The sequence below is a fragment of the Pseudomonas sp. RL_105y_Pfl2_101 genome (genome assembly GCF_963970585.1).
Taxonomy (GTDB): Bacteria; Pseudomonadota; Gammaproteobacteria; order Pseudomonadales; family Pseudomonadaceae; genus Aquipseudomonas.
Window position 1 is genome coordinate 229669 of record NZ_CAXAPG010000001.1, and the last position, 230686, is coordinate 460354.

The following is a 230686-nucleotide window of genomic DNA, read 5'->3' on the forward strand; positions in this document are numbered from 1 at the left end:
GGATCACCACCTTGATGGCGTCGGTGGCCGCACCGGTGACCATGGTCACATTGAAAGTGATGCGGGAAATCAAGTGGCCGGAGTTATGGGTGTCGAAGTAGCGGTTGGGCAGCACCAACAACTTATTGAACAACTCGATCCGCAGGTCATGCACCAGCCCCAGGGACACCCTGGCCAAGTAATAATTACCCAGGAAAGACCCCAGGCCCTGCCAGGCCGCGATCAGGATGATCAGCAGCGGCACCGCCATGAGCAGTTTCAAGTCCTTGAGGTACGGCACGGTGGGAAAGAGCACCGCATCGGGGTTGCTCAAGCCGTCGACAAAATATTTGAGAATCCCGGCCAGCATGGGCTGGGTCGAAGCAAAGATCACGAACCCCACGATACTCAGCAGGAAAATGCCCGCGTAGGGTTTGACGTATCCCAGCAGCCGAAAATAGATCTTCAGGCTGGAATCCTGTTCCGCTTTGGGCGGTGCGTCACTCATCGTCGGGCTCACTGGTTAAGAAGAACGCGGAATTTTATCACAGCCACCGGAATTGGCCCGCGCCCAGGTCAAAACGCCGGCAAGGCCTATCGGCAACCAGGTAATGAACCATTCGGCGCGAGGGGTTCCGGTCAGGCTCGCGGCGTCGAACTGCATCGCCAGGAACGAAAACACCCAAATGCCGAGCACGCCACGGCCCAGCAGGCTTTCCCGGGCGCGCCAGGCTTCGCACAACACAGCGAACCAGACGATGCACCACAGCAGCAGTCCCGGCAGTCCGAGTTGGATGGTGACATGGCTGAACAGGTTGTGGGCATGATCAAATTTTAGGCCGTGGACGGCGATCCGGTAGTCAGCCGACACGCCAAGACCGCCCCATGGGCGTTCGGCAATCATGTGCAGGCTCGACATGAGAATCTCGGGCCGATAGGAAGCACCGCGCGCCATGACCAGCGGTTCGAGCAACCAGAAGGTCAGCATCGCCAGCACTAGTGCCGTGGCGGCGATAATCCAGGACCGCTGGTCCCGACAGTAGATCGGCATGGCCAGTACGCTGAGCAGCAAGGCCAGTGCGGCGCCGCGACTCTGGCTCGCCACGACGAAAGCCGCCAACAGCCCCAGCGCCACCGCCCAAAGCACTTGCAACCCGATACGGCGCGGCATCCAGTGCAGCATCCAGATCGCCGCCAATCCGATCACATAACCGCCGAGAATCGGGTGGGACAACTCACCCAGCCCTTCCAGGCGTGCAGCCCAGCGTTGGTTCTCATATCCGTAGAAATGAATGATGGCCATCAAGGCCGTCAGCGCAATCCCCAGGCCACCCCATTGCATGATACGAATCACGCGTTCGGGCTTGCCATCGGCAAAGATCGGGAAAAACAACAGGAACGCCAGGATGTAGAGCAATCGCTTGGCTTCGCGGGCAGGCTCTGCCACCTCGGCCCAGGCCAGCGTTACCAAGGCCCAGGCCATCAACGCCAGCAACGCCGTGTAAATCACGCGCTGGGCACGCCACAATTCAATCAGGCGATGACGAGCCGGCCAGGCGAAAACGATCACCGGCAGCCAGACAAGTGCAACCAACCCCTGTTGATAAATCTTGTTGCTCGGCGCCAGGGCTATCGCCAGCAAGAACCATAACAAGCCAAAGGCCATCCAGCCCTGCGCCCAACGTGTTGCCTGCATATAACGCTCCTAAACGGCCTACCAGCCAAACCGGCATGGTGAAAACAAAAACTTTTGGGCATCATGGCCCGCCACGGCACCGGTTCTTTCAACAAGGTTTCCCTACGATGCAATCCTCACGGCTTCCCCAAGCCGCTTTGAATCAATTGATTGAAGGCGCCAGCATTCTGGAGGCCGACAGCTACGGCCCAAAAGTCTATCTGCTGCAGGATGGGAATATCCTCAAGCTGTTTCGCCGCAAGCGGCTTTTTTCTTCGGCCCTGCTAAGGCCTTATTCAGTACGCTTCATCAACAATGCGGCCCGCCTGCAGAAGCTCGGCGTACCAACCCTCGACGTACTGGCCTTCTATACGCTGGAAAAACCCGGCATGACCGCCGTACTGTATCGACCGCTCCCCGGTAAAACCCTGCGTCAATTATCGAATCAGGAAAACTTCAGCTGGCAGCATACCCTTCCTGCGCTGGTCGAGCTGATCCGCAGCCTGCATGCCAGCGGTATCTATTTTCGCTCGCTGCACTTGGGCAACATCGTCGTCACGCCCGAAAACCAACTGGGCCTGATCGATGTGGCCGACATGCGCTTCCTGCGCTCACCGCTGCCACGCTATCTGGCACGTCGCAACTTACAGCATTTCGCTCGTTATATTGCCCGAGAGAACCTGAACGGGAGCTTTCCGATGCAAGCATTGGAAAACGCCCTACTGGCTGCCTGAGATCAACTGCCGGGCGACCTGGCTGAAGCTCGACCAGGCCTCGTCCGGAGCCAGTGCCAGGTACTGGGCTGCGGCGACCGTCTCGGCCGGAACCTGCGCCGCTCGTTCGATGGTCTCGCTCCAACCGCTTTCATCGTTGGGCGCCACGTACCAACCGGCGTCACCCAACTGTTCACGAAAGACCGCCAGTTCGCTGGCCAACACCGGGACACGAGCCAGGACAGCCTCCTGAAGAGTCAGGCCAAGGCCCTCGTCCAGGGACGGGATCAGCACCCAGTCAAATGCCCGGTAGAGCGTCGCGATCTCTTCCAGATGCCCTATCAGCAACACCTTGTCGACCAGATCCGGCCGGGCGATCCGCGCTTGCAGCGCCTCGCGCCTCGGCCCCTCACCGACAATCACCAGGCGCCAATCGGAATGGTTCGCCGCCGCCCGGCCAAAGGCCTCCAACAGACAGGCGAACCCCTTGCTGTCCACCAACCGTCCTACGGCACCAAAGACCCGCGTTTCTGTGCCAGACAGTCCCAAGCGGGCCCGTGCCTCTTCGCGAGACAACAGGGCAGACTGGAAGGCCGTCGGATCGAACGCGCTACGCAGCGCAGTGACTTGGATGCCCAACTCGTCCTGGAGTGACATTGCCAAGGTCTGGGAGACCGCCGCCAGGCTCAGGCGTGATGCAGGGAAGCCGCGCAATAGCTCGCGGCCGGCGGGATTTAGCCGGGTCACACCATGGAAAATCACCACCACGCGGATCTGCGGCATATCCTTGAGAACCGGTAACAAGGTACGGGCCACGCCGATGCCATCGAGCAATACCACGCGCGCATCGCTATCGAGCAACGCCTGGCGAAAGCGACTGTGCATCAGGGGTTTGAGTAAGCGCCAGACATGTCGCCCCTTGAGCCGGGCCGAGGTCATATTCCACTCAAGCGCCGAGCCGACGTCCACCTGACAAGCAGCCGCCGCCCCCTGCAAGAGCCATGTCTTGACAGGCATCGCTGGTTCCATCCGCGAGAGAATCTGATTGTGGACCTTGTGTATCGAGGCGAACGGCGCACCGCCCGCCCACATGACATTGATAATGCTCATCGAGCAGCAAACCTTTTATCGCGGACCAGGATTCATGCTTCGCGGCATTCAGTAGTTCATAAGCCAGCCAATGCAGACCCCGAGCAAGAGGACCAAGGACAACTTGACCTGCTCGCGGCGCTTGCGGCGGGCCTTGCGCTGGCGCTCCACAGGCACTTCCACATGCACTCCGAATCCGGTATGCAAAACAGCATCCCCTTCGAGCGTGACCGCCGTCAAGTTCAACTGGGCGTAACGCAGCGACAAGGCCTTTTCACCACCGAAACCGGCGTAGGGGGCGCAAAGCCGATACTCTTTCAAGCGTCGCAGGCCAGGATTGAGAGAGAAGCTTTGCCATTCGGGCTTGTCCGAAATCAGCGGATAACAAGGTACGCCGCCGATGACTTCACGCTCGCCCAGGCGAATGTAAGGGCTGTGTACGCACAAATCGTAGACATAGTTGCGCAACCACACCTGAAGAACATCCGGTCGCTGCTCAAGGATCGTGCGCGAGTCTTCCACGAAGCCCGGGCGATAGAACGCCCAGTCATCTTCGCAGTGAAAGATATAAGGCGTCTTGACGTGCTCGTACGCCAAGTCGATCGAAGCCAACTGCCCCAGCTTCGGTCGATTGACGAAGGCGGTCGTGCGGTCCTTCCAATGAGCGGGAATGACCGAATGCACGCCTTCATCGCCAGCATCTTCGGTAATGCAGACCTCACGGATCGGCGCCGTATTGAAACGGTCGAAGCTCTCCAGGGTCTGCTTGAGCAGATCGAGCCGGCCGCAACTGGTGACCACCAGGGTAATGTCACTATCGTCGGAAAACTGCACTGAAATACCATCTAGTCAAACGCCATCTGACACCGGATGGCTCAACGGTTCTTGTTACACGCCCAACTTCAGGCGCAATGTTTCCAGCAGATTCAGCGGGGCTCGAGGCCGCAGCGGCGGCTCCAGCGCTTCAACGATTTTCTGTCCGATGCGCGCGAAACTGAACTGTTCCAGGGCCAGCTTCTGGCCGTTGTGCGCCACACTGCGTGCCAGCTCGGGGTCGGCGCGCAACCGGGAAAGCTTTTCCTGGAGTTGCGGGATGTCACGGTACAGCACCACGTTGTGCATGTCCTGCAGCCCCAACGCACGCGCCTCCTCGATGCCCTGATCGAACGCCAGCAGCACACAGCCGCAGGCCATGGTTTCGAAGTTCTTGATCATGAATTCGCCCATGCCCACGTCGGCACTGACGAAAAAACGGATACGGTTTAGGGTCTCGCAATACTCTTCACCGGACTTGGTCCGGGTCACTACCAGCGGCTCAACCCGGCCCAACTCATCAAGCAGCGCCTTGCGACCGCTGTAGGCAACGCTGTTGGTGCTGCCCACAAACGCCAACTCGATGTCCCGCTCACGGCCCTGATCCTGCAATAACGACTGATCGTAGCCCTTGGGCACGAAAACCGCATCGAAACCTTCGCCACGCAGACGTTCGGTCACCATGAAGCCGGAACTGATCACCCGTACCCAGGGCAGGCGACGGTAATGTGCGCTGAATTTACCCGTGTATTTGCACGGAATGTAATTCTGGTAGGCATCGTGTTCGAGAATCACCAGATTAGGGATCGTGCGAATGAAACCGGCCTGGCGAATCTCCTGCTTGAAACGCAGGAAAAACACGATCCGGTCATAACGCGATACGTCCACATGGCGACGGAAATATGCCCGCAGGTTGCGTTGTTCCTTGCTGTCGAGCCAGCGCAAATCGCACTCGCAATGAGCCGCCACACCGTCATAGAGCCGGTCCAGGATGGCCCGCTGTTCTTTCTGCACCAGAAACAGAACTTTCATCGTTTTCCTTGCGGCACCGAACGACTTGATAAATATCCGGGGGCCTGCCAGCGCCGTAGCGCAAACACGCCCCACCTTGGGCCCCTACAACCGCCAGAACAGTTCATGGCGACGCACAGCCTTGCGAAAAAAATCGTTCTCGCCATACACCGAGCCGGTACGCCCGGCCAGCAGACGCTGGATACCACGGCGCAGGCGACGCTTGAACAGCGCGCGCGGTTGCAGATCGTGCATCATGCCCAGCGCCATGGCCTTGTCGAGCTGTGCGGGCAACGCCAGCGGCAAGCTGACAGGCTGCATCGGCAGGGTCGGTTCGAACGATGGCGGCAACGCAATGCCCGCGCCTGCATCACCCATGGGCCAACGGTCATTGTCATGCAGGTGATTGGCGTAGCCCAACAGCGTGGTTGGCTGCCACTCCAGGCCTTCGAGGGCTTGGAGGACGGCATGATGGGCGCAGAGATGGTCGGGGTGCGGATCAAGGGTCGGATGCGGCAACACAATGACCTCGGGACGCGCCTTGAGCAGCAGTTCGCGCAGGTCCGCCAACAGGTTGTTCCAGGTCGGCGCGCCGTCGGCATCGCCGGGCAGGTGGAACGGGTTCAACTGACGGAACAGCCGGGTATCGCTCAGGTCAGCCTCGCGAGAACCTTGTGGTTGGTTCGGCGCAGCTTGCATGGCGGCCAGTTGCAGGCAGAAGTACCCCAACTGCACACAGTGCGCTTCAGGCACCCCGGCCCAACGCGGTACGGCAATGCTGTCCCAGGCGCGCAAACGGCCCTTGAGCCGCGCAGCTTCGACGCGGTCCAAGCCCATCTGTCGATAATGTTCGGCTTCGATTTCACCGGCGGTCAGCGTGACGATCCAAGCTTCGTCAGCCTGGCTGTACAAACCGTAGGCGGCCAGTTCCGCATCGTCGGCGTGGGGAGCGATGACCATCACCCGCTGGCGCTGCACTTGCGGCGGCGTGAAGGACCATAGCGTCGGCTCGCCCAGCAAACGGCAATGGCGCCCGCGCAGGCGCAGCTCACCCCGGGACAACGCCGGTCCCTGCTCGCTGAGATTGAGATAGCGCAGGCCGTTGACCCCGCGCTCGAAAGTCTGCTGGTCCCTTTCGCCGCCCAACAATTCGACAACCGGGTCGATGAAGCGCCCCAGCCAGGTACTCTTGACCCGCAACGCGAGAATTAACGTCGCGCCATCGTCCAGAATCACGCCTTCGTCCAGCCGCAGCCGTCCGGCATTGAGGTGCACCTTGGGTTGCTGGGTGAACGGCGGGAAGCTGTACTGGTAATCATCCCTGGGTGAATAGAACAGATGATCGGCGAACCACGCCTCATGGGCGATCCAGCCCAATACCGCCAACACCAGTGGCAGCCACCAGGCCACTGCCACACCCAGCAAGACCAGCACGATGAGGGCGAGCAGCAACCCCACGCGCTTGTTGCGACGGTGGCGCCTTAGCAACTGTTGCTTGCGACTGATCGGTGGGTTCATACGGTAAACACCGGCACGGGGTTGCACCAACGGTCCTTGTACTCCCGGTCCGCCCGGCCGAACGAAAAACGCAACGGCTTGCCAGCGGCACGGGCATGTTCCCAGGCGCTTTGAGTGTTGAGAAAGCTCAACACACTGCCGGGGCTGAATTCGCGAGTCTGCGGGTCGACGCCACCGTTGATGTACTCGACGCTGATCCACTCGGGCGCTTCGACGCGATACACCAATTGGATGGCAATCGGCGCATCGTTGAGGAAGATCACCGAACCGATCAGCCATTCACGCAGCAACTCGATCACCTCGCCCATGCGCTCGGCACCGGTAGCCGCAAAGCCCCAGCGACGCAGGAACAGGTCGCAGTAGATTGAGGCCAGCTCGACGCTGGAAAACTCGCCGACCGGCCGTACCACCCCGCCCGCCTCTTCCAGCAAGCGCAGTTCACGACGCTGGTTGTAGCGGAACTTCTTGGACAGTTCTTCCGGCGTGCGGGCCATGGCCAGTTGTTCCTGCTGCAACTTCAAGCCACTGAAGCGCCCCTCGTTGAGGGCCGACAGGTAACGCCCACGATGACGCAACGGCGCTTGTGCATCCGACGCTGCCGGCAGGATCAGTTCGGCATTGCCCAGGTCGAACAACCCCTTCTTGCCGCTGCGCTTGAGCACGTCTTTGGACAACGCCAGGTCACGGCCCCAGGTGGGTATGGCCGCCTTGAGCTCGCCACCTTGCTCGAATGCCAGGTAACGCACGGGAATCCCTGCCAGGGCCGCCAGACGCTCGACCACCAGGGGATGGGTCGCCACACTGCCGCCAAAACGCTGCCAGGCCTGGGCATAAATCGACGCGTCAACGGCGGTCCAGCCGCGCTCACGCCAGCCTTGGAATCGATTGAACATCAGGCCCTCTGCGCCAGTTCGGTGACTTGGGGCAAACGCCAGAATGCCTCGCGTACGGCACGATCCGAGAAGCTTTCGCGCAAGCGGTCGAGCATCAGCTCGGCGCATTGGCGACGCTGCAGATCGTCCATGGCCGCCAGGTGTTGCAAGCCCTGGGCCATGTGCTCGGCGTCACCCTGCGGAAACAGGATGCCGACGCCTTCGACCACCTCCCTGGCACCACCGCAAGCAGTGGCCAGCAACGGAACGCCGGCAGCCATGGCTTCGAGCAGCACCATGCCGAACGGCTCATGGTCGGAGCTCAGGGCAAAGACATCGAACGCGCGGAAATAACGGCGCGCCTCGGGCACCTGGCCGAGCAACAGCACGCGGTCGGCGATGCCCAATTCCAGTGCCAATGCCCGGAGGTCCTGCTCCAGACGGCCCTTGCCGAGAATCGCCAACTGGCTGTTGGCTGGCAGATACGCCAGCGCCGCAGCAAAACCGCGCAACAAGGTGGCCTGGTCCTTGTCCGGATGCAGGCGGCCGACATTGCCGACAATCCAGGCATGCGCGTCCAGCCCCAGGGTGTGCCGCGCCTCCTCCCGAGAAACCAGGCTGGCCTGCGTGGCATCGAGGTCGATGCGGTTGTAGAGGGTCTGGATCCGGGCAGCCGGCCATTTCGGCAAGCAGCGGCGCATGTCGTCACGCACCGCATCGGAAACCCCGAGCAGGCTCAGGCGTTTACGAAACACCTGAGCGAACAGCCGGCGGGTACGCCGTTGGTAGTCATCGAAGGCATGATGCACGCCGATCACCGGCAAGCGGGTGCCGATCAGGGCGATGTAGATCGGCTTGAAGCGATGAGCAATGCAGAAACTGAAATTGCGTGAGGCGGCAATCTTGCGCAGGTCGCCGATGGCGCCCAGCTTCAGGCCACGAATGGCACTGGAGCTGTACTCCATGAACAGCACCTCGTCCGAGGCGCAAGCGGCAGCGACTTGCGCATCCGCCACCCCGGTGAGGAACACCGTGGTCACGCGATAGCCAGTGCCCGCGAACAGACTCGCATACTGACGGGCGCAGTCCAGGAACGGCCCGTCATAACCGTGGCAGAACTGCAGCACATGTCGCTCAGCCGAGCGTGTCATAAGCGTCCACGCCGTCTTTGACCACCAGGATGTCTTCCATGATCAGGTACTGCAGGTCGGAACCGAAGAACATGTTCAGCGCATCGGTCGGCGAGCAGATCATCGGTTCACCACGACGGTTGAGCGAGGTGTTCAGCGACACGCCGTTGCCGGTCAGGACTTCCAGGGCCTTCATCATGTCGTAGTAGCGCGGGTTGTATTCGCGCTTGAGCACCTGGGCCCGGGAGGTGCCGTCTTCATGGACGACTTCCGGCACGCGGGTTTTCCATTCCTCGGCCACTTCGAAGGTGAAGGTCATGAACGGCGCAGGGTGGTCGACCTTGATCATCTGCGGCGCAACGGTGTCGAGCATCGACGGGCAGAAAGGCCTCCAGCGCTCGCGGAACTTGATTTGTTCGTTGATCCGATCGGCCACGCCGCTGGCGCTTGGGCACCCGATGATCGAACGGCCGCCCAAGGCACGCGGGCCAAACTCCATGCGCCCCTGGAACCAGGCCACGGGGTTGCCATCGACCATGATCTTGGCAATGCGCTCGGGGGTGTTGTCGATCTTGCGCCACGCAGGCTTGCTCGGATGACGGGCGCACGCAGCGATCACGTCTTCGTTGCTGTAGGCCGGGCCGAGGTAGACGTGTTCCATCTTCTCGACCGGCACGCCACGGGCGTGGGACACATAAGCCGCCGCACCCACCGCCGTACCGGCGTCGCCGGAAGCCGGTTGCACGAACAGCTCCTTGACGTCGTCACGGGCGATGATTTTCTGGTTCAGCTTGACGTTCAACGCGCAGCCGCCGGCGAAGGCCAGCTTGCCGGTTTCCTTGAGCACGTCGCCCAGGTAGTGGTCGATCATTTGCAGCGCGAGCTTCTCGAACAGCGCTTGCATGCTCGCCGCGTAGTGAATGTACGGCTCGTCGGCGATGTCGCCTTCACGTTTCGGGCCGAGCCATTCGATCAACTTCGGCGAGAAGTAGAAACCCTTGCCCTTCTCTTTATAGCGACGCAGGCCGATCACGTTGGCGTAGTCGGTGTTGATCACCAGTTCGCCATTTTCAAAAGAGGCCAGGCGCGAGAAGTCGTACTTGGTGGCATCGCCGTAAGGCGCCATGCCCATGACCTTGAACTCACCGTCGAGCATTTCAAAACCGAGGAACTCGGTGATCGCGCCGTACAGGCCGCCCAGGGAGTCCGGGTCGAAGAATTCCTTGATCTTGTGGATCTTGCCGTTTTCGCCGTAGCCAAAGAAGGTCGTGGCGTATTCGCCCTTGCCGTCGATACCCAGGATTGCGGTTTTCTCCTGAAAGCCCGAGCAGTGGTAGGCGCTGGAGGCGTGGGCCAGGTGATGCTCAACCGGTTCGATCTTGATTTTTTTCGGATCGAAGCCCAGTTGCTCCAGGCACCAGACGATCTTGCGGCGATAGCGCTTGTAGCGACGGTTGCCCATCAGGATCGCGTCGAGGGCGCGGTCAGGGGCGTACCAGTAACGCTTGGCGTAGTGCCAGCGCGCTTCGCCAAACAGGCTGATCGGGGCGAACGGGATCGCCACCACATCGACGTCGGAAGGCTTGATACCGGCCTGTTCCAGGCAGAACTTCGCCGATTCGTAGGGCATGCGGTTCTTTGCATGTTTATCGCGTACGAAACGCTCTTCCTCGGCCGCCGCGATCAGCTTGCCGTCAATGTACAGCGCAGCGGAAGGATCATGGCTAAGGGCGCCGGACAGGCCAAGAATCGTCAATGCCACAGGGTCTAGCCTCTTATGTCTGCATACGGGCGCCAAGCGCCGCAAAAAATGGATGTGCCGCGCACCAAGGGTGTGGGGCAGCTAAAGGGCGGGATTATAGCGTAAAAGCGGCAGCAAGCCTCTAGCTGCAAGCGGCAAGCTCGTGGCGAGTTACCCATTGCATGTCCATTGGCAGCTAATGGTTACCAACATAGGCTTCGCCCAAATGGACTGGGGGATCCCGGTCGGCGTCTACGCCTCGGTGAGTTTCATCGGGGCTTTTCGCTTTCTGGAGCGCAACTCCCCCCAAAGCTTCCTCCCCGTAGCGCGGTCAGCATCCCTGTAGCGGTGGTGCATTTCACACCTGAATCCGCCCCTTTCTCGGCCTGAAGGTGTACGCGGTCCGTGGCGAGGGAGCTTGCTCCCGCTCGGCTCTGTAGGAGCTGGCGAAGGCTCGGGCCGCGTTCGGACGATCTTTTGATCTTTCGCTTGGGACTCAATTGTCTGGGGAAAGATCGCAGCCTCGTTGCACTCGACAGTTCCTACACAGCTCCTCCGGGCGCAAGCTCCCTCGCCACGGTGACCGTTTACAAGACAGATGGCGTGCTATCGACATCCTTGGGCAACCGCCCATCGATCACCCGATACAGCGCACTGTCCTGCGACCAATTGCGCATGAACCGCGCGCGATCCCGGGCGTAGGCCGGGGCAAAGCTGGCCAGAGTGCGGTGTTGGCACATGGAGTCGAGATCGATCAGCGCCCAGCGGTCGTGCTGCCAGAACAGGTTGTGGCCCTTGAAGTCGCCATGGCTGATGCGTTCGCGGATCAGGTCGGCGAACAACCGATCCAGTGCCAGCAACTCGGCCTCGGGCGCGTCACCGTTTTGCACGTAAGGGCCGAAACGCTCGATGATGTCCGGCCCCGCCAGGTGTTCGGTGACCAGGTAAGCACCACGGCGCAGCCACAGGAAACGCTTTTCCAACAACGCCAGCGGCTTGGGCGTGGCGATGCCGAGGAAGGTCAGTCGATGACCTTCGCGCCAGGAGTGCCAGGCGCGGCTCGGGCGCCAGAAGCGCTTGAGCCAATGGGCGAAGTTTTTGATGTTGTAGCGTTTGATCACCAAGGTGCGACCGTTCGCCTCGACTTTACCGACACTAGCGGCGCCACCGGTCTTGTACAGATGGCCCTGGTCGAGCAACGCATCAGCCTGTTCCAGCACCGGCGTCATGGCCGCTTCTTCATCACGACGGATCGCCCGCAGGCCAAACGCCCCGCGTTGCACGCTGAACAGGCTGCACTCGCGCCCGACTTTTTCGAGGAAATCCTTCAGGCGCCAGGCATACACTTTGTCGGTCTGTTTTTGCAGCGCTTCCATGGGCAGTGCGTGTTCGGCGTTGCCCAGCAGGTAATACACCAACAGTTCTTCATTGAACGGCTGGAGGGCTTTGGGGAGCTGGGCGAAAAACACCCCCAGGTTCTCCAATACTTTTTGCCGCGACAGCGGCTGCCCTGGGGTTTCAGCGCGGATACCGGCACCGTCGATCAAATAGAGCTTGCCGTCATGACGCAGCAGATTGTCCAGGTGCAGGTCTTCCTGCCACAGGCCTTTGCTGTGCAATTGCGCGATAGCGCCTAGGGCTTCGGCCAGCACCGCCACCTGCTCGTCGGCCAGCAATGGCAACTGCTCGACCTGTTTCCAGGCATCCCCCAGGCTCTCGGCGTCTTCAAGCAATTCGAACAACAACCAGCCACCTTCACCCTCTTTCAGGCCATCGGCCAGCAACAACGGCGTGGTCAGCCCCTGCTCTGCCAGCAGGCGCACGCCTTGCAGCTCTCGCTGGAAATGCCGGGCGGCCTTGTTGCCCACCAATAATTTGGCCAACACCGGCCGGCCACGCCAGACGCCAGCACCGACATAACGCTGGCCCGGCAACACCCGCAACAACGAAAGCAGTTGCAACTTCGCCGGGCCGGCGGCATCGACCAGTTCCAGGCTCAGGGGCAGGCTGGGGCTGCGGCCGGCATGTTTGAGTTCGGACAAATGCATCAACGGGCTTCCTTGTGGCTGCGCCGAGCGTTCAGACGGGTCACCCAGTTGTCGACCAGCCCACTGTCGAGCGGCTGGTCCAGATAACTGGACAGCAACTGACGCACATCGGCATCACTCCAGACAGAGGCGCGACGCAGCAAAGGCTCCAGGTCCTTGACCCGATCACGCAGCCCGAACAAGAGCGGCCGGGTCTTTTCCAGGTCGATCAATTGCGCCTGATAGCCGTCAGCGGTGGCTTGCAGGAAGATGTGTTTTGGATAGAAGCAACCGTGCACCTGATGCATGCCATGCAGGCGCCGCACCAGCAAACCGCAGGCCTTGAGGATGGTGGTGCGCTGCACCGCCGCCAGGCTCGACCAGCGCTGCACCAGCGAATCCAGGTCATCCCAGCCATCCAGGGCACGGGTCAGCAGGATCGCCCGCACCTCTCCGCTCACCTTGCGCTGACCATAGAACGCCGCTTGCAGAGCGGGAATGCCCAGCTGGCGATAACGGCTGATGTTGCGAAACTCCCGGGAGAAACTTGGCTCGCCAAACGGATGGGACAAGGTCCGTGTCAGGTAATTGCTCTGGCGCTTGAGGTAATAACCCTGCCCCTCCAGGTCCAGCCGGAACACACTGCTCCAGCCGTCACCCGAGGTATTGGGTTCGTCTACCGCGTCCAATTGCCGCGCCCACAAGGCCTCGAAGCTGTCCAGGCCATGACGTTGCAACAACGCCCGGTCTTCAGCGGCCAGAAAATCAGTCATTCACGCCCCTCGAAAAATCTCACCACATGACGGATGCGTTTCTTGTCACACGCATCGAGCCGGTCGCACTGGCGGTATTGCAGGTAGAACCGCAGGCGCTGCGTGGCCGACAAATGGTATTTGGCCACTTTATCCAGGCACGCCAGATCCTTGGTAATACGGTACTTGAGCCAGAAGCCACGCCAGAAGGCCCCATTTGGACAGTCGATCAGAAACAGCCGCGAGCGGTCATCGATCAACAGGTTGCGCCACTTCAGGTCGTTATGGGTGAAACGGTGGTCGTGCATGGTCCGCGTGTAGCCAGCCAACTGCTGGCTCACGCCATCGACCCAGGCACGGTCGGCCAGCCTCGGGTCGCGACGCTCGGCCAAGGCCGAGAGGTCTTCGGTGTGCGGCAGTTCGCGGGTGATCATCGCGCCGCGGGCATAGGTCGCGCCATTTCGCTCCAAGCCCCAGCCCACGACTTCGGCGGTGGGGATGCCCCATTTGGCGAAGCGCTTGAGGTTCTGCCATTCGGACTTGACCCGCGGTTTGCCCAGGTAGCGTCGCAAGCCTTTGCCGGCCCCGACGTAGCGTTTGACGTAGTAATTCACGCCGTTTCGCTGCACCCGGATCACCTCTGACAACGGATCACGGGTCAAACGCTCCCCTTGCAGCGCGAAGACCGCCTCGAGGCTGCCAAAATCTTGCACCAAATCGGCGTAGGCCGGCTCCAGATTCCAACCCGACATCAGAGCGCGTCCCCGTATCGCTGCTTACGGGCATACAACTTGTTGGCCTTGCCTTCGAGCCAGGCCAGCAGCGAAGCCTCTTCGGCAAGGATCCGCCGTAGCGGTTGCTGGAAATAACCCTTGAGGAAACGCAGCTTGTCGCGCCGGGTCAGGCCGATGTCCAGCGCCGAGAAATACAGCGCCGCCAGGTCCTTGTTGCGCCAGCGAATAGTAATGGCCGGACGGGTCTGGGCACGGTGCAGGTCGATCACCGAAAGTTTGAAATCGGCAGGTGTTACCGGCTTGTCGGTATGCAGCAAGAAGTGGCAAATGTAGCAGTCACGATGGTTGACCCCGGCGCGGTGCATCATGCCGGTCATGCGCGCCACTTCGGCGATCAGGGCACGTTTGAGTGCCGGTTGCGGCGGTTGCTTGACCCAGTCGATGCTGAAGTCTTCGAGGCTGACGGTCGGCGCCAGCTCTTCGGTGACGATGAACGAGTGCTGGTCTGCCGGGTTACTACCCTTCTCGCCGTATGCGACAGCCGTCATGGTCGGCACGCCGACTTCCTGCAAACGCTGGATCGCTTTCCATTCCTGCCCTGCGCCGAGTACCGGCAGCTTGGCGGTGAACAGGTTCTTGAAGATCTCGCCCCAACCGATGCCACGGTGGATCTTCACGAAAAAACCACGACCGTCCACCTCCGTGCGCAAGGTGCGCCGGGCTTCCAGTTCGCGATAGACCTCGCCCTTGAGCGCCTCGACTTCGGCGAACGCATCGCGCCCGGCCCAAAGGCTCTTGAACGGTTCGGCCAGCATCAACTTCATTGTGCGTGCTCCGCCAATATCACATCGGCCGCGTGCTGCGGCATGCTGTAGAGGTCGGCCGTCTCGGCGAAGGCCAGACCGTTGCGACTCCAGGCCGCCCGGGCATCGGCATCGTTCAACATGCGCCCCAGGTACGCGGTGAGCTGTGCTTGCTCGAACGGCTCGGCCAGCACCAGGCCACTGTCGGCTTCGGCGATGTAGTGGGCGTACCCACACACCGCGCTGACCAGCACCGGCAACCCGGCCACCAGTGCTTCGAGCAATACCGTGCCGGTGTTCTCGTTATACGCCGGATGGATCAACAGGTCGGCGCCCAGCAGGAAACGCGGGATGTCGCTGCGCCCCTTGAGAAACCGCACATTATCACCGAGCCCCAGTGCGGCGCTCTGCAGTTGGAATACCTTGGGGTCATCCTGGCCGATTACAAACAACCGGGTGCGTTTTCGCAATTCGGTTGGCAGCGCGGCCAGGGCCTTGAGGCTGCGATCCACGCCCTTGGTCTTGAACCCGGAGCCGATCTGCACCAGCAGCAGATCGTCATCGGCCAGCTCGAATTCGGCCCGGAACGCCGCACGGATCTCGTCGGCGTCGGCGGGCCGCCGCCGGTCCTGGGCGATGCCCGGCGGCAGCAAGTGAAAGCGCTCAAGCGGCGTACCGTAGTGCTTAATGAACAGTGGCTGCTGGACTTCAGAGATCATCAGCACATCGGTCTTGGCGTCCTTGGCGAACACAGCCCGCTCATACTCGGCGAAATGCCGGTAGCGGCCCCAGCGCCGGTACAACGAGTTGCGCAGGTTCTGCGCCTTGTCTTCGAAGCAGCCATCGGCGGCGTAGTACACGTCCAGGCCGGGCATTTTGTTGAAGCCGATCAAACGGTCCACCGGGCGCTTGGCCAGGTCGGCCTCCATCCACGCACTGAGCTTCTCGTTGCGGCGATGATTGAACAGCGCCTTGACCGGCGCCACCAGTACTTCGAAGCCGGGCGGCACATCACCTTCCCAGATCAGCGTGTAGACACGGATCTGGTGACCGCGTCGCTGGCATTCCAGGGCGATGCGCATGAAGTCACGCTGCAGGCCACCGAAGGGGAAGTACTTATAAAGGACAAAAGCCAATTGCATCAGCGCGGCTCCTCAGCCAATAACGTGCTCAGGTGGCTGGCAACACGCTCGGGGTTCAGACGCGTGAAGCACAAGGGCTGCTCGCGTTTCAGGTCAAACCGCCGGGCATCTTCGGCGGTCGGTGAGTAAGTGCATTGTTTCTGCATGCACGGCGCGCAAGGGAAATCACTGGCGAGGTGAATCTGGCCCTTGCCGTAGGCGCCGGTCAGCACCGGATTGGTCGGGCCGAGCAGCGAAATGGTCGGTACGTCCAAGGCCGCGGCCAAATGGCCGAGGCCGGTGTCCACAGCCACGCAGGCCTGGGCACCGGCAAGCACCTTGCCCATCCCACCAAGGTTCAGCTTCGGCAGCACCAAGGCGTTGCGCAACCCGTTGGCGATGCGTTCGGCCCGGGCCTTCTCGGCGGGGTTGCCCCACGGCAGTTTCACCACCACGCCGAACTGCCCCATGCGCTCGGTGAGCTGGCGCCAGTAAAGTTCAGGCCAATGCTTGGACTCCCACGTCGTGCCGTGCAGGAACACCACGTAGGGGTAAGGGCGTGGCAATTCCACCAATCGGTCGATGTCGAGGCCATAGCTGCCCTGGGTCTGCGGCAAGTCATAACCCAGCGCCAGGGCGAATAACTGACGCACGCGCTCGACCGCATGCTGACCGCGAGCCACCGCCAGGCGCCGGGAATAAAAGCGCGCGGCCAGGGGCTCACGCGCCGAATTTTTATCCAGGCCGGCCACCGGCGCCTTGATGTAGCGGGTCAGCCAAGCGCTTTTCAGCAGACCTTGGGCGTCAATCACCAGGTCGTACTTCTCGGCGCGCACGCTCTGCTTGAAGCGTCGCCACTCGCCACTCCTGATGGTTTGCCAGAGGTTCTTGCGCCAGCGACGAATCGCCACCGCAATGACCTTGCCCACGGCCGGGTGCCAGGTGGGGATTTCGGCAAAGCCTTCTTCCACCACCCAATCGAACTTGATGCCAGGAATCGCCCGCGCCGCGTCGGTCAGCGCCGGCAGCGTGTGGACCACATCCCCCAGCGAAGAAGTCTTGATCAGCAATACCCGCAAGTTACCGGACCTCCACGGGAGTGCCCTGTAAACGCTCCAGGGCCTCGTTCACCGACGACGGCATGAGCTGACGCAGGCAATTGTAATGACCGAAGCGACAGGTGCGGTCGAAGCACGGACTGCACTCGATGCCCAGGCGCACGACTTCGACCTTGTCGGCCAGCGGTGGCGTGAAGCCCGGCGAGGTGGAACCGTAGACCGCCACCAATGGTCGGTTCAGCGCCGCGGCCACGTGCATCAGGCCGGAGTCGTTGGAGACCACCGAATCGGCGCAGGACAGCAGGTCGATGGCCTCGGCCAGGGAGGTGTCGCCGCTGAGGTTTACCGACTCTTCCCGAAGGCCCGGGATCAATCGCGAGCGGATGTCTTCGCCCACCGGGTGATCTTTTTTCGAGCCAAACAGCCAGACCTGCCAACCTTCGCGAATCTTCGCCTCGGCAACCTGGGCGTAATGCTCCGCCGGCCAGCGCTTGGACTCACCGAACTCGGCCCCCGGACACAGCGCCAGCACCGGACGATCCAGGCTCAGGCCGAACTTGGCCAGCGCCGCTTCACGGCTCACCGGGTCGATCGCAAGGCTCGGTCGTGGATAGGGCTTGGGCAACTCGGCTCCAGGCTCGTAGGCCAGGGCCATGAAGCGCTCGATCATCAGCGGATAACGTTCTTTGTCCAACGTGCGCACATCGTTGAGCAGGCCGTAGCGAAACTCGCCACGCCAGCCGGTGCGTTTGGGGATGCCGGCGAAGAACGGCACCAGTGCCGATTTCAACGAATTGGGCAACAGGATCGCCTGGTCGTACTGACCAGCCAGGGATTTGCCAATGCGTCGACGGGTCGCCAACTCCAGCACGCCGTGGCCGAGCGGGAAGCTCAAGGCTTTGCGTACCTCGGGCATGCGCTCAAGAATCGGCCGGCTCCACTCGGGGGCCAGGACGTCGATTTCGCACTGCGGATGACGCTGCTTCAGGCACTGGAACAGTGTCTGCGCCATCACCATGTCACCGACCCAGCTGGGCCCAACGATCAGAATATTCATGTGCTTTCCAAAAACGATACGGGGAGGCCTACGCCTCCCCGCCTCGAGAATCACTGTGGCTTAGGTCGTTGCCTGTTGCCCTAATCTACAACACACCACCCACAAGGGGTCTGCCTATGTCTTCAGCCCGGTGCAACACCGCAAATCCACTGCGGGAGCGAGCTTGCTCGCGATGAGGTCGGCACATTCAACATCAATGTCGCCTGACACTCCGTCATCGCGAGCAAGCTCGCTCGCACATTTAAATCTTCAGCTCAGGCCCAGCTCCCGCCAGATCCGCAGCACCTGCTGGCGTTCCTCCACGAACTGGTCGCCAGCAATCACCCCGGCATCTTTCTGCAAGGCCTGGCGGTGAGCGGCGGAGCGGTAGGCTTTGTAGGCTTCGCGCAACAGCGTGGCATCTTCGGCCGGCATCAGCCCGACCTCCTGCAACCCGTCCAAAATGCGGATGTTATCGGTGTAGCGCACCAGCGACGGGTGCTCCTCGGACCACGCCAAGGCCGCGTATTGCACCATAAATTCAATATCGACGATACCTCCGGCATCCTGCTTGAGGTCGAAGGGCGCCGAGGCCTCGAAGGCATTCGGCGCGGTCCCGGCGGCGGTGGCCTTGCTGCCAAGGTTATCGCGCATCTTGGCGCGCATGTCGCTGACCTCCTGGCGCAGCGTCGGCAAGTCACGCTTGCGTCCCAACACCTGGACGCGGACCTTCTCGAACGCCTGGCCCACATCCTGGCTGCCCACCAGCACCCGCGCCCGTACCAAGGCCTGATGCTCCCAGGTCCAGGCTTCATTCTCCTGGTAACGAGAGAACGCCCCAAGGGAACTGACCAGCAACCCCGACGCCCCGGACGGCCGCAGGCGCATATCCACTTCATACAACTGTCCAGAGTTGGTCTGGGCGGTCAGCAGGTGAATGATCCGCTGGCCGAGCCGAGTGAAGAACTGTGCACCGTCGATGGGTTTGGGGCCGTCGGTTTCCGCGTGCGGATCGCCATCGTGGATGAACACCAGGTCCAGATCGGAACCATGCCCCAATTCCAGGCCGCCGACTTTCCCATAACCGACAATAATGAAGCCCGGATCGCACAGGCTGCCGTCGGTGCGCAATGGCACGCCGTGCTTGGCGGTCGTCTGGCGCCAGGCCAGGGCCAGCACTTGTTCGAGCATCGCCTCGGCCAGCCAGGTCAGGTAATCGCTGACTTTCATCAGCGGCAGGCTGCCGGCGATTTCCGAGGCGGCCACCCGCAAGCGGTGCGCCAGTTTGAAATGCCGCAGCGCCTCCATTTGTTGCTCAAGGTCATCCTCGGGGATGCGCGTCAAGCGCTCACGCAACTCCGCCGCCAACTCCGGCGCCAAGGGCGGCTTGAACAGCCGGCCCTCGTTGAGCAATTCATCGAGCAGCAGGGGGAAACGGGCGATTTGCTCGGCAATCCACGGGCTCGCCGCGCACAACGTCAGCAAGCGACGCAGGGCGCCGGGGTTTTCCGTCAACAACACCAGGTAGGCCGAACGGCGGGCCACGGCCTCCACCAAGGGCAGCACCCGTTCCAACACCAGGTCTGGATCGGCATGTTCGACGGCCTGGGCCAGCAGGCGCGGAATGAAGGCATCCAGACGCTCGCGCCCCAGGCGCTGCATGGCGCGCAGCTGCGGGCTGCCGCGCAGGGCGGCCAAGGCCTTGAGGGCTTTGGGTGCATCGACGAAACCGCCCTCCTCCAACTGACGACACGCCGCCTCTTCATCCTGGCTGTCTTCCCACAACGGCAACCATTCGCCGCCCACCACCACTTCGCTTACGCCGCCCGCCTCTTCGTCCGGATCGGCGATGACCTGACCGAAATGCCAGGCCACACGCCCGCGCCAGTACATTAATTGCTCGTGAAAGGCCGGCCAGTCGGCAAAACCCAGCATGAACGCAATGCGCGCCTGGTCCTGCGGGTTGTCCGGCAACATCTGGGTCTGGCGGTCGGCAATGGCCTGGATCGCATGTTCGGTATAACGCAGGAATTCATAACCCTGGCGCAGCTCGTCGATCACCTTGGCCGGCAGATAGCCCTGACCTTCGAGGGTCCCCAGCACCTTGAGCAGTGGACGCTGCTGCAGGCTCAGGTCGCGACCGCCATGAATCAGTTGGAATGCCTGGGCAATGAACTCCACCTCACGAATGCCGCCCGAGCCCAGCTTGATGTTGTCGGCCATGCCCTTGCGCCGCACCTCCTGCTGGATCAGTTGTTTCATGGTGCGCAGCGCTTCGATGGCGGAAAAATCCAGGTAACGGCGATAGACGAACGGGCGCAGCATGTCGAGCAATTGCGCACCCGCTGCCTGGTCACCCGCCACCACGCGCGCCTTGATCATGGCGTAGCGTTCCCAGTCGCGGCCCTGGTCCTGATAGTACTGCTCCAAGGCATTGAAGCTCAGCACCAGCGCCCCGGCCGAGCCGTAGGGGCGCAGGCGCATGTCGACGCGAAACACAAACCCGTCGACGGTCATCGGGTCCAGGGCCTTGATCAGGCGCTGGCCGACACGGATGAAAAACTCCTGGTTATCGAGCGGTCGCTTGACGCCAACGGTTTCACCGCCCTCGGGGTAGGCGAAGATCAGGTCGATGTCCGACGACAGGTTCAGCTCCACGGCCCCCAGCTTGCCCATGCCCAGGATGACCATCTGCTGCGGCTCGCCACTGCGCCGCCCGGTGGGCGTGCCGAATTGCTGGCTGAGGCGCTGGTACAACCATTGATAGGCCTGGTCGATGCAGGTGTCGGCCATGTCCGAGAGGTCGCGACAGGTCTGGACCAGGTCGGCCTCGCGGTTCAGGTCGCGCCAAATGATCCGTACCTGCTGGCGGGTGCGCTGGCGGCGCAGGACGCGGCCCAGCTCTTCTTCGGTCTCGGCGGCCTGCACAGCGGCACCGATCTGCGCGCGCATTTCACCCGGCGCCAGGCTGCGGTCCAGTTCGCCACTGCGCACCAGCTCCAGCAGCATCACCGGGTCACGGACACTCTGCTCGATGACAAAGTCGCTGGCGGCGGCGATACGGTTGAATGCCTCCCAGCGCTGCGGGGTCCAGGCCGACAGCCCGTGATCGTCGTCGAACAAGGCGACCACCGCACGGAACGACTGCTCGGCACGGCTGACCAATGGCTGGAGAATGACCGGTACTTCGGCAAGCGAGGGCAGGCTCATGGTCTATCCTTGATCGGCGCGGGGGAGGCTGGATGTAGTGTTTTGTCAAATGACACTACCCGATCGACTGTCGAACAAAGATGATAAATAGCTGAAATTCTGATTTTATTGGCAGCCGGCATCAAGTTTTTACCTGTTCGAGTTGGCCAAAGACCAACAGTAACGATTATTCTCACAACGAAACGAGGGGCCATAAGCCGCTCACGTGTAGTTTTACTACTCGTCTATACATTCGAAAGGCTGAAACGGCCGACGATTTGTAGTAAAACTACACGCCGCCGAAACAACCTTCGGCAATCCAAGAATTTATATCGTCTGCCCACAAGGCCAGTCGCAAACTCAGGCAACCGATTCTGGTAGCCTTTCCGCCCTGGAGCAAGCCATGCAAGACCTCGATCCCGTCGAAACCCAGGAATGGCTGGACGCCCTGGAATCGGTTCTCGACAAAGAAGGCGAAGACCGTGCTCATTATCTGATGACCCGTATGGGCGAACTCGCAACCCGCAGCGGTTCGCAACTGCCCTACGCCATCACCACGCCGTACCGCAACACGATCCCCGTTACCCACGAAGCACGCATGCCTGGCGACCTGTTCATGGAACGCCGCATTCGCTCGCTGGTACGCTGGAACGCGTTGGCCATGGTCATGCGTACCAACCTGAAAGATTCTGACCTGGGCGGTCACATCTCCAGCTTCGCCTCCAGCGCGACGCTGTATGACATCGGCTTCAACTACTTTTTCCAGGCCCCGACCGACGAACACGGCGGCGACCTGATCTACTTCCAGGGCCACGCATCGCCAGGCGTCTACGCCCGTGCGTTCATGGAAGGCCGCATCTCCGAAGACCAGATGAACAACTTCCGCCAGGAAGTGGACGGCAACGGCCTGTCGTCGTACCCGCACCCTTGGCTGATGCCGAACTTCTGGCAGTTCCCGACCGTTTCCATGGGCCTGGGCCCGATCCAGGCGATCTACCAGGCGCGCTTCATGAAGTACCTGGAAGCCCGTGGTTTCATTCAGCCAGGCAAGCAGAAAGTCTGGTGCTTCATGGGTGACGGCGAGTGCGACGAGCCGGAATCCCTGGGCGCGATCTCCCTGGCCGGCCGCGAGAAGCTGGACAACCTGATCTTCGTCATCAACTGCAACCTGCAGCGCCTCGACGGCCCGGTTCGCGGCAACGGCAAGATCATCCAGGAACTCGAAGGCGTGTTCCGTGGCGCCCAATGGAACGTCAACAAAGTCATCTGGGGCCGTTTCTGGGACCCACTGCTGGCCAAGGATGTCGACGGTATCCTGCAACGTCGCATGGACGAAGTCATCGACGGCGAGTACCAGAACTACAAGGCCAAGGACGGCGCGTTCGTCCGTGAGCACTTCTTCAACACGCCTGAACTCAAGGCGATGGTTGCCGACTTGTCCGACGACGAGATCTGGAAACTCAACCGCGGCGGCCACGACCCGTACAAGGTCTACGCGGCGTACCACGAAGCGGTCAACCACAAAGAGCAGCCAACCGTCATCCTGGCCAAGACCATCAAGGGTTATGGCACCGGCGCCGGCGAAGCGAAGAACACCGCGCACAACACCAAGAAAGTCGATGTCGACAGCCTGAAGCTGTTCCGCGACCGCTTCGACATTCCGGTCAAAGACAGCGAGCTGGAAAACCTGCCGTTCTTCAAACCCGAAGAAGGCAGCGCCGAAGCCCGTTACCTGGCCGAGCGCCGTACCGCACTGGGCGGTTTCGTGCCACAGCGTCGCGCCAAGAGCTTCAGCGTTCCGACCCCGCCACTGGAGACCCTCAAGGCGATCCTGGACGGCTCGGGCGACCGTGAAATCTCCACCACCATGGCTTTCGTGCGGATCCTTGCGCAACTGGTCAAGGACAAGGAAATCGGCCAGCGCATCGTCCCGATCATCCCGGACGAAGCCCGCACCTTCGGTATGGAAGGCATGTTCCGCCAGTTGGGCATCTACTCGTCCGTCGGCCAGCTCTACGAGCCAGTCGATAAAGATCAGGTGATGTTCTACCGCGAAGACAAGAAGGGCCAGATCCTCGAAGAAGGCATCAACGAAGCGGGCGCCATGAGCTCCTTCATTGCCGCCGGTACTTCGTACTCCAGCCACAACCAGCCGATGCTGCCGTTCTACATCTTCTACTCGATGTTCGGCTTCCAGCGTATCGGCGACCTGGCCTGGGCGGCCGGCGACAGCCGTACCCGCGGCTTCCTGATCGGCGGTACCGCAGGCCGGACCACCCTCAACGGTGAAGGCCTGCAGCACGAAGACGGCCACAGCCACATGCTGGCCGGGACCATTCCGAACTGCCGCACCTATGATCCGACCTACGGCTACGAGCTGGCGGTGATCATCCAGGACGGCATGAAGAAGATGACCGAAGAGCAGCAGGACGTCTTCTACTACATCACCGTAATGAACGAGTCCTACCAGCAGCCAGCCATGCCGGCCGGTGTCGAAGCAGGCATCGTCAAGGGCATGTACCTGCTCGAAGAAGACACCCGCGAAGCGGCGCACCACGTCCAACTGATGGGCTCGGGCACCATTCTGCGCGAAGTGCGTGAGGCAGCGAAGATCCTGCGTGAAGAGTTCAACGTCGGCGCCGACGTCTGGAGCGTCACCAGCTTCAACGAACTGCGTCGCGACGGCCTGGCCGTAGAACGCAGCAACCGCCTGCACCCTGGCCAGAAGCCGAAGCTGAGCTACGTCGAAGAATGCCTGAACGGCCGCAAAGGTCCGGTCATCGCATCTACCGACTACATGAAGCTGTTCGCCGAGCAGATCCGCCAGTGGGTTCCTTCCAAGGAATTCAAAGTGCTGGGCACCGACGGTTTCGGCCGTAGCGACAGCCGCAAAAAGCTGCGTCACTTCTTCGAAGTCGACCGTAAGTTCGTTGTGTTGGCAGCCCTGGAAGCCCTGGCTGACCGTGGCGATATCGAACCCAAGGTGGTGGCCGAGGCCATCGTCAAGTTCGGCATCGATCCAGAAAAACGCAACCCACTGGACTGCTGAGGAGAATTTTCGTGAGCGAACTCATTCGCGTACCTGACATCGGCAGCGGTGAAGGTGAAGTAATTGAACTGTTTGTGAAGGTCGGCGACCGTATCGAAGCCGACCAGAGCATCCTGACGCTTGAATCGGACAAGGCCAGCATGGAAGTGCCTGCGCCGAAGGCCGGGGTCATCAAGAGCCTGAAAGTGAAGCTGGGCGACCGCCTGAAAGAAGGCGACGAACTGCTGGAGCTGGAAGTCGAGGGTGCCACTGCGGCGCCTGAAGCGGCCGCCCCGGCTGCTGCCCCGGCCACGGCTGAAAAGCCTGCCGCCGCACCGGCTGCCGAAGCGGCTCCCACGCCAGCTGCTGCGCCTGCCGCTGCCACGGTCCAGGACATTCATGTCCCGGACATCGGCTCGTCGGGCAAGGCCAAGATCATCGAAGTGCTGGTCAAGGTGGGCGACACCGTCGAAGCCGACCAGTCGCTGATCACCCTGGAATCCGACAAGGCCAGCATGGAAATCCCATCGCCGGCCGCCGGAGTGGTGGAAAGCATCGAGATCAAGCTCGAAGACGAAGTCGGCACCGGTGACCTGATCCTGAAGCTCAAGGTCGCTGGCGCTGCGGCACCTGCCGCACCCGCCCAGGCCGCTGCGCCTGCTGCCAAGACCGAAGCGAGCCCGGCCCCAGCCGCCGCGCCTGCCGCCAAGGCCGAGGCGGCCCCAGCCCCTGTCGCCGCGCCTGCGCCAAGCGGTGCCAAGGTGCACGCCGGCCCTGCGGTGCGTCAGCTGGCCCGTGAGTTCGGTGTCGAGCTGTCCGCCGTCGGCCCAAGCGGTCCTCACGGTCGTGTGCTGAAAGAAGACGTGCAAGTCTACGTCAAGGCCATGATGCAGAAGGCCAAGAACGCACCGGCCGAAGGCGCCACTGGCGGCGCGGGCATTCCGCCGATCCCGGCGGTGGACTTCAGCCGCTTCGGCGAAACCGAAGAAGTGGCCATGACTCGCCTGATGCAGATCGGCGCGTCGAGCCTGCATCGCAGCTGGCTGAACATTCCGCACGTGACTCAGTTCGACCAGGCTGATATCACTGAGCTGGAAGCCTTCCGCGTCGCGCAGAAAGCCGTGGCGGAAAAAGCCGGCGTGAAGCTGACCGTGCTGCCCCTGCTGCTCAAGGCCTGTGCGCACCTGCTCAAGGAACTGCCGGACTTCAACAGCTCCCTGGCACCAAGCGGCAAGGCTGTTATCCGCAAGAAATACGTGCACATCGGCTTTGCCGTCGACACCCCGGAAGGCCTGCTGGTACCGGTCATCCGCAACGTCGACCAGAAGAGCCTGCTGCAACTGGCTGCCGAAGCCGCTGCCCTGGCCGAAAAAGCCCGGAACAAGAAGCTCACCGCTGACGACATGCAAGGCGCCTGCTTCACCATCTCCAGTCTCGGCCACATTGGCGGCACCGGCTTCACGCCGATCGTCAACGCGCCGGAAGTGGCGATCCTGGGTGTTTCCAAGGCCACCATCCAGCCTGTCTGGGACGGTAAAGCCTTCCAGCCGAAGCTGATGCTGCCACTGTCGCTGTCCTACGATCACCGTGTGATCAACGGCGCCGCCGCTGCACGCTTCACCAAGCGTCTAAGCGACCTGCTGGGCGACATCCGCACCATCCTGCTGTAACTCCGGGCGGCCCTCCTTGCGGAGGGCCATTCGAAGCACTGTTTTCCGAGCGCCACGCTCGTACCTCAACCCCGCTCGTTTGGCGGGGCTTTTTTTGCCTGAAATTCAGGCCAGGTGCATGGACGTTGGCTGTGCAGGCCCCATCGCGTGCAGGCTCGCACACAATGGATTTTTGGCGCTGCATAGCACTTGAAACTGATATCTCCCCCTGGGGCGAGCCTGCTCGCGATGGCGGTCTGTCAGGCAACCCGGCATTTTCCTACCCCGCAAGTTTTAAATGACTACGCCCCCAGTTAGTCATTACCCACAACTTGCGCCCCCTTCCCTATCGATATTTATGACGCGCCGGGCTTTAGCATCAAACCACCAGGCAACTGGATGCTTGCACTCCACCATTAACACTTCGAATGGACTCGAATATGTTCAAACCTACCGCTGGCCCCATTGTTGGCCACACGACAACGGATCACGCCCGGATATTCCTGCGGGGCGATCGCGGCAACAGCCGGGTATTCGCCGGTATTCGCCACCGACGCCAAGGCGATACACGTTGGTCGAAAGGGCATTTTGTCCAATTGAAGGCCTACCGCGATATGTCCGATGTCATCGTGTTGAATGGCCTTCAACCCGATACCGCCTACGAATACCAGGCCGGCTGGTTCAGCCCCCTGAGCCCGACCCATACCCTGGAAAGCGTCCAGGAGCTGCCGCTGCAATGGCCCAGCGACACCTACTGCTTACGCACGCCGGCCAGCAAAACCGATGCGCCACGCGCTTATATCGTGGGCTCTTGTCGCTACTTGCGAATCGCCGCCGGCACCCCGCTGCTACCGGGGCTTGGGGACCGCACCTTTGCCGGCATCAACCGCATCGTGGCGCAGGCCGACCCACCGATCAGCGCGGTATTGATGACCGGCGATCAGGTTTATCTGGATGACCTGAATGTCATCGGACCGGACCGGACCTATCAGAACATTCTTTTCAGATACCGCTCGGTATTTACTCAGCCGCATATCCGCAAACTGATGTCTGGCATCCCTACCTACATGATCCTTGACGACCATGAGATCGAAGACAACTGGCCCGCCAGGCACACCGGTAACGACGATGTTCTATACGCCAATGCCATGGCCGCGTATGAGCTTTATCAGGCCAGCCATGGCCCCGCCCATGAACTGTCGAGCGACGGAACATTAAACAAGTCGTTAACCCGCTACTGGTACACCTTCACCCACGGCGATACCCAATGGTTCGTCACCGACAGCCGGACGCAACGCAACCTGTCGGCGCACGATCGGCGCATCCTCGACGAGAAACAGGAGCAGTCCCTGCTCCAATGGCTCATCAACAGCCCCGCCCGGGTCAAACTCGTCGTGACCAGCGTCATGTTCTTCCCTGACAGCAGGCACGATGACGGCGATGCCTGGCAGGCCTTCCCGGAACAACGCCTGCGCCTGCTGGAAACCATACGCCGCCATCGGATCAAAAACGTGGTTTTCGTCTCGGGCGATGTCCACGGCTCCATGACCAGTCGCCTGCGTCACAGCGAAGATTCTGATTTCGAGGTCAACACCGTCGTTTCCTCGCCGTTCTACAACAGTAAATTGCTGCCTTTTGCAAAAGCTTCGGATTTTATTTTCCACAGGCCCATGGCCCGCACCAACAGCGGTGAATACCGCTATGAACTGACCAGCAAAGTGGTGAGCCAGGACAACTTCGCCCGCCTGCATATCACGGCGCAGAGCCTTCAAGTCACCTTCCACGACCGGGATGGCAACCCCTTGCAGACCGTCGACATCCCCCTGCAATGATCTTCCATGCCTTCTGATCGGTCGGCGACTGGAGAAATCCTCTCGTCGGCCGATAAAGGGTTTATAGCACTTGGCCTTCATCTCTCTTGTCAGCCAGTGCTGCAATGATGCAACCTTGCGCCAATCCGTAATAACGAGGGCGTCAGCCCGGCGCGATCAGCATTTTCGAAGCGAGTTTCCCCATGAAAAGCCAACCCGATGCCGCCAGCCGTATGGCGGCCGAGGTAGTGACGCAGTTACCGGTGCCCTCGCGGCTCGGAATGCTGCGTTTCGAACGGCTGAACGAAGCAAGCTGGGCACTGTTGTTCCTCGATCCCAACTGCGAGCGACACTTCGGCCTGCCGGCGGTAGAGCTGTGTTCGCTGGTCAGTGCGCCCTACGCCAGCTTGATGGAACCCGAAGCGCGCTATCAGTTGCACGACGCCATCCAGCAACAATTGGCCCAGGCCTCGCATTACCAGATTCGCTACACACTCCACACCGCCAAGGGCCCGATGAACGTGTTGGAGACGGGCGAAGCCTATAAGCAACACAATCGTCATCTGCTACGCGGTTACCTGCTGGCGGTGGACAATTTGCTGCAAGGCGAACCCTCCGTGCCGGCACTGGACCTGGAAACCCAGAATTCACGCCTGCAGATCGCCCTGGAACTGAACCAGCGCGCCCAGCAAGAACAGCTCCAGCACCTGGACCGGGTACGCGCCCAGCAGGACCTGATCCTGCTGCTGACCCGTCAACGCTACAGCGCCAACAACTCCCTGCTCGAAGCGGCTGAGCTCATCACCCGCAGCGCCTGCGACATTTACCAGATCGATTGCGCCAGTCTCTGGAATCTGGACGATGGCAAACTGGTACCGATTTCCGCCTACAACCGCGCGTCGCAGGAATATTTCCTGCCAGCGGTGATCGACGCCAACGACTTTCCCGACTACATGGAGGCGTTGCAAACCTGCCGCGCCATCGACGCCCACAATGCGATACGCGACCCGCGCACCCGGGAAATGGCCGAGAACCTGCGCGCTCGTGACGTCAATGCCATTCTCGACGCCAGCGTGCGTATCGACGGCCAAGTGGTGGGCGTGCTGTGCCTTGAGCAAGTGGGCGTTACCCGCGCCTGGCAGTCGGATGAAATCGCCTTCGCCGGCGAGCTGGCGGACCAGTTCGCCCAGGTCATCAACAACCACAACCGACGCACCGCCACCAGTGCCCTGCACTTGTTCCAGCGCGCCGTGGAGCAGAGCGCCAATGCGTTTTTGCTGGTCAATTGCGACGGCGTGGTCGAGTACGTCAACCCGAGCTTCACCGAGATCACCCAGTACACCACCGAGGAAGTCCACGGCCAACGCCTCTCGGAACTGCCGGCCCTGGAGAACCTCAGCGAACTGCTGTTCGACGCACCCTCGGCACTGGCCCAGAGCAATAGCTGGCAAGGTGAATTCAAGAGTCGACGCAAGAACCTGGAGCCCTACTGGGGCCAGTTGTCGATCTCCAAGGTCTACGGCGATAACCGCGAGCTGACCCACTACATCGGCATTTACGAAGACATCACCCAGACCAAACTGGCCCAACAGCGCATCGAGCGCCTGGCCTACACCGATAACCTGACCAACCTGGGCAACCGGCCGGCGTTCATTCGCAACCTCGATGAGCGCTTCGCCCGCGACAGTGATTCGCCCATCAGCCTGCTGCTGGTGGACATCGACAACTTCAAGCGCATTAATGACAGCCTCGGCCACCAGACCGGTGACAAACTGCTGATCAGCCTGGCCCGGCGCCTGCGCAACAGCTTGAGCCCCAGTGGCAGCCTGGCGCGATTTGCCAGTAACGAATTCGCGGTCCTGCTGGATGACACGGACCTGGAGGCGGGGCAGCAGATTGCCAGCCAGTTGCTGATGACCCTCGACAAACCCATGTTCGTCGATAACCAACTGATCAGCGTGACCGGTTCCGTGGGCCTGGCCTGTGCGCCGCTGCACGGCCGCGATCCACAGACCCTGATGCGCAACGCCGGCCTCGCCCTGCACAAGGCCAAGGCCAACGGCAAGCACCAGGTCCAGGTGTTCACCGAGGCGCTGAATGCCGAGGCCAGCTACAAGCTGTTCGTGGAAAACAACCTGCGTCGCGCCCTGACCCAGAACGAACTGGACGTGTTCTACCAGCCCAAGTTGTGTCTGCGCAGCGGCCGTCTGCTGGGCATGGAAGCGCTGCTGCGCTGGAACCATCCGGAAAAGGGCATGATCCGCCCGGACCAGTTCATCAGCGTGGCCGAAGAAACCGGCCTGATCATCCCCATCGGCAAATGGATCGCCCGTCAGGCTTGTCGCATGAGCAAACAACTGACTGCGGCCGGCCTGGGCAACCTGCAAGTGGCAATCAACCTGTCACCCAAGCAGTTTTCCGACCCGGATCTGGTCGCCTCCATCGCCAGCATTCTCAAGGAGGAACAACTGCCGGCCCGGCTGCTGGAACTGGAGCTGACCGAAGGCCTGTTGCTGGAAGCCACCGAAGACACCCACTTGCAGCTCGACCAGCTCAAGCGCCTGGGGCTGACCCTGGCCATGGACGACTTCGGTACCGGTTATTCCTCCTTGAGTTACCTGAAGAAATTCCCGATCGACATCATCAAGATCGATCGCAGCTTCATCCACGAAATCCCGGACAACCAGGACGACATGGAAATCACCTCAGCGGTGATCGCCATGGCCCACAACCTGAAACTCAAGGTCGTGGCCGAAGGCATCGAAACCGCCCAGCAACTGGCGTTTCTGCGGCGCCACCGCTGTGATGTCGGCCAGGGCTACCTGTTCGACCGGCCGATCCCCGGCGCCGAGCTGATTGAAAAGCTCACGCGTTACCCCCGCGGGCCGCTCGTCTGACGGCCGCAGCCCCCCATACGTCTATCCCTTCGCCAACGCTGCGTCTTTCTTAACTAATCGGCATTGGGCACACTGACGGTCTATTTCGCTCAACTCAATCTGACTGAGAGGACTGATAATGGTCTTGCGCTCGGAAATCCTGGTGAACAAAAACGTGCTCCCTACTCAAGAACAAGCCCTGCCTGGCCGCGAAACTCCGATGGCCGTGCCGGAAAAACACTTCGTCCACGACGCGCCGCTGCTGGGTCCGTTTGCCATGGACGTGGATTTCGCGATCTTCGGCCTCGGCTGCTTCTGGGGCGCAGAGCGCAAGTTCTGGCAGCGCGAAGGCGTGGTCAGTACAGCGGTGGGTTACGCCGGCGGGTTTACGCCGAACCCGACGTATGAAGAGGTCTGCTCCGGCCTTACCGGCCACAGTGAAGTGGTATTGGTCGTCTACGAACCAGCAAAGATCAGCTATGAGCAGCTTCTGAAGATGTTCTGGGAACTGCACAACCCGACCCAGGGTATGCGCCAGGGCAATGACATCGGCACTCAATACCGCTCGGTCATCTATGCCACCAACCGGGCACAACTGGCAGCGGCCGAGTACAGCGAGCAAGTGTTCCAGGCAGAGTTGACCAAGGCTGGCAAAGGCACCATCACCACTGCAATCGAAGAGGCACCGACGTTCTACTTTGCCGAGGCCTACCACCAGCAGTACCTGGCGAAGAACCCTGAAGGCTATTGTGGGATTGGCGGTACAGGCGTGACCTGCCCGATCTGACTTATAAGCCCCAGACCCAGTGCGGGCGCTGAGCTTTTGGGAGCAAGGCCTGCCCGCGATGCAAACACCTCGGTGCAACTGATAGACCAAGGTGATGCCTTCGCGAGCAAGCTCGGCTCCCACAGGGATTTGAGTCAATTGCAGTTCTGTGAACACCCCACAACCCATGTGGGGGCTTGCTCGCGAAGGTGTCCTTCCAGACGACCTGAATGCATCGGCTCAACGATCAGCTCTCAGCGATCAACCAATCCATCTGCCACCCACCCTGGGTCTGCCCTAGCTTTTTCGACAGCCATGGCAGCAGTTCACGCAACTCCTCCTCCAGTCCCCACGGCGGATTGGCAATCGCCAGGCCGGAGCCATTGAGGCTGTTGGGCGTTGCCAGTGGGTGCACCAGCAGTTCCACCCGCAACAGCTTCGGCGCGCCCGTGCCGGCTAGGTCCTGGTAGAAGCGGCGCAACATTCGCTGGTCCTTCACCGGGTACCAGATCGCTGCCACTGTCTGGCGCATCCGGCCAATGGCCTCCTTGAGGGAGGCGGCGCAGCGCTGCATCTCGTCAAGCTGCTCGAAGGGTGGATCGATCAGCATCAAGGCACGCTTCTCTGCCACCGGCAGCAGCGCCCGCGGCACATGCCAGCCCTCACCCAGGTGCACCGCCACGCGACGGTCGCCTTTCATGTTGTCCTTGAGCAACACGCCGTCTTCAGGGTGCTTCTCATTGAGCAGCACACGGTCCTGCGGGCGGGTCAGGCGCCGCGCCAGTTCCGGTGAGCCCGGGTAGTAGCGCAACTGCCCGTCCGGGTTCATCTCGTGCAGCACCTTCATGTAATCGGCGGTCAGCGGCGGTAGATCGCTCTCGCCCCACAACCGCGCAATGCCTTCCAGGTACTCACCGGTACGGTTGGCCTGGTCACCCTGCAGGTCGTACAGCCCGATGCCCGCGTGGGTATCGAGGTAGGCGAAGGGCTGCTCCTTGCGCGACATCAAGGCGATGAGGCGGGTCAAGGTCAGGTGTTTGAAGACATCGGCGTGATTGCCGGCGTGGAAGGCGTGGCGATAATTCATGGCGGCTCCTGCGAAGGGCGACGAGTTTACCTTGAAGCGCGGCAGACGTCAGGGGTTCGCAGCCCGGCGGACAGGTCGTCATCAGCCCAACTCACGCATCAAATACGTCTGCAATGGCGTCTTTTTCGCCGCAACCGGCTCCGATCGCTCAAGAAAGTGGGCAATCTTGCGCCGCAGGATGCTGCCGTCGACCCGCTCGAACAAATACGGATGCTCTTCACCCAGCCAGGTGAGCAAGTTGTCCAGCAGACAGTCCGTCGGCCCCTCCGTCATTGCGTCCAACAGGGCGGCGGGCACTTGCCACCAGGGAAAAGCCTGAGCCGGCCGCTGGCCATTTCCCTCGACGTCAAGGGATTGTCCGTTGATCAGGCAACGCCTGATGACCGGCAGAGTTGCCCGGCCTCCACCTCAGGCGATTGCAGGATCGACCGCATGAAGCGCCCATCCCAGAAACGCAGGAAGACTGGCTTGCCATCGGGCAACAACACCTGTGTGAGCCCTCGCAAGTGTTCGGCAAAGGTTTCCTGGCTCACACACGAAACCGCCAGCCAACCCCAATCGAGGGAGTCGGTGGCGGCAATCCAATCAAGAAACCCACTGTCTGCGCTGACCAGCCCGACATAGGGCATGACCGTTTCCCACTCGGCGTACGGCGTATCGGCCCAGATCGGGCTGGCGGTCGAGTTCATCGAGCGCCTCCAGGCTGACAACGCCCCGGCGCTACTGGCATTGCTGAAAATGGCGAAAAGTTGCTCGGAGGCCTGCAAGGGGCGGCCCTCAAGCCAGGCGCAGGGAGATTGATCGCTGTTCATGGACGCCCCAGGGCATCGACAGGGTTGTGAAAGACCAACGGCGCTGCACAGGCGCCGCTTCTGCAACGCTCACATTCCTCGCAGAACGGTGCCGGGCCTTGGAAACTGAGGACCTGTGCAAGGGAAAGCGCAGGCGCCACCGCGGCGACCAGCTTCTCGGCGCGGCCTGGAGAGCCGGATGTCGCGCTCATGACCGCCATCGGCGCCCCACCGACCTCAATGGGTACGCTGCTGGAAATCCCGCCGGCGCCGACCATGGGTAAGACGCTGCTCATCGGCCTTGAGCTCGTGCCGTACCGGCGACAACGATGCTGCGTTCGTGATCGACCTGCACCCGCTGGTCATGCAGCACATGCTGGGTCCAGTTTCGCTGGGCCCGCAGGTAGATCTCCTCGGCCCCCTTGCGGTCTTCGATGCGCAATTCGTTGTAGCCGCCCCTACCGGGACTGCTCTGGCTGCGCCATAGGCTGCGGGTCTTGTCTGCCGGCAGGTCCAACGGCACCGGGTTGGCGCCGTTGGGCAGGCACCCGACGACCAACGGCTTGTCCACGTCGCCATCGATGAACCCCACCAGAACCTCCATCCCGACTCGAGGGATCATCACCGCGCCATAGTGATCGTGGGCCCAACCTGCGGCCACACGCAGCCAGCAGCTGGAATGCTCATCGCATTGACCGTCGCGATCCCAGACCAGTTGCACCTTGACCCGTCCGAATTCATCGCAATGGATCTCGCTGTCGACCGGCCCGGTCACCACCGCCGACTGATAACCGTGGGCGCGGGGCTTTTCGTGATGCACGGGCGGCCGAAAGAACACGTCCCTGGGCGTGGCGAGAAAGGTATTTTTGTAGCCCTGGAATTCATCCGGACCGGCGGCTGTTTCTTCCAGCACCTGTGGTTGACGGCCATGATGGTCGATCTGCGTCAGAAGCCAGAGATCATTCCACAGCTCCCGGGGATGATCCTTGATGCGCATGAAATATCCGCTGACGAAGGCGCTTTCATCGCTGCCGCCTTCTGCCACGCAGTGGCCGGCGCCATGGCGCTCAAGGACACGCCGGGGCAGATGCTTGCCATCGTCACGGGCAGAGAAACCGCCGGGATAGTGATAGTCCTCGAGCACAGGGCGCTGCCGATTGTCGTGGTGGGTTTGCAGTAACAAGCCGGGCTTACGGAAGTCGTAGTCGCGCAACGTCACAGCAGTGGTATGGGTCTGGAGCCGCACCGCCAAGCGCTTGATGGCCGGCCCGGCGGCAGCCATGCCGCTGTCCGGCAGGTACAGCGTTGTCTCGGGCAGGCGGGGAAACACCGTTTGGTCGTCACCGAACACCAGCAGATGGCCATCAGGGCGGTGCCTGAAGTGATAATGAATGCCGACTTCGGCGCAGATCCGCTCGATGAAGGCCAGGTCGCTTTCGCCATACTGCACACAATACTCGCGCTCGGGGTATTGCCCACCAAGCGTGAACTGGCAGGCATCCGCCAGGATTCCGTGCTCCTTCAGCACCCGGGCGACGATATCGGGCACGCTCAGGTGCTGGAAAATTCGCTGGTTGATGCGATGACGCAAGTAGGCCAGGCGGGGCACCAAGCTGATCTGATAACGGGTCAGGCGTTTGCCCGAATCCCCCTGGGCCACGCTGTAGACCTGACCGTGTATGCCACCGCCCACAGCATCGAACCCCAGAAATGCCTGGCGATGCAGGAGCTCTTCCAGCGCCAGGTCAGGCCGCTCGCTGACCAGTTCCAGGTCGAAGCGATAGGGCTGGCTGATGGCTTCCTTGCCCTTGAACTCGAGCACCTTGAGTTCATTCGGCCCACTGTCGAGTGTCAGCGTGAAACGCGGTGGGATGGCAGGCGGGAACGTCCAATGTGCCTCTGCGAAGTGGAGGCGGGTGATTCTGCACGAGCGATAGGGGAATGGATTGGAGGTCAGGAAAAACAGATTTCCCCTACAGCCAAGAAGCTAAAAGCCGTAAAACCTGATGCATTTTCCGATAGACATTCAAAGCATCGCGGACAACCGCAGCTACCCTGCAAACGAATCAACAGATTCTTGCAATGTGGCCGATTTCTGGGCAGTGGTGACCGTGATAACGTGCCACGGTCGCAAAAAAGCAAAGGACGCACGGCATGACGACACGCTACGCAAAAATCGCAATGACCCTGGCGCTCGCCGCATTCGCCTTCCTGACCGTGCTCAATAACGTCACGGACTACAGCTCCAACTTCAATTTCGTCCACCACGTACTGAGTATGGATACCACCTTTCCCGACAATGCCGCCCGGTATCGCGCCATCGATCACCCCTGGATGTGGCACAGCGCCTATTGGCTGATCATTTTCGGTGAAGCACTGACGGCGGGGCTTTTGAGCTACGGCACACTGGAGCTGTGGCAGGCACGCCAGGCCGAGGCCGCGGTTTTCGCCCGCGCCAAGCGATGGGCCGTTGCCGGCCTGACGATGGGCTTCTTCGTCTGGTTCTTTGGTTTCATGGTCGTCGGCGGCGAGTGGTTCCTGATGTGGCAATCAGAAATCTGGAATGGCCAGGACGCTGCGTTCAGGTTCTACATGGCGATCCTGGGCGCGCTGATCTTCGTCAATCAGGCGGATGCCAACGTGAGTTGAGGTAGGAGTTAATAGTGAGATTCGCACATGTGTCATACGACGTGCTTGACTTGCCACGCCTGTTATTTGGCAATAGGTTTTTAAATATAAAAACTGTCAGGACTGACAGTATCTGAAAAGCCAAAACATTGAAATACTTCCTACACGACACTTTGGCGCCAGAGGCAGCCAGTGTTCAGCAACTTTTTGTATCACCACAACTTTCAGGGCATTCGCCATGCGCCCTTCTTTGATTACCACTGCACTGCTAGTGGTTCTTTTTGATATTTCCTCGTCCGCCGAGGCTCAGTTGATTTGGGATGGAGATGCCGCCAATCCTATTGGCAAAGAAAAAATATTTGCCAATGCCGTGACTGAATGCCCGGCGCCCTCCAGCATCACCGTGATAGACGACACGGCCCGAGGCAAATCCTGGTTATTCCATAAAGGCGCCGGCGAACCCCGCTGCGAAGCGCGCAATGTCAGGACCGGTTCCAATCACACGATCTATCGATTCGAAAAAGACAAAACCTACTTCATAGGCTGGTCATTCAAGCTGAATGACACCCAGAGCAATCATCACCCATTCCAATGGAAGTCCTATGAAACGGGACATCAACAAAACTATCCATTCCTGATGAATGCCAGGGACGGCAACTTGAATCTCTTCTATTACGGCACGCCAACCGAGACATCCGGCATTATCTGGAGCAAACCCATTGAGCCATTCAAATGGTATTGCCTTGTCCTGGCCATCCATACTTCCAACCAATCAAGCAACGGCTGGGCAGAGCTATGGTTCGACGCTCAAGCACAGACCTTCAACAACGGTCAGGAGCGCTTTTTCGGGAGAACCTGGGACGGCGCGAGCATAGGTGCGAACGAGCCTAAATGGGGTGTCTACAACAAACATCAGCCGGGTGTCATGGAGGATGTAGAAAACTATATTTCAGGTCTGAAGATAGGCACCACCTACAACGATGTGCAACAGGTATGTAACTGACACGCGCTACGAGGATCAGAGTTCGTATTGAGCCCATGCCACCCATGAAAAAACGGCCCGCCTCCATTGGAGACGGGCCGTTTTTCATGCAAACCCTCCTGCGAGCCATCGGGGGCTCGCTGAAGGCCTTACTGGTTCAGACGAAAATCTTTTTCCGCCGCGTCGAAGCGCTGCAGCATACCCGCGGTAGGCGAGCCCATCTTGCTGACGATGTAGATGGCCAGACTGGCGAAGATAAAGCCCGGGATGATTTCGTACAGACCCAGCAACGCGAAGTGCTTCCAGACGATCACGGTGATCGCACCCACCAGAATGCCGGCAAGCGCGCCATTGCGGGTCATGTTCTTCCAGATCACGGAGATCAGAACAACCGGACCGAAGGCGGCACCAAAACCGGCCCAGGCGTAGCTCACCAGACCCAGCACACGGTTTTCCGGGTTAGCGGCCAGGGCGATAGCGACCAAGGCCACCAGCAGCACCATGGCGCGACCGACCCAGACCAGTTCCAGCTGGGAAGCGCTCTTACGCAGGAAGGTCTTGTAGAAGTCTTCGGTCAGGGAGCTGGAGCACACCAGCAACTGGCAGCTCAGGGTACTCATGACCGCCGCCAGGATGGCCGACAGCAACACACCGGCAACCCATGGGTTGAACAGGATCTTCGCCAGCTCGATGAACACCCGCTCAGGGTTCTCGGTCACCGGACCGGCCACGTCAGGGTGTGCCGAGAAGTAAGCGATACCGAAGAAGCCCACGGCCACGGTGCCGCCCAGGCAGAGGATCATCCACGCCATGGAGATGCGACGTGCCTTGGCGATCGACTTGACCGAATCAGCCGCCATGAAGCGCGCCAGGATGTGCGGTTGGCCGAAGTAGCCCAGGCCCCAACCCATCAGCGAGATCACGCCGATGAAGGTGGTGTTTTTCAGCATATCGAACGAAGTAGGATCTTTTGCTTCGATGGCCAGGAACGTAGTGTCCACACCACCGGTAGCCAGCAGCACGATGATCGGCGTGAGGATCAGCGCGAAGATCATCAGGGTGGCTTGTACGGTGTCGGTCCAGCTCACGGCCAGGAAACCACCGATGAAGGTGTAGGCGATGGTCGCCGCAGCGCCGGCCCACAGCGCCGTCTCGTAGGACAGGCCGAAGGTGCTTTCGAACAAACGGGCGCCGGCCACGATGCCGGAAGCGCAGTAGATGGTGAAGAACACTAGGATTACCACCGCCGAGATGATCCGCAGCATACCGCTCTTGTCTTCGAAACGACTGGAGAAGTAGTCCGGCAGAGTCAGTGCGTCACCGTTGTGCTCGGTCTGCACCCGCAGGCGACCGGCCACGAACAGCCAGTTCAGGTAGGCACCAACGATCAGGCCGACGGCGATCCAGCTTTCCGACAGGCCGGACATGTAGATGGCCCCCGGCAAACCCATCAACAACCAGCCGCTCATGTCGGAAGCACCGGCGGACAATGCCGTTACCACGCTGCCCAGGCTGCGACCGCCCAGGATGTAATCGGAAAGGTTGTTGGTGGAACGGTAAGCCATCAGACCGATCAGGACCATGGCTGCGATGTAGATCACGAAAGTGATCAAAGTGGGATTACTAACACTCATGAGTTACGCCCTGGCTTTGTTTTTATGTAGCGGTGGCCGTTGAAAGCGTCGTCAACGCAGACATTGTAGCGACGACTTACAGCCCCGCGAATTTATGACTGATGTTTCCCCAGGAAAGCCATCAGCCGATGCCCCTCGGTTTGAACCGGTTGCACCTTGGCCACGAATGCTATTCAACAAATCAAATAAGGTGCAACCAGTTTCGCTCGAATAAGTTGCACCTGATCGGTTTTATCGCAAAATCCGTGTTTTCGCTCCTTTTTAGTGCACTTTATAGCACTCAGATAGAAGCCGGCGCACCAAGCCGGTGCAGGATTAATAGTGCGGTATTTGCTTCCGGATGAACTGCCTGTCATTTCGAGAAAAAAAGGGTTGCACCCGGTTGCACCTCCATCATCGCGCAGCTAATCTTGCCGCCAGCTGATGCCACGCAATACGTGGTAAACATGAGGATAAAAATATGGCTACCACCACCCTTGGGGTCAAACTCGACGACCCGACCCGCGAACGCCTCAAGGCCGCCGCAACCTCGATTGATCGTACGCCGCACTGGCTGATCAAGCAGGCAATTTTCAATTACCTGGAAAAACTCGAGGGTGGTGCAACCCTGACCGAGCTGAACGGTTCACCTCGCACCGACGGCGACGATGCCGACGATGTGCAGGTCGACCATGCTCACCAATGCTTCCTCGAATTTGCCGAGAGCATCCTGCCGCAATCAGTCCTGCGCGCCTCCATCACCGCTGCTTACCGTCGCCCGGAATCTGAAGTGGTGCCGATGCTGATCGAGCAGGCCCGCCTGCCGGCGCAAATGGCCGAAGCCACCAACAAGCTGGCCGCCTCGATTGCGGAAAAACTGCGTAACCAGAAAAGTGCTGGCGGCCGTGCCGGTATCGTTCAGGGTTTGCTGCAGGAATTTTCCCTGTCGTCCCAGGAAGGCGTAGCGCTGATGTGCCTGGCCGAGGCGCTGCTGCGCATCCCGGACAAAGGCACCCGTGACGCCCTGATCCGCGACAAGATCAGCACCGGCAACTGGCAGCCGCACCTGGGCAACAGTCCGTCGCTGTTCGTCAACGCCGCTACCTGGGGCCTGCTGCTGACCGGCAAACTGGTCTCCACCCATAACGAAGCGGGCCTGACTTCTTCCCTGAGCCGCATCATTGGCAAAAGCGGCGAGCCGATGATCCGCAAGGGCGTCGACATGGCCATGCGCCTGATGGGCGAGCAGTTCGTCACTGGCGAAACCATCGCCGAGGCCCTGGCCAACGCCAGCAAGTTCGAATCCAAGGGCTTCCGCTATTCCTACGACATGTTGGGTGAAGCCGCGCTCACCGAACATGACGCCCAGAAGTACCTGGCCTCGTACGAACAAGCCATCCAGTCGATCGGTAAAGCGTCCCATGGCCGTGGGATTTATGAAGGCCCAGGCATTTCCATCAAATTGTCCGCCCTGCACCCGCGTTACAGCCGCGCCCAGTACGAGCGCGTCATGGAAGAGCTGTACCCGCGCTTGCTATCGTTGACCCTGCTGGCCAAGCAATACGACATCGGCCTGAACATCGACGCCGAAGAGGCCGACCGCCTCGAACTGTCGCTGGATCTGCTGGAGCGCCTGTGCTTCGAGCCGCAACTGACCGGCTGGAACGGTATCGGTTTCGTGATCCAGGCCTACCAGAAGCGTTGCCCGTACGTGATCGACTACGTCATCGACCTGGCCCGCCGCAGCCGCCACCGGTTGATGATTCGCCTGGTAAAAGGCGCGTACTGGGACAGCGAAATCAAGCGCGCCCAGGTCGAAGGCCTGGAAGGCTATCCGGTCTATACCCGCAAGGTGTACACCGACGTGTCCTACATCGCTTGCGCCCGCAAGTTGCTGTCGGTGCCGGAAGTCATCTACCCGCAATTCGCCACGCATAACGCCCATACCCTGGCCGCCATCTACCACATCGCCGGTCAGAACTATTACCCCGGTCAGTACGAATTCCAGTGCCTGCACGGCATGGGTGAACCACTGTACGAACAGGTCGTAGGCCAGGTTTCCGAAGGCAAGCTGAACCGTCCGTGCCGCGTGTACGCTCCGGTCGGCACCCACGAAACACTGCTGGCGTACCTGGTACGTCGCCTGCTGGAAAACGGCGCGAACACTTCGTTCGTCAACCGTATCGCCGACCACTCCATCTCGATCCAGGAGCTGGTGGCCGATCCAGTGGCCAGCATTGAACAAATGGCGACGCTGGAAGGTGGTTTCGGCCTGCCACACCCGCGCATCCCATTGCCGCGCGATTTGTATGGCAGCGACCGCGCCAACTCCAGCGGCATCGATCTGGCCAACGAACATCGGTTGGCTTCGTTGTCCTGCGCCCTGCTTGCCACTGCCCATAACGATTGGAAAGCCGTGCCGATGCTCGGCTGTGCCGCCAGCGAAGAAACCCCGGCCCCCGTACTGAACCCGTCCGATCACCGCGACGTGGTTGGCTATGTGCAGGAAGCCACAGTCGCCGACGTCGACAACGCCATCCAGTGCGCCCTCAACGCCGCACCGATCTGGCAAGCCACGCCACCGGCCGAACGCGCCGCGATCCTCGAGCGTGCCGCCGACCTGATGGAAGGCGAGATCCAGCCGCTGATGGGCCTGCTGGCTCGCGAAGCCGGCAAGACCTTCGCCAACGCCATTGCTGAAGTGCGTGAAGCCGTGGATTTCCTGCGCTACTACGCGGTGCAGGCCCGTAACGATTTCACCAACGATGCCCATCGCCCACTGGGTCCGGTGGTCTGCATTAGCCCGTGGAACTTCCCGCTGGCGATCTTCAGCGGCCAGGTTGCTGCTGCCCTGGCGGCCGGCAACCCGGTATTGGCCAAGCCCGCCGAGCAGACGCCATTGGTGGCGGCCCAGGCCGTGCGCCTGATGCTCGAAGCCGGCATTCCGGAAGGCGTGCTGCAATTGCTGCCGGGGCGCGGCGAAACCGTCGGTGCCCGCTTGGTGGGTGACGAGCGAGTCAAAGGCGTGATGTTCACTGGCTCCACCGAAGTCGCTCGCCTGCTGCAACGCAACATCGCCGGTCGCCTGGACAACCAGGGCCGTCCGATCCCCCTGATCGCCGAAACCGGCGGCCAGAACGCCATGATCGTCGACTCTTCGGCGCTGACCGAACAAGTGGTCATCGACGTGGTGTCCTCGGCCTTCGACAGTGCCGGGCAGCGTTGCTCGGCCCTGCGGGTCCTGTGCCTGCAGGAAGATTCCGCCGACCGCGTCATCGAAATGCTCAAGGGCGCCATGGCCGAATCGCGCCTCGGCAACCCTGAGCGTCTGTCCGTGGACATCGGCCCGGTGATCGACGCCGAAGCCAAGGCCGGTATCGAGAAACACATCCAGGCCATGCGCGACAAAGGTCGCACCGTGTACCAGATGGCGATCGCCGACAGCGACGAATGCAAGCGCGGCACCTTTGTCATGCCAACCCTGATCGAGCTGGAAAGCTTCGACGAACTGCAGCGCGAGATCTTCGGCCCGGTGCTGCACGTGGTGCGCTACAAGCGCAAGGAACTGGATCAGTTGATCAACCAAATCAACGCCTCCGGCTACGGCCTGACCCTGGGCGTGCACACGCGCATCGACGAGACCATCGCCAAGGTCATCGACAATGTGCATGCTGGCAACGTCTACGTGAACCGCAACATCGTCGGTGCCGTGGTCGGCGTGCAGCCGTTTGGCGGCGAAGGCCTGTCGGGCACAGGCCCCAAGGCCGGTGGTCCGTTGTACCTGTTCCGCCTGTTGTCGACACGTCCTACCGATGCGATCCAACAGTCCTTCGTCCGTGGCGATGCCCTGACGGCACCTGACGTGCGTTTGCGCGAGGCCATGGGTAAACCGCTGGCCACCCTGCAAGCCTGGGCCGACAGCCAGAAGCTCGCTGAACTGAGCGCCCTGTGCGTGCAGTTCGCAGCCCAGTCGCAAAGCGGTATTACCCGCCAGCTGACCGGCCCGACCGGCGAACGCAACAGCTACGCCATCCTGCCGCGCGAACACGTGTTGTGCCTGGCCGACGTGGAAGGCGACCTGCTGACGCAACTGGCGGCCGTACTGGCCGTGGGCGGCTCGGCCGTGTGGCCGGAAACCGACACCAGTAAGGCGTTGTTCACACGCCTGCCGAAAGACCTGCAGGCACGCATCCAGCGGGTGGCCGACTGGACCAAGGACGAGGTGTTGTTCGACGCGGTCCTGCACCACGGCGATTCGGATCAACTGCGCGGAGTCTGCCAGCAGGTGGCCAAGCGCACCGGCGCCATCGTCGGGGTCCATGGCCTGTCCCAGGGCGAAACCAGCGTGGCGCTGGAGCGCCTGGTGATCGAGCGGGCCTTGAGCGTCAACACCGCCGCGGCGGGCGGTAACGCCAGCTTGATGACTATCGGCTAAACCGCTGCAAACCAGGCACCTGCAATGGGTGCCTGGTAATCGAAATCCCTGTGGGAGCAAGGCTTGCTCCCACAAGGCTTGTCCCCACAGAGCCTGTCCCCACATTGGGATTAGCGTCACCCTCGCTCCTCCATCACCCAAATCAATCATCCTGTTCAGCCTCCATTCCCACGCTTAGACTCGGTCCATCCCAAAAAAAGGTAAGCCGCCATGTCCGAGACGCTGCTCAGTTCCCGCAATCTGGCTTTCGAGCTGTATGAAGTCCTTGATGCCGAGGGCCTGACCCAGCGTGCGCGGTTTGCCGAACACAATCGCGAGACCTTCGACGCCGCCATCGGTACGGCCCGCAGCATCGCCGAGAAATTTTTCGCGCCCCACAACCGCAAGAATGATGAAAACGAACCGCGCTACGAGAACGGCGAGGCGATTCTGATTCCCGAGGTAAAACCGGCGGTGGATGCCTTCCTCGAGGCAGGCTTTCTCAACGCTGCACGCAGCTTCGAGGCCGGCGGCATGCAACTGCCGACGTTGCTGTCCCAAGCCTGCTTCGCGCACTTCCAGTCGGCCAACGCCGCTTCGACCTCTTATCCGTTCCTGACCATGGGCGCGGCGAACCTGATCGAGAGCTTCGGCAGCGAGGAGCAAAAGCAACGCTTCCTGCAACCGATGATCGATGGCCGGTTCTACGGCACCATGGCCCTGACCGAGCCCCATGCAGGCTCTTCGCTGTCGGATATTCGTACGCGCGCGGAGCCTGCATCCGACGGCACCTATCGACTCAAAGGCAACAAGATCTTCATTTCTGGCGGCGATCATCCATTGTCGGAAAACATCGTGCACATGGTCCTGGCGAAACTGCCGGACGCGCCACCGGGCGTGAAGGGCATTTCGCTGTTTATCGTGCCCAAGTTCCTGGTCAACGACGACGGCAGCCTCGGCCCGCGTAACGACGTGCTGTTGGCCGGGCTGTTCCACAAGATGGGCTGGCGTGGCACCACCTCCACCGCACTGAACTTCGGCGACAACGGCGATTGTGTCGGTTACCTCGTAGGCAAACCGCACCACGGCCTGAGCTACATGTTCCAAATGATGAACGAGGCGCGAATCGGCGTCGGCATGGGCGCGGTGATGCTGGGTTACGCCGGCTACCTGTATTCCCTGGAATACGCCCGCGAACGCCCACAGGGCCGGGTTCCCGACAGCAAAGACCCGAGCACCGCCCCCGTGGCGATCATCCAGCACGCCGATGTGCGCCGCATGCTGCTGACCCAGAAGGCCTACGTTGAAGGTTCGTTTGACCTGGGGCTCTACGCTGCGCGGCTATTCGACGACACCACCACCCTGGAAAGCGAAGTCGAGCGCAGGCGCGCCCACGAACTGCTGGACCTGCTGACGCCCATCGTCAAATCCTGGCCCTCGGAGTTCTGCCTGAAAGCCAACGAGCTGGCGATCCAGATTCTGGGGGGGCACGGCTACACCCGTGAATACCCGGTGGAGCAGTATTACCGCGACAACCGTCTGAACCCGATCCATGAAGGCACCCACGGCATCCAGTCTCTGGACCTGCTGGGGCGAAAACTGGCGCAGAACAGCGGTGCCGGGCTCAAGCAATTGATCCGCCTGGTGGCCGACACCACTGAACGCGCCCAGGCGCACGCATCACTGACGCCGTTGCGCCAACCGCTGGAAGCGCTGGTGGCACGCCTGCAAACCGTCACCCTCGGCCTACTGACCGACCTGGCCCAGGGCAAAGTCAACAGCAGCCTCGCCAACTCGGCGCTGTACCTGAAGGTGTTTGGGCACATGGTGATCGGCTGGCGCTGGCTGGAACAGGCGATTCGTGCCGAGGAAGGCCTGGCCAAGGGGAATGCGGCGGATAGCGACTTCTATAATGGCAAGCTGCAAGCAGCGCGCTACTTCCTGACTTGGGAAGTACCGGGTTGCCATCATGAGCTGGCGATTCTCGAGGCGCGGGATGATACGTGCCAGGGGATGCTGGATGAGTGGTTCTGAGCCAGCGCTTGTGGTGGGCCTCAAATCCCATCGCGAGCAGGCTCGCTCCCACAGGGTTCCAAGTGAACACGACATCTGCGTTCACCACCATCCACTGTAGGAGCGGGCTTGCTCGCGAAAGCGGTATGTCAGTTGCAATTGATTTGCCTGATCCACCGCCTTCGCGAGCAAGTCGGATCGCCGCACCGCCGCTCCCACAATGAGATCACCATCAACCTTTGGTCCTTAGGTTTCAGGCCTGCTGAATGGTCTTGGCAATCACATCGACCGTGGCGCTGACTTGCTCTTGGTAACGGTCGAGTTCCGCTTGATGGTCTTTCTGCATTTCCATCTGCTGCGAACACAGGTTCATGGCCGCCAGCACCAACAGGCGATCACCGATCAGCGTCGGGTATTTCCTTTTCGTGTCGGCCAGTGCGGCCTTGAGCATGACAGCGGCGTCCAACAGGGCCTGTTCCTGGCCGGCCGGCGCTTTGATTGAATAGTCCTCTCCCAGGATCGAGATGACTGTCACCCCATCGGCGCCGTGCTTCATGCGCTGACAGGACCGGCGCTGGCGCGCTCGATCAAGGCCTGGATGCGGGCGGCGGTGGTGCCGTGCAGTTCTTCCTGCTCCATCAAGCTCAGCTGCAGGCTCTCGTTTTCATCCTTGACCCTGGCAAGTTCTGCGCCCAGGGTTTCGTTCAGGCCGGTGAGGTGACGGTTCTGTTGCACCAGGTCATTGACCAGTTGCTCCAGTTGACTGAGGGATGTTTCCAACATATTGATTTCCAGCCGTTTTCAAGGGGCGCGTACGATAAAGAAAAGTCACTGCCAATACCACGTTTTACGGGGTAGCAGGGCTTTCCGGCGAGTTTTAGAGACTGCGAATGGGGAATCTGGTTCCGCCCCTTCGTCGCACCGCAGCCTTTGCTCTGCGACAAAACCACGCCTGTCACTCAAGACTTTAGTCGTATGACCGATAAGTCAGGGAACAGCTGTCATAGCCCCGCACGGATGCGCCTCCTTCCGGAATTTTCCATGTCCCTACGTAATATGAACATCGCGCCGCGGGCGTTCCTGGGGTTTGCCCTGATCGGTGCCCTGATGCTGGCCCTGGGGGTGTTTGCCCTGACCCAGATGAGCACCATTCGTGCATCCGGCAAGAGCATCGCCGAGAACACCGTGCCCAGCATCAAGGCCCTGGATGAGTTCACCCAGCTCACCCTGCGCCTGCGGGTGCTCTCCTATCGCTTGCTGACCAACCGCGAACCGGACGTCCAGCAGAAAACCTACGATCTGTTCGAGCAACGCAACCAGCAAATCCGCGCGGCCCAGGCGGCCTATGAAAAACTGATCAGCACCCCGGAAGAACGGGCCACCTACGATCAATACGTGCAACTGCTGGGGCAATACCGTCAGCTCGAAGAGCGGATGAAAAACCTGTCGCGCAACAATCAGATTGAAGATCTGCGGGCTCTGCTCAACACCGAACTGTTGAGCAACTCCGAAGCCATCAACGGGGTACTCGGGCGCCTGCTGGAGATCAATAACCAGCAAGCCGACGCTTTCAATCAGGGTGCAGAGCAACACTATTCAAGAGCCTTCAATTTGGTTGTCACACTCCTGGTTGTCGCCACCGGCCTGACCTTGCTGTTCGCCTGGCTGCTGACCAACAGCATCACCAAGCCGATTGCCAACGCCCTGGACGCCGCCGAAGAAATCGCCAAGGGTAACCTGACCCGCCCGATTGCGGCCGATGGCGACGACGAAGCCGGTCGTCTGCTGCGGGCGATGTCGACCATGCAGGAAAAACTGCGCGACACCTTGCAACGGATCTCAGGCTCAGCCACGCAACTGGCCTCTGCCGCCGAAGAACTCAACAGTGTCACCGACGAAAGCGCCCGTGGCCTGACCCAGCAGAACAACGAAATCGAGCAGGCCGCCACCGCGGTCAACGAGATGACCAGCGCCGTGGAAGAAGTCGCGCGCAATGCAGTCAGCACCTCCGAAGCGTCGAAAGACGCCACCGCGTCCGCTGGCGATGGCCGCGAACTGGTGCAGGAAACCGTCAGTGCCATCGAACGCATGAGCGCCGATGTGCAGGGCACCGCCACATTGATCGGCAACCTGGCCAATGAGTCCCGTGACATCGGCAAGGTGCTGGACGTGATCCGCGGCTTGGCCGACCAGACCAACCTGCTGGCGCTCAACGCCGCCATCGAAGCCGCCCGTGCCGGTGAGGCCGGTCGCGGCTTTGCCGTGGTCGCCGACGAAGTGCGCGCCCTGGCCCACCGTACCCAGCAGTCGACCAGCGAGATCGAGCGCATGATCGGCAGCATCCAGAGCGGCACCGAACACGCCGTGGATTCGATGCGCAACAGCACCGAGCGTGCGGAGTCGACGCTGAACATCGCCCGCGGTGCCGGCATGTCCCTGGACACGATCAACACCGCCATCGTCGAGATCAACGAACGCAACCTGGTGATCGCCAGCGCCGCCGAAGAGCAGGCCCAGGTGGCCCGTGAAGTGGACCGCAACCTGGTGAACATCCGCGACCTGTCGGTGCAATCGGCCACCGGCGCCAACCAGACCACCGCCGCCAGTGCCGAACTGTCGCGCCTGGCCGTGGACCTGAGTAGCATGGTTGGGCGGTTCAGCCTTTAACCCTCCAGCGTTTATGGCCAGAGATTGCTCCCGCGGGGCTCTGTAGGAGCTGGCGAAGCCTGCGATCTTTTGATCTTGATCTTTCGCTCTGGACTCAATTGGCTGTGGAACGATCGCAGCCTCGTTGCACTCGACAGCGCCTACAAGGGCGAGCGGGAGCAACGGTATTGCTGCCGCGCTTGTCCCCCAATCCAAAACCTTTTTTGACAGCATCACATTTCAACAGGTTAGAATCGCTGGCACGCAGACTGCATGGTCAATCTGTGCCCGCCCTTCAGTTTTACCGGAGTAACGCCTTTGACTGCGACGACCATCAACAGCCTGTTCTTGATCGGCGCGTTGCTGGTAGGTGCGAGCATCCTGGTGAGTTCTCTTTCGTCGCGCCTGGGCATCCCGATCCTGGTGATCATCCTGGCCGTGGGCATGGCGGCCGGTGTCGACGGCGCCGGTATTCTTTTCGATAACTACGCCACGGCCTACCTGGTCGGCAACCTCGCATTGGCGGTCATCCTGCTCGACGGCGGCTTACGCACCCGGGTGTCGAGTTTTCGCGTTGCGCTGTGGCCAGCGTTGTCGCTGGCCACAGTCGGTGTATTGATCACCACCGGGCTGACCGGCCTGGCGGCGGCGTGGCTGTTCAACCTGAACCTGATGCAGGGTCTGCTGATCGGCGCCATCGTCGGCTCCACCGATGCCGCGGCAGTGTTTTCGCTGCTGGGTGGCAAGGGCCTGAATGAGCGGGTCAGCGCCACCCTCGAGATCGAGTCCGGCAGCAACGACCCCATGGCGGTATTCCTGACCGTCACCCTGATCGGCATGCTCGCCAGTGGCGAAACCGGCCTGCATTGGAGCCTGGTGGGGCATCTGGTGCGCGAGTTTGGCATCGGCGCGGTGGTCGGCCTGGGCGGCGGCTGGCTGATGCTGCAACTGGTCAATCGCATCAACCTGGCCAACGGCCTGTACCCGATCCTGGTCATCAGCGGCGGCTTGGCGGTATTTGCCTTGACCAACGCCCTGCACGGCAGTGGCTTCCTCGCGGTGTACCTGTGCGGCCTGGTGATCGGCAACCGTCCAGTGCGCAGCCGCCACGGTATCCTGCATATGCTCGATGGCATGGCCTGGCTGGCACAGATCGGCATGTTCCTGGTACTGGGGTTGCTGGTCACGCCCCACGACCTGCTGCCCATCGCCCTGCCCGCCCTGGGCCTGGCATTGTGGATGATCCTGTTTGCGCGCCCGTTGTCGGTCGTGGTCGGCCTGCTGCCGTTCAAGGCGTTCCACGGTCGCGAAAAAGTGTTTATCTCCTGGGTCGGCCTGCGCGGCGCGGTGCCGATCATCCTCGCAGTGTTCCCGTTGATGGCCGGGCTGCCCCACGCCCAGCTCTATTTCAACCTGGCGTTCTTTATCGTGCTGGTCTCGCTGCTGGTGCAGGGCACCAGCCTGCCGTGGGTTGCCAAGTTGCTGCACGTGACCGTCCCGCCCGAGCCGTTGCCCATTTCCCGGGCGGCCCTGGAAGTCCACGTCACCAGCGAGTGGGAGTTGTTCATCTATCGCCTGGGCGCGGAAAAATGGTGCATCGGCTCGCCCCTGCGGGACCTGAAAATGCCCGAAGGCACACGCATCGCCGCCCTGTTTCGGGGCCAGCAACTGCTCCATCCGTCGGGTAGTACCGTGCTGGAAGTCGATGATTTGCTGTGTGTTATCGGCCACGAACACAATTTGCCGGCCCTTGGAAAACTGTTCAGCCAGGCGCCACAACGGGGCCTGGATTTGCGCTTCTTCGGCGACTTCGTACTCGAAGGAGACGCCCAGCTGGCCGCGGTTGCGGCGCTGTACGGACTGAAACTGGACGGCATTGATCCGGACATGTCCCTGGGCCGCTTCATTGCCCAAAAAGTCGGCGGTGCGCCAGTGGTCGGCGACCAAGTGGATTGGAACAACACCCTGTGGACCGTCGCGGTCATGGACGGGAACAAGATCGCCAAAGTGGGCGTCAGATTCCCCGAAGGAAGTCGCCCGGGTCCCGGCTTGTTCCTCTAAACTGCTCCCACTCTCACTTGCTCGACCGGTCTTTATGCCTACCCTGCGCTCCTTTTTCGCCATCGCCCTGCTGGGCCTGAGTCTCTCTGTCTGCACACTGCACGCCGCTGACCTTCCCGCCAGCGCTTCAGTGCAGGCCAGCCTGGACAAAATCGCCGACCGCAAACTGCCGGAAGCCGAGCAGAAAGCCCTGCAGGCTGTCTTGCAGAACACGCTGACTCAGCTCAGTAACAAGGCCGACTACGAGCAGAAGCTGCAGGCGCTCAAACAGCAGCTGGCCACGGCCCCCAAGCAAAACATCGAGAACCAGCGCGAACTGGCGCGACTCAAGGGCACCGCGGTGGTACCAGTGGCACAACGCTACGCCAACCTGCCGATTCCCCAGCTCGAGCAAATGCTCACGGACCGCTCCACCCAGCAGGGCGACCTGCAAAAAGCCCTGGCCGACGCCAACAGCCTGATCATCACTGCCCAAACCCGCCCCGAGCGGGCCCAGGCAGAGATCTCCAACAGCCAGAGCCGCATCCAGCAGATCAACGCCACCCTGAAGACCGGTAAGGACGCCGGCAAGACCCTGAGCGGCGAACAACGCGACCTGCTCAACGCCGAGCTGGCAGCGCTCAATGCGTTGATTCCGCTGCGCCGCCAGGAGCTGGCCGGCAACAGCCAACTGCAGGACCTGGGCAACGGTCAGCACGATTTTCTGGTGGAAAAAATTGCGCGCACGGAGCAGGAAATCCAAGACCTGCAAAACCTGATCAACCAGAAACGCCTGGCCCAGTCCCAGGAGACGGTGACCCAGCAGTCCATCGAAGCCCAGAAGGCCGGTGGCAGCAGCCTGCTGGCAACCGAAAGCACGGCCAACCTGAAGCTCTCCGACTACCTGCTCAAGAGCACCGACCGCCTTAACGAAGTCACCCAGCAGAACCTGCAAACCAAGCAATTGTTGGACAGCGTCACCCAGACCGACGCTGCCCTGGACGAGCAGATCAACGTACTCAAGGGCAGCCTGCTGCTCTCCAAGATCCTCTACAAGCAACGCCAGACCCTGCCGCGCCTGAAGCTGGACCAGAACCTCGCCGACCAGATCGCCGACATTCGCCTGTACCAGTTCGAAGTCAGCCAACAGCGCGAGCTGCTGAACAATCCAAGCGCCTATGTCGACAGCCTGCTGGCCTCCCAACCGTCGGAGCAGGTCACACCGCAACTGCGCAAGACCCTGCTGGACCTCGCCCTGACCCGCGTCGACCTGCTGGAACGCCTGAACCGCGAATTGAGCGCGGTGCTCAACGAATCCATCACCTTGCAGCTCAACCAGAAACAACTGCTCAGCACCGCCCAGAACCTGCGAGCGACCCTCGAAGAGCAGATGTTCTGGATTCCCAGCAACAAGCCGCTGGATTTCGACTGGATGCGCGGCGCACCGATTCGCCTGGAGAAACAGATCGACTCACTGCCCTGGGCATCGAGTCTCAGTGAGCTGGCCGATGGCCTGACTCAACGGCCACTGCTGTTCTTGCCCCTGGCGTTGCTGATCGGTGCGCTACTGTGGCGGCGCAAGAGCCTTTATGCCCGCTTGAACAAGGTTCACCAGGACGTCGGTCACTTCAAGCGCGACAGCCAGTGGCACACGCCCCAGGCGATCCTGATCAATATCCTGTTGGCGATGCCAGTGGCACTGGCGCTGACCCTATGCGGCTATGCCCTGCAGATCGACGCCCGCGGCCAGAACGCCAACCTCGGTGCGGCGCTGCTACAGATCGGCCAGGCCTGGCTGGTGTTCTACACCGCCTATCGGGTGCTGGCGCCGGGCGGCGTGGCCGAGTTGCATTTCCGTTGGGAGAAACCCCAGGTCGAGTTCCTCCAAGGCTGGATCCGCCGACTGGGGCTGGTGGTGTTGGCGTTGGTGGCCGTGGTAGCCGTGGCCGAGTTGCAACCTTCGAGCCTGGCCGATGACGTGCTCGGCATGCCGGTGGTACTGACCTGCTACGCGCTGATGGCGTGGTTGCTCAGCCGCCTGTTGCTCAGCAGCCCGACACACAAGAACACCTCGCTGTTTCGCAAGGCGGTCGGGGTGATGTTCACCGCCCTGCCGATCGCGTTGTTCGTGGCGGTCTGCTTTGGCTACTACTACACCGCGCTGAAACTCAGCGATCGGCTGATCAACACCCTGTACCTGCTGATGTTCTGGCTGGTGATCGAGGCCACCTTCGTGCGCGGCCTGTCCGTCGCGGCGCGGCGCCTGGCCTACCAGCGCGCCCTGGCCAAGCGTCAGGCGGCCAAAGAGGCCGGCGACGGCGAAGCGGTGATCGAAGAGCCAACGCTGGACATCGAAAAGGTCAACGAACAATCCCTGCGCCTGATTCGCCTGGCGTTGCTCGGCGGTTTCATCGCGGCGCTGTACTGGGTCTGGTCGGACCTGATCAGCGTGTTCTCCTACCTGGACAACATCACCCTCTATGAGTACACCAGCGGCACCGGCGCCGCCATGAGCATGGTACCGATCAGCATCGGCGACATGCTCGGGGCGCTGATCATCATCGGCATCACCTTCGCCCTGGCACGCAACCTGCCGGGCCTGTTGGAAGTGCTCGTGCTGGCGAAACTGAACCTGGCCCAGGGCAGTGCCTATGCCACCACCACGCTGCTGTCCTACGTCATCGCCGGCGTCGGCTTCGTCACCACCCTGTCCACCCTGGGCGTGAGCTGGGACAAGCTGCAATGGCTGGTGGCCGCCCTGTCGGTGGGCCTGGGCTTCGGCATGCAGGAAATCTTCGCCAACTTCATCTCCGGGATCATGATCCTGTTCGAGCGACCGGTGCGGATCGGCGACACCATCACCATCGGCAACCTGTCGGGCACGGTCAGCAAGATCCGTATCCGCGCCACCACCATCACCGACTTCGACCGCAAGGACATCATCGTCCCGAACAAGACCTTCATCACCGGGCAATTGATCAACTGGTCGCTGACCGATACCGTGACACGGGTAACCCTTAAGGTAGGTGTCGACTATGGGTCGGACCTTGACCTGGTCAAGGAGTTGCTGCTCAAGGGCGCCCGGGGAAATCCACGGGTGTTGAAGGAGCCGGAACCACTGGTGTACTTCCTGAATTTCGGGGAAAGCACCTTGGACCACGAGCTGCGCATGCATGTGCGTGACCTGGGCGACCGCAACCCTGTACTGGACGAGGTCAACCGGTTCATCAGCCGCGAATTCAAAAAGCACAACATCAGCATCGCATTCCGGCAGTTGGAGGTCTCCTTGAAAAACGCTCAGGGCCTGGAATACAAACTGGTGCCAGTCTTGCCGCAAGACACGACGACGCCCGAGCCTCCCCTCACGCCAGGGCCCAAGTCCTTGCCAGAGCCGCCGGCAGCCACCCTCGACTGATCGCGCCATGCCTGAACGCATCGCGCCGGAGACGGCCATGAAAACGCTGGAAACCTTGACCTTCGATAACCGCTTCGCCCGCCTGGGCGACGGCTTATCGACCCACGTGCTGCCCGAGCCCATCGACAATCCGCGGCTGGTGGTCGCCAGCCCAGCCGCCATGGCGCTGCTGGACCTGGACCCGGCCGAAGCCGAAACACCGCTGTTTGCCGAGATCTTTGGCGGCCACAAGCTGTGGGCTGAAACCGAGCCCCGGGCGATGGTGTATTCAGGGCATCAGTTCGGTCACTACAACCCGCAATTGGGCGACGGCCGCGGGTTGCTGCTGGGCGAGGTGTACAACGAGGCCGGCGAGCACTGGGACCTGCATCTCAAGGGCGCCGGCCAGACGCCGTTCTCACGGATGGGTGACGGGCGCGCGGTGCTGCGTTCATCGATCCGCGAGTTCCTCGCTTCCGAAGCCCTGCATGCCCTGGGCATCCCCACCACCCGCGCCTTGTGCGTGATCGGCTCGGACACCCCAGTGTGGCGCGAAAAGCAGGAGCGCGCCGCCATGGTGCTGCGCCTGGCGCCTAGCCACGTGCGCTTCGGGCATTTCGAATATTTCTACTACACCAAGAAACCCGAACTGCATGCAGCCCTTGCCGAGCACGTGTTGAACCTGCATTTCGCCGAGTGCCGTGAGCAACCGGAACCATACCTGGCGATGTTCCGCGAAATCGTCGAGCGCAACACCGAGCTGATTGCCAAATGGCAGGCCTACGGTTTCTGTCACGGCGTGATGAACACCGACAACATGTCGATTCTGGGCATCACCTTCGACTTCGGGCCGTTCGCCTTCCTCGACGACTTCGACGCCAACTTCATCTGCAACCACTCCGATGACCAGGGCCGCTACTCCTTCAGCAACCAGGTGCCCATCGGCCAGTGGAACCTCAGCGCCCTGGCCCAGGCCCTGACGCCGTTCATCAGCGTCGAAGCCCTGCGCGAAACCCTCGGCTTGTACTTGCCGCTGTACCAGGCCCACTACCTGGACCTGATGCGCCGCCGCCTCGGCCTGACCAGCGCCGAGGAGGATGACCAGAAACTGCTGGAGCGCCTGCTGCAACTGATGCAGAACAGCGGCGTCGACTACAGCCTGTTCTTCCGCCGACTGGGCGATCAAGCCCCCGCGCAAGCCGTCGCCACCCTGCGCGATGACTTCGTCGATCTCAAGGGTTTCGATGCCTGGGGCGAGCTGTATGTCGCCCGCGTCAACCGCGAAGGCGCCGTCGATCAAGACCAGCGTCGCGCCCGCATGCACGCCGTCAACCCGCTGTACGTGCTGCGCAACTACCTGGCGCAGAAAGCCATCGACGCTGCCGAATCCGGTGACTACGAAGAAGTCCGCCGCCTGCACACCGTGTTGAGCAAGCCGTTCGAAGAACAACCAAGCATGGACAGCTACGCACAACGCCCGCCGGAGTGGGGCAAGCATCTGGAGATCAGTTGCTCGTCGTAACCCTTCCTCGCCGCAGGTTCGGGGTTGCCTGGGAGAAAGTCATCGCGAGCAAGCTCGCTCCCACAGGGGTTGGGTGTTGCCGCAAATATCGCGATCACACAGCCACCCTTGTGGGAGCGAGCTTGCTCGCGATGGCGATCTTCAATTCACCACATGAAGCCAATCCACTCCCCTTGACGATCACCGCGTTTATTTCGATGTAGGACCATTCAGGAGCAGGCTACGCCGCCTTGCGCCATTGCCTACAACTACGCCAGAATCCGCCGGCTTGTGCGCCTTGGGGTCGGGCTTTATCGTTTTCCCCGTCGCTGAAAATCAGCGATCGGGTTTAGCGATCCGACTCAACACAGACGCAACAATGCCCAGTCTCGATTGCAGTCTTTTACGTCTGCAACTCGCTTAATGGTGGCTGTGCGTGGGAGACCTTCTGGTCTACCCGGGGTTTCTGTGACCCGGATCGCTAACCTGCGTACAGCCGCCACCTTTACTTGTTTAGCGATAGGTCGTGGTGGCTCAACCAATCACGGAGATTCACCATGTTCAAAGCAACCCCCAATCCGCCCGATACCGATCCAGCCACTAAAAACTCAAAAGAATTCGACGAAACTGCTGACCGCGTCCTCGACTACTACCTCAACCCAAAACCCAACAAACCCGAGGCCGATCCAGGCCAACTGTTCACCGTCGTCAATGGCGTCGACACCGAAACCCTGCTCGCCAACCTCAGCGAAAACCTGGCCTCGGCCAACGCCATGGTCAGTGACCTGGCGTTCGATTTGGAAGGCCCCAAGCGGCACATTGCCCTGGGCATTCAGCAGTTGATCGAACTGAGCAGCTTATTGGCGAACCGGGCACTGGACAACGTCGACCCACGCCAGTCGACATAGCGCATCCCCCTGTGGCGAGGGAGCTTGCTCCCTCGCCACAGTTAGTGCGCCGCGCCAAACCATCAAATAAAGGTCTCAACCGATACGCCGAAGCGCTCCGCCAGCCAGCGGATCTGCCTTAAATTGAGCTGGCGCTTGCCGCTCAATATCTCCGACACCACCGACTGGGTGCCGACACCCGGCAAGTCGCTCTGGCTCATCCCATGCTCGCGCATCAGATAGCGAAGTGTCTCGACGCCACTGGCCTTGGGCATTGGCCGATGTTGGTGATCCCAGGCCTCAATCCATTCACCGATGATGTCCACCAGGCTCATCAGAGGATGGGCTTCTTCTTCGCCAATCAATTCCAACAATTCATCGAGCGCTGCGACCAACCGGTCGTAATCCTCTTCGCTCCTGGGTTTGCGCAGCAGGGGCGACACAAACTCCCAATGGGCGGCGACTTGTTCGATCAGTGCACTCATCCCTTTTCCTCCTTCCACCTGCCTCTGTCGTATTCCCGATGGTCAAGCACGCATTTGATATACAGACGCTGCGCTCGGTATCGAATCACCGCAATCAGCCGCAACTTGTTTCCACCGATGTCAAACACATGCAGCGGACCGACCTTGTCGGTTGCCGGAAATATGGATTTCATCGCTGCGAAATCAGCCGGGCTATTGCGCTTGATCAGCCGATACCATTGATCCAACGCATTCGCTGAATGTGGCCATTTCTCCTTGGCCTCCCAAATGCGTTTCTCAGTGATCACATGCATGCAACGTCCTTATCGCATTTTGCTATGGGGAAGTTAAACACAAATCTGGCGCATCGCAAATTGCGATAGCGCCAGTTAGACAAATGGTTAGTTCTTGCTGGTTTCCAGCCTAGTCGCCAAAAGCTTTAGGTCTCGGTAAGAAATGTGAGCAGATATGAGTCCTGCTCACCCAACCTTATCGTTCCCCTGCTCAGGCGTCTCGATGCCCGGTTCCGTCTCGGCACCCTCTTCGCCAACCGGTTTGGCCGGCGTTTTTTTCTCCGGGTAACCGGGCATGCCGCGGGCGTCTTCAGGGGTCAGTTCATCCCGGTCGTGGCGGCGGTCGGTGGCGTAGGACGGGGCGGCGTTGGGGTCTTCGTCGCGGCCGGCGGTGCCGAGTACGAAGCCGTCATCGTTGGGGTTGTCCACTGTTTGGGGAGTGGCTGGGTCTTGAGGATGGCTCATGGGACCTCCTGAGTCTGCAAACAGATACGTAGTGTCTTTTTGAGGCCGTGACACCTTTTCAGTGCGGCGCACCTGATGAATGGCAGCCTTGAGTGCAAGCCCCACAATGGGATTGGAGTACGAGAGGGAGAGCCAGCCGGCTATCAGGCCGCCTCGCGAGCAAGCTTTGCTCCCACAGGACCTGCCCAAACAAGTCTGATGGGTGTACGACCGTGAGAGCCAGGTCGGCTACTAGGCCGCCTCGCGGTGGACGTTGATTTCGGGCGCCCCGTTAACCACGATGGCCGAAGGCAGGCATTGTGGAGTGGGCATCCCGGCATGGATGCCGGGATAGCCGCGCTGGGCCATGGATGGCCCTTCGCGGCGGGCCCACGGAGCAATGCCGGAGTGAGGGCACACCGAGCCTAGGCGAGGTGCCGAGTGGTGGGGCAAAGCGCTTTTGGTTACTTTTGGCGCTCTTCCAAAAGTGACCCGCTGTAAAAGCGGAACCCCAAGTGGCCGTTACCGCAGAAATGGATATGTACCCAGTCAAAAACCCCCGACCAACTATCAGGCCAGCATCGCAAGCAAGCCCACACACAAGGGAAATACGCTGGCATAGTGGCCTCCACGCTACGCCATATCACTCTGGCTGAATTCCTCGGCCAGAAAATCAAGCAGCGTACGCACCGACGGCAGCAACCCGCGTCGCGAGGCAAAGATCGCATGGACGATCCCGCACTTGGGCGTCCAGCCCGGCACCAGCTCCACCAACCGGCCGGCCGCTATGTCTTCGCGCACCACCACGGCAGGCAGGTGGGCGATGCCGATGCCGGCCAACACGGCGTGACGCAGGGCCAGCAAGTCGTCGGTCACCATGCGCGGCTCATGGCGGATCAGTGCACGGGTGCCGTCCGGACCGAACAATTCCCACTGGTATTCACGCTGCGGCGCCCCCCAGTGCACGCTAGACAAGCCGTTGAGGTCCGCCGGGGAGGCCGGTGAAGACAAGCGCTCCAGGAACGCCGGGCTACCCACCAGGCACTGGGTGCTGTTGCTCAACACTTTCATGACCATGTCGGTATTTTCCAGCGGCGGAAAGCGCACCCGCAAGGCGATATCGAACCCTTCATGGATCAAGTCCACCCGGCGGTTGGTGCTCTCGATGAACAGTTCCACCCGCGGGTACTTGAGCATATAGCGGGTCAGCATCGGCCCGACCCAACTGTTGAGTAGCGCCGTCGGGCAACTGATGCGCACCCGTCCCTGGGGTTCGGAGCGGTTGCGCTCGATCACTTGCGCCGCGCTCTCGGCTTCGACCCGCATCGCCAGGCAGCGCTGGTAATAGGCCTGGCCGATCTCCGTCAAGGTGCAGTGGCGGCTGGTGCGATGGAGCAACCGCACCCCGAGCCGCTCCTCCAGCTGGGCAATACGCCGGCTGAGTTTGGACTTTGGCATGTCCAGCGCCCGACCAGCGGCGGCGAAGCCACGGTGTTCGACCACCTGGGTGAAATAGTAAAGCGTGTTGAGGTCTTCGATGATCGTTCTCCAAATAGAACGCTAAGTCCATTTTTCGCAGTCTAGCGCATCAAAGGTGCCAGTTTTAATCTACACCCATCGAATCGCGACACGGATTGAAACCGGGGCGCTTCGACCGGATGAATCACCGATCAATCGCTGCAGCAACATTGAAAACCTTAACCACGCCGACACCTTCGGCAACCAAAACTCAATGAGGGCTACGCCATGACCACTTCCTACAACCGTCTCGACAAAGATAACGCCGCCGTTCTGCTGGTCGATCACCAAGCCGGCCTGCTGTCCCTGGTGCGCGACATCGACCCGGACCGCTTCAAGAACAACGTGCTGGCCCTGGCGGACCTGGCGAAGTACTTCCAACTGCCGACCATCCTCACCACCAGCTTCGAAACCGGCCCCAACGGCCCGTTGATGCCCGAGCTCAAGAGCCTGTTCCCGGACGCGCCGTACATCGCTCGCCCTGGCCAGATCAATGCCTGGGACAACGAAGATTTCGTCAAGGCGATCAAGGCCACCGGCAAGAAGCAACTGATCATCGCTGGCGTGGTTACTGAGGTCTGCGTGGCCTTCCCGGCACTGTCGGCCCTGGCCGAAGGCTTCGAAGTGTTCGTGGTCACCGATGCGTCCGGCACGTTCAACGAACTGACCCGTCAATCGGCCTGGGACCGCATGTCATCCTCGGGTGCGCAACTGATGACCTGGTTCGGCCTGGCTTGTGAACTGCACCGCGACTGGCGCAACGACGTGGAAGGGCTGGCGACCTTGTTCTCCAACCACATCCCCGACTACCGCAACCTGATGACCAGCTACAACACGCTGACCCACGCCAAATAACCCGCGACGCTGACCCCCCCTGTGGGAGCAAGCTCGCTCCCACAGGGTTTTTGTGTTGGTTTCTATATAGTGTTCAATCTGTGCCGATGATTTTCTGGAGACTGACCTGATGCTGATCCCCTGCCCCCATTGCAACGGGCTCAATCGCATACCCACCGAACGCCTGGGCGACCAGCCCAAGTGCGGGCGCTGCAAGGCCCAGGTGCTGTTGAGCAAGCCGTTCGAACTCAAGCAAGGCGACTACGCGAGCCAGATCAAGGGTGAGTTGCCATTGCTGGTGGATGTATGGGCCGATTGGTGTGGGCCGTGCAAGTCCTTCGCGCCCGTGTTCGAACAAGCCGCCGCGCAACTGGTGGGCAAATGTCGGCTGGCCAAGCTCGACAGCGAGGCCAACCAGCCGCTATCCGCGCAGTTGGGGATCCGTTCGATTCCCAGCCTGATCCTGTTCAAGGACGGTCGGGAAGTGGCGCGCCAGAGTGGGGCGCTGCCGTTGCCGCAGTTGATGGCTTGGTTGCGCAGCCAGGGGATTTGAAGCACAGCCTGGAAAGATCGCAGCCTTCGGCAGCGCCTACAGGGTTAGCGCTCATCCTGTAGGCGCTGCCGAAGGCTGCGATCTTTTGCTTCAAGCCTGCTCCAGCAACCCATGCAACTCCACGAACTGCAGGGTCAGCTTGTGCCGCGGGTCAAGGTGGATCAGTGGCAGGCTGGCCTGGTGGGATTCGCGCATGCGCACCGAACTGCTCAGGTACACCGGCAATACCGGCAGCCCTTCGGCGATCAACTCGTCGAGAATCTGCTGTGGCAGGCTGGCCCGGGCCTGGAACTGGTTGACCACGATGCCTTCGACTTCCAGGCCTTCGTTATGGTCTTCCTTGAGCTCTTCGATTTCCGCCAGCAGCCCATACAGCGCCTGTCGGGAGAAGCTGTCGCAGTCGAAGGGAATCAGCACCCGATCGGCGGCGATCAATGCTGAAACCGCATAAAAATTCAGTGAAGGCGGGGTATCGAGGTAAATCCGGTCGTAATCCTCCTCCAGCTCTTCAAGCAGTTTGCGCAGCTTGTTGATCTTGTGCTTGGCCTCAAGCTTGGGCTGCAGGTCCGTCAGTTCCGCCGTGGCGGTGACCACGTGCAGGTTGTCGAACGGCGTTTCGTAGATATCCACCTTGTTCTTTTTCGAGAACGGCCCGGACGACAAGGTCTGCTTGAAGAAGTCGGCAATGCCCATGGGAATGTCATCGCCGGTCAAGCCAGTCAGGTACTGAGTGGAGTTGGCCTGGGCATCCAGGTCCACCAATAGCGTGCGATAGCCTTCGCTGGCGCTGACTGCCGCCAGATTGCAGGCGATACTGGATTTGCCCACGCCACCTTTCTGATTGAACACCACACGCCGCATGTCAAAACCTCCGTGTACCAAAGATGCCCGAGTGTAGTAGGCAGCGACACCGCTTAGCTACCTTCTGCGTAGAAGGACTACAGCAACAGTGGCTTTTCCAACGATTCAGGCGTCAATTCGCCCAGACCGCGACAGAAACAACCGACAGACAGACTTGTGATGATCGCAACAATGGTCCAAGCCAGGCCTTGAGCAGCGCAACGCGTACATTTCGCTGAGCAAAATGTAACCAGTATTTGCTACAAGCCAATCGCACCGGGATAATGCGCGCCACTTGGGTCGCTAGGCCATGCAGGGTTGGACGCGGGTCAAACCACTGGACCGTGACAATAAAAGCCCGCAGGGGTGGGATGACGTTTGTGATCAATTTCAATATCGCCCAATGGCGCGCATGGGCCCCTGGGCTCGAAAGCGTGGACGATTGGCAGGCATGGAGCCGACAGCCGGTCGTATTGCCGACTAGCGATGCCGCCCCTGACGTTTCGTTCCTGCCGGCCATGCAGCGCCGGCGCCTCAGCCGCCTGGCGCGAATGGCCTTCAGTGTCGGCTGGCCGCTGGCCGAGGGGCGGGCGGACCTACCGTTGGTCTTTATTTCCCGCCACGGCGAAACCCCGCGCACTTTCGAGATTCTCAAGGACCTGGCCGCCGACCAGCCTTTATCGCCGACCCAATTCAGCCTCTCGGTGCACAACGCGGTGATTGGCCTGTGGTCGATCATGCGCGGCGAAACCAGTGAAATGACGGCCCTGGCCGCTACTGGCGACGGGTTGGAACACGGCGTGCTGGAGGCCGTCGCGCTGTTGAACGAAGGATCGCCTGCGGTGCTGCTGGTGATCACCGAAGAACAACCTCCACAAGTCTATGCACCGTGGGTCAATGACGTGCCGTTTCCCTATGCCATGGGCCTGCTATTGACCCCGGGTGACGACTGGCAATTGGACCTGTGCGCCCGCACCGGTCAAATGCCGGGCAGCGACTGGCCCCATGCCCTGGATTTATTGCGTACGCTGCTGGATGACAAAACCACCTGCCAACATGCCTGGAAGAATCGTGTATGGACCTGGCAACGCAACCGGTGACGGGTAAACACCGAGACGCCTATTACTGGCGCCTGATCGCGACCGCCCTAAGCTTCGCCCTGTTCGGGCTGGGCGGACTGTGCCTGCGTTTGCTGGTGTTCCCGTTGCTGGCCTGGTGGCCCGGCGATGCCCTGGCTCACCGCCAAAGGGCGCGCCGCACGGTCGGGCGGTTGTTCTGGTTCTTTATCCGGTTCATGGCCCGCACCGGCGTGCTCACCTACCAGATCGATGGCGCCGAACGGCTCGGGCGCCCTGGGCAGATGATCATTGCCAATCACCCGTCGCTGATCGACGTGGTGTTCCTGATCGGGCTCGTGCGCGACGCCAACTGCGTGGTCAAGCAAAGCCTCTGGGAGAACCCCTTTACCCGTGGCCCACTGCATTCGACCCAATACATCAGCAACGACGGCAGCATGGACATGCTCGATGCCGCCAGCGACGCCCTGCAAGAGGGCCAGACGCTGATCGTCTTCCCCGAAGGAACGCGCACCCAACCAGGTCAGGTACCGGCCTTTCATCGGGGGGGGGCGGCCATCGCCCTGCGGGGTGCGAAAATCCTCACACCCGTCACGATCAAGGTCTGCCCCACGACCCTGACCAAGGCCGAACCCTGGTATCGCATTCCCCGGTGCCGCGTGCACTTCAGTTTTCGCGTCGGGGCCGATATAGACCCACAGGCGTTCGCCGCGCTCGGCCCGCCACCTCAGGCTTCGCGCAGGCTTAACGATTTTTTGCATCACTATTACATCAAGGAGCTCGCCGAAGATGAGCGATCTGCACCGTGACATCAAACAGCTGATCATCGACGCCCTCGGCCTGGAGGATATTGGCATCGACGACATCGGCGACCACCAGACCCTGTTCGGTGAAGGCCTGGGCCTGGATTCGGTGGATGCCCTGGAGCTTGGCCTGGCGATCCAGAAGCAGTACGGCATCAAGATAGACGCCGACGCCAAGGACACCCGCAACCATTTCAGCAATGTGGCAAGCCTTGCGGCCTTCGTCACTGCAAAACGCCCCTGAGACCGGATCATGCAAACTCGTGACGATATTTTCCACACCCTGCGCGATGCTCTGGTCGAGCTTTTCGAGCTGGACCCTGAGCGTGTGACGCTGGAATCGAACCTGTACCAGGACCTGGAAATCGACAGCATCGATGCGGTCGACCTGATCGACCATATCAAGCGTCAGACCGGCAAGAAAATCGCCGCCGAAGAATTCAAGTCGGTGCGCACCGTCAATGACGTGGTCGAGGCGGTTTATCGACTGGTCCAACCGGCCGCATGACACGGCTGATTGGCCTCGGCCTGCTGCTGGCGGGCCTGCTCTACCCCTTTGCGGTGTATTTCGGCATGGAGCACTTTGCCCCGTGGCAGTTCGGGTTGCTGCTGGGTAGCCTGTGGCTGGCCCGGGCGTTGCTTGGCAACGACGGGGCCGGCAGCCGCTGGATGGCGGCCACGGCGATCGTGTTTTGTGTATTGCTCGCGCTGTTCGACAGCCCGCTCCTGCTGCGCTGGTACCCGGTGCTGATCAGCGCATTCATGCTCGGGCTGTTCGTGCTGAGCCTGAAATACGGCCCGCCGATGATCGAACGCCTGGCCCGCCTGCGCGAACCGCAGTTGCCAGCCAAGGCGGTGGTGTATACCCGCCAGGTCACGGTGGCCTGGAGTGTGTTTTTCCTATGTAACGGTTTGCTCGCCGCCGCCCTGACCCTCTGGGCGCCGCTGAGCTGGTGGATGTTGTACACCGGCCTGATTTCCTACGGATTGATGGGGCTGCTGTTTGCCATTGAATGGCTCATACGACAACGGGTAAGAGGCCACCCATGAATTGGATAACGCTTGAGCAGATGCTGCTCAAGGCTCAGCCGGAACGTGCCGTTGCGGTCGATCCGGCACTGAATCACTCGCAACTGCGGGACGCGGCGTTGCGCCTGGCGGCCGGCCTGCATGCCCGGGGCGTGCGACATGTGGCGGTGCACCTGGAAGATGCCGCCGACCTGGCCGTCGCCCTGCTCGGCGCCTGGCGCGCCGGAGCCCGAGTCCTGCTTCCCACCGACCTCCAAGCGCAGACACGCCAGCGTTGGGCGGCGGACGTGGACCTGTGGCTGACCGACCAGCCCGGCGATACACATCCCGACGCCTTGCAACAAGCGCCGATGGACGCCGCCGAACTGGACCTCGATCAGTGCTGGCTGAGCCTGTGCACTTCTGGCTCCAGCGGTGAACCCAAGCGCATCGAGAAAACCCTGCGCCAGTTGAGCAACGAGGTCCAGGCCCTGGAACACCTGTGGGGCGCCGACCTGGGCCCGGCCTGCATGATCGGCAGTGTTGCAACCCAGCACATCTACGGGTTGCTGTTCCGGGTGCTTTGGCCCCTGTGCGCCGGACGTGTATTCGTGCGGCGGCAATTGGCGTTCCCCGAAGACCTGCAACGCGCCAGTCGCGAACAACCGGCGTTCGCCTGGGTCGCTAGCCCGGCGCTGCTCAAACGCATGGGCGACAACCTCGATTGGCCGGCCTTGAGCTGCGTGCGCCGGGTGTTCTCCTCTGGCGGTGCCTTGCCGGCCGAGGCTGCGCAAAGCTTGCAGCAGCGCCTGGGGCAATGGCCGACAGAAATTTTCGGCAGTTCGGAAACCGGCGGCATCGCCTGGCGCCAGGGTGGCGGATTGTGGCAACCCTTTGCCGACGTCGAGCTGAGCCAGGACAGCGACGGCGCCTTGTTGATCGCCTCGCCCTACCTACCGACCGGGCATGTGGAACACACCGCCGACGCGGCGCGAATCGCCGAAGATGGGCGCTTCGAACTGCTCGGGCGACTGGACCGCATCGTCAAGCTCGAAGAAAAACGCATCTCCCTGCCGATGCTCGAACAAGCGCTGGTGACCCACGACTGGGTCAGCGAAGCGCGGCTGGGGGTGGTACAGGAGAATCGCGCCTCCCTCGGTGCGCTGCTGGTGCTGAGCCACGCTGGCCTGCGTGCCTTACGCAACCAGGGTCGACGCGCCGTTACCGAAGGCCTGCGCCGGCACCTGAGCGAGCATTGCGAAACCCTCGCCCTGCCACGGCGTTGGCGCTGGTTGCGGCAGTTGCCGCTCAACGCCCAGGGCAAGCTGCCCCAGACCGAGGTCGAGGCGCTGCTGATGGCGCCACGCCCCAAGGCCCCTGAAGTCCTGGAGCAGGTCGACACCGACGGCGAGTGGAGCCTGCAACTGGTCGTACCGCCAGACCTGGTGTACTTCAGCGGTCACTTCCCCACCGCGCCGGTACTGCCGGGCGTGGTGCAGGTCGATTGGGCCTTGAGCCTGGGCCGACAATTGCTGGACCTGCCGCCCCGGTTCGTCGGCATGGAAGTGCTGAAATTCCAGCAACTGGTGCGCCCCGGCGATGAAGTCCAACTGCACCTGCGCTTCGACCGCGAGCGCGGCAAGCTGTACTTCGCCTACCGCAATGACACGGCGGCCTGCTCCAGTGGGCGGATTGTGTTGGGGGAAAACAATGCCTAAGCATCCACACAGATCATTGTGGCAAGGGCGCTTGCTCCCGCAGGGTGGCGTAGGAGCTGTCGAGTGCAACGAGGTGGCGATCTTGTCCCTAGCAATTGAGTCCAAAGCGAAAGATCAAAAGATCGTCCGAACGCGGCACCGAGCCTTCGGCAGCTCCTACGGCGGGAGCAAGCGCTCTCGCCACAAAATGCTCCTTGGCCATCGAGACATGCCGCATGCATAACCCCTGCGCCGTCATCCCGGTCTACAACCACGAAACCGCCATCTCGGCGGTGGTCCAGGCGTTGCTCGCCAACGGCCTGCCCTGTGTGCTGGTGGACGACGCCAGCAGCCCGGCGTGTGCCGCCGTGCTCGAGCGGCTGGCCGAGGGCGAGCGGGTTCATCTGGTCAGGCTGGCCGTCAACCAGGGCAAGGGCGGTGCGGTGATGACCGGCCTGCGCGAGGCTTCGCGCCTGGGTTTCAGCCACGCCTTGCAGGTGGACGCCGACGGGCAGCACGATCTTGGCGACGTGAAGACGTTCATCGAGCAATCCCGTGCCCACCCCGACGCGGTGATCTGTGGTTATCCGCGCTACGATGCCAGCGTGCCGAAAGGTCGTCTGTATGCGCGCTACCTGACCCACGTGATGGTCTGGATCAACAGCCTGTCCTTGCAAATCCGCGACTCCATGTGCGGCTTTCGGGTTTATCCCTTGGCACCGACCCTGGCGCTGATCGACTCGGCCAATATCGGCAAGCGCATGGATTTCGACTCGGACATCCTCGTGCGCCTGGCGTGGCGCAATCAGCCGATGCACTGGCTGCACACGCGGGTCCATTACCCCCAGGACGGGGTCTCGCACTTTCGCCTGCTCCACGACAACGTGCTGATTTCCAGCATGCACACCCGATTGTTCTTCGGCATGCTCGTGCGCTTTCCCCTGATTCTCTGGCGACGGTGGCGGGCATGAGCCTTCAGGAAGACAAGCAACATTGGGCCGACCGCCAGGAGCGTGGCAGTTTCTGGCTGATGAAGCTCACCGCTGTCGCCGCCAAGGTGCTCGGCCGGCGCTTGCTGACCCCGGTGCTGTACGGCATCGTCCTGTACTTCTTCATTTTCGGCCGCAGCGCCCGCCAGGCGGCCTGGCAATATCAGCAGCGCCTGGCCGACTGGAGCACACGTCCTGAACTGCGCCCGACCCGCTGGCGGGTGTTCGGGCAGTTCATGGCCTTTGCCGACTCCCTGCTAGACAAGCTCGACGTCTGGAACGGCAAGCTGAGCATCGACCAGATCGAAATCGTCGATAAGGCGCTGCTGCGCAATCACTTGCGAGACACCCGCGGGCAAATGCTGGTGGGCGCGCACCTGGGCAACCTGGAAATGTGCCGGGCCCTGGCCGAGCTGGGCGAGAAAGTGACCATGAACGTGCTGGTGCACACCAAGCACGCCGAGCAGTTCAACCGCTTGCTGGGCGAAGCCGGTGCCACGCACCTGCGGCTGATCCAGGTCAGCGAGCTGGACCCGGTGATCATGTTGCAGTTGAGCGAACGCCTGGAGCGCGGCGAGTGGCTGGCCATCGCCGGCGACCGCGTACCGCTGCACGGCGGGCGCAGCGTGACCGTGGACTTCATGGGCCACCCGGCCGCCTTTCCCCAGGGCCCTTGGCTACTGGCCGGCCTGCTGAAATGCCCGGTCAATCTGCTGATGTGCCTCAAGCACGAGGGACGCTATCGCGTCATCCTCGAACCCTTCGCCGATGCCGTGGCATGGAAACGCAATGACCGCGAGCAAGTGATCGCCCACTGGGCCGGCCGCTACGCCGAACGCCTGGCGCAGTACTGCCTCCAGGGCCCCCAACAGTGGTTCAACTTTTACCCTTTCTGGAAGACCGATGACGATGCCCACTCCTGAGCCGGTAACCTTCGGCGAACGCCCCTTGCGCATCGAAGATGTGCTGGCCCTGGCCAACCGTCAGACACCGACGCAATTGCAAGATGACCCGGTGTTCCGCCAGCGCATTGCCAAGGGAGCGCAATTCCTCGATTCCTTGCTGGACAAGGAAGGGGTGATCTACGGCGTGACCACCGGTTACGGCGACTCTTGCGTGGTGGCCGTGCCGTTGCACCACGTCGAGGCCCTGCCGCGCCACCTGTACACGTTCCACGGTTGCGGCCTGGGCAAACTGCTCGACGCCCAGGCCACCCGTGCGGTGCTGGCGGCGCGTTTGCAGTCGCTGTGCCACGGCGTGTCGGGGGTGCGGGTGGAACTGCTGGAACGCCTCCAGGCCTTTCTCGAACACGACATCCTGCCGCTGATTCCGGAAGAAGGCTCGGTGGGCGCCAGTGGCGACCTGACGCCGCTGTCCTACGTCGCCGCCACGCTGTCCGGCGAACGGGAAGTGATGTTCCGCGGCGAACGGCGGTTGGCCGCTGACGTGCATCGTGAACTGGGCTGGACACCGCTGGTGCTGCGACCCAAGGAAGCCCTGGCGCTGATGAACGGCACCGCCGTGATGACCGGCCTGGCTTGCCTGGCCTTCGCCCGCGCCGACTACCTGCTGCAACTGGCGACCCGCATCACCGCGCTGAACGTCGTCGCCCTGCAAGGCAACCCGGAACACTTCGACGAACGCCTGTTCGCTGCCAAGCCACACCCGGGGCAGATGCAAGTCGCCGCGTGGCTGCGCAAAGACCTGGCAATCGACGCCCCAACCGCGCCGCTGCATCGCCTGCAGGATCGCTATTCCCTGCGCTGCGCGCCCCATGTGCTTGGGGTATTGGCCGACAGCCTGGGCTGGCTGCGCGCGTTTATCGAGACCGAACTCAATAGCGCCAACGACAACCCGATCATCGACGCCGAAGCCGAGCGCGTCCTGCACGGCGGGCATTTCTACGGCGGGCACATCGCCTTCGCCATGGACAGCTTGAAAAACCTGGTGGCCAACGTCGCCGACTTGCTGGACCGCCAGCTCGCACTGCTGGTGGACGAGCGCTACAACCATGGCCTGCCAAGCAACCTGTCCGGCGCCAGCGCCGAACGGGCGATGCTCAACCATGGCTTCAAGGCCGTGCAGATCGGCACCAGTGCCTGGACCGCCGAAGCCCTGAAAAACACCATGCCGGCCAGCGTGTTCTCGCGCTCCACCGAGTGCCACAACCAGGACAAGGTGAGCATGGGCACCATCGCCGCCCGGGATGCGATCCGCGTGCTGGAGCTGGCCGAACAAGTTGCCGCGGCTACCTTGCTGGCCGCCAACCAGGGCGTGTGGCTACGCAGCCGTGCCGAAGACGCACGAGCGCTGCCGCCGGCCCTGGCCGCCATGCACCAGCAACTGGCTGAGGATTTCCCGCCGGTGATCGAAGACCGCGCCCTGGAAGGCGAACTGCGCCTGTGCCTGCAACGCATCGCCGAGCAACACTGGAGGCTGCATGCGTAACCAAGGCGTTTTGCACGTTGACACACACATCGTGGTGCCGTTCTTCGATGTCGATTCGATGAACGTGGTCTGGCACGGCCACTACGTCAAATACCTGGAAGTGGCCCGCTGCGCCTTGCTCGACCTGATCGGCCACAACTACAACGACATGCTCGAATCCGGCCACGCATGGCCGATCATCGACCTGCAACTGCGCTACGTGCGCAGCGCCGTGTTCGGCCAGGCCCTGACCGTGCGCGCCAGCCTGGTGGAGTGGGAAAACCGGCTGAAGATCAATTACCTGATCAGCGACGCAGCCACCGGCGAACGCTTGACCCGTGCCAGTTCGGTGCAAGTGGCCGTGGACCTCGCCAGTCGCGAAATGCTGCTGGCCTCGCCCCGGGTCTTTGTTCAAGCCGTGGAAAGGAAACTGCCATGAAGCGCCTGGTTATCTGGCTGTTGCTGTGCTGCCTGGCGCCCGCTGCCCAAGCGTTCGACTTGCAACAACTCAGCGAGCAACTGGCCCGCCCGGAGGTGATCCACGGGCAGTTCATCCAGGAAAAACACCTGCGCGCCCTGCCCCAGCCCCTCACCAGCAAGGGGCGCTTCGTGCTGGCGAAAAACCACGGCCTGCTGTGGCTGCTGCAAACCCCGCTGCAACAGGACTACCGCATCACCACCCAGGGCATCGCCCGACGAGACGGCAGCACCTGGCAGATGTTGCCGAACAAGAGCGCCGGCGCCGAGCAGAACCGCTTGTTCCTGGCCGTATTGCAGGGTGACAGCACAGGCCTGCAGCGGGATTTCGAACTGAGCCTGTCGGGCGAGCCGCAACAATGGAAGCTCACCCTGACCCCGCGCTCGGTGCTGCTCAAACAGGTTTTCAACCAGATCAACATCGACGGCGGCGAACTGGTGCAGCGCATCGAATTGCTGGAAACCCAAGGCGACAGTACCGTGCTGCGCATGCAGGACACGACCAGCGCACACCCCTTGAGCGAAGCGGAGCAACATGATTTTGCCGAGTGAACGGGGGCTGCCCTGGCTGTTCGTGATGCTGCTGCTGGCAGTGCTCGCGCTCGCCGGTTGGCAATGGCGCAACGGCGCACCGCTGTCGGCCAATCTCATGGAACTGGTGCCAGGCACGTCGCCCGATGCGCTGGAACTCATCGCCGAACAACGCATGCAGGAACCACTCAATCGCGAGATGCTGGTGCTGGTCGGTCACACCGATCGCCAGCAAGCCATCGCCCTGGCGCAAACCCTGGGCCAGCAATGGCAGGCCAGCGGTCTGTTCGACAAGGTCCAGTGGACGTTGCAGGCCGACTTGCCGGCGCTGCGCGCGCAGTTGCTCAACGGGCGGCTGGCAATGCTCTCGGCGGCGGACCGGCAGCAATTGATCAAGCAGCCCCAGGCGTTCATCCAACAACGGGTGCAGGCCCTGTTCGACCCGTTCAGCGGCTTCAGCCTGGTGCCGAACCAGGACGACTGGCTGGGTCTGACCGGGCGCATCCAGAACAGCCAGCCACAACGCGGCGCGATAAAATTCGACATCGGCAGCGGTGCGTTGGTCGCCGATGCCGACGGTAAAAGCTGGGTGATGCTGCGGGCCCGCGCCCAAGGCAACGCCTTCGACATGAACCTGCCGCTGCAAGTGGCCGAGCTGCTGCAACGCAGCCGCGACCAGGCAAGCCAGGCCCAAGGGCAACTGCTGGCGGCCAGCGGCCTGCTGTACGCCGCCAGCGGCCAACAACAGGCGTCGCGAGAAATCACCTGGGTCGGCGGTGGCGCGACCATCGGCATCTTGCTGCTGCTGTTGCTGGCCTTCCGACGCCTGCGCGTGTGGTTGGCGTTCGTACCGGTGCTGGTGGGCGTGCTGTTCGGCGCGGTGGCCTGCGTGGCCTTGTTTGGCCACATGCATGTCATGACCCTGGTCTTGGGCTCCAGCCTGATCGGCGTCGCGGTGGACTACCCACTGCACTACCTGTCCAAGAGCTGGAGCCTCAAGCCATGGCGCAGCTGGCCGGCCTTGCGCCTGACCCTGCCGGGGCTGAGCCTGAGCCTTGTGACCACCTGCATCGGCTACCTGGCCCTGGCCTGGACCCCCTTCCCGGCCCTGACCCAGATCGCGATATTTTCCACCGCCGGGCTGGTTGGCGCCTACCTGGCCGCCGTCTGCCTGCTGCCGGCGCTGCTCAAGGGTGCAGAGTTGCGTCCAGCCCAATGGCCGCTCCAGGTCTGCCAATACCTGCTCAAGGCCCGCGAGGCCCTGCTGAAGCGGGTGCGCACGCCGGTCCTGCTGATGTTGTTGTTGTCGTTCTGCGCGGGCGGGCTCTGGCACCTGACCACGAAAAACGACATCCGCCAGTGGATCGGCACGCCTCAGCACCTCACCGACGAAGCCCACGACGTCGCGCGCATCACCGGCTTCCAGCCCACCAGTCAGTTCTTCCTGATCCGCGCCGACGATCAATCCCAACTGCTGGAGCACCAGACCGCCCTCAACGAGCGGCTGGATCAGTTGATCGGCCTGGAAAAGCTCCAGGGCTACCTGTCGCTGAACCAACTGGTCAGCCCGCCCGCCGAACAGCAGAAGGTGCGTGAGGCCCTCGCCCGCTTGCCAGCCTTCTGGCAACCGCTGCTGGACCTGGGCGTCCCAGTCGCCGCGCTGCAAGCGGAGCTAGCGCAACTACAGGCCCTGCCGGTAACCGACATTGACGCCGCACTGGCAGGACCGTTGGCCGAGCCGTATCGCACACTCTGGCTCGGACCAACAGCACAAGGCGTTGCCGCGGTAGTCAGTTTGCAAGGTTTGAACGATGCGGCGCTGCTGCGGGTACAAGCGGTGGATCTGCCGGGCGTCCTACTGGTGGATCGCCTGGGCGACCTCAACCGAGTCTTTGCCGCCACGCAGGTCAGCGCCGCCGAGTTGAAACTGGCCTCCTGCGTGTTGATTGTGCTGGTGCTGATCTGGCCGTTTGGTGTCGGCGGCGCCTTGTGCATCGTCGCATTGCCGCTGCTGGCTGCGCTGTGCAGCCTGGCGAGCCTCGGCTGGCTGGGGCAGCCACTGACCTTGTTCAGCCTGTTCGGCCTGTTGCTGGTGACGGCCATCGGCGTCGACTACGCGATCCTGATGCGCGAGCAGATCGGCGGCGCGGCCGTGAGCCTGCTGGGCACGTTGCTGGCGGCGATCACCACCTGGCTGTCGTTCGGCCTGCTGGCGTTGTCCAGCACACCGGCGGTGAGTCATTTCGGCCTGGCAGTGAGCCTCGGGCTGGCCTTCAGTTTCATGCTGGCGCCGTGGGCCGGGCGTCGGGAACACCCCACACCCGCTCAAGGACAAGACCCACGATAACTATGGATATTCGAGAAATTCCAATGCCTGTTACTGAAACGGAATATCGCCAGGTCGTCATCATCGGCGCAGGCCCTTCCGGCGCCATCGCCGCCGCGCTGCTCAAGCGCAAGGGCCACGATGTGCTGGTCATCGAGCGCCAGCATTTCCCCCGGTTCTCCATCGGTGAGAGCCTGTTGTCCCATTGCCTGGATTTCGTCGAAGAGGCCGGCATGCTCGACGCGGTCAATGCCGCCGGCTTCCAGCGCAAGAACGGCGCCGCGTTTGCCTGGGGCGAGCGCTACAGCGCCTTCGATTTCGGCGATACCTTCAGCAACGGCAAGCCCACGACCTTCCAGGTGCAACGCGCCGACTTCGACAAGTTGCTGGCCGACCAGGCCGCCCTGCAAGGCGTGGAGATCCGCTACGGCCAAGCGATCAGCCGCGCCGACTTCAGCCACGCCAAGCCACAACTGGGCGTGCAGCGCGAAGATGGCAGCGAGTACTGTGTCGAGGCCGACTTCGTGCTCGATGCCAGCGGCTATGGCCGAGTCTTGCCGCGCCTGCTGGACCTTGAGGCCCCGTCGAATTTCCCCGTGCGCCAGGCCGTGTTCACGCATATCGAAGATCGCATCGACACCCCGGCTTTTGATCGGGACAAGATCCTCATCACCACCCACCCGAGCAAACGCGACGTGTGGTTCTGGACCATTCCGTTCAGCGACGGGCGCTGCTCGGTGGGTGTGGTTGCAGCGGCGGAACATTTCGCCGGCCGCACCGACGACCTCGATGCCTGCCTGCGCGGTTTCATCGATGAAACCCCAAGCCTGGCCGGCGTGCTGCAGAACGCCGTGTGGGACACCCCGGCGCGGACCATCGGCGGCTACTCGGCCAACGTCAAGACGCTGCACGGCCCTGGCTTCGCCCTGCTGGGCAACGCAGCAGAATTCCTCGACCCGGTGTTCTCCTCCGGCGTGACCATTGCCATGCGTTCGGCGAGCATGGCCGCCGAGGTGCTGCATCGTCAGTTGCAAGGTGAACCCGTGGATTGGCAAAGCGAGTTTGCCGAGCCACTCAAGCGCGGCGTCGACACCTTCCGCTGCTACGTCGAGGGCTGGTACGCCGGCACCTTCCAGGACGTGATTTTCTACACCGAAGGTTCGGCCGATATCCGTCGCATGATCAGCTCGATCCTGGCCGGCTACGCCTGGGATCAACGCAATCCGTTTGTCAGCGAACCCAAGCGGCGCCTGCGCATGCTTTCGGAAATCTGCGCGAGCCCGGCGCCGAGTCTGCAACCATGAGCTACCTGAGCGACAACTACGTCGAAGAAACCCGCTTCGGTTTCTGGTTCCTGCGCAGCCACACCTGGCAGCACCATGTATTGCGCGTGGCGATCAACGACCTGCGCAGCCTGTTCAGCACCCCGTTGCCGGCCAACCCGGTGCTGCTGGACGCCGGTTGCGGCCAGGGCAAATCATTCCAGTACCTGCGTCAGGTGTTCGCGCCACACCGCCTGATCGGCGTGGATGCCGACCCCCACAGTCTGGACCTGAGCCGGGAGGAAGCCGCGCGCCAGGGCATGAGCGTAGAACTGATCGGCAGCGACTGCGCGACATTGGCGGTACCCGATGCCAGCGTCGACCTGTTGTTCTGCCACCAGACGTTCCATCACCTGGTGGAACAGGAAAACGCCCTCGCCGAGTTCTACCGCGTGCTCAAGCCCGGCGGCTATTTGATGTTCGCCGAATCCACCGAAGCCTACATCGATACCTGGGTGATTCGCTGGCTGTTCCGCCATCCCATGCACGTGCAGAAAAGTGCCGCACAGTACCTGGAGATGATCCGCGAACAGGGTTTCCAGTTCGAAGCCCGCAACGTGTCGTACCCGTACCTGTGGTGGAGCCGTGCCAAGGATTTCGGCCTGCTGGAGCGCTTCGGCCTGCGTCGCCCAAGACCCTTTGGCGAGCGTGAGGAAACCCTGGTCAACGTGGTCGCCCGCAAACCTCTCGAAGGGGCCGCCGGATGATCCGTGGCCTGCTGATCGCCTGTCTGCTGCTCAGCGCCTGCGCCAGCCAGGCGCCGCTGCCCGCTCGCACGCCGACCCTGGCCTTGCCGATGCAACTGCACATCGAGAGGACAATGGCCGGCCAACGCCAGGACTGGCTGCTGGTGATCCAGCGCGAAGACGCCGGCATCCGTTGGTCGATGATGGACCCACTGGGCATTCCCGTGGCCCGCCAGCGCCTGGTCGCTGGCCAGTGGCAAGCCGACGGTCTGCTGCCGCCCAATGCCGAGGCCCGGGAGTTGTTCGCCGCGCTATTGTTCGCCCTGACCCCCGAAGCCGAACTGCCCGACAACTACCCGGCCGCCCGGCAACAGGCGTCGCAACGGACCCTCGATAGTCGCTGGCAGGTGCGCTACACGCAGCCGCTGGATTTTGAAATGAGCCTGCCCCAAGGCCCCCGCTACCGCATCACACCGTTGCCCGAGAACGCCCCATGACCGCCTATTTGAATGCCCTCGGGGTGATCTGCGCCCTGGGCCGCGACAAGCACACCGTTGCGCGCAACCTGTTTGCTGGCGACTGCTCGGGCGTGTGTATCGAGGACGACTGGGTGGCCGAACGTGCGTTGCCAGTCGCCGCGGTGCCGGGTGAACTCGCCCCCATTCCCCCAACCCTGCTGGCGCACCGCACTCGCAATAATCAACTGCTGCTGGAAGCCGGATTGCAGATTCGCGCCGAGATCGACCAGGCCATCCAGGCCTACGGTCGCACCCGCATCGGCATCGTGTTGGGCACCAGCACTTCGGGGATCGATGAGGCCAGCCAGGGCATTGCCCATTACCTGCGCGAGCAACACTTCCCCGACGGCTACGACTACCAGCAACAGGAGCTCAGCGCGCCGGCCAACTTTCTTTCCGACTGGCTCGGCCTGAGCGGCCCGTCTTACGTGATTTCCACGGCCTGCACTTCCAGTGCCCGCGCCTTGATGAGCGCCCGGCGCCTGCTCGACCTGGGCCTGTGCGATGTCGTGCTGTGCGGTGGCGTGGACAGTCTGTGCAAACTGACCCTCAACGGTTTTTCCGCGCTGGAAGCGATGTCGAATGAACGCTGCAATCCGTTTTCGGTGAACCGCAGCGGCATCAACATTGGCGAAGCAGCCGTGCTGTTCCTCATGAGCAAGACGCCAGGCGACGGGACACCGATTGCCTTGCTCGGCGACGGCGCCAGTTCCGATGCCCACCATATTTCCGCACCTGAACCCAGCGGTCGCGGCGCCCGCCAGGCCATGGAAAAAGCCCTGCGTTGCGCCGGCCTCGAGGCCAGCCAGATCGACTACCTGAACCTGCACGGCACCGCCACGCAACACAACGACGCCATGGAAAGCCAGGCGGTGGCCGGGCTGTTTCCGGCGGGCGTGCCCTGCTCGTCCACCAAGCCCATGACCGGCCATACCCTCGGCGCGGCCGGGGCACTGGAAGCGGCGTTCTGCTGGCTGGCCCTGAGCACAGAGAACACCGCCCTGGCCCTGCCGCCGCATATCTGGGACGGCCAGGCCGATCCGGCCCTGCCGGCGCTGGACTGGGTCACCGCCGGCACCCACCTGACCCCGGCCACCCCGCGCCGCCTGATGAGCAATTCATTTGCGTTCGGCGGCAACAACGTCAGCCTGATTATCGGAGACGCCCCATGATTGACTGGCCGCTCGCCGAACTGCTGCCCCATGCCGGCGACATGATCCTCATCGACCGGATCCTGTCGTTCGATGACGAACAGATCCATACCCACACCACCGTCAAGCCTGGCGGTTTGTTCAACCGCGACGACGGTGCGTTGCCGGCCTGGGTCGGCATCGAGCTGATGGCCCAGAGTGTCGCGGCGTTTGCCGGTTGCCATGCACGCCAACGGGGTGAAGCCGTGGCGCTGGGCTTTTTGCTCGGCACCCGCAAGTTCGAATGCAACGTCGAGTGTTTTCCCGCAGGCGTCGAGCTGACCATCCACGGCGTGCGCTCCCTGGAAGACGACAACGGCATGGGCGTGTTCGAATGCCACATCCACGCCCCAGGCATCCACGCCACGGCCCGGCTCAACGTATTCCGTCCGCCCCAGGCCGCCCATTACCTTCATGAACCGTCCGCAACAGGAAACCCGTCATGACTGAATCCGTACTGGTCACCGGCTCCAGCCGTGGCATCGGCCGCGCCATCGCCCTGCGCCTGGCCCAGGCCGGGCACGACATCGTGCTGCACTGCCGCAGCGGCCGCGCCGAGGCCGAGACGGTCCAGGCCCAAATCCAGGCCCTGGGCCGCAACGCCCGGGTGCTGCAATTCGACGTGGCCGACCGTGCCGCGTGCAAGGCCATTCTCGAAGCCGACGTCGAAACCCACGGCGCCTACTACGGCGTCGTGCTCAATGCCGGCCTGACCCGCGATGGTGCCTTCCCGGCCCTGAGCGAGGACGACTGGGATGTGGTGATGCGCACCAACCTCGACGGTTTCTACAACGTGCTGCACCCGGTGATGATGCCGATGATCCGTCGGCGCGCCGCCGGGCGGATCGTCTGCATCACCTCGGTTTCCGGGCTGATCGGCAATCGCGGCCAGGTCAACTACAGCGCCTCGAAGGCCGGGTTGATCGGTGCGGCCAAGGCGTTGGCAATCGAGCTGGGCAAGCGCAAGATCACCGTCAATTGCGTCGCGCCCGGCCTGATCGACACCGCTATGCTCGATGAAAACGTCCCCGTGGAAGAACTGATGAAAATGATCCCCGCCCAGCGCATGGGCACTGCGGAAGAAGTGGCAGGTGCGGTGAATTTCCTGATGTCCGCCGAAGCCGGCTACATCACCCGGCAGGTCCTGGCCGTCAACGGAGGCTTGTGCTGATGAAGCGCGTTGTCGTCACCGGCATGGCCGGTATCACCTCCATAGGCAGCGACTGGGAGACCATCGCCGCCAACTTCGCCGCCAACCGCAGCGGCATCCGACGCATGGATGAGTGGGACCGTTTCACCGAACTGAACACCCGCCTGGCCGGCCCCATCGACGACTTCCAGGTCCCGGCCCACTGGACCCGCAAGCAACTGCGCAGCATGGGCCGCGTTTCGCGCCTGGCGGTGGGCGCGGCGGAACAGGCCCTGGCCGACGCTGGCCTGCTGGGCGACGCGTCGATCAAGGACGGGCGCATGGGCGTGTCCTGCGGTTCGTCCACCGGCAGCACCGACGAGATCAAGGCCTTTGGCAACATGCTGCTCAACAGCGTGGCCGAAGGGCTGAACGCCAACTCCTATGTGCGGATGATGCCCCACACCACGGCGGCCAACATCAGCATCTTCTTCGGCCTGACCGGACGCCTGATTCCCACCTCCAGCGCCTGCACCAGCGGCAGCCATGGCATCGGCTATGCCTACGAGGCGATCAAGTTCGGACGCCTGCCGTTGATGCTCGCCGGTGGCGCTGAAGAACTGTGCCCGACCGAAGCGATGGTCTTCGATGCGCTCTACGCCACCAGCCTGAAAAACGATGCGCCGCAAACCAGCCCGCGCCCCTACGACAAGGACCGCGACGGTTTGGTGATCGGTGAAGGCGCCGGCATGCTCGTGCTTGAAGAACTGGAACACGCCCTGGCCCGTGGCGCACGGATTCATGCCGAGGTCGTCGGCTTTGGCAGCAACGCCGACGGCCAGCACGCCACCCGTCCCGAACTGAGCACGATGCGCCGGGCCATGGAACTGGCCCTGGAAGATGCCGGCCTCGAGCCCTCGGCCATCGGCTACGTCAACGGCCACGGCACCGCCACCGAACAGGGCGACATTGCCGAAACCCTGGCCACCAGCAGCCTGTTTGGCGAGCGCATGCCCATCAGCTCGCAGAAGAGCTTCCTCGGCCACACTCTGGGTGCCTGTGGGGCGCTGGAGTCCTGGTTCAGCATCGAAATGATGAACCGCGACCTCTACGTACACACCTTCAACCTCGATGAGGTTGATCCCCAATGTGGCAAGCTCGATTACCTGCGCAACGAGTTCAGGTCGATGAGCCACGAATACGTGATGAACAACAACTTCGCCTTTGGTGGGGTCAACACCTCGCTGATTTTCCGCCGCTGGCACTGAATCGGATTCAAAACCCTGTTGCCCCTCGTCAAGGAGACCATGATGTCGTTGAAGAAAATCACCGTGACCGCCGCCCTGTTGCTCAGCACCCTGCCAAGCCTCAGCCAGGCCCGTGATACCGCGCTGTTCCTGCCCTTCGACAAAGTCGTGGCCGAAGCCATCCGCACCGGCAAGATCGACGGCAGCGTGAAATTCTACCTGGCCGGCAACAAACCGGCCGGCAACGTCACCGTGATCAGCCCTGGCGCGGTGACCAACAAGAAAACCAACGCCTTCAACAAATCCGATGAAGTCGCCTGCGAATGGGTCCTGCAATCGGCCCTGATCAGCCTGCACCAAGCGGCCAAGAACGCCGGCGCCAATGCCGTCACCAACATCGTCAGCTTCTACAAGCGCAACGAACGCAAGGACTCCACCACCTACGAATGCCACGCCGGCGCGATCATGGCGGGTGTTGCGTTGAAAGGGGATTTGGCGAAGGTGCAATAAAAAAAGCGCTTTTGCAACGTCGGAGCGAGCCTGCTCGCGAAAGCGGTGGGTCAGTACCGGCGATGTTGGCTGTACAGCCATTATCGCGAGCAAACTCAGCTCCCACAGGGTCCGTTGGCTCACCCAAATATTGCCGACACCCCAGATCCGCTGTGGGAGTGAGCTTGCTCGCGAAAGCGGTGGGTCAGCACCGGTGATGTTGGCTGTACAGCCATCATCGCGAGCAAGCTCAGCTCCCACAGGGTTCATTGGCACACCCAAACATTGCCGACACCCCAGATCCACTGTGGGAGCGAGCCTGCTCGCGAAAGCGGCAGGTCAGTACCGGTGATGTTGGCTGTACAGCCATCATCGCGAGCAAGCTCAGCTCCCACAGGGTTCATTGGCACACCCAAACATTGCCGACACCCCAGATCCACTGTGGGAGCGAGCCTGCTCGCGAAAGCGGCGGGTCAGTACCGGTGATGTTGGCTGTACAGCCATCATCGCGAGCAAGCTCAGCTCCCACAGGGTCTAGCCCTGACACCGCCCTCGTGGCGAGGGAGCTTGCTCCCGCTGGGCTGCGCAGCAGCCCCAAACAACCGCAAGAAATCAAATACCGCAAACGCCTCCCGGAACGCCAAAAAGCAAAACTCGGAAAATGGAGCACCACATTTCCGAAACTTCCCACACCAACCCCCTTGAACTTCGCGCTACGGTCACATCCCAACCAATAGCCGGGAATTCCAAGGATGAAGGAAATGACCAAGAAAGCCGTGATCGTTTTCAGCGGCGGCCAGGACTCCACCACCTGCCTGATCCATGCATTACCGAAGTACGACGAAATCCACTGCATCACTTTTGATTATGGGCAACGTCATCGAGCAGAAATCGAAGTGGCGAAAGACCTCGCCCGGCGCTTTGGCGTTGCAGCCCATAAGGTACTGGACACAACCTTATTGAACGAGCTGGCTGTCAGTAGCTTGACCCGCGATAAGATTCCTGTCCCGTCGGCGAACAGCGCCAAAAATGGCCTACCCAATACATTCGTGCCGGGTCGCAATATTTTGTTTTTGACGTTGGCGTCTATTTACGCTTATCAGGTGGGGGCTGAAGCGGTCATCACCGGCGTGTGCGAAACGGATTTTTCGGGGTATCCAGACTGTCGGGATAGTTTCATCAAAGCCATGAACACCGCCATTGAGTCTGGCATGGATTACAAACTACGCATTGAGACGCCGCTGATGTGGCTGAATAAAGCCGAGACGTGGGCGCTAGCGGATTACCATAATCAACTGGAATTGATCATGAACTGCACCCTGACTTGTTATAACGGAATAGTGGGGAATGGATGTGGGGACTGTGATGCATGCAGTCTTCGCGCAAAAGGGTTGAATGAGTTCTTGGGAAATCGCGAAAAAACCACAGACAAATTTAAAAACAAGCTAGCGTTATAAACCTAAAAAGGCCAGCGGCCATCTACCGATAGCCGCTCTGCTCAGGCAGGTTGAGCGCCGACAACGTATTTCTTGAATAGCGATCTTGCTGCATAAGCGGGGAAAATATTAAAAATAGCAAAACACATTTTTATAGCTATTTGCACATAGACTATCTTCAGTATTTCGTCATTCGCCAACGCTCCATAAAATGCGATGAAGCAAAAAAGAAAGCTGTCTATAATGACCGCAAAGCAAGTGCTAAGCAACACTCGCAAAAATAGATATCTTGAGCTGGTCAACTCCTTTATCTTACTCAACAAATATGAATTGATATATTCAGAAAACAAAAATGATACAGATGAAGCAACCAGCGCCGACAGTACATGATCTATAACTTGCTCATAGGGGGCCTCAAGGTGCCAATCTGTCAAACCCGGAAGCCAGTTAGTAAAACCCAGCAATACTAGAATGAAGGCGTTGCTAGCGAAAGCAAAGTATATAGCTTTCCTGGCGAGCCTGAGCCCATAAGACTCATTTAATATATCGACCACGAGAAATGTCAACGGATAGAGAAACACTCCAGGAGTTACTACTACATCCAAAGCCTCTATATACACCAGCTTTGCCGCCGCAACATTGGTAAAAACATATAACGCAAACAGCACTAGGTTCAGAACAACATATGTCATCCATGAACGCTCGTGACGATCATTAACGTCATACACCGTCAACGTATTCTCTCCAGAGTAAAATTTTCTATAAACCTCCTTCACTTCCACCTTACTTAAATCATCTACAATTTCACTTTTCAACAAATCAGCCAGTTTTACCTTCACAACTCTGCCAGTCGAAACGACCATTATGACAGCAAGATTTTTACTTTTTTCGAAGCCCAGCAACTTATATTTGCCATTTTCGACTTCTTTGTTATAGACCATTAAACCGTTCCTCGATTATGCTCCCAACAATCAAGTCAGCATCACTTTCACGGTAGTTCTCCCTAACCACAAAGAGCCTTTTTGCCTCCTTGTTATAAACCAAAGTCTCCCCTTCGCCATTCAGCTCTCCCTTCTTTACTATCAGTAGATCGCCTAAGTCGTACATCCCGTCGATATCTGTTTCAAGTCGCACACCAATCAAATTGCTAGCAGTACCAAAGTAATAGGTCAAAGGGCAAATGGTGACCAACTCGCCAATTCTTTTGTTCATATACTGCACCAACTGATTTTGTTTAATCACAGGAACCGCCGCCGGGTTCATATTTCCATATAAAGAAACAGTACTTTCTATTACCTCCCTCCCTTCCAAATCAATGGTTTCGATTTCTTTGTAAGATACACCAAAGAAGTCGGAAATTTTACGAATGGTAGATTGCTGCACATTAACAACACGCCCCTCTAAAATGTTATATATAGTGGTCCGGGTCAAACCACTAGCATTACACAAAGAAATCCGCGTCTCACCACGACTTCTCATGAGGTATCTAATATTATTCTTTAAGTTTTCTGTCTTGTCTCTTTTGTACATATACATCACCACGCTGAAATCGCAATAAACCACATCCCCAACCAAGTCCCAGGGAGCAACCACAAGGGAACCGACATACTACACAGCTTGACTTTCCAAAAAAACAAACAGAGCTAGAAACATGGCATAACCCTCGCAACGATTACTTACAAGAACAAAAAAAGAAAATTCCTACAGTCATACCAAAAACTTTCCTACTGAAATATCAACAATTTCAAAACAGCCACCCCGCAAGAATCATTTATTTACACAGATGTTCAATATTTTGATTAATAAAATAGAATTTTCTGGTAATAAATAGACCGTACCGTCGTTCTCAACGTATGGCTTTCACCCACCTTGTGTGACGTATGGGATTGGCGACTTCTTAAAATCTTGCAAGGAGCTGCAAATGAAAAAGGTTACCTCGGACACCCTGCCCTTCGAAGACGCTGCTACCGAATACCTCATACCCAGCAATCGACACAGTCAGGAGCAGCCTGGACCCGTCAGTCCCGTATTCACAATCCTTCCCAACGTCGACACCCAATCCCTGCTCTGCCACGCCAGCGAAACCCTCGCCTCGCTGAACGCGGCCTTGCTGGCGAGCTGCAAGGCGCACACCGCAGCATGGCAATGGCCCTGCAACAACTGACAGAGCTGGGCGAGTTGCTGGTCAATCGTGCTTTGGAGAACCTGGAGCCACCCGTAGGCTTGCAGGACGCTTCGTTAAACACTCAACTTAACTCTCTTGAACCCACGGAGGTTTTGCCATGGAAAGATACAGGCCTGTCACCGGCATCGACTGCACCATCGCCTCGTTATGATCGACACCGAAGCGCCCCTGGATGTCTTGCATGAAACCGCGATTGATCGCATACGCGCCGCCACTCAACTCCTTGAAAACCTAGCGTTCGAAGAGGGTGCCTACAGTGAATTGGCTCGCGTGCTGGTGATCTCTTTGCGTGAGGGCTGCGATTTGCTGCATGTCGTCGGCCGACGCTTGCAGATGCAAGCTTGAACTCAAAAAAGAGAAGGGCTCCTATAGACGCCTCGGCCATTGTTCATGTAACTGAGCGTAAGAATCAGTGAAGTTGTTGGCCCCCTTCAAAAATCTGAATCGCCAGCGCTCACGTGTCGGACGACGAAACATTTGGCGCCAAGAAACAAACATGGCATACAGCTTAACGAAAATCCAAAACCTTTCCTGACTTGCTAAATATGTAGGCTGCGTCCGCATCCCTCTCAAACTACAAACATTTTTTCTGAGCCTAAACACGTCTTGTGACATAAGGTATTTCGGCGCTGGGTTAAGGGCTCGTTTTCTCCATATGGAGCACTTTTAATCTGCGATAAAAACCATCAACTCTTCACACGACTGCGAAGTTATATTTTCTCTTACGATAATGCCGGAAACATCCTACGCAGAACAAAGTTGACTGCCTCCCTCCGAAATCACTACATTAACTAACCCAGAGAAGACGCTACGACCAACCACACCACATGGAAATAATGTTCGACACTTACCAAAATAGCTAAAAATCAACAAATCAGATGTTGCGACCACCTAATACAGACATGTAATTTATTTTATATAAAGGTGTATCTTCATGACCACAAAAATAATAAACCTAGAGCTCCTCACCCAAGAAAAACACCAGATTCGTGGCTTGCTTGATGAGATCATTCAAAACCCTACCATGACTAATCAATATAGCTTTATGGAGAAAGCTACCTTGTATGCTCAGGAACTGCCACGAAGGATTCGCGAAGAGTTTTATAACTTCAAGCGGAATGAAGACGCTGCGGCAATTTTGGTCTCCGGCAATCCAGTACTGACTAACGGCGCAGGGTCAACCCCCTCCAGGTACATTGAGCTAGATGAAGACTACAGCTTGAATGATGCAAAAATTTTACATGGAATATATGGTTCATTACTCGGTGAGGGGATAGGTTTTACCTCACAGCGCGACGGCAGCCTTTACAATAATATTATCCCACTTAAAGAATATAGAACAACCTCCAATTCGAGCAGCGGTTCCATTCTAGATTTCGGGTTTCATGTAGAGGACGCTTTCCATCCTGCGCGCGCTGAGTACTTAGGACTCGTTTGCATGCGTAACGACGAACGTGTTGCGACCGTTATTTCATGCATCGACGAAATAGTACTCAACGCCGAAGAAAAGCAGATACTATTCGAACCAAGATTCAAAATCTCTCACAACCCCATCCATGACACCTCTGACATAGTAGAAGAAACCTCCCAAGCGATACTATTCGGTCATAAAAACGCACCATACGTTAGGGTCAATGCTGCTGCCTTAGATTTAAATGAATATGAGGGTATCGAACGTCAAGCTTTAGAAAAACTGCTGAACCATTTTGCAGAGAATCGTATTGCGGTCACACTCAAAGCAACGGATTGTTTCTTCGTTGATAACTACCGCTGCGTGCACGCCAGAGACTCCTTCCAAGCAAATTACGGCGATGGCGCTCGCTGGCTCGCGAGAGTAGTTTTCGCTTCTAGCCTGAAGAAGTCTCGCGAGATGCGAAGCTCCATAAATACTCGCGCCATCAATGCATAAAGAGGACTCCATGGACGCTGGCATGCCACCATTCGACACCTCCCCCATATTTTGGCTAAGCAGTGAAGATATATTTGATGGTACGCAACTGTTAAGTTCCAACAATCCAATTGTGGTATTCGATTCAGGTGTAGGCGGTTTAACAGTAACACGACAGTTAGAAAATCTGATCCCAAACGCGAACCTACTATATGTGGCAGATAACGAATGGTTTCCTTATGGGAATAAACCTGGTTTTGCAATTGCCCAACGGGTTCACAAATTGCTTGATCTACTCTGTGTACAAGTGACCCCATTAGCCATTGTTGTGGCGTGTAATACCGCCTCAATGGCCTTGCTAGAGCATGGGTTTGACAAGCTTAGGCACAACTATTTCTTAATCTACCCCCCCATAGTCGATGCGATTGATACATCAGAGAACAAAAATATTGTTGTGCTTGCAACCCCTAGCACAATGAAAAGCAAACACGTTATTAAAAACATAGAAAAAACTAAACTTCGCGCAAAAATATGGCCGATAGCAACACAGGCGCTGGTAGCACTCTCAGAGTGCTAGATTAAAAGGGGAAGACATGAGTCTAGCTAGCTTCGCCGAACAGGTCGATAGTTATCTTACAGAAGAGCAGCGACTATCAATTGATACAGTTGTTCTAGGCTGCACTCATTTCCCACACTTAATCGAAGACTTACAAATAATTTTCCCAAATGCTCACAACTGGACTGACCCCGCCAAAAAACTTGCCACGCAAGTACTTTCTCTAACGAAAGGAATTATCGCCACAGATATGCCATTTAAGACTGTTCTATTCACAAGCAAGCGAGGCGCAGACAAATACCTACCAACGTTTACAAGAAATGGGTTCGGAACGATAGAACCCGCTAGCACCGGCGCCATTTTATAATTGAAACAGCCAACCAAGCATTTGTACTTTTGAAGGTGCGCGCCCCCTATACTAATTGGATCGCGCACATTCAATTTAATGCACCACAACTATAGCCTATTTTGCTGGGGCAATGATACATAGGAAGTCCGAGACATGAAAACACGAACTACACAGTATCGATGGGTCATCCTGGCAGTAGCCACTTTTGCCCAAGCCTGTGCCTGCTTCTTTGTGCAAGGGTTTGGCTCCATTGCGCTAAATATTCAAGCTGAAATGGCCCTTAGCAACTGGCAGATAGGGATATTAGTTTCAGCAGCACAGCTGATCCCGCTTATAGGCCTTTTAGTCGCCGGCGAGCTATTGGATAGATACAGTGAGCGGTTTGTTGTAGGTATTGGAACAATGATTGTTGGGGCCGCACTGTTCGGAGCAGCATTGGCCGACTCATACATTGAACTATTGATATTTCTGACACTACTGGGCCTTGGATACAGCACTGCCCAGCCAGGAGGAAGCAAATCAGTATCTAATTGGTTTGCAGGTAGTCAGTTGGGTTTCGCCATGGGCATTCGACAAGCTGGATTACCACTTGGCGGCGCAATGGCGGCACTACTGCTTCCGTTCATAGCCTTCCATTACTCGACTCAGGCGGCCTTCTTCGCGGGCGGTGTAGTTGCAATGTTTGGGGCAATTCTATTCATGCTGCTATACACGTCCCCAGAAGGACAAGCTTCCCCTTCAAAAAAACAAATTAACTTACGATCGGCAATTTCATCACGATTACTGATGGCGACGGATCCCTCCATGAGGAACATCATGTTGTCGGGCGCAAGCCTTACCGCATCTCAGTACGCCATTTCAGTCTTTTTAGTATTGTATCTTCACACTTCACTCGGCCTCGACAGCTTTGTTGCGACAATCATGTTCTTCGTGGTACTAGGAGCAGGTATCGTGGGAAGAATTGTACTTGCTACTTGGAGTGACCGCTGCAAGGCTGGGAGATACTACCCTGTATTAACTTGTCTGGGAGCGGTCAGTTTGATTCTAATTCTGCTACCATTTTTGAGAACCCAGAATCTGATCATCTTGAGTTCGCTCATGTCCCTAACAGGATTTTTTGCATACGGGTGGTATGGTCCATGGGTGGCATATGTTGCCGAGACCGCTCCAGTTGACCGCAAGGGCTTCGCACTGGGGATGGCCATGACGGCCAATCAGATCTCCGTCGTATTGGTACCACCAATCATTGGTCTTTCGAGAGACAGCCTTGGAACTTATGCCTATGGCTGGGCGGCATTGGCCTTACTCTCTGCAGTTGTGTTATTTACAACCGGAACGAGAAACAGAAAAAGTATTGCTAATTTATAAGAAAAGGAAGATCTGAATTACCGTAACTGCTCCATAAATTGGCCAGATATGAATTGCTTTACCCAAGGCGTTTTGAGCAGACAGTTACGACCTGACAAATGAAGAAGGCGCCTTACGGCGCCCTTCAAAAGCTCGGTTCTTAATTCATGCCTTTCTCTGATTATTTTCCCCACCTCAATTGATAAATTACAGGTTTACCTAGTGGAGATAATGAACCTCCGCCAGCCTGAGAGCAGGCAAAAAATCCTCCGCCATCGGCACCCCCTCCCGCACGATAATCATGAAACGCCTCTGAAGCGTATTAATGATCTCATCGCCATTGCTCAGGCGACTGCCCACCAATGCAATGTTGCTATTGTTTTTCCCAGCGCCAGTGATGATCCGTGCCGTGCTGCCATCGGCATACACCACCTCATCGCCTTTCTGCGCGGCGCGTACTTTCCAGCCGTTATCCAAGGTGAACGTCAACGACGATGACACTTGCTGGATCGTCCCGCCGTTACGCGTCTGGCTGCCCTCGGTGGCCACTCGATAAATAGCGATGGGCGGATGAGCTTCGACGAAGGCTTTTTGTCGACTCATGAATGCCGCGACGTCTTCGCCGTAACCCTCCAGTTGCCGGGGCTCCAAGTAAAAGTCATCCAGATGACGAAGAGCTTCATGGGAGATTTCGTTGGTGTAGGGGGCATCTAAAGATGAGTGCATTTCCAGGGATCTCATTCATGGGCTTCAGGCTGCATCCCTTGCACTGGGAAGGAGCGCTGAGCCGGCGGCTTCGCAATGATGAATAAGACGTTGTAGCGCCGGTGAGTCGCAACCCCTGCGGAGTGGCCTATGCAACGAATCGGAAGCGTCGTAACTAGAAATGCGCGTTTTCCTACAGTCGAAGGGTATTTGACACAACTTTTCGTCCCGCCCCTGCCCTGCTGATACCAATCGAAGCAACGCTCTTTGCCGCTTGTCGGAACTGTCAACTCTGACAGTTTCGATGGGCTTCGCAATCGCTTCAGGCTTCTAGCCGTTATCCAGGTCAACGCTCGATAAAACTGTTCGACCTTATGAGCTGCAACTCGCATCTCAAGAAAATCAAGCTGGTCCAAACATGGATAAAAAATTGATGAGCACAATAGCCTGGTCGGGCCGCACAGCCATATCTCGCAAACACCCCGCCACATCACCTTCTACGGAACAAGACAGCGTCGTTGTCGACGGCGCGACATTTACACATGCCTATGCATGCGTGAACGGTATTCGCCTTCACTACCTTATGGGCGGTGATGGTGAGCGCCCAATTTTGCTGGTGCATGGGTTTCCGGGCAGTTGGCGTAGTTGGGAGCCGTTGATGGGCGCATTGGTGCGTGCCGGCTATACACCCATCGTTCCTGATTACCGCGGCGCTGGCGAAACGGATATTGCAGTCGGTGGCTACGACAAAAAAAGCATGGCCCATGATCTGCACGAACTGGTCACCCTCTTGAACATCAAGCAGGTCGATATCATTGGCCATGACATCGGCTTGATCATTGCCTACGCCTACGCGGCACTTTATCCGGATGAAACCAAACACATCGTATTGATGGATGGATTCATTCCAGGCATCCCCGGGTGGGAAACCGCTTATAACGGAAACCCTGCTGTGGGCACTACCAGCAAATGGCATTTTCGCTTCTTTGGCAAAACGGCCATTGGCATGATCAAAGGGCATGAAAAAACCTACCTGGATATGTTTTTTGATGACTTTGTATTCGAGGGCAACGACAAAGTGCCAGATATGGTGCGACAGGCATTGATAGAAGACTACTCTCGACCCGATCGCATGGAAGCGGCATTCAAGCTTTATGCAGCCTGGGTAGAAAATGACGCGAATGACAACCTGGAGTTTGCCAAGAATAAACTGACTATTCCGCTGCTCACCATCGGCGGGGACCATTCGAGAGGAAAAAACCTGGCCGAACAGGCTCTGCACATCGCAACGCAACCGCATTCATTGATATTGATCAATACCGGCCATTGGGTGCTTGAGGAACAAACTCAGGCTACCCGCGATGCAATCCTGGCATTTCTGACGATAAAAAATGTCGGGCAATAGGCCATCATAAGATCTGATGGTGGGGTATGAACGAAGAAGGACGCCTCCTTTGGGCTAATGCCTATCAGTTAGGCGCAAACGGCATAAGTCCTGTGGGAGCAAAGCTTGCTCGCGATAGCGGTGGAGCAGCTTGCATCAGCGCTGGATGTGCCGCCGCCTCGCGAGCAAGCTTTGCTCCCACAGGTTTGCTGCTTAACTGACTGACCTTACCCCTTTGGGCGCCCTTCTTAATCGAGTCGGCTGGTCGCTTTTCATGTTGCCCTCCTTCTTCGGTGGTCCTGGGAAGCTCAGGCAACGCATTGATCACCATCGGTCAACAACGCCACAAACGCCTTCGCCATCGGCGAACGCTGATCCTTGCGCTGGACCAGCCACACCGCCGACACCGCCGCCGGATCGAGCAGCGGTCGATAGACCACCCCATCGATACGCATCCGCTGGTAAGACGCCGGCAATACCGAGACACCCAGCCCCGCCGCGACCAAGCCGATGATGGTCATGGCCTCGCCGGCTTCCTGGGCGAAATGCGGGCTGAAGTCGGCGTCGCGGGCCAGGTTCAGGAGTTGGGCATAGAGGCCGCTGCCGTAGCTGCGGGGGAAGAACACGAAGGGTTCCAGGGCCAAGGCCGAAAGGAACAGACCGTCTTCATTGCCCTGGGCCAGGGGATGCTTGGCGCTGAGCACGGCTACCAGCGGTTCGCGGCTGAGTTCGATTTCCGTCAAGGAGTCGGGCAACGGCAACGGTCGCATGATGCCCACCTCGATCTCTTCGTCCACCAACGCGTCGGCCACTTGGGTACTGCTCATTTCCCGCAGGTTCAGGTGCACGGACGGGAAGCGTTGCCGGAATGAAAAAATCGCCTGGGGAATGGTGGAGTTGAAAGGTGCCGAGGAGGTGAAGCCGATTTTCAGCTCGCCCAATTCCCCCAGTTGGGCGCGGCGGGCGACGTCGGCGGCCTTGTCGACCTGGACCAATATCCGTCGCGCTTCTTCAAGGAACAACCTTCCGGCCTCGCTCAATTCGACCCGACGATTGGTGCGCTCGAACAGCCGCGCACCAATCTCCTGCTCCAGTGCCTGGATCTGCTGGCTCAAGGGCGGTTGGGAGATCCCCAGGGCCAGCGCGGCGCGGCCGAAATGCAGTTCTTCGGCAACGGCGATGAAGTAACGCAAATGACGCAGTTCCATGGGCCACCCAATAGGTCGTTAAACGTCTTAAACAGGTCGAACAATATATTGGATAGAAACATTAGCCGGCTATATGCTTTTTCCATTGCCTGCCTGATCGTGCCCTTGCGAGGTCCACCGTGAAAACTGCTGTCGCTCCACTGGCCCATGAAATCCCACCGCGAGTGCAAGGTGACGTCGTCGCCGAACTCAAGGAGATCTACATCGAGAAAGGCACGCCAATGTTCATGCGCACGGTGCTGGCGCTGTTCAGTGGTGGCTTTGCGACCTTTGCCCTGCTGTATTGCGTGCAACCGATGATGCCGCTGTTATCCAAGGAGTTTTCCATCAACGCGGCGCAGAGCAGCCTGATCCTCTCGGTGGCGACCGGCCTGCTCGCCATCGGCCTGTTGATCACCGGCCCGCTTTCCGACCGTATCGGGCGCAAGCCGGTGATGGTCGCGGCGCTGTTCGCCGCCTCGGCGTGTACGATTGCCAGCGCCATGATGCCGACCTGGCAGGGTGTATTGCTGCTGCGTGCCTTGGTGGGGCTGTCGTTGAGCGGGTTGGCAGCGGTCGCGATGACGTACTTGAGCGAAGAAATCCATCCCAGGCACATCGGCCTGGCGATGGGTCTGTATATCGCCGGCAACGCCATCGGCGGCATGTGCGGACGCCTGATCACCGGCGTCTTGATCGACTTTGTCAGTTGGCACACCGCGATGCTGGTCATTGGTGGCTTGGCGCTGATCGCGGCGGCGGTGTTCTGGAGAATCCTGCCCGAGTCACGCAACTTCCGTCCCCGTTCGCTACACCCACGCAGTCTGCTGGACGGCTTCACCCTGCACTTTCGCGACGCCGGCTTGCCGCTGCTGTTTCTCGAAGCTTTCGTGCTGATGGGTGCATTCGTGACGCTGTTCAACTACATCGGCTACCGCCTGTTGGCCGAGCCTTATCATCTGGATCAGGCCTTTGTCGGGTTGTTGTCGGTGGTGTACCTGTCCGGTATCTACAGCTCGGCAAAAATCGGCGCATTGGCGGACAAACTCGGCCGGCGCAAAATGCTCTGGGCGACCATCGCACTGATGCTGGCCGGTCTTGCGCTGACCATGACAACCCCGCTGTGGCTGGTAGTGCTGGGTATGCTGGTGTTCACTTTCGGTTTCTTTGGCGCCCACTCGGTCGCCAGCAGCTGGATCGGCCGCCGCGCCCTCAAGGCCAAGGGCCAGGCTTCGTCACTTTATCTGTTCAGCTATTACGCCGGATCCAGCGTGGCGGGTACGGCGGGCGGCGTGGCCTGGCACCTGGGCGGGTGGAACGGTGTCGGCTTGTTCATCGGCGGTTTGCTGGTGGTCGCATTGTGCGTGGCGGTGAAGCTGGCGAAATTGCCATTGTTGCCGGGGAATGTGCAGGTTTAGGCCCTCAAGATTTCACGACCCAAACCAGGAACAGCGTGGACACTTTGTGGCGAGGGAGCTTGCTCCCGCTGGGTGGTGTAGGAGCTGTGTAGGAGCTGTGTAGGAGCTGTCGAGTGCAACGAGGTTGCGATCTTTCCCAGACACTTGAGTCTCAAGCGAAAGATCAAAAGATCAAAAAATCGCAGCCTTCGGCAGCTCCTACAGGGCGCAGCCGAGCGGGAGCAAGCTCCCTCGCCACAAGAGCTCATGCGCCTGGCCAAAATTGTTGTGTGCTCGGTCGATCATTGACGCAAAACCACCCGCGCACCCAGCAAACCATTCTCAGCTTCCAGGGTCAGCGACTGCAGCACCGCCCCATCGCGCTCTTGTTGATCCAACCAACGAAGCAACGAATTGGCCTCGCCACTGACGGCAAGCCGCAACGAATCGCCGTCGACCTCCATTTCCGCTATTTCCAGTCCCGCCGCGGTCGCCCCCTCGTTGACTCGCACTGACAGGGGCCCCGTGGCGGCAGTCGCATCCCGGGTGGGTTCGGCGCGCTGGATCCGGGCCATCAGCTCGGCCTGTTGACGGTGCTGGCGTTCGGCAAGCTCCAGTCGTTGCCGAGTCGGTTGCCAGATCGACGTGTAGGCCAGCGCCACCAGCACCAGCCCGACCAGCCCCAACAACAACCCTTGTTCACGGCGCGATGTTTCCCCCCAGGCCTGTTTCAAAGCCAGCCATCCCTTGACGTTCATCAACTGTTCTCCAGTGTGAGAATGGCCTGCACGCGATTGTTCTGTTTGCTCGCGCTGCCCAGGGTGACGGGCAATCCGTTCTGCTGCCCGCGTTCGCGCAGTTGTTCAAGTTCGACGAAGCTGTTGGCCGTCAGTTGGATCTTCCAACCCTCGCTTTCACGAAAATCGATGCGCTGCACCTCAACGTTGCTGGCGCCAATGACCTGCTCGGTCAAGCGGACCAGCCGCGCGACCTGGGTGTCCTGACTGTGTCCATGACGGCTCTGCAATGCCTGGAATTGCGCCGCCAGGTCGACGATCCGCTCCTGCCCGGGATACAACGACCTGAATCGCTGCTCGCTTTGGGCATACAGAAGCCGGGTTTCACTTTCAATAAAACGTAGGCGGGCGTCACTGAAAGCCCAGGTGAGCAACAAAGCGCCCAGCACAGCCGCCGAAGCGCCGCGCCATGGCAGCGGTTGGCGGCGCCGACGAAACGCGCCCTGCAACAAGTCGATGGGGTGTCCGCCAGCGCTCAACAGCCTCTCATCGACCCCCTGGCGATCACGTTCCTCATCCAGCCAGTGGATGTCTTCAGGCAGGCCTGGTTTGAGCGTTGCCAAGCCTCGGGCCGACAACGACATCCGCGCCGACAGCCCTGCGCCCAAGAGCCAACGCCCGAACCAGCGCACGCCAAACGCCTGGTCATCGGCAAGCAGATCGGCATCAACATGCACCGCACGCACTTCAATGCCTTGTGCCTCCAGCAACACCAGGAGCGCCTGGAACCGGGCCCGCTCCGTCACCATCATGGGATAGCGGTGCTGACGGTCGCGCGGGCCGATGCTGATGTGCAGCGCCTCCAGGTTTTCACTCAGTTGCTCTTCGATGGCGAATGCCAGGGCCTGGGGTTTGGGCTGGCGTCGAGAGGGCCATGGAGCGCTGCGCAACCAACTGCACATTTCCATCGGCAACAGCACATCGACGAGCCGTCCGTTCAACTCGCCGGCCGCCTCATGCAAAGTCAGGCGACGACGCTCGCCGGTTGGCGACCACACGCAGCACGGCCAATTGGCGCAAGCCGCGCCCAGGCCTTCGGCCGTCAGGTAAAGCCAGGTTTTCATCAGGGAAGCTCGCTGGTGCTCAAGGGTAGGAAACGACGCTGACGAACAGTCCAGCGCCCGCTAACGGAATCGCGCTCAACATCCGAGGCCAGGTGCAGACGGCTGCCGGTGTGGGTCACACTCACGGTGATCCGGAACCAGCGACTGCCCACCCCCAGACCGTGGCTGTTGAGGCCCAGCCCGGACAACACCGGGTCGTTGGTAAACGCCTGCACGCTGGCGTAGGGCGCGTGGCGCCGCTGGTTGACCAACGCGTTGGCCGGTCCGGCTTCCATGCCATCCAAGGTCATCAGCACGAGCTGCGCAGCGGTATTGATGTTCAGCCGCGCGTCTTTGGGCAGCAACACGACCCACGGTTCCAGGCGCCGCAGTGTCTGGCCGTCGATGCCCGGCAGCAGGCGCAGTTGACTCAACTCCTGCACCGGCCCGACCTGGGGCAAGGACAGCGCCGGTAAATCCAACAAGACGAGCAATCGGCTCCAACGGCCGAGGGTGACCTGATCGATTTGCCCCAGGGCCAGCAGCGCGTTGAGATTCAAGCGCCCGGACAAATCCTCGATATCGATGTGAAGCTTGGCGTCTTCCATTTCGAAGGCAGGCTCAAGCCGAGCCCAATCCTGGCCCAGGTCAACGGGCCCGGACGGCGTAATTGCGCTGCCTTCCAATACCGCCAGCGCCCAGGCTTCACCCGCCAGCCCCAATTGCCGTAACTGGACCTGCTGCAGCTGCTGCGCACTGCTGTGCAACAACAGGCGATGACTGCGCAACAGGCCACCGACCAGCAGCAAGGCCAGGCTCAACACCAGCAGCACGCTGATCAGCGCCACGCCGCGTTGTCGGATCATGGCAACGTCTCCGGCAACAGCAGCACCCGACGGACCTGTTCGAAACGCCCCACCGACACGATCAATTCCAACGCCAGCGGCGACGTGTCGCCCGCGGTTTCGCTGTGCCAACCCCGCTGTCGGTCGAACACACGCCAGCTCAGGCCGTGCACGTCGTCGAGCAGTTTCTGTTGCTGCACGAGGGGCCTGTCTTCGCCTTCGCCAACACTGTCGCGCCACAACGCTACGCCCTCGAGCCGATAGCGCACCGTCTGCCGTTCGCTGCGTGGCTGGTCCAGTGGATTTCGCCAATGGCTGCGCTGCAGTTGCAAACGCCCCGGCGCGAGTACGACCGAGCCGGCAACCACCTGCCACACATCCCGCTCGATCACGCCGACCGCACGCTGCAAGGCCCGGATGTCACGCTCATGCTGACCGGTCCCCTGCTGGGTGCGCACGACGCTGTCGAACAGCCGCCAACTGGCCAGGCCGAGCAAGGCAAAGATGGCAATGGCGATGACCAGCTCCAATAAGGTGAAGCCCGACTGTCTATTCATGACGGTTGCGGATCCACCCGGTGCTACGGTGCACGACGGTCGCGCTGCCGGCACGGCTGACCTGGATCTCGACCTGCAGCAGGCGCGCATCACCGGCCGGGGCGATACGTTGTTGCAAGACCCAGTCGCGGCGATCCAGGTGGCGGTTCAGGCGCTGTTGCTCCGATGGCGCAGCGGCTTGCAGGCGCAGTTCGCTCAACTGATTGTCCGCCAGCCAGGCGCCAAATAGACGGTCCTCGAGTCCCACGCTTTGCTTGAGCACGAACTGGCTGGCCGAGAGCACGGCCGCCGCCAGCGTCGCGAAAATCGCCAGGGCGATCACGACTTCCAACAGCGTGAAGCCCTGGCAACCGGCGGCCTGCCTGCGAGCCTTAGTCATCGATCAGTGGCTCCGCCAGACCATCGCTCGACACCCGGGAAATCGTCTGCCCGGCGACTTTGATGAGCAGCCTGAACGGGCTGATCTCGTCACTGCTGAGCATCAGCAACTGCGGTGGACCTTGAGCATCGTCAAGCATCAGAACATGCCCCTCCTGCTCGAGCCCGAGCGTCAGCCCTTCAGGCAATCGATGCGACGCCGACACCGCCTTCCAGCTCTGGACTTCGAGTCGCAATGCCTGATAACTACTAGGCTGCACGCGCACACCGTATTCCTGCCCGTCCAATACCGCCCGCTCGCGCAACTGCTGGACCACACGGACGAAGTCTTGGGCTTGCTGCCGGGCCTCACGCATCGGGCTCGAACCCGTGGCGAAGCTGACCATGCCCGCCAGGATCCCGATCAAGACGATGACGACCATCAGTTCCAGCAAGGTGAAGCCCTGGCAATGACGACCCATGTTCACTCGGCCCAATTGCCGATGTCGGCCGCCATTGCTTCACCGCCCAGTACGCCATCGGCGCCCAGGGAGTAGAGGTCATAGCCGCCATCGAGGGATTTATGCCCGGGATTGAGGTACTGGTAGGGCGTCCCCCAGGGATCGATCGGCAGGCTTTTCAGGTAGCCCTGGGGGTTCCAGCTCCTTGCCACTGGCGTGCCGGACGGGCGTTTGCTCAGCGCCTCCAGGCCTTGTTGGGTCGAGGGGTACTGGAGATTGTCGAGGCGGTACATTTCCAAGGCCGTGGCAATCGCCTGGATATCGGTCCGGGCGGCCGTGGCCTTGGCTTGATCGGGTCGGCTCATGAACTGCGGCACCACGATGGCGCCCAGCACGCCAATGATGACCACCACCACCATGATTTCGATCAGGGTAAAGCCACGTTGATGACGTGCAGGTCGCTTGTTTTGGAATTTCATCGGTCAATTCACCAATTGGTTGAGGCTCAGGATGGGTAGGAGGATGGCCATGACGATCAGCAGCACAACGCCGCCCATCAGCACCAACATGGCCGGTTCGAACAGGCTCACCACCAGCGCGATACGCGCCGCGAGGCTGGCCTCCTGTTGTTCGGCGGCCCGGGCGAGCATGTTGTCGAGCTCACCGGCCCGTTCACCGCTGGCGATCATGTGCAGCATCAGCGGCGGGATATCGCCGCCCTGCTCCAGGCCACGAGTGAGCGTCCCGCCCTCGCGGACCGAACGGGCGACGTCGGCCATGCGGGCGCGGATCGTCAGGTTGCCGATCACCTGCGCGGCGATGTGCAAGGCATCCACTAGAGGCACAGCGCTTTTGCTCAGGATCGCCAGGGTGCTGGCGAATCGGGCCGCCTCCATCGCCCGCAGCACCTCGCTCAACAGCGGCAGCCGGAGCAACACACGGTGCCAGCGCAGCCGCCACGCCGGTTGGCGTAGGCTCCAACGCCACAACCCGAGCAGCCCGGCCAGCGCACCGAGCAGCAGCAGGCCATAGCGACGCAAGCCATCGCTCACGGCAATCAGCGCCTGGGTCAGCCAGGGCAACGGCTGGCCGCTGTCGATGAAAATCTTCACCACATCCGGCACCACGTAACCCAGCAGGAAGCCAACAATTGCGACGCAGGCCAGCATCAGGATCAGCGGGTACACCAATGCCAGTTGAATGCGCTGGCGCGACGCCTGCCGCGCCTGGGTGTAGCTCGCCAGTTGCTCCAACACCTGGCCCAGGTGCCCGGATTGCTCGCCCGCCGCGACCGTGGCGCAGAACAGCTCGGGAAACGCCTGGGGAAACGCCCTCAGTGCCGTCGCCAACGCGTGGCCTTCCATCACCCGGCTGCGCACCGCCGCCAGCAGGTGGGCGACGCGGCGTTTCTGGCTCTGTTGCGCCACCGCCCCGAGGGATTCTTCAAGGGGCAGACCGGCCTGGATCAAAGTGGACAACTGCAACGTCAGCAATGCCAGATCTGCCGGGCTCAAACGAGCTCCGGCATGCCGCCCGCCCAAGGTTCGCGGTGCCTTGGCTTCAGCCAGTGCACTGGGCAGCAAGCCGCGCTCACGCAACAACTGGCGAGCATGGCGCGGGCTGTCGGCTTCCACGCGGCCCTTGCAGCGTCGGCCCTGGGCGTCTTCGGCCCGATAGTCGAAGGTCGGCACGGCGCTAATCCTCCTGGGTGATGCGCAGCAGTTCATCGACACTGGTCAGGCCTTCCAGCACCCGCTGGCGGCCGTCCTGGAACAGGCTGCGAGAGCTCTTGCGCGCCTCGGCGGCCAGCGCCTGCTCGGTGGCGCCCTGATGAATCAGCTGCGACAGGGCGGCGCTGACATTCACCAGCTCATAGATACCGAAGCGTCCGCGATATCCTTTCTGGCATTGCTCGCAGCCTTGGGCCTTGAACAACCGAGGCGCAGCATCGGCGTCGAGGCCCAGACGCCGACACGTAGCGGCGTCGGCCACATAAGGCGTCTTGCAGAACGGGCACAGGCTGCGCAATAAGCGCTGGGCGACGATACCGGCCAGGGACGACGCCAGCAGATAGGCATCCACGCCCATGTCCACCAGCCGTGTGACCGCGCCGACGGCGGTGTTGGTGTGCAGGGTCGAGAGCACCAGGTGCCCGGTCAGCGACGCCTGGACAGCGATTTCGGCGGTTTCGCGGTCGCGTATTTCGCCGACCATCACCACGTCCGGGTCCTGGCGCAAAATGGCCCGCAAGCCGCGGGCGAAGGTCATGTCGACTTTCGGGTTGACCGGCATCTGGCCGATGCCCGGCAAGTGGTATTCGATGGGGTCTTCAACGGTGAGAATGTTGCGGCTCTGGTCGTTGATGCTGGTCAGCGCCGCGTACAGGCTGGTGGTTTTCCCCGACCCCGTGGGCCCGGTGACCAATACGATACCGTGGGGTTTACCGAGCAACTGGCGCAGGCTCGCCAGGGTGTCGTCGGGCAGGCCCAGGCGCTGCAGTTCCAGGCGCCCGGCCTGTTTGTCGAGCAGGCGCAACACCACGCGCTCGCCATGAGCCGAAGGCAGCGTCGAGACCCGCACATCGACTTCGTGCCCGGCCAGCCGCAAGGCCATTCGCCCATCCTGGGGCACGCGTTTCTCGGCGATGTCCAGGCGCGCCATGACCTTGATTCGCGACACCAGCAGACTCGCTAGTTCCCGACGCGGGCGGAGCATTTCCTGCAACTGACCGTCGATGCGCATGCGCACCGACAGGTACTGTTCGAACGTTTCCAGGTGCACGTCTGATGCGTGTTCGCGAACCGCCTCGCTGAGCAGGGCATTGATCAGTCGGATGATCGGCGCATCGCCCTGCTGCTCCAACAGGTCGGTGGTCTGCGGTATTTGGTCAGCCAGGCTGAGCAGGTCCAGCTCCTCGTCCAGGCCTTGGGCGACCTGTTCGGCGGCGCTCTGGCCCTGGCGATAGACGCTGGCCAGGCGCGCGGCGAACGGCACTGGTTCCAGCACCTGAATAGGTAAGTCCCGACCGCACAGGCGCTGCACTTCTGCCACGGCGGTCAGTGGCGTATCGCGACGCATGACCAGGCTCAAGGTAGGCCCCGCGCCTTCCAGCAGCACGCCCAGGCGCCTGGCGAAGCCAAAGGGTAACGGCTCGCTCACAGGTCACCGGAGCGCTGTGGGCGCGGGTCGGCCGACGGCGCTTGCGGGGAGGATTCGAACAACTGGCGAGCGTCCCGGGGCAGCAGCAACGAATTGTTTTTCCGCGAGCCCGGCTTGCTCAGGTCCCGGAGCGCGTCATAGCGCTGGCGGCTTACCTCGGCAAGGTCTTCGTTGCTGCGCACGATGGTCGGGCGCAGGAACACCATCAGGTTGCTTTTAGTCTGGGTGTCGCGGTTCCAGCGAAACAGCGCGCCCAGGTACGGAATACTGCGCAGCAACGGCACACCGCTTTGCTGGGTGCGGACACTGTCGCGGATCAGGCCGCCGATCACGATGATCTCGCCATCGTCCGCCAGGATCGTGCTCTTCAAGGCCCGCTTGTTGGTGATCAGGTCGGAGGAGTCCACTCCTGAAACCGACGGCGCGATGTCCGAGACTTCCTGCTCGACTTCAAGGCGCAAGGTCGAGCCTTCGTTGATGTACGGCTTGACCTTGAGGCTGATGCCCACGTCCTTGCGTTCGACGGTGGTGAACGGATTGTCCGCACCGTTACCGTTGGTGGTGTAGGAGCCGGTCTTGAACGGGACGTTTTGGCCCACGATGATTTCCGCCTCCTGGTTATCCAGGGTCAGCAGGCTGGGTGTGGACAGCAGGTTGCTGTGGGTATTGCTCGCCAGCGCCGAGATCAGCGCACTGAAGCGGTCGCCGCCCAGCCGCAGGATCGCGCCTTCCGGTCCTTTATCCAGTTCGCTGAGGTTCAGGTTGCCGATGATCGGGATGTCGGTTCCCGGGAAGTTGATGAATCCGGTCGCGCTGCCTCTGTCGAGGCCCCACTGCACGCCCAAGGCTTCGGTAATGTCCCCGGAAACCTCCACGATGGCCGCGTGGATAAGCACCTGGGCCCGAGGTTGATCCAGTTCACGGACGATGTTTTCGATGATGCGGACCTGGACCGGATCGGCGATCAACACCAGGGCATTCTGGCTTTCATCGGCCTTGATCATGAACGGGCGGGTGGCGGCAATGTCCCGCTGGCCGGCCAGGGTCGGCGTGGTTTTTTTATCCTGCCCGACGCCTTCCAGCACCTCGGCCAATTGCTTGGCATCGCTATGGCGCAGACGGATGACCCGGGCGTTGTCCTGGGAGACGACGGCAGGGACGTCGAGGGTCCGAGCCAGGTCGACCAAGCGCTGACGCACCGCCGGTGCGCCGATGATCACCAGGCGATTGCTGCGGGCATCGGCGATCACCAGGCCCGCCATATCGCCCTCGCGCTTGCCACCGGCGGCTTCCATCAGCGGAGCGATATCGCCGGCCTGGGCATGCCGCAACCGCACTACCACATGATTGCGGTTGCGCCCTGAGTCCAACTGCCGAACCACGTCGGCAATGCGCTGGGCATTGGCAGCCGTGTCGGTGACCACCAGCGCGTTGGACGATACCGAAGGGCCGACGTAACCATTGGCCGACACCAAGGGCCGGACCAGCCCGGCGACGTCGGCGGCAATGCTCGATTGCAGGTCGATGACCCGGGTGACGAACTGCGACGGCGTGGCGCTTTTCGCATCAGCGATTCCAGCGCGCGTCTTGGCCTCGCTGACCGGGGTGATCAGGATCCGCTCGCCCTCGTCGATCACAGTGAAGTTGTGTGCATCGAGTACCGAATAAAACAACCGACGCACGCCTTCGCGGTCCAGCGCCTGGCGGGACATCACCGTAATGCGCCCGGACACCCGGGGATCTAGCACCACGGTCTTGCCCAGGATCGCCGAGAACTCCTCGACCACGTCGCGCAGTTCCGCATTGTTCATCGCCAGTTGCCATTGGGTCTCCTCGGCCTGCAGCGAACCGCAGAACGCCACTGGGCAGGACACGGCCAGACAGAACAGGACGCGCGAAACACCGCCCCGGATAAAGCTGTTCATGAATTCGATCACTCTGATTGCCCGGCCACCGGGCGTAGGTATTGCGAGGAATGCTGCGCGGCATGGCGCCCGTCTTCGAGCGCCAACCGGCGTAGCAAGGGCTTGACCCCGTGTTGCAGGGCCAACCGTTCTTCACGTCCGTTGCGCCATAACATCACATGGCTGGCCTCGACCCGGCGCAGCACGCTGCCACCGGGCAAGCGCTCACCCACCTGGTAAATACGCGGGCCGGCGGCGTCCGCCAGCAATGCCCGGGACAAGCCTTGGCTGGCGACAAAGCTGGCTTGCAACGTAATCGGTTCGGCGCTCGGTGCCTGGGCTCCTTCAGGTGCCAGACCTAGCACCGTGGCCACGGCTTGCACGTTGGGCAGGTCGCGAACAGGAGCCACCGGCGGGTTGGCCAGCACCGGCACATCACCGCCCAATGCCTGGCGAAAGCGCCACTCTTGCCCGGCCAGGAAGATCCCGTACAGCAACGGCAGCAGCACCAGCAGCTTTGGCAGACGGCTGGCGAGCCGAAAAAACAGGCTCACCGTTGTGTTCTCTGGATCGTGTCCGCAGGCTTGGCGAAGGACATTCGCCGCACCACCCTGTGCCCGGAAAACTCATGCCAGAGCACCGCGCACAGATGCAGCGCGACAAGTATCGAAAGCACCATGCAAGACAGCGCATGGATCGTGTTGGCCAATTCAATCCATGCCGGATCAGCCAATGGCTGGGGCAGTCGAACCAGGCCGAAAATACTGATGGCGCTTTTCATCATCAGCACGCCGGTCACCAGTACGACGCCGATGACCAGGTAGATCAGCGTGTGCACCGCCAGGGCCAGCCGCTGCGTAAATGAAGACGCGATTCCACGGGCTTCCAGCGCGCCGAAAAAAAGGCAGGCCCGCCACACAAAAAATGGAATGAACAGCGTGGTCAGCGACACATTGAGTGAGCCGATCCACTGTTCGGTCGAAGCTGACACCGGGTTGAACGCCACATAAAAACCGGACACCAACGCCCATAAGATAATGGCCGCCGACACCCAGTGCAGCAGCACCCGTCGCCTGGAGTAATTGATAGACATCACTGCGCGCTCGTATGAAGGCCCCAAGCAACCCGTGCGGATCGCCTGGGGCCATGCCTGTCAGGACTTACAGTTTGTCCCAGGCGCTCTGCCAGGACGCACCGACTCCCGGCTCGAAACCGTTCGATGTCGGGCTGTACTGCTTGCAGTAGCCGGACGCCGGGAACGGCTTGCATTCGAAGACTTCGTCAGTCTTGGGCTGCAGCACTTTCGTGCCGGCGGTGTAGTCGCTGAGGCCTTCAGGGAACACGAAGTCGTACTCGATGCCTGCGCCCTCGCCGGTCAAGGTGACCGCCTGGGTGTCCTGGCGATTGGTGCGCCCGTCTTCGGTGGTCCCCACCAGTGTCAGGGTGTGAGCGCCAGGCGCGCTGCGCACGTCCAGGTTCAGGCCGGTGCTGCCCTCACCCACGGTCTGGCTAACGACACCGACCTGCTTGTTCTTCTCATCGAACAGCGTGGCTTCAAGGTTCATCCTGCGGTTCGTCTGCGCGGTGAAGGCCATGCTGACCCGACCTTTGTCGAGTACGTACTCTGGCTGCAGGGAAGAAATTTCCATGCTGGCGCCAGCGTCTTCCTTCATGTCCAGTTGCACTTCATAGCGCTTAACGCCACTTTCGTCCTGGGCGTACAGGCTGTTGGCGCCCTTGATCGGCGTGATGTTGCCGTCTTCGTCACGAATACCGGCACGAATCAGGGGGTGAGCGTTGTTGATGGCTTCGGCCAGTTTGAACGACCAGTTCTCAGGCTTGCCTTCCTCGGCGTTGTCGATGCTGATTTCTACGCTGTATTCGGCACTTTCACCGGTCGCGGAGAACGCCCGGGCCTTGACCTTGTCACCCACCAGCAATGGGGTCGATGGCGCAATGCTGCCCACCGGCTGCCAGCCGCCCGGCAATGCGGCTTCGGCGAGAATGTTCACATCCGCCGGATCATAGAACGCATTAGCGGTGTCACCTACCGTCCAGACCGCCAGGATGACGTGATGACCCGTCTTGCTGTCGGGAATGACGCAGTTATGCGGGGCACCTGCTACCGGGAGTTGATTACCGCCATCCACCGTACAGAACGGCGTGCTGTCGAACGAGGCACGCTTGAGCGCTTCGTTGGGACTCCAACCGTCGCGAGTGATGAAGTATTCGTGCTTGGTCGCTGGGTGCGCCGCGGTGTAGTGCCATTTAAAGGCAATATTGCGGTCATTGATTTCAGTCAGGTGCCAGCGCGTGGCCGACTGGGCATCGAGGGCGGAAAACATGGCGTGGCCGCCGCTGGCGATTTTACCGTCAATGGGACCTTGCAGCGGGGCACCGCCCACTCCATTGGGGAAACCTTTAAAGGTTTCACCGGTACTTTGTGGCTCGTATTGCGCTTGCCCGCAATTTTTGTTTTCACCTTTCTGGCACAGCAATGCACGCGAAGGTGGCACGTCGAGGTAACCATGGGCCAGTACACTTTGGGATGCCGCCATGGCCGACAACAGAACTAATGAGGACGCACACCCCGTTAATAGATTGCTCTTGTTGAAGTTATTCTTCATATAAATTCCAGACTAGTCATCAAAATGAAAGACGGATCACCGTCCTCTTGAAAGGTGCGCCAGACCGCTCAGCGCACACCCTTGCAAGTGACCGGAACCTTATAGAAAGCCGAACATTCCCTATGTAGGAAAAATCTCTCAACATAGAAGGAATGATCTCTGAATCGATTTCCCCTACATAACTAGAGAAACATCTTACGAACAGAAATAACTATCAACCCAAGACAAACAAACACACCCAAAAGAAGCAATTGGCTGCTTTAGGTCGGATCGTTAAACAAGCGCGCATAAAAAAGCCTGTCCGGCGCAGGTCCGGACAGGCTGGGTGACAGGGACCGCAATCAGACGTGATATTGCGCCGACAATTCATGCACCGCCCGTAGGAAGGCGCCAGCGTGTTCGGGGTCGACTTCCGGGGTGATGCCATGGCCGAGGTTGAACACATGGCCACTGCCACTGCCGTAGCTGGCCAGGATGCGTCCGACTTCAGCGCGGATGGCTTCAGGCTTGGCGTAGAGCACGGTGGGGTCCATGTTGCCTTGCAGGGCAACCTTGTGACCGACACGCTCGCGGGCGTTGCCAATGTCGCAGGTCCAATCCAGGCCCAGGGCGTCGGCGCCGACCTCGGCGATGCTTTCCAGCCACAGGCCGCCGTTCTTGGTGAACAGGATCACCGGGACCTTGCGACCTTCGTGCTCGCGGATCAGGCCGCTGACGATCTTGCGCATGTAGGCCAGGGAAAATTCCTGGTACGCCGCCGCCGACAGGTTGCCGCCCCAGGTATCGAAGATCTGTACCGCTTGCGCACCGGCCAGGATCTGGCCGTTGAGGTAGGACGTGACCGACTGGGCCAGCTTGTCCAGCAACAGGTGCATGGCTTGCGGGTTGTCGTAGAGCATTGCCTTGGTCTTGCGGAAATCCTTCGACGAGCCGCCTTCGACCATGTAGGTGGCCAGGGTCCATGGGCTGCCAGAGAAACCGATCAGCGGCACACGACCGTTGAGTTCACGGCGAATGGTGCTGACCGCGTCCATGACGTAGCCCAGGTCTTTCTGCGGATCGGGAATCGGCAGGGCCTCGATGTCGGCCAGGGTGCTGATGACTTTTTTGAAGCGCGGGCCTTCGCCGGTTTCGAAGTACAGGCCTTGGCCCATGGCATCGGGAATGGTCAGGATGTCGGAGAACAGGATGGCCGCGTCCAGCTGCGGATACCGATCCAGCGGCTGCATCGTCACTTCGCAGGCGAACTGCGGGTTCATGCACAGGCTCATGAAGTCACCGGCCTTGGCGCGGCTGGCGCGGTATTCCGGCAGGTAGCGACCGGCCTGGCGCATCATCCACACCGGGGTGACGTCTACGGGTTGCTTGAGCAGGGCGCGAAGGAAACGGTCGTTCTTCAGGGCAGTCATGTCGGCATCCGGAAAAAAAGTGCGGGCATTTTCTCAGAGCGCGAGGCAAAAGGCACGGCAAGAGCCGTGCCTTTTATCTATCGGGGCAATTTGTCGCGGGGCAGCACAACTTTCGCAACACCACAAAACACCTGTGGGAGCGAGCTTGCTCGCGATGAGGGCGTCACATTCAACATATTCGTCGACTGATTCACCGCTATCGCGAGCAAGCTCGCTCCCACATTTTGATCGCATTCCAGCATCAGGAAGTGATCAGACTTGCAGGTAATCCAGGATCCCTTCCGCCGCATTGCGGCCTTCGAAGATCGCCGTCACCACCAGGTCGGAACCCCGGACCATGTCGCCACCGGCGAAGATCTTCGGGTTGCTGGTCTGGTGCTTGTACTGGCCTTGTTCCGGGGCCACGACGCGGCCCTGGCTGTCAGTCTGGATGCTGAACTGCTCGAACCACGGCGCCGGGCTTGGGCGGAAGCCGAAGGCGATGACCACGGCGTCGGCCGGGATGATCTCTTCGGAACCGGGAATCGGCTCGGGGCTGCGGCGGCCACGGGCGTCCGGTTCGCCGAGACGGGTTTCGACCACCTTCACGCCTTCGACCTTGTCTTCACCGACAATGGCAATCGGTTGGCGGTTGTAGAGGAACTTCACGCCTTCTTCCTTGGCGTTCTTCACCTCTTTGCGCGAGCCGGGCATGTTGGCTTCGTCACGACGGTAGGCGCAGGTCACCGACTTGGCGGCCTGGCGAATCGAGGTGCGATTGCAGTCCATCGCCGTGTCGCCACCACCGAGCACCACGACCTTCTTGCCTTTCATGTCGACGAAATCTTCCGGCGACTTTTCAAAGCCCAGGTTGCGATTGACGTTGGCAATCAGGAAATCGAGTGCGTCATAGACGCCTGGTAGGTCCTCACCGGCAAAGCCGCCCTTCATGTAGGTGTAGGTGCCCATGCCCATGAATACCGCATCGTATTCTTCGAGCAGTTGCTCCATGGTCACGTCCTTGCCCACCTCGGTGTTCAGACGGAACTCGATGCCCATGCCGGTGAAGACTTCGCGACGATTGCTCAGCACGGTTTTTTCCAGCTTGAACTCGGGGATGCCGAATGTCAGCAGGCCGCCGATTTCCGGATTCCTGTCGAACACCACCGGGGTCACACCACCACGCACCAGCACATCGGCACAACCCAGGCCCGCCGGGCCCGCACCGATGATCGCCACGCGCTTGCCGGTCGGCTTGACCTTGGACATATCCGGACGCCAGCCCATGGCGAACGCGGTGTCGGTGATGTACTTCTCCACCGAACCGATAGTCACCGCGCCAAAACCGTCGTTGAGGGTGCAGGCACCTTCGCACAGGCGATCCTGCGGGCACACCCGGCCACAGACTTCCGGCAGGGTGTTGGTCTGGTGGGACAGCTCGGCGGCCTGGAGGATGTTGCCCTCGGCCACCAGTTTCAGCCAGTTGGGAATGAAGTTGTGCACCGGGCACTTCCATTCGCAGTACGGGTTACCGCAACCCAGGCAGCGGTGGGCCTGGTCGGCCGACTGCTGGGGTTTGAAAGGCTCGTAGATCTCCACGAACTCTTTCTTGCGTTGACGCAACAGTTTCTTCTTCGGATCCTTGCGCCCGACATCGATGAACTGGAAGTCGTTATTCAGACGTTCAGCCATTGTTAAAACCTCATCAAACTCTTCAGGCGCATATCACTGCGGGTTGGCACGAGTGCTGGAAAGCAACGATTTCAGGTTGGCAGCCTTGGGCTTGACCAGCCAGAAACGACGCAGGTAGTCATCGAGGTTTTCGGCGAGGTTACGTCCCCATTCGCTGTCGGTTTCCTCGACGTACTCATCCAGTACGCGCTGCAGGTGGCTGCGGTAGGCTTCCATCGCCTCGCCGCTGATCCGCTGGATTTCCACCAGTTCGTGGTTGACCCGGTCAACGAAGGTGTTGTCCTGGTCGAGCACGTAGGCGAAACCGCCGGTCATGCCAGAGCCGAAGTTATAACCGGTTTTGCCCAGCACGCAGACAAAACCACCGGTCATGTACTCACAGCAGTGATCGCCGGTGCCTTCCACGACAGTGTGGGCCCCGGAGTTACGCACGGCAAAACGCTCGCCCGCAGTACCGGCGGCGAACAGCTTGCCGCCCGTGGCGCCGTAGAGGCAGGTGTTGCCGATAATGGCACTGTCCTGGGTCTTGTAGACGCTGCCCTTGGGCGGAACGATGACCAGCTTGCCGCCGGTCATGCCCTTGCCCACGTAGTCGTTGGCATCGCCTTCCAGGTACATGTTCAGGCCCCCGGCGTTCCAGACACCGAAGCTCTGGCCCGCGGTGCCCTTGAAACGGAAGGTGACCGGCGCCTTGGCCATGCCCTGGTTACCGTGCTTGCGTGCGATTTCGCCGGAGATCCGTGCGCCGATGGAACGGTCGCAGTTGCAGATATCCAGGTCGAACGCGGCTCCGCTCAGGTCGTTGATCGCCGAGGCGGCCATGTCGACCATCTTCTCGGCCAGCTCACCCTTGTCGAACGGCGGGTTGCGGTCGACCTGGCAGAACTGTGGCTTGTCCGCCGGAATGAGATCGCTGCCCAGCAACGGGGTCAGGTCCAGGTGATGCTGCTTGGCGGTCTGGCCCTCGAGCACTTCCAGCAGGTCGGTACGGCCGATCAGCTCTTCAAGGGAGCGCACGCCCAGCTTCGCCAGCCACTCACGGGTCTCTTCGGCCACGTAGGTGAAGAAGTTCACCACCATGTCGACGGTACCGATGTAGTGATCCTTGCGCAGCTTGTCGTTCTGGGTCGCCACGCCGGTGGCGCAGTTGTTCAGGTGGCAGATGCGCAGGTATTTGCAGCCCAGGGCAATCATCGGCGCGGTACCGAAGCCGAAACTCTCGGCGCCGAGGATGGCGGCCTTGATCACGTCCAGGCCGGTTTTCAGACCACCGTCGGTCTGCACCCGGACCTTGCCACGCAAATCGTTGCCACGCAGGGTCTGATGGGTTTCAGCCAGGCCCAGCTCCCACGGTGCGCCCGCGTACTTGATCGAGGTCAGCGGCGATGCGCCGGTGCCGCCGTCGTAGCCGGAGATGGTGATCAGGTCGGCATAGGCCTTGGCCACGCCGGCCGCGATGGTGCCAACGCCCGCTTCCGCCACCAGTTTCACCGAGACCAGCGCCTTCGGGTTCACCTGCTTGAGGTCGAAGATCAGTTGCGACAAGTCTTCGATCGAGTAGATGTCGTGGTGCGGCGGCGGCGAGATCAGGGTCACGCCAGGGACCGCATAGCGCAGCTTGGCGATCAGGCCGTTGACCTTGCCGCCGGGCAGTTGGCCGCCTTCGCCGGGCTTGGCGCCTTGGGCAACCTTGATCTGCAGCACTTCAGCGTTGACCAGGTATTCCGGCGTCACACCGAAGCGGCCGGTCGCCACCTGCTTGATTTTCGAGCTCTTGACGGTGCCGTAGCGCGCCGGGTCTTCGCCGCCTTCACCGGAGTTGGAACGCGCACCGAGGCGGTTCATGGCTTCGGCCAGGGCTTCGTGGGCTTCCGGGGACAAGGCACCCAGGGAAATGCCGGCCGAATCGAAGCGCTTGAGCACCGATTCCAGCGGTTCTATTTCACTGATGTCCAACGGTGTGTCGAGAGTCTTGACCTTGAGCAGGTCACGAATCATCGACACCGGACGGTTGTCCACCAGCGAGGTGTATTCCTTGAACTTGCTGTAGTCGCCCTGCTGCACAGCAGCCTGCAAGGTGTTGACCACGTCCGGGTTGTAGGCGTGGTACTCGCCGCCATGAACGAACTTCAGCAGGCCGCCTTGCTGGATCGGCTTGCGCGGGCTCCAGGCTTCGGCAGCCAAGGCTTTCTGTTCGGCTTCGAGGTCGACGAAACGTGCACCTTTGATGCGGCTCGGCACGCCACGGAAGCTCATCTCGCAGACTTCTTCCGACAGGCCGATGGCCTCGAACAGTTGCGCGCCACGGTACGAGGCGATGGTCGAGATGCCCATCTTCGACAGGATCTTGAGCAGGCCTTTGGTGATGCCCTTGCGGTAGTTCTTGAACACCTCATAGAGGTCGCCCAGCACTTCACCGGTACGGATCAGGTCGCCCAGCACTTCATAGGCCAGGAACGGATACACCGCCGAGGCACCGAAACCGATCAGCACCGCGAAGTGATGCGGATCGCGGGCGGTGGCGGTCTCAACCAGGATGTTGGAGTCGCAGCGCAGGCCTTTTTCGGTCAGGCGATGGTGCACCGCGCCGGTGGCCAGCGAGGCGTGGATCGGCAGTTTGCCCGGGGCGATGTGACGGTCGCTGAGTACAATCTGGGTACGACCGGCGCGCGCGGCCTCTTCAGCCTGATCGGCAACGTTGCGGATTGCCGCTTCCAAGCCGACGCTTTCGTCGTAGTTCAGGTCGATGACCTGGCGCGCAAAACCCAGGCGGTCGAGGTTGGTCAACGAGCGCCACTTGGCCGGGGAAATGACCGGCGAGCTGAGGATCACCCGCGAGGCGTGTTCCGGCGACTCCTGGAAAATGTTGCGCTCGGCGCCGAGGCAGATTTCCAGGGACATCACGATCGCTTCGCGCAGCGGGTCGATCGGTGGGTTGGTCACCTGGGCAAATTGCTGGCGGAAATAGTCGTACGGCGTACGCACGCGCTGCGACAGCACGGCCATTGGCGTGTCGTCACCCATGGAGCCGACCGCTTCGTAGCCCTGCTCGCCCAGCGGACGCAGCACCTGGTCACGCTCTTCGAACGTCACCTGGTACATCTTCATGTACTGCTTGAGCTGGTCGACGTCGTAGAACGCCGAGCCGTGGTCGTTGTCTTCCATGGTCGCCTGGATGCGCAAGGCATTCTTGCGCAGCCATTGCTTGTACGGATGACGGGACTTGAGGCGGTTGTCGATGGCGTCGGTGTCGAGGATCTGGCCGGTCTCGGTGTCCACGGCAAAGATCTGACCCGGACCTACGCGGCCCTTGGCAATGACGTCTTCGGGCTGGTAGTTCCAGACGCCGATTTCCGAGGCCAGGGTGATGAAACCGTTGGTGGTGGTGACCCAGCGTGCCGGACGCAGACCGTTACGGTCCAGCAGGCACACAGCGTAGCGACCGTCGGTCATGACGATACCGGCCGGGCCGTCCCACGGCTCCATGTGCATGGAGTTGTATTCGTAGAAGGCGCGCAGGTCCGGGTCCATGGTCTCGACGTTCTGCCACGCCGGCGGCACCAGCATGCGCACGCCGCGGAACAGATCGATACCACCGGTCACCATCAGTTCCAGCATGTTGTCCATGCTCGAGGAGTCGGAACCCACGCGGTTGACCAGCGGGCCGAGTTCTTCGAGGTCGGGCATCAGGTCGTTGGCGAACTTGGTGCGACGGGCCACGGCCCAGTTGCGGTTGCCGGTGATGGTGTTGATCTCGCCGTTGTGGGCGAGGAAGCGGAATGGCTGGGCGAGCGGCCATTTCGGCAGGGTGTTGGTGGAGAAGCGCTGGTGGAACACGCAGATTGCGGTTTTCAGGCGCTCGTCGCTCAGGTCTGGATAGAAGGCGGTGAGGTCCGCCGGCATCATCAGGCCTTTGTAGATAATGGTCTTGTGGGAAAAGCTGCAGATGTAGTGATCGGTGTCGGCAGCATTGGCCACGGACGAACGACGACGGGAGCTGAACAGCTTGATCGACATGTCCTGGTCGCTCAGGCCTTCGCCGGCGATGAACACCTGTTCGATCTGCGGCAGGCGCTCAAGCGCCAGGCGGCCGAGGACACTGGTGTCGATCGGCACTTTGCGCCAGCCGACCAGTTGCAGGCCAGCGGCCAGGATCTCGCGATTCATGTTCTCGCGAGCCGCTTGGGCTTTCACCGGATCCTGGTTGAAGAACACCATGCCCACGGCATACTGCTTGGGCAGGGTCACGCCAAACGTTTCCTGGGCTACGGCACGCAGGAACTCGTCGGGCTTTTGAATCAGCAAGCCACAACCGTCGCCGGTCTTGCCGTCGGCGTTGATCCCACCACGGTGGGTCATGCAGGTCAGGGCCTCAATGGCCGTTTGCAAAAGGGTGTGGCTGGGCTCGCCCTGCATATGAGCTATCAGGCCGAAACCACAGTTATCCTTGAATTCATCTGGTTGGTACAGACCTGCTTTCATAGACACTTTCTCACCAGGCTGCCTCTAATCGAGGCAAATTTCTTTTTAATTCAACCCGTTGCATACCGCGCCGAACGTACGCCAGCTTTGCGGGGGCAAAAGGGAGGTCATTGTACACACCGACACAGAGGCTCACAAATTTGACGACGAACTGGCGCAAATCCATGTCGCATTTGTGAAAGGTTTAAAGCTATATGCTGTGCTAGTCAAAACTTTTTTGGGTTCGACCGCTACGACTCAAACGCTACTGTGACGCAGACACCACAAGGCGCGCGGCCTGAAAGGTCGCCCGCCCCTGCGGAAATTTTGAGGTTGCCGGGAGAGGCGGCCTGGGTAAGGCCGCCGAATCTTCAGCGAGTTGCTGCCAGTTCCTGTTGGACGCTGGCGACAGTGCGAGGCCAAGGTTTACCAGCCTGAACCTTCGCTGGCAAGGCCTTGATGGCGGAAACGGCTGCATCACGGTTGGCAAAACTGCCGTAGGTAACGACATACAGCGGCTTGCCGTTGAGGACTTTCTTGAAATAGCGGTACTCACCGCCCTGCTCCTTGACGAAGTTCTGTGCCGAGGCTTCGGAACTGGTGCCAAGGATCTGCACGACGTAGTTGCCCGGTGCCTGGCCAGCGTACCAGCTACCGCCCGCGGCTTTGGCAGCAGGTTTGGCTGCGGGTGCTGGCGCCGCCGGCTTGGCGGCAGGCGCTGGAACCGGAGCAGGCTTGGCGGTGGCCACCTGGGTGGGCGCAGGGGTCGGCTTGGCGGCCGGGACAGGCGTCGGCGCAGGTCCGGCCGGCACGCCCACAGGCGGTGCGGTGGTGGTCACGGTCGGCGGTGTGTCGCTGCTGCCGTCGATCGGTGGCGCCACGCCGTCGTCGCCTTCGGTGATACCACCGGCCGCTTCAGCCAGCGGGCCACGCATGACCGGTTGCGACTGGCCGACCAGCGGCAGCGGCATCGGCTGGGTGTTGCCGGCGAACTCCACTGCTGGCGCACCACCGTTGGGTTGCGGCGCCTCTTGGCCGAGAGGCAACTGCGCCTGTTCGTTGGCAGGGGCACCCGTGGTGGGTGCCTTGGTGCGCCCCGGCATCAGCCAGGCGGCGGCAACCGCGACCACGACGACGGCGGAAATTGCCAATACGTGTTTCTTCGGCATGTTGAACCCCATACTTGGACGCTTCACCGCTGAGCGGCTGGCAATCATGACTTCGATCAAAGCATCGCGGGCGACCTGGTTGATGTTGCCAGGCCAACCGTCGGAGCTTTCGTGAACCTCAGAGATCTGATCGGCGCTGAAAAGTTCGATACCCCGGCCCGCACCCTCAAGACGCTGGGCCAGGTATTCACGCGTTTCTTCCTCGGTGTAGGGCGCCAGCTCGATGACGTGGAAGCGCTCTTCCTCAAGACTCAATTGGTCCAGATCAGCGATCAGCGACGACTCACCAAACAGGAACACATGAGGGCGACCCTCCGGCGCACCGGCCGCCAGGGCCAGCAGGGCCTCAAGAGCCGACTCGTCGAGCTGCTCGGCATCGTCCACCAGCAGATAGACTTCCTGCCCGGTCAGCGCCAGCTGCACGATCTGATCGAGAATTTCACCGATTTCGGCCTGCGCGACGTTCAGCGCCTGGGCCACCTGACGCAATACACCGGCGGCATCGCCGGCGCCACGGGCCGACACCACTACGCTTTGCACGGACTGTTTGTTGGTACTGGCCACCAGGGCCTGGCGCAGCAAGGTTTTGCCGCTGCCCTGGGGACCGGTGACCACCAGCAGCAACTGGCTGTAGCGCGCCAGGTGATGTAGCTGGCCCAGTACCGGCTTGCGCTGGGCAGGAAAGAACTTGAAGCCCGGGACCCGCGGTGCAAAAGGGTCATGACTCAATTGGAAATGGCCGAGGAAAGCCTCGTCGGCATGCAAACTAGTCATCGGATCTTATTAACCTTTAAGCTGAGCCAGGGCGCGGTAGTCCGCTCCCAGCGTGGCCTGTAGAACTTCTTTCGGATAATCATCGGTCACCACCGCTTCGCCCATGTGGCGCAGCAGCACCAGACGCAGACGACCGTCGATCACTTTTTTATCGATTGCCATGTGTTCAAGAAAATCCGCCTCGCTCATTTCCTCGGGCGGAACCACCGGTAGCCCGGCGCGCTGGAACAGACGAATACCGCGATCACGCTCCTGTTCGCTGATCCAGCCCAGGCGCGCAGACATCTCCAGGGCCATGACCGTACCGGCCGCGACCGCTTCACCGTGCAGCCAGACACCATAGCCCATGTGGGTTTCGATGGCATGGCCGAAGGTGTGACCCAGGTTGAGTGTGGCGCGCACCCCCGACTCCCGCTCATCAGCACCGACCACGGCAGCCTTGGCGGCGCAGGAGCGTTCGATGGCGTAGGTCAGCGCCGGTTGATCCAGCGCACGCAGGCGGTCGACGTTCTCCTCGAGCCAGCCCAGGAACGGCTCGTCGCAGATCAGCCCGTACTTGATGACTTCCGCCAGCCCCGCAGACAGTTCGCGGGCCGGCAAGGTATTGAGCGTCGCGGTGTCGATCAGCACCACGTTGGGCTGATAGAAAGCACCGACCATGTTCTTGCCCAGTGGATGGTTGATCCCGGTCTTGCCCCCCACCGACGAGTCGACCTGTGACAGCAGCGTGGTGGGGATCTGGATGAAATCGACGCCGCGCTGGTAGCAGGCGGCTGCAAAACCGGCCATGTCGCCGATCACACCGCCACCCAAGGCAATCACCGTGGTGCGGCGATCGTGGCGCGCGGTCAACAGGCCATCGAAAATAAGTTGCAGGGTTTCCCAGTTCTTGAAGGCTTCGCCATCGGGCAATATCACTGAAATGACCGAGAAGGCCGACAGGCTATGGGTCAGACGTTCCAGATACAGGGGCGCGACGGTTTCATTGGAAATGATCGCCACTTGCCGCCCAGCGATATGCGGCGCCAGCAGTTCGGGCTGGCCCAGCAAGCCTTCGCCAATATGAATCGGGTAGCTGCGCTCGCCCAGATCAACCTTAAGTGTCTGCATGTGTCCCCACAGTGAAGATGGAATCAGGCGTCCTGCCTGCAATTAACGAAAGTCCACGGCGCTTGTTCTGGCGCCAGTTAATGGCCATCCGCCACGCCCCAGGCGGGCCATGACGGGACGTCGAGGATAGCGCATTTCGCCAAGCGCATTAACGGGGAGGCAGTTGCTGAAGGCGATCGAGAATGTCTAGCACCACCATCCGCGGCGGCCGCTCGTCGGTTTCCACCACCAGGTCGGCGATCTGCCGATAGAGCGGGTCACGCAGCTCCAGGAGGTCGCGCAGGGTCTTGGCCGGGTCGGCGGTGCGCAACAGCGGCCGGTTGCGATCCCGGGCGGTACGACCGACCTGCTGCTCGACAGAAGCATGCAGATAGACCACTCGTCCGCCGGCATGCAACGCCCGACGATTGGCTTCGCGCATCACCGCGCCGCCACCGGTGGCGAGCACCACGCCATCGAACGCGCACAGCTCGGCGATCATCGCCTGCTCACGGTCACGAAAGCCCGGTTCGCCTTCCTTGTCGAAAATCCATGGGATATTGGCGCCCGTGCGCAATTCAATTTCCTTGTCGGAATCTTTGAACGGCAGGCGCAGCTCTTTGGCCAGCAAACGGCCGATGGTGCTTTTTCCAGCGCCCATCGGCCCAACAAGAATCAAATTTCGCACAGAATCAACGACTCACAGCAATCGCCTGGTTATTCATGATACGCGGAGTGAGGAACACCAGCAGCTCGGATTTGCTATCCGAGACCACATCACGCCGGAAAAGGCGGCCAAGATACGGCACATCGCCAAGAAATGGCACCTTATCTACAACCTTGCTCTGAGTATTTGAGAAAACCCCGCCAATCACAATGGTCTCGCCATCATTGACCAGGACCTTGGCATTGACCTCGTTTTTCTTAATCGGCGGCACATCATTCACCTTGTTCAGGTAGTCCGGCTCATCCTTGGTGACCTTGACCTCCATGATGATCCGGTTGTCGGGAGTGATCTGCGGGGTCACCTCCAGCGATAGCGAAGCCTCCTTGAACGACACCGACGTAGCGCCGCTGGAGCTGGCTTCCTGATAAGGAATTTCCGTGCCCTTGAGGATCTTTGCCGTTTCCTTGTCGGACGTCACCACCTTGGGTTGGGAGACGATCTCCCCGTTGCCGGTTTTCTCCATGGCCGTCAGCTCAAGGTCCAGCAATACGTTGTCGGTGATGAAGGCAATGCCGATGCCCGAGGTATTGCCCGAGGCGCCCAGGTCGACGAACGGCTGGTTGGTGCTAGTGCTGCCCGGCGTGCCGATGGTGGTGGAGTCGCCCGTGGTGACCCCCGAGGAGCTCCAGTTGCCTTTGTTTTGTATCGAACCGCCCCAGCGCACGCCCAGGCTTTTGTCGTAGTCGACGTTAGCCTCGACAATCCGCGCCTCGATCATCACCTGGCGCACCGGAATATCCAGCTGCGCCACGATCCGGCGCAGTTCGTCAAGGCGGTCCTGGGTCTGGTAGGCAATGATGTTGTTGGTTCGCTCATCGACCGTGATCGTGCCGCGCTCATCGGCTTTCGCCTCGGCACTGGTCACCGACTGGAACAGCTTGGCGATGTCCGTCGCCTTCGCATAGTTGACCTGCAACAGCTCACGCCGCAGCGGCGCCAGGTCGGCAATCTGTTTCTGCGACTCCAATTCCTGGCGCTCACGGGCGGCAATTTCATCAGCCGGAGCTACCAACAGCACGTTGCCGACCTTGCGCTTGTCCAACCCCTTGGTCTTGAGCACGAGGTCGAGCGCCTGGTCCCAGGGCACATTCTGCAACCGCAAGGTGATGCCACCCTGCACCGTGTCGCTGGCCACGAGGTTCAGGTTGGTAAAATCGGCAATCAGTTGCAGGACCGAACGCACCTCGATGTCCTGGAAGTTGAGCGAGAGCTTCTCGCCACTGTAGGCCGCACGGTCGGCGTTGCGTTTTTGCAGGTCCTCGACAGTCATGGGCCGGACGCTGACGGTGAGCTTGTTGTCGGTCTGGTAGGTCGAGTAGTCGAAGGTGCCACTGGGTTCGATGCTGATGGTCGCCCGGTCGCTGCCGGCGCTGGCATTGACGAATTGCACCGGGGTGGCGAAGTCCTTGACGTCCAGGCGCACCCGCAGCGGCTCAGGTAACTGGGTCCTGGCGAAATTGAGGATGATCTTGCCTTCGCGCTCCTGGATGTCCGGGGCGATGGACGGATCAGACAGGTCGATCACCACGTTGCCTTCGCCCTGGGTCCCACGCTGGAAGTCCACCCCACGAATCGCCTTGCCCACCGGCGCACTGGCCCTCGCAGGCGCAGCGCTGGCAACCGCCGGGCGCGGGACCTGGGCGGAGCTCTTCGGGGCAGCACGCTTCGAGGTGGCGCCCTTGCCAACCACCACGAACAGGTTGTTACCTTCGACCCGGGTGTCATACGGCGCCAATTGGGTAAGCCCGATGATCAACCGGGTGCGACCCCCAGCCTCGACCACGGTGGCGCTGCGTGCATTGCCCCCGCCCAGGTCGCGGCGTTTGCTGGAAAGCTGATTGCTCACGCCCGGCAGATCCAGTGCAATCCGCGCCGGCTGTTCGGTGGTGTAGCCCCGGGGTGTCGGCGGCGGCCCGTCGAAGGTGAGCTTCAACTCGACACGGTCCCCCGGCAACGCCGCCACATCCAGCGTCTTCAGGCTGGCCCCGTGAACCATCGGCGACAACAGCGCTATCCATAGCGAAATACCGAGGGCTGAAAAAAACCTGTTCATTGTTCGAGTTCCACTATGAATGCTCTTTCAAAGGAATGGTCCGTGGTCGCTCCAGCCAGGCACCCTCGCCATCGGGAACGATTTCGACCACATCGACCTGGGCGGCGCTGATGTTGACGATCCGCCCGTCGTTGCGCCCCAGATAGTCACCGACCTTGAGCCGATGCACCCCGCCCGCGCCCCGCAGGAGCGCGAAGGAGCCACGGGCGTTGGAGATCGTACCGACCATTTCAAACTGCTCGATGTTGAAGCCTTCCAGGTACTGTTTGACCCGGTTCGGGTCGGGCCGGACGTTGCGCGAGCCCCGCTGCCGCTCGGCCTGGTCCACGCGGACCTGCCGGGAAAACGGGCCGCGCAGGTTGGCGGCACTGTAGGTAAAGGTTTCGTAGGGCCTGAACGTCGGCGTCGGCTCGATCTTGCCGGGCGGCCGCAGGCGCACTTCGTTCATGTAGGCGTCCAGGTCGCTGAAACCGTTGTCGTTACCACAGCCCGCCAGCGCGACCAGGCCTGCCAGCAGGTAGATGCGCCACACCGGCCTCATGGTTGCGCCTCCTGCTCGTTGTACCGGTAGGTCTTGGCCTGGATGCTCATGCGCAGTTTCGTGCCTGCCTCGGGCTCCATCGGTGCGACCTCGAAATCGTGCAGCGTGACAATCCTGGGCAGCCCCGCCACCCCACTGACGAACGTCGCCAGGTCGTGGTAGCCACCGGTCACGGTGATCTGGATCGGTAACTCGATGTAGAACGGCTGGGTGACCTCCGGCAGCAACTTGATTTCCTCGAACTCCAGACCACTGCCCAGGCCGGTGCGAGTAATGTCCTCCAGCAGGCCCGGCACTTCGGTATCGCTGGGCAATTGCCGTAACAGCACACCAAAAGACGTTTCCATCTGCTTCATCTGCTCGGTGTAGCGCTCCAGGTTCGCGGCCATGTGAGCCTTGCCCGCAAATTGCGCCTTGAGGGTATTTTCTTCCTCGCGCACTTGCTGCAACTGGTTTTCCAGGTCACTCAAGGCAACGTTATAGCCCAGCCCCAGCACCAGGACCACCAGCAGGACACCGGACAGCCATTTGATGGGCGCCGGCCAGGAGCCGATGTTGTTGGTGTCCAGATCACCGAGGTCGATCTGGCGCAGCGCGTCGAACCACTCCCCCGGTTTCATTGGCCCTCCTCCGCATCGGCCGGGCGTGTCTGGCGAACCGTGAGCTGGAAAACGTTGGCCTGGTCGAGCTGCCCAGAGGTGGTGGCCTTGACCGCCGTCAGGCTGGGCGTGTCGAACAAGTCCGACGAGTCCAGGTTGCGCATCAGGTCCGAGACCCGGTTGTTCGATTCCGCGGCCCCCTTGATCGAGAGCATCCGGTCTTCCAACTTCACTTCAGTGAAATACACCCCGTCCGGCAGGGTCCGCACCAATTGGTCGAAGATGCGCCCACTGACTGGCCGGTTACCCTGCAGGTCCTGGATGATGCGCATGCGCTCCAGCAATTGCTGGCGACGGGCCTTCAATTCGCTGATCTGCTTGATGCGTTCGTCCAGCACGGCGATCTGCTCGGAGAGATAGCTATTGCGAGCGACCTGGTGGTCGATGGCGCTGTCGATGGACCGAACCGCGACCAGGACCACGCCGACCGCACCGACCAGCGCCCCCACCAAGGCCAGCAAAAAGCGTTTGCGCCGCTCCTCGCGCAACTCTTCGCGCCAGGGAAGCAGGTTGATCCGCGCCATCAGTCGAAACTCCTGAGGGCCAGCCCACAGGCAATCATCAATGCCGGCGCATCACCGGCCAGGGCGCCGGCATTGATCTTGCTGCTCAGGGTCATGTTGGTAAACGGGTTGGCCACCTGGGTCGGCGTGCCCAGGCGCTGCTCGATCAGCCGATCCAGGCCGGTGACCGAAGCCGTGCCCCCGGCCAGCAGAATGTGGTCCACCGCACCGTACTGGCCCGAAGCGAAGAAGAACTGCAGGGACCGCGAGACCTGCTGTACCAGAGCCTCGCGAAAAGGTTGCAGCACTTCGCCGAGATAGTCATCCGGCAGGCCACCCTGCTTCTTTGCCAGGCTGGCCTGCTCGGGTGTCAGGCCATAGCGGCGCTGAATTTCCTCGGTCAGTTGGCGACCGCCGAACAATTGTTCGCGGGTATAGATGATGCGCCCGTTGTGCAGCACGCTGAGGGTGGTCATGGTGGCGCCGATGTCGACAACCGCCACAGTCAGCCGTTCCTGGGAGGCAGCCAGTTGCGTGGCGAGCAGGCCGAAAGCACGCTCCAGCGCATACGCCTCTACATCGACCACCCGGGCCGTCAGCCCGGCGAGCGCCAACGCGGCCTCGCGGACCTCGACGTTTTCCTTGCGGCATGCCGCCAGCAGCACTTCGACGCGCTCGGTACTGCGTGGCGAAACACCCATCACTTCGAAATCAATGGCCACCTCATCCAGCGGATAGGGTATGTATTGATCCGCCTCGATCTTGAGCTGGTTTTCAATGTCATCGTCGGACAAGCCGGCGTCCATCTCGATGGTCTTGGTGATCACCGCCGAACCCGCCACGGCCAGCGCCACGCCACGCAAGGGCGTCTTGGCCTTGGCCAACAGGCGCGACAACGCCTGCCCCACCCCTTCGAGCTCGGCGATGTTCTTCTCGACCACGGCGTTGGCTGGCAACGGTTCGACCGCGTAGGACTCGACGCGGTATCGATCGCCCTGGCGGCTCAACTCCAGCAACTTCACCGACGTCGAACTGATGTCGATCCCCAGAAGCGCATGGGCTTTTTTATTGAAGAGTCGTAGCACTACCAATTCCCTATGACTATCCGTGAGTTACGGACTCTCTAATATGCATTGCGTTCAATCACAGCGGTCCGACGGACGTCGGGATGGCATTCCCGAGGACAAAAAATGCTTATAATGCTCAGCGTTTTTTTTCGCTTTGTTGCAAGCACGGGTCCATCCCTGCACCTGGCGCCTTTTCATTCTTTGCCTGGATACCCAAAAGCCTTGATTCGTCTGCTGAAATTTTTCGGATGGTCCATCGTCGCCGTTTTCTGCGGACTGCTCTTGGGCCTGAGCGGTGCCTTTCTTTACCTTAGTCCGGGATTGCCGTCCGTGGAGGCGCTGAGAAGCATTCAGTTGCAGATTCCGTTGCGGGTGTACAGCAGCGACAACAAATTGATCGCCGAATTTGGCGAAATGCGCCGCACGCCAATCCGTTTCGCCGACATTCCCCCCAATTTCATCAATGCGTTACTAAGTGCTGAAGACGACAACTTCGCCAATCACTACGGCGTCGACCCGGGCAGCCTGATGCGCGCCGCCAGCCAGTTGGTCAAGAGCGGACACATCCAGTCCGGCGGCAGCACCATCACCATGCAGGTGGCCAAGAACTTCTTCCTGAGCAGCGAGCGCAGCTTCTCGCGCAAGACCACCGAGATCCTCCTGGCCCTGCAAATCGAGCGGCAGCTGACTAAAGATGAAATCCTCGAGCTGTACGTGAACAAGATTTACCTGGGCAACCGCGCCTACGGCATCGAGGCGGCGGCGCAGGTGTATTACGGCAAGTCGATCCGCGATGTGAGCCTGGCACAGATGGCGATGATTGCCGGCCTGCCCAAGGCCCCCTCGCGCTTCAACCCTCTGGCCAACCCGGCGCGCAGCAAGGAGCGGCGCGACTGGATCCTGGGGCGCATGTACAAGCTCGGCAAGATCAGCGAGGCCGACTACACCGCCGCGATCAATGAACCGCTGAACGCCAGCTATCACGTACCAACCCCGGAAGTGAATGCCCCGTATATCGCCGAGATGGCCCGTGCCGAAATGGTCGGGCGCTATGGCAGCGACGCTTACACCGAAGGTTTCCGCGTGACCACCACGGTGCCAAGCAACTTGCAGGAAATGGCCAGTACCGCACTGCATGAAGGCCTGATGACCTACGACCAGCGTCACGGCTACCGCGGCCCTGAATCACGCCTGCCGGGCAAGACCAAGGAAGCCTGGGCCCTGGAGTTGACCAAGCAGCGCACCATCAGCAGCCTGGAGCCGGCGATTGTCACGTCGGTGGACAAGGACGGAATCGAGGTGCTGACCCGCAACAGCGAGCAGGAGGAACACGTGGCCTGGGACACCATGAAGTGGGCCCGCCCGTTCCTCAATACCAACAGCATGGGCGCCAACCCACGGCAGCCATCGGACGTTTCCCAGGTCGGCGACCTGATCCGCGTCCAGCGCCAGGCGGACAACACCCTCAAGTTCAGCCAGCTCCCGGCAGCCCAGGGTGCCCTGGTGTCCCTCGACCCGCTGGACGGTGCCATCCGTTCGCTGGTGGGTGGCTTCGCTTTCGAGCAAAGCAACTACAACCGCGCGTTGCAGGCCAAGCGCCAACCGGGCTCGAGCTTCAAGCCGTTCGTCTACAGCGCCGCCCTGGATAACGGCTACACCGCCGCCAGCCTGGTGAACGATGCACCGATCGTGTTCGTCGATGAATACCTGGACAGGGTCTGGCGACCGAAGAACGACACCAATACGTTCCTCGGCCCGATTCGCTTGCGTGAGGCGCTGTACAAATCCCGTAACCTGGTCTCGATCCGCCTGTTGCAGGCACTGGGCGTGGACCGCACCATCGACTACATCAGCAAGTTCGGCTTCAACAAGCAGGACCTGCCACGCAACCTGTCCCTGGCCCTGGGCACCGCGACCTTGACGCCGTTGGAAGTTGCCATGGGCTGGAGTGCATTTGCCAACGGCGGGTACAAGATCACCCCGTACATCATCGACAAGATTGAGAGCCGCAACGGCGAGACACTGTTCGCCGCCAACCCGCCACGCGTGCCCACGGGTGAGCAGGCCAGCGATGGCGTCGCGGCACCGTCCACCGAGACGTTTACGGTCAATGCGACACCGGGCGAAGCCACCACGGCCCCGGGCCTGCCGCAGACGCCCGCCATCGCGCAACGCATTGTCGATGGCCGTACCATCTACATCCTCAACAGCATGCTGCAGGACGTGATCAAGCTCGGCACCGGCCGCCGCGCCCTGGCCCTGGGTCGCACGGACCTGGCGGGCAAGACCGGTACCACCAACGAATCCAAGGACGCCTGGTTCTCCGGCTACAACGCCGATTACGTGACCACTGTCTGGACCGGTTTCGACCAACCCGAAAGCCTGGGCCGCCGCGAGTTCGGTGGCACCGTGGCACTGCCGATCTGGATGAACTACATGGGCGCCGCCCTCAAGGACAAACCGCCTCACACCCAGCCAGAACCGGAAGGCATCCTCAGCCTGCGGGTCGATCCGGTCAGTGGCCGCACTGCGACGCCAAGTACCCCGGGTGCGTACTTCGAACTGTTCAAGAGCGAAGACACGCCACCGTCGGTCAACGAGCTGGGCAACGGCTTCGCACCGGGCAGCCCGCTGCCGGCGGACGAAGTGGCGCCGATCGATTTGTTCTGACCGCCCCCACATCCCTGTGGGAGCCGAGCTTGCTCGCGATAGCGGCGGTCAACTTGCACCCATGTTGAATGCCGACTGCAATCGCGAGCAGGCTCGCTCCCACAGGGGTGGGCTTGCGGCGGCTACACGAAACCCAAAGCAACAAAAAAGCCCCGACTCACAGGAGTCGGGGCTTTTCGTTGAAGCGCTACAACGGCTTAGCCGTTGAACACATCATCCACGCTCTTGAGCGGGTAGTTCTTCGGATACGGCAGGGTGGCCACACCCGTCTCGATGGCGGCCTTGGCCACGGCGTCGGAGATCAGGGTGATCAGGCGGGCGTCCATTGGTTTCGGAATGATGTACTCACGACCGAATTCCAGCTTGATGCCGCCGTAGGCGTCGCACACTTCCTGAGGCACCGGCAGCTTGGCCAGTTCGCGCAGGGCGTTGGCGGCCGCGACTTTCATTTCTTCGTTGATGCGCTTGGCGCGAACGTCCAGTGCACCGCGGAAGATGAACGGGAAGCCCAGTACGTTGTTGACCTGGTTCGGGTAGTCCGAACGGCCGGTGGCCATGATCACGTCGTTGCGAGTCGCGTGAGCCAGTTCCGGGGCAATTTCCGGGTCCGGGTTCGAGCACGCGAACACGATTGGGTTCGGCGCCATGCGCAGCAGGTTTTCCGCGCTCAGCAGGTTCGGACCCGACAGGCCGACGAACACGTCGGCACCGTCCAGCGCGTCCGCCAGGGAGCGCTTCTCGGTCGCGTGGGCGAACACGGCCTTGTACTGGTTCAGGTCGTCACGGCCGGAGTGGATCACGCCGGTACGGTCGACCATGAAGATGTTTTCGATCTTGGCGCCCATGCTCACCAGCAATTTCATGCAGGAGATCGCCGCAGCGCCGGCGCCGAGGCAGACGATCTTGGCTTCCGGCAGGGTCTTGCCGGCGATTTCCAGGGCGTTGATCATGCCGGCCGCGGTGACGATCGCGGTGCCGTGCTGGTCATCGTGGAATACCGGAATGTCGCACTGCTCGATCAGGGCGCGCTCGATCTCGAAGCACTCAGGTGCCTTGATGTCTTCCAGGTTGATGCCGCCGAAAGTGATGGAGATGCGCTTGACGGTGTCGATGAAGGCTTGCGGGCTCTCGGAATCGACTTCGATGTCGAATACGTCGATACCGGCGAAGCGCTTGAACAGCACACCCTTGCCTTCCATGACTGGCTTGGAGGCCAATGGGCCGAGGTTACCCAAGCCAAGAATCGCGGTGCCATCGGAAATGACTGCAACCAGGTTGCCTTTACCGGTGTATTTGTAGGCCAGTTCAGGGTCGCGAGCGATTTCGCGGACTGGTTCGGCTACGCCGGGGCTGTAGGCCAGCGACAAGTCGCGAGCAGTAGCGGTGGCCTTGGTGAGCTCGACACTCAGCTTCCCTGGACGAGGATTAGCGTGATATTCGAGAGCGGCAGTTTTCAGATCAGACATGTGGGCATTCCGCTTTTTACTGTGTTGGACAGACGGACCGCCGAGGATACGCGCCTCGCAAAGTCCCCACAAGACTGACCAGTCACTGCTGTCAAGCGCCCTACCCTACGACTTTGGACCAATAGCCGCGAAACACAAGGGCTACATGCATACAATTTACCAATAAAATGTCTACAACCTTCCTCTTACAAGACCGTTTGAAGCATGGCAGGATCGGTCAGCGGCAACATCCATCGCGCCTGCCCAGCCTTGTTGCCGCCACGTCGGGCACGGTCGACGACCCAGCCACGGGCCTCGATTTTTCGGCCCTTTAGCCGCTCCAGGGCCGAGGCGTCGAAGTGCCTCTGCACACCGGGCGCAATGTGCAAGACAACCGCCCCCCGCAATTCAATCCAGATGCCACCACGATTGCGCCGCACGCTTTCGACACGTCCGCTCGTCAGCACAAAACCAGGCGCATTGATTTGCTCCGCTCGCACGACGGGCGATTTTTTCCAGAGGCCGGTTCCAGCTTGCCGCGCATGACGTTCGGCCATTTGCTGGCAACTGACCAGGTCGACGTTCGGCGCGACCGCCACCAGAAACCCCAGCCCTTCGGCAATCAACCGCTCCTCGAGGTTCTCGCCCTGGGTGTTGTAGACATGGGCCAGCGTGCGGCCGTAATCGTCGCGGTCGTCCTTGCCAGGCAATACGCCCACCCGGCCACCGCTGGCGGCCACCAGAGCTTCGAGTCGCTGACGCGCCGCCACGGCGAACGGTTCGTCGGCGCGGCCTCGCTTGCCCAGCTCCGGACTATTGAGCCCAATCATCCGAATGCGTCGGCCATCCTCCAAGTACAAGGTGTCGCCATCCACCACCCGCTGCACCGCCACCTGGGGCAGGTTGCCCGGCGAAGGACAGGACGCCTGGGCACCACTGAGCCAAATCGCAGACACAAAAAAGGCGCCCACAAGGGACGCCTTTTTCATCGTTCTGGAGCGGTCGAGACGACCATCCAAAATGATCAGCCTCAGGCTTTTTTGGTAGCGCCAAAAGCACCGAAACGATCGGCGAACTTCTGAACACGGCCGCCGGTATCCAGAGTCTTTTGCTTGCCGGTGTAGAACGGGTGGCATTCGTTGCAAACGTCGATCGCCATCGCTTTGCCGTAGGTCGAACGCGTTTCGAACTTGTTGCCGCAGCTGCAGGTTACGGCAATTACTGGGTATTCCGGATGGATATCGGTTTTCATGCTCTTTTCCTCAGGCTAGCGTGCCGCCACCCAACACTATTGTTGAATACCGCACGTAATTAGGCCGCGGATTCTACCAGACAACATCAATCACGCAAGCTATGACTTGTACCAACCGTCTGCTAGGCTCCCGGCCTCATGCGCAAGCTCTTTTGTGGGAGCGAGCCTGCTCGCGATGGCGGAGTGTCAACCTATCTCCATGTGGCTGATTCTACCGCTATCGCGAGCAGGCTCGCTCCCACAGGGGTTGTTCCAGCTTTCTGAATTCATCCGTTTATCGAGACCCTCCCGCGTGCCCGACGCCATCCTGCGCCTCGCCTTGCCTTCGCCACTGCGCCGTCTGTTCGACTACCGCGCCCCGGCCGGGGTCCTGCGCGCCCAGCTGCACCCGGGCATGCGCCTGCGGGTGCCGTTCGGTCGGCGGGAGATGATCGGTATCCTGGTGGAGGTCACCGACCACAGCGAGGTCCCGGCCGACAAGCTCAAACCAGCCCTGGCCCTGCTCGACGCCACACCACCGCTGCCCGCCGCGCTGTTCAAGTTATGCCTGTGGACGTCCCAGTATTACCAGCACAGCCTCGGCGACACCCTGAGTTGGGCGCTGCCGGTGCTGCTGCGCCAGGGCGAACCGGCCGAGCCGCGCCAGGAGCGGTTCTGGTCGGTAGCCCCCGGCGCCTCGCAGGACGATCCACGCATCGCCCGCGCCCCGCGCCAGCGTGAGGCCTTGACGACCCTGGCCCAGCATCCCCACGGCGTGGCGCATCAATTGCTGAGCAAACTGATGCTCAGCAAGGACAGTCTCGATCTACTGCTGGCCAAGGACCTGGTGCAGGTGGAAGTGCGCAGGCACGCCCCCGGTGCCCGCCATGAACATTGGCTGGCCCAGCCGGAACTGCCGCTCAACGCCGAACAGCGGGCTGCTTGCGAAGCGATTCGCGCAGGCTTCGACAGCTATCACGCCTTTCTGCTGGCAGGTGTCACCGGCAGCGGCAAGACCGAGGTCTACCTGCAACTGATCCGCCAGACCCTGGAAGCCGGCAAGCAGGCGCTGGTGCTGATTCCGGAAATCAACCTCGGCCCGCAAACCCTGGCGCGCTTCGAACAGCGCTTCAACGCCCGGATCGCCCTGGTGCATTCGGCGGTCAACGACCGCGAACGCCTGGAGGCCTGGCTCGCCGCCCGTGACGGCGAGGCCGATATCATCATCGGCACCCGCTCGGCCCTGTTCACACCGATGAAGGACCCAGGCCTGATCATCATCGACGAAGAACACGACGGCTCTTATAAACAGCAAGAAGGCCTGCGCTACCACGCCCGCGACCTGGCACTGGTGCGCGCCCGCCAGGAAAACATCCCAATCGTCCTCGGCTCGGCCACGCCATCGCTGGAAAGCCTGCACAACGCCTACACCGGCCGCTACGGCCTGCTACGCCTCAACGAAAGGGCCGGCGGCGCCAAGCAACCGCGCTTCCTGCGCCTAGACGTGAAAAGTCGCCCGCTGGACAGCGGTATTTCCGGGCCGATGCAGCAAGCCATCGGCCAGACCCTGGCTGCCGGACAGCAGGTCCTGGTGTTCCTCAATCGCCGCGGTTTTGCCCCGACCCTGCTGTGCCACGACTGCGGCTGGATGTCCGGCTGCGAACGCTGCGATGCGCGGATGACCGTGCATCAACGCCATGGCGAGTTGCGTTGCCACCATTGCGGCCACGTCGAGCGCGTGCCAAGGCACTGTCCCCAGTGCGGCAAAGTGGACTTGCGCCCGGTCGGCGCCGGCACCGAGCGTGCCGAAGAACGACTGGGCATCCTGTTCCCCGATTACCCGGTACTGCGGGTGGATCGCGACAGCACTTCGCGCAAGGACGCGATGAACCAGTTGTTTGCCACGATCCAGAAAGGCCAGCCGTGCATCCTGGTGGGCACGCAGATGCTCGCCAAGGGGCACCACTTCCCACGGGTCACACTGGTGTCGATCCTCGACGCCGATGGCGGGCTGTTTTCCGGTGATTTCCGCGCCAGCGAGCGCATGGCGCAACTGATCGTCCAGGTCGCAGGTCGGGCCGGGCGAGCCGAGGAGCCGGGCAAAGTGATCATCCAGACCCACCTGGCCGATCATCCATTGCTGATCCAACTGACTGAGCAAGGCTATTTCGCCTTCGCCGAACAAGCCTTGAGCGAACGCCGCAGCGCCGGCCTGCCGCCCTTTGCCCACCTGGCATTGTTGCGGGCCGAAGCCCATAAGCCGGGGCAGGCCGAAAGTTTTCTCGATGAGGCCTGCAGCGAGGCAGAGCGCTTGCTGGCGGAGCAGAACCTCACCGGCATCGAACTCTTGGGGCCGGTGCCGGCGCCGATGGAACGGCGAGCCGGGCGCTATCGCGCGCAGCTTTTATTACAGGCCAATGCCCGGGCACCGCTGCATCGACTGCTGAGCGCCTGGCTGCTGGTGCTGGAACAGATGCCCAGCGGGCGGGCGGTGCGCTGGTCGCTGGATGTGGATCCGGTGGATTTGTATTGACCCAAGCATCGTCATCGCGAGCAGGCTCGCTCCCACAGGGAATCGCATTCCAATGTGGGAGCGAGCCTGCTCGCGATGACGGCCGAATAATCACCACACATCCCCAACCGACCCGCTACAGTTGGCAAGCTCGCCCGCGCCACGGATAATGCCCAGTTTTTCCACCAGCGCATCGAAGCGCCGCCGCGCCTGCGGTTGAAAGAGAAGACCATGAAAGACACCATTCGCCAGCTCATCCAGCAAGCCATCACCCAACTCGTCACTGAAGGTGTGCTGCCAGAAGGCCTGTCGCCGGCGATTCAGGTCGAAAACACCCGCGACAAGACCCACGGCGATTTCGCCAGCAACATCGCGATGATGCTCGCCAAGCCGGCTGGCATGAAGCCACGAGACTTGGCGGAGAAAATCATCAATGCCCTGCCGGCCGACGAGAACGTCAGCAAGGCTGACATTGCGGGCCCCGGCTTCATCAACTTCTTCCAGAACACTCAGGCCCTGGCTTCGCGCCTGGATGCGGCCCTGGCCGATGAGCGCATTGGCGTGCGCAAGGCCGGCCCGTTGCAGCGCACCGTGGTCGACCTCTCGGCCCCCAACCTCGCCAAGGAAATGCACGTCGGCCACCTGCGCTCGACCATCATCGGCGACGGCGTGGCCCGGGTCCTGGAGTTTCTTGGCGACACCGTGATCCGCCAGAATCATGTCGGCGACTGGGGCACCCAGTTCGGCATGCTGATGGCTTATCTGCAGGAAAACCCGATCACCAGCGACGAATTGTCGGACCTGGAGAACTTCTACCGCGCCGCCAAGCAACGCTTCGACGAGTCGCCCGAGTTCGCCGACCGGGCCCGGGGCCTGGTGGTCAAGCTGCAGGCCGGCGATGCCGAGTGCCTGGTACTGTGGAGCAAGTTCAAGGACATCTCCCTGTCTCACTGCCAGAAAATCTACGAGCTGCTGAACGTTAAATTGACCATGGCCGACGTGATGGGCGAAAGCGCCTACAACGACGACCTGATCAACGTGGTCAACGACCTCAAGGCCAAAGGCATGCTGGTGGAAAGCAACGGCGCCCAGTGCGTGTTCCTCGACCAGTTCAAGACCGCCGATGGCGAGCCGCTGCCGGTGATCATCGTCAAGGCCGACGGTGGCTACCTCTACGCCACCACCGACCTGGCAGCCGTGCGCTACCGTAACGGCGCGCTCAAGGCCGATCGGGTGCTGTACTTCGTCGATCAACGCCAGGCCCTGCACTTCCAGCAAGTGTTCGAAGTCGCACGCCTGGCCGGTTTCGTGCCCCACCCAATGGACATGGAGCACATGGGCTTTGGCACCATGAACGGCGCCGACGGCCGCCCGTTCAAGACCCGTGATGGCGGCACGGTAAAGCTGATCGACCTGCTGACCGAGGCCCAGGACCGCGCCTACACCCTGGTCAAGGGCAAGAACCCCGAGCTGGCCGAAGACGAACTGCGCAAGATCGCCAAGGTCGTGGGCATCGACGCGGTGAAATACGCCGACCTGTCCAAGCACCGCACCAGCGACTACAGCTTCAACTTCGACCTGATGCTCAACTTCGAAGGCAACACCGCCCCGTACCTGCTGTACGCCTACACCCGCGTGGCGGGGGTGTTCCGCAAGCTGGGCAAAAACTTCAATGAAGTGGACGGTCAGATTGTGCTTGAGGCCCCTCACGAACAGGAACTGGCGGCGAAGCTGGCGCAGTTCGGTGAAGTGTTGAATAACGTCGCCGACAAGGGCACACCGCACACCCTGTGCGCCTACCTGTACGATGTCGCCGGCCTGTTCTCCAGCTTCTACGAGAACTGCCCGATCCTCAACGCGCAAACCCCAGAGCAAATGCAGAGCCGCCTGCGTCTCGCCGCACTGACCGGGCGGACGCTCAAGCAAGGCCTGGAACTGCTGGGCCTGGAAACCCTGGAGCGCATGTAAGTTGGCCGCCAAGAAAAAACCTGCACCCAAACGCGGCGCCAGTCGTTACCAGCCTCCTGCCAAACAACCGATTCCGGGCTGGTTGTGGATGGCCATCGGCCTGACCGTCGGCGCTTTCATTGTGTTTCTGATGAAGCTGGAGCCGGGCCAGGGCGATGACGTCAAGCGCGTCCGGCAAGAGCAGCAGAAAGCCACGCGGATCGCCGAGGCCAACAAAACCCCGCCGAGCCCGACACAACCGGTGAAGCCGAAGTACGACTTCTACACCTTGCTGCCGGAATCGGAAGTCATCGTGCCGCCCGAGGCCGTGCCGGAGAAAACCCTGCCGACGCCGCAAGTGCCCCAGGTGCCCACCACCCCGGTGACCCCGGCCGAAGCGGCGAAGATCGACACCGCTCGCGCCCAGGCGGCCCTCGCCGGCATCACGCCGCCACCGGCCCCACCGGTGCAGAAAGCCGCGCCGGTGACGAAGTTCTTCCTGCAGGCCGGTTCGTTCCGCAAGGAAGCCGACGCCGACAAGGTCCGGGCGCAGATCATTCTGCTGGGCCAGTCCGTGTCGGTGGAGTCCGGCACCGTGCGGGACGAGACCTGGTACCGGGTACTTGTCGGGCCGTTCAGCAACCGTGAGGAACTGACCAAGGCCCAAAAACAATTGGCCGGTAGCGGTTTCAGCAATCTGTTGTTACAACAACGCCAGAGCCGCTGATTTCTACAGAGAACACCTGTGGCTGCAAGGCTTTCGCGGCCACGGGACCTGTAGGAGCTGCCGAGCGGAGCGAGGCTGCGATCTTTTGATCTTTTGATCTTTTGATCTTTTGATCTTTTGATCTTTGATCGTTTGATCTTTCGCTTGAGATTCAAGTGTTTTTGGAAAGATCGCAGCCTCGTTGCACTCGACAGCTCCTACGCGCCTCGCACCACTCGTCCCCCGCAGTTGAAAAAACCCACGCCACCCCCATATGAGTTCCATCCGGGCATTTTCGCCCCGCTGCGTGGAGACTCTCCCTTGACCACCATCGTTTCAGTCCGCCGTCATGGCAAAGTCGTCATGGGCGGCGACGGCCAGGTTTCACTGGGCAACACCGTGATGAAAGGCAACGCGAAGAAAGTCCGCCGCCTGTATCACGGCGAAGTCATCGCCGGTTTCGCCGGGGCCACTGCCGACGCCTTCACTTTGTTCGAGCGTTTCGAAGGCCAGCTTGAGAAACACCAGGGCCACCTGGTCCGTGCCGCCGTGGAACTGGCCAAGGAATGGCGCACTGACCGCTCCCTGAGCCGCCTCGAAGCCATGCTCGCGGTCGCCAACAAGGACGCCTCCCTGATCATCACCGGCAACGGCGACGTTGTTGAACCCGAAGACGGCCTGATCGCCATGGGTTCCGGCGGCGCCTACGCCCAGGCTGCGGCCAGCGCCCTGCTGAAAAAAACCGACCTGTCGGCCCGTGAGATCGTCGAGACTGCCTTGGGCATTGCCGGCGACATCTGTGTCTTCACCAACCACACCCAGACCATTGAGGAGCAGGACCTCGCGGAATAAGCCTGTCCAGGCGACCCACGCCACGGCCCATTCTTGCTTGAGGACCACCCATTATTATGTCCATGACTCCCCGCGAAATCGTCCACGAACTCAACCGCCATATCATCGGTCAGGACGATGCCAAGCGCGCCGTCGCCATCGCCCTGCGTAACCGCTGGCGCCGGATGCAACTGCCCGAAGAACTGCGCGTCGAAGTGACCCCCAAGAACATCCTGATGATCGGCCCGACCGGTGTCGGTAAAACCGAGATCGCCCGTCGCCTGGCCAAACTCGCCAACGCACCGTTCATCAAGGTCGAAGCCACCAAGTTCACCGAAGTCGGCTATGTCGGCCGCGACGTCGAGTCGATCATCCGTGACCTGGCCGATGCCGCCATCAAGCTGCTGCGTGAACAGGAAATCACCAAGGTCCGCCACCGCGCCGAGGACGCCGCCGAAGAGCGCATCCTCGACGCCCTGCTACCGCCGGCGCGCATGGGTTTCAACGCCGACGCTGCCACGACCCAGGACTCCAACACCCGCCAACTGTTCCGCAAGCGCCTGCGCGAAGGCCAATTGGACGACAAGGAAATCGAGATCGAAGTGGCCGAAATGGCCGGCGTCGATATTTCCGCGCCGCCAGGCATGGAAGAGATGACCAACCAGTTGCAGAGCCTGTTCGCCAACATGGGCAAGGGCAAGAAGAAAAACCGCAAGCTCAAGGTCAAGGAAGCGCTGAAACTGGTGCGCGATGAAGAAGCCGGCCGCCTGGTCAACGAAGAAGAGTTGAAGGCCAGGGCGCTGGAGGCGGTCGAGCAGCATGGCATCGTGTTCATCGACGAAATCGACAAGGTCGCCAAGCGCGGCAATGTCGGCGGAGCCGATGTGTCCCGCGAAGGTGTACAACGCGACCTGCTGCCGCTGATCGAAGGCTGCACGGTCAACACCAAGCTGGGCATGGTCAAGACTGACCACATCCTGTTCATCGCCTCCGGTGCGTTCCACCTGAGCAAGCCGAGCGACCTGGTGCCGGAGCTGCAGGGTCGCCTGCCGATCCGCGTCGAGCTCAAGGCGCTGACGCCGGAAGACTTCGAACGCATCCTCAGCGAGCCCCACGCATCCCTGACCGAACAGTATTGCGCGCTGCTCAAGACCGAAGGCCTGAACATCGAGTTCACGCCAGAAGGCATCAAGCGCCTGGCCCAGATCGCCTGGCAGGTCAACGAGAAGACCGAGAACATCGGTGCCCGTCGTCTGCACACGCTGCTCGAACGCCTGCTCGAGGAAGTGTCGTTCAGTGCTGGTGACCTGGCGAGCACCCACAACGAAGCGCCGATCCTCATCGACGCCGAGTACGTCAACAACCACCTGGGTGAGCTGGCGCAGAACGAAGACCTGTCGCGGTATATCCTGTAAGCCACACGACGTGTGAGCGGGCTCCTATGGCGAGGGAGCTTGCTCGCGCTGGGCCCTGTAGGAGCTGTCGAGTGCAACGAGGCTGCGATCTTTCCACGACCCATTGAGTCTGGCGTGAAGATCAAGATCAAAAGACCGCAGGCTTCGCCAGCTCCTACACCGTCCAGCGGGAGCAAGCTCCCTCGCCACATAGCGTTCACATAAGGCTTCAAGAGGACGATCCCATGACCAAACTCCCCAGCGCCATCAACTTGCACAAAGCCTCCAAGACCCTGACGCTCAAATACGCGCCAGACGAGGAGTATCACCTGCCCGCCGAATTCCTGCGGGTGCACTCGCCTTCCGCCGAGGTCCAGGGCCACGGCAAACCCATCCTGCAATACGGCAAGCTCAACGTTGCCCTGACCAAGGTCGAACCGGCCGGCCAATACGCACTGAAACTGACCTTCGACGACGGCCACGACAGCGGTCTGTTCACCTGGGACTATCTCTACCAGCTAGCGGTGCGTCAGGAAGACTTGTGGAGCGATTATCTTGGCGAACTCAAGGCCGCCGGAAAAACCCGCGATCCGAACGAGTCCGTCGTCAAGCTGATGCTCTAACTCAAGGGCTGGCGCTTTAGGGCGAATTTTCTAGACTCATCTGCTTGAATGCCCGCGCGGCAACGTCAATGACTGGCCTGCTTGCGAAAAAAATTAAACTCGGGTAACCAATGGAGCTGGCAAGTTACCTGCAAAGGAACCGCCGAGTTCCTGGCATACGTTTCCTCATTGGCCCTCGATGCGGAATTAATGGTCACCCGAGCAGCGTACCTGGTATCGGCTGTGTGGCTTCATGGCACGATCCGGGTACTCGTCTGAAGGACAATGGAGCGTCGTAGATGAGCAACAAGAACAACGATGACCTGAAGTATCAAGCCTCGGAAAATACCCTGGGGCTGAATCCCGTCGTCGGCTTGCGCAGAAAAGATCTGCTGGCCTCTGCCCGCATGGTGCTGACCCAGGCCATCAAGCAACCGCTGCACGGCGTCAAGCACGTCGCCCATTTCGGCGTCGAACTCAAGAATGTCCTGTTCGGCAAATCCGAACTGCAACCGGCCGGCGACGACCGTCGCTTCGCTGACCCGGCGTGGAGCCAGAACCCACTCTACAAACGTTACCTGCAAACCTACCTGGCGTGGCGCAAGGAGCTGCACGCCTGGATCGACGACAGCAACCTCTCGCCCGCAGACATCAGCCGTGGGCATTTCGTGATCAACCTGATGACCGAAGCCATGGCCCCGACCAACTCGGCGGCCAACCCGGCAGCAGTCAAGCGCTTCTTCGAAACCGGCGGCAAGAGCCTGCTGGATGGCCTGTCCCACCTGGCCAAGGACCTGGTGCACAACGGCGGGATGCCGAGCCAGGTCAATATGGGCGCGTTCGAGGTCGGCAAGAGCCTGGGCGTGACCGAAGGCGCCGTGGTGTTTCGCAACGACGTGCTGGAGCTGATCCAGTACCGCCCCATCACCGAGCAGGTCCACGAGCGACCGCTGCTGGTGGTGCCGCCACAGATCAACAAGTTCTATGTATTCGACCTGAGTCCGGACAAGAGCCTGGCACGCTTCTGCTTGCGCAGTAACGTGCAGACCTTCATCGTCAGTTGGCGCAACCCCACCAAGGAGCAGCGCGAGTGGGGCCTGTCGACCTACATCGAGGCGCTCAAGGAGGCGGTGGACGTGGTCACGGCCATCACCGGCAGCAAGGACGTGAACATGCTCGGCGCCTGCTCGGGCGGCATCACCTGCACCGCGCTGCTGGGCCATTACGCCGCTCTCGGCGAGAAAAAGGTCAATGCCCTGACCCTGCTGGTCAGCGTGCTCGACACCACCCTGGACACCGACGTGGCGCTGTTCGTCGACGAACAGACCCTGGAAGCGGCCAAGCGCCATTCCTACCAGGCCGGCGTGCTCGAAGGTCGCGACATGGCCAAGGTGTTCGCCTGGATGCGCCCCAACGACTTGATCTGGAACTACTGGGTCAACAATTACCTGTTGGGCAACGAGCCGCCCGTCTTCGACATCCTGTTCTGGAACAACGACACCACGAGGCTGCCGGCGGCGTTCCACGGCGACCTCATCGAAATGTTCAAGAACAACCCACTGATCCGCCCCAATGCACTGGAAGTGTGCGGCACGCCCATCGATCTCAAGCAGGTCACCGCCGACATCTTCTCCCTGGCCGGCACCAACGACCACATCACGCCATGGAAGTCCTGCTACAAGTCGGCGCAGTTGTTTGGCGGCAAGGTGGAGTTCGTGTTGTCGAGCAGCGGGCATATCCAGAGCATTCTCAACCCGCCAGGCAACCCCAAGTCGCGCTACATGACCAGTGATGACATGCCCGCCAAGGCCGAGGACTGGCAGGAGAACTCAACCAAGCACACCGACTCCTGGTGGCTGCATTGGCAGGCCTGGCAGGCCGAGCGCTCGGGCAAACTGAAAAAAGCCCCTACCGTGCTGGGCAACAAGGCCCACCCGGCCGGTGAAGCGGCGCCCGGCACTTATGTGCATGAGCGGTAATGGATACAACTCGTCTGGCGCGGGAGTGGGCTTGCTCACGAAAGCACTTTGACAGCCGACATTAACGGTGAATGCAAGGCCGTCTTCGCGAGCAAGCCTGCTCCCACATTGGGTTGTGCTGTGAACATGAGTTTCAGGTTCGCAACCGATCCAATGTGGGTGCGGGCTCGCTCGCGAAGGTCGCGACTCGGTCTAACAGACCGAACACAGGTAACCCGAGACATGACCCACAGGGCTTGAAGCATGCCGCAACCGTACATCTTCCGTACCGTCGATCTGGATGGCCAGACCTTGCGCACCGCGGTACGTCCCGGCAAGCCTCACTTGACGCCGCTGCTGATTTTCAACGGCATCGGCGCCAACCTCGAGCTGGTGTTCCCGTTCATCCAGGCCCTGGACCCGGACCTGGAAGTCATCGCCTTTGACGTACCCGGTGTCGGCGGTTCATCGACGCCCAGGCGGCCGTATCGCTTTCCTGGCCTGGCCAAACTCACCGCGCGAATGCTTGATTACCTGAACTATGGGCAGGTCAACGTGATCGGCGTGTCCTGGGGGGGCGCCCTGGCCCAGCAGTTCGCCCATGACTATCCCGAACGCTGCAAGAAGCTGGTACTGGCAGCCACGGCGGCCGGGGCGGTGATGGTGCCAGGTAAACCGAAGGTGCTGTGGATGATGGCCAGCCCCCGACGCTACATTCAACCGTCCCATGTGATGCGTATCGCCCCACTGATCTACGGCGGCTCGTTCCGCCGCGACCCGAGCCTGGCGGCCAGCCATGCGGCCAAGGTTCGTTCGGCGGGCAAGCTCGGTTATTACTGGCAACTGTTCGCCGGCCTGGGCTGGACCAGCATTCATTGGCTACACAAGATCCACCAGCCGACCCTCGTGCTGGCCGGCGACGACGACCCGCTGATCCCGCTGATCAACATGCGTATGCTGGCCTGGCGCATTCCCAACGCCCAACTGCACATCATCGATGACGGCCATCTGTTTCTGATCACCCGGGCCGAGGCAGTGGCGCCGATCATCATGAAATTCCTGGAGGAAGAACGTCAGCGCGCAGTGATGCATCCGCATCCCTCGCCGCTGGGCGGCGGCTGAAACCGCCTATTAGCGCCTGGCAGGACGCCGGACCGCGCAGCGACCCGAAACAGCGACTATGTTGTCTGGTTCGGTGTGTTTGTTTTTAGCCTGATGACGAAGGAGTTGACTCATGCGCGACAAACCGGCGAAGGGTTCCATGCCCGCCCCTGCCAGCTTCATCAACGCACAAAGTGCGGTCACCGGCCTGCGTGGCAGGGACTTGCTGTCGACTTTGCGCAGCGTCGCCGCACACGGCTTGCGCAACCCGGTGCACAGTGCCCGGCACGCGTTGAAACTGGGCGGCCAACTGGGCCGCGTGCTGCTGGGCGAGACCCTGCACCCCAGCAACCCCAACGACCCGCGTTTTGCCGATCCCACCTGGCAGCTCAATCCGTTCTACCGCCGCAGCCTGCAGGCTTACCTGAGCTGGCAGAAACAGGTGACGAGCTGGATCGACGAAAGCACCATGAGCCAGGATGACCGCGCCCGCGCCCACTTCGCCTTCGCCCTGCTCAACGACGCCGTTTCGCCGTCCAACACCCTGCTCAACCCGCTGGCGGTCAAGGAACTCTTCAACTCCGGCGGCACCAGCCTGGTTCGAGGCCTCAGCCATCTGGTGGACGACCTGCTGCACAACGACGGCTTGCCGCGACAAGTCACGCCCCATGCCTTTGAAGTCGGCAAGACCCTGGCGACCACCCCCGGTGCGGTGGTGTTTCGCAACGAATTGCTCGAGCTGATCCAGTACCGGTCCATGAGCGAAAAGCAATACGCCAAGCCGTTGCTGATCGTGCCGCCGCAGATCAACAAGTTCTACATTTTCGACCTGAGCCCTTCCAACAGCTTCGTCCAGTACGCCCTGAAAAACGGTTTACAGGTCTTTATCATCAGCTGGCGCAACCCTGACGTACGCCACCGCGAATGGGGCCTGTCCAGCTACGTCGAGGCCGTGGAAGAGGCCATGAACGTTTGCCGGGCGATCACTGGCGCCCGTGAAGTCAACCTGATGGGCGCCTGCGCCGGGGGCATGACCATAGCCGCCCTGCAAGGCCACCTGCAAGCCAAGCGCCAGCTACGCCGGGTCGCCAGCGCCACCTACCTGGTGAGCCTGCTGGACAGCCAGATCGACAGCCCGGCCACGCTGTTCATCGACGAGCAGACCCTCGAAGCCGCCAAGCGCCGCTCCTACCAGAAAGGCATCCTCGATGGCCGCGACCTGGCCCGGGTGTTCGCCTGGATGCGCCCCAACGACCTGATCTGGACTTACTTCGTCAACAACTACCTGCTAGGCAAGGAGCCGCCGGCCTTCGACATCCTCTACTGGAACAACGACTGCACCCGGCTGCCGGCGGCTTACCACGGCGATCTGCTGGACTTTTTCAAGCACAACCCACTGACCCATCCCGGTGGCCTGGAAGTGTGCGGAACGCCCATCGACCTGCAGAAAGTGACGGTGGACAGCTTCAGTGTGGGCGGCATCAATGACCACATCACGCCGTGGGACGCGGTGTATCGCTCGACCCTGTTGCTGGGTGGCGAAAAACGCTTCGTGCTTTCCAACAGCGGCCACGTCCAAAGCATCCTCAACCCACCGGGCAACCCCAAGGCCAACCACATCGAAAGCGCGAAAATGAGTAGCGACCCACGGGCCTGGTATTACGACGCCAAGCATGTCGAAGGCAGTTGGTGGACCCAATGGCTGGGCTGGATCCAGGAACGTTCCGGCGCCCAGCACGAAACCCAGATGACCTTGGGCAATGTGAACTACCCGCCCCTGGACGCAGCTCCCGGTACCTATGTTCGCGTGCGCTGAAGGCCTTACCCCACGGCCAGGCGATTGGCCGTGGCATGACTTGATCATTAAGAAGACCGGATGAAAACCCGCGACCGCATCCTTGAATGCGCCCTGCAATTGTTCAACGAAAAGGGCGAACCGAACGTCTCCACCATGGAAGTTGCCAACGAAATGGGCATCAGCCCGGGCAACCTCTATTACCACTTCCATGGCAAGGAACCGCTGATCCTCGGGCTGTTCGAGCGATTCCAAAGCGAACTGGCACCGCTGCTGGACCCTCCGGCGGACGTGCAGTTGGCGCCGGAAGACTACTGGCTGTTCCTGCACTTGATCGTCGAGCGCCTGGCGCAGTACCGCTTTCTGTTCCAGGACCTGTCGAACCTGGCCGGGCGCCTGCCGAAGCTGGCCAAGGGCATCCGCCAGTTGCTCAATGCCCTGAAGCGCACCCTCGCCTCACTGCTGGCGCAGCTCAAGGCCCAGGAAATGCTGATCAGCGACACCCAAGCCTTGGGGCAACTGGTGGAGCAGATCACCATGACCTTGCTGTTCTCCCTGGACTACCAGCGGATCCTGGACCGCGAGGGCGAGGTGCGACTGGTGGTCTACCAGATCATGATGCTAGTGGCCCCGCACCTGCCACCCGCGGCCAAGGTGGCGACTGAGCAACTGGCGTTGCGCTACCTGGAAGAACACGACTAACCACTGGCTGTGACAGATCCATTGTGGGAGCAAGCTCGCACACAGGTTGACCTGCTTACAAACAAAAACGCCCGACCTTCACAGGCCGGGCGTTTTTGCATGTCCCGCAGAATCAGGACTGGGTGGTAGGCGTCGTTGGAACCGGCGCTGGAGTTGGCGTGGCGACCGGGGTCGGAGCGGCGGCGGAGTTCGCCGTGCTCGTCGGGGTCGCCGGTTTGGCGGCCGCGGTCGGCGCCTTCGGTGCAGCGGCTTTTGACGCGGCCGGCTTTTTCACGGCCGGTTTTTTCGCCGCAGCAGGTTTGGCCGCCGCTTTTGCCGCAGGCTTGGCGGCGGGTTTCGCTGGCGGTTTGGCAGCCGCCGTTTTAGCCGCGGGTTTGGCCGCAGGCTTGGCTGCCGTTTTAGCCGCAGGTTTGGCCGCTACCGGTTTGGCCGTCGCCTTGGCAGCAGGCTTGGCCGCAGCCGTTTTAGCCGCGGGCTTGGCCGCTGCTTTCGCCGCAGGTTTGGCCAGTGGCTTGGCCGCCGTTTTAGCAGCAGGCTTGGCCGCCACAGCCTTGGCTGCCACCGGGGCGACTTTCGCGCCAGTGAGTTTTTCGATCTGCTTGGTCAGGGTGTCGACCTTGCTGTGCAGTGCCTTGACTTCACTACGGCTCGGCACACCCAGGCGCGAAATCGCACTGTTCAGGCGTTTATCGAAAGCCCCTTCCAGTTCGTCCCATTTGCCCAGTGCACGATCCTTCACGCCGCCGATTCGCGACTTGGCGGACTCGGCGGAGCCCTTGGCGGCATCAACTTGTTTGCCGACCGCCGTCTTGGTGAGTTTTTCGGCCTTCTCGCCGTCCTTAACCAGGGACTCGAAGAGCTTGCTGCCGTCAGTGTCGATCTTCGAGTACACGCCTAAACCAGCAAGCCAGATTTTGCGGGAATACTTTTCAATTTTCCCGGCCCACGAGCTGCCCTCTTTTTCTGTGATTTTTTTGCCAGCCATCCCGTTCTCCTTAATGTTTACGCGCGACACGTTCGAGCAATGCTGTCAGCTCATCGAGCTTAGCAGAGAGTGTCTCAACGTCATGTTTAGACGGAATGCCGATACGATTCAAGGCACTTGCAACACGGGCATCGAATACCTTCTCGACTTTATCGAGTTGTACTTCAACCCGAGCCTTGAAAGTATTGACCTCGCTCTTGGCTTCAATCAATTCACTGTTGGCCGCTTCAAGTTTCCCGGCAATTTTCTTTTTGCCTTTGGTTTCAATAACTTCGCCAGCCTTTACCAGCTCCTGGAAGTACTCGCTGCCTTCCTGGCCAACCTTCGTGTAGGCGCCCAGGCCAGCCAGCCAGATCTTGCGCGCGTACGTTTTCACGTCACTGAGCGTGGAAGATTCAACGTCGGTTTTTTTCTTCAGAATAACTTTGGCCATGGTGCACCTCACTCGAAAAAAGGTTTGAGGAACTGCCCGCACATGGACGGGCTCAGGCACAAAGTAGTGACAATAATTAGAAAGGGCACCCTAACAACTGACACAAAACCTGAGGGCGATGACTTTCAATGTGAGAGCGAGCCTGCTCGCGATTGCGGTGAACCCGCAACATTGATGTTGAATGACACACCGCTATCGCGAGCAGGCTCGCTCCCACAAGAGGATGGGTGGTGAACTTGAGTCATGCATTCCACCCACCCTTTCGATCAATCAGGCCAACGCCTTATCCAGTGCTTTTTCGATTTCGCTCTTGATCGTGCCGCCCATGGCCGACATCAACATGCCCAGCTCCACGTCGACGCGGATCGAGTCCTCGCCCACATGCACTTCGCCCTTGACCCCGGAACGCTTGAGTTTCAGGGTGTCGCCCACCCACTGCGGCTCCAGGCCATAGCTGTCGGACAACTTCTGCGCCAGCTTGTCGGCCTTCTCTCGCGCCGCTTCCTTGCCCAGGCCATGGGCACGCTCAACAGTTATACGGGCCATCGGGTGACTCCTGTTTTATCGGGACTTGCCTGAACGTTTCAGACCCTGGCTGCGTCAAAACGTCCCGGCGGTAGCCCATCTTACCTTCAGCCTTGCCAAGACAAAGCCCTCTACCGGGATTAGAATGTCCCGCATTCTTTTTTGGTGACCGCGATATGACTGATCAGCGCAAAGGCAGCGATGCCGAACCCACCACTCACTTCGGCTTCAAGAACGTGCCGGAAAGCCAGAAAGCGGAAAAAGTCGCTGAGGTTTTCCATTCCGTCGCCGCCAAGTACGACTTGATGAACGACCTGCTCTCGGGCGGCATGCACCGCTTGTGGAAGCGTTTCGCGATCGAACTGTCGGGCGTGCGCAGCGGCAATCGCGTACTGGACATCGCCGGCGGCACGGGCGACCTGACGAAGAAGTTTTCCCACATCGTCGGGCCCACCGGCCAGGTGGTCCTGGCCGACATCAACGAATCCATGCTCAAGGTCGGTCGCGACCGCCTGCTGGACCTGGGTGTGGCCGGCAATGTCGAGTTCGTCCAGGCCGACGCTGAGAAGCTGCCGTTCCCCGACAACCATTTCGACTGTGTGACCATCGCCTTCGGCCTGCGCAACGTCACCCACAAGGAAGATGCCCTGCGCTCGATGCTGCGAGTACTCAAGCCTGGTGGCCGCCTGCTGGTGCTGGAGTTCTCCAAGCCCACCAACGCGCTGATGTCCAAGGCCTATGACGCCTACTCGTTCGCCTTCATGCCGCTGATGGGCAAGCTGATCACCAACGACTCGGAAAGCTATCGCTACCTGGCCGAATCGATCCGCATGCACCCGAACCAGGAAACCCTGAAGTCGATGATGGTCGAGGCCGGTTTCGACCGCGTGACCTACCACAACATGACCGCAGGCATCGTCGCCCTACACCGCGGCATCAAACCCTGATGCTGCTCACCGGCCTGCTCGCCAGCGTCGAACTGGGCCTCAACCGGGTGCTGCGCCTGGACAGCACGGCGCTCGCGCGCCTGGCGCGCTTGAGCGGCCGCGTGATCGCCGTCGACTGCCGTAGCCCGGCGTTGCGGTTGTTCATCCTGCCCAGCGACGAAGGCCTGATGCTCGCAGCACACTGGGAGGCCGAGGCCGACTGCACGCTGCGCGCCCCGGCGTCGAGCCTGCTGAACCTGGCCTTGGGCAAGGATAAGACCGCGGTGCTGCACAGCCCCGACGTGACGCTCGACGGCGACAGCGGTGTACTGCTGGAACTGGCGGCGATTCTCCAGGACCTGGAGCTGGACTGGGAATACGAAGTGTCCCGCTGGATCGGTCCGGTGGCGACCCAATTGCTCAGCGGCCATTTGCGCAGCCGCAGCCAATGGTATCGGCAGGGGTTCGCCAGCCTGGGGCAGAATCTGAGTGAATACCTGGCCGAAGAATCGCGTACCCTCGTAGGCCAACGCGAAGCCCAAGCCCGTTTTAATGAACTGGACCAGGTCAAACTTGACCTGGAACGTCTCGAGGCGCGTTTCGAGCGCCTTTCCCGATCCCTTGAAACCAAGCGATAACGCATGAAGCTGCTTGCCGTCCGCCGTTTGTTGCGCATCCAGCGCGTCGTGATCCGCTACCGCCTTGATGACCTGCTGTTCGCCCTGCCACTGCCCTGGTTTCTCCTGGCCCTGCGCTTCGTGCTGCCCTGGCGCTGGTTTCCCCGGCGAACGCTGGACCTGAGTCGCGGTGCGCGCTTGCGCCTGGCCCTGCAGGACCTGGGGCCAATCTTCATCAAGTTCGGGCAGATCCTTTCGACCCGTCGCGACCTGTTGCCCGAAGACATCGCCGATGAACTGATGCGGCTGCAAGACCGCGTGCCGCCGTTCGATTCCAAGGTTTCGGTGGCGCTGATCGAGGAACAACTGGGCAAGAAGGTCGGCGAAGTCTTCAGCCGTTTCGATGTCGAGCCCCTGGCTTCAGCCTCCGTCGCCCAGGTTCACGCCGCCCAACTCAAGAGCGGCGAAGAAGTGGTGGTCAAGGTCATCCGCCCGGGCCTCAAGCCGATCATCGCCCAGGACCTCGCCTGGTTGTTCATCCTCGCCCGCGCCGCCGAGCGGCTGTCGGCCGATGCCCGCCTGCTGCACCCGGTGGACGTGGTCCAGGACTACGAAAAAACCATCTACGACGAACTCGACCTGCTACGCGAGGCGGCCAACGCCAGCCAGTTGCGTCGCAACTTCGAAGGCTCGCCGCTGCTGTACGTACCGCAAGTCTATTGGGACTGGTGTCGACCGAAAGTATTGGTGATGGAGCGCATCTACGGCATCCAGGTCACCGACCTGGCCACCCTGGCCGACCAGCGTACCGACATGAAAATGCTCGCCGAACGCGGCGTGGAAATCTTCTTCACCCAGGTGTTTCGCGACAGCTTCTTCCACGCCGACATGCACCCGGGCAACATTTTCGTCAGCACGGTGCAGCCGTGGAGCCCGCAATACATTGCCATCGACTGCGGTATCGTCGGCAGCCTGACCCCCGAAGACCAGGACTATCTGGCGCGCAACCTGTTCGCCTTCTTCAAGCGTGACTACCGTCGCGTCGCCCAACTGCACATCGATTCGGGCTGGGTGCCGGCCGAGACCAAGCTCAACGAATTCGAAGCGGCGATCCGTACCGTCTGCGAACCGATTTTCGAAAAACCGTTAAAAGATATTTCCTTCGGCCAGGTGCTGATGCGCCTGTTCCAGACCGCGCGACGTTTCAACATGGAAGTCCAGCCGCAGTTGGTGCTGTTGCAGAAAACCCTGTTGAACATCGAAGGCCTCGGCCGCCAGTTGTACCCGGACCTCGACCTGTGGAACACCGCCCAACCGTTCCTCGAACGCTGGATGCGCGAGCGCGTCAGCCCCAAAACCTTGCTGGGCAACGTGCAGAGTCAGTTCGAGCAGCTCCCCCACCTGGCCAACATGACCCGCGACCTGCTCGAACGCATGTCCCAACCCCACGCACACGACCCGACGCCACCGTGGCACCGACGCAAGGACGACTGGCTGTTGCGCCTGCTTGGCGCAGCTCACCTGGGGGGCGGCGCGGTGCTGGCGACCGGCGGGCCGCTGAGCCAACTGGGTCACTGGCCGGCCGGTATCATGATGCTGGTAGGTCTGTATCTGGTCGTTCGCCGATAGCCAGCACCGGTTCGCGCTGGCACACTGTTTCAACGCTGGGCCCGCCGACATCAGGTGCGCGGCCCATGGTCGGAGTCAAAGATGAAAAACTGGCAGGACGAGATCAAGTGGGACGCTGACGGCCTGGTGCCGGCCATCGCCCAGGACCACAAGACCGGGCGCGTATTGATGATGGCCTGGATGAACCGCGAAGCGCTGGCCTTGACCGCCGCCGAGAACCGCGCCATCTATTGGTCACGTTCCCGTGGCAAGCTGTGGCGCAAAGGTGAAGAGTCCGGGCACGTGCAGCACCTGCATGAGATGCGCCTGGACTGCGACGGCGACGTCATCATCCTGATGGTCGAGCAAGTCGGTGAGATTGCCTGCCACACCGGCCGTCAAAGCTGCTTCTATCGCGTCTTCGAGAACGGCGACTGGAAAACCGTCGACCCGGTGCTCAAGGACCCGCACGCCATTTATTCAGGACATACCCATGAGTGACACCCTGACCCGCCTGGCCCAGGTGCTGGAAGAGCGCAAGGGCGCCGCGGCCGACAGTTCCTATGTCGCCAGCCTGTACCACAAGGGCTTGAACAAGATTCTGGAGAAAGTCGGCGAAGAGTCGGTCGAGACCATCATCGCCGCCAAGGACGCCGCCATCAGTGGCGATTGCAGCGACGTGATCTACGAGACCGCCGACCTGTGGTTCCACAGCCTGGTCATGCTGGCCCAACTGGGGCAGCATCCGCAGGCCGTACTGGATGAACTGGACCGTCGCTTCGGTCTGTCCGGGCACGTCGAGAAAGCCTCGCGCCCGTCCGCCTGATCAACTTTTGAGAGGAATAGCCCCATGGGTATTTTTGACTGGAAACACTGGGTCGTCATCCTGGTCGTCGTGGTGCTGGTGTTCGGCACCAAGAAACTGAAAAACCTCGGCACCGATGTCGGCGAGTCGATCAAGGGCTTTCGCAAGGCCATGAACGATGACGAAAAACCGGCCGACTCATCGGCGACTCCTGGCCAACCGGCGCAGCCGACCCAATCGGTACCCCCCCAGGGCACCCAGCCAGTGAATGCGCCGCACACCATCGACGTGCAGGCCCAGAAAGTCGAAGAGCCCGCCCGCAAAGACTCGTGAGCACTGACTAATGTTTGGTATCAGCTTCACTGAACTGCTGCTCGTCGGCCTCGTCGCCCTGCTGGTACTGGGCCCTGAGCGTCTGCCGGGTGCTGCGCGCACCGCTGGTCTCTGGGTCGGTCGTCTCAAGCGCAGCTTCAATGCGATCAAACAGGAAGTTGAACGTGAAATCGGTGCCGACGACATCCGTCGGCAACTTCACAACGAACATATTCTGTCCCTGGAGCAGGAAGCGCGGAAAATCTTCACGCCGACCCAGCAGGAACCGACGCCGGTCCAACCTGCGGTCGAGCCGACGATTGCGCCACAGGCGTCGGTGGATGACACGGCGCCCGTGGTGGCCGAGCCTGCCAAACCGGTGGAACCCGCCCCGACGGCGACAACGCCAGAAGCGCCTAACGACCCTACATTGCCGCCGCGAGCCCCATGAGCGATATCCCAGAGAACGACCAGCCGATGCCGCTGGTATCGCACCTCACCGAGTTGCGCACCCGCCTGCTGCGTTGCGTCGCGGCGATTTTCATTATCTTCGCCGGGCTGTTTGCCTTCACCCAGCAGATCTACACCTTCGTCTCCACACCGCTGCGCCAGTACCTGCCGGCGGGGGCGACAATGATCGCCACCGACGTGTCGTCGCCGTTCCTGACGCCCCTGAAGCTGACGATGATGGTCTCGCTGTTCCTGGCCATTCCGGTGATCCTGCACCAGATCTGGGGCTTCATTGCACCTGGCCTGTACAAGCATGAAAAACGCATCGCCGTACCGCTGCTGGTGTCCAGCATCCTGCTGTTCTACACCGGCATGGCCTTCGCCTACTTCCTGGTGTTCCCGCTGATCTTCAAGTTCTTCGCCGCCGCCACCCCGGCGGGTGTGGAGATGATGACCGACATCACCAGTTACCTGGATTTCGTCATGACGCTGTTCTTCGCCTTCGGCGTGGCGTTCGAAATCCCGGTGGCGGTGGTGCTGCTGGTGTGGATCGGCGTGGTTGACGTTGCCTACCTGAAGAAGGCCCGCCCCTACGTGATCATCGGCTGCTTCGTGGTCGGCATGATCCTGACCCCGCCGGACATCTTCTCCCAGACCCTGCTGGCTGTGCCAATGTGGCTGCTGTTCGAGATCGGCATCCTGTTCGGTGGCTTGGTGCGCAAGCGCCGGAAAGAAGAACCCGAGGACCAGCCAGTCGATGACCACAACGACCAGCCGCCAGCGACCCAAGCGTGAACCTGCTGCTGCTCGAAGAGGCCGACTTCATTGGGCCTGACCGCGTGATCCTGAACGATCGCCGGTTGACCCACATGCAGGAAGTCCACCGCAGCGCCGTCGGTGACAGCCTACGGGTTGGGCGCATCGGTGGGTTGATGGGCACGGCTCAGGTGCTGCGCCTGGAAGCCCGCGAGGCCGAACTGCAAGTGACCCTCGACCAGGCGCCGCCGGCCAAGTTGCCGCTGACCCTGGTACTGGCCCTGCCGCGTCCGAAAATGCTCCGGCGGGTGTTCCAGACTGTCGCCACCATGGGCGTGCCGCGGGTGGTGCTGGTCAACAGCTATCGCGTGGAAAAGAGCTTTTGGCAGACGCCTTTCCTCGAACCCGAGGCCATCCGCGAGCAACTGATCCTGGGCCTGGAACAAGCCCGGGACAGCGTGCTGCCAGAAATCATCATCGAAAAACGCTTCAAGCCCTTCGTCGAAGACCGCCTGCCAGCCATCACCGACGGCACCTTGGGCCTGGTGGGGCACCCCGGTAATTACCCGCCCTGCCCTCGCGCGCTGACTGAGCCGGTGACATTGGCCATCGGCCCGGAGGGCGGCTGGATTCCCTACGAGATCGACCTGTTGGCCAAGGCCGGGCTGCAACCGGTACAACTGGGCGAGCGGATCCTGCGGGTCGAAACCGCCGTCACGGCCTTGCTCGCACGTCTGTTCTGATCCTCTGTGGCTTCATGCGCCCCTCGCCACAACGTCAGCAAGCCCAATATCTTCCGTTCATTTCTACAGATCCTTCCCTGAAAGCCGATACAGCACGGATAAAACAAAATCAGCGCTGCGAGGGAGTATCGGCATGTTCCAGTGGTTTGCCCAGAGTCTGGGAAATGTAAGCGTCAATCGCAAGCTCGGCTTCGGCTTCGGCCTTGTGCTGTTCCTGACCCTGATGATCGCGTTTACCGGATGGACCGGCCTGGGTAACGTGATCAGCCGTGGCGACAAACTGGGGTTCATTTCCGAACTCAGCGGATTGACTAAGGACTTGCGCCTGGCACGCATGGACTACTACAACTCTCGTGGAGAAAACGGTCCGCAGGAGGTCAACGACCTGATTGACAAGCTCGATGCGGGGCTGAAAACCGCCCGCCAACTGATCGAGCAACCGGACGATGTAGCGCTGATCGACAAACAACTGGCCGCCGTCGTCGAGTATAAAAGCGCCTTCGCCGAGATGATCACCGCCACCGCCAGCCGTGAAGACGCTCGCAGCAAACTCGGCGCCAGCGCTGACAACGCGGTGGCCCGCGTCACCGAAGTGGAAAATGCGCTGCTGCAAGGTGGCGACGTCGGCCAGTTCAACAGTCTGGTGAGCCTGAGCAAGGCGATCCAACAGGCGCGCTATCAGGTTCGCGGCTACACCTACAGTGGCAAAAGCGAGGCCCAACAACCGGCCATCGATGCAATTACCGATGTCCTGAAACTGCTTGCACGTTTGCCGGCCCAGTTGCCTGAAGAGCACGCCGACAGGTTCCAGCAGGCCAGCGACTCGATGAACCTCTATCGAGCGGCGGTTAGCCAGTTCCGCGATTCCCAGCTTGATACCGCTGCAGCACTCAAGCGCATGGCTGAGCAAGGCGAAGTGCTGCTCGAAACCAGCCAAGAGTTGACCGCCTCCCAGACCGGCGTGCGTGACCGTGATGCGGCCGAGGCCAAGACTTTCCTGATCGTGGCCGCAACGCTGGCCCTCGTGTTCGGCATCATCTCAGCCTTGGTGATCACCCGGCAGATCGTCGGCCCCTTGAGCCAGACCCTCAGGATCGCCCAAGGCGTGGCCGCCGGCGATCTGACCCACAACCTGACCTCCGAGCGCCGTGACGAACTGGGCCAGCTGCAGCGGGCCATGCAGAGCATGACCGTGGGCCTGCGCCAATTGATCGGCGGCATCGGCCAAGGCGTCACGCAGATTGCCAGCGCAGCCGACCAACTCTCGGCCGTCACCGAACAGACCAGCGCTGGCGTCAACAGCCAGAAAGTGGAAACTGACCAAGTCGCTACCGCGATGCACGAAATGACCGCCACGGTGCAGGAAGTAGCACGCAATGCCGAGGAAGCCTCCGAAGCCGCCCTTGCCGCCGACCAGCAAGCACGTGAAGGCGAAAAAGTGGTCGGTGAAGCCATCGTCCAGATCGAACGCCTGGCCCTCGAAGTGGGCAACTCCACCGCGGCGATGGGCGACCTGAAGCGCGAAAGCGACAAGATTGGCAGTGTGCTCGACGTGATCAAATCCGTGGCCCAGCAAACCAACCTGCTGGCCCTCAACGCAGCCATCGAAGCGGCCCGTGCTGGGGAAGCCGGGCGTGGTTTCGCGGTCGTGGCCGATGAGGTTCGCAGCCTGGCGCAGCGCACCCAGAAGTCCACCGAAGAAATCGAAGAGCTGATCGTCGGCCTGCAATCGGGCACCCAGCAGGTCGCGACCATCATGGACAACAGCCGCAGCCTGACCGACAACAGCGTCGAGCTGACCCGCCGTGCCGGTGGCTCCCTGGAAAACATCACCCGCACGGTCTCGGCGATCCAATCGATGAATCAACAGATCGCCGCAGCCGCCGAGCAACAAAGCGCCGTGGCCGAGGAAATCAACCGCAGCGTGCTGAACGTACGTGACGTGTCCGAACAAACCGCCGCCTCCAGCGAAGAAACCGCCGCCTCCAGCGCCGAACTGGCGCGGCTGGGCGTTCATTTGCAGACGTTGGTGGGGCGGTTCAAGGTCTAAGATTACTCCCGCCTGGCTACGCGCTGTAGGAGCTGTCGAGTGCAACGAGGCTGCGATCTTTCCCCTGACACTTGAGTCTCAAGCGGAAGATCAAAAGATCTCAGCCTTCGGCAGCGCCTACACAGCCCAAGCGGGAGAGCCCCGGAAAAACACCCGCCTATTTCCTACAGATCGCCACAACAGGGTCGATACTCTTCTCATAAAGCCTATAAAAGGTTCAAGGGAGTATCGGCATGTTCAGTTGGCTGACCGAGAAGCTTGGAAATGTAAGCGTCAATCGCAAACTGGGTTTCGGTTTTGGCCTGGTACTGCTGATGACCATCCTGAACACCTTCGCCGGCTGGAACAGCCTGAGTAGTGTGATCAGCCGCGCAGATAAGCAGGCTTCCATCGCCGAGCTCAACGAGCTGGACAAGGATCTGCGAGTCGCCCGTCTCGACTATGAAATGCGTCGCGGTGAACAAGGCCCAACAGCCGTCAGCGAACTCTTGGTCAAGCTGCAGGAAGGCACGCACGCCTCCCTCAAAACGTTTACGCGCGCCTCTGACCTGGAAATGCTCAATCAGCAGTTGGCGACGCTTGACGAATACATACGCGCCTTTGCCGACATGACCCAGGCGACGCAGAACCGCGAATCGGCTCGACCCAAGCTGGGAGCCAACGCCGACAACGCCGTGGCCAAGGTGAAGGAAGTCGAAGATGCCTTGCGCCAAGGCGACAGTGTCCCCCTATTCAACGACGTGGTTGAGCTGAGCAAACTGATCCAGCAAGCGCGCTACCAGGTTCGTGGCTACACCTACAGCGGCAAGGCCGAAGCCGAGCAACCGGCGCTGGAGGCCATTGATAACGTCTTGAAAAGCCTGGAGGCCTTGCCGAGTACACTGCCGGAGCAGTACACCGCCAACCTGCAACAGGCCACCGAATCAATGAAGGCCTATCGCGCCGCAGTCGGTCAGTTCCGAGACTCGCAGGTAGCCAATGCCTCAGCCCTCAAGCGAATGGTGGAGCAAGACACCCGTTTGAACGAGTTAAGCCACCGATTGACGGCCTCGCAGACCGAGAAACGTGATCAGGAGACGATTCACGCGAAAGAGGCATTGATCATCGTCACCCTCCTGGCCTTGGCGTTTGGCCTACTGGCAGCGTGGATCATTACCCGACAGATCGTCGTTCCGCTGCAACACACCCTGGTTGCAGTCGAGCGCGTCGCTTCGGGCGACCTGAGCCATGACCTTGACGTCCATCGGCGCGACGAGATGGGCCAGTTGCAAAGCAGCCTGCAACGCATGGTGATCAACCTGCGGCAACTGATCGGAGGTATCAGCGATGGGGTTACGCAAATCGCCAGCGCCGCCGAACAGCTCTCGGCCGTCACCGAGCAGACCAGTGCCGGGGTCAATAGCCAGAAAGTGGAAACCGATCAGGTCGCCACCGCCATGAACGAAATGACTGCCACGGTGCAGGAAGTGGCACGCAACGCCGAGGAAGCCTCCGAAGCCGCAGCCGCTGCCGATGCCCAGGCGCGCGAAGGCGACAAGGTGGTCGGAGAAGCGATTGCCCAAATCGAACGCCTGGCACTCGAAGTCGGTAACTCCACCACCGCCATGGGCGATTTGAAGCGAGAAAGCGACAAGATCGGCAGTGTGCTGGACGTGATCAAGTCCGTGGCCCAACAGACAAACCTGCTGGCCCTCAACGCGGCAATCGAGGCGGCTCGCGCGGGAGAAGCCGGTCGTGGTTTCGCCGTGGTGGCCGACGAGGTTCGCAGCCTGGCCCAGCGCACCCAGAAATCCACTGAAGAAATCGAGCAACTGATCGTCGGTCTGCAATCAGGCACCGAACAGGTCGCGACCACCCTGGACAACAGCCGCAACCTGACCGACAACAGCGTCGAACTGACCCGCCGTGCGGGGGGCTCGTTGGAGAACATCACTCGTACGGTCTCGGCGATCCAGTCGATGAACCAGCAGATCGCCGCGGCGGCTGAGCAGCAGAGTGCGGTGGCTGAGGAGATCAACCGTAGTGTGCTGAATGTGCGTGATGTGTCGGAGCAAACGGCCTCGTCCAGTGAGGAGACTGCCGCCTCCAGTGCGGAGCTGACGCGGTTGGGGGTGCATTTGCAGACGTTGGTGGGGCGGTTCCGGGTTTGATGCCTTGCGGCTGCCTTACTTAGGATTTGTGTGTATATCCGTTTTTTTGGTAACGGCGGCTTAGGGTTCCGCTCTTACAGCGGCTCACTTTCGAAAAGCGCGAAAGTAACCAAAGCGCTTCTGCCCCACCACTTGGCACCTCGCCTAGGCTCGGTGTGCCCGAGATCAACGTCCACCACGAGGCGGCCTAACAGCCGACCTGGTTCTTGATGGAGACCGCGTTCCTCCTGTGGGAGCGAGCTTGCTCGCGATGGCGTTGGGTCTGCTTGCATCAATGCTGAATGTGCCGCCGTCTTCGCGAGCAGGCTCGCTCCCACAATGGGATCGGAGTACGACCGGGAGAGCCAGGTCGGCTATAAGGCCGCCTCGCGAGCAAGCTTTGCTCCCACAGGTCCTGCTCAAACAGATCTGAGGGGTGTACGACCGCAAGAGCTAGGCCGGCTACTAGGCCGCCTCGCGGTGGACGTTGATCTCGGCGCCCCGTTAACCACGCTGGCCGAACGCAGGCATTGTGGAGTGGGCATCCCGGAGCAATGCCGGAGTGAGGGCATGCCGAGCCCTAGCGAGGCACCGAGTGGTGGGGCAAAAGCGTTTTGCTTACTTTTGCGCTTCTCAAAAGTGAGCCGCTGTAAGAGCGGAACCGTCAGCCGCCGTCACCTAAATAACGGATATACATACAAAAATACCTGCGTCCCACAATCCGTCATCCCAAGGCTACGGAGCCTTGCGCCATTGCCTACAACTACGCCAGAATCCGCCGGCTTGTGCGCCTTGGCCCTGGGCTCTAACGTTTGCAGGTCGCTGTCAGTTCAGCGATCGGGTTTAGCAGCTCGGCACAATATCAAGGCACGCAGGTCCGCTTTATGGCGGCTGTGCGTGGGGCACTTCGGTGCGCCGGGTTCCTTGATTCCTGGTCTGCTAACCCGCGCACAGTCGCCACCTTTTTCGTTTAGCAGCGATGTCTGGCGGCTCCATCAATCAAGGAGCGTCAACCATGCACAAGGTCACACCCAACCCACCAGAACCAGAAACCGACCCCAAGAAACTCCAGGAAGCCACTGATCGCGCGCTCGATGACTACCTGATCCCCAAACAGGCCAAATCCGAGAATAAGCCATCGCCAGGCCAGCTCTTCACCGTCGTCGCCTGCATCGACACCGAAAGCCTGCTGGCCAACCTCAGCGAAAACCTGGCCTCAGCCGATGCCATGATCAGCGACCTTGCGTTCGACCTGAAAGGCTCGCGGCGCCACGTTGCCTTCGGCATTCAGCAACTGATGGAACTGAGCAGGTTATTGGCAAACCGGATGTTGGATAGCATCAACCCGCAACACTGAGCGCACCACAGAATCGGGGGCGGCTGCGCCACCCAGCGGGAGCAAGCTCCCTCGCCACAAGGGCGATCCGCAGATAGAAAATACGCCCAACAAAAAGCCCCGCTTCCTTCCAGAAGCGAGGCTTTTTTGCGTATCAGGCCAGTTGAGGCTGTACGCTCACCGGCTGTAGCGGCAGCAACGGTGCATGAGGGTCGGCCTTGACCGACTCACGCCACGCCGCCAGCCACTCCGGATGCGCCTCGCTCCAGACCTGCTCATGTAGGCGGGACAGGGCCACCGGGTCACTTAGCAACGCCAGTCGCTCAGCGTTGCTTAGCTCGGCAGGACCGACCTTCAGGGCGTGGCGGACACGTTCGACCCGCAGCCATTCAATCGGCTCGGCCTGGCCGTGACGCGAGGTCGCCAGCGCACACGCCAAGGCGTTTTGTTGCGGATCGACCACCGCCCGGATGAAACCGTCTTTGAGCGCATGCCAACGGTTTTCATGGGTGTACTGGTCCGTCGACAGCAGCTCCTGTGGCGGGGCGTATTCCTCGGGGATCAGGAACAGGCTTTCATCACGGGACTTCAAGCCCAGGCCCACGCGGCTGGAGATCACCGACACCGGAATCGACAGCATCAGCGAACCCACGATCGGCACCAGCCACCACAGGAAGCTTGGGTTCAGCCAGATCACCAGCAAGGCCCAGAAGAAGCCCAGCAAGGTTTGCGGACCGTGGCGCTTGAGCGCTTCGCTCCATGGCGTGGAGTCGTCGTCACGTTGTGGCGAGTTCCAGGTCGCAGCCCAGCCCAGGAACGCGGCGAGCACGAAACGGGTGTGGAAAATCATCCGCACCGGCGCCAGCAGCATGGAGAACAGCATCTCCAGCAGCATCGACAGCGTCACCTTGAACTTGCCACCAAACGCCTTCGCACCCTTGGCCCAGATCAACACGATACTCAGCAACTTGGGCAGGAACAGCAGCACGATGGTGGTGGAGAACAGGGCGATGGCCTTTTCCGGATGCCATTGTGGCCACAACGGATAGAGCTGACGCGGCTCGAGGAAGTACTGCGGCTCCATCAGCGTGTTCACCGCCAACAACGCAGTGGACAGCACCAGGAAGAAGAACCACAGTGGCGCCGACAGGTAGGACATCACGCCGGTCAGGAACACCGCACGGTGTACCGGGTGCATGCCCTTGACCAGGAACAGCCGGAAGTTCATCAGGTTGCCGTGGCACCAGCGACGGTCACGCTTGAGTTCGTCCAGCAGGTTTGGCGGCAGTTCTTCGTAGCTGCCCGGCAAGTCATAGGCAATCCACACGCCCCAGCCGGCACGGCGCATCAGCGCCGCTTCGACGAAGTCGTGGGACAGGATGGCACCGGCGAACGCGCCTTTACCGGGCAGCGGCGCCAGGGCGCAGTGCTCGATGAACGGTTTCATGCGGATGATCGCGTTGTGGCCCCAGTAGTGGGATTCACCCAACTGCCAGAAGTGCAGGCCGGCGGTGAACAGTGGACCGTACACCCGAGTGGCGAACTGCTGCATGCGCGCATACAGCGTGTCCATGCCCGAGGCACGTGGCGCGGTCTGGATGATGCCGGCGTCCGGCGTGGCTTCCATCAGGCGCACCAGGCTGGTCAGGCACGTACCGCTCATGACGCTGTCGGCGTCGAGCACGACCATGTACTTGTAGTCGCTGCCCCAACGACGGCAGAAGTCGTCGAGGTTGCCGCTCTTGCGCTTCACGCGACGGCGACGGCGGCGATAGAATATCTTGCCGAAACCACCGGCTTCACGGCAGACGTCCAGCCAGGCCTGTTGTTCGGCCACGCAGATATCGGTTTCGTTACTGTCACTGAGCACGAAGAAGTCGAAACGATCCAGGTCACCGGTGGCGGCCACCGACTCGAAGGTTGCGCGTAAACCGGCAAATACCCGTGGCACGTCTTCGTTGCAGATCGGCATCACCAGCGCGGTGCGGGCGTCCTTGGGAATCGGCTCGTTGCCAGCGCTGGCACCGGAGATGCGGTATTTGTCGTGACCGGTGAGCAATTCGAGAAAGCCCATCAGCGCCGTCCAGAAACCCGCCGAGACCCAGCAGAACAGAATCCCGAACAGAATCAGGATGCTGGTTTGCAGCGCATACGGCAGTACTTGCGTGGCGGTCTGCAACAGCGGTTGGTGCAGGACTTCTTCCAGGTCCACGAACGACCAGCCCTGGTACGGCATGATGCCTTTCATGTACCAGCCGGCGACGATAGTCTGGCCGAGCATCAATATCAGCAAGATGTAGCGGCGGATCGAGCCCACGGTACGCCAGCGCGCATGTGGCAGCACGCGCTCGTCCTTGGGCGGCTTCGGCGGGTTGGTACGACCGGTCAGGCGTCGCCAGCCGCGCACCAGGATATTGGTGCGCCACGGCTCCGGCACGACCTTGGTCCGACGGATCGGCGGCGTCGCTTTCAGGCAGACCCGACCACCGGCGTCGAGCCCCAGCATCTGGGCGTCCTCGAGTTCCTCGGCGCTGCTCAGCGTCAGCCGGCGGCCCACCGAGGTTTGCGCCGCCTCGGCGGGCTGGTCGAAGGTCGATGAGGACAAGCGTTCGTGCAATTCGCTGAAGGACTTGCAGCCCGCCAGTTCGGCGCGCTGCTCGTCGGTCATGGGCAAATGGGCCAGGTACTCGCTGAGCGTCTCTGGCTGTACTGGCGTATTACTCATCGGCTGGCAACTGATAGCTCCAGGTCTCGGTCAGGACTTGTTCAGTCGGTTCCGGTTCCTGCTGGGTTGGGGTCGGTTCAACAGCTGCGTCCGCCGCCTTGACGGCCTTGGCTTCGTCTTTCGCTTTTTCTTTCGCGAGTTCTTTTGCGGTCTGCTGGCGGGCGACTTTGTCGGCCTTGGCCAGGGTCGTGGTCACGGAATGCGAGACAGCCGGGGCTTCGACAGGCATCAATGGACGGACCAGCGCCGCACGCATTTCGGTGGGCTGTTTCGAGTCCTTGATCTTCAACCGCAGGGTCAAGCGCCAGCCCTTGGTTTCAGGGTTGTAGCGCACGCTATTCTCGACGATCTCGCCGTTTTCGCCGACGCTCACCTGGCTACGCACATCGGCGTCTTCCGGCAGGGCCTGCAGGGACGGACCTTCGAAATCCACCAGGTAGGCCACGCTGCCGTCCGGCTGACGGATCAGGTTGGACTGCTTCACGTCGCCGGTGGAACGCAGGGTCTGCTGGACCCAGGCGCTGTCCGGCGAGTGCAGGCTGGCTTCGTCGAGGGTCCAGTGCAGGCGATAGTTGAAGTCCAGCGGCTGACCTGGCTCAGGCAGTTTTTCCGGGCTCCAGAAGGCAACGATATTGTCGTTGGTTTCGTCGGCGGTCGGAATTTCTACCAAGTCGACGGAGCCCTTGCCCCAATCGCCTTTGGGTTCGATCCAGGCACTTGGACGCTTGTCGTAGCGGTCGTCGAGGTCTTCGTAGTGGCTGAAGTCACGCCCCCGTTGCAACAGGCCGAAGCCACGCGGATTTTCTACCGAGAAGTTGCTCACGGCCAGGTGTTTCGGGTTGTTCAGAGGGCGCCAGATCCACTCGTCGTTACCGGCATGGATCGACAGGCCACTGGAATCGTGCAGTTCACGACGGTAGTTCAGCACTTTGGACGGTTGGTTGGCGCCGAACAGGTACATGCTGGTCAATGGGGCCACGCCCAGCTTGGTCACGCGCTCACGCAGGAACATGCGCGACTTCACGTCGACCACGGTGTCGGTGCCCGGACGCAGGATCAGGCGATAGGCGCCAGTGGCGCGCGGCGAATCCAGCAGGGCGAAGATCACCAAGTGCTTGTCGGTCGGTTTCGGACGCTGGATCCAGAATTCGCGAAAGCGTGGGAACTCTTCACCTGATGGTAATGCGGTGTCGATGGCCATGCCACGAGCCGACAAGCCATAGACCTGGCCCTTGCCGATGACGCGGAAATAACTCGCGCCCAGCATGGTCATGATTTCGTCTTGCTTGTCGGCCTTGTTGATCGGGTACAACACGCGAAAACCGGCGTAGCCCAATTGCTCGGTGGCCTTGGGATCGAATTTCACGTCACTGAAATCGAAGCGCGACGGGTCATACTTGAGCTCTTCGACGGTGGTCGCGGTGATTTCGTTGATCTTCACCGGCGTGTCGAAATGCATGCCCTGGTGATAGAAGGACAGCCTGAACGGTGTCTTCTGGTCGGCCCATTCGGCTTTTTCGGTGCGAAAACGGATTTTTTGATAGTCAGCGAATTTCATATCGCGGAATTCGTTCGGCAGATTGCTGCGCGGGGCTTCGTATTTTTGCCCGGCCAGTTCTTGAGCCTTCGCCGATACATCATCCAGGCTGAATGCCCACAGTTGGCCCGCGCCGAACAGGCACAGCAGAGCCGAGCCCGCTACCAGGGCGTTTCTAAACCGTTTGGCAGACATTTTTGGTGCATTACAGGGACTAACAATCACGAGCAACCCTCGCCGAAAACTGATCAAAAAACCAACGGCCAGATAAAGTACCTGCACGGAAACGGCGCTGAAAACCGTTCCTGCTGACCACCCTTGCCAAGTTGGCGAGCATTGTTCCGACTCCGATGGGACAAAATGATTCCCCAAACGGTTCAGGACAAATCTCTACCTAAAGTCAAATGGACCAGCGAATGCTGGTCCCCCGTAGCGCGCGATTATCTAGTAGCCCGCGTGACAACGCATCAGGGGCAACAAAGTATTTATCGAGAAAACTCCCTGTTTTGCCTCGAAACAGGACCGAAAAGATGTTTCAAAGGCTTTCAGACCTGTAACAGGAAGGTTACCGGGCCATCATTGACCAGATGCACCTGCATGTCGGCGCCGAATCTACCTGATGCCACAGTGCCATGCACCTGTTTCGCCTGGTTCAGCAAATAGCTGAACAACTCTTCCCCCAGGGCCGGAGGCGCGGCTGTCGAAAAGCCCGGGCGCAAACCACTTTTGGTGTCGGCCGCCAAGGTGAACTGCGACACCAGCAGCAACCCACCACCGACATCCACCAGCGACAGGTTCATCTTGCCGTCGGCGTCACTGAATACTCGATAGTTAAGCAACTTATGCAAGAGCTTGTCGGCGCTGGCCCGGGTATCCCCGGGCTCGACGGCCACCAACACCAGCAAGCCTTGATCCACCGCCCCGACGATCTCGCCTGATACTTCGACCCGTGCGCCGCGAACGCGTTGCAACAGCCCCTTCATGCTTCTTCGGGCGGCAGGTCGAGCAGGCGCCGGGCCATTTGTGCAGCGGCGCGCACCAGTGCATCGGTGATCCCCGGCTCCGAGGCGGCGTGGCCAGCGTCGCGAATCACCTGCAGTTCGCTGTTGGGCCAGTTCTGATGCAGCTCCCAGGCATTGTCCAACGGGCAGATGACGTCGTAGCGGCCATGCACGATGACGCCCGGCAAATGGGCGATCTTGCCCATGTCGCGAATCAACTGGTTGGGTTCGAGGAAGGCGTTGTTGGTGAAGTAGTGGCATTCGATCCGGGCGATCGACAGTGCCCGCTGCGGCTCGGAGAAGCGATCGACCACCAGCGGGTTCGGACGCAGGGTCGCGGTGCGGCCTTCCCAAGTGGACCAGGCCTTGGCCGTGTGCATCTGGGCGATCTGGTCGTTACCGGTCAGGCGCTTGTGGAAAGCGCTGAGCAGGTTGTCACGCTCGTCCAACGGGATTGGTGCGATGTAGTCCTGCCAATAGTCGGGGAACAGGCGACTGGCGCCGGCCTGGTAGAACCACTCGATTTCCTGCGGCCGGCAGAGAAAGATCCCACGCAGGATCAGGCCGTGTACCCGCTCCGGATGAGTCTGGGCGTAGGCCAGGGCCAGGGTCGAGCCCCAGGAACCGCCAAACAGTACCCATTTCTCGATGCCTAAGTGCTTGCGGATGCGCTCCAGGTCTTCGACCAGATCCCAGGTGGTGTTGTTTTCAAGGCTGGCATGGGGGGTGGACCGGCCGCAACCGCGCTGGTCGAACGTGACGATGCGGTACAGGTTCGGATCGAAGTAGCGGCGGCTCTGTGCATCGCAGCCAGCACCCGGGCCGCCATGAATGAACACCACCGGCAGGCCTTCTGGGGAACCGCTTTCATCGACATAGAGCGTGTGGGTGTCATCGACAGCCAGATCGTGCCGGGCATGAGGTTTGATCTGCGGGTACAAAGTCTGCATTGCGCGCTCCGTAAGGGGTCGAGTCATCCCTGTGGGGACGTCTATTTAGTCTGCCGTACGGCATCATAAACCCGAATCACCTTAATGAGCATGTCCCTGCGCAGTCAAAGCATGTCAGCCAGGTACGCCAGCAGTGTGCGATACATCCGATCGACCTCCGGCACCTGGCCCCGACCGCGCAGGCAACCGTGGACCAACCCTTCGCCGACAGACAGCACAGCGTCCACCCCTGCGGCGTTCAGCCGCTCGCTATAAAGGACACCATCGTCGCGCAGCGGGTCCCATTGCGCCACGACGATCAACGCCGGCGGCAAGCCGCCCAGGTGATCGGCGAGCAACGGCATGGCGCAAGGCGACGGTGCATCGCCGCCCAGGTACAGCGCGTGATAGCCGTCCAGGTCATGGCGGCTCAGCAGCGGCGCATCGGCACATTCGTGGCGCGAGGCGAGCGTTGCCGGGCCACCGAGCGCCGGATAGATCAACACCTGGGCCCGGGGCAACGCTTGCCCGGCATCACGCAAGGCCAGGCATAACGCAGCGGCGAGATTGCCGCCAGCACTGTCACCGACCACCAGCCGACGACGCGGATCGATGGCAAAGGGCATGGCTGCCAGATGACGCCACACGGCGAGGCAATCGTCCAGCCCGGCTGGAAACGGATGCTCTGGCGCCAATCGATAATCCACCGCCACCACCAGCGCACCAAGGGCGCCCGCCAGCTCCATGCAGATGAAGTCATGGGAGTCCAGGTCCCCCACCACCCAACCACCGCCGTGCAGATAGAAAATGCAGGGCCAGCCAGCGGGTGGCGCGGCACCCCGCAGGTGATAGGCCCGCACCGCCACACCGGCCAACTCGAAATCCTCGACTGCCAGTGTTGGCGGGCACGCCGGGGTGAACGCCCGGCACATCTGGCTGTAGGCCTGGCGCAAACCGGTGAGACTGTCGTCCGGGCTGGTAAAGCTCATGGTTTTGTCGATGAAGGCTGACATCTGTTCAGAGAGTGGATATGAGGTCATGACCAACACCACCTATTGAAATGTGGGAGCAAGGCTTGCCCGCGATGGCGGCGTGTCAGTCGACGTAATGATTGGATGTACCACCGCCATCGCGGGCAAGCCTTGTTCCCACAGGTAAATCACCCCGCCACAGCCGGGTAGGTCAATGCTTGAGGCTGGCCTGCACCGTCGCCACGCCATCCTTGCCGTCGAAGCTGGTGACTCCGGCCAGCCACTTCCGCACATCCTCGGGATGATCGCGCAACCATTGCCGGGCGACGTCCTGGGGCGTCTTGCGCGCCATGATCGGTACCATCAACTGACTCTCCTGGGCAGCGCTGAAGGTAAGGTTTTCCAACAACCGGTTCACATTCGGGCACCGTTGGGCGTAGTCCGGTGCGGTGACGGTGGAGACGGTGGCGGCGCCTTCGTTCGGGCCATAGACATCCTCGCTGCCGGTCAGGTAGGTGATGTTCATGTTGATGTTCATCGGGTGCGGGGTCCAGCCAACGAAGACCACGAACTCCTTGCGATTCACCGCCCGCTGCACCGCGGCCAGCATGCCCGCTTCACCGGACTCGATCAGCTTGAAGTCCTTGAGGCCAAAGTGGTTGGTTTCAATCAGGGTCTTGATGGTGGTGTTGGCCCCGCTGCCTGGCTCGATCCCGTAGATCTTGCCACCGAGCTGATCCTTGAACCGGGCGATGTCGGCAAAGGTCTTGAGCCCCGCCGCCGCGACGTAGTCTGGAACAGCCAGGGTGGCCTGGGCGTCGGCCAGGCTCGGCGTGTCCAATACCTTCACTTGGGTGGCCGCCAGAAACGGCGCGATGTTCTTGTCCATCGCCGGCTTCCAGTAGCCCAGGAAGATGTCGAGACGCTTGTCGCGAATGCCCGCGAAGATGATCTGCTGCACGGCGCTGGTCTGCTTGCTTTCGTAGCCCAGCCCGGTGAGCAACACATCGGCCATGCCGCTGGTGGCGATCACGTCGGTCCAGTTGACCACGCCCATGCGCACGGTCTGGCACGACGCAGGCTCGGCGGCCATCGCCCCGGCGCTCAAGAGGGTGGTACCGCAGAGGATCGACAGACAACGTTTGAACAGTCTTTTCATCGGGAAGGTCTCGTGCGGCAGCGGATTATTGTAGGTCGGTGTCTTGCTGCCCCGTGCCAAAAACATTACGCAGCGCCGAGGGGCTGAAGATGAACTGTGGCGACTCGGTTTGGCACAGTGGCGACAGTTCCTCCCGAGACTCAAGGACAAAACCAACCTGTGGCAAGGGGGGCTGTGAGAGCAAAGCTTGCCCGCGATGAAGGCGACGCGATTGCTCTGAAACAGCGGCGCCTGTATCGCGAGCAAGCTTTGCTCCCACCGATAATTCCCCTCGCCACAGGAGTCATGGCTAGATCTTTATTTCTTGTAAGCCTGCCGTCCCCACTCCAGGAAGCCTTCCAGCAATTCCCTGAGCACCACCTGGGTCGGTGCCGCCAGATCAGCGCGGTAGTTGAACGGTTCGAACTCTTCCATGTAGGTGCTCTGGCACAGTTCCAGTTGCACCGCGTGGATGTCTTCGGCCGGGTTGCCGTAATGCCGGGTGATGTGTCCGCCCTTGAACCGCCCGTTAAGCACATGAGTGAACTGACCGTGACCGGCGCAGATGGCTTCGAGCTGGCTGGCCAGGGGCGGGGCGCAACTGACACCGTTGAAAGTACCGAGGTTGAAGTCCGGCAGCTTGCCGTCGAACAGGTGCGGGATCACCGAACGGATCGAGTGGGCATCGAACAGCAAGGCATAGCCAAACTCGGCCTTGAGCCGCGCCAGTTCCTGTTGCAGCGCCTGGTGATACGGCATCCAGATCTGCTGCAGATAAGTCGCCCGCTCCGCAGCTGACGGCTCCAACCCTTCTCGATACAACGGCACACCATCGAACAGTGTCGCCGGGTACAAACCGGTGGTGGCGCCGACGTACATCGGTTTGTCATCAGAGGGGCGGTTCAGGTCGACGACGAACCGTGAATACTCGGCGGCCAGGGTGCTGGCGCCCAGCTCGGTGGCACATTCGTATAGCCTTGGGATGTGCCAGTCGGTGTCTGGCAGGCTTTGGGCCTCGGGGATCAAACCCGCCTGCACCGCAGGGGTCAGACGCAGGCCGGCATGGGGCATGCTGATCAACAGCGGCACGCGGCCTTGCTTGAAATTCAGGACCTTCTCCACAACCGTTCTCCTCAATCGATTTGCACGCCGTGACGCACGACGCGTTTTTCCAGTTCGCCACCGAGCCAGTACGCCAGGTCGGCCGGGCGGTCGATGTGCCAGGCGACAAAATCCGCGACCTTGCCGGCTTCCAGCGAACCGTGGGTATGAGCCATGCCCAAGGCCTGGGCCGCATGAATCGTCGCCCCGGCCAGGGCTTCTTCAGGGGTCATCCGAAAGCATGTGCAGGCCATGTTCAACATCAAGCGCAACGACAACGCTGGCGAGGTGCCGGGGTTGAGGTCGCTGGCCACGGCGATTTTCACACCGTGCTTGCGCAGGGCATCCATGGGCGGCAGTTGGGTTTCGCGCAGGAAATAAAACGCCCCTGGCAACAGCACCGCCACGGTGCCGGATTCGGCCATGGCCTTGGCATCGTCCTCGGTCATGAATTCCAGGTGATCGGCCGACAGCGCCTGGTAACGCGCGGCCAGGCTTGAACCGTGCAGGGATGACAATTGCTCGGCGTGCAGCTTCACTGGCAGCCCCAGTTGTTGCGCTGTGATAAACACCCGCTCGACCTGCGCCGGGGAAAACGCCAGGTATTCGCAAAAGGCATCCACCGCATCCACCAGCCCTTCAGCCGCCAGGGCCGGAAGCATCTCGGTGCAGATGTGCTCGATGTAGTCGTCGGCCCGATCCTTGTATTCCGGCGGCAAGGCGTGGGCCGCCAGACACGTGCTGCGCACGCTGACCGGCAATTCGGCGCCGAGGCGACGAATGACGCGCAGAATCTTGCGTTCGCTGGCTAGGTCCAGGCCGTAGCCGGATTTTATTTCCACCGTGGTCACGCCGTCGCGCATCAGGCTTCCCAGGCGTTTGGCGGCGCTGGCGAACAGTTCATCTTCACTGGCGGCCCGGGTGGCGCGCACGGTGCTGGTGATGCCGCCACCGGCTGCCGCGATCTCGGCATAGCTGACGCCTTGCAGGCGCTGTTCGAACTCACCACTGCGGTTGCCGCCAAACACCGTGTGCGTGTGGCAGTCAATCAGCCCCGGCGTGACCCAGGCGCCCTTGAGGTCGTTGACCGCCGGGTAGTCACCCGTTGGCAATTCGGCACGCGGGCCGATCCATTGAATGTGCTCACCCTGGGTGACGATGGCGGCGTCTTCGATGATCGAGTAGACGCCCTGGGCCATGGTGGCGGCGTGGCAGTTTTGCCAGAGGGTTTTCATCCCGATGCCTCCGTATGATTAATGACAAGCGCACACGTAGGAGCTGCCGAGTGCAACGAGGCTGCGATCTTTCCCCAGACAATTGAGCCGTGAGCGAACGCACAACAGATCAAGATCAAAAGATCGCAGCCTTCGGCAACTCCTACAGGGTGCACGCTCTTGAGCAGTTAAAGGCTCGGCAACAACTGCGCCGCAACCAATTCGTTCAGGCACCGGCTCGCCAGCAATTGACTGGCCGCATTGATGTCCGGCGCAAAGAAGCGGTCCTTCTCATAAAACGGTACGTCTGCACGCAGCAATGCCCGGGCCCGTTCCAGTTTCGCGGAGGTCTTCAGGCCACCGCGCAGGTCCAGCCCCTGGCAGGCCGCGAGCCATTCCACCGCGAGGATCCCACGGGTGTTCTCGGCCATTTCCCACAGCCGCTTGCCGGCAGCCGGGGCCATGGAAACGTGGTCTTCCTGGTTGGCCGACGTCGGCAGGCTGTCCACCGAATGGGGATGGGACAGCGCCTTGTTTTCACTGGCCAGAGCCGCCGCGGTGACCTGGGCGATCATGAAGCCGGAGTTCACCCCGCCATTGGCGACGAGGAACGGCGGCAGTTGCGACATGTGCTTGTCCATCATCAACGAAATGCGTCGTTCGCTCAGGGAGCCAATCTCGGCAATCGCCAAGGCCATGTTGTCGGCCGCCATCGCCACCGGTTCGGCGTGGAAGTTGCCGCCGGAAATCACGTCGCCCTCGGCGGCGAACACCAGCGGGTTATCCGACACCGCGTTGGCCTCGATCACCAGCACCTCGGCGGCCTGGCGGAACTGGGTCAGGCAGGCGCCCATCACTTGCGGTTGGCAGCGCAGGGAGTACGGGTCCTGGACCTTGTCGCAGTTCTGGTGCGAATCGGAGACTTCGCTGCGCTCGCCCAGCAGATCGCGGTAGGCAGCGGCGGCGTCGATCTGACCCTTCTGGCCACGGGCGGCATGGATGCGTGCATCGAATGGCGAACGCGAGCCGAGCACCGCTTCCACCGTGAGGCCGCCCAGGGCCAGGGCACCGGCAAACAGATCTTCACCTTCAAACAGGCCACGCAGGGCAAACGCGGTGGACACCTGGGTGCCGTTGAGCAGTGCCAGGCCTTCTTTGGCGGCCAGGGTCAGCGGCACGAGGCCAGCCACTTTCAGCGCGTCGACGGCCGGCAGCCATTCGCCCTTGTAGCGAGCCTTGCCTTCGCCCAGCAGCACCAGGGACATGTGGGCCAGTGGCGCCAAGTCGCCGGAAGCACCGACCGACCCCTTGAGCGGAATGTGCGGATAAACCTCGGCATTGATCAGCGCAATCAGCGCATCGATCACCTGCCGACGGATGCCGGAAAAACCCCGGCTCAGGCTGTTGACCTTAAGCACCATGACCAGCCGCACCAGCGCGTCGCTGATTGGCTCGCCCACCCCGGCGGCATGGGACAGCACCAGGGAGCGCTGCAGGTTTTCCAGGTCTTCGCTGGCGATACGGGTCGAGGCCAGCAGGCCAAAACCGGTGTTGATGCCGTAGGCGGTGCGGTTCTCGACAAGGATCTGTTCAACGCAGGCAACGCTGGCCTCAATCTGCGCCGACGCGCTGGCGTCGAGGCTCAAGGTCACAGGTTGCTGATAGATGTCACGCAATTGAGCCAGGCTCATTTGGCCAGGAATCAGGTTTAAGGCAGTCATGTATTGCTCCTTTTGAGCGTTTTGTTTTTACCCGCCAGTCGCTCCGGAATGTTCCGTTATCCGTCACCTTCGCTTTTTGGGCGATGCTTTATGGGCAATAGGTGCCTTGGCACGCTGGCGCTTTTTTGATCAGTTCAAATTCGGTAATACGCTGTGCAGCACATTCGGGTCTTTGAGCAGGCCGGCGGCACTGGCGATGTCCGGCGCCAGCCAGCGGTCCTGGTCGTAGGCCGGGACGCGCTCGCGCAGCAATTTCCAGGCGATGTCGGTGCCGGCGCCGAAACGCTGGGCCTTGAGAAACTCAAAGGCCTGGGCCGCCAGCAGGTATTCGATGGCAAGGATCTGCGTGCAGTTTTCCAGCGCCCGGTGCAGCTTCAGGGTCGCGTTGGTGCCCATGCTCAAATGGTCTTCCTGCAACCCGGAGGTGACGAAATTGTCGAGCACCGCCGGTTGCGCCAGTTGCTTGTTCTGCGCGCACAACGACGCGGCGACGTATTGCACGATCATCATCCCCGAGTTCACCCCGGGGTTGGCCACCAGGAAGGCCGGCAGGCCGCTGACGTGGGGGTTGATCAAACGGTCGAGACGGCGCTCTGCGATGGAGCCGATCTCAGCCATGGCAATCGCCAGCAGATCCGCCGCCAAGGCGACCGACTGGCCGTGGGGATTGGCCTGGGACATGACCCGGAAGTTCTCCGGCGTGCCCAGCAGCAGCGGATTATCGGTGACCGCGTTGAGTTCGGTTTCGATCTGTTGCCGGGCGTGGGCCAATTGGTCGCGAGCCGCGCCGTGCACCTGGGGAATCGAGCGGATGCTCAATGCGTCCTGGGTGCGAATGCCCAGGCTCGCGGCGATGACCTCGCTGCCGTCCAGCAGGGCCCGCAAGTTGACGCCGACCTGCTGCATGCCCGGGTGCGGCTTGAGGGCGATGACGTCGGCATCGAACGCGGCAATCTGCCCGCGCTGGGCCTCGAAGCTCATGGCACCGATCACATCGGCCCATTGCACCAGCCGCGTCGCATCGGCCAGGGCCAGACAGCTCAGACCGGTCATGCACGGCGTGCCGTTGACCAGACACAAACCGTCCTTGGCCCCCAACTGCACCGGTTGCAAACCCTCTGCGGCCAGGGCCTGTTGCGCCGGGACGATTTGCCCGCGATAGCTGACTTGGCCGACGCCCAGCAGCGCGATGCCGATGTGGGCCATGTGGGTCAGGTAACCCACCGAACCCTGGGACGGCACTTGCGGCGTGATGCCGCGATTGAGCAGCGCCAGCAACGCTTCGACCACCCGGCGATGGATGCCGGACTTGCCCTGGCTGTAGTTGAGAATGGCGGCGCAGACAATCGCCCGGGTCTGTTCATCGCAAAGCGCCGCGCCGACGCCACAGGCATGGCTGAGCAGGGTGTTGCGCGACAGCTGGCTGAGTTGTTCATCCTTGAGCGAAACATTGCACAAGGCCCCCAGGCCGGTGTTGACGCCATAGGCACGCTCGCCGCTTTCGACGATGCGCTGGACGATGGCCTGGGCATTGTCGATCCGCGCCCAGGTCTCAGTCGATAGCTCGAGCACCGCGCCAAAGCGCGCGACGGCGACCACTTCCTGCCAACGCAACGGGGCGCCTGTGATTACGATTTTTTCAGCCTGGGACATCTTCAACCTCATGAAAAATTCACTTCAGCATCACATCTGGCTTAAGGCATAGCCTCTGTGGCGAGGGAGCTTTCTCCCGCTGGACTTTTGTAGGAGCTGGCGAAGCCTGCGATCTTTTGAGCTTTCGCTTGGGATTCAAGTGGCAGGGGAAAGATCGCAGCCTCGTTGCACTCGACAGCTCCTACAGGCCGAGCGGGGGCAAGCTTGCTCGCCACAAAAGCGCGCCGAGCACCAAAAACCTCTCAAACCACCGCCGCCCGCCGTTGCACAAACCGATCGACATACTCATCCGCCGGCGAGTGCAGGATCTCCCGAGGCGTGCCGACCTGGATCAGCTTGCCGTCCTTGAGGATCGCGATACGGTTGCCGATGCGCACGGCCTCGTCGAGATCGTGGGTGATGAAGACGATGGTCTTGTGCAGGGTCTTTTGCAGTTCCAGCAACTGGTCCTGCATTTCCGCGCGGATCAGCGGATCGAGCGCACTGAAGGCTTCGTCCATCAGGATAATGTCGGTGTCCGCCGCCAAGGCCCGGGCCAGGCCGACGCGCTGGCGCATGCCGCCGGAGAGCTGGTGCGGGTATTTGTTCTCGTAGCCTTTCAGGCCCACGGTGTTGATCCAGTGCAGCGCCCGCTCGGCACACACCTGCTTGCTCTCGCCGCGCACTTTCAAGCCATAGGCGACGTTGTCCAGCACGCTCTTGTGGGGCAGCAGGCCGAAGCTCTGGAACACCATGCTGATCTTGTGCCGGCGAAATTCGCGCAGGGCGTCCATGTCCAGTTGCAGGATGTCCTCACCGTCCACCAGGATCGCGCCACTGGTAGGATCGATCAGTCGGTTGAAATGGCGCACCAGGGTGGATTTGCCGGAACCGGACAAGCCCATGATCACGAAGATCTCACCGGTGCCGATGCTCAGCGACAGGTCGTTCACGCCAACCACGCAGCCGGTTTCGGCCAGCACCTGGTCCTTGGTCTTGTTCTGGCGGATCAGCTCCAGGGCTTCCTTGGAGCGATTGCCGAAAATCTTGAAGACGTTCTTGACTTCGATCTTGCTGATGGCTGCGTTGCTCATTTGCTCACCTCGTGCCGAGGACGACCATAGGCCTGGGTAATGCGGTCGATGACCACGGCGAGAATCACGATCGCCAGCCCAGCTTCCAGGCCGCGTCCGACGTTGAGGGTCTGGATGCCCACCAGTACGTCTTCACCCAGGCCACGGGCGCCGATCATCGAGGCGATGACCACCATCGACAGGGCCATCATGGTGGTCTGGTTGATCCCGGCCATGATGCTCGGCAGGGCCAGGGGCAGTTGCACGCCGAACAGCTGTTGCCAGCGGTTGGCACCGAAGGCATTGATGGCTTCCATCACTTCGCCGTCCACCTGGCGGATACCCAGGTCGGTCAGGCGAATCAGTGGCGGCGCAGCGTAGATCACCGTGGCGAAAATCGCCGGGACCTTGCCCAGGCCGAACAGCATCAACACCGGAATCAGGTACACGAAACTCGGCATGGTCTGCATGATGTCCAGCAACGGCATAAGTACCGAACGCAGGCGATTGCTGCGCGCCGAGAGAATGCCCAGCGGAATGCCGATCATCACCGAGATCAGTGTCGCCACCAGCATCAGGGCGAGGGTCTGCATCAGCTTGTCCCACAGGCCCACCGCGCCCACCAGGAACAGCAGGCCGACGATTACCGCCGTGGTTGCGACCTTGCGGGTGGCGTGCCAGGTGATGCCGCCGACGATGGCCAGCATCAGCCACCAAGGCGCCATGCGCAGCAACCCTTCGAGGTTGACGATGGCCCACAGCAAAGTGTCGGAGATGTGTCGGAACACATCGCCATAGTTGGTCACCAGGGAGTCGACCCAACCGTTGACCCAATCGGCGATGGAGAAGGTAAAGCTTTCGGGAAACATAAGAGACTCTCAATCAAGTGGATGCGGTGAACGTCCCAGCCAGCCCCACGGTTGGCCGGGAAGTATTCGACCTACAGAGCCGCGTCGATTTTCTTGGCAGCGTCTTCGCTTACCCAGGCGTGCCAGACTTCAGGATGTTCCTTCAGGAAGATCTTCGCCAGTTTCGGCGACTCGATCCGCTCTTTGGCCATGCGCCCGAGGTTCTGGTTCAGGATGTCGATAGGCAAGTTGACCTTTTCCAGCACCGCCACCAGTTCCGGAGCCTCGTCGTGGAAGGTCTTGGACAGGCCGACCTTGATGCTTACGCTCTTATCCACACCCGGTTTTTCTTCCAGTTTCACCAGGTCCACCTGGCCCATCAGCGGCGTGGGTGACCAGTAGTAGAACAGGATCGGTTCACCGCGCTTGTAGCTCGACAGCACCGCCGCATCCAGCGCCGGGCCGGTGCCTGGGCGGAAGTTGGTGTAGGTTTTTTCCAGGCCATAGCTTTTCAGCATTTCACTGTTGTCCAGCTCACAGGTCCAACCGGCCGGGCAGTTGTAGAAACGGCCCTTGGACGGTTCTTCCGGGTCCTTGAACACGGCAGCGTACTGGCCCAGATCAGCGATGTTCTTCAGGCCTGGCGCCTTGGCTTCGAGCTTGCGTTTGGCGTCGCCTTCAATCACGTAGCGCGGCACATACCAGCCTTCAATGGCGCCCACGACCGGGGCGCCGACGCCGACCACCTTGCCGGCCTTCTCGGCCTTGTTCCAGACCTCACTGCGGCCGACCCACTCTTCGGCAAACACCTGGATGTCGTTGCTGCCCAGGGCGTTCTCCATGGTGATGGAGTTGCCTGGCAGGCTGTCGACCTTGCAGCCGTAGCCTTTTTCCAGCACCACTTGCATGACGTCGGTCAGCAGCATGCCGCTTTCCCAGTTCAGGCCGGCGAACTTCACCGGTTTGCCCGACTCGCACCAACCCGCCGCTTGTGTGGCGCCAGCGCTGGCCAGCAGGCCCATGGAAAGCAACGTGGTCAGCAGGGTCTTGTTCGATTTCATTGTGTGACGCTCCTAATCAGTGAATTGGCTTACGGCAGTCAAGAGGCATCCAGCCCTTTCCACGTCCAATCAGGCCTGCGCCGCAGCGCGACCAGCCCCGCTTGTTATAGGTGCTACAACGCCGGCTGGTTCGACCGGCAGAATCAGTTGATCGGGTACTGCGCCGTGCCATTGTTTCGCGCACCTGCGCACCAATAACCGAACCGGCACCTGCGGCAAAAAAGGTTTTCACCGAAGAAGTCTCGCTCGGCAGGTAACGCGAATAGTCCGCCACGTAGGGGTCGAAGGCGATCTGCCAGGATGCCGCGAGCGACACCGCAAGCAGGAAGCTGCTCCAGCTGAAATGGCGGATTTGCAGGAGTGCGCCAACGTCCGTCTGGCTCATCAGGCGAGCGAACAGGTAAACAAAGGCAATCACACCAAGGAGGCTGGCGACACGTCCAATGAAGTGAATCACCCGATAACCGAGCACCGTGACCAGCACGATGACACTGGCGAAAATGAGGATGCCGACACTGTCGCTGACGCCAAACAACTGGCCCAGCGCCTGGCCGGAAAGCACGGTTCCCGTTGCGGTGAAACCCAGGTACATCAGGCACACCAGCACGATCGGGATAGCCGCGCCATACACACCAAACTGCACCCGGCTGGAGATCACCTGCGGCAGGCCCAGCTTGGGCCCTTGCGCGGCATGCAACGCCATGACGCCACCGCCGAGCAGTTGGCCGATCAGCAAACCGATCAACGACCAGAACACATCACCGCCAAGCACCACCGCCAATGCACCGGTGACAATTGCGGTGATTTGCAGGTTGGCCCCCATCCAGAGGGTGAACTGGCTCAATAATCGGCCGTGTCTCTCTGCTTCCGGGATGTAGTCGATCGAACGTTTCTCGATCAACGGCTTGCTGCTTGCGCGTGTGCGGGTGACAGCCATGGTTCAACCTTTGTGGATTGTTCTGGTCATTGGATAACGCCCTGTAGGAGCTGCCGAGTGCAACGAGGCTGCGATCTTTCCCCAGACACTTGAATCTCAAGCGAAAGATCAAAATCAAAAGATCGCAGGCTTCGCCAGCCCCTACCCGGTAATCATCGGCAGGTTCAGCCCCTGCTCCTTGGCGCAATCAATGGCGATCTGGTAACCGGCATCGGCATGACGCATCACGCCCGTGGCCGGGTCGTTGTGCAGCACGCGGGCAATGCGCTCGGCCGCTTCGTCGGTACCGTCGCAGACGATCACCATGCCCGAGTGCTGGGAGAAGCCCATGCCAACGCCGCCACCGTGGTGCAGCGACACCCAGGTCGCGCCGCTGGCAGTGTTGACCAAGGCGTTGAGCAGCGGCCAGTCGGAGACCGCATCGGAACCGTCCTGCATGGATTCGGTTTCACGGTTGGGGCTGGCCACGGAACCGGAGTCCAGGTGGTCGCGGCCAATCACGATCGGCGCCGACAATTCGCCGCTGCGCACCATCTCGTTGAACGCCAGGCCCAACTTGGCCCGCTGGCCCAGGCCAACCCAGCAGATACGTGCCGGCAAGCCCTGGAAGCTGATGCGCTCGCGGGCCATGTCCAGCCAGTTGTGCAGGTGGGCGTCGTCGGGGATCAGTTCCTTGACCTTGGCGTCGGTCTTGTAGATGTCCTGGGGGTCACCGGACAGCGCGGCCCAGCGGAACGGGCCAATGCCGCGGCAGAACAGCGGACGGATATAGGCCGGTACGAAACCCGGGAAGTCGAAGGCATTTTCGACGCCCTCTTCCTGGGCCATCTGGCGGATGTTGTTGCCGTAGTCGAAAGTCGGTACGCCCATTTTCTGGAAGGCCAGCATGGCGTTGACATGGACGGCCATCGATTGCTTGGCGGCCTTCACCACGGCCGCGGGTTCGGTCTTAGCGCGGGCACGGTATTCGTCCCAGGTCCAACCGGCCGGCAGGTAGCCGTTGAGTGGGTCGTGGGCGCTGGTCTGGTCGGTGACCATGTCTGGGCGCACACCACGACGGACCATTTCCGGCAGGATCTCGGCGGCGTTCCCACACAGCGCAATGGAAATCGCCTTGCCTTCGGCGGTGTATTTCTCGATGCGCGCCAGGGCGTCGTCGAGGTCCTTGGCTTGCTCGTCGACGTAGCGGGTTTTCAGGCGGAAATCGATGCTCACCTGTTGGCACTCGATGTTCAGCGAGCACGCACCAGCCAGGGTCGCGGCCAAGGGTTGCGCACCGCCCATGCCGCCCAGGCCGGCGGTCAGGACCCAACGGCCCTTGAGGTTGGAGTCGTAGTGCTGGCGACCGGCCTCGACGAAGGTTTCATAAGTGCCTTGCACGATGCCCTGGCTGCCGATGTAGATCCAGCTGCCGGCGGTCATCTGGCCGTACATGGCCAGGCCCTTGGCGTCGAGTTCGTTGAAGTGCTCCCAACTGGCCCAGTGCGGCACCAGGTTGGAGTTGGCGATCAGCACGCGAGGGGCGTTGCTGTGAGTCTTGAACACGCCCACTGGCTTGCCGGATTGCACCAACAGGGTTTCGTCATCGTTCAGATTGGTCAGGCTTTCGACGATCTTGTCGTAGCATTCCCAGTTGCGTGCCGCGCGGCCGATACCACCGTAGACCACCAGTTCCTTAGGGTTCTCGGCCACTTCCGGGTCGAGGTTGTTCATCAACATGCGCAGCGGCGCTTCAGTCAGCCAGCTCTTGGCGGTCAGCGTGTTGCCGCGAGGGGCACGGATTTCAACGTCACGGTATTTTTCAGGTTTGCGGGTAGCGTCGGTCACAGCAAAAACTCCTCAGCGATCAATCCAGACCAGCCCGGGCAGTGGGCAGCGATTTAGCGAACGTTGCGTTGAACATCGGTAACCCATACGCATACGTCTTTACTTGTATGTACAAGCATATGCAATCAAGCGGCCAACTTGTTGGAGGTGGTGTTCAGAAACGGTTGGGGGTTTGGCTGAAAGCCTTGTGATTTAAGGGCTGCTGAGCGGCAGGAAATTTTTCAAGAGGGTTTTCGAGGGGGAAATCGGAGGGTCACAGAAGCGTGGTGTTGCGCCACGCTGGGGCATTCGGTAACAAGTTGGTGCGCAGAAGAAACAGCAGGCAGGCACCTTGTGGCCAGGGAATTTATCGGTGGGAGCAAGAAGCTGGCATTAGTGGGCCGTCAGCTCAATCACGCAGCATTGACCGTGGGTGGAGACATCCACCAACCCGGTGTTACCGCTCAGTTGCAAACAGTCGTAGAGGCCCAAGTCAACGGCGGATTCACCGATCTTGATAGCCAACCCCGGGGCGGCACAGAACACCAATACTGTTCCCGCCTCACTGAAAAACCGCTGCTGGCCGCCCAACCACTGCAACCGCGCGCGGTAACGTTGCGGTGCGTAGATCAGGTTGAAGTCACGAATCGGTCCGCCCAGCAGCGTGCAATACACATGGCTCTCGCCACTGAACGCAAAAGGGTCCAGCGGATGCAAAGGCCGCGTGGCCTGGCCATCGACATTCAGCGTCATGCCATCACCCTGCAAGACACTGATGACCCGCTCGTAACCGGCGAAGGTGGAGAAGCCGCCCGACTCACCAATGTCGGCAATCGACAGGCGCCAGCCGAAACCTTCCAGGCCGGCACCGGTATCGCGAGTGATTTCTTCAGTGCTGCCGCCACCGTTTTTCCACGGCATGCGCGGGTAGTCTGCTGCGCGTAAAACCTTCAAATGGCTCATTTATGAAAGCGCCCTTCGAGACTGTGACGGGAGCCCGGATGGATCAGGCGTGCGGCGGTCACCGGCTGGCGTCCGGACCAGGTGCGGCGGCGGATCAACAGGCACGGCTCGCCCTTTTCGATCTGCAACAGCTTGCATTCACTCGGCTCGGCCAGGATCGCCTCGACCACATGCTCGCCCTCGGTCAGCGGCGCGACCTGGTTCAGATAGGCGTAAGGCGTTTGCACGGTGAAGTCCTGCTTGAGGTAGTCCGGGGCCACCAGTGCGTTGACGAAACGGTCCTCGATTTGCACGGGGATGTCGTTCTCGAAATGCACAATCAGCGAATGGAACACCTTCTGGCCTTCGCGCATATCCAGGGCCAGGGCCCGCTCGGAACCGGCCGCCTCTTCTTCCAGGGTGATGACCTTGCAAGTGTGGCGATGACCACGGGAGGCGATTTCGTCGGCGATGTTATGCACTTCGAACAACGCGGATTGGCTCTTGGGTTCGGCCACGAAGGTGCCGACCCCCTGCATGCGCACCAACAGGCCGTCGGCGGTCATTTCCCGCAGCGCACGGTTGATGGTCATGCGACTGAAGCCCAACTGACTGACCAGTTCGCTTTCCGACGGCACACGGTAATGTGGCGGCCAGTTTCCACTGTCGATTTGCTGGGTGATCATTTGTTTGACGCGGGCGTACAGGGGTGCCGGACTGTCACCCATGTTTGTGGCCAGCGGCGGTTTGGCAGGCGGAGTCGACACGGCGGTTCCTTGTTCTGCGGATAAGAATGCTAGCTTGCCGGAGTTTACCGGCCAGGCAAACGTCTGTATATGTATATACAAATTACGCACAATGAGGTTGAACCATGTCCGCCTTCTTTGCCGAACGCGCGCTGCTGCCTAGTGGATGGGCCCATAATGTACGTTTTGAGGTCGACGCCGAAGGCGTCCTGACCCATATCCAGGCCGGTTCCCACGCAGACGGCGCCGAACGGCTGGGCGGTCCGCTGTTGCCGGGCATGCCGAACCTGCACTCCCATGCCTTCCAACGGGCCATGGCCGGGCTGGCGGAAGTGGCGGGAAATCCCAACGACAGTTTCTGGACATGGCGCGACTTGATGTACCGCCTCGTCGGAAAAATCAGCCCCGACCAACTCGGCATCATCGCCCGCCAGCTGTACATCGAAATGCTCAAGGCCGGCTACACCTCGGTCGCCGAATTCCACTATGTGCACCACGACACCGATGGCGCGCCCTACGCCGACCCCGCGGAGCTGGCCCTGCGCATCAGCCACGCCGCCAGCGCCGCCGGCATCGGCCTGACGCTGCTGCCGGTGCTCTATAGCCATTCCGGTTTTGGCGGCCAGGCGCCCAATGACGGGCAGCGCCGGTTCATCAACAGCACCGAAAACTACTTGAAGCTCCAGTCACGCTTGCAGCCGATCCTGGCCGGGCAGCCGTCCCAGGCGCTGGGTTTGTGCTTCCATTCGCTGCGTGCCGTGACACCCGAGCAAATCCAGGATGTGCTGGCCGCCAGTGACCGTGAGTGCCCGGTGCACATCCACATTGCCGAGCAGCAGAAGGAAGTCGACGATTGCCTGAGCTGGAGCGGCGCCCGCCCGCTGCAATGGCTGTACGAAAACACCGAAGTCGACCAGCGCTGGTGCCTGGTCCACGCCACCCACGCCAACGCCCAGGAGGTTAGCTTCATGGCCAAGAGCCGGGCGATTGCCGGCTTGTGCCTGACCACCGAAGCCAACCTGGGGGACGGGGTTTTTCCGGCCGTGGATTTTCTCGCCCAAGGCGGGCGCCTGGGTATCGGCTCCGACAGCCATGTATCGTTGAGCGTGGTCGAAGAATTACGCTGGCTGGAATATAGTCAGCGCCTGCGGGATCAACGGCGCAACCGCTTGTATCGCGCGGATCAGCCGATGGTCGGCCGCACCTTGTTCGATGCAGCCCTGGAAGGCGGTGCCCAGGCCCTGGGGCAACCGGTCGGCGCCCTCGAAATCGGCAAGCGCGCCGACTGGCTGGTGCTCGATGGTAACGACCCCTACCTGGCCACGGCCCAGGACGACGGGATCCTCAATCGCTGGCTGTTTGCCGGCGGCGATCGCCAGGTGCGCGATGTGATGGTCGGCGGACGGTGGGTGGTACGCGCTGGCCGTCATGCCGACGAAGAGCAAAGCGCCCGGGCGTTTACCCAGGTCCTGCGCGAACTGCTGGGCTGATTCCCAAAACACCAATGTTGAAATACCCCTGTGGGAGCGAGCCTGCTCGCGATGACGGCCTACCAGTCAACTTATGTGTTGAATGTGAAGCCCCCATCGCGAGCAGGCTCGCTCCCACAGGTTCTATAGCGTTAGTCCGAGGTTTTGGCCATCTGTCGATCCGACGCGCGCCAGATCAAGCGTGTGGTGTCGTAGCCCTGCTGGCGTGCCTTGCTCAGCAGCTCCTCGCGCACGACGCTATTGACGGTCGGTGTACGGGACAGCAGCCACATGTAGCGACGGCTTGGGTCGCCGACGATGGCGGTCTTGTAGTCATCGCTGACGTACAACACCCAGTATTGCCCTTTCGCCACTCCTGGCACGATCCGCGAAAACCAGTTGTCGAACTCGACCCAGAGCTTGTCGGTCTTGCCCGGCACCTGAGGTGTGGCGGTGCCTCTGGCTTCTTCCCACTGCCAGTCCGAGGTCAGGCAGCGATTGAGCACTCCCACGTTACCGTCTGGCTTGAGGGTGTAGTGAGCTTCCGATTGCGCGCAATTGCGCTGGAAATACATGGGTAGGCGGGCCAACTCATACCAGGTCCCTTGGTAACGTTTGAGATTGACGCTGTTGACCGTCTTGGGTGCCAGCGGATCTTCGCCAGAAGTGGCACAGCCAGCCAAAATCAGGCCAGCCAAAAGCACAAAAACTAACCGCATCATTATTTTTCTCCCGCAGGCCTCTGGCCTCGGTTTACTTCAGGCCTTGGCCGGAAAACATCAACACTTTGTCACCGGCGTACTGCACGCTGATAAAGCTTTTCTGGTCGCCCCAGGTGCAGCTGGACATGCCGAGCGCGCCTGAACAATCGGTCGGTTTCCCCAGTAACGTTTCGACTTCGGACTTGGGCATGCCAGCCGACAGCTTCGAGTAGTTTTCCTGGTTGACCTTGCTGCATGCAGTCAATACGACACACACAAACAACAAGGCGATAGATCGCAGCGACATGGTGTAACTCCTGGAACGGAAGGGGGCTGGCAGGTGCCAACCAGAAGCTTAGAAGAGAAAACCCCTATCTGGTTCCCCGACGACCCCAGTATTTATTGGGCCTCGACAAGTGTTTCACCGGTGAAACACCCGGTTTGTGACCGGGTCGTGCATTTCGTCGCAATGAATCGCTGACGATTGATGAGATGGGCGCCTGCGCCGATAAAAGAAACAGCGCAATCGACTGCCTTATGGCAAATTGACACCCCACCCTGACCCGTCCCTCCGCGGTAGTGTTATTAATGACCAGAAACATGAAATTCAGCCATAAAATACTGTTGGCTGCCGCCCTCGTGGTGGCCGTTGCATTCGCCTGTTTCATCCTGTTCAACGACTATCGTCAACGCCAGAGCCTGCACGCCAGCACCGAGACCTCCATGCAGGAACTCGGCAGCCTGACCAGCCGCAACATCCAGACGTGGGTCGACGGTCGCATCCAGTTGCTGCAATCGCTGGCCCAGCAGATTGCCGTGGATGGCAGCAGTGCCGACAGTCTCAAGCGCGCCGTGGGCCTGCCGGCCTACACCGGCAATTTCCAGCTCAGCTATTTTGGTGGCACCGACGGCGTGATGTTCTCGGTACCGGCCGGCAATCGCGCCGCCGATTACGACCCGCGCGCCCGTGGCTGGTACAAGGCTGCCAACAGCGCGCAGCAAACCATCGTCACCGAACCCTACATCGCCGCCTCGTCGGGCAAGCTGGTGATTACCGTCGCCACCCCGGTGCAGCACCAGAACCAAATGATCGGCGTGGCCGGTGCGGACATCGACCTGTCCAGCGTCAGCGCCATCATCAACTCGCTGAACTTCGGCGGGCACGGCCACGCGTTCATCGTCAGTGCCGACGGCAAGATCCTGATCCACCCCGACAGCAAGCGCGTGCTCAAGACCCTGGCCGAGGCCTACCCTAACGGCGCGCCTCAAATCAGCCCGGGTGTGAAAGAAGTCGACCTCGACGGCAAGACCCAATTCATCTCCTTCACCCACGTCAACGGCGTGCCGGGAGCGGACTGGTACGTGGCGCTGGTGCTCGACAAGGACACCGCGCTGGCAATGCTCAGCGAGTTCCGTACTTCAGCACTGATCGCCATGGTCATCGCCGTGGTATTCATCATCGCCCTGCTCGGCATGTTGATCCGCGTGCTGATGCAACCGCTGCTGACCATGGGCCGTGCCATGCATGACATCGCCGAAGGCGAAGGCGACCTGACCCGGCGCCTGGTCATCCACGGCCACGACGAATTCGGCGCACTGGGGACTTCGTTCAACCGCTTTGTCGAGCGCATTCATACCTCGATCCGCGAAGTGGCCTCGGCCACCGGTCGGGTCAACGAAGTCGCCCTGCGCGTGGTCAGCGCGTCCAACTCATCGATGTTCAACTCCGACCAGCAGGCTTCGCGCACCAGCAGCGTGGCCGCGGCCATCAACCAGCTCGGTGCCGCCGCCCAGGAAATCGCCCAGAACGCCGCCCTCGCCTCGCGACACTCCAGCGATGCCCGTAACCAGGCCGAAGACGGCCAACACGTGGTGGATAAAACCATCGCGGCCATGCAGCAGTTGTCGGCCAAGATCAGCGATTCGTGCGCCAACATCGAAACCTTGAACAGCAACACGGTGAACATCGGTCAGATTCTTGAGGTGATCACCAGCATCTCCCAACAGACCAACCTGCTCGCCCTCAACGCCGCCATCGAAGCAGCCCGTGCCGGAGAAGCCGGGCGCGGCTTCGCGGTGGTGGCCGATGAAGTGCGTAACCTGGCCCACCGCACCCAGGACTCGGCGAAGCAAGTGCAGAAGATGATCGAAGCGCTGCAAGTGGGCGCCCGGGAAGCGGTACTGACCATGACCGATAGCCAGCGCCAGAGCGAAAGCAGCGTCGGCATTGCCAACCAGGCCGGCGAACGCCTGGGCAGCGTGACCCAGCGTATTGGTGAAATCGACGGCATGAACCAGTCCGTGGCGACCGCCACCGAAGAACAGACGGCCGTGGTGGAGTCGATCAACGTCGACATCACCGAGATCAACACCCTGAACCAGGAGGGTGTGGAAAACCTGCAAGCCACCTTGCGGGCCTGTGCCGACCTTGAACAGCAAGCGGTGCGGTTACAGCAGTTGGTGGGTAGTTTCCGGATCTAGTGTTTTGGCGGGCCCCATCGCGAGCAGGCTCGCGATGGGGATAGCATCCGCAACACCATTTAGAACCTTGACCCAGGCCTGCTCAAGAATTCCACTTCCTCAGCCGTGGACTCGCGCCCCAACACCGCATTGCGATGGGGAAAGCGCCCAAACCGGGCAATGATCTTCTGATGCCGTTCGGCATAGTCCAAGTTGTCTTCAAACACCGCCCGCTGCGCCTCCGGTTGTTCTCGCACCAAGTCGATAAACCGCGACACAGCCTCGTTCTGCACCGCCAGGTTTTCGCAGTGTTCGAGTACCAGATAAATGAATACACGCTGGATCGGCTTGAGTTCTCGGTCGAGCCCCGCCGCCAGGCCTCGGGCTACCAGTGCTTGAGCACGCAGGTCGCCGGAAAAGCTTTTGGGGGTGTCGCGAAAGATCATCCGCGCAAGTTGATCCAGTAGCAGCACCAGGGCCAGCCAACCTTCCGGGCGTTGCGCCCAATCGGTCAATCCGCCGGCCAGTGCCTGCTCGACCCATTCGCCGAAGCGCTCTTGCGCCTGGCGATCATGGCCTTTGCCAAACCACAGCGCGCCCTTGTCAGCGGCTATTTCGTCCGGCGTTTGGGTTGAACCAAACCACCAATCGAGCAAAGGCTGCCAAGGCTCGGCCATGATTCACTCCTTGTGGTAAGCCGTGGCGCGCGCCACTTCTTCTTTCGAACCGAGGAACACGGCCACACGCTGGTGCAGGCCTTCGGGCTTGATATCGAGAATACGCTGGTGGCCGTCGGTGGAAGCGCCACCGGCCTGTTCCACCAGGAACGACATCGGGTTGGCTTCGTACATCAGCCGCAGTTTGCCCGGCTTGGACGGCTCACGGTTGTCGCGCGGGTACATGAACAGACCGCCACGGGTCAGGATCCGGTGCACATCGGCAACCATCGCAGCAACCCAGCGCATGTTGTAGTTCTTCTTCAGCGGACCTTCTTCGCCCGCCAGCAATTCTTCGACGTAGCGTTTTACCGGGGCTTCCCAGTGACGCTGGTTGGACATGTTGATGGCGAATTCCTGGGTGGTTTCAGGAATGGTGATGTCTTCGTGGGTCAGTACGAAGCTGCCCATCTCGCGGTCCAGGGTGAAACCCTTGACGCCGTCGCCCAGGGTCAGCACCAGCATGGTCTGAGGGCCGTAGATGGCGTAACCGGCGGCGACCTGCTCGGTGCCTGGCTGCAGGAAGGCCTTTTCATTCAAGGCTTCGTTCTGGCTCAGGTACTCGTTCGGGCAACGCAGTACCGAGAAGATGGTGCCGACCGGTGCGTTGATGTCGATGTTCGACGAACCGTCCAGTGGGTCGAACACCAGCAGGTAGGCGCCCTTGGGGTATTTGCCCGGGATCTGGTAGGCATTGTCCATTTCCTCGGACGCCATGCCGGCCAGGTGGCCGCCCCATTCGTTGGCTTCGAGCAGGATTTCGTTGGACAGCACGTCGAGCTTCTTCTGCACTTCGCCCTGCACGTTCTCGGTGCCCATGCTGCCCAGGACGCCACCCAGCGCGCCTTTGGAGACGGCGTGGCTGATCTCCTTGCACGCACGCGCCACCACTTCGATCAAAAAGCGCAGATCGGCAGGGGTGTTGTTGCTGCGGGTCTGCTCAATCAAATAGCGACTCAAGGTAACGCGGGACATGGACGGCTCCGAAGAATAGGGGGCGGAAAAACCAGCGCAGTTTAGCGCGAGTCGGGACTTAATTCCTCCTATGAGACGGGGAATGGTGGATTGAGTTCATATCCGGGCCTGCCAACCTGCGTTCCTACGGGGATTTGACCGGTGGCTTGCGCAACAGGCTGAACGCCATCGCCGCGAGGAACAGCACGCTGAGCAGCAGCACCGCCCACAAGCCGATTTTCTTCCAGCGGATATCGACCGTCGCAGGCGCGGTTGCCGGGACCACGGTCGGCGTCGACGTGGCCGTGTCGTTCACGGTCGCCGTACCCAGCGTCGCCAGGCGCGACGGTTTGTAATCAGGCACCAGCGTGGTCAAGGGCAAGCTGGCCGCTTTCACTGTCGCGCTGCCCAGGGCCAGGCTGTAGGGCCCTTCGCCGCGCGCCAGGAACACCACCTGGGTCGGGCGCACGGCAAAGCGCAGGGCCGGGGCTTCGCTACCCAAGCCGCCGCCACGCTCGTCCACGGTCAATTTCAATTGCTGCACGGTCTGGCCGGACAGTTGCAATTGATTTTGCAGCACATCCTGGCCGTTCTGGGTCAGGCGATAGAGCAAGCCACTGCCCAGCGGTTGCCACGGATGGCTGCTTTCACGGCGACCGGCCAAGGTCACCGGCGCCAGGCTGTTGGCCTCGCTCAGCTCGACCTGCACCTGCTCGATGTTCAGCCCCATGGGCAACTGCCAGGTGTATTCACCGGCCTTCGCGGTGCTGCCGGCCAATGGCTGCGACCAGGCCAGCGGCAACGGCAGGCTTTCGCGGCTGGCGCTTTGCAACTGGGCCGAAGTCAGGATCGGCGCGGAGGACGGCGAATCCCACAACAACCGCAGATAGCGCGCCGGTTGCCCTGGCAAGGTCACTTCATGCTGCTCGACCCGCTCATCGGCAAAGGTCAAGCGCGCCACCTGGCCTTCCCCCCATGACTGCCAGTGCTGCAAATCATCACTGGCTTCGATGGTGAACCGTTGGAAACCGTCGCGTTCACTGGTCCAGTCGAGGACCAACCGCTGCAACGGCGCCTTGATCGCACTGGTATCCAATAACCAGCCACGCAACGCCTCCTCCCCCGCTTCGAGCCGACTGGAGGGTTGGACTTCCACCAAGGTACCGTTGGCGCTCGATTGCACGCGCACACTGGGCGCGCGTTCGTTGTCATCGGCGGCGTTGTACAGCGGGAACCACTTCACGTCGGTGAGGGTGCGATTTTCCCGGCTCTGGGCCGACTCACGCACCAAGGCGTAGGCCTGGGCCTGACCGGCCGCGTTGAAGACCCGCAGGTCGCTCAGGTCGGTCTGCCGCGCTTGCAGCTGAACGTTCAGTGGCAATGTTAGGCGATACCACGGCCCTTCGCCGCTCAAGGCCAATGGCACCTGATGGGCGAAATCCGCCGCTTGCTCCTGGGCCACGGCCGACAATGCCGCCCATAACCCCACCACGCCCAGCCCGATCCGACTCAACTTGCGACTCAAGATGACACTCCCTCACTGACAGGCATAGGCGGCTCATCCTGCGCGACCGTCTCCGGGCGCTTGGGTGGCAGCGGCGCGAAGTAGCCCACCACCAATAGCAATACACCCACGCCGATAAACGACACGATCCGCGCCAGACCGCCACGGTTACTCAATTCGACAAAGAACAGCTTGGCCACGACCACCGCGATCAACGCCGCGCCGATCAACCATACTTCACGGCGGTGGCGCAGATGCCCCCCGATCATCAGGCCCAGGGCAATCAGGGTCCAGACAATGGACAACCCGGCTTGCACGAACATCGACTCAAGCAACGCATCCAACTCGTATGGCACCCCCATCCACTGGTGAGCACTGCGCATCACCAGGGCAGTGAAGAACGCGAACAGCGACACACCGGCGATCAACTGGGTGATGTGCCCGACGCGATTGCAACGGTTCGTCGATTGCGCCACGGCGCTGCGGGCCCACACATAGATACCGAACAAGGCAAACAGCAGGCCAAGCTCCAAGGGATTGAGCAACGGCACATAAGGCAGTGGCGCTGAGTTGCCATCGCTGAAGGTGTTGGTCAGCCAGAACCAACCGAGCATCGACAGCGCCATCGGCGCCGCCGCGTAGACACGGTATTCGCGCGGTTGGGCCGACACCGGCCACGGCCAGGTACGCGGCGAGGCCATCAGCACCAGGTAAAGGCCTGGCAGGATCGCCCAGGCCAGCCAGCGCCAGGCGTTGTATTGCTCAGACAGCAACAGCAGGCCGTAACGCAACTCCAGCATCAACACCGCCATCAGCAACCAACAGCCGAGCACATGGGCCGTACTGCGCGCCGGGGCGGGCAGCATCGGCGCCAGGCGCTTGAGAGAGAGGAAATGCACGGCAAATACCGCCAGCCAGGCCAGCCAGCCAAAATCCGCCGCCGGGTGATAGTGGCTGTGCCAAGCCGCAACGAGCACGCAGCCCGCCGCCGGAATCAGCAAGGTGCACAGCAGCCCCAGCGCCGGCCATTTCAAACGCTGCGCCAAGACCGTCCACACTGCCACGCTGGTCGCCGCGACCAGCAGTAGCCAGCTGCCTTGCAGGTTCGCCGGGGCAAAGCGCAACACTTCGCTGACCCACGCCAACGCCCACCACCCGGCCCCCCAGATCAGCAGGAGTTCGGACAGGCGCTGCAAGCTCAAGACCTTGAGTTCCTGCGCCGCGTGCGCCCGTTGCAGGCGCCATGCGCCCACCAGCGCTGCCAGCCCCAGCACCAGCGGCGTCCAGAAGCCACTGTGGGCCAGCGGTCGGAGATCCTCGGCATTGAGCGGCCCCAACAACGCCGGCCCCGCCGTCAGGAACGCCGCACCGCCCAGTAATTGCAGCAGCAGGCCGAAGACAAAGCTCACACGTTGTTTCAGGTACAGGCTCAGCCAGATGATCAACAGGCCGCTGGCCGCCCACACACCGCTCGCCGTTTGCCACGGCAGGACGAACAGCACCGCAAGATTGATCAGCACCAGCCCCGCCAGTAACACCACCGACAAGCCGCGCAGCAACCGGACATCGTTGCGCACCATGTTGTCACGGGCCGCCAGCAACATGCCGCCAATCAACGCCAGGCCGATCAGCGAGGCGCTGAGCAAACCACTCCAGCCCGCGCTGAACACCGCCGTCGAATCCACTTCGGCGCCTTGCAAACGCAGCAGGAACAGCGCACCGCCAAGCAGTTGCACCCCAAATGCAGTGAACAGAAAGCTGCGCGACTGCAGGCGCAGGCCAACAAACAGCGTCGCCAATCCAGCCAGGGCCCAGGCAATGGCGGTGCCGTGGGTGAAGAAGAACAGCGGTGCCAGTAGATAGAGGAAACTCAACCCCAGCACAGCCAGCACCGGCAAGCCTTGGCGCTCCCAATGGGCGCTGTGTTCAGGCTCAGCCTTGTGCAGTTGGTAGAAGGTGAACAGCAAGGCGCCGCCGAGCATCAACGCGCCCAGCGCTGAACCATCGAGCAGGCTGGCGTCGCCGATACGCAATTCGCTGACAAACGCCAGTGCCGAGCCCAATTGCAGCAACAAGGCAAAGGCCCGGGCGAATGGGCGCTGCTGGCGCAGGCCCAGCCAGAAGATCCCCGCGCCTTCCATGGCCCACGCCGCGGCGGTCCAACGGGCATCGAGCCCCAGAGGGATCGCCAGGCTGGCAAAAATCACCCCCAGGGCAAGGCAGGTTTCCGCCAGCAGCAGGGCGCGACCGCCCATCAATACCCGCGCCAGGCCCATGTAGATCATGCCCAGGGCCAGGGCGCTGAACGCAGCGGCGAACTCAACATGCTGCACCAACGCGAACTGCAAGCCGAAGCCCACCAGCGGCGGGCCGAACAGCATGGTGCCGTCCACGTAATCGCCCTTGCGCGCCGACCAGTGCAACAGCGCGTCGCGGCTGGCGTCTTGGGGAGCATCGCTCATCTCCAGCAATTTACGCCGCGTGAACAGCAAGCCAATCGCCAGGTAGATGAGGAAGAACAGGATCAGGAACGGCTCGGTGCTCCAGAGCAGTTCTGGCGTGTAGGAACGCAGGCCCCAGGCGAAACCGATGCCGAAGGTGCCGACAAAGCCGATCAGGTTGAGCAGGCGCCAGGCCTTGAACCAGGCAATCGCGAGAATGCCGGCGTTGAGCAGGATGAAATAGCTGAACAGGGCGACGTGATTGCCACTGCCGGTGGAGGTCAGGATCGGCGCGGCAAACCCACCCAGCGCCGCAGCCGCAGCCAGGCCCAGGGCGTTTTGGGTAATCGCCAGGATTGCCGAGAACACGGTCACCGCGACCAGCAAGCCCAGGGCCGCTTTGGAGTCGAGCAATGGATGCAGGCGCATGGCCGCGAACACCGTCAGGTACAGCACGGCGATCCCGGTGCCCTGGAGCATCAACGCATAACTGCTGTTGCGTTGGCGCAACCACCAGCCCAGGCCCAACAGGCCCAACGCGCTGGCCGCGACACCGGCGTAACGCAACTCGATCGGCACCACCATGCCTTCGGTGGCGTAGCGCAGCAAAAACGCCAGGCCAAGGAACAACAGCACCACGCCGACCCGCAGCACCGTGTTGCCGCCGAACAGCCAGTTGCGCGCGCCAATTACGGCGCGGTCGAACAGATTCGGGCCACGGGAAGTTGCTGGTTTCGAAACCATCGAATCCAGGGGCAGCGGCGCGAAGTCGCGCTCGGCACGGCGACTGGATGTGGTTGGCGCGGGTTTCCAAACGTCATCAGGCAACGGTTGGCTGGCCTGGGTGGCCATCGGGGGAACGGGTTCGAGGTCTGGCGGCAATTCCCAGACGAGCTCTGGCTCCGTAGGCGTCTCGGGCTTCTGGGCCTGGGGCACGACAACCTCGGGCGCTGGCGCCGGATCACTCGATTCGGCGACCTTACCGCGCTCGAGAACCGCTAGACGGGCTTCCAACGTGAGCAGGCTCTGCTGAGTTTCTTGCAACAACATCTGCTGCTTGGCCGCCTGGGTAGCCAGGCGCCCCAATCGAAACGACTGGGCGATGCCAAGCCCCACCAACGCGCCTATCAGCGCATCGGCGAACGACTCGTCCACCACCCAGCCGAGTGCCAGGCCCAACAGCATCAAGATCCATTGCATGGTCGATATCCCTAAGCGGCCCATTGCGGGCGTAACCGGGGTGATGCGGTGCCTGACTCAGTCTAGTGGAACAGCACAAACCTTGTGGGAGCGGGCTTGCTCGCGAAGGCGGCGTGTCAGGCGACATCATTTCTGCCTGATACTCCGCTTTCGCGAGCAAGCCCGCTCCCACATTGGATTGTCAGCGCTGCCAACAACTGAGCCCGGCCACACCCCAGCCCGGCGAAACTGGCGCCTAGTATATCGACGAAGCCCAACCGCCGTTGGGCTTCGCTCACACTTCTTACAGTGAATGCTACTCCAGGGCTTTCCAGATGTCGGTGGCGTATTCGCGGATGGTCCGGTCCGAAGAAAACCAGCCCATGCGCGCGGTGTTGAGCACCGCCGAACGCCACCATTGTGTGGAGTCGTGCCAACATTCATCGACCCTGACCTGGGCCTCCCAGTAGGCGTCAAAATCGGCGCAGACCAGGAAGCGGTCGTAATCGACCAACGAGTCCACCAGCCCGACGTAGCGCATCGGATCATCTGGAGAGAACACCCCACCACGAATCGCCTGCAACACATCGCCGAGCCGATGGGAGGCGGCGATATCCGGCGCGGCGCTGAATTCACCGTTTTGCTTGCGGGCTTCCACCTGTTCAGCGGTCAGGCCGAAGATGAACATGTGTTCACCGCCGACGCGCTCATGCATCTCCACGTTGGCGCCGTCCATGGTGCCGATGGTCAACGCACCATTGAGGCCGAACTTCATGTTGCTGGTGCCCGACGCTTCGAAACCCGCCGTGGATATCTGCTCCGACAGGTCCGCCGCCGGAATGATGCTTTCGGCCAGACTGACGTTGTAGTTGGGCAGGAACACCACTTTGAGCAAGCCGCGCACGGTCGGGTCGTTATTCACCACCCGGGCGATGTCGTTGGTCAGCTTGATGATGAGCTTGGCCTGGTGATAACTGGCGGCGGCCTTGCCGGCGAAAATCTTCACCCGCGGCACCCAGTCTACTTCCGGTTCGGCGCGAATCGCCTGGTACAGCGCCACGGTGTGCATCAAGTTGAGCAACTGGCGCTTGTACTCGTGGATCCGCTTGACCTGCACGTCGAACATCGCCGCCGGGTTCACGGCAATGCCCAGCCGCTCGTGAATCAGGTACGCCAGGGCTTTTTTGCTATGCAGGCGCTGCTCGGCGAACTGCTTGCGGAACGCTGGCTTGTCGGCAAACGGCTCCAGTTCGATCAAGCGTTCCTCGGGGTTGTCGAGCACGCTCGGGCCGAGGGCATCGACCATCATCGAGGTCAATTCGGCGTTGGCCTGGAACAACCAGCGGCGGAAGGTGATGCCATTGGTCTTGTTGTTGATCCGGTGCGGATAGAGCTTGTGCAACTCGGAAAACACCGTGCTGCGCATCAACTGGGTATGCAACCCGGACACGCCGTTGACGCTGTGTGAACCGAGGAACGCCAGGTTGCCCATGCGCACTCGGCGACCATTGTCCTCTTCGATCAGCGAAACCGAGCGCAGCACATCGAAATCGTGCACGCCCTTGGCCCGCAGTGAATCGATGTGCCGGGCGTTGATCAGATAAATGATCTGCATGTGCCGGGGCAACATGCGCTCCATCAGCCCCACCGGCCAGGTTTCCAGGGCTTCGGGCAGCAGCGTGTGGTTGGTGTAGGACAGCGTGTCCTGGGTGATCTGCCAGGCCGCGTCCCAAGCCACGTCGTAGACATCCACCAGCTGACGCATCAACTCGGCCACGGCAATGGACGGGTGAGTGTCGTTGAGCTGGATCGCGGCGTGGTCGCCCAGGGTCAGTACCGAGGTGTGCATGTTGCGATGACGGCGCAGCAGGTCTTGCAGCGAGGCAGCCACGAAGAAGTATTCCTGGCGCAGACGCAGTTCCTGGCCAGCCTCGGTGCTGTCGGCCGGGTACAGCACACGGGAAATACTTTCGGCCCGGGCCACTTCGGCTACCGCACCCAAGTGGTCGCCGGCGTTGAAGCGTTCCAGGTGCAGCTCTTCCATGGCCCGGGCACGCCACAGGCGCAGGGTGTTGACGCTGGCACCGCGCCAGCCCACCACCGGCGTGTCATAGGCAATGGCCCGCACGGTTTCCGCCGGGGACCAGACCTGCCGGGTTTTACCCGCCTCATCGGTCACGGTCTCGACGCTGCCGCCAAAGCCGATCGGGTAGGCCACCTCCGGCCGCTCGAACTCCCAGGGGTTGCCGAAATCCAGCCAGTGTTCGGTCTGCTCCTGCTGCCAGCCGTCAACGATAGCCTGGCGGAACAGGCCGTGTTCATAACGGATGCCGTAACCATGGCCGGCAATGCCCAGGGTCGACATGCTTTCCATGAAACACGCAGCCAAGCGGCCAAGACCGCCGTTGCCCAGTGCCGCATCGGGCTCAAGCAGGCGGATACGCTCCAGGTCCACGCCCAGTTCGGTCAGAGCCTCACGTGCCGTGTCCAACAGGCCGAGGTTGCTCAGGCTGTCGTAGAGCAAGCGACCGATGAGAAATTCCAGGGAGAGGTAATAGACGCGCTTCTGGCCCTTGCGGTAGATCTGTCGCGTGTGGTCCATCCAATGTTCGACCATGTGGTCGCGAGCGGCGAGGGCGATGGCTTCGAACCAGTCGTGATCAAACGCATGATCCGGGTCCTTTCCGACGGCATAAGTGAGCTTGGTCAACACGGCATCGCGAAATGCAGCAACTTCGGCTTCGCGAACAAGTGGTTCTTGAGTCATTGATAAGACCTCGAACGAGCATGGAATTGTCTGAGCCTATGCAGTCTGACAGACGGTACAGGCGCTTGGTTCGGTGGATTTCCCCAGATGTCGGGGAATCGCCGCCAGGGAGTTGCCGGATGGTCGAATGAATGCAGGGGGCGTGCCGATCCGGGCGGGTTTGGCTGGGATGAAAAAAAACTGGCGGATGGTCGTTCAAAATTTCACCAGTCCCGGTATGATCGCGCGCCCTGATGCATGCTGGTAAACCGTGATGATGAAGCCCAACCTGATCGCCGCCGCGGAGATCGACCGACTCGATACCTGGGCCAAGTACTCCGCCCCGATGTGCGGTTCCTGCGTGTCGAGCTGCTGCACACTGCCGGTAGAGGTCAAGATCAAGGACCTGATCCGGATCGGCATCGTCGATGAGTTCGAACTGGGCGACCCGCCGAAGAACATCGCCAAGCGCCTGCAAAAGGAAGGGATCGTCGAGCGCTATAACCAGAAGTCGGAGATCTTCACGCTCCAGCGCATGAGCAACAATGACTGCCTTTATCTGGACCGCAAGAGCCGCTTGTGCACCATTTACGAGAAACGCCCGGACACCTGCCGCAACCATCCACGGGTTGGGCCACGGCCGGGCTATTGCGCCTACAAGCCCAAGGAAGTGGAGCGCGAGCGCAATCCGCGGACGTTGGACAAATTCTGATCGACTGCTGATTTTTTAGCGTCTGATCTATCGTCGCGAAGAGGCCTTAATAGACGCTACATAAACCCAGGCATAAAAAAACGCCCCCGATCTCGCGACCGGGGGCGTTTTTTTAACGGCTAACTAAGTCGAAACTCAGTTGCCGCTTTTCTTGGCAGCACGAGTACGCTCGCTTTCGCCAAGGATTTTCTTACGCAGGCGAATCGACTTAGGCGTCACTTCACACAGTTCGTCTTCCTGCACGAACTCCAGCGCTTGCTCCAGGGTGAACTTGACCGGCGGAACCAGGGCGATGGTTTCGTCTTTGCCCGAAGCACGCATGTTGTCGAGCTTCTTGCCTTTGGTCGGGTTCACGCCCAGGTCGTTGTCGCGGCTGTTCAGGCCGACGATTTGACCTTCGTAGATATCCTGGCCGTGCTCGACGAACAGCTTGCCGCGCGCTTGCAGGGTTTCCAGCGAGTAGGTCAGTGCCTTGCCGGTCGCAACCGATACCAGAACACCGTTCTGACGGCCGGACATGTCGCCGGACTTCATCACGTCGTAGCGATCGAAGATCGAAGTCAGGATGCCGCCACCGGAGGTCAGGGTCAGGAACTCGTTACGGAAACCGATCAGGCCACGAGCCGGGATGTTGTACTCAAGGCGCACACGGCCCTTGCCATCCGGAACCATGTTGGTCAGGTCGCCTTTACGCAGGCCCATTTGCTCCATGATCGCGCCCTGGGATTCTTCCGGCAGGTCGATGGTCACGTTTTCGTACGGTTCGTGCTTGACGCCATCAACCATGCGGATGATCACTTCAGGACGGCCAACGCCCATTTCGAAGCCTTCGCGACGCATGGTTTCGATCAGTACCGACAGGTGCAGCTCACCACGGCCGGAGACCTTGAACTTGTCGGCCGAGTCGCCTTCTTCAACGCGCAGGGCAACGTTGTAGAGCAGCTCTTTGTCCAGGCGTTCTTTGATGTTACGGCTGGTCACGAACTTGCCTTCTTTACCGCAGAATGGCGAGTCGTTGACCTGGAAGGTCATGGAAACGGTTGGCTCGTCGACGGTCAACGCCTTCATCGCTTCGACGTTCAGTGGGTCGCACAGGGTGTCGGAGATGAACAGTTGCTCGAAGCCGCTGATGCAGACGATGTCGCCGGCCGCTGCTTCTTCAACGTCGATGCGGTGCAGGCCGTGGTGCCCCATCAGCTTGAGGATACGACCGTTGCGCTTCTTGCCGTCGGCGTCGATGGCAACCACTGGAGTGTTCGGCTTGACGCGACCACGAGCGATACGGCCAACGCCGATAACACCCAGGAAGCTGTTGTAGTCCAGTGCCGATATCTGCATCTGGAACGGACCGTCACGGTCGACTTTCGGCGCCGGTACGTCGTCGACGATCGACTGGTACAGCGGGGTCATGTCTTCAGCCATGTTGGTGTGGTCCAGACCGGCAATACCGTTCAGGGCCGAGGCGTAGACGACTTTGAAGTCCAGCTGTTCTTCGGTGGCACCCAGGTTGTCGAACAGGTCGAAGATCTGGTCCAGGACCCAGTCCGGACGCGCGCCCGGACGGTCAACCTTGTTGATCACCACGATCGGACGCAGGCCGGCTTCGAAAGCCTTCTTGGTCACGAAACGGGTTTGCGGCATAGGGCCGTCCTGGGCATCGACCAGCAGCAGCACGGAGTCGACCATCGACATCACGCGCTCTACCTCACCACCAAAGTCGGCGTGGCCCGGGGTGTCCACGATGTTGATGTGGTAGCCATTCCAGTTGATGGCGGTGTTTTTCGCCAGGATGGTAATACCGCGCTCTTTTTCCTGGTCGTTGGAGTCCATCACGCGCTCGTCGTTGAGCTCGTTGCGCTCCAGAGTGCCGGATTGACGCAGGAGTTTGTCTACCAGGGTGGTCTTACCATGGTCAACGTGAGCAATGATGGCGATGTTGCGTAGATTTTCGATCACTTGTGTATCTCGATCAGAGGATTCGGTGTGCTGACAGGTCGTGGCAGCGATTTACGTTGAGTCCGACAAAGCCGTTACAGCTTGTCGGCGGCGTCGGGGGGCCGGTGACGCAGGCCACAGGCAAACAGCCCCGGGCACTTAGCTCGGTCGATAAACGCGCACATTGGCATGCCCCTCACTGAGCAAATGGTGGGCATGCAGGCGACTCATCACGCCTTTGTCGCAATACAGCAGGTACTGGCGAGTAGGGTCCAGTTCCTTGAAACGCGCGTTCACGGCATAGAACGGCATCGTTTTTACCTCGATGCCGGCGATACTCAGCGGGTCGTCCTCAGCGTCGTCCGGGTGACGGATGTCGATGATGATCTGACCGGCCAGTGCTTCGCCGACTTCTTCAATTTGTACGTCCTGGCCCAATTCATCGATCACCCGATCGATCGGCACCAGCCTGGCGTTTTCGAGCGCTCGTTCGAGCACTGCCATGTCGAATTCTTTCTCTTCGTGCTCCACCCGCCCGCGCTTGGCCGCCGTCTTCGGATTGACCGAGATGACGCCGCAGTACTCCGGCATGTGCCGGGCAAACTCGGCGGTGCCGATTTCATTGGCCTGGTCGATGATGTCCTGCTTGTGGCTGGCAATCAGCGGCCGCAAGACCAGCTTCTCGGTCACACAGTCGATCACCGACAGGTTCGGCAGCGTCTGGCTCGACACCTGGGAGATCGCCTCGCCGGTCACCAGCGCATCGATTTGCAGACGATCGGCAATTCGTGAAGCGGCGCGCAACATCATACGCTTCAAAATGACGCCCATATGACTGTTATCGACTTTGCCGAGAATCTCGCCCAGGACTTCTTCGAACGGCACACTCACAAATAACACGCGTTGGGAGCTGCCGTACTTCTTCCAGATGAAGTGCGCCACTTCCATCACGCCCAACTCATGGGCGCGCCCGCCGAGGTTGAAGAAGCAGAAATGGCTCATCAACCCGCGACGCATGATCTGGTAGGCGGCTACCGTGGAGTCGAAACCGCCGGACATCAGCACCAGGGTCTGCTCCAGCGAGCCCAGCGGATAACCGCCGATGCTGTTGTGCTGGCTGTGGATCACGAACAGCCGCTGGTCGCGAATTTCGATGCGCACTTCGATCTGCGGGTCTTTCAATGAAATGCCGGCGGCGCCGCACTGCCGGCGCAATTGGCTGCCGACGTACTTTTCCACGTCCATCGAACTGAACGGGTGCTTGCCGGCACGCTTGCAACGCACCGAAAAGATCTTGCCGGCCAGGGCATCACCATAATGAAACATGCACTTGGCGAGGATGTCGTCGAAATCCCCCAGCGGGTATTCATCGACTTGCAGGAAATGCGCGATGCCCGGCATGCAGCTCAGGCGCTCGGTCATTTCCTTCAGGACCTTGGGTTCGCTGACACGGGTTTCCAGCTCGAGGTTGTCCCACACGCCATTCACCACCACGGCCGGGTCCAGGTCTCGGAGCACGGCACGGATGTTCTTGGCCAACTGGCGGATGAAACGCATCCGTACCGGGCGGCTCTTGATGGTGATCTCGGGGAAGACTTTTACGATTAGTTTCATGAAAACAGCGCGCGAACGGCCAGCCGAAAAAGGGGGGCGCGGATTATAGCGGAAATTGCTCAAGGTTTAACCAGTTTATGTGCAGATGGTTTTGCACGCACCAAAACAGGTCATTATCGATTGACGGCGCCACATTGCGGTGCGTTATTGTCTGACAATCTTTGGTTTACGCCTATAAAAGCGTGGATTTGGTGCAGAAAACCCATGCTGGGGCACTGGCATGCAATTTGCTCCCTTGTGAGGCAGGTTGCCTTGGCAGAGTATTCGCGCCGGCATCACCCATATCTAAGGGCACTCCACTACCCGCCCGAAGCCACCCGGAGGACATATGTCGAAGTCGGTTCAACTCATCAAAGATCATGACGTCAAGTGGATTGATCTGCGCTTCACTGACACCAAAGGTACTCAACATCACGTGACCATGCCGGCCCGTGATGCGTTGGACGACGAATTCTTTGAAATCGGGAAAATGTTCGACGGTTCCTCCATCTCCGGCTGGAAAGGCATCGAAGCCTCCGACATGATCCTGATGCCAGACGACGAAACTGCCGTCCTGGACCCGTTCACCGAAGAGCCGACCCTGATCCTGGTCTGCGACATCATCGAACCTTCGACCATGCAAGGCTATGACCGCGACCCACGCGCCATCGCCCACCGCGCCGAGGAATACCTGAAGTCCACCGGTATCGGCGATACCGCTTTCTTCGGTCCTGAGCCTGAGTTCTTCATCTTCGACTCGGTCAAATTCAAGTCCGACATCTCCGGCTCCATGTTCAAGATCTTCTCCGAACAGGGTTCGTGGATGTCCGACCAGGACGTGGAAGGCGGCAACAAAGGCCACCGCCCAGGTATCAAGGGCGGCTACTTCCCGGTTCCACCGTTCGATTTCGACCACGAAATCCGTACCTCCATGTGCAACGCACTGGAAGAAATGGGCCAGACCGTCGAAGTTCACCACCACGAAGTGGCAACTGCCGGCCAGAACGAAATCGGCGTGAAGTTCAACACGCTGGTCAAGAAGGCTGACGAAGTCCAGACCCTGAAGTACTGCGTACACAACGTTGCCGATGCCTTCGGTCGCACCGCGACCTTCATGCCGAAGCCGCTGTACGGCGACAACGGTTCGGGCATGCACGTTCACATGTCGATCTCCAAAGACGGCAAGAACACCTTCGCTGGCGAAGGCTATGCCGGCCTGTCGGACACCGCCCTGTACTTCATCGGCGGTATCATCAAGCACGGTAAGGCCCTGAACGGCTTCACCAACCCGTCGACCAACTCCTACAAGCGTCTGGTACCTGGCTTCGAAGCGCCGGTCATGCTGGCCTACTCGGCTCGCAACCGTTCCGCCTCGATCCGTATTCCTTACGTGAACAGCCCTAAAGCCCGCCGTATCGAAGCGCGCTTCCCGGATCCGGCTGCCAACCCGTACCTGGCCTTCGCTGCACTGATGATGGCCGGTCTGGACGGTATCCAGAACAAGATCCACCCTGGCGATGCTGCCGACAAAAACCTGTATGACCTGCCGCCTGAAGAGGCCAAGGAAATCCCACAGGTGTGTGGCAGCCTCAAAGAAGCCCTGGAAGAGCTGGACAAGGGCCGTGCCTTCCTGACCAAGGGCGGCGTATTCAGCGATGACTTCATCGACGCTTACATCGCACTGAAAAGCGAAGAAGAAATCAAGGTTCGCACCTTCGTACACCCACTGGAATACGAGCTGTACTACAGCTGCTGATCCAGTAAACGCCGCCACGCACGGCGTGAAGTAAAAAAAGGCCTCCTTCGGGAGGCCTTTTTTATGGGCGCAGGTTACGTGCATGATGCCTCGCTGCTCCCCCAATAGAAGACGAGACTGACCATGACTTTGCGCTTCAAACGCTGCCTTGCCCTGTCTGCCGCGCTGCTGGCCTCCACCGCCGAAGCCGCCCCTACCCCCGCCCCCGAGGCCCTTACCCCGTTGCTCAATGCCATTGGCGAACGCCTGGCCCTCGCCGATCAGGTGGCGCTGAGCAAATGGGACAGCCATAAGCCGGTAGAAGACCGCCAGCGCGAGCGCGAAGTCACTACCGCCGCCGTCGCCCAGGCGCCGGCCTACAAACTGAGTGGCGAAACCGTGGAAGCGTTTTTCGCCGCCCAGATAGAAGCCAACAAAATGGTGCAGTACATCAACTTGTCCGACTGGGCCTTGGCAGGCAAGGCCCCGAGCCTCCCACGCCCGGACCTGGTGGGACAAATCCGCCCACAACTCGACCGACTGCAAAAACGCCTGCTGCAACAACTGGCCGACTTCGCCCCCTACCGCACCGACCCGCAGTGCCCACAATGGCTGGCCCGAGCCACCCACCACAACAAGCAACACCCGGTGCACCGCCTCGCCCTGATCCGAGCGACCGGAGAGCTGTGCACCTCCACAAAATCCTAGAACAACACCCCTTCACCTGTGGGAGCGAGCCTGCTCGCGATGAGGCCTGTACATTCAACATCTCAGCGTCTGACACAACACTTTCGCGAGCAGGCTCGCTCCCACAGGGGTTCTGCATCGGGCACAAGATTTGTGTTCACAGCAGATCCCTGTGGGAGCAACAACTTGGGCCAACCCTGCGCCCTGGCCTATGCTGCACCCATCACTTTTCGTTTTCGGTCGATTTTCCATGGGTCGCGGCTTTTCAATCATCCTGTTGTTGCTGCTGGCACTGCCCGCCGCCGCGCAGATCTACAAGTACACCGACGCCGACGGCAACACCGCCTATAGCAACCAACCGCCCCAAGGCGTACCGGCCCAGACGGTGGAGTTGCCGCCGCTCAACAGTATCGAACGTCCATCCCCGGCCAGCCCGGACACACCGCCAGCCCCCGTCAACGGCGACGCGCCGCGCAATGCCTACGAGGTGCTGGAACTGACGGACATCCCCACCGAAGAAGCCATGCGCGCCAACAACGGCACCTTCACCGTTGGGGTGCGGGCGCAACCGCGCCTGCGCAGCCCTCAACTGTTCCGGCTGCTGCTGGACGGCCAACCCTACGGCCAGCCGACCAACGTGCCGCGCCTGCAATTGGTAAACATCGATCGGGGCGAGCACAGTCTGGCGGTTCAAGTCATCGACGGGGACACCCTCGTGCAACAAAGCGAAACCGTCACGTTCACCGTGCAGCGGGTGCACCAGCCATGATCCGCTGGCTGCTCGCGCTTAGCCTGGCGCTGGCGGCGCTGCCTGGGGTGGCGCAGATCTACACCTACATCGATGCCCAGGGTAATCGCGTCTTCACCGATCAGCCGCGCCCCGGCAATGCGAAGAAAGTCCAACTGCCACCCGGCAACCGGATGCCGACGCCGCCCCCGGGCACAACCTCGGCGTCCATGGCCGAAGACCGGCCCGAGCCCCTGTTTCATTACGAAATGCTCCGACTGTTGATACCCGAGCCGGACGCGACGATACGCAGCACCGCAGGCGAACTGATCGTCAGCGTCACCAGCGAACCCGGCCTGAAAAAAGGCCACCGCTACCGCCTGCTGCTCGACGGCCAGCCGACAGGCGCACCGGGGCCGAGTCCGGTGTTTGCCTTGAGCAACATCGATCGAGGCACCCATCACCTGGCGGTAGAAATCCTCGATGAGCAGGACCGCATCGTCGAACGCACCGCCAACCAGCCCTTGCACATGCAACGCATGTCCCTGGCGCAAAAGCGCCGCATCAAACCCTGCGCCACGGCCGATTACGGTCAACGGCCCGAGTGCCCCCTCGCCGAAAAGCCTGAAGAGGAAAAAAGCAGCATCTTGCCGTTCTTCTGATGCCGCTCAGCATGGCGCACTATATTGGTGCAAACCCTTGCACGCTACTCAGCTTCCAAACCCATTTTGGTTCGAAAGTACCCGAAAAAGCTGGCAGAACGCCACGCGACCGGGCTAAAAACACCCTTTTGAGGCTCTAAACGCTTCTTTTCGGAGCCTTGGTTTGGTTTTTGCATTTTCATTGCGACAGCGCATTAATCGCGCGCGCAATTTGGGACCGGTCCTGAGTTGCGACGCTCCAAAAGAGGTCCTGATGACCATTAGCGACGCACTACACCGCTTGCTGCTCGACAACCTCACCACCGCCACCATCCTGCTCGACGCCGAACTGCGCCTCGAGTACATGAACCCGGCGGCAGAGATGCTCCTGGCCGTCAGTGGCCAGCGCAGCCACGGGCAGTTCATCAGCGAGTTATTCACCGAATCCACCGAAGCGCTCCACTCCTTGCGCCAGGCGGTGGAACAGGCCCATCCGTTCACCAAGCGCGAAGCGATGCTCACCGCGCTGACCGGCCAGACCCTGACCGTGGACTACGCGGTTACGCCGATCCTGAACAACGGCGCCACCCTGCTGCTGCTGGAAGTCCACCCGCGTGATCGCTTGCTGCGTATCACCAAGGAAGAAGCGCAATTGTCCAAGCAGGAAACCAGCAAGATGCTGGTGCGCGGCCTGGCCCACGAGATCAAGAACCCCCTCGGCGGGATTCGTGGCGCGGCGCAGTTGCTCGCCCGCGAACTGCCGGAAGAAAGCCTCAAGGACTACACCAACGTCATCATTGAAGAAGCCGACCGCCTGCGTAACCTGGTGGACCGCATGCTCGGCTCGAACAAGCTGCCATCGCTGGCGATGTGCAACGTCCATGAAGTGCTGGAGCGGGTCAGCAGCCTGGTGGAAGCCGAAAGCCAAGGTTGCATCACGTTGGTGCGCGACTATGACCCGAGCATTCCCGATGTCTTGATCGACCGCGAGCAGATGATCCAGGCCGTGCTGAACATCGTGCGCAACGCGATGCAAGCCATCAGCAGCCAGAACGAGCTGCGCCTGGGTCGCATCAGCCTGCGTACCCGCGCCATGCGCCAATTCACCATCGGCCATGTGCGCCATCGCCTGGTGACCAAGATAGAAATCATCGACAACGGCCCAGGCATCCCTGCCGAACTGCAGGAAACCATTTTTTTCCCCATGGTCAGCGGCCGTCCGGACGGTACCGGACTGGGCCTGGCCATTACCCAGAACATCATCAGTCAGCATCAGGGCTTGATCGAGTGTGAAAGCCACCCTGGCCACACCACCTTCTCGATCTTCCTGCCACTGGAACAAGGAGCCACATCGACATGAGCCGTAGTGAAACCGTGTGGATCGTCGATGACGACCGTTCTATCCGTTGGGTCTTGGAAAAAGCCTTGCAGCAGGAAGGCATGACCACCCAAAGCTTCGACAGCGCCGATGGGGTGATGAGTCGCCTGGCGCGTCAGCAACCGGACGTCATCATCTCCGACATCCGCATGCCTGGCGCCAGCGGCCTGGACCTGCTGGCGCGGATTCGCGAACAGCATCCGCGACTGCCGGTGATCATCATGACCGCCCATTCCGACCTGGACAGCGCCGTAGCGTCCTACCAGGGCGGCGCTTTCGAATACCTGCCCAAGCCTTTCGACGTCGATGAAGCGGTGTCGCTGGTCAAGCGCGCCAATCAACATGCCCAGGAACAACAGGGCATGGAAGAGGTGCCAGCCCTGGCCCGCACCCCGGAAATCATCGGCGAAGCGCCGGCGATGCAGGAAGTGTTTCGCGCCATCGGGCGCCTGAGCCACTCCAATATCACCGTGCTGATCAACGGCGAGTCGGGCACCGGTAAAGAACTGGTGGCCCATGCCCTGCACCGCCACAGCCCACGGGCGGCATCGCCGTTCATCGCGCTGAACATGGCGGCGATTCCCAAGGACCTGATGGAGTCCGAGCTGTTCGGCCACGAGAAAGGGGCGTTCACCGGCGCGGCCAACCTGCGGCGCGGGCGCTTCGAGCAAGCCGACGGCGGCACGTTGTTCCTCGATGAAATCGGCGACATGCCGGCGGACACCCAGACCCGCTTGCTGCGCGTACTGGCCGATGGCGAGTTCTATCGGGTAGGCGGGCATACGCCGGTCAAGGTGGACGTGCGCATCATCGCCGCGACCCACCAGAACCTGGAAACCCTGGTTCACGCCGGCAAATTCCGTGAGGACTTGTTCCACCGCCTGAACGTGATCCGCATTCATATCCCGCGCCTGGCGGACCGTCGCGAAGACATCCCGACCCTGGCCAGGCACTTCCTCAGCCGCGCGGCCCAGGAACTGGCGGTCGAGCCCAAGCTGCTCAAGAGCGAAACCGAGGAATACCTCAAGAACCTGCCATGGCCGGGCAACGTGCGTCAGTTGGAAAACACCTGCCGCTGGATCACGGTGATGGCTTCAGGTCGCGAAGTGCACATCAGCGACCTGCCGCCAGAGCTGTTGAGCCTGCCACAGGATTCGGCTCCGGTGACCAACTGGGAGCAAGCCCTGCGCCAGTGGGCAGACCAGGCCCTGTCCCGTGGCCAGTCGAGTCTTTTGGACAGCGCCGTGCCGGCCTTCGAGCGAATCATGATCGAAACCGCCCTCAAGCACACCGCCGGCCGCCGCCGCGACGCCGCGGTGCTGCTGGGTTGGGGCCGTAATACCTTGACCCGCAAGATCAAGGAATTGGGGATGAAGGTAGACGGTGGGGATGATGATGACGGGGATGAGGGTTGAATAGCCTTTAGCTCTTCGCTGATCTTGAAGGCCAATCGCGAGCAAGCTCGCTCCCACAGGGGAACGCAAACTTCTGTGGGAGCGAGCCTGCTCGCGATGCTTTTAAAAGCTTTGTGCACCGCATCAATGCACAGCGAACCGCAATTGCGCATACACAACGAGCCAAAACCCATCGTTCCAGTTCGAAAAAAACGCACTCACAAAAGCAAAAGCCCCGGAATACGGGGCTTCTCGCATCTTCAGCAGCTTTTTTGTGACAAGCCATTCAAAACTGGCACGCCCCCTGCAATAACCCAATCACTACCCAGTTTCGGGGACCTTGGTACAGGCAGGCCGGGGATTCCCCTCTTTTATACCGGGCTCATCGAGCCCACTGTTTTGGGGGCCTTGATACAGGCAGGTCAAGGTTTCCCTTCTTTACACCAGGGCTGGACCTTCGCGGCAAGCCCTCCCGTTTTGGGGACCTTGGTACAGGCAGGCCGGGGATTCCCTCTTTTATTGCTCCTGGAGACGGACCTCCAGCCGCCAGCGGTCATCGACCTCGCTGGCGGTCCACGCTCCGCGCAACGGACGCGCCGCCACCAACGTCAGCAACAACCCCTTGTCACTCAACCGCACCCGCCAGTTCACGTCCTTGCCGTTGAGCTTTAACTGGCCGTTCTGCGGTCGACCTCCTGCTTCGAACAACAACGCGACCGAACCGTCGACGACCTCCCCGTGCAACTTGGGTTCGGTGTTGAACCAGGCCACCACACCACCGTCAGCCACCTCGACCTGCTGCAGCACGCTCGGCTCGGGCGTGGTCAAGCGTCCGATCATCAGCCCGACCATCATGCCGAAGATCGCCAACGAGCCCATCACCCGAGGCATTAGCTTCGAACGTCGGTCGGTTTGCAGCGTAGAATGCCGCTCATCTTCATCTGCGGAGCCGTGCATGTTTCACGTCATCCTTTTTCAACCGGAAATTCCGCCGAATACCGGCAATGTCATCAGGCTGTGCGCCAACAGCGGCTGCCACCTGCATTTGATCGAACCGCTGGGCTTCGACATGGACGACAAGCGCCTGCGCCGTGCCGGTCTCGACTACCACGAGTATGCCACCTTGCAGCGTCACGCCGACCTTGCCAGCTGTCTGGAAAGCCTCGGGCATCCGCGCCTGTTCGCCTTTACCACCAAGGGTTCGCGGCCATTCCATGACGCCAGCTTCGTCGCTGGCGATGCGTTCCTGTTCGGCCCGGAAAGCCGTGGCCTGCCGGCCGACGTGCTGGACGCCCTGCCCGCCGATCAGCGCCTGCGCCTACCGATGCGCGAAGGCTGCCGCAGCCTGAACCTGTCCAATACCGTGGCAGTGGCGGTTTATGAGGCGTGGCGGCAGAACGGCTTCCGGTAACAAGATTGATAATCCCAGACCAGAAACCCCTGTGGGAGCGAGCCTGCTCGCGATAGCGGTGTCTCAGTCAACTCACGACTGACAGACATAACGCTATCGCGAGCAGGCTCGCTCCCACAGGTTTTGCGTCTTGGCTTACAAGCGCGAGACCGCTTACTGAACGGTCACGTCGCCTTCTTGCTGCATGCGCTGCAGCTCTTGCGCATACAGGGCATCGAAGTTCACAGGGGCCAGCATCAGGGCCGGGAACGAACCGCGGGTGACCAGGCTGTCCAGGGTTTCGCGGGCGTAAGGGAACAGGATATTCGGGCAGAACGCGCCGAGGGTGTGGCTCATCGAAGCGGCATCCAGGTTCTTGATCAGGAAGATCCCGGCCTGTTGTACTTCGGCGATGAACGCCACTTCGTCACCGTTTTTCACGGTAACCGACAGGGTCAGCACCACTTCGTGGAAGTCATCTTCCAGGGCTTTCTGGCGAGTGTTCAGGTCCAGGCCTACGCTCGGCTCCCACTGCTGGCGAAAGATCGCCGGGCTTTTCGGGGCTTCGAAGGACAGGTCACGTACGTAAATGCGCTGCAAGGAGAATTGCGGTGCGGTTTCTTCTTCGCTGGCAGCTGTGTTCTGTTGGTCAGTCATCGCAGATCCTTCTTACTTTCAGGTTCTTTAAGTGGGGAATTCAGGCCTTGAGCAGTGCGTCGAGCTTGCCGGCGCGCTCCAGGGTGAACAGTTCATCGCAACCGCCCACGTGGGTGCTGCCGATCCATATCTGCGGCACGGACGTGCGCCCGGCCTTCTGGGTCATTTCGGCGCGCAGTTGCGGCTTGCCGTCGACCTTGATCTCTTCGAAGGCGACGCCTTTGTTCTGGAGCAGGAACTTGGCTCTGGAACAATAGGGGCAGTAATCGCTGGAATAGACAACGACGTGGGACATTTCACTTCACCAGGGGCAGATTGTCGGCTTTCCAGCTCGCAACACCGCCGGACAACTTGGCGGCGGTGAAACCGGACTTCATCAGCTCGCGGGCGTGGGTGCCGGCGTGCTGGCCTTGGGCATCTACCAGGATCAGCGTCTTGACCTTGTGCTTTTCCAGCTCGCCGATACGGGCGATCAGTTTGTCCTGGGGGATATTCACCGCCCCGACAATGTGGCCAGCGGCGTAATCCTTGCTCGGGCGGATGTCCACCACCACGCCGGCATCCTTGTTGACCAGCGCCGTCAGCTCGGCGGTGCTCAGGCTGCGGCCGCCGCCCTGCATCGTGTGGGCAAGCAGCAATGCCAGCAGCACGACGAAGATACCGACGAGAAGGTAGTGGGTAGTGGCAAATTCAATCAGGTGAGCAACCATCGAAGGAGGTTCCAGGGCGTTAAAATGTCGGCCAGTATACACAGCACACAAGGCCGGCCAAACCCCGCCCGGCGGTGACGCCGTCGGAACTTACCTTTAAACTGCCCGTCCCTTTTGCATCGTCTTCTTTATTAACCCGCCACGAGTGGATTCCATGACTACCACGCCTAAACCTTTGGTCCTGATGATTCTCGACGGCTTCGGTCACAGTGACAGCCACGAATCCAACGCCGTGTATTCGGCCAACAAGCCAGTGCTGGACCGTTTGTGGGCCACCGTGCCCAACGGCCTGATCTCCGGCAGCGGTATGGACGTCGGCCTGCCTGACGGGCAGATGGGCAACTCCGAAGTCGGCCACATGAACCTCGGCGCCGGCCGCGTGGTGTATCAGGACTTCACCCGCGTGACCAAATCGATCCGCGACGGTGAGTTCTTCGAAAACCCGACCATCTGCGCCGCCGTGGATAAAGCCGTGGCCGCCGGCAAGGCCGTGCATTTCATGGGCCTGCTGTCCGACGGTGGCGTGCACAGCCACCAGGACCACCTGATCGCCATGGCCGAACTGGCCTTCAAGCGCGGCGCCGAGCAGGTCTACCTGCACGCGTTCCTCGATGGCCGCGACACGCCACCGAAAAGTGCCACGTCGTCGATCGAACGCCTGGACGCAGCGTTCCAGGGACTCGGCAAAGGGCGCATCGCCAGTCTCATTGGCCGCTATTACGCCATGGACCGTGACAACCGTTGGGACCGCGTGTCCCAGGCCTACAACCTGATTGTTGACGGCAGCGCCGAATTCAACGCCGCCACCGCCCAGGAAGGCCTGCAAGCCGCCTACGAGCGCGGCGAAAGCGACGAATTCGTCAAGGCCACCACCATCGGTGAGCCGGTGAAGGTTGAAGACGGCGACGCCGTGGTGTTCATGAACTTCCGCGCCGACCGCGCTCGCGAACTGACCCGCGTGTTTGTCGAAGACGACTTCAAGGAGTTCGCACGCGCTCGCCAGCCGAAACTGGCCGGTTTCGTGATGCTGACCCAATACGCCGCCAGCATCCCCGCGCCATCGGCCTTCGCCGCCGGCAGCCTGGAAAACGTGCTGGGCGACTACCTGGCGAAGAACGGCAAGACCCAACTGCGCATCGCCGAGACCGAAAAGTACGCCCACGTGACGTTCTTTTTCTCCGGCGGCCGTGAAGAACCCTTCCCGGGCGAAGAACGCATTCTGATCCCCTCGCCAAAAGTCGCCACCTACGACCTGCAACCGGAGATGAGCGCGCCGGAAGTGACCGACCGCATCGTCGACGCCATTGAGAACCAGCGTTACGACGTGATCGTGGTCAACTACGCCAACGGCGACATGGTGGGCCACAGCGGTGTGTTCGAGGCAGCGGTCAAGGCCGTGGAGTGCCTGGACACCTGCGTCGGCCGTATCGTCGAAGCCCTGGAAAAGGTCGGCGGCGAAGCCCTGATCACAGCCGACCACGGCAACGTCGAGCAGATGTCCGACGAATCCACCGGCCAGGCCCACACCGCCCACACCACCGAACCGGTGCCGTTCATCTATGTTGGCAAGCGCAACTTCAAGGTCCGCGACGGCGGGGTGCTGGCTGACGTGGCACCGACCATGCTGATGTTGCTGGACATGGAGAAGCCGGCGGAGATGACCGGGACGTCGATCCTGGTCTGATTGATCCATCAATCCGCAAACCCAGTGGGAGCAAAGCGTGCTCGCGATAGCAATCTGACAATCTGCATCTTTGTTGGATGGGCTGATGTCATCGCGAGCAAGCTTTGCTCCCACTGGGGGTTGGCGGGAAATGACCACCCTGCACCGCTCCAGTTATCACACAGCCCCAAATGGGCGTTTTTTTTGCGGCGTGGGGCGGGCATACTAGGCCGTCCCTTTCCCTGGTGTCGCCCGCCTCTATGCTTCGCGTCCTGATAGCCCTCGCTCTGACCTGCCTGCTCCAACCGGCCTTTGCCGACGAGCGCGCGCAAACCCAACAGCAGTTGGAAGCCACGCGCCAGGACATTGCCGAGCTGAAAAAGCTGCTGGGCAAGTTGCAGGAAGAGAAATCCAGCGTGCAGAAAGACCTGCGCGGCACCGAGACCGAGATGGGCGATCTGGAGAAACAGGTCGAGTCCCTGCAAAAAGAGCTGAAAAAAAGCGAATCCGAGTTGCAGCGACTCGATGGAGAGAAAAAAAAACTCCAGAGCGCGCGCACTGAACAGCAAAAGCTGATTGCCATCCAGGCTCGGGCCGCCTACCAGAACGGTCGCCAGGAATACCTCAAGTTGCTGCTCAACCAGCAGAACCCCGAGAAATTCGCCCGTACCCTCACTTATTACGATTACCTGAGCCAGGCACGCCTGGAACAGCTCAAGAGCTTCAACGAAACCCTGCGCCAACTGGCCAATGTCGAAAAAACCATCGAACTGCAGCAAGCCCAGTTGCTGGTGCAAAAAAGCAGCCTCGACACCCAGCGCGAAGAACTCGAGAAGGTTCGCAAGGAACGCCAGGTGGCCCTGGCCAAGCTCAATGACGACGTGAAGGCTCGCGACAGCAAGCTCAAGGCCCGCGAGCAGGACCAGGCACAGCTGGCCAAGGTGTTGAAAACCATCGAAGAAACCCTGGCCCGCCAGGCCCGAGAGGCAGAAGAAGCGCGCCAGAAAGCGCTGATCGCCCAGCAGCAAGCCGAAAAAAAGCGTTTGCGTGAAGCCCAGGCCGACGCGGACGCCGGCCAAGCGCCGCGCAAGTCGATGAAATCAAGCCCCGGCGCGCTGGTTTCCAGTGGTGGCGAAACCTTTGGCGGTGCTTTTGCTTCGACTCGCGGCAAACTTCCGTGGCCGGTCAATGGTCGATTACTGGCGCGCTTTGGTGAAACCCGCGGCGGCGACACCCGCACCAAATGGGACGGCGTGATGATCAGCGCCTCCGCTGGCAGCCAGGTGCATGCCGTTCATGGCGGGCGCGTGGTCTTCGCCGACTGGCTGCGCGGTGCCGGCCTGCTGGTGATCCTGGATCACGGCAACGGTTATTTGAGCCTGTACGGCCACAACCAGACGCTGCTCAAGTCCGCAGGGGATGTGGTCAAGGCCGGTGAGTCCATTTCCACGGTCGGTAACAGTGGCGGGCAGCAGATGCCAGCACTGTATTTCGCTATTCGTCAGCAGGGTCGCCCCAGTGACCCGGCCCAATGGTGTCGTGCGCAAGGATAAGCGCGCCCATCCTATTAAGGAGTTCGTTCGACATGCTGCATTTGTCCCGCCTTACCTCGCTGACCCTGACGATCGCCCTTGTGATCGCAGCGCCCCTGGCTTTCGCCGCCGAACCGACCCCGTCGGCACCCGCCGCCACAGCCGCGACCACCAAGGCCCCGCTGCCGCTGGACGAACTGCGCACTTTTGCCGAGGTCATGGACCGGATCAAGGCCGCCTACGTCGAACCTGTGGATGACAAGATGCTGCTGGAGAACGCCATCAAAGGCATGCTCAGCAACCTCGATCCGCATTCGGCCTACCTGGGGCCAGAGGACTTTGCCGAGCTGCAGGAAAGCACCAGCGGCGAATTCGGCGGCCTGGGCATCGAAGTCGGCAGCGAAGACGGTTTCGTCAAAGTGGTTTCGCCGATCGACGATACACCCGCTTCCAAGGCTGGCATCCAGGCCGGTGACTTCATCGTCAAGATCAACGGCCAGCCGACCCGCGGCCAGAGCATGACCGAAGCCGTGGACAAGATGCGCGGCAAGATCGGCCAGAAGATCACCCTGACCCTGGTGCGCAACGGTGGCGCGCCGTTCGATGTGACCCTCACGCGGGCGGTCATCCAGGTCAAGAGTGTGAAGAGCCAGCTGCTGGAGTCGGGCTACGGTTATATCCGCATTACCCAATTCCAGGTCAAGACCGGCGAAGAAGTCGCCAAGGCCCTGGCCAAGATGCGCAAGGACAACGGCAAGAAGCTCAATGGCCTGGTCCTGGACCTGCGCAACAACCCCGGCGGCGTGCTGCAATCGGCAGTGGAAGTAGTGGATCACTTCATCACCAAGGGCCTGATCGTCTACACCAAGGGTCGCATCGCCAATTCCGAGCTGCGCTTCTCGGCCACCGGCAACGACCTGAGCGAAGCCGTGCCAATGGTGGTACTGATCAACGGCGGCAGCGCCTCGGCATCGGAAATCGTCGCCGGCGCTCTGCAAGACCAGAAGCGTGGCGTGATCATGGGCACGACCAGTTTCGGCAAGGGCTCGGTGCAGACCGTATTGCCACTGAACAACGACCGCGCCCTGAAAATCACCACCGCGCTGTACTTCACGCCCAACGGCCGCTCTATCCAGGCCCAGGGCATCGTCCCGGACATCGAGGTGCGCAAGGCCAAGATCACCAACGAGCAGGACAGCGAATACTTCAAGGAAGCCGACCTGCAAGGTCACCTGGGCAATGGCAACGGCGGCGCCGACAAACCGACCGTTTCCGGTGTCAAGGCCAAGCCAATGCCACAGGATGACGACTACCAGTTGGCCCAGGCCTTGAGCTTGCTCAAAGGGTTGAACATCACGTCCGGCCGCTGAGATGAGCCTGCGTTTCACCTTCATCCTGCTGTGCCTGCTGACGGGCGCCGTTAACGCGGCGCCTGCCACACCCTCTTCGCCGCACAAGGCCTACCTGAGCCTGATCATCGATGACCTGGGGCAAAACCTGCCTCGGGATCGCCGGGTACTGGCCCTCCCCGGCCCGGTCACCGCCGCGATCATGCCTGACACACCCCACGCCGCCGAATTCGCCCGCGAAGCCCATCGTGCCGGCAAACTGGTCATGCTGCACATGCCCATGGACCCGGCCACCGGACCGTTCGCCTGGCATCCGGAGCTGCCCATCGAAGAGCTGGGCAAGCGCCTCGACGCCGCGTTCGCTGCCGTGCCTTATACCAGCGGGATCAACAACCACATGGGCAGCCGCATGACTGCCCAACCCCAAGCCATGACCTGGCTGATGGCGAATTTACAGCAGCGACACAAGTTTTTCGTCGACAGCCGCACCAGCGCCCAGACAGTCGCCGCCGCCGAGGCGCAGAAAATCGGCCTCGCCAGTGTGTCGCGGGACGTGTTCCTGGACGACGAGCGCACCGAAGTCGCCATCGCCCACCAGCTCCAAACCGCCATCGACCTGGCTCGCCGGCAAGGCTCGGCCGTGATGATCGGCCATCCCTACCCACAGACCCTGGCGGTGCTCGAACGCGAACTGCCCCGGCTCCAGGCCCAGGGCATCGAGTGGATCGACATCCAATCGATGATCAGCCTGCGCAGCAATCGCGCGATGGCCGGGCATGGGAAAGATGGGGTTTATCGGTAGCGGCGACCGCGTTGCCGCCATCGCGAGCAATTTCCCACAGTGGGCCTATGGTAGGCACCGCACCTGTGAACCCCCAAGCAACCTTGTGGGAGCGGGTTGGTCGAAAGTCATGTGCCCACCGCAGATCCAGCGTGGGAGCTAGCCTGCTCGCGATAGCGGTGGCGCAGTCTTCAGAGATAGCGCGCCATGATCGCGTCCACCGCACCTTCCTTGCGCAGCTCATCCAGGGCCGCTTGAAGGCGGGCGACCACGTCGTCGGGCACGTTTTTGTTCAACGCCAGGTACAACTGGGCACTGTTGAACCGCAGCACGGTCTTGAGATCGTCCACCCCTTCCTGACGCGCCAGGTATCGCCCGGCCGGGTCCCCGGTGGCCCACAGATCGATCTGGCCGCTGACCAGTTTTCTGGCGTTGTCCTGATCCCGTAATACGACAATCGGCTTCAGTCCCTGCCTGGCCAATGTCTCGGCAATCGCGTCGCCTTTATAGGCCCCGATCCGGTATTGACGCGCCTGCTCCAACGAGTCCAGGGAAATCTTGCTGTCGGCCTTGGCGAGCATGATCCAGTCGTCCGGACCAATCGGACCGACCCATTTGAAGAGTTTTTCACGCTCGGGCAATCGCGCCGTGACAAACACGCCGTACCCGGGATTATCCAGGGCCAGTTTATAAATTCGCTCCCACGGGAAACGCAGCGTCAGGCTGTAGCTGATATCGGCACGCTTGAATATCTCGCGGACAATATCCACCGCGATGCCATTGATGTTCTCGTCCTGAGCGAAGTTTTTGCCATTCTTGGCCATGTTGTAGGGCGGGAAATTTTCCGTCAGCAACACCAGGCCGACGTCACGGCGATCTTGAGCTTGTGCCCCGTTGAAGAACAACAAAGAGGCACTGGCAAGAACCAAAAGAATGCGTCTGAACATGTCTGGCTACCCGAATCCATGGCGTGCCCAAGAGTGCCTCGGGCCCGCGAGCATGTCCACAGCCCTTTGCTGCCCAGGCGGCTCAACGACTCAAAATATAATAGAGCACTCTCACCGTTGAGGTAACTATTTACCGCCAACCGTCAGCCCCTACCTGATTAATTGGAGAACACCGGCCACTGCCGGTTTTCATTCAACTAACCAAAGGTGTCACTCGATGAAATCGATCTTCTTTCTGCTGACCGGCCTGTTCTGCTCGCTGAGTTTGCAGGGTATCGCCCACAGCCAGGACTTAGGCGAAGGCATGCAAAATTTTACGGCCTCAAAGGTTCTTGAAAACGCGGATGGATCACACAACCACTGGCGAGGCGTCGGACGCCTGTTTACCGACGGCTTTTGTACCGCGACGCTCCTCGACACTCAGGATGCATCGGTACCCCAACCAACACCCGCCTATGTACTTACTTCAGGACACTGTATCGAAAAAGGCAACGGCAACATCGTGACGGATAAACCGGTCAGCGGGGTCATGCAGTTCGATTACTTCGCCGACACCGAATTATTCAAAACCTACGCGCTGAAAAAGGTGGCATGGAGCAGTATGCAAGGCGTTGATCTGGCGATCATAGAATTGGACGTCAGCCTTCAGAAACTCATCGAGGAAGGTATACAGCCCCTGGAGCTGGCCCGACAAAAGCCTGCCGACGGGACTGATGTTCTGATCGTGAGTGCCCCACTGGGTTTCAACAAAATCACATTGCGCATGGCTGCCTGCACTTTGCAGCCTGCTCGGGAAATAGTGGAAGGCCCATGGGTATGGCGAAACAACGTGATGACGCGCTGTCAGGATATAGCCGGCGGCAGTGAAGGGGGGCCGATTCTTGATCGTCACTCCAACGAGATAATAGGCGTAATAGGCACCGGTAACCAGGCGGCCGGTTTCGCTCCATGCGACGAAAATGCACCCTGTACGCGGGTTGGGGATGTCTATAAAGCCATTCCCCAAAACGTTTATGGGAACCCGACAATCTTTCTCAACGGATGCTTTGTACAAGGCCACATTGCCAATGAGGCAACTTCCTCTTGCCCGCTTTATCCAGTGTTTACCGTGAGTGCTGATACCAACGAGCCGGCAAGGTACAAGAGGCTCAAAAAACGGGATGACGGGACAACGGAGATTCCGACATGGGATTACCACTTCTCCATCAGCACCGCTTTTTATCGCCACAAGACCGTGCGCGCTGCGAAGGACTGCGAAAGTGGCCATTACTACAGCGACGCGATAAGTTCTAACGACGCGTTTATCAACAGCGAGATTGGCACCCAGCCCGGTTTCTATTTCCTTTGCATTCTTGGCGTTGATTCCGCGACTCAAGGAGCGCAGGTCGGACTCCTCAAGAATGGACTATCCCTTGCGGTGGAAGTCCTCGATGACACGCCAACGGCGCAGCCCGATTTGTCGATCAGCAGCGGAGTCGGTGTGGAGCTGGCACGCGGTAACGAGTACCGGACCTACACCGTCAAATTTGGCCCGCTGGACACCACAGATTGTTCAAGGGATGAGCAATATTCTACCGACACCGACATGGATTTCTGGTTTCCGGATGCAGAACTGCCGATGAAGTTCTGCACCATCGCCTACGACAAATCCGGACAGGCATCCGAGCCGAGGGTCGACGTGCTGAGCCCTACGACTGGCGCACAAAACGCCACCCCGGTTGCCCCCTGACGTGAGCACCGGGGCTTGTCTGTGCACGCTTATCGAATGACGATTCCGCGATGCGCCATGTAGGCCTTGGCTTCCGGCACGGTATATTCGCCAAAGTGGAAAATGCTCGCCGCCAGTACCGCACTGGCATGGCCTTCAAGGATGCCATCGGCCAGGTGCTGCAGATTGCCGACGCCGCCGGAGGCGATGACCGGAATGCCCAGGGCATCGCTGATGGCGCGGGTGACGCCCAGGTCGAAACCGTTTTTCATGCCGTCCTGGTCCATGCTGGTCAGCAGAATCTCACCGGCGCCCAGGCCTTCCATCTTCTTCGCCCACTCGACGGCATCGAGGCCCGTGGCTTTACGACCGCCGTGGGTGAAGATTTCCCAGCGCGGGGTTTCGCCCGGGCCAGAGACCTTCTTCGCGTCAATGGCCACAACGATGCACTGCGAACCGAAGCGCTGGGCCGCTTCACCGACGAATTCCGGGTTGAACACCGCCGCGGTGTTGATCGACACCTTGTCGGCACCGGCATTGAGCAGGTTGCGGATGTCCTGCACAGTGCGTACACCACCGCCCACGGTCAGCGGGATGAATACCTGGCTGGCCATGCGCTCGACGGTATGGAGCGTGGTATCGCGGCCATCGACGCTGGCCGTGATGTCGAGGAAGGTAATCTCGTCCGCACCCTGTTCGTCGTAGCGACGGGCGATTTCCACCGGGTCGCCAGCGTCACGGATGTTCTCGAACTTGACGCCCTTGACCACCCGGCCGTTGTCCACGTCCAGGCAAGGGATGATGCGTTTGGCCAGCGCCATGGTGAGTCCTCAGCCGTTGTAGGCGTCGCAGAAGGCCTGGGCCTCGGCGACGTCCAGGGTGCCTTCGTAGATCGCGCGACCGGTGATCGCACCGATGATGCCCGGCGCCTTGGCGTCGAGCAGCGCCTTGATGTCACCCAGGTTGTGGATGCCACCGGAAGCAATGACCGGGATTTTCGTGGCGGCGGCCAGGGCGGCGGTGAACGGGACATTGCAGCCCTGCATCATGCCGTCTTTGGCGATGTCGGTGTAGACGATGGCAGACACGCCGTCGGCTTCGAAACGCTTGGCCAGGTCGATCACCTGTACGGTGCTGACTTCAGCCCAGCCGTCGGTGGCGACGAAACCGTCTTTTGCGTCCAGGCCAACGATGACCTTGCCCGGGAAAGCCCGGCAGGCTTCGGCGACGAACTCAGGCTCCTTCACCGCCTTGGTGCCGATGATCACGTAGCTCACGCCGGCCTTGACGTAGTGCTCGATGGTTTCCAGCGAGCGAATACCGCCGCCGATCTGGATCGGCAGGTTCGGATAGCGCTTGGCAATGGCCGTGACCACTTCGCCATTGACCGGTTGCCCTTCAAAGGCGCCGTTCAGGTCGACCAGATGCAGGCGACGGCAGCCGCCCTCCACCCACTTGGCGGCCATGCTCACCGGGTCATCGGAAAACACCGTGGAGTCTTCCATGCGGCCCTGACGCAGACGTACGCAAGCGCCGTCCTTGAGATCGATAGCGGGGATAATCAGCATCTGGCAAACCTTCAAATACGAATATTCAGCTTGGCTCGAAAATCAGTTTTTCTCGAGCGCCCACAAGTCGCTTTCAATGCTTTCGAACCTTTCTTTAAGGTGCGTCTGCACATCGAAAATCGCCCTGTTGTAATAGTGCGGAGCAATTTCGCGGGTAAACAGGTCAAGAATTTCCGCTGCTTCGAACGAACCCAGGTCCAGTTCGAAACGTTCCTCCATGAACCGCTGGATCTTGCGGTTCGCTTCACTCTCCTGCTCGGGCGTGAGGGTGAGGATCGGCGGCTTCTTGCGGGCCATTACCAGCCCCCGTCCCACGCTGCGAAGTTCTGCAACAGCTGCAGGCCATGGGTATGGCTCTTCTCCGGGTGGAACTGCACGGCGAAGCGCGAACCATCGGCCAGGGCCGCGGCGAAATCGACGCCATAGTGACCGCTGCCCACCACCTGCCGCGCATTGCCGGCCGCGATGTAATAGCTGTGCACGAAATAGAAACGCGCCAGGTCCGGGATGTTGTGCCACAGCGGGTGATCCACCGTCTGTTTCACTTCATTCCAGCCCATGTGCGGAACCTTCAGGTGCTCGCCGTCTTCATGCAGGCCCTTGCCAAAAAATTTCACTTGGCCTGGGAACATGGCAATGCAATCGACGCCGTCGTTCTCTTCGCTGCTTTCGAGCAAGGCTTGCATGCCCACGCAGATGCCGAGAAACGGACGGTCCTGGCTGACTTCGTGCACCAGCTTGTCGAAGCCCAGGCGACGAATCTCGGCCATGCAATCACGAATCGCACCGACGCCGGGGAACACCACCCGGTCGGCTTCGCGAATCACGTCCGCATCGCTGGTGATCAGCACCTTGCCGGCGCCCACGTGCTCGAGGGCCTTGGCCACCGAGTGCAGATTGCCCATGCCGTAGTCGATAACCGCGACCGTCTGCATTACAGGACGCCCTTGGTGGAAGGCATCTGGCCGGCCATGCGGTCATCGAGCTCAACGGCCATGCGCAGCGCGCGGCCGAAAGCCTTGAACACGGTTTCGATCTGGTGGTGGGTGTTGTGCCCGCGCAGGTTGTCGATGTGCAGGGTCACGTTGGCGTGGTTGACGAAGCCCTGGAAGAACTCCTGGAACAGGTCAACGTCGAAGCCGCCGACGGTGGCGCGGGTGTACGGCACATGCATCTGCAGGCCCGGACGGCCGGAGAAATCGATGACCACGCGCGACAGCGCTTCATCGAGCGGCACGTAGGCATGGCCGTAACGACGGATGCCCTTCTTGTCGCCGATGGCTTTGGTAAAGGCCTGGCCCAAGGTGATACCGACGTCTTCCACCGTGTGGTGGTCGTCGATATGCAGGTCGCCCTTGCTGACGATGTCCAGGTCGATCAGCCCATGACGGGCGATCTGGTCCAGCATGTGCTCAAGAAAAGGCACACCGATATCAAACCGGGCCTTTCCGGTGCCATCCAGGTTGATCGAGGCTTTGATCTGGGTTTCCAGAGTGTCGCGCTCGACAGACGCCTTACGTTCGGCCATCACCAGCTCCGCAAAATCATTGGGCGAAAAAGGCAGCCATTATAGGGGCGCGAGCGGCAAACAGAAACACAAGAGGTGAGATCGGTGACGGGCTGAATCCCGGGCTGTCGGTGATAGACATGTCCATACAAGCCATCCCGTTTGAAATTCGCTCCGTCAACACAGCGTCCGCGAACGTCTCATCCAAGACGCATATATCTGAAGTGGACTGGGCCCATCGCGGCAATGGTGGTATTTGCAGTGCGATGCAGAACTCCCAAACCTGGTTCGTCGTCCCCACGGACCCCGGCAAATACCGTGCGTTTCCCAACAGGAGGTACGCGCAATTCAACTTCAGTCTCTGTTGAGTTCCCGGTTCGCCCCATTACCAATCTGACGTTTTGCCCGGCACGCGGGGGATGAGGCAACTCAAAGTTACCCGGCTGACCGCCCAAGTCCTCGCCAAGCGACCAGACTTTCCTGACGCCATCGACAAAGAACCGCGGACGCTCCAGCAAAGCTGCAAGCAATGAAGGCAGCTTGCTCTGCGTTGAAACATAGAAGGTACAGTCCACCAGACGTAGATCGCATTGTTCATCTGCGACGACTAAGTCTTTTCCATCTCTACTATCAACCACAAGCACGCCGTAGGCCTGGAGCAAGACGGGTGCAACGGGGGCTTGAGTACCGGAACAGTCGAATCTGGAGAGGCAACCGCCCGTCACTGTGTATTCACCGGGAGCCTGTGGCTTGAGGGCAACCCCGTCTTGCTGACCAACACCACGACAGTTCCTTATGGATGCAATGACTCTAAAGCCCGGGGCATTGCCCGAGGTGGAAATGCTCTCACCGACAATATTTTCGAGGTCAAGCTTGAGCGGGAACGTCCCGACTTTTGAAGGGGTTCTGCCATTCAGATTCACGTCTACGTTAAGCCCGGTACCATGGGCATTGTGAAGCGTGAACTCTTCGCAGATTGCAATAGGTGTTCCGCTGAATTGAATTTTGCCGGGCCTGATCCAGTGCCGTTGGGGCGTAGTCAATTGGGACCTGTATTCCAAGCCATCCACCATAATCCTGCGCCAAAAACGGTATTCAATGGGGCTATCAGCGGGCTTAGCCGTATCGCCTGAATTTTGGGTGTGCTGAAGCAGCTCCAGATCTCCGACATCTTTGGGGGCGATTACCCTGACGTTACGCATCAACAGATCGCCGTCGCAAAAACCACCCGTATCACCCCTGCTCTTCACAAATCCAGTACTGGTATTCGCCATTCTACGAGCGTGGAACGTGACCGTATCCAGATCCAGGTCACCCAGAGCAGTGACGAGAATACCCGAGTGGCCCACGACCATGTTTCGCAATCGTAGCCATTCCATAAATGGCTGATGAAAATCGACACGGCTGAGTACACCGTCTCGATAAGTGACTCGTTGACAAAGATTGCTCCCCGTAGCGCCCCATCCTTCGCCTTCGGCATGCGGGGTTATGTCCACGTCATAACAATAGCCAAGTTGAAAGTTATAAGCGTAGTTGAATGCACTGTTGCGAATCGCCCATTGCATCTCCATACGAGCGCTAACTTGACAACATTCATAAAAATGCACGTATGTGGGGTTTCGCGGAGTATAGACATCCTCATCCTGGATAAAACGTACGTCCAGGTCGAGCAAACTGGTCGCCACACGCACAAACTCATTTGAGATGCTGTTATTGCGTATATCGAGCGTCAACCCTTTTACCGTACGACGGCGCCGTTCCATTCGAAAAACCTTAACGGAGGAAATACCGACCCCTGCCAGCGAGTACCTTAGCGGCGACGACACTACGCCATCCTTGTAGACCCTGTTTAATTCGATTCGCTTCTGCACGTTTTCCCGATACGTATAAAAATCCTGCTCGGTAGTGATGATGACAAAGCTGTCGCTGACTTCCGGGCGCCCCATCCACCCAGAGAAACGCAGTGATCCGGCGTCGAGGTTTTCAGATCCTTTCAAACCCCTGACCACGGCTGTATCGGGCCCGTATGTCAAACCTGCATCCTGACGTCCAAAAACAAAACGTCCAGACCACGCTGAACATTCAAATGTGGCCCCGGAAAAATCACAATCGGTGGTCAACTCAACGGTGCCTCCACCTGATAGCTTGAACCTGCCCCTCGCGACCAGGGTTGCCTCAGCTTCGTTGGCAGCACGCGCGGCCTTTTGCAGAGCCAGCAGGCAGTCCTCTTCTCCCGTGGGATCCGCGCCGAATGCTGAAATCGACATCCGCTCCGACGCATCTGGAAGCACGCAAAGTTTCAAACCAGCAGCGGTTACTAGATCATGTGTTTCTGCCGCTGCGACAACTTTGTATCGAAAGCCTTGCGCCAGAATAATATCTCCCGCGGACACTGCTGAATAATCAACCTTTGTATCCGCCAGCATCTCCGAGACAGAATTGAACAAACTTCCGATGTGCGCTGACAGGCGGCGCACGAGTTTTCTTTCGGTGATTGAACTATCAGGAATCTCTTCCATTTCGCCATTCATAAACAATCACCTGAGTGTTCAACATGAGAGACGGGACTTTACTCAAGAACAATGCAGAAAACCGAATAAAAATGATGCTATACAAAACAAAGATTCAATCGGATCGAATATAGATACAACTGTCAGATCCTACAGGTGCGCCAAACGGTCCTCCAATGCTGCTCTGATCTGAGGCCAACCCTAAAACAAATGTGGGAGCGAGCCTGCTTGCGATAAGGGTGTATCAGTCGACATTACTGCCTACTGACCCACCGCTTTCGCGAGCAAGCTCGCTCCCACAAAGTTCGCCCTTACCCCTGATGGGTTCGGGCTATTGCCTTAGCGGAACAACACCGCCGTCTTCTGCAGGGTCACCCACACACCCCACGCCAACGGAATGCCCACCACCAGCCAGGCGGCGATCGCCAGGGGCTTGGTGCCCGGTGCGGCTTTCCATTCCAGCGAAGTGGTGCTGTCGGCGCCTTTGTCATGGCCCAGCGCCTGTTCGGCGGCCAGTTCGGCGTCGGTCATGAAGTACTTGTCGGCGACTGGGCGGACCAGCAGGTTGCACAGCAAGCCCAGCACCAGCAGACCGGCGAGGATGTACAAGGTGATGTCATAGGCCGCGGCACGTTCAACGCCGATGCTCAGTTGATATTCACGCAGGTAGTTCACCAGCACCGGACCCAGCACGCCTGCCGCAGCCCAGGCGGTCAGCAGGCGACCGTGGATTGCACCGACCATTTGCGTACCGAACAGGTCCGCCAGGTAGGCCGGCACAGTGGCGAAACCGCCGCCGTACATCGACAGGATGATGCAGAACGCCGCCACGAACAGCGCGACGCTGCCCAGGTGACCCAGGTTCGGGATCAGCGCGTACAAGGCAATGCCCAGGGCGAAGAACACGAAATAGGTGTTCTTGCGACCCAGGTAATCCGAGAAGGATGCCCAGAAGAACCGTCCACCGATGTTGAACAGGCTCAGCAGACCGGTGAAACCGGCCGCGATGGCCGCGATCTGGCCCAGTTGCGCAGCATCCAACTGACCGAAAGGCAGGTCATTGCCGAGCAACTTGCCGCCGAACACTTCCTGCAACAGCGGCGAAGCCATGCCCAGGATGCCGATACCGGCGGATACGTTCAGACACAGCACCAGCCATACCAGACGGAACTGCGGGGTTTTCCAAGCCACGTTCACGTGAACGTGACGATGGGTGATCATCGCGTTCGCGGCTTTCTTCGGTGCCGGGGTCCAGCCCTCAGGCTTCCAGCCGGTTGGCGGAACGCGGTACGACAAGGCGCCACCGATCATGAACACGAAGTAGATCGCGGCCATGACCAGGAAGCTCTGCCATACACCCACGCTGGTTGGCGAAGCGAAATGGTTCATCAGCGCCGCGGCCAGCGGAGCACCGACCATCGCACCACCACCGAAGCCCATGATTGCCATGCCGGTGGCCATGCCGCGTTTGTCCGGGAACCACTTGATCAGCGTCGACACCGGGGAGATGTAGCCTAGCCCCAGGCCGATACCGCCGATCACGCCGGAACCGAGCCACATCAGCCAGATCTGGTGGGTATAGATACCCAGTGCGGAAATCACCAGGCCACCGCACCAGCACAATGCCGATACAACACCAGCCTTGCGCGGCCCGGCGTGTTCCAGCCAGCCGCCCCAGATGGCTGCCGAGCAACCCAGGAAGATGAAGAACAGGGTGTAGATCCAGCCGAGCATCGAAATCGGCCAGTCACATTGGGACGAAAAGACTTGCGAGATGAAGCTCATATCCGGTGCACAGGCCATAGGCTTGGTGACACCCAAGGCCTTGGACAGCGGCAACCAGAACACCGAGAAGCCGTAGGCCATGCCGATGCAGAGGTGAATGGCCAGTGCGGCCGGTGGAACCAGCCACCGGTTGAAACCTGGCTTGGCGATGATACGTTCCTTGGAGAGGAACGCTGGCTGGTCGGCGATGCCGTCCGCCGTGATGCTCGTGCTCATGTTGTATCCCCCAATTATTGGAATGGTCCGTCAGCCTCGCGTCACCCTCAGCCTTCATCGCACGCAGGCATGGCTGTATTTTCTGGTGAAGCCCCAGTATGCGACATAAAGTCGCAGCAGGACGGACGAACGGTCAAAGGTTACCACTTGCTCGCGGCAGAAAAACCAAAGTGATATCACCTTTTTCGTGCCATCTGTCTTATCGCACGCCTGCTCGCTTTCTGTAGGGGGCTAACGATTTATTTTTTCAGGAATTTCCATGCCCATCGTTGTTGAGCTCAGTTCCGGCGCCTGCTGCCAGGACCTGCGGGACCTACAGAGAATCTGCCGGGATGCCCCGGGCTGCCGGTTCGAACCCTTTGGCGATGCCACGCAACTGATCACCTTTCAGTTGACCGACTGCTCGGAGCCGAACGGCTGGAGATAAATCCTGTGGTGAGGGCGCTTGCACTGTAGGAGCTGCCGAAGGCTGCGATCTTTGGATCCTTCGCTTGAGATTTAAGCGTCCGGGGAAAGATCGCAGCCTCGTTGCACTCGACAGCTACAGTGCAAGTTCCCTCGCCATAGGGGGCAGGCCTGCTGGTCTAATGGCGAGAATCGAGAAACGATCCCGCAACGCGGCACCAACTCAGGGCGTTATACTCCCGGATAAATTTTGAACTCAACCTACAAGGATTCGCCCATGAAAGCGTTCGGCAAAATCCTGGGTCTGGGACTTCTCGGGCTGTTGCTGATCATTGTGGCCCTGGGCTTTGCCCTGACCCACCTGTTCGATCCCAACGACTACAAAGAAGAGATCCGCCAGATAGCCCGCGACAAGGCCCACATCGAGCTGACCCTCAATGGCGACATCGGCTGGAGCCTGTTTCCATGGCTCGGTCTTGAGTTGCACGACGCCAGCGTCGCTACCTTGGCCAGTCCGACCCAACCTTTCGCTGACCTGCAGATGCTCGGCCTTTCGGTCCGCGTAATACCGCTGCTGCGCCGGGAAATACAAATGAGCGATGTGCGGGTCGAAGGCCTGAACCTGCGGCTCAACCGTGACAAGAACGGGCACGGCAACTGGGAAGACATCGGCAAGGTACCAGCCTCTGCAACGACCGCGAACCCGCCGGCACCAGTGCCAGCCGAACCACCGACCCCACCCGTCAGCCCCCCGGCAGAAAAACCTGCCCAGCCGACCCGACTGGATATCGACAGCCTGACCGTGAACAACGCCCGGGTCGAATACACCGACGAGCAGACCGGCAAGCTGTTCACGGCCGAGAGCATCCAACTGAGCACCGGCCCGGTCCACGACTCCACCAACATCCCGGTCACCCTGACCGCATTCCTGTCCAGCAACCAGCCAGCGGTGCGCATACGCACCGAAGTGACGGGGGAATTGCGCTTCGAACGTGCCCTGCAACGCTACAAGTTCGAAGACCTGAAACTGTCCGGCGAAGCCACCGGCGACCCTTTGCAGGGCAAGACCCTGAACTTCGCCGCCCAAGGCCAGCTGTTCCTGGACCAAGCGGCAAACGTCGCCGAATGGACCGGCATCAAGCTGTCGCTCAATCAACTGCGCGCCCTGGGTGAACTGAAGGTCAACGACCTCGACAAGACCCCGCAATTGAATGGCGGGGTGTCCATCGCCCAGTTCGACTTGGCGAAGTTCGTCGACAGCGTCGGCCAGAAACTCCCTGCCATGGCCGAAGGCAGCCTGAGCAAGGTCGAACTGTCCAGCCGCATTGCCGGCACGCCAAGCAGCGTCGACTTCAACAACATCAACCTGAAGGTCGACGACAGCAGCTTCAGCGGGCGTATCGCCGTGGAAGATTTTGCCAAGCAGTCCCTGCGCGTGCAGCTCAAGGCTGACACGTTCAACGTCGACCGCTATCTGCCGCCAAAGTCCGCCGAAGCCGACAGTTCCACGGCGGCCCGTGATGCCGAAGTCAGCAACACCGAAGCCAGCGCCATAGCCGGTGCCGGCAGTACACCGCTGCCAAGCGCCCCGACCCAGGGCGCCTGGAGTAACGATCGACTGTTTCCGGTGGAGCGCCTGAGCAAACTGGACCTCGATGCCGACCTGACCTTCGGCCAACTGACCCTCGATAAACTGCCGATCCAGAACGCTGCGCTCAAGGCCTCCGGCCGGGGCGGCCTGCTGACCCTGGAGAACCTGCGAGGCGACCTGTACAGCGGCAACTTCGAAACCAAGGGCACCCTGAACGTGCGCCAGCCTACGCCACAGTTGAGCCTGCAGACGCGCATCAATCGGGTCCCTGCCGAGAAGATCATCGAAAGCCAAGGCAAGAATCCGCCGGTCAAAGGCCTGGTCACCGTCAACAGCGCGATCACCGCCAGCGGCAATAGCCAGAAAGCCCTGATCGACAGCCTCAACGGCACCGCCGGGTTCGTCATCAACGATGGCGTGCTGCTCAATGCCAACCTCGAACAGCAATTGTGCAAAGGCATCGCCACCCTCAATCGCAAGGCCCTCAGCGGCGAACCCCGGGGCAAGGACACGCCGTTCCAGCAACTCAACGGCAATCTCACCTTCAACAATGGCGTTGCCCGCAACCCTGACCTGAAAGTCCGCATTCCCGGCATGACCGTCAACGGCAACGGCGACATCGACCTGCGGGTACTGGGCATGGATTATCGCGTCGGCATCGTCATCGAAGGCGACAAGAGCGAGATGCCCGACCCGGCCTGCCAGGTCAACGAACGCTACGTCGACGTCGAATGGCCATTGCGCTGCCGCGGCCCGCTGGAACTGGGCGCCAAGGCGTGCCGCCTGGACAACGAAGGGATGGGCAAGGTTGCGGCGAAACTGGCCGGCGACCGCCTCAGTGACAAGATCGATGAGAAGCTAGGCGACAAGGTCAGCCCCGAACTCAAAAATGCGCTCAAGGGGCTGTTCAAGCGATGAGAGCCGAGCAGTTCTCCAGCGCAGTACTGGACTGGTTCGACCGTCACGGGCGCCACGACTTGCCCTGGCAACAAGGCATCTCGCCCTATCGGGTGTGGGTCTCGGAAATCATGTTGCAACAGACCCAGGTCAGTACCGTGCTCAACTACTTCGACCGGTTCATGGCCTCGCTGCCCACCGTCCAAGCCCTGGCCGCCGCGCCGGAAGACGAAGTGCTGCATCTGTGGACCGGGCTGGGCTATTACACCCGTGCGCGCAACTTGCAGAAAACCGCGAAAATCGTCGTCGAACAGTACGGCGGCGAGTTCCCCCGGGACGTGGAAAAACTCACCGAGTTGCCGGGGATCGGCCTGTCCACCGCCGGCGCTATCGCCAGCATCAGCATGGGCCTGCGGGCGCCGATCCTCGATGGCAACGTCAAGCGGGTACTGGCGCGCTTCACCGCCCAGGAAGGCTACCCAGGCGAACCCAAGGTTGCGAAACAGCTGTGGGCCACCGCCGAGCGCTTCACGCCACAGGACCGCGTCAACGCCTACACCCAGGCGATGATGGACCTGGGCGCCACGCTCTGCACCCGCAGCAAACCCAGTTGCCTGCTCTGCCCGCTGAAGCAAGGCTGCGAGGCCCACATGCTGGGCCTGGAAACCCGCTACCCGATTCCCAAGCCTCGCAAGGAAGTGCCCAGGAAGCGCACCTTGATGCCCATGCTGGCCAACCACGAAGGCGCAATCCTGCTTTACCGACGCCCTTCCACGGGGCTGTGGGGCGGTCTATGGAGCCTGCCGGAACTCGACGACCTCGACGACCTGCAGCACCTGGCCCTGCAACACTCGCTGGAATTGGGCAGCCAACAGCCAATGCCAAGCCTGATGCATACCTTCAGCCACTTCCAGTTGGCGATCGAACCCTGGCTGGTCCGTGTCCGGGAAACCGGCCATCACGTGGCCGAGGCCGACTGGCTCTGGTATAACCTCGCCACCCCGCCGCGCCTGGGCCTTGCCGCCCCGGTCAAAACCTTGCTCGAACGCGCGGCCGCCGTAATGAACGCAGGAGAGTTGCAATGACCCGCACCATCATGTGCCGCAAGTACAAAGAAGAACTGCCCGCACTGGAACGCGCTCCATTTCCCGGCGCCAAGGGCCAGGACATTTTTGACCATGTCTCGGCCCAGGCCTGGGCCGACTGGCAGAAGCACCAGACCCTGCTGATCAATGAAAAACGCCTGAACATGATGAACGCTGAAGATCGCAAATACCTTCAGGGCGAGATGGACAAGTACTTTTCCGGCGAAGATTACGCCAAGGCCGAAGGCTACGTACCGCCGTCCGAATAAGCTGTTCCGCGTGGGGGCGGATCGTAAGCGACGGTAATAATTAAATATTTTTTGAAAACGTGCTTGACGCCCCCCTGAAAAACCCGTTTAATGCGCCCCGTTGCCCAGATAGCTCAGTCGGTAGAGCAGGGGATTGAAAATCCCCGTGTCGGCGGTTCGATTCCGTCTCTGGGCACCAAATACCGAAAACCCCGATCAAGCAATTGATCGGGGTTTTTTATTGTCCGGGATTTTCTTCCAGCGCCTTATCGACTCGGCTACATTCGTCCGCTCCCCTCCAGCAAGCGAATCGACATGGACATCACCGGCATCCCCTTTGGCACCACCGATTGGTCAACCATCGAGCCCACCGAACACAAAGGCGTCACTGGAACCGCGTATTGGCGCACCCAGCAGTTCGGGAACATTCGCGTGCGGATGGTGGAATATACGCCGGGGTACCTGGCCGACCATTGGTGCACCAAGGGCCACATCCTGTTTTGCCTCAAAGGCGAGCTCAATACGGAACTCGACGATGGCCGGCAATTTTTGCTCAAGCCCGGCATGAGCTACCAGGTAGCCGACCAGGCCGAGCCCCATCGATCCTCCACCTCATCGGGAGCTACGCTCTTGGTAGTGGATTGAGATTCGAAGCCCCCCCACTGAAGCTGTAGGATAGATAGCCTTATCCATCAGGAATCCGACTATGTCATCGGCCAACAAACAGCAGAAGCGCAGCCAGCGCGCCAAGGCGAAAGCCAAGCAGAACCGTACTAAGCGTGCTGCTGCGCCGAACGATTTCCTCGACCCGAACGACGAGCGCATCGACCTGGAAACCGTGGACCTATCGGACATGTTCCGACTCATGGGCGCTGCCGAAAAGATCAGCCAGCAGGCCATGTGCATCGCCTTCCTGGGGCATCCACTGCTGGAGTTGGTGCTGGAGCAGGAAGGTGAGGAAGAAGCGACCGACTTCATCTTTACCGCATTGATCGAATACCGCCGCTTGACCACCGGTGTGGATGAGCAGACCGCGCTGGATTGGGTGGAAAGCAAGCAATTCCAGGCCGATTATGTGGCTGCATCCCAGGCACTGGCGCAAGGTAAGGTCTGACTGTCACCCGCCAAGCGCTTTGTGGCGAAGGGGTTCGCGGTGGCTGACAGGCTGCGGGAATAGTTCCTACAAGCCAAGGTCAACCAACATGGGACGGCGTCATACCCGTCCTGCGTCAATCAGCTATTTTTCCTCCCAAGCAATCAGCCCCGTCCGGCATCATCGAAACGTCGCCAGGAGCATCCTTGCGGTCCGCCCCTCTCAATGGCTGGACACTGCGATGACGCCACTGCTACCTCAAGATGACCCACAGCTCGCCCCCTTGATCAACGAACTCGGTGAGCTGATTCGCCAGGCACGCCAGAAGGTCCTGCGTGCCGTCGATACGCTCCAGGTACAAACCTGCTGGCAGATCGGCCGGCATATCATTGAATTCGAACAGGGCGGCGCCGAACGGGCGGCTTACGGCGCAAGGTTGCTACCGTCGTTGGCGAAAGTGCTGACGGCGCGGTTTGGGAAAGGGTTTGATGCTTCAAATTTGCGCTACATGCGTCTCTTTTATCAGGCGTTTCCAATCTGTGACGCACTGCGTCACGAATTGAGCTGGACTCACTATCGAACGCTGCTACGCGTCGAAAATGCGAATGCACGCCGTTGGTACATGAACGAAGCCGTCACTCAAAACTGGTCCACCCGCGCCTTGGAACGACAGATCGGCACGTTCTATTACGAACGTCTCCTGGCAAGCCGCGACCGGCCTGCGGTAGAGCAGGAAGCGGCCGCCAATCTTGAGAAACTGGATTTCGGTCCCAGGGACATCGTCAGGGATCCGGTGGTCCTTGAGTTCCTAGGACTGCCCAATACCGGCACGCTGCTGGAAACCGACCTTGAACAGGCCTTGATCGACCCGCTACAAGGCTTCCTTCTGGAACTGGGCAAAGGCTTCGCCTTTGTCGCCCGCCAACAACGCATCAGCACCGAAAGCAAAGACTTCTACATCGACCTGGTCTTCTACAACTACCTGCTCAAGTGCTTTGTGATCGTCGATCTCAAACGTGGCGAGCTCAGCCACCAGGACATCGGCCAGATGGATATGTATGTACGTCTCTACGATGATCTCAAGCGCGGCCCTGACGACAAACCTACCGTGGGCGTCATTCTCTGTGCGCGCAAAGACGACTCGGTGGTGCGTTATTCCGTGTTGCAAGGCCATGAACAGTTGTTCGCCAGCCAATACCAATTGGTGCTGCCCACGGAAGAAGAGCTGCGCAACGAGCTGGATCGCGAACGGGCGCGGCTTGAAGACGTGGCAGCCAACACCCAATAACCGCCTCTCGTGTGTTTTTTCAGCAACGCCTACCCCAAGAACGCTATCCTGCACGTCACCGGCCGCATCCCATTGCCCTCCAATCCAGGTGTTGCGGACCTCCCCTCACGAATTGGAAACCGAAGCCCAATGGCCTCACTGAACAAACAGCAAAAACGCGCCAAGCGCGCCAAAGACAAAGCCAAACAGATCCGCATGACCGGGCGCAAATCGATCCCGATGTATGGCGACCCGGCCCACGCCACCGCCCAGCCGCCGGTCTACGTGCTGGAACTGTTCGCCAAACTGCGCGACGCCGAGGCCATCAGCCGCAGTGAAATGCTCGATACGCTGCTCGCATCCCTGAGCGTGATGATCAATGAGCGCCCAGGCCTGCTCGACCTGAAAAACGCCGAAAACGAAAGCATGGCGGCGACCAACCTGGCCGCCGACATGCTGGTGGACTACCGCATGTGGGTCGATGAAATGGACCGCGAGACCGCCCAGCGCTGGCTCAGCACACCGGAGTTCATCAAGGACTTCAGCGAGGCACTGGACCGCTACCGCCAGACCCTGGAAGAACCCGCCAGCGAATAAACCGACCGGTTATTCGTCACCGTTCCAATGGAACACCAGGTTGCGCGCGGCCCCGCTGCCTATCTCAGCAGTGTCGCGCCGCGCCTCACCATTGCGCGTCGCCACCACGTCGTACTTGCCCGGCGGCAATTGCACGTAAACCAGCGGCCCGGCCTCATCCAGCGTCAACAGCGTTTGCCCCGACGCGTTCTGGACGGTGACCTCCACATCCGGGATGTATTTGTTTTCCGGGCCAACCGCGAATGTCATGTGCAAGTTGTAACCCTGGGCCTGCCCGATGGCCCGGGCCTCATCCTCACCGATACCGCCCGACAGGTAAGTGATGCCGTTCTGCTGCATGGGTTGGACCTGGACGCCTGCGTTGTCGATGGGCGCGAGGTTGGTGGCGTTGAGGGCGATGGGGAACAGCAGGATGCTGATGGCAACGAAAGGCAACAACAAATGGTGGAGGGATTTCATGATGGAAACTCCCGCGCTCAGGAAAAAACCAAGTGTGGCTGCTTGTTTGATTATTAATCGTCCCTATGGGTTTAGACCGATTGGAACTTGCCCACACTGCGGATTGGAATAGAGGAATTCAGATAATCCCCTCCCAGGACAATAAACAGGCACAACACGAACGCTCATCCGGTTAACCCTTCCAACCCCCGCCCAAAGCTGGCACCATCGCGCCTTTTTTTACGCGACTCCCGGACTTTTCACCGGTAAACCAGGTTCAAACGGCCGTTCGGTTGTTGATGGCGCGACAGTCTGCTGTGCCGATGCGACAACCTGCCACACATCACCGGTTTACCGCCCGTAACGCTGTTGGCTGCCATTCGGACGCATGCTAGCTTGGCCGCCTCGCCAAGGAAGGCAGCCAACAGCAAGGGAGCACATACCATGAGGACCGCACATGGCCCAGGCCACGCCCGCGCTTGAAATCCGCAACCTGCACAAACGCTACGGACAGCAGGAGGTGCTCAAAGGCGTCTCGCTGACCGCCCGCGACGGCGATGTGATCTCGATCCTCGGATCCTCCGGGTCCGGCAAATCCACATTCCTGCGCTGCATCAACCTGCTGGAAAACCCCAACCAGGGCCAGATCCTGGTGGCCGGCGAAGAGCTCAAGCTCAAAGCCGCAAAGAACGGTGAACTGGTGGCCGCCGACGGCAAACAGATCAACCGCATGCGCAGCGAGATCGGTTTTGTCTTCCAGAACTTCAACCTTTGGCCGCACATGAGCGTGCTCGATAACATCATCGAAGCGCCACGCCGGGTGCTTGGCCAGAGCAAGGCCGAAGCCGTCGAAGTGGCCGAAGCGCTACTGGCCAAGGTCGGTATTGCCGACAAGCGCCACGCCTACCCGGCCGAACTGTCCGGCGGCCAGCAACAACGCGCCGCCATCGCCCGCACACTGGCGATGCAGCCCAAGGTGATTCTGTTCGACGAACCCACCTCCGCCCTTGACCCGGAAATGGTCCAGGAAGTACTTAGTGTGATCCGCGCCCTGGCCGAAGAAGGACGCACCATGCTGCTGGTCACCCATGAAATGGGGTTCGCCCGTCAGGTTTCCAGCGAAGTCGTGTTCCTTCATCAGGGCCTGGTCGAGGAGCAAGGATCGCCACAGCAGGTCTTCGAAAACCCGCTTTCGGCGCGCTGCAAACAATTCATGTCCAGCAACCGCTAACGGAGCAGTACACATGCAGACCTACAAGAAATTCCTCCTGGCCGCAGCGGCCAGCCTGGTCTTCTCGGCCAGCGCCATGGCGGCCGACAAACTGAAGATGGGCATCGAAGCGGCCTATCCGCCGTTCAACAACAAAGATGCCAGCGGCAACGTGGTCGGCTTCGACAAGGACATCGGCGATGCCCTGTGCGCCAAGATGAAAGTCGAGTGCGAAGTGGTCACTTCCGACTGGGACGGCATCATCCCGGCCCTGAACGCCAAGAAGTTCGACTTCCTGATCTCGTCGCTGTCGATCACTGAAGAACGCAAGCAGGCCGTGGACTTCACCGACCCGTACTACTCCAACAAACTGCAATTCATCGCGCCAAAAAACGTCGACTTCAAAACCGATAAAGCGTCACTCAACGGCAAGGTCATCGGGGCACAACGCGCCACCCTCGCTGGCACCTGGCTGGAAGATGAAATGGGCAGCGACATCACCATCAAGCTCTACGACACCCAGGATAACGCCTACCTGGACCTGACCTCCGGCCGCGTCGACGCGATCCTGGCGGACAAATACGTGAACTACGACTGGCTGAAAACCGATGCGGGCCGTGATTACGAATTCAAGGGCGACCCGGTGGAGGAAAGCGACAAGATCGGCATCGCCGTGCGCAAAGGTGACCCGCTGCAAAACAAGCTGAACGCGGCCTTGAAAGAAATCGTAGCCGACGGCACCTATAAAAAGATCAACGACAAGTACTTCCCGTTCAGTATCTATTGATATTGACGTGCCTGGCCGGCGCAGCTGCCTGGCAGCGCCGGCCCTTAGCAAAGCCTGCCGCGATATGAATTCTTACCCATGATGATCGATCTCTACGGATTCGGCCCGGCGCTTGCCGCCGGCGCGCTGATGACCGTCAAGCTGGCACTGTCGGCCTTGTGCCTGGGGCTGGTGCTCGGCCTGCTTGGCGCCTTGGCCAAAACCTCGCCATACAAGCCGCTGCAATGGCTGGGCGGCACCTATTCGACACTGGTTCGTGGCATCCCGGAATTGCTCTGGGTGCTGTTGATCTATTTCGGCACCGTCAACCTGATGCGTGCCCTGGGTGAGTATTTCGGCAAACCCGACCTCGCCCTCGACGCCTTCGCCGCCGGGGTGATTGCCCTGGGCCTGTGCTTTGGCGCCTACGCCACAGAAGTCTTTCGCGGCGCGATCCTGGCGATCCCCAAGGGCCATCGTGAGGCCGGCGTAGCCCTGGGCCTATCGAAGTGGCGGATCTTCACCCGATTGATCATGCCGCAGATGTGGCGCATCGCCCTGCCTGGCCTGGGCAACCTGTTCATGATCCTGATGAAGGACACCGCGCTGGTCTCGGTGATCGGCCTGGAAGAAATCATGCGCCATGCGCAAATCGGCGTGACCGTGTCCAAGCAACCGTTCACCTTCTATACGGTCGCAGCGCTCATGTACCTGGGCCTGACAGTGCTCGCCATGATTGGCATGCACCTGCTGGAACGACGCGCCGCCCGTGGATTTACCAGGAGCACCCAATGAACTGGGACGTCATCATCAAGTGGCTGCCAAAGCTGGCCCAGGGCGCCACACTGACCCTGGAGCTGGTGGCCATCGCCGTGATCGCCGGGCTGCTGCTGGCGATTCCCCTGGGCATCGCCCGCTCTTCGCGCCTATGGCAGGTGCGGGCATTGCCCTACGCCTACATCTTCTTTTTCCGTGGCACGCCGCTGCTGGTCCAGCTGTTTTTGGTCTATTACGGCCTGGCGCAGTTCGATGCCGTGCGCAGCAGCGCGTTGTGGCCGTACCTGCGGGATCCGTTCTGGTGCGCCACAGTCACCATGACCCTGCACACCGCCGCCTACATCGCCGAAATCCTGCGCGGCGCGATCCAGGCCATCCCACGGGGCGAGATCGAAGCCGCACGGGCCCTGGGCATGTCGCGGCCCAAGGCGTTGTTCTACATCATGCTTCCCCGTGCCGCGCGCATCGGCCTGCCGGCCTACAGCAACGAAGTGATCCTGATGCTCAAGGCCAGTGCCCTGGCGAGTACCGTGACCTTGCTGGAACTCACCGGCATGGCCCGGACCATCATTGCCCGGACCTACCTGCCGGTGGAGATCTTCTTCGCCGCCGGTATGTTCTACCTGTTGATGTCTTTCCTACTGGTGCAAGGCTTCAAGCAGCTGGAGCGCTGGTTGCGCGTCGATGCCTGCCAAGGGCGCTGACAGCGGCGTGCTGACGGGCGAGGCCCTGCTCGCCCGCTTCACGGCGCTGGACGCGTTTCTCACGACGCACCAGGCACTGTGGAAACCACGTCCGTTCACCCATCTGCAGCTGCCTTGGCAAACGTCCCACCCGGAACTGTCCCGATGGCTACGCCAGCGTTCACTGGAAGCGGCGGAAAATGACCATCATCAGCCATGGTTGATGGCAGACGCGCCAGCGCCATTTCCGGAATTGGCCGCTGTCTCCCGTGCATTAAGCGCGGTCGCACAATTGCCCGCCAGTACGCTCGAAGCCCCAAGCCATCGCCTCAACGTCGACGTGCCCGGGCGCAAATGGCAACAGATCGAAGCCTTCGCCAGCCGCCTGCACTTCACCACCCAACCGACCCACTGGCTGGATTGGTGCGCCGGCAAAGGCCACCTCGGTCGACGCCTGCTGCACGGTGCTCAGCAACTGACCTGCCTGGAGTACGACCCCGCCCTGGTCGCCTGCGGCCAACAACTGAGCCAGCGCCATCACCTGCCCGCCACGCACGTGCAACAAGACGTGCTGGCAGCGGACGCCGTCCAGGCGCTCCACCCCGGACACACGCCTGTGGCCCTGCACGCCTGCGGCGACCTGCATGTGCGTTTGATGCACCTGGCCAGCGCCGTCGGCTGTGCACAACTGGCTATCGCACCGTGCTGTTACAACCGCATCAGCAGCGAGCGCTATCAAGCGCTGTCCGACGCCGCCAAGGGCTCTGCCCTACAGCTGTCGCTCGACGATCTCAGCCTGCCACAGACCGAAACCGTCACCGCAGGCGCCCGCGTCAGAAGACAACGGGACCACTCCATGGCCCGGCGCCTGGGTTTCGACCTGCTGCAACGGCACATCAGGGGGCGCGACGACTACCTGCCTACCCCCTCACTGCCCAGCGCCTGGCTGGAAAAATCCTTCGCCCAGTACTGCATCGATCTCGCGGCCCTGAAAGACTTATCCACAGTCGGCACGCCGGATTGGCTCGCCCTGGAAGCAGCAGGCCATCAACGCCTGGCCGAGGTGCGCAACCTGGAGTTGCTGCGAGGCCTTTTCCGACGGCCACTGGAGCTTTGGCTGGTGCTGGATCGGGCGCTTTTCCTCAGTCAAAAAGGCTACCAGGTTCGCCTCGGTACCTTCTGCGAAACACCGCTCACCCCGCGCAATCTGATGTTGCTGGCAGAGCGTTGCTGAGATGAAACACCCTGTGGATAACTCTGTTGATGAAATAAACTCGGATCCAATCAATTCGCGATTTCCTGACCGAATCAACGTTGGTCATTTTTTGTTCATATGGATAAAAAACCATGAAAACAGGCATTTGCGACGAAATGCGAAAGCGGTCACAAAATCGCAAGATGCCCTACGTCTCATCCTGCCCGTTGTGCATAAGCGTCTAAGCGAAACGACATAACCGCCGAATTCCGTGCTGCCCCGCGCCAGTCATTGCCTCCACCGCGCCCGTGCTATTCAACAGCCCAACGTATCGTGATCGACCTGGCCCTCAAACCCGCCTTCGACATCCCACCCTGCCACCTGGCCGGCCTTCAACTCGGCAAAAGCCACAAATTCAGCCACCCCGTCGACGCCGCAGACCAACCGCTCAGCGCCGCCCTGCACCGGGCTGAACAGGCCGAAGCCCAACTCCACGGCATGCAAAACAGCCGCACTTGGCGAGCCCTGAACAAACGGCGAAACCTGCTCCACCGCACCTAAGCCGGGCTTGCGCAAAAATAGTCAGAATTCAGGGGTTTACAGAACGCACCCAATCGCTATAATCGTCGCCCACACGCCGGTATAGCTCAGTTGGTAGAGCAACTGACTTGTAATCAGTAGGTCCCGGGTTCGACTCCTGGTGCCGGCACCATACAAGGTTCCAGAGAAGGCTTTCAAAATCTCTGGAACCCCCGAAAAACCCGCCTTCTGGCGGGTTTTTTCGTTTTGGGGTTCCATCGGTTTCCGTCAGAAACTGGTAGGTTCCAACCGTTTTAAGGGTAGAGTTTGGGGTACAGGTCACTTCGATAAAAGGGAGTACCCTTATGTCGCGCACCACAGCTCCGCTCTCCGACGCAGCTTGCCGCTTGGCAAAACCTATAGACCGCGCCTACAAGCTTTTCGACGGCGATGGCCTCTACCTCCTAGTCCAACCCAATGGCCGCAAAGGCTGGCGGCTCCGTTACGTCAAACCTGACGGACGGGAAGGACTGACCTCGTTCGGCAACTACCCCGTCATTGGCCTCGCCGATGCGCGCCGCAAGCGCTTGGAGGTCAAGCGAATGCTGGCGGATGGCATTGATCCCATAGAGACCAAGCACCAAGCCAAGGCGGAAGCCGTGATCAAAGGCAGAACCTTTGAAAGCGTTGCGCTGGACTGGCACACGGAAATGTCGGCCAAGTGGGCACCAGGCCACTCCAAGACTGTGATGAGCCGCCTCAAAACCCACGTATTCCCGCTGATTGGCGCACGCGCCATTGTTGATCTCGACACCCATGACCTTATGCAGCCCTTGGAAGCGATCAAGAAGCGCGGAACGATCGACGTTGCTTTAAGGGTACAAAACTACCTGCAGAGCATCATGCGCGAGGCAAAGCGCCTCCGGCTTATCACCATAAACCCTGCTTACGATCTCGAAGGCTCGATCAAAGCCCCGCGGGTGGTACATCGCCCCGCTCTACCCTTATCGCGACTGCCGGAACTGCAGGAGCGGATCGACACCTATAAAGGCCGGGCACTTACCCGTCTGACGGTGATGCTGTCGCTGCATGTGTTTGTACGATCCAGCGAGCTGCGTTTCGCACGCTGGAGCGAGTTCGACCTCAAGCGCGGCACCTGGGAGATACCGGACACTCGACCTGCGCTGGAGGGAGTACCTTTTTCCACAAGGGGTACGAAGATGGCCGGGGATATCCATTTAGTACCCTTATCGCCGCAAGCAGTGGCGCTACTCGAAAAAATCCATGCACTCACAGGCAAATTCGCATTGGTCTTCGCAGGTGATGCCAAACCCTGGAAACCCATGTCCGAAAATACCGTGAACAACGCGCTACGGACGATGCGATACGACACCAAAACCGATATCTGCGGGCATGGGTTTCGTTCAATGGCCTGCAGCGCACTGATCGAGTCCGGACTGTGGTCCGAGACCGCCATTGAAAGGCAGATGAGCCACAAGGAACGCAACAACGTCCGCGCCGCTTACATCCACAAGGCCGAGTTCATCGAGGAGCGCAGGCTGATCATGAACTGGTGGAGCCGGTACCTGGAGACCAACCGGCAGGAGCATGTCACTCCACACGAATTCGCGAACCAGACCGGAGCGAACGTTACTCGCCTAAAAGCAAAACGTGGCGCAACCGAGTAAGCGCTCGGTCTTCATATCTCAGTGATCCGCTTTTCCACGCGGGTCCATCCAAACAGGGCTGCAAAGCCGCCCTGCTTGGATCGACCTCACTTAAAAAATCGAAAGTCCAAGTAACTGTCTGTGGAAAACCACTGATTTCCACCGGTGGATAATTTCATCCACAGCCGCAGAACTCCCGAAAATTCGAGCCTTGACCCGAATTATCCACAGGCGTAGAAAAGATCGGGCAAAGCGCTGTCGTTGACAGCAACCCAGGTAGCCAGAACCTTTAAGGCTACGCCACACCGTGGTGGTTCACCCAAAGTGCGATTAGCGTCCGGCGGCTCGCACGGTCACAGCGATGTGATGGATGCCTACTTTTATCAGTGTGCCCACTGCGGCAACTCATACCCTTTCATAGCTGCCCTGCAGCAACCTATCCGCTTG

General features: G+C 60.7%; 191 protein-coding genes, 2 tRNA genes and 12 pseudogenes (1 of these 205 cut by a window edge). 104 read left to right on the top strand and 101 right to left on the bottom strand.

From position 1 onward, the window contains the following. Positions 1-487 carry the 5' end (the start) of a lipid A export permease/ATP-binding protein MsbA gene (msbA, locus tag AACY31_RS01010; RefSeq protein WP_339503680.1) on the bottom strand. It extends 1319 nt beyond the left edge of the window, so only the first 487 of its 1806 coding nucleotides appear in the window; its start codon is at positions 485-487; its stop codon lies off the left edge, out of view. 15 nt (positions 488-502) lie between these two features. Next, a complete protein-coding gene (locus AACY31_RS01015; RefSeq protein WP_339503682.1) occupies positions 503-1675 on the bottom strand; it encodes an O-antigen ligase family protein in 1173 nt (390 codons plus the stop codon). A 107-nt stretch (positions 1676-1782) separates the two neighbouring features. Between AACY31_RS01015 and AACY31_RS01020 the strand changes: the two genes are divergently transcribed. Beyond that, positions 1783-2388: a toluene tolerance protein gene (locus AACY31_RS01020; RefSeq protein ID WP_339503814.1), complete on the top strand. Its 606-nt coding sequence runs from the start codon at positions 1783-1785 to the stop codon at positions 2386-2388. On the opposite strand, the gene AACY31_RS01025 is transcribed toward AACY31_RS01020, so the two are convergent. From AACY31_RS01025 to glnE, 15 genes are all read right to left on the bottom strand, one after another. Continuing rightward, positions 2374-3477 (bottom strand): glycosyltransferase, encoded by a 1104-nt coding sequence (locus AACY31_RS01025; protein WP_339503685.1) that lies wholly within the window; start codon positions 3475-3477, stop codon positions 2374-2376. The genes AACY31_RS01020 and AACY31_RS01025 overlap by 15 nt on opposite strands. Before the next feature lie 48 nt (positions 3478-3525). Beyond that, positions 3526-4290 carry a glycosyltransferase family 2 protein gene (locus AACY31_RS01030; RefSeq protein ID WP_339503687.1) on the bottom strand — a complete coding sequence of 255 codons (765 nt, stop codon included), beginning with the start codon at positions 4288-4290 and terminating at the stop codon, positions 3526-3528. A 54-nt stretch (positions 4291-4344) separates the two neighbouring features. After that, positions 4345-5301: a glycosyltransferase family protein gene (locus AACY31_RS01035; protein ID WP_339503689.1), complete on the bottom strand. Its 957-nt coding sequence runs from the start codon at positions 5299-5301 to the stop codon at positions 4345-4347. Positions 5302-5385: 84 nt separating this feature from the next. Beyond that, a complete protein-coding gene (locus tag AACY31_RS01040; protein ID WP_339503816.1) occupies positions 5386-6786 on the bottom strand; it encodes a PIG-L deacetylase family protein in 1401 nt (466 codons plus the stop codon). 8 nt (positions 6787-6794) lie between these two features. After that, positions 6795-7691: an antimicrobial resistance protein Mig-14 gene (locus AACY31_RS01045; RefSeq protein WP_339478298.1), complete on the bottom strand. Its 897-nt coding sequence runs from the start codon at positions 7689-7691 to the stop codon at positions 6795-6797. After that, positions 7691-8821 carry a glycosyltransferase gene (locus tag AACY31_RS01050; RefSeq protein ID WP_339478297.1) on the bottom strand — a complete coding sequence of 377 codons (1131 nt, stop codon included), beginning with the start codon at positions 8819-8821 and terminating at the stop codon, positions 7691-7693. Before AACY31_RS01050 ends, AACY31_RS01045 begins: the two co-directional genes overlap by 1 nt. Beyond that, on the bottom strand, positions 8805-10562 hold the full coding sequence (locus AACY31_RS01055) for a carbamoyltransferase family protein (RefSeq protein WP_003197115.1): 1758 nt from the start codon (positions 10560-10562) through the stop codon (positions 8805-8807). Before AACY31_RS01055 ends, AACY31_RS01050 begins: the two co-directional genes overlap by 17 nt. 566 nt (positions 10563-11128) lie before the next feature. After that, complete coding sequence (locus AACY31_RS01060) at positions 11129-12589, bottom strand: lipopolysaccharide kinase InaA family protein (protein WP_339478296.1); 1461 nt, start codon at positions 12587-12589, stop codon at positions 11129-11131. Then, on the bottom strand, positions 12589-13341 hold the full coding sequence (locus AACY31_RS01065; protein WP_339503691.1) for a lipopolysaccharide kinase InaA family protein: 753 nt from the start codon (positions 13339-13341) through the stop codon (positions 12589-12591). Before AACY31_RS01065 ends, AACY31_RS01060 begins: the two co-directional genes overlap by 1 nt. Then, positions 13338-14072, bottom strand: a complete 735-nt coding sequence (locus AACY31_RS01070) for a lipopolysaccharide kinase InaA family protein (protein ID WP_339478292.1) — start codon at positions 14070-14072, stop codon at positions 13338-13340. The genes AACY31_RS01065 and AACY31_RS01070 overlap by 4 nt, the downstream gene beginning before the upstream one ends. Then, entirely contained in the window at positions 14072-14878 is an 807-nt protein-coding gene (gene rfaP, locus AACY31_RS01075) for a lipopolysaccharide core heptose(I) kinase RfaP (RefSeq protein ID WP_339478290.1), read from the bottom strand. The genes AACY31_RS01070 and rfaP overlap by 1 nt, the downstream gene beginning before the upstream one ends. Next, the gene (locus AACY31_RS01080) at positions 14875-15999 is read right to left on the bottom strand and encodes a glycosyltransferase family 4 protein (protein ID WP_339478287.1); all 1125 of its coding nucleotides are present in this window, start codon (positions 15997-15999) and stop codon (positions 14875-14877) included. Before AACY31_RS01080 ends, rfaP begins: the two co-directional genes overlap by 4 nt. Further along, a complete protein-coding gene (gene waaC / locus AACY31_RS01085) occupies positions 15999-17057 on the bottom strand; it encodes a lipopolysaccharide heptosyltransferase I (RefSeq protein ID WP_339478285.1) in 1059 nt (352 codons plus the stop codon). The genes AACY31_RS01080 and waaC overlap by 1 nt, the downstream gene beginning before the upstream one ends. Position 17058: 1 nt before the next feature. Further along, the gene (gene waaF, locus AACY31_RS01090; protein WP_339478284.1) at positions 17059-18093 is read right to left on the bottom strand and encodes a lipopolysaccharide heptosyltransferase II; all 1035 of its coding nucleotides are present in this window, start codon (positions 18091-18093) and stop codon (positions 17059-17061) included. Positions 18094-18342: 249 nt separating this feature from the next. Then, on the bottom strand, positions 18343-21282 hold the full coding sequence (gene glnE / locus AACY31_RS01095; protein ID WP_339478283.1) for a bifunctional [glutamate--ammonia ligase]-adenylyl-L-tyrosine phosphorylase/[glutamate--ammonia-ligase] adenylyltransferase: 2940 nt from the start codon (positions 21280-21282) through the stop codon (positions 18343-18345). Positions 21283-21664: 382 nt separating this feature from the next. Here glnE and aceE point away from each other — a divergent pair, with 382 nt between their 5' ends. From aceE to msrA, 5 genes are all read left to right on the top strand, one after another. Continuing rightward, complete coding sequence (gene aceE, locus AACY31_RS01100) at positions 21665-24310, top strand: pyruvate dehydrogenase (acetyl-transferring), homodimeric type (protein WP_339503693.1); 2646 nt, start codon at positions 21665-21667, stop codon at positions 24308-24310. A gap of 11 nt (positions 24311-24321) precedes the next feature. Then, the gene (gene aceF / locus AACY31_RS01105) at positions 24322-25959 is read left to right on the top strand and encodes a dihydrolipoyllysine-residue acetyltransferase (RefSeq protein WP_339503695.1); all 1638 of its coding nucleotides are present in this window, start codon (positions 24322-24324) and stop codon (positions 25957-25959) included. Between the two features lie 419 nt (positions 25960-26378). Further along, positions 26379-27770 carry an alkaline phosphatase D family protein gene (locus tag AACY31_RS01110; RefSeq protein ID WP_339478275.1) on the top strand — a complete coding sequence of 464 codons (1392 nt, stop codon included), beginning with the start codon at positions 26379-26381 and terminating at the stop codon, positions 27768-27770. Positions 27771-27952: 182 nt separating this feature from the next. Continuing rightward, positions 27953-30646 (top strand): putative bifunctional diguanylate cyclase/phosphodiesterase, encoded by a 2694-nt coding sequence (locus tag AACY31_RS01115; protein WP_339478272.1) that lies wholly within the window; start codon positions 27953-27955, stop codon positions 30644-30646. Between the two features lie 118 nt (positions 30647-30764). Further along, entirely contained in the window at positions 30765-31412 is a 648-nt protein-coding gene (gene msrA, locus AACY31_RS01120; RefSeq protein ID WP_339478271.1) for a peptide-methionine (S)-S-oxide reductase MsrA, read from the top strand. A 226-nt stretch (positions 31413-31638) separates the two neighbouring features. On the opposite strand, the gene AACY31_RS01125 is transcribed toward msrA, so the two are convergent. The 3 genes and pseudogenes from AACY31_RS01125 to AACY31_RS01135 form a co-directional block, all read right to left on the bottom strand. Continuing rightward, on the bottom strand, positions 31639-32478 hold the full coding sequence (locus AACY31_RS01125) for a 23S rRNA (adenine(2030)-N(6))-methyltransferase RlmJ (RefSeq protein ID WP_339478269.1): 840 nt from the start codon (positions 32476-32478) through the stop codon (positions 31639-31641). A gap of 81 nt (positions 32479-32559) precedes the next feature. Beyond that, positions 32560-33290: pseudogene (locus AACY31_RS01130) on the bottom strand (DUF4123 domain-containing protein). After that, positions 33287-35190, bottom strand: a pseudogene (locus tag AACY31_RS01135) (type VI secretion system Vgr family protein). Before AACY31_RS01135 ends, AACY31_RS01130 begins: the two co-directional pseudogenes overlap by 4 nt. A 233-nt stretch (positions 35191-35423) precedes the next feature. Here AACY31_RS01135 and AACY31_RS01140 point away from each other — a divergent pair. Beyond that, positions 35424-35918 carry a DUF2165 family protein gene (locus AACY31_RS01140; protein ID WP_339491198.1) on the top strand — a complete coding sequence of 165 codons (495 nt, stop codon included), beginning with the start codon at positions 35424-35426 and terminating at the stop codon, positions 35916-35918. Positions 35919-36135: 217 nt separating this feature from the next. Next, positions 36136-36900 (top strand): heparin lyase I family protein, encoded by a 765-nt coding sequence (locus AACY31_RS01145; protein ID WP_339483150.1) that lies wholly within the window; start codon positions 36136-36138, stop codon positions 36898-36900. Positions 36901-37028: 128 nt separating this feature from the next. Here the strand turns inward: AACY31_RS01145 and putP are convergent, their stop codons facing one another. Beyond that, complete coding sequence (gene putP, locus AACY31_RS01150) at positions 37029-38513, bottom strand: sodium/proline symporter PutP (RefSeq protein WP_339483149.1); 1485 nt, start codon at positions 38511-38513, stop codon at positions 37029-37031. Positions 38514-38973: 460 nt separating this feature from the next. Here putP and putA point away from each other — a divergent pair, with 460 nt between their 5' ends. Together putA and AACY31_RS01160 are read left to right on the top strand one after the other, a co-directional pair. Beyond that, the gene (putA, locus tag AACY31_RS01155; protein WP_339483147.1) at positions 38974-42927 is read left to right on the top strand and encodes a trifunctional transcriptional regulator/proline dehydrogenase/L-glutamate gamma-semialdehyde dehydrogenase; all 3954 of its coding nucleotides are present in this window, start codon (positions 38974-38976) and stop codon (positions 42925-42927) included. 210 nt (positions 42928-43137) lie between these two features. Continuing rightward, on the top strand, positions 43138-44940 hold the full coding sequence (locus tag AACY31_RS01160; RefSeq protein WP_339503698.1) for an acyl-CoA dehydrogenase: 1803 nt from the start codon (positions 43138-43140) through the stop codon (positions 44938-44940). A gap of 232 nt (positions 44941-45172) precedes the next feature. Here AACY31_RS01160 and AACY31_RS01165 read toward each other — a convergent pair whose 3' ends face one another. Both AACY31_RS01165 and AACY31_RS01170 read right to left on the bottom strand, forming a co-directional pair. Then, complete coding sequence (locus AACY31_RS01165) at positions 45173-45475, bottom strand: cell division protein ZapA (RefSeq protein WP_339483143.1); 303 nt, start codon at positions 45473-45475, stop codon at positions 45173-45175. Continuing rightward, a complete protein-coding gene (locus AACY31_RS01170) occupies positions 45472-45702 on the bottom strand; it encodes a hypothetical protein (RefSeq protein ID WP_339483142.1) in 231 nt (76 codons plus the stop codon). Before AACY31_RS01170 ends, AACY31_RS01165 begins: the two co-directional genes overlap by 4 nt. Positions 45703-46026: 324 nt before the next feature. Here AACY31_RS01170 and AACY31_RS28795 point away from each other — a divergent pair. From AACY31_RS28795 to AACY31_RS01195, 6 genes and pseudogenes are all read left to right on the top strand, one after another. After that, positions 46027-46683, top strand: a pseudogene (locus AACY31_RS28795) (MCP four helix bundle domain-containing protein); the annotation flags it as partial. Between the two features lie 303 nt (positions 46684-46986). Continuing rightward, positions 46987-47586: pseudogene (locus tag AACY31_RS28800) on the top strand (methyl-accepting chemotaxis protein); the annotation flags it as partial. A gap of 297 nt (positions 47587-47883) precedes the next feature. Next, a complete protein-coding gene (locus AACY31_RS01180) occupies positions 47884-49626 on the top strand; it encodes a potassium/proton antiporter (RefSeq protein ID WP_339483139.1) in 1743 nt (580 codons plus the stop codon). A 34-nt stretch (positions 49627-49660) separates the two neighbouring features. Beyond that, a complete protein-coding gene (gene mscK, locus AACY31_RS01185; RefSeq protein ID WP_339483137.1) occupies positions 49661-53020 on the top strand; it encodes a mechanosensitive channel MscK in 3360 nt (1119 codons plus the stop codon). A gap of 37 nt (positions 53021-53057) precedes the next feature. Then, entirely contained in the window at positions 53058-54521 is a 1464-nt protein-coding gene (selO, locus tag AACY31_RS01190; protein ID WP_339483155.1) for a protein adenylyltransferase SelO, read from the top strand. A gap of 536 nt (positions 54522-55057) precedes the next feature. Beyond that, the gene (locus AACY31_RS01195; RefSeq protein WP_339483136.1) at positions 55058-55408 is read left to right on the top strand and encodes a DUF6124 family protein; all 351 of its coding nucleotides are present in this window, start codon (positions 55058-55060) and stop codon (positions 55406-55408) included. Between the two features lie 62 nt (positions 55409-55470). Here AACY31_RS01195 and AACY31_RS01200 read toward each other — a convergent pair whose 3' ends face one another. The 4 genes from AACY31_RS01200 to AACY31_RS01215 all read right to left on the bottom strand — a co-directional run bounded on the left by AACY31_RS01200 (position 55471) and on the right by AACY31_RS01215 (position 58127). Then, positions 55471-55872 (bottom strand): helix-turn-helix domain-containing protein, encoded by a 402-nt coding sequence (locus AACY31_RS01200; protein ID WP_018601310.1) that lies wholly within the window; start codon positions 55870-55872, stop codon positions 55471-55473. Continuing rightward, positions 55869-56165 carry a type II toxin-antitoxin system HigB family toxin gene (locus AACY31_RS01205; RefSeq protein WP_024617966.1) on the bottom strand — a complete coding sequence of 99 codons (297 nt, stop codon included), beginning with the start codon at positions 56163-56165 and terminating at the stop codon, positions 55869-55871. Before AACY31_RS01205 ends, AACY31_RS01200 begins: the two co-directional genes overlap by 4 nt. Positions 56166-56330: 165 nt before the next feature. Beyond that, positions 56331-56609 (bottom strand): hypothetical protein, encoded by a 279-nt coding sequence (locus AACY31_RS01210; RefSeq protein WP_018601315.1) that lies wholly within the window; start codon positions 56607-56609, stop codon positions 56331-56333. A 612-nt stretch (positions 56610-57221) separates the two neighbouring features. Beyond that, complete coding sequence (locus AACY31_RS01215; protein WP_339483153.1) at positions 57222-58127, bottom strand: LysR substrate-binding domain-containing protein; 906 nt, start codon at positions 58125-58127, stop codon at positions 57222-57224. A gap of 207 nt (positions 58128-58334) precedes the next feature. Between AACY31_RS01215 and ycaC the strand changes: the two genes are divergently transcribed. Together ycaC and trxC are read left to right on the top strand one after the other, a co-directional pair. Continuing rightward, positions 58335-58961: an isochorismate family cysteine hydrolase YcaC gene (ycaC, locus tag AACY31_RS01220; RefSeq protein ID WP_339483132.1), complete on the top strand. Its 627-nt coding sequence runs from the start codon at positions 58335-58337 to the stop codon at positions 58959-58961. A gap of 109 nt (positions 58962-59070) precedes the next feature. Then, positions 59071-59493 (top strand): thioredoxin TrxC, encoded by a 423-nt coding sequence (gene trxC / locus AACY31_RS01225; RefSeq protein ID WP_339483131.1) that lies wholly within the window; start codon positions 59071-59073, stop codon positions 59491-59493. Between the two features lie 90 nt (positions 59494-59583). Here the strand turns inward: trxC and AACY31_RS01230 are convergent, their stop codons facing one another. Next, the gene (locus AACY31_RS01230; protein ID WP_339483129.1) at positions 59584-60354 is read right to left on the bottom strand and encodes a ParA family protein; all 771 of its coding nucleotides are present in this window, start codon (positions 60352-60354) and stop codon (positions 59584-59586) included. Positions 60355-60704: 350 nt separating this feature from the next. On the opposite strand from AACY31_RS01230, the gene AACY31_RS01235 reads away from it, so the two are divergent. From AACY31_RS01235 to queC, 21 genes are all read left to right on the top strand, one after another. Next, entirely contained in the window at positions 60705-61433 is a 729-nt protein-coding gene (locus AACY31_RS01235) for a beta-ketoacyl synthase chain length factor (RefSeq protein ID WP_339483127.1), read from the top strand. Further along, positions 61409-62218 carry a lysophospholipid acyltransferase family protein gene (locus AACY31_RS01240; protein ID WP_339503700.1) on the top strand — a complete coding sequence of 270 codons (810 nt, stop codon included), beginning with the start codon at positions 61409-61411 and terminating at the stop codon, positions 62216-62218. The genes AACY31_RS01235 and AACY31_RS01240 overlap by 25 nt, the downstream gene beginning before the upstream one ends. Continuing rightward, a complete protein-coding gene (locus AACY31_RS01245; RefSeq protein WP_042727925.1) occupies positions 62199-62456 on the top strand; it encodes a phosphopantetheine-binding protein in 258 nt (85 codons plus the stop codon). The genes AACY31_RS01240 and AACY31_RS01245 overlap by 20 nt, the downstream gene beginning before the upstream one ends. 9 nt (positions 62457-62465) lie before the next feature. Then, entirely contained in the window at positions 62466-62720 is a 255-nt protein-coding gene (locus AACY31_RS01250; protein WP_003197040.1) for an acyl carrier protein, read from the top strand. Continuing rightward, positions 62717-63262 (top strand): hypothetical protein, encoded by a 546-nt coding sequence (locus tag AACY31_RS01255; RefSeq protein ID WP_339483121.1) that lies wholly within the window; start codon positions 62717-62719, stop codon positions 63260-63262. Before AACY31_RS01250 ends, AACY31_RS01255 begins: the two co-directional genes overlap by 4 nt. Continuing rightward, the gene (locus AACY31_RS01260; RefSeq protein ID WP_339503702.1) at positions 63259-64938 is read left to right on the top strand and encodes an AMP-binding protein; all 1680 of its coding nucleotides are present in this window, start codon (positions 63259-63261) and stop codon (positions 64936-64938) included. Before AACY31_RS01255 ends, AACY31_RS01260 begins: the two co-directional genes overlap by 4 nt. 215 nt (positions 64939-65153) lie before the next feature. Further along, on the top strand, positions 65154-65888 hold the full coding sequence (locus tag AACY31_RS01265; RefSeq protein ID WP_339483118.1) for a glycosyltransferase family 2 protein: 735 nt from the start codon (positions 65154-65156) through the stop codon (positions 65886-65888). Beyond that, positions 65885-66829 carry an LpxL/LpxP family acyltransferase gene (locus tag AACY31_RS01270; protein ID WP_339483117.1) on the top strand — a complete coding sequence of 315 codons (945 nt, stop codon included), beginning with the start codon at positions 65885-65887 and terminating at the stop codon, positions 66827-66829. The genes AACY31_RS01265 and AACY31_RS01270 overlap by 4 nt, the downstream gene beginning before the upstream one ends. Next, entirely contained in the window at positions 66810-68354 is a 1545-nt protein-coding gene (locus AACY31_RS01275; RefSeq protein ID WP_339483116.1) for an HAL/PAL/TAL family ammonia-lyase, read from the top strand. Before AACY31_RS01270 ends, AACY31_RS01275 begins: the two co-directional genes overlap by 20 nt. After that, a complete protein-coding gene (locus tag AACY31_RS01280) occupies positions 68347-68772 on the top strand; it encodes an acyl-CoA thioesterase (protein WP_053185279.1) in 426 nt (141 codons plus the stop codon). Before AACY31_RS01275 ends, AACY31_RS01280 begins: the two co-directional genes overlap by 8 nt. After that, positions 68769-69362 carry a LolA family protein gene (locus AACY31_RS01285; protein WP_339483113.1) on the top strand — a complete coding sequence of 198 codons (594 nt, stop codon included), beginning with the start codon at positions 68769-68771 and terminating at the stop codon, positions 69360-69362. Before AACY31_RS01280 ends, AACY31_RS01285 begins: the two co-directional genes overlap by 4 nt. Continuing rightward, positions 69346-71688 (top strand): MMPL family transporter, encoded by a 2343-nt coding sequence (locus AACY31_RS01290; protein ID WP_339503704.1) that lies wholly within the window; start codon positions 69346-69348, stop codon positions 71686-71688. Before AACY31_RS01285 ends, AACY31_RS01290 begins: the two co-directional genes overlap by 17 nt. 23 nt (positions 71689-71711) lie before the next feature. Continuing rightward, the gene (locus AACY31_RS01295; RefSeq protein ID WP_339483110.1) at positions 71712-72971 is read left to right on the top strand and encodes an NAD(P)/FAD-dependent oxidoreductase; all 1260 of its coding nucleotides are present in this window, start codon (positions 71712-71714) and stop codon (positions 72969-72971) included. Beyond that, a complete protein-coding gene (locus tag AACY31_RS01300; RefSeq protein WP_339483109.1) occupies positions 72968-73696 on the top strand; it encodes a class I SAM-dependent methyltransferase in 729 nt (242 codons plus the stop codon). Before AACY31_RS01295 ends, AACY31_RS01300 begins: the two co-directional genes overlap by 4 nt. Continuing rightward, positions 73693-74172 carry a DUF3261 domain-containing protein gene (locus tag AACY31_RS01305; protein ID WP_339483108.1) on the top strand — a complete coding sequence of 160 codons (480 nt, stop codon included), beginning with the start codon at positions 73693-73695 and terminating at the stop codon, positions 74170-74172. The genes AACY31_RS01300 and AACY31_RS01305 overlap by 4 nt, the downstream gene beginning before the upstream one ends. Beyond that, a complete protein-coding gene (locus AACY31_RS01310; RefSeq protein WP_339483107.1) occupies positions 74169-75365 on the top strand; it encodes a beta-ketoacyl-[acyl-carrier-protein] synthase family protein in 1197 nt (398 codons plus the stop codon). Before AACY31_RS01305 ends, AACY31_RS01310 begins: the two co-directional genes overlap by 4 nt. Continuing rightward, positions 75362-75829, top strand: a complete 468-nt coding sequence (locus AACY31_RS01315) for a hotdog family protein (RefSeq protein ID WP_339483105.1) — start codon at positions 75362-75364, stop codon at positions 75827-75829. The genes AACY31_RS01310 and AACY31_RS01315 overlap by 4 nt, the downstream gene beginning before the upstream one ends. Further along, complete coding sequence (fabG, locus tag AACY31_RS01320) at positions 75826-76554, top strand: 3-oxoacyl-ACP reductase FabG (protein WP_014336201.1); 729 nt, start codon at positions 75826-75828, stop codon at positions 76552-76554. Before AACY31_RS01315 ends, fabG begins: the two co-directional genes overlap by 4 nt. Then, on the top strand, positions 76554-77780 hold the full coding sequence (locus tag AACY31_RS01325) for a beta-ketoacyl-ACP synthase (protein ID WP_339483103.1): 1227 nt from the start codon (positions 76554-76556) through the stop codon (positions 77778-77780). Before fabG ends, AACY31_RS01325 begins: the two co-directional genes overlap by 1 nt. Positions 77781-77822: 42 nt before the next feature. Continuing rightward, positions 77823-78269: an excinuclease gene (locus AACY31_RS01330; RefSeq protein WP_339483102.1), complete on the top strand. Its 447-nt coding sequence runs from the start codon at positions 77823-77825 to the stop codon at positions 78267-78269. 740 nt (positions 78270-79009) lie between these two features. Then, entirely contained in the window at positions 79010-79705 is a 696-nt protein-coding gene (gene queC / locus AACY31_RS01335; protein WP_339483650.1) for a 7-cyano-7-deazaguanine synthase QueC, read from the top strand. 41 nt (positions 79706-79746) lie between these two features. On the opposite strand, the gene AACY31_RS01340 is transcribed toward queC, so the two are convergent. Both AACY31_RS01340 and AACY31_RS01345 read right to left on the bottom strand, forming a co-directional pair. After that, positions 79747-80625, bottom strand: coding sequence for a queuosine precursor transporter (locus AACY31_RS01340; protein WP_339483652.1), 879 nt, complete (start codon positions 80623-80625; stop codon positions 79747-79749). Next, a complete protein-coding gene (locus tag AACY31_RS01345) occupies positions 80615-81214 on the bottom strand; it encodes a helix-turn-helix transcriptional regulator (protein ID WP_339503706.1) in 600 nt (199 codons plus the stop codon). The genes AACY31_RS01340 and AACY31_RS01345 overlap by 11 nt, the downstream gene beginning before the upstream one ends. 391 nt (positions 81215-81605) lie before the next feature. Here AACY31_RS01345 and AACY31_RS01350 point away from each other — a divergent pair. The 5 genes and pseudogenes from AACY31_RS01350 to AACY31_RS01370 all read left to right on the top strand — a co-directional run. After that, a pseudogene (locus tag AACY31_RS01350) lies at positions 81606-81829 on the top strand (DUF6124 family protein); the annotation flags it as partial. A gap of 137 nt (positions 81830-81966) precedes the next feature. Next, positions 81967-82214, top strand: a pseudogene (locus AACY31_RS01355) (hypothetical protein). A gap of 589 nt (positions 82215-82803) precedes the next feature. Next, the gene (locus tag AACY31_RS01360) at positions 82804-83778 is read left to right on the top strand and encodes a TauD/TfdA family dioxygenase (RefSeq protein ID WP_339483655.1); all 975 of its coding nucleotides are present in this window, start codon (positions 82804-82806) and stop codon (positions 83776-83778) included. Between the two features lie 10 nt (positions 83779-83788). Further along, on the top strand, positions 83789-84334 hold the full coding sequence (locus AACY31_RS01365; RefSeq protein WP_339503708.1) for a glutamate racemase: 546 nt from the start codon (positions 83789-83791) through the stop codon (positions 84332-84334). A 481-nt stretch (positions 84335-84815) separates the two neighbouring features. Then, positions 84816-86030, top strand: coding sequence for an MFS transporter (locus tag AACY31_RS01370; RefSeq protein WP_339483658.1), 1215 nt, complete (start codon positions 84816-84818; stop codon positions 86028-86030). A 198-nt stretch (positions 86031-86228) separates the two neighbouring features. On the opposite strand, the gene AACY31_RS01375 is transcribed toward AACY31_RS01370, so the two are convergent. Continuing rightward, positions 86229-86750 (bottom strand): hypothetical protein, encoded by a 522-nt coding sequence (locus AACY31_RS01375; RefSeq protein ID WP_339480994.1) that lies wholly within the window; start codon positions 86748-86750, stop codon positions 86229-86231. Between the two features lie 382 nt (positions 86751-87132). Here AACY31_RS01375 and AACY31_RS01380 point away from each other — a divergent pair, with 382 nt between their 5' ends. Beyond that, the gene (locus AACY31_RS01380; RefSeq protein WP_235862359.1) at positions 87133-88119 is read left to right on the top strand and encodes an alpha/beta fold hydrolase; all 987 of its coding nucleotides are present in this window, start codon (positions 87133-87135) and stop codon (positions 88117-88119) included. Between the two features lie 287 nt (positions 88120-88406). On the opposite strand, the gene AACY31_RS01385 is transcribed toward AACY31_RS01380, so the two are convergent. Beyond that, a complete protein-coding gene (locus AACY31_RS01385) occupies positions 88407-89306 on the bottom strand; it encodes a LysR family transcriptional regulator (RefSeq protein WP_339480998.1) in 900 nt (299 codons plus the stop codon). 119 nt (positions 89307-89425) lie between these two features. Between AACY31_RS01385 and AACY31_RS01390 the strand changes: the two genes are divergently transcribed. Continuing rightward, positions 89426-90703, top strand: a complete 1278-nt coding sequence (locus AACY31_RS01390) for an MFS transporter (protein WP_445261510.1) — start codon at positions 89426-89428, stop codon at positions 90701-90703. 281 nt (positions 90704-90984) lie between these two features. On the opposite strand, the gene gspM is transcribed toward AACY31_RS01390, so the two are convergent. The 24 genes from gspM to AACY31_RS01510 form a co-directional block, all read right to left on the bottom strand. Further along, on the bottom strand, positions 90985-91440 hold the full coding sequence (gene gspM / locus AACY31_RS01395; protein ID WP_339480999.1) for a type II secretion system protein GspM: 456 nt from the start codon (positions 91438-91440) through the stop codon (positions 90985-90987). Next, on the bottom strand, positions 91440-92543 hold the full coding sequence (gene gspL / locus AACY31_RS01400) for a type II secretion system protein GspL (RefSeq protein WP_339481000.1): 1104 nt from the start codon (positions 92541-92543) through the stop codon (positions 91440-91442). The genes gspM and gspL overlap by 1 nt, the downstream gene beginning before the upstream one ends. Continuing rightward, positions 92543-93388 (bottom strand): type II secretion system protein GspK, encoded by an 846-nt coding sequence (locus AACY31_RS01405; RefSeq protein ID WP_339481001.1) that lies wholly within the window; start codon positions 93386-93388, stop codon positions 92543-92545. The genes gspL and AACY31_RS01405 overlap by 1 nt, the downstream gene beginning before the upstream one ends. Next, positions 93385-93924 (bottom strand): type II secretion system protein GspJ, encoded by a 540-nt coding sequence (locus AACY31_RS01410; protein WP_339503711.1) that lies wholly within the window; start codon positions 93922-93924, stop codon positions 93385-93387. The genes AACY31_RS01405 and AACY31_RS01410 overlap by 4 nt, the downstream gene beginning before the upstream one ends. Beyond that, positions 93917-94303 (bottom strand): type II secretion system minor pseudopilin GspI, encoded by a 387-nt coding sequence (gene gspI, locus AACY31_RS01415; RefSeq protein ID WP_339481003.1) that lies wholly within the window; start codon positions 94301-94303, stop codon positions 93917-93919. The genes AACY31_RS01410 and gspI overlap by 8 nt, the downstream gene beginning before the upstream one ends. Then, a complete protein-coding gene (gspH, locus tag AACY31_RS01420; RefSeq protein ID WP_339503713.1) occupies positions 94296-94763 on the bottom strand; it encodes a type II secretion system minor pseudopilin GspH in 468 nt (155 codons plus the stop codon). Before gspH ends, gspI begins: the two co-directional genes overlap by 8 nt. 2 nt (positions 94764-94765) lie before the next feature. After that, positions 94766-95221: a type II secretion system major pseudopilin GspG gene (gspG, locus tag AACY31_RS01425; protein ID WP_339481005.1), complete on the bottom strand. Its 456-nt coding sequence runs from the start codon at positions 95219-95221 to the stop codon at positions 94766-94768. Positions 95222-95224: 3 nt separating this feature from the next. Next, entirely contained in the window at positions 95225-96433 is a 1209-nt protein-coding gene (gene gspF / locus AACY31_RS01430) for a type II secretion system inner membrane protein GspF (RefSeq protein WP_339481006.1), read from the bottom strand. A 4-nt stretch (positions 96434-96437) separates the two neighbouring features. Continuing rightward, positions 96438-97901: a type II secretion system ATPase GspE gene (gspE, locus tag AACY31_RS01435; RefSeq protein WP_339503715.1), complete on the bottom strand. Its 1464-nt coding sequence runs from the start codon at positions 97899-97901 to the stop codon at positions 96438-96440. Further along, positions 97898-99826, bottom strand: a complete 1929-nt coding sequence (gene gspD / locus AACY31_RS01440; protein WP_339503716.1) for a type II secretion system secretin GspD — start codon at positions 99824-99826, stop codon at positions 97898-97900. The genes gspE and gspD overlap by 4 nt, the downstream gene beginning before the upstream one ends. Positions 99827-99834: 8 nt before the next feature. Next, on the bottom strand, positions 99835-100359 hold the full coding sequence (locus AACY31_RS01445; RefSeq protein ID WP_339481010.1) for a type II secretion system protein N: 525 nt from the start codon (positions 100357-100359) through the stop codon (positions 99835-99837). Beyond that, positions 100356-100898 carry a cytochrome b gene (locus AACY31_RS01450; RefSeq protein ID WP_339481011.1) on the bottom strand — a complete coding sequence of 181 codons (543 nt, stop codon included), beginning with the start codon at positions 100896-100898 and terminating at the stop codon, positions 100356-100358. Before AACY31_RS01450 ends, AACY31_RS01445 begins: the two co-directional genes overlap by 4 nt. A gap of 67 nt (positions 100899-100965) precedes the next feature. Beyond that, complete coding sequence (gene gbpA, locus AACY31_RS01455; protein ID WP_339481012.1) at positions 100966-102432, bottom strand: N-acetylglucosamine-binding protein GbpA; 1467 nt, start codon at positions 102430-102432, stop codon at positions 100966-100968. A gap of 341 nt (positions 102433-102773) precedes the next feature. Beyond that, positions 102774-103841: a uroporphyrinogen decarboxylase gene (gene hemE, locus AACY31_RS01460; RefSeq protein ID WP_339481013.1), complete on the bottom strand. Its 1068-nt coding sequence runs from the start codon at positions 103839-103841 to the stop codon at positions 102774-102776. A 252-nt stretch (positions 103842-104093) separates the two neighbouring features. Next, positions 104094-105512, bottom strand: a complete 1419-nt coding sequence (locus AACY31_RS01465; RefSeq protein ID WP_339481014.1) for an FAD-dependent oxidoreductase — start codon at positions 105510-105512, stop codon at positions 104094-104096. A gap of 33 nt (positions 105513-105545) precedes the next feature. Further along, positions 105546-109994 carry a glutamate synthase large subunit gene (gene gltB / locus AACY31_RS01470; RefSeq protein ID WP_339481016.1) on the bottom strand — a complete coding sequence of 1483 codons (4449 nt, stop codon included), beginning with the start codon at positions 109992-109994 and terminating at the stop codon, positions 105546-105548. A 350-nt stretch (positions 109995-110344) separates the two neighbouring features. Next, positions 110345-111916, bottom strand: a complete 1572-nt coding sequence (locus AACY31_RS01475; protein WP_339503718.1) for an SPOR domain-containing protein — start codon at positions 111914-111916, stop codon at positions 110345-110347. A gap of 9 nt (positions 111917-111925) precedes the next feature. Continuing rightward, the gene (gene aroB / locus AACY31_RS01480) at positions 111926-113026 is read right to left on the bottom strand and encodes a 3-dehydroquinate synthase (RefSeq protein WP_339503720.1); all 1101 of its coding nucleotides are present in this window, start codon (positions 113024-113026) and stop codon (positions 111926-111928) included. 148 nt (positions 113027-113174) lie between these two features. After that, on the bottom strand, positions 113175-113693 hold the full coding sequence (aroK, locus tag AACY31_RS01485) for a shikimate kinase AroK (protein ID WP_339481020.1): 519 nt from the start codon (positions 113691-113693) through the stop codon (positions 113175-113177). 4 nt (positions 113694-113697) lie between these two features. Beyond that, positions 113698-115785: a type IV pilus secretin PilQ gene (pilQ, locus tag AACY31_RS01490; protein WP_339503722.1), complete on the bottom strand. Its 2088-nt coding sequence runs from the start codon at positions 115783-115785 to the stop codon at positions 113698-113700. Between the two features lie 13 nt (positions 115786-115798). Then, a complete protein-coding gene (locus tag AACY31_RS01495) occupies positions 115799-116326 on the bottom strand; it encodes a pilus assembly protein PilP (RefSeq protein ID WP_339503724.1) in 528 nt (175 codons plus the stop codon). After that, on the bottom strand, positions 116323-116946 hold the full coding sequence (gene pilO / locus AACY31_RS01500; RefSeq protein ID WP_339481023.1) for a type 4a pilus biogenesis protein PilO: 624 nt from the start codon (positions 116944-116946) through the stop codon (positions 116323-116325). Before pilO ends, AACY31_RS01495 begins: the two co-directional genes overlap by 4 nt. Continuing rightward, on the bottom strand, positions 116943-117509 hold the full coding sequence (locus AACY31_RS01505; protein ID WP_339481024.1) for a PilN domain-containing protein: 567 nt from the start codon (positions 117507-117509) through the stop codon (positions 116943-116945). The genes pilO and AACY31_RS01505 overlap by 4 nt, the downstream gene beginning before the upstream one ends. Further along, a complete protein-coding gene (locus AACY31_RS01510; RefSeq protein ID WP_339503726.1) occupies positions 117509-118573 on the bottom strand; it encodes a pilus assembly protein PilM in 1065 nt (354 codons plus the stop codon). The genes AACY31_RS01505 and AACY31_RS01510 overlap by 1 nt, the downstream gene beginning before the upstream one ends. Before the next feature lie 207 nt (positions 118574-118780). On the opposite strand from AACY31_RS01510, the gene AACY31_RS01515 reads away from it, so the two are divergent. Then, positions 118781-121225 (top strand): penicillin-binding protein 1A, encoded by a 2445-nt coding sequence (locus AACY31_RS01515; protein ID WP_445261515.1) that lies wholly within the window; start codon positions 118781-118783, stop codon positions 121223-121225. A gap of 197 nt (positions 121226-121422) precedes the next feature. Here AACY31_RS01515 and AACY31_RS01520 read toward each other — a convergent pair whose 3' ends face one another. From AACY31_RS01520 to rpmE, 3 genes are all read right to left on the bottom strand, one after another. After that, entirely contained in the window at positions 121423-122691 is a 1269-nt protein-coding gene (locus tag AACY31_RS01520; RefSeq protein ID WP_058542650.1) for a malic enzyme-like NAD(P)-binding protein, read from the bottom strand. Between the two features lie 185 nt (positions 122692-122876). Continuing rightward, positions 122877-123659, bottom strand: a complete 783-nt coding sequence (locus AACY31_RS01525; protein ID WP_339481032.1) for a thermonuclease family protein — start codon at positions 123657-123659, stop codon at positions 122877-122879. 41 nt (positions 123660-123700) lie between these two features. Then, positions 123701-123922, bottom strand: coding sequence for a 50S ribosomal protein L31 (rpmE, locus tag AACY31_RS01530; protein WP_339481033.1), 222 nt, complete (start codon positions 123920-123922; stop codon positions 123701-123703). Between the two features lie 292 nt (positions 123923-124214). Between rpmE and AACY31_RS01535 the strand changes: the two genes are divergently transcribed. The 10 genes from AACY31_RS01535 to AACY31_RS01580 all read left to right on the top strand — a co-directional run bounded on the left by AACY31_RS01535 (position 124215) and on the right by AACY31_RS01580 (position 137449). After that, the gene (locus tag AACY31_RS01535; RefSeq protein WP_339481034.1) at positions 124215-126434 is read left to right on the top strand and encodes a primosomal protein N'; all 2220 of its coding nucleotides are present in this window, start codon (positions 124215-124217) and stop codon (positions 126432-126434) included. Between the two features lie 210 nt (positions 126435-126644). Further along, on the top strand, positions 126645-128381 hold the full coding sequence (argS, locus tag AACY31_RS01540; RefSeq protein ID WP_339481035.1) for an arginine--tRNA ligase: 1737 nt from the start codon (positions 126645-126647) through the stop codon (positions 128379-128381). A 1-nt stretch (position 128382) separates the two neighbouring features. After that, complete coding sequence (locus AACY31_RS01545) at positions 128383-129087, top strand: SPOR domain-containing protein (RefSeq protein ID WP_339481036.1); 705 nt, start codon at positions 128383-128385, stop codon at positions 129085-129087. 300 nt (positions 129088-129387) lie between these two features. Beyond that, on the top strand, positions 129388-129918 hold the full coding sequence (hslV, locus tag AACY31_RS01550) for an ATP-dependent protease subunit HslV (RefSeq protein ID WP_003196958.1): 531 nt from the start codon (positions 129388-129390) through the stop codon (positions 129916-129918). Between the two features lie 56 nt (positions 129919-129974). Continuing rightward, positions 129975-131312 (top strand): ATP-dependent protease ATPase subunit HslU, encoded by a 1338-nt coding sequence (hslU, locus tag AACY31_RS01555; protein WP_339481037.1) that lies wholly within the window; start codon positions 129975-129977, stop codon positions 131310-131312. 224 nt (positions 131313-131536) lie between these two features. Then, positions 131537-131914: a DUF971 domain-containing protein gene (locus AACY31_RS01560; protein WP_339481038.1), complete on the top strand. Its 378-nt coding sequence runs from the start codon at positions 131537-131539 to the stop codon at positions 131912-131914. Positions 131915-132192: 278 nt separating this feature from the next. After that, entirely contained in the window at positions 132193-133872 is a 1680-nt protein-coding gene (gene phaC / locus AACY31_RS01565; RefSeq protein WP_339481039.1) for a class II poly(R)-hydroxyalkanoic acid synthase, read from the top strand. Positions 133873-134115: 243 nt separating this feature from the next. Next, on the top strand, positions 134116-134973 hold the full coding sequence (phaZ, locus tag AACY31_RS01570; protein WP_339481040.1) for a poly(3-hydroxyalkanoate) depolymerase: 858 nt from the start codon (positions 134116-134118) through the stop codon (positions 134971-134973). Between the two features lie 112 nt (positions 134974-135085). Further along, a complete protein-coding gene (gene phaC / locus AACY31_RS01575) occupies positions 135086-136768 on the top strand; it encodes a class II poly(R)-hydroxyalkanoic acid synthase (RefSeq protein ID WP_339481041.1) in 1683 nt (560 codons plus the stop codon). 60 nt (positions 136769-136828) lie between these two features. Next, positions 136829-137449, top strand: coding sequence for a TetR/AcrR family transcriptional regulator (locus AACY31_RS01580; protein WP_339481043.1), 621 nt, complete (start codon positions 136829-136831; stop codon positions 137447-137449). Between the two features lie 112 nt (positions 137450-137561). Here AACY31_RS01580 and AACY31_RS01585 read toward each other — a convergent pair whose 3' ends face one another. From AACY31_RS01585 to AACY31_RS01595, 3 genes are all read right to left on the bottom strand, one after another. Then, positions 137562-138434, bottom strand: a complete 873-nt coding sequence (locus tag AACY31_RS01585; RefSeq protein WP_339491343.1) for a phasin family protein — start codon at positions 138432-138434, stop codon at positions 137562-137564. Positions 138435-138444: 10 nt separating this feature from the next. Then, positions 138445-138867, bottom strand: a complete 423-nt coding sequence (locus AACY31_RS01590; protein ID WP_046064121.1) for a phasin family protein — start codon at positions 138865-138867, stop codon at positions 138445-138447. 270 nt (positions 138868-139137) lie between these two features. After that, complete coding sequence (locus AACY31_RS01595; RefSeq protein WP_339481046.1) at positions 139138-139413, bottom strand: polyhydroxyalkanoic acid system family protein; 276 nt, start codon at positions 139411-139413, stop codon at positions 139138-139140. A gap of 155 nt (positions 139414-139568) precedes the next feature. Here AACY31_RS01595 and ubiE point away from each other — a divergent pair, with 155 nt between their 5' ends. The 14 genes and pseudogenes from ubiE (at position 139569) to AACY31_RS01655 (ending at position 151145) form a co-directional block, all read left to right on the top strand. Further along, the gene (gene ubiE, locus AACY31_RS01600) at positions 139569-140339 is read left to right on the top strand and encodes a bifunctional demethylmenaquinone methyltransferase/2-methoxy-6-polyprenyl-1,4-benzoquinol methylase UbiE (protein ID WP_003196937.1); all 771 of its coding nucleotides are present in this window, start codon (positions 139569-139571) and stop codon (positions 140337-140339) included. Further along, positions 140339-140963: pseudogene (locus tag AACY31_RS01605) on the top strand (ubiquinone biosynthesis accessory factor UbiJ). The gene ubiE and the pseudogene AACY31_RS01605 overlap by 1 nt, the downstream one beginning before the upstream one ends. Then, positions 140960-142564 (top strand): ubiquinone biosynthesis regulatory protein kinase UbiB, encoded by a 1605-nt coding sequence (gene ubiB / locus AACY31_RS01610; RefSeq protein WP_339481049.1) that lies wholly within the window; start codon positions 140960-140962, stop codon positions 142562-142564. The pseudogene AACY31_RS01605 and the gene ubiB overlap by 4 nt, the downstream one beginning before the upstream one ends. Positions 142565-142645: 81 nt before the next feature. Continuing rightward, positions 142646-143044, top strand: coding sequence for a phosphoribosyl-AMP cyclohydrolase (gene hisI, locus AACY31_RS01615; protein ID WP_003196931.1), 399 nt, complete (start codon positions 142646-142648; stop codon positions 143042-143044). Further along, positions 143037-143369: a phosphoribosyl-ATP diphosphatase gene (locus tag AACY31_RS01620; RefSeq protein WP_003186671.1), complete on the top strand. Its 333-nt coding sequence runs from the start codon at positions 143037-143039 to the stop codon at positions 143367-143369. Before hisI ends, AACY31_RS01620 begins: the two co-directional genes overlap by 8 nt. A 24-nt stretch (positions 143370-143393) precedes the next feature. Beyond that, positions 143394-143681, top strand: coding sequence for a twin-arginine translocase TatA/TatE family subunit (locus AACY31_RS01625; protein WP_339481052.1), 288 nt, complete (start codon positions 143394-143396; stop codon positions 143679-143681). A gap of 10 nt (positions 143682-143691) precedes the next feature. Next, positions 143692-144111: a Sec-independent protein translocase protein TatB gene (gene tatB / locus AACY31_RS01630; protein ID WP_339481054.1), complete on the top strand. Its 420-nt coding sequence runs from the start codon at positions 143692-143694 to the stop codon at positions 144109-144111. Then, positions 144108-144905 (top strand): twin-arginine translocase subunit TatC, encoded by a 798-nt coding sequence (gene tatC, locus AACY31_RS01635; RefSeq protein WP_445261511.1) that lies wholly within the window; start codon positions 144108-144110, stop codon positions 144903-144905. Before tatB ends, tatC begins: the two co-directional genes overlap by 4 nt. After that, the gene (locus tag AACY31_RS01640) at positions 144902-145609 is read left to right on the top strand and encodes a 16S rRNA (uracil(1498)-N(3))-methyltransferase (protein WP_339481056.1); all 708 of its coding nucleotides are present in this window, start codon (positions 144902-144904) and stop codon (positions 145607-145609) included. Before tatC ends, AACY31_RS01640 begins: the two co-directional genes overlap by 4 nt. 223 nt (positions 145610-145832) lie before the next feature. After that, positions 145833-146801: pseudogene (locus tag AACY31_RS28805) on the top strand (methyl-accepting chemotaxis protein); the annotation flags it as partial. Next, positions 146796-147659, top strand: coding sequence for a methyl-accepting chemotaxis protein (locus AACY31_RS28810; RefSeq protein ID WP_445261516.1), 864 nt, complete (start codon positions 146796-146798; stop codon positions 147657-147659). The pseudogene AACY31_RS28805 and the gene AACY31_RS28810, both read left to right, overlap by 6 nt. A 314-nt stretch (positions 147660-147973) precedes the next feature. After that, positions 147974-148954, top strand: a pseudogene (locus tag AACY31_RS28815) (methyl-accepting chemotaxis protein); the annotation flags it as partial. A gap of 141 nt (positions 148955-149095) precedes the next feature. Next, complete coding sequence (locus AACY31_RS28820; protein ID WP_445261517.1) at positions 149096-149809, top strand: methyl-accepting chemotaxis protein; 714 nt, start codon at positions 149096-149098, stop codon at positions 149807-149809. A 994-nt stretch (positions 149810-150803) separates the two neighbouring features. Further along, the gene (locus AACY31_RS01655; protein ID WP_339481062.1) at positions 150804-151145 is read left to right on the top strand and encodes a DUF6124 family protein; all 342 of its coding nucleotides are present in this window, start codon (positions 150804-150806) and stop codon (positions 151143-151145) included. Between the two features lie 133 nt (positions 151146-151278). Here AACY31_RS01655 and mdoH read toward each other — a convergent pair whose 3' ends face one another. The 17 genes and pseudogenes from mdoH to hutC all read right to left on the bottom strand — a co-directional run bounded on the left by mdoH (position 151279) and on the right by hutC (position 172488). Continuing rightward, entirely contained in the window at positions 151279-153849 is a 2571-nt protein-coding gene (mdoH, locus tag AACY31_RS01660; RefSeq protein ID WP_339503732.1) for a glucans biosynthesis glucosyltransferase MdoH, read from the bottom strand. After that, positions 153842-155611 (bottom strand): glucan biosynthesis protein G, encoded by a 1770-nt coding sequence (locus AACY31_RS01665; RefSeq protein ID WP_339481065.1) that lies wholly within the window; start codon positions 155609-155611, stop codon positions 153842-153844. Before AACY31_RS01665 ends, mdoH begins: the two co-directional genes overlap by 8 nt. Before the next feature lie 320 nt (positions 155612-155931). Then, positions 155932-156369, bottom strand: a complete 438-nt coding sequence (gene dtd, locus AACY31_RS01670; protein ID WP_339481067.1) for a D-aminoacyl-tRNA deacylase — start codon at positions 156367-156369, stop codon at positions 155932-155934. Then, positions 156366-157337, bottom strand: a complete 972-nt coding sequence (gene pip / locus AACY31_RS01675; protein ID WP_339481068.1) for a prolyl aminopeptidase — start codon at positions 157335-157337, stop codon at positions 156366-156368. Before pip ends, dtd begins: the two co-directional genes overlap by 4 nt. A 104-nt stretch (positions 157338-157441) precedes the next feature. Beyond that, positions 157442-158356 carry an alpha/beta hydrolase gene (locus tag AACY31_RS01680; protein WP_339503734.1) on the bottom strand — a complete coding sequence of 305 codons (915 nt, stop codon included), beginning with the start codon at positions 158354-158356 and terminating at the stop codon, positions 157442-157444. Positions 158357-158498: 142 nt separating this feature from the next. Continuing rightward, positions 158499-159446 (bottom strand): choline ABC transporter substrate-binding protein, encoded by a 948-nt coding sequence (locus AACY31_RS01685; RefSeq protein ID WP_339481071.1) that lies wholly within the window; start codon positions 159444-159446, stop codon positions 158499-158501. 297 nt (positions 159447-159743) lie between these two features. After that, positions 159744-160547, bottom strand: coding sequence for an N-formylglutamate deformylase (hutG, locus tag AACY31_RS01690; protein ID WP_339491350.1), 804 nt, complete (start codon positions 160545-160547; stop codon positions 159744-159746). A gap of 11 nt (positions 160548-160558) precedes the next feature. Beyond that, positions 160559-161761 (bottom strand): imidazolonepropionase, encoded by a 1203-nt coding sequence (hutI, locus tag AACY31_RS01695; protein ID WP_339503736.1) that lies wholly within the window; start codon positions 161759-161761, stop codon positions 160559-160561. Between the two features lie 167 nt (positions 161762-161928). Further along, on the bottom strand, positions 161929-163461 hold the full coding sequence (gene hutH, locus AACY31_RS01700) for a histidine ammonia-lyase (RefSeq protein ID WP_339503738.1): 1533 nt from the start codon (positions 163459-163461) through the stop codon (positions 161929-161931). Between the two features lie 129 nt (positions 163462-163590). Then, positions 163591-165114, bottom strand: a complete 1524-nt coding sequence (locus tag AACY31_RS01705; RefSeq protein WP_339481077.1) for an HAL/PAL/TAL family ammonia-lyase — start codon at positions 165112-165114, stop codon at positions 163591-163593. Between the two features lie 242 nt (positions 165115-165356). After that, on the bottom strand, positions 165357-166187 hold the full coding sequence (locus AACY31_RS01710; protein WP_050586211.1) for a quaternary amine ABC transporter ATP-binding protein: 831 nt from the start codon (positions 166185-166187) through the stop codon (positions 165357-165359). Further along, positions 166184-167035, bottom strand: coding sequence for an ABC transporter permease (locus AACY31_RS01715; RefSeq protein ID WP_339481078.1), 852 nt, complete (start codon positions 167033-167035; stop codon positions 166184-166186). Before AACY31_RS01715 ends, AACY31_RS01710 begins: the two co-directional genes overlap by 4 nt. Positions 167036-167106: 71 nt before the next feature. Then, positions 167107-168075: an ABC transporter substrate-binding protein gene (locus tag AACY31_RS01720; RefSeq protein WP_339481079.1), complete on the bottom strand. Its 969-nt coding sequence runs from the start codon at positions 168073-168075 to the stop codon at positions 167107-167109. A gap of 184 nt (positions 168076-168259) precedes the next feature. Beyond that, positions 168260-169012, bottom strand: a pseudogene (locus tag AACY31_RS01725) (purine-cytosine permease family protein); the annotation flags it as partial. A 141-nt stretch (positions 169013-169153) separates the two neighbouring features. Further along, entirely contained in the window at positions 169154-170839 is a 1686-nt protein-coding gene (gene hutU / locus AACY31_RS01730) for a urocanate hydratase (RefSeq protein WP_339503740.1), read from the bottom strand. Between the two features lie 372 nt (positions 170840-171211). Further along, entirely contained in the window at positions 171212-171781 is a 570-nt protein-coding gene (locus AACY31_RS01735) for a HutD/Ves family protein (RefSeq protein ID WP_339481082.1), read from the bottom strand. Continuing rightward, the gene (hutC, locus tag AACY31_RS01740) at positions 171778-172488 is read right to left on the bottom strand and encodes a histidine utilization repressor (RefSeq protein ID WP_339481153.1); all 711 of its coding nucleotides are present in this window, start codon (positions 172486-172488) and stop codon (positions 171778-171780) included. Before hutC ends, AACY31_RS01735 begins: the two co-directional genes overlap by 4 nt. 143 nt (positions 172489-172631) lie before the next feature. Between hutC and AACY31_RS01745 the strand changes: the two genes are divergently transcribed. After that, on the top strand, positions 172632-173996 hold the full coding sequence (locus AACY31_RS01745; protein WP_339481083.1) for a formimidoylglutamate deiminase: 1365 nt from the start codon (positions 172632-172634) through the stop codon (positions 173994-173996). Between the two features lie 131 nt (positions 173997-174127). Here the strand turns inward: AACY31_RS01745 and AACY31_RS01750 are convergent, their stop codons facing one another. Both AACY31_RS01750 and AACY31_RS01755 read right to left on the bottom strand, forming a co-directional pair. After that, on the bottom strand, positions 174128-174697 hold the full coding sequence (locus tag AACY31_RS01750; protein ID WP_072345109.1) for a lipocalin family protein: 570 nt from the start codon (positions 174695-174697) through the stop codon (positions 174128-174130). A 31-nt stretch (positions 174698-174728) separates the two neighbouring features. After that, entirely contained in the window at positions 174729-174983 is a 255-nt protein-coding gene (locus AACY31_RS01755) for a hypothetical protein (RefSeq protein ID WP_003196877.1), read from the bottom strand. 293 nt (positions 174984-175276) lie between these two features. Here AACY31_RS01755 and AACY31_RS28825 point away from each other — a divergent pair. Both AACY31_RS28825 and AACY31_RS28830 read left to right on the top strand, forming a co-directional pair. After that, a pseudogene (locus AACY31_RS28825) lies at positions 175277-176299 on the top strand (HAMP domain-containing protein); the annotation flags it as partial. Between the two features lie 93 nt (positions 176300-176392). After that, positions 176393-177157 (top strand): methyl-accepting chemotaxis protein, encoded by a 765-nt coding sequence (locus AACY31_RS28830; RefSeq protein WP_445261518.1) that lies wholly within the window; start codon positions 176393-176395, stop codon positions 177155-177157. Positions 177158-177216: 59 nt separating this feature from the next. On the opposite strand, the gene AACY31_RS01765 is transcribed toward AACY31_RS28830, so the two are convergent. The 5 genes from AACY31_RS01765 to AACY31_RS01785 all read right to left on the bottom strand — a co-directional run bounded on the left by AACY31_RS01765 (position 177217) and on the right by AACY31_RS01785 (position 186697). After that, positions 177217-177813: a DUF924 family protein gene (locus AACY31_RS01765; protein ID WP_339481087.1), complete on the bottom strand. Its 597-nt coding sequence runs from the start codon at positions 177811-177813 to the stop codon at positions 177217-177219. Positions 177814-177816: 3 nt separating this feature from the next. Then, positions 177817-178827 carry a class 1 fructose-bisphosphatase gene (locus tag AACY31_RS01770; RefSeq protein WP_339481089.1) on the bottom strand — a complete coding sequence of 337 codons (1011 nt, stop codon included), beginning with the start codon at positions 178825-178827 and terminating at the stop codon, positions 177817-177819. Positions 178828-178951: 124 nt separating this feature from the next. Further along, positions 178952-180331, bottom strand: a complete 1380-nt coding sequence (locus AACY31_RS01775; RefSeq protein ID WP_339503742.1) for a DUF3999 domain-containing protein — start codon at positions 180329-180331, stop codon at positions 178952-178954. After that, positions 180328-183951, bottom strand: a complete 3624-nt coding sequence (locus tag AACY31_RS01780) for a DUF2339 domain-containing protein (RefSeq protein ID WP_339481093.1) — start codon at positions 183949-183951, stop codon at positions 180328-180330. Before AACY31_RS01780 ends, AACY31_RS01775 begins: the two co-directional genes overlap by 4 nt. A 295-nt stretch (positions 183952-184246) precedes the next feature. Continuing rightward, positions 184247-186697 (bottom strand): glycogen/starch/alpha-glucan phosphorylase, encoded by a 2451-nt coding sequence (locus tag AACY31_RS01785; RefSeq protein ID WP_339481095.1) that lies wholly within the window; start codon positions 186695-186697, stop codon positions 184247-184249. Between the two features lie 253 nt (positions 186698-186950). Between AACY31_RS01785 and AACY31_RS01790 the strand changes: the two genes are divergently transcribed. After that, the gene (locus AACY31_RS01790) at positions 186951-187388 is read left to right on the top strand and encodes a YkgJ family cysteine cluster protein (RefSeq protein ID WP_003196865.1); all 438 of its coding nucleotides are present in this window, start codon (positions 186951-186953) and stop codon (positions 187386-187388) included. A 135-nt stretch (positions 187389-187523) separates the two neighbouring features. On the opposite strand, the gene typA is transcribed toward AACY31_RS01790, so the two are convergent. Further along, entirely contained in the window at positions 187524-189344 is a 1821-nt protein-coding gene (gene typA / locus AACY31_RS01795) for a translational GTPase TypA (RefSeq protein ID WP_339481096.1), read from the bottom strand. A 138-nt stretch (positions 189345-189482) separates the two neighbouring features. After that, a complete protein-coding gene (gene thiI / locus AACY31_RS01800) occupies positions 189483-190937 on the bottom strand; it encodes a tRNA uracil 4-sulfurtransferase ThiI (RefSeq protein WP_339481098.1) in 1455 nt (484 codons plus the stop codon). Between the two features lie 328 nt (positions 190938-191265). On the opposite strand from thiI, the gene glnA reads away from it, so the two are divergent. The 6 genes from glnA (at position 191266) to ntrC (ending at position 197499) form a co-directional block, all read left to right on the top strand. After that, complete coding sequence (glnA, locus tag AACY31_RS01805) at positions 191266-192672, top strand: type I glutamate--ammonia ligase (protein ID WP_057449143.1); 1407 nt, start codon at positions 191266-191268, stop codon at positions 192670-192672. Positions 192673-192795: 123 nt separating this feature from the next. Then, complete coding sequence (locus AACY31_RS01810; RefSeq protein WP_339481099.1) at positions 192796-193359, top strand: chorismate mutase; 564 nt, start codon at positions 192796-192798, stop codon at positions 193357-193359. A gap of 229 nt (positions 193360-193588) precedes the next feature. Continuing rightward, entirely contained in the window at positions 193589-194107 is a 519-nt protein-coding gene (locus tag AACY31_RS01815; RefSeq protein ID WP_339503745.1) for a DUF4124 domain-containing protein, read from the top strand. Continuing rightward, complete coding sequence (locus AACY31_RS01820) at positions 194104-194727, top strand: DUF4124 domain-containing protein (protein ID WP_339481101.1); 624 nt, start codon at positions 194104-194106, stop codon at positions 194725-194727. The genes AACY31_RS01815 and AACY31_RS01820 overlap by 4 nt, the downstream gene beginning before the upstream one ends. A 253-nt stretch (positions 194728-194980) precedes the next feature. Next, on the top strand, positions 194981-196066 hold the full coding sequence (gene glnL, locus AACY31_RS01825; RefSeq protein ID WP_339481102.1) for a nitrogen regulation protein NR(II): 1086 nt from the start codon (positions 194981-194983) through the stop codon (positions 196064-196066). Continuing rightward, complete coding sequence (gene ntrC, locus AACY31_RS01830; RefSeq protein WP_058546238.1) at positions 196063-197499, top strand: nitrogen regulation protein NR(I); 1437 nt, start codon at positions 196063-196065, stop codon at positions 197497-197499. Before glnL ends, ntrC begins: the two co-directional genes overlap by 4 nt. A 495-nt stretch (positions 197500-197994) precedes the next feature. Here ntrC and AACY31_RS01835 read toward each other — a convergent pair whose 3' ends face one another. Further along, positions 197995-198435 carry a hypothetical protein gene (locus AACY31_RS01835; protein ID WP_339481104.1) on the bottom strand — a complete coding sequence of 147 codons (441 nt, stop codon included), beginning with the start codon at positions 198433-198435 and terminating at the stop codon, positions 197995-197997. Between AACY31_RS01835 and trmL the strand changes: the two genes are divergently transcribed. Continuing rightward, positions 198434-198889 (top strand): tRNA (uridine(34)/cytosine(34)/5-carboxymethylaminomethyluridine(34)-2'-O)-methyltransferase TrmL, encoded by a 456-nt coding sequence (gene trmL, locus AACY31_RS01840; RefSeq protein WP_339481105.1) that lies wholly within the window; start codon positions 198434-198436, stop codon positions 198887-198889. The genes AACY31_RS01835 and trmL overlap by 2 nt on opposite strands. Positions 198890-199042: 153 nt before the next feature. On the opposite strand, the gene secB is transcribed toward trmL, so the two are convergent. From secB to AACY31_RS01855, 3 genes are read right to left on the bottom strand one after another with little or no spacing between them, the layout of a single operon-like run. Then, on the bottom strand, positions 199043-199525 hold the full coding sequence (gene secB, locus AACY31_RS01845) for a protein-export chaperone SecB (protein ID WP_339481107.1): 483 nt from the start codon (positions 199523-199525) through the stop codon (positions 199043-199045). A gap of 40 nt (positions 199526-199565) precedes the next feature. Next, positions 199566-199820: a glutaredoxin 3 gene (gene grxC / locus AACY31_RS01850; RefSeq protein ID WP_339481108.1), complete on the bottom strand. Its 255-nt coding sequence runs from the start codon at positions 199818-199820 to the stop codon at positions 199566-199568. Position 199821: 1 nt separating this feature from the next. After that, a complete protein-coding gene (locus AACY31_RS01855; RefSeq protein ID WP_339481110.1) occupies positions 199822-200235 on the bottom strand; it encodes a rhodanese-like domain-containing protein in 414 nt (137 codons plus the stop codon). A gap of 154 nt (positions 200236-200389) precedes the next feature. Here AACY31_RS01855 and gpmI point away from each other — a divergent pair, with 154 nt between their 5' ends. The 4 genes from gpmI to AACY31_RS01875 all read left to right on the top strand — a co-directional run bounded on the left by gpmI (position 200390) and on the right by AACY31_RS01875 (position 205581). Further along, positions 200390-201919, top strand: coding sequence for a 2,3-bisphosphoglycerate-independent phosphoglycerate mutase (gene gpmI, locus AACY31_RS01860; protein WP_339481111.1), 1530 nt, complete (start codon positions 200390-200392; stop codon positions 201917-201919). Between the two features lie 239 nt (positions 201920-202158). Further along, positions 202159-203451: a murein hydrolase activator EnvC family protein gene (locus AACY31_RS01865; RefSeq protein ID WP_339491356.1), complete on the top strand. Its 1293-nt coding sequence runs from the start codon at positions 202159-202161 to the stop codon at positions 203449-203451. Between the two features lie 32 nt (positions 203452-203483). Next, positions 203484-204800, top strand: a complete 1317-nt coding sequence (locus tag AACY31_RS01870; RefSeq protein ID WP_339503747.1) for a S41 family peptidase — start codon at positions 203484-203486, stop codon at positions 204798-204800. Between the two features lies 1 nt (position 204801). Further along, positions 204802-205581, top strand: coding sequence for a divergent polysaccharide deacetylase family protein (locus AACY31_RS01875; protein ID WP_339503749.1), 780 nt, complete (start codon positions 204802-204804; stop codon positions 205579-205581). A 170-nt stretch (positions 205582-205751) separates the two neighbouring features. Here AACY31_RS01875 and AACY31_RS01880 read toward each other — a convergent pair whose 3' ends face one another. Further along, a complete protein-coding gene (locus tag AACY31_RS01880) occupies positions 205752-206507 on the bottom strand; it encodes a substrate-binding periplasmic protein (protein WP_339481117.1) in 756 nt (251 codons plus the stop codon). A 217-nt stretch (positions 206508-206724) separates the two neighbouring features. Between AACY31_RS01880 and AACY31_RS01885 the strand changes: the two genes are divergently transcribed. Continuing rightward, positions 206725-208236, top strand: a complete 1512-nt coding sequence (locus AACY31_RS01885) for a trypsin-like serine peptidase (protein ID WP_339503751.1) — start codon at positions 206725-206727, stop codon at positions 208234-208236. A gap of 29 nt (positions 208237-208265) precedes the next feature. Here AACY31_RS01885 and hisF read toward each other — a convergent pair whose 3' ends face one another. The 7 genes from hisF to AACY31_RS01920 form a co-directional block, all read right to left on the bottom strand. Then, complete coding sequence (hisF, locus tag AACY31_RS01890; RefSeq protein ID WP_339481120.1) at positions 208266-209036, bottom strand: imidazole glycerol phosphate synthase subunit HisF; 771 nt, start codon at positions 209034-209036, stop codon at positions 208266-208268. 9 nt (positions 209037-209045) lie between these two features. Further along, positions 209046-209783: a 1-(5-phosphoribosyl)-5-[(5-phosphoribosylamino)methylideneamino]imidazole-4-carboxamide isomerase gene (gene hisA / locus AACY31_RS01895; protein WP_339481121.1), complete on the bottom strand. Its 738-nt coding sequence runs from the start codon at positions 209781-209783 to the stop codon at positions 209046-209048. Between the two features lie 42 nt (positions 209784-209825). After that, positions 209826-210080 carry a DUF2164 domain-containing protein gene (locus AACY31_RS01900; RefSeq protein WP_003186749.1) on the bottom strand — a complete coding sequence of 85 codons (255 nt, stop codon included), beginning with the start codon at positions 210078-210080 and terminating at the stop codon, positions 209826-209828. After that, the gene (gene hisH, locus AACY31_RS01905) at positions 210080-210718 is read right to left on the bottom strand and encodes an imidazole glycerol phosphate synthase subunit HisH (protein ID WP_339503753.1); all 639 of its coding nucleotides are present in this window, start codon (positions 210716-210718) and stop codon (positions 210080-210082) included. The genes AACY31_RS01900 and hisH overlap by 1 nt, the downstream gene beginning before the upstream one ends. After that, positions 210718-211311, bottom strand: a complete 594-nt coding sequence (hisB, locus tag AACY31_RS01910; protein ID WP_003186751.1) for an imidazoleglycerol-phosphate dehydratase HisB — start codon at positions 211309-211311, stop codon at positions 210718-210720. The genes hisH and hisB overlap by 1 nt, the downstream gene beginning before the upstream one ends. Positions 211312-211490: 179 nt before the next feature. Beyond that, the gene (locus AACY31_RS01915; RefSeq protein WP_339503755.1) at positions 211491-213821 is read right to left on the bottom strand and encodes a hypothetical protein; all 2331 of its coding nucleotides are present in this window, start codon (positions 213819-213821) and stop codon (positions 211491-211493) included. A gap of 318 nt (positions 213822-214139) precedes the next feature. Continuing rightward, complete coding sequence (locus AACY31_RS01920) at positions 214140-215801, bottom strand: OFA family MFS transporter (protein WP_339481124.1); 1662 nt, start codon at positions 215799-215801, stop codon at positions 214140-214142. Between the two features lie 259 nt (positions 215802-216060). Here AACY31_RS01920 and AACY31_RS01925 point away from each other — a divergent pair, with 259 nt between their 5' ends. From AACY31_RS01925 to AACY31_RS01965, 9 genes are all read left to right on the top strand, one after another. After that, complete coding sequence (locus tag AACY31_RS01925) at positions 216061-216228, top strand: hypothetical protein (RefSeq protein WP_339481125.1); 168 nt, start codon at positions 216061-216063, stop codon at positions 216226-216228. Positions 216229-216483: 255 nt separating this feature from the next. Next, positions 216484-218715, top strand: a complete 2232-nt coding sequence (locus tag AACY31_RS01930) for an AsmA family protein (protein WP_339491360.1) — start codon at positions 216484-216486, stop codon at positions 218713-218715. Then, positions 218712-219779, top strand: coding sequence for an A/G-specific adenine glycosylase (gene mutY / locus AACY31_RS01935; RefSeq protein ID WP_339481129.1), 1068 nt, complete (start codon positions 218712-218714; stop codon positions 219777-219779). Before AACY31_RS01930 ends, mutY begins: the two co-directional genes overlap by 4 nt. Further along, on the top strand, positions 219776-220048 hold the full coding sequence (locus tag AACY31_RS01940; RefSeq protein ID WP_339481130.1) for an oxidative damage protection protein: 273 nt from the start codon (positions 219776-219778) through the stop codon (positions 220046-220048). The genes mutY and AACY31_RS01940 overlap by 4 nt, the downstream gene beginning before the upstream one ends. A 102-nt stretch (positions 220049-220150) precedes the next feature. Continuing rightward, a tRNA-Phe gene (locus tag AACY31_RS01945) sits at positions 220151-220226 on the top strand. Between the two features lie 116 nt (positions 220227-220342). Next, the gene (locus tag AACY31_RS01950; protein ID WP_339481131.1) at positions 220343-220672 is read left to right on the top strand and encodes a DHCW motif cupin fold protein; all 330 of its coding nucleotides are present in this window, start codon (positions 220343-220345) and stop codon (positions 220670-220672) included. Positions 220673-220733: 61 nt separating this feature from the next. Further along, positions 220734-221141, top strand: coding sequence for a hypothetical protein (locus AACY31_RS01955; protein ID WP_014336090.1), 408 nt, complete (start codon positions 220734-220736; stop codon positions 221139-221141). Between the two features lie 220 nt (positions 221142-221361). Beyond that, positions 221362-222408, top strand: a complete 1047-nt coding sequence (locus AACY31_RS01960; protein ID WP_339503757.1) for a PDDEXK nuclease domain-containing protein — start codon at positions 221362-221364, stop codon at positions 222406-222408. Between the two features lie 129 nt (positions 222409-222537). Then, the gene (locus AACY31_RS01965) at positions 222538-222984 is read left to right on the top strand and encodes a hypothetical protein (protein WP_339481135.1); all 447 of its coding nucleotides are present in this window, start codon (positions 222538-222540) and stop codon (positions 222982-222984) included. Between the two features lie 9 nt (positions 222985-222993). Here the strand turns inward: AACY31_RS01965 and AACY31_RS01970 are convergent, their stop codons facing one another. After that, a complete protein-coding gene (locus AACY31_RS01970; RefSeq protein WP_339481137.1) occupies positions 222994-223443 on the bottom strand; it encodes a carboxypeptidase regulatory-like domain-containing protein in 450 nt (149 codons plus the stop codon). 436 nt (positions 223444-223879) lie between these two features. On the opposite strand from AACY31_RS01970, the gene AACY31_RS01975 reads away from it, so the two are divergent. From AACY31_RS01975 to AACY31_RS02010, 8 genes and pseudogenes are all read left to right on the top strand, one after another. Beyond that, positions 223880-224653: an ABC transporter ATP-binding protein gene (locus AACY31_RS01975; protein ID WP_339481139.1), complete on the top strand. Its 774-nt coding sequence runs from the start codon at positions 223880-223882 to the stop codon at positions 224651-224653. A gap of 13 nt (positions 224654-224666) precedes the next feature. Next, positions 224667-225419 (top strand): ABC transporter substrate-binding protein, encoded by a 753-nt coding sequence (locus tag AACY31_RS01980; RefSeq protein ID WP_339481140.1) that lies wholly within the window; start codon positions 224667-224669, stop codon positions 225417-225419. Positions 225420-225497: 78 nt separating this feature from the next. Further along, positions 225498-226193, top strand: coding sequence for an ABC transporter permease (locus tag AACY31_RS01985; protein ID WP_339503759.1), 696 nt, complete (start codon positions 225498-225500; stop codon positions 226191-226193). Beyond that, positions 226190-226879 (top strand): ABC transporter permease, encoded by a 690-nt coding sequence (locus AACY31_RS01990; RefSeq protein WP_339481142.1) that lies wholly within the window; start codon positions 226190-226192, stop codon positions 226877-226879. The genes AACY31_RS01985 and AACY31_RS01990 overlap by 4 nt, the downstream gene beginning before the upstream one ends. Further along, positions 226860-228092 (top strand): methyltransferase, encoded by a 1233-nt coding sequence (locus AACY31_RS01995; protein WP_339503761.1) that lies wholly within the window; start codon positions 226860-226862, stop codon positions 228090-228092. The genes AACY31_RS01990 and AACY31_RS01995 overlap by 20 nt, the downstream gene beginning before the upstream one ends. Positions 228093-228395: 303 nt before the next feature. Next, positions 228396-228614: pseudogene (locus AACY31_RS02000) on the top strand (FkbM family methyltransferase); the annotation flags it as partial. A 75-nt stretch (positions 228615-228689) separates the two neighbouring features. Then, a tRNA-Thr gene (locus AACY31_RS02005) sits at positions 228690-228765 on the top strand. 172 nt (positions 228766-228937) lie between these two features. After that, positions 228938-230260: a tyrosine-type recombinase/integrase gene (locus tag AACY31_RS02010; RefSeq protein WP_339503763.1), complete on the top strand. Its 1323-nt coding sequence runs from the start codon at positions 228938-228940 to the stop codon at positions 230258-230260. Positions 230261-230686 lie beyond the last annotated feature (426 nt).

Bases quoted from the DNA above. Each gene is read 5' to 3' on its own strand.
- AACY31_RS01980 (WP_339481140.1), top strand. From the start codon at position 224,667: ATGCAGACCTACAAGAAATTCCTCCTGGCCGCAGCGGCCAGCCTGGTC.
- AACY31_RS01475 (WP_339503718.1), bottom strand. From the start codon at position 111,916: ATGACTAGTTTGCATGCCGACGAGGCTTTCCTCGGCCATTTCCAATTG.
- gspI (WP_339481003.1), bottom strand. From the start codon at position 94,303: ATGACTAAGGCTCGCAGGCAGGCCGCCGGTTGCCAGGGCTTCACGCTG.
- fabG (WP_014336201.1), top strand. From the start codon at position 75,826: ATGACTGAATCCGTACTGGTCACCGGCTCCAGCCGTGGCATCGGCCGC.
- AACY31_RS01200 (WP_018601310.1), bottom strand. From the start codon at position 55,872: ATGAGTGCACTGATCGAACAAGTCGCCGCCCATTGGGAGTTTGTGTCG.
- AACY31_RS01985 (WP_339503759.1), top strand. From the start codon at position 225,498: ATGATGATCGATCTCTACGGATTCGGCCCGGCGCTTGCCGCCGGCGCG.
- aroB (WP_339503720.1), bottom strand. From the start codon at position 113,026: ATGCAGACACTTAAGGTTGATCTGGGCGAGCGCAGCTACCCGATTCAT.
- AACY31_RS01230 (WP_339483129.1), bottom strand. From the start codon at position 60,354: ATGCGGCGTGTGGTGTTCAATCAGAAAGGTGGCGTGGGCAAATCCAGT.
- AACY31_RS01525 (WP_339481032.1), bottom strand. From the start codon at position 123,659: ATGAAAAAGGCGTCCCTTGTGGGCGCCTTTTTTGTGTCTGCGATTTGG.
- AACY31_RS01410 (WP_339503711.1), bottom strand. From the start codon at position 93,924: ATGAATAGACAGTCGGGCTTCACCTTATTGGAGCTGGTCATCGCCATT.
- AACY31_RS01050 (WP_339478297.1), bottom strand. From the start codon at position 8,821: ATGACACGCTCGGCTGAGCGACATGTGCTGCAGTTCTGCCACGGTTAT.
- AACY31_RS01995 (WP_339503761.1), top strand. From the start codon at position 226,860: ATGCCTGCCAAGGGCGCTGACAGCGGCGTGCTGACGGGCGAGGCCCTG.
- AACY31_RS01115 (WP_339478272.1), top strand. From the start codon at position 27,953: ATGAAAAGCCAACCCGATGCCGCCAGCCGTATGGCGGCCGAGGTAGTG.
- AACY31_RS01820 (WP_339481101.1), top strand. From the start codon at position 194,104: ATGATCCGCTGGCTGCTCGCGCTTAGCCTGGCGCTGGCGGCGCTGCCT.
- AACY31_RS01375 (WP_339480994.1), bottom strand. From the start codon at position 86,750: ATGAGATCCCTGGAAATGCACTCATCTTTAGATGCCCCCTACACCAAC.
- ubiB (WP_339481049.1), top strand. From the start codon at position 140,960: ATGAAGCTGCTTGCCGTCCGCCGTTTGTTGCGCATCCAGCGCGTCGTG.
- AACY31_RS01300 (WP_339483109.1), top strand. From the start codon at position 72,968: ATGAGCTACCTGAGCGACAACTACGTCGAAGAAACCCGCTTCGGTTTC.
- aceE (WP_339503693.1), top strand. From the start codon at position 21,665: ATGCAAGACCTCGATCCCGTCGAAACCCAGGAATGGCTGGACGCCCTG.
- AACY31_RS01735 (WP_339481082.1), bottom strand. From the start codon at position 171,781: ATGAGCCATTTGAAGGTTTTACGCGCAGCAGACTACCCGCGCATGCCG.
- phaZ (WP_339481040.1), top strand. From the start codon at position 134,116: ATGCCGCAACCGTACATCTTCCGTACCGTCGATCTGGATGGCCAGACC.
- AACY31_RS01750 (WP_072345109.1), bottom strand. From the start codon at position 174,697: ATGATGCGGTTAGTTTTTGTGCTTTTGGCTGGCCTGATTTTGGCTGGC.
- queC (WP_339483650.1), top strand. From the start codon at position 79,010: ATGACCAAGAAAGCCGTGATCGTTTTCAGCGGCGGCCAGGACTCCACC.
- AACY31_RS01065 (WP_339503691.1), bottom strand. From the start codon at position 13,341: ATGACTGATTTTCTGGCCGCTGAAGACCGGGCGTTGTTGCAACGTCAT.
- AACY31_RS01755 (WP_003196877.1), bottom strand. From the start codon at position 174,983: ATGTCGCTGCGATCTATCGCCTTGTTGTTTGTGTGTGTCGTATTGACT.
- rpmE (WP_339481033.1), bottom strand. From the start codon at position 123,922: ATGAAAACCGATATCCATCCGGAATACCCAGTAATTGCCGTAACCTGC.
- AACY31_RS01365 (WP_339503708.1), top strand. From the start codon at position 83,789: ATGGACGCTGGCATGCCACCATTCGACACCTCCCCCATATTTTGGCTA.
- tatC (WP_445261511.1), top strand. From the start codon at position 144,108: ATGAGCGATATCCCAGAGAACGACCAGCCGATGCCGCTGGTATCGCAC.
- AACY31_RS01060 (WP_339478296.1), bottom strand. From the start codon at position 12,589: ATGCATTTGTCCGAACTCAAACATGCCGGCCGCAGCCCCAGCCTGCCC.
- ntrC (WP_058546238.1), top strand. From the start codon at position 196,063: ATGAGCCGTAGTGAAACCGTGTGGATCGTCGATGACGACCGTTCTATC.
- AACY31_RS01140 (WP_339491198.1), top strand. From the start codon at position 35,424: ATGACGACACGCTACGCAAAAATCGCAATGACCCTGGCGCTCGCCGCA.
- AACY31_RS01265 (WP_339483118.1), top strand. From the start codon at position 65,154: ATGCATAACCCCTGCGCCGTCATCCCGGTCTACAACCACGAAACCGCC.
- thiI (WP_339481098.1), bottom strand. From the start codon at position 190,937: ATGAAACTAATCGTAAAAGTCTTCCCCGAGATCACCATCAAGAGCCGC.
- AACY31_RS01270 (WP_339483117.1), top strand. From the start codon at position 65,885: ATGAGCCTTCAGGAAGACAAGCAACATTGGGCCGACCGCCAGGAGCGT.
- gpmI (WP_339481111.1), top strand. From the start codon at position 200,390: ATGACTACCACGCCTAAACCTTTGGTCCTGATGATTCTCGACGGCTTC.
- selO (WP_339483155.1), top strand. From the start codon at position 53,058: ATGAAAACGCTGGAAACCTTGACCTTCGATAACCGCTTCGCCCGCCTG.
- AACY31_RS01290 (WP_339503704.1), top strand. From the start codon at position 69,346: ATGATTTTGCCGAGTGAACGGGGGCTGCCCTGGCTGTTCGTGATGCTG.
- AACY31_RS01810 (WP_339481099.1), top strand. From the start codon at position 192,796: ATGACTTTGCGCTTCAAACGCTGCCTTGCCCTGTCTGCCGCGCTGCTG.
- AACY31_RS01595 (WP_339481046.1), bottom strand. From the start codon at position 139,413: ATGGCCCGTATAACTGTTGAGCGTGCCCATGGCCTGGGCAAGGAAGCG.
- AACY31_RS01745 (WP_339481083.1), top strand. From the start codon at position 172,632: ATGTCCGCCTTCTTTGCCGAACGCGCGCTGCTGCCTAGTGGATGGGCC.
- hisF (WP_339481120.1), bottom strand. From the start codon at position 209,036: ATGGCGCTGGCCAAACGCATCATCCCTTGCCTGGACGTGGACAACGGC.
- AACY31_RS01020 (WP_339503814.1), top strand. From the start codon at position 1,783: ATGCAATCCTCACGGCTTCCCCAAGCCGCTTTGAATCAATTGATTGAA.
- dtd (WP_339481067.1), bottom strand. From the start codon at position 156,369: ATGAAGGGGCTGTTGCAACGCGTTCGCGGCGCACGGGTCGAAGTATCA.
- AACY31_RS01465 (WP_339481014.1), bottom strand. From the start codon at position 105,512: ATGGCTGAACGTCTGAATAACGACTTCCAGTTCATCGATGTCGGGCGC.
- AACY31_RS01880 (WP_339481117.1), bottom strand. From the start codon at position 206,507: ATGTTCAGACGCATTCTTTTGGTTCTTGCCAGTGCCTCTTTGTTGTTC.
- hemE (WP_339481013.1), bottom strand. From the start codon at position 103,841: ATGACTGCCCTGAAGAACGACCGTTTCCTTCGCGCCCTGCTCAAGCAA.
- AACY31_RS01170 (WP_339483142.1), bottom strand. From the start codon at position 45,702: ATGTTGGAAACATCCCTCAGTCAACTGGAGCAACTGGTCAATGACCTG.
- trxC (WP_339483131.1), top strand. From the start codon at position 59,071: ATGCTGATCCCCTGCCCCCATTGCAACGGGCTCAATCGCATACCCACC.
- AACY31_RS01205 (WP_024617966.1), bottom strand. From the start codon at position 56,165: ATGCATGTGATCACTGAGAAACGCATTTGGGAGGCCAAGGAGAAATGG.
- AACY31_RS01955 (WP_014336090.1), top strand. From the start codon at position 220,734: ATGTCATCGGCCAACAAACAGCAGAAGCGCAGCCAGCGCGCCAAGGCG.
- AACY31_RS01930 (WP_339491360.1), top strand. From the start codon at position 216,484: ATGAAAGCGTTCGGCAAAATCCTGGGTCTGGGACTTCTCGGGCTGTTG.
- AACY31_RS01505 (WP_339481024.1), bottom strand. From the start codon at position 117,509: ATGGCGCGGATCAACCTGCTTCCCTGGCGCGAAGAGTTGCGCGAGGAG.
- waaF (WP_339478284.1), bottom strand. From the start codon at position 18,093: ATGAATATTCTGATCGTTGGGCCCAGCTGGGTCGGTGACATGGTGATG.
- phaC (WP_339481041.1), top strand. From the start codon at position 135,086: ATGCGCGACAAACCGGCGAAGGGTTCCATGCCCGCCCCTGCCAGCTTC.
- AACY31_RS28810 (WP_445261516.1), top strand. From the start codon at position 146,796: ATGACCGTGGGCCTGCGCCAATTGATCGGCGGCATCGGCCAAGGCGTC.
- AACY31_RS01785 (WP_339481095.1), bottom strand. From the start codon at position 186,697: ATGACTCAAGAACCACTTGTTCGCGAAGCCGAAGTTGCTGCATTTCGC.
- secB (WP_339481107.1), bottom strand. From the start codon at position 199,525: ATGACTGACCAACAGAACACAGCTGCCAGCGAAGAAGAAACCGCACCG.
- AACY31_RS01295 (WP_339483110.1), top strand. From the start codon at position 71,712: ATGCCTGTTACTGAAACGGAATATCGCCAGGTCGTCATCATCGGCGCA.
- AACY31_RS01250 (WP_003197040.1), top strand. From the start codon at position 62,466: ATGCAAACTCGTGACGATATTTTCCACACCCTGCGCGATGCTCTGGTC.
- AACY31_RS28830 (WP_445261518.1), top strand. From the start codon at position 176,393: ATGTTCAACTCCGACCAGCAGGCTTCGCGCACCAGCAGCGTGGCCGCG.
- AACY31_RS01305 (WP_339483108.1), top strand. From the start codon at position 73,693: ATGATCCGTGGCCTGCTGATCGCCTGTCTGCTGCTCAGCGCCTGCGCC.
- gspG (WP_339481005.1), bottom strand. From the start codon at position 95,221: ATGAAATTCCAAAACAAGCGACCTGCACGTCATCAACGTGGCTTTACC.
- glnE (WP_339478283.1), bottom strand. From the start codon at position 21,282: ATGAGCCTGCCCTCGCTTGCCGAAGTACCGGTCATTCTCCAGCCATTG.
- AACY31_RS01405 (WP_339481001.1), bottom strand. From the start codon at position 93,388: ATGATCCGACAACGCGGCGTGGCGCTGATCAGCGTGCTGCTGGTGTTG.
- AACY31_RS01240 (WP_339503700.1), top strand. From the start codon at position 61,409: ATGGACCTGGCAACGCAACCGGTGACGGGTAAACACCGAGACGCCTAT.
- AACY31_RS01990 (WP_339481142.1), top strand. From the start codon at position 226,190: ATGAACTGGGACGTCATCATCAAGTGGCTGCCAAAGCTGGCCCAGGGC.
- AACY31_RS01245 (WP_042727925.1), top strand. From the start codon at position 62,199: ATGAGCGATCTGCACCGTGACATCAAACAGCTGATCATCGACGCCCTC.
- AACY31_RS01560 (WP_339481038.1), top strand. From the start codon at position 131,537: ATGACCAAACTCCCCAGCGCCATCAACTTGCACAAAGCCTCCAAGACC.
- AACY31_RS01260 (WP_339503702.1), top strand. From the start codon at position 63,259: ATGAATTGGATAACGCTTGAGCAGATGCTGCTCAAGGCTCAGCCGGAA.
- hisI (WP_003196931.1), top strand. From the start codon at position 142,646: ATGAAAAACTGGCAGGACGAGATCAAGTGGGACGCTGACGGCCTGGTG.
- AACY31_RS01915 (WP_339503755.1), bottom strand. From the start codon at position 213,821: ATGAATGGCGAAATGGAAGAGATTCCTGATAGTTCAATCACCGAAAGA.
- gspH (WP_339503713.1), bottom strand. From the start codon at position 94,763: ATGGGTCGTCATTGCCAGGGCTTCACCTTGCTGGAACTGATGGTCGTC.
- AACY31_RS01025 (WP_339503685.1), bottom strand. From the start codon at position 3,477: ATGAGCATTATCAATGTCATGTGGGCGGGCGGTGCGCCGTTCGCCTCG.
- rfaP (WP_339478290.1), bottom strand. From the start codon at position 14,878: ATGAAGTTGATGCTGGCCGAACCGTTCAAGAGCCTTTGGGCCGGGCGC.
- AACY31_RS01835 (WP_339481104.1), bottom strand. From the start codon at position 198,435: ATGCACGGCTCCGCAGATGAAGATGAGCGGCATTCTACGCTGCAAACC.
- AACY31_RS01680 (WP_339503734.1), bottom strand. From the start codon at position 158,356: ATGACCTCATATCCACTCTCTGAACAGATGTCAGCCTTCATCGACAAA.
- AACY31_RS01925 (WP_339481125.1), top strand. From the start codon at position 216,061: ATGCCCATCGTTGTTGAGCTCAGTTCCGGCGCCTGCTGCCAGGACCTG.
- AACY31_RS01875 (WP_339503749.1), top strand. From the start codon at position 204,802: ATGAGCCTGCGTTTCACCTTCATCCTGCTGTGCCTGCTGACGGGCGCC.
- AACY31_RS01625 (WP_339481052.1), top strand. From the start codon at position 143,394: ATGGGTATTTTTGACTGGAAACACTGGGTCGTCATCCTGGTCGTCGTG.
- AACY31_RS01920 (WP_339481124.1), bottom strand. From the start codon at position 215,801: ATGAGCACGAGCATCACGGCGGACGGCATCGCCGACCAGCCAGCGTTC.
- AACY31_RS01685 (WP_339481071.1), bottom strand. From the start codon at position 159,446: ATGAAAAGACTGTTCAAACGTTGTCTGTCGATCCTCTGCGGTACCACC.
- AACY31_RS01450 (WP_339481011.1), bottom strand. From the start codon at position 100,898: ATGTCTATCAATTACTCCAGGCGACGGGTGCTGCTGCACTGGGTGTCG.
- AACY31_RS01275 (WP_339483116.1), top strand. From the start codon at position 66,810: ATGACGATGCCCACTCCTGAGCCGGTAACCTTCGGCGAACGCCCCTTG.
- AACY31_RS01870 (WP_339503747.1), top strand. From the start codon at position 203,484: ATGCTGCATTTGTCCCGCCTTACCTCGCTGACCCTGACGATCGCCCTT.
- AACY31_RS01385 (WP_339480998.1), bottom strand. From the start codon at position 89,306: ATGGAACTGCGTCATTTGCGTTACTTCATCGCCGTTGCCGAAGAACTG.
- AACY31_RS01705 (WP_339481077.1), bottom strand. From the start codon at position 165,114: ATGTCCCAGGCTGAAAAAATCGTAATCACAGGCGCCCCGTTGCGTTGG.
- AACY31_RS28820 (WP_445261517.1), top strand. From the start codon at position 149,096: ATGAACGAAATGACTGCCACGGTGCAGGAAGTGGCACGCAACGCCGAG.
- AACY31_RS01345 (WP_339503706.1), bottom strand. From the start codon at position 81,214: ATGTACAAAAGAGACAAGACAGAAAACTTAAAGAATAATATTAGATAC.
- AACY31_RS01495 (WP_339503724.1), bottom strand. From the start codon at position 116,326: ATGAGGCCGGTGTGGCGCATCTACCTGCTGGCAGGCCTGGTCGCGCTG.
- AACY31_RS01950 (WP_339481131.1), top strand. From the start codon at position 220,343: ATGGACATCACCGGCATCCCCTTTGGCACCACCGATTGGTCAACCATC.
- AACY31_RS01315 (WP_339483105.1), top strand. From the start codon at position 75,362: ATGATTGACTGGCCGCTCGCCGAACTGCTGCCCCATGCCGGCGACATG.
- pilO (WP_339481023.1), bottom strand. From the start codon at position 116,946: ATGAAACCGGGGGAGTGGTTCGACGCGCTGCGCCAGATCGACCTCGGT.
- gltB (WP_339481016.1), bottom strand. From the start codon at position 109,994: ATGAAAGCAGGTCTGTACCAACCAGATGAATTCAAGGATAACTGTGGT.
- AACY31_RS01885 (WP_339503751.1), top strand. From the start codon at position 206,725: ATGAAATCGATCTTCTTTCTGCTGACCGGCCTGTTCTGCTCGCTGAGT.
- AACY31_RS01590 (WP_046064121.1), bottom strand. From the start codon at position 138,867: ATGGCCAAAGTTATTCTGAAGAAAAAAACCGACGTTGAATCTTCCACG.
- trmL (WP_339481105.1), top strand. From the start codon at position 198,434: ATGTTTCACGTCATCCTTTTTCAACCGGAAATTCCGCCGAATACCGGC.
- AACY31_RS01765 (WP_339481087.1), bottom strand. From the start codon at position 177,813: ATGGCCGAGCCTTGGCAGCCTTTGCTCGATTGGTGGTTTGGTTCAACC.
- AACY31_RS01940 (WP_339481130.1), top strand. From the start codon at position 219,776: ATGACCCGCACCATCATGTGCCGCAAGTACAAAGAAGAACTGCCCGCA.
- AACY31_RS01780 (WP_339481093.1), bottom strand. From the start codon at position 183,951: ATGCAATGGATCTTGATGCTGTTGGGCCTGGCACTCGGCTGGGTGGTG.
- AACY31_RS01975 (WP_339481139.1), top strand. From the start codon at position 223,880: ATGGCCCAGGCCACGCCCGCGCTTGAAATCCGCAACCTGCACAAACGC.
- pilQ (WP_339503722.1), bottom strand. From the start codon at position 115,785: ATGAACAGGTTTTTTTCAGCCCTCGGTATTTCGCTATGGATAGCGCTG.
- grxC (WP_339481108.1), bottom strand. From the start codon at position 199,820: ATGTCCCACGTCGTTGTCTATTCCAGCGATTACTGCCCCTATTGTTCC.
- AACY31_RS01520 (WP_058542650.1), bottom strand. From the start codon at position 122,691: ATGTCTGATCTGAAAACTGCCGCTCTCGAATATCACGCTAATCCTCGT.
- AACY31_RS01790 (WP_003196865.1), top strand. From the start codon at position 186,951: ATGATGAAGCCCAACCTGATCGCCGCCGCGGAGATCGACCGACTCGAT.
- AACY31_RS01655 (WP_339481062.1), top strand. From the start codon at position 150,804: ATGCACAAGGTCACACCCAACCCACCAGAACCAGAAACCGACCCCAAG.
- ubiE (WP_003196937.1), top strand. From the start codon at position 139,569: ATGACTGATCAGCGCAAAGGCAGCGATGCCGAACCCACCACTCACTTC.
- ycaC (WP_339483132.1), top strand. From the start codon at position 58,335: ATGACCACTTCCTACAACCGTCTCGACAAAGATAACGCCGCCGTTCTG.
- AACY31_RS01360 (WP_339483655.1), top strand. From the start codon at position 82,804: ATGACCACAAAAATAATAAACCTAGAGCTCCTCACCCAAGAAAAACAC.
- msrA (WP_339478271.1), top strand. From the start codon at position 30,765: ATGGTCTTGCGCTCGGAAATCCTGGTGAACAAAAACGTGCTCCCTACT.
- argS (WP_339481035.1), top strand. From the start codon at position 126,645: ATGAAAGACACCATTCGCCAGCTCATCCAGCAAGCCATCACCCAACTC.
- AACY31_RS01255 (WP_339483121.1), top strand. From the start codon at position 62,717: ATGACACGGCTGATTGGCCTCGGCCTGCTGCTGGCGGGCCTGCTCTAC.
- gspL (WP_339481000.1), bottom strand. From the start codon at position 92,543: ATGAAAACCTGGCTTTACCTGACGGCCGAAGGCCTGGGCGCGGCTTGC.
- AACY31_RS01195 (WP_339483136.1), top strand. From the start codon at position 55,058: ATGTTCAAAGCAACCCCCAATCCGCCCGATACCGATCCAGCCACTAAA.
- AACY31_RS01580 (WP_339481043.1), top strand. From the start codon at position 136,829: ATGAAAACCCGCGACCGCATCCTTGAATGCGCCCTGCAATTGTTCAAC.
- AACY31_RS01965 (WP_339481135.1), top strand. From the start codon at position 222,538: ATGGCCTCACTGAACAAACAGCAAAAACGCGCCAAGCGCGCCAAAGAC.
- AACY31_RS01145 (WP_339483150.1), top strand. From the start codon at position 36,136: ATGCGCCCTTCTTTGATTACCACTGCACTGCTAGTGGTTCTTTTTGAT.
- AACY31_RS01045 (WP_339478298.1), bottom strand. From the start codon at position 7,691: ATGTTCAATCGATTCCAAGGCTGGCGTGAGCGCGGCTGGACCGCCGTT.
- AACY31_RS01865 (WP_339491356.1), top strand. From the start codon at position 202,159: ATGCTTCGCGTCCTGATAGCCCTCGCTCTGACCTGCCTGCTCCAACCG.
- putP (WP_339483149.1), bottom strand. From the start codon at position 38,513: ATGAGTGTTAGTAATCCCACTTTGATCACTTTCGTGATCTACATCGCA.
- phaC (WP_339481039.1), top strand. From the start codon at position 132,193: ATGAGCAACAAGAACAACGATGACCTGAAGTATCAAGCCTCGGAAAAT.
- AACY31_RS01620 (WP_003186671.1), top strand. From the start codon at position 143,037: ATGAGTGACACCCTGACCCGCCTGGCCCAGGTGCTGGAAGAGCGCAAG.
- pip (WP_339481068.1), bottom strand. From the start codon at position 157,337: ATGCAGACTTTGTACCCGCAGATCAAACCTCATGCCCGGCACGATCTG.
- mdoH (WP_339503732.1), bottom strand. From the start codon at position 153,849: ATGAGTAATACGCCAGTACAGCCAGAGACGCTCAGCGAGTACCTGGCC.
- AACY31_RS01900 (WP_003186749.1), bottom strand. From the start codon at position 210,080: ATGGCCCGCAAGAAGCCGCCGATCCTCACCCTCACGCCCGAGCAGGAG.
- AACY31_RS01070 (WP_339478292.1), bottom strand. From the start codon at position 14,072: ATGTCGGGTTGGAATCTGGAGCCGGCCTACGCCGATTTGGTGCAAGAT.
- AACY31_RS01770 (WP_339481089.1), bottom strand. From the start codon at position 178,827: ATGTCCCGCGTTACCTTGAGTCGCTATTTGATTGAGCAGACCCGCAGC.
- AACY31_RS01035 (WP_339503689.1), bottom strand. From the start codon at position 5,301: ATGAAAGTTCTGTTTCTGGTGCAGAAAGAACAGCGGGCCATCCTGGAC.
- glnL (WP_339481102.1), top strand. From the start codon at position 194,981: ATGACCATTAGCGACGCACTACACCGCTTGCTGCTCGACAACCTCACC.
- hisB (WP_003186751.1), bottom strand. From the start codon at position 211,311: ATGGCCGAACGTAAGGCGTCTGTCGAGCGCGACACTCTGGAAACCCAG.
- AACY31_RS01960 (WP_339503757.1), top strand. From the start codon at position 221,362: ATGACGCCACTGCTACCTCAAGATGACCCACAGCTCGCCCCCTTGATC.
- putA (WP_339483147.1), top strand. From the start codon at position 38,974: ATGGCTACCACCACCCTTGGGGTCAAACTCGACGACCCGACCCGCGAA.
- AACY31_RS01110 (WP_339478275.1), top strand. From the start codon at position 26,379: ATGTTCAAACCTACCGCTGGCCCCATTGTTGGCCACACGACAACGGAT.
- AACY31_RS01720 (WP_339481079.1), bottom strand. From the start codon at position 168,075: ATGAAATCGAACAAGACCCTGCTGACCACGTTGCTTTCCATGGGCCTG.
- gspD (WP_339503716.1), bottom strand. From the start codon at position 99,826: ATGAACAGCTTTATCCGGGGCGGTGTTTCGCGCGTCCTGTTCTGTCTG.
- AACY31_RS01715 (WP_339481078.1), bottom strand. From the start codon at position 167,035: ATGTTTCCCGAAAGCTTTACCTTCTCCATCGCCGATTGGGTCAACGGT.
- hutI (WP_339503736.1), bottom strand. From the start codon at position 161,761: ATGAAAACCCTCTGGCAAAACTGCCACGCCGCCACCATGGCCCAGGGC.
- AACY31_RS01855 (WP_339481110.1), bottom strand. From the start codon at position 200,235: ATGGTTGCTCACCTGATTGAATTTGCCACTACCCACTACCTTCTCGTC.
- hisA (WP_339481121.1), bottom strand. From the start codon at position 209,783: ATGCTGATTATCCCCGCTATCGATCTCAAGGACGGCGCTTGCGTACGT.
- AACY31_RS01815 (WP_339503745.1), top strand. From the start codon at position 193,589: ATGGGTCGCGGCTTTTCAATCATCCTGTTGTTGCTGCTGGCACTGCCC.
- AACY31_RS01080 (WP_339478287.1), bottom strand. From the start codon at position 15,999: ATGCAATTGGCTTTTGTCCTTTATAAGTACTTCCCCTTCGGTGGCCTG.
- AACY31_RS01235 (WP_339483127.1), top strand. From the start codon at position 60,705: ATGACGTTTGTGATCAATTTCAATATCGCCCAATGGCGCGCATGGGCC.
- hslU (WP_339481037.1), top strand. From the start codon at position 129,975: ATGTCCATGACTCCCCGCGAAATCGTCCACGAACTCAACCGCCATATC.
- tatB (WP_339481054.1), top strand. From the start codon at position 143,692: ATGTTTGGTATCAGCTTCACTGAACTGCTGCTCGTCGGCCTCGTCGCC.
- AACY31_RS01280 (WP_053185279.1), top strand. From the start codon at position 68,347: ATGCGTAACCAAGGCGTTTTGCACGTTGACACACACATCGTGGTGCCG.
- AACY31_RS01285 (WP_339483113.1), top strand. From the start codon at position 68,769: ATGAAGCGCCTGGTTATCTGGCTGTTGCTGTGCTGCCTGGCGCCCGCT.
- AACY31_RS01970 (WP_339481137.1), bottom strand. From the start codon at position 223,443: ATGAAATCCCTCCACCATTTGTTGTTGCCTTTCGTTGCCATCAGCATC.
- AACY31_RS02010 (WP_339503763.1), top strand. From the start codon at position 228,938: ATGTCGCGCACCACAGCTCCGCTCTCCGACGCAGCTTGCCGCTTGGCA.
- AACY31_RS01210 (WP_018601315.1), bottom strand. From the start codon at position 56,609: ATGAGCCATCCTCAAGACCCAGCCACTCCCCAAACAGTGGACAACCCC.
- AACY31_RS01160 (WP_339503698.1), top strand. From the start codon at position 43,138: ATGTCCGAGACGCTGCTCAGTTCCCGCAATCTGGCTTTCGAGCTGTAT.
- AACY31_RS01165 (WP_339483143.1), bottom strand. From the start codon at position 45,475: ATGAAGCACGGCGCCGATGGGGTGACAGTCATCTCGATCCTGGGAGAG.
- AACY31_RS01125 (WP_339478269.1), bottom strand. From the start codon at position 32,478: ATGAATTATCGCCACGCCTTCCACGCCGGCAATCACGCCGATGTCTTC.
- mutY (WP_339481129.1), top strand. From the start codon at position 218,712: ATGAGAGCCGAGCAGTTCTCCAGCGCAGTACTGGACTGGTTCGACCGT.
- AACY31_RS01310 (WP_339483107.1), top strand. From the start codon at position 74,169: ATGACCGCCTATTTGAATGCCCTCGGGGTGATCTGCGCCCTGGGCCGC.
- hisH (WP_339503753.1), bottom strand. From the start codon at position 210,718: ATGCAGACGGTCGCGGTTATCGACTACGGCATGGGCAATCTGCACTCG.
- AACY31_RS01325 (WP_339483103.1), top strand. From the start codon at position 76,554: ATGAAGCGCGTTGTCGTCACCGGCATGGCCGGTATCACCTCCATAGGC.
- AACY31_RS01340 (WP_339483652.1), bottom strand. From the start codon at position 80,625: ATGGTCTATAACAAAGAAGTCGAAAATGGCAAATATAAGTTGCTGGGC.
- AACY31_RS01015 (WP_339503682.1), bottom strand. From the start codon at position 1,675: ATGCAGGCAACACGTTGGGCGCAGGGCTGGATGGCCTTTGGCTTGTTA.
- AACY31_RS01330 (WP_339483102.1), top strand. From the start codon at position 77,823: ATGTCGTTGAAGAAAATCACCGTGACCGCCGCCCTGTTGCTCAGCACC.
- gspM (WP_339480999.1), bottom strand. From the start codon at position 91,440: ATGAACGTCAAGGGATGGCTGGCTTTGAAACAGGCCTGGGGGGAAACA.
- hutC (WP_339481153.1), bottom strand. From the start codon at position 172,488: ATGGGTGACAGTCCGGCACCCCTGTACGCCCGCGTCAAACAAATGATC.
- AACY31_RS01380 (WP_235862359.1), top strand. From the start codon at position 87,133: ATGGATAAAAAATTGATGAGCACAATAGCCTGGTCGGGCCGCACAGCC.
- AACY31_RS01585 (WP_339491343.1), bottom strand. From the start codon at position 138,434: ATGGCTGGCAAAAAAATCACAGAAAAAGAGGGCAGCTCGTGGGCCGGG.
- AACY31_RS01710 (WP_050586211.1), bottom strand. From the start codon at position 166,187: ATGAGCAACGCAGCCATCAGCAAGATCGAAGTCAAGAACGTCTTCAAG.
- mscK (WP_339483137.1), top strand. From the start codon at position 49,661: ATGCCTACCCTGCGCTCCTTTTTCGCCATCGCCCTGCTGGGCCTGAGT.
- gbpA (WP_339481012.1), bottom strand. From the start codon at position 102,432: ATGAAGAATAACTTCAACAAGAGCAATCTATTAACGGGGTGTGCGTCC.
- AACY31_RS01370 (WP_339483658.1), top strand. From the start codon at position 84,816: ATGAAAACACGAACTACACAGTATCGATGGGTCATCCTGGCAGTAGCC.
- hutH (WP_339503738.1), bottom strand. From the start codon at position 163,461: ATGACTGCCTTAAACCTGATTCCTGGCCAAATGAGCCTGGCTCAATTG.
- glnA (WP_057449143.1), top strand. From the start codon at position 191,266: ATGTCGAAGTCGGTTCAACTCATCAAAGATCATGACGTCAAGTGGATT.